Annotated in this window: 225 protein-coding genes, 3 tRNA genes, 1 other RNA gene, 1 pseudogene and 1 riboswitch (2 of these 231 running past the window's edge); of the genes and pseudogenes, 117 read left to right on the top strand and 113 right to left on the bottom strand. The window is 55.7% G+C overall.

What is annotated here, in order from left to right; translation table 11 throughout:
* Positions 1–1,103, top strand: the 3' portion of a protein-coding gene (locus L463_RS21090; RefSeq protein ID WP_032673066.1) for an NAD-dependent succinate-semialdehyde dehydrogenase. 352 nt of this gene lie to the left of the window's left edge; only the last 1,103 of its 1,455 coding nucleotides appear in the window; its start codon lies beyond the left edge, outside the window; it ends in the stop codon at positions 1,101–1,103.
* Positions 1,104–1,148: 45 nt separating this feature from the next.
* A complete protein-coding gene (locus L463_RS21095; protein ID WP_003860424.1) occupies positions 1,149–1,421 on the top strand; it encodes a barstar family protein in 273 nt (90 codons plus the stop codon).
* A gap of 59 nt (positions 1,422–1,480) precedes the next feature.
* Here L463_RS21095 and yhcN read toward each other — a convergent pair whose 3' ends face one another.
* A complete protein-coding gene (gene yhcN, locus L463_RS21100; protein WP_006812160.1) occupies positions 1,481–1,744 on the bottom strand; it encodes a peroxide/acid stress response protein YhcN in 264 nt (87 codons plus the stop codon).
* Between the two features lie 378 nt (positions 1,745–2,122).
* Positions 2,123–2,593: a transcriptional regulator ArgR gene (argR, locus tag L463_RS21105; RefSeq protein ID WP_003860428.1), complete on the bottom strand. Its 471-nt coding sequence runs from the start codon at positions 2,591–2,593 to the stop codon at positions 2,123–2,125.
* Positions 2,594–2,990: 397 nt separating this feature from the next.
* Between argR and mdh the strand changes: the two genes are divergently transcribed.
* Positions 2,991–3,929, top strand: coding sequence for a malate dehydrogenase (gene mdh / locus L463_RS21110; RefSeq protein WP_003860429.1), 939 nt, complete (start codon positions 2,991–2,993; stop codon positions 3,927–3,929).
* A 51-nt stretch (positions 3,930–3,980) separates the two neighbouring features.
* Here the strand turns inward: mdh and degS are convergent, their stop codons facing one another.
* The 3 genes from degS to zapG all read right to left on the bottom strand — a co-directional run bounded on the left by degS (position 3,981) and on the right by zapG (position 7,077).
* On the bottom strand, positions 3,981–5,048 hold the full coding sequence (gene degS / locus L463_RS21115) for an outer membrane-stress sensor serine endopeptidase DegS (RefSeq protein ID WP_003860430.1): 1,068 nt from the start codon (positions 5,046–5,048) through the stop codon (positions 3,981–3,983).
* A 92-nt stretch (positions 5,049–5,140) separates the two neighbouring features.
* The gene (gene degQ / locus L463_RS21120) at positions 5,141–6,508 is read right to left on the bottom strand and encodes a serine endoprotease DegQ (RefSeq protein ID WP_015572006.1); all 1,368 of its coding nucleotides are present in this window, start codon (positions 6,506–6,508) and stop codon (positions 5,141–5,143) included.
* A 170-nt stretch (positions 6,509–6,678) separates the two neighbouring features.
* Positions 6,679–7,077: a Z-ring associated protein ZapG gene (gene zapG / locus L463_RS21125; protein WP_003860432.1), complete on the bottom strand. Its 399-nt coding sequence runs from the start codon at positions 7,075–7,077 to the stop codon at positions 6,679–6,681.
* A gap of 189 nt (positions 7,078–7,266) precedes the next feature.
* Here zapG and zapE point away from each other — a divergent pair, with 189 nt between their 5' ends.
* The 10 genes from zapE to nanQ all read left to right on the top strand — a co-directional run bounded on the left by zapE (position 7,267) and on the right by nanQ (position 15,901).
* Positions 7,267–8,391 (top strand): cell division protein ZapE, encoded by a 1,125-nt coding sequence (gene zapE / locus L463_RS21130; RefSeq protein WP_017693899.1) that lies wholly within the window; start codon positions 7,267–7,269, stop codon positions 8,389–8,391.
* A gap of 292 nt (positions 8,392–8,683) precedes the next feature.
* Entirely contained in the window at positions 8,684–9,112 is a 429-nt protein-coding gene (gene rplM / locus L463_RS21135) for a 50S ribosomal protein L13 (protein ID WP_003860434.1), read from the top strand.
* 15 nt (positions 9,113–9,127) lie between these two features.
* Complete coding sequence (rpsI, locus tag L463_RS21140; RefSeq protein WP_003860436.1) at positions 9,128–9,520, top strand: 30S ribosomal protein S9; 393 nt, start codon at positions 9,128–9,130, stop codon at positions 9,518–9,520.
* Positions 9,521–9,827: 307 nt separating this feature from the next.
* A complete protein-coding gene (sspA, locus tag L463_RS21145; protein WP_003860438.1) occupies positions 9,828–10,466 on the top strand; it encodes a stringent starvation protein SspA in 639 nt (212 codons plus the stop codon).
* Positions 10,467–10,471: 5 nt separating this feature from the next.
* Positions 10,472–10,969: a ClpXP protease specificity-enhancing factor gene (gene sspB, locus L463_RS21150; RefSeq protein ID WP_026080566.1), complete on the top strand. Its 498-nt coding sequence runs from the start codon at positions 10,472–10,474 to the stop codon at positions 10,967–10,969.
* A gap of 102 nt (positions 10,970–11,071) precedes the next feature.
* Entirely contained in the window at positions 11,072–11,854 is a 783-nt protein-coding gene (gene nanR / locus L463_RS21155) for a transcriptional regulator NanR (protein ID WP_017382717.1), read from the top strand.
* 122 nt (positions 11,855–11,976) lie between these two features.
* Positions 11,977–12,870, top strand: coding sequence for an N-acetylneuraminate lyase (nanA, locus tag L463_RS21160; protein ID WP_032103291.1), 894 nt, complete (start codon positions 11,977–11,979; stop codon positions 12,868–12,870).
* Positions 12,871–12,982: 112 nt separating this feature from the next.
* A complete protein-coding gene (locus L463_RS21165) occupies positions 12,983–14,473 on the top strand; it encodes an MFS transporter (protein ID WP_032103290.1) in 1,491 nt (496 codons plus the stop codon).
* Positions 14,474–14,561: 88 nt separating this feature from the next.
* The gene (locus L463_RS21170; protein WP_032103295.1) at positions 14,562–15,434 is read left to right on the top strand and encodes an N-acetylmannosamine kinase; all 873 of its coding nucleotides are present in this window, start codon (positions 14,562–14,564) and stop codon (positions 15,432–15,434) included.
* The gene (nanQ, locus tag L463_RS21175) at positions 15,434–15,901 is read left to right on the top strand and encodes an N-acetylneuraminate anomerase (protein ID WP_032103294.1); all 468 of its coding nucleotides are present in this window, start codon (positions 15,434–15,436) and stop codon (positions 15,899–15,901) included. The genes L463_RS21170 and nanQ overlap by 1 nt, the downstream gene beginning before the upstream one ends.
* Positions 15,902–15,990: 89 nt before the next feature.
* Here the strand turns inward: nanQ and L463_RS21180 are convergent, their stop codons facing one another.
* The 4 genes from L463_RS21180 to gltB all read right to left on the bottom strand — a co-directional run bounded on the left by L463_RS21180 (position 15,991) and on the right by gltB (position 24,599).
* A complete protein-coding gene (locus tag L463_RS21180; protein ID WP_032103289.1) occupies positions 15,991–17,283 on the bottom strand; it encodes a cytosine deaminase in 1,293 nt (430 codons plus the stop codon).
* A complete protein-coding gene (codB, locus tag L463_RS21185) occupies positions 17,273–18,523 on the bottom strand; it encodes a cytosine permease (protein WP_017693905.1) in 1,251 nt (416 codons plus the stop codon). The genes L463_RS21180 and codB overlap by 11 nt, the downstream gene beginning before the upstream one ends.
* Before the next feature lie 187 nt (positions 18,524–18,710).
* Entirely contained in the window at positions 18,711–20,129 is a 1,419-nt protein-coding gene (gene gltD, locus L463_RS21190; RefSeq protein WP_017382721.1) for a glutamate synthase subunit GltD, read from the bottom strand.
* A 9-nt stretch (positions 20,130–20,138) separates the two neighbouring features.
* Complete coding sequence (gltB, locus tag L463_RS21195; RefSeq protein WP_032103288.1) at positions 20,139–24,599, bottom strand: glutamate synthase large subunit; 4,461 nt, start codon at positions 24,597–24,599, stop codon at positions 20,139–20,141.
* 687 nt (positions 24,600–25,286) lie between these two features.
* Here gltB and L463_RS21200 point away from each other — a divergent pair.
* Complete coding sequence (locus L463_RS21200) at positions 25,287–26,228, top strand: tRNA modification radical SAM protein MnmL/YtqA (protein WP_096152317.1); 942 nt, start codon at positions 25,287–25,289, stop codon at positions 26,226–26,228.
* Here the strand turns inward: L463_RS21200 and L463_RS21205 are convergent.
* Positions 26,208–27,710: a helicase HerA-like C-terminal domain-containing protein gene (locus tag L463_RS21205; protein ID WP_017693906.1), complete on the bottom strand. Its 1,503-nt coding sequence runs from the start codon at positions 27,708–27,710 to the stop codon at positions 26,208–26,210. The genes L463_RS21200 and L463_RS21205 overlap by 21 nt on opposite strands.
* 137 nt (positions 27,711–27,847) lie before the next feature.
* Here L463_RS21205 and L463_RS21210 point away from each other — a divergent pair, with 137 nt between their 5' ends.
* Positions 27,848–29,494, top strand: coding sequence for a dihydroxyacetone kinase subunit DhaK (locus L463_RS21210; RefSeq protein ID WP_032673064.1), 1,647 nt, complete (start codon positions 27,848–27,850; stop codon positions 29,492–29,494).
* Positions 29,495–29,586: 92 nt separating this feature from the next.
* On the opposite strand, the gene L463_RS21215 is transcribed toward L463_RS21210, so the two are convergent.
* From L463_RS21215 to pepA, 5 genes are all read right to left on the bottom strand, one after another.
* On the bottom strand, positions 29,587–30,606 hold the full coding sequence (locus L463_RS21215) for an NADPH-dependent aldehyde reductase Ahr (protein ID WP_015571992.1): 1,020 nt from the start codon (positions 30,604–30,606) through the stop codon (positions 29,587–29,589).
* 83 nt (positions 30,607–30,689) lie between these two features.
* On the bottom strand, positions 30,690–31,193 hold the full coding sequence (locus L463_RS21220; RefSeq protein WP_003861887.1) for a GNAT family N-acetyltransferase: 504 nt from the start codon (positions 31,191–31,193) through the stop codon (positions 30,690–30,692).
* A gap of 123 nt (positions 31,194–31,316) precedes the next feature.
* Complete coding sequence (locus L463_RS21225) at positions 31,317–34,172, bottom strand: valine--tRNA ligase (RefSeq protein ID WP_017382726.1); 2,856 nt, start codon at positions 34,170–34,172, stop codon at positions 31,317–31,319.
* Positions 34,172–34,615 carry a DNA polymerase III subunit chi gene (holC, locus tag L463_RS21230; protein ID WP_003861884.1) on the bottom strand — a complete coding sequence of 148 codons (444 nt, stop codon included), beginning with the start codon at positions 34,613–34,615 and terminating at the stop codon, positions 34,172–34,174. The genes L463_RS21225 and holC overlap by 1 nt, the downstream gene beginning before the upstream one ends.
* A 117-nt stretch (positions 34,616–34,732) precedes the next feature.
* Positions 34,733–36,244: a leucyl aminopeptidase gene (gene pepA / locus L463_RS21235; RefSeq protein ID WP_003861882.1), complete on the bottom strand. Its 1,512-nt coding sequence runs from the start codon at positions 36,242–36,244 to the stop codon at positions 34,733–34,735.
* A 265-nt stretch (positions 36,245–36,509) separates the two neighbouring features.
* Here pepA and lptF point away from each other — a divergent pair, with 265 nt between their 5' ends.
* The 5 genes from lptF (at position 36,510) to mtgA (ending at position 42,771) form a co-directional block, all read left to right on the top strand.
* Positions 36,510–37,610 carry an LPS export ABC transporter permease LptF gene (gene lptF, locus L463_RS21240; RefSeq protein ID WP_003861881.1) on the top strand — a complete coding sequence of 367 codons (1,101 nt, stop codon included), beginning with the start codon at positions 36,510–36,512 and terminating at the stop codon, positions 37,608–37,610.
* Positions 37,610–38,692, top strand: coding sequence for an LPS export ABC transporter permease LptG (gene lptG / locus L463_RS21245; RefSeq protein ID WP_001147540.1), 1,083 nt, complete (start codon positions 37,610–37,612; stop codon positions 38,690–38,692). Before lptF ends, lptG begins: the two co-directional genes overlap by 1 nt.
* A gap of 137 nt (positions 38,693–38,829) precedes the next feature.
* Complete coding sequence (gene arcB, locus L463_RS21250) at positions 38,830–41,163, top strand: aerobic respiration two-component sensor histidine kinase ArcB (RefSeq protein ID WP_017382727.1); 2,334 nt, start codon at positions 38,830–38,832, stop codon at positions 41,161–41,163.
* A gap of 232 nt (positions 41,164–41,395) precedes the next feature.
* Complete coding sequence (gene elbB / locus L463_RS21255) at positions 41,396–42,049, top strand: isoprenoid biosynthesis glyoxalase ElbB (protein WP_015571987.1); 654 nt, start codon at positions 41,396–41,398, stop codon at positions 42,047–42,049.
* Positions 42,046–42,771: a monofunctional biosynthetic peptidoglycan transglycosylase gene (gene mtgA / locus L463_RS21260; RefSeq protein WP_015571986.1), complete on the top strand. Its 726-nt coding sequence runs from the start codon at positions 42,046–42,048 to the stop codon at positions 42,769–42,771. The genes elbB and mtgA overlap by 4 nt, the downstream gene beginning before the upstream one ends.
* Before the next feature lie 39 nt (positions 42,772–42,810).
* On the opposite strand, the gene npr is transcribed toward mtgA, so the two are convergent.
* From npr to L463_RS21315, 11 genes are all read right to left on the bottom strand, one after another.
* Entirely contained in the window at positions 42,811–43,083 is a 273-nt protein-coding gene (gene npr / locus L463_RS21265) for a PTS phosphocarrier protein NPr (protein WP_003861872.1), read from the bottom strand.
* A complete protein-coding gene (gene rapZ, locus L463_RS21270; RefSeq protein WP_003861870.1) occupies positions 43,080–43,934 on the bottom strand; it encodes an RNase adapter RapZ in 855 nt (284 codons plus the stop codon). Before rapZ ends, npr begins: the two co-directional genes overlap by 4 nt.
* 45 nt (positions 43,935–43,979) lie before the next feature.
* On the bottom strand, positions 43,980–44,471 hold the full coding sequence (gene ptsN / locus L463_RS21275) for a PTS IIA-like nitrogen regulatory protein PtsN (protein WP_003861869.1): 492 nt from the start codon (positions 44,469–44,471) through the stop codon (positions 43,980–43,982).
* Positions 44,472–44,553: 82 nt separating this feature from the next.
* Entirely contained in the window at positions 44,554–44,841 is a 288-nt protein-coding gene (hpf, locus tag L463_RS21280; protein WP_003861866.1) for a ribosome hibernation promoting factor, read from the bottom strand.
* A 22-nt stretch (positions 44,842–44,863) separates the two neighbouring features.
* Positions 44,864–46,297 carry an RNA polymerase factor sigma-54 gene (gene rpoN, locus L463_RS21285; RefSeq protein ID WP_032673063.1) on the bottom strand — a complete coding sequence of 478 codons (1,434 nt, stop codon included), beginning with the start codon at positions 46,295–46,297 and terminating at the stop codon, positions 44,864–44,866.
* Positions 46,298–46,344: 47 nt separating this feature from the next.
* Positions 46,345–47,070, bottom strand: a complete 726-nt coding sequence (gene lptB / locus L463_RS21290; RefSeq protein WP_023304493.1) for an LPS export ABC transporter ATP-binding protein — start codon at positions 47,068–47,070, stop codon at positions 46,345–46,347.
* Positions 47,071–47,076: 6 nt separating this feature from the next.
* The gene (gene lptA / locus L463_RS21295) at positions 47,077–47,631 is read right to left on the bottom strand and encodes a lipopolysaccharide ABC transporter substrate-binding protein LptA (protein WP_006812136.1); all 555 of its coding nucleotides are present in this window, start codon (positions 47,629–47,631) and stop codon (positions 47,077–47,079) included.
* Positions 47,600–48,175, bottom strand: coding sequence for an LPS export ABC transporter periplasmic protein LptC (gene lptC, locus L463_RS21300; RefSeq protein WP_032103286.1), 576 nt, complete (start codon positions 48,173–48,175; stop codon positions 47,600–47,602). Before lptC ends, lptA begins: the two co-directional genes overlap by 32 nt.
* Positions 48,172–48,738 (bottom strand): 3-deoxy-manno-octulosonate-8-phosphatase KdsC, encoded by a 567-nt coding sequence (gene kdsC / locus L463_RS21305; protein ID WP_017693909.1) that lies wholly within the window; start codon positions 48,736–48,738, stop codon positions 48,172–48,174. Before kdsC ends, lptC begins: the two co-directional genes overlap by 4 nt.
* A 14-nt stretch (positions 48,739–48,752) precedes the next feature.
* The gene (gene kdsD, locus L463_RS21310) at positions 48,753–49,739 is read right to left on the bottom strand and encodes an arabinose-5-phosphate isomerase KdsD (protein ID WP_003861853.1); all 987 of its coding nucleotides are present in this window, start codon (positions 49,737–49,739) and stop codon (positions 48,753–48,755) included.
* Positions 49,740–49,752: 13 nt separating this feature from the next.
* Positions 49,753–50,730 (bottom strand): calcium/sodium antiporter, encoded by a 978-nt coding sequence (locus tag L463_RS21315; RefSeq protein ID WP_003861852.1) that lies wholly within the window; start codon positions 50,728–50,730, stop codon positions 49,753–49,755.
* A 227-nt stretch (positions 50,731–50,957) separates the two neighbouring features.
* On the opposite strand from L463_RS21315, the gene mlaF reads away from it, so the two are divergent.
* The 7 genes from mlaF to murA all read left to right on the top strand — a co-directional run bounded on the left by mlaF (position 50,958) and on the right by murA (position 55,751).
* Positions 50,958–51,770, top strand: a complete 813-nt coding sequence (gene mlaF, locus L463_RS21320; protein ID WP_017382730.1) for a phospholipid ABC transporter ATP-binding protein MlaF — start codon at positions 50,958–50,960, stop codon at positions 51,768–51,770.
* Between the two features lie 7 nt (positions 51,771–51,777).
* Complete coding sequence (mlaE, locus tag L463_RS21325; RefSeq protein ID WP_003861848.1) at positions 51,778–52,560, top strand: lipid asymmetry maintenance ABC transporter permease subunit MlaE; 783 nt, start codon at positions 51,778–51,780, stop codon at positions 52,558–52,560.
* A gap of 4 nt (positions 52,561–52,564) precedes the next feature.
* Complete coding sequence (gene mlaD / locus L463_RS21330) at positions 52,565–53,113, top strand: outer membrane lipid asymmetry maintenance protein MlaD (RefSeq protein ID WP_006812131.1); 549 nt, start codon at positions 52,565–52,567, stop codon at positions 53,111–53,113.
* Between the two features lie 18 nt (positions 53,114–53,131).
* A complete protein-coding gene (gene mlaC / locus L463_RS21335) occupies positions 53,132–53,767 on the top strand; it encodes a phospholipid-binding protein MlaC (RefSeq protein WP_006812130.1) in 636 nt (211 codons plus the stop codon).
* Entirely contained in the window at positions 53,767–54,060 is a 294-nt protein-coding gene (mlaB, locus tag L463_RS21340) for a lipid asymmetry maintenance protein MlaB (protein WP_023295497.1), read from the top strand. Before mlaC ends, mlaB begins: the two co-directional genes overlap by 1 nt.
* A gap of 126 nt (positions 54,061–54,186) precedes the next feature.
* Positions 54,187–54,441 (top strand): BolA family iron metabolism protein IbaG, encoded by a 255-nt coding sequence (gene ibaG, locus L463_RS21345; protein ID WP_003861840.1) that lies wholly within the window; start codon positions 54,187–54,189, stop codon positions 54,439–54,441.
* Positions 54,442–54,491: 50 nt separating this feature from the next.
* Positions 54,492–55,751, top strand: coding sequence for a UDP-N-acetylglucosamine 1-carboxyvinyltransferase (murA, locus tag L463_RS21350; protein ID WP_006812128.1), 1,260 nt, complete (start codon positions 54,492–54,494; stop codon positions 55,749–55,751).
* A 63-nt stretch (positions 55,752–55,814) separates the two neighbouring features.
* Here murA and sfsB read toward each other — a convergent pair whose 3' ends face one another.
* A complete protein-coding gene (gene sfsB, locus L463_RS21355; protein WP_020480545.1) occupies positions 55,815–56,102 on the bottom strand; it encodes a DNA-binding transcriptional regulator SfsB in 288 nt (95 codons plus the stop codon).
* 229 nt (positions 56,103–56,331) lie between these two features.
* Positions 56,332–57,303, bottom strand: a complete 972-nt coding sequence (gene ispB, locus L463_RS21360; RefSeq protein WP_006812126.1) for an octaprenyl diphosphate synthase — start codon at positions 57,301–57,303, stop codon at positions 56,332–56,334.
* Positions 57,304–57,560: 257 nt separating this feature from the next.
* On the opposite strand from ispB, the gene rplU reads away from it, so the two are divergent.
* The 4 genes from rplU (at position 57,561) to cgtA (ending at position 60,401) form a co-directional block, all read left to right on the top strand.
* The gene (gene rplU / locus L463_RS21365) at positions 57,561–57,872 is read left to right on the top strand and encodes a 50S ribosomal protein L21 (RefSeq protein ID WP_003025032.1); all 312 of its coding nucleotides are present in this window, start codon (positions 57,561–57,563) and stop codon (positions 57,870–57,872) included.
* Between the two features lie 19 nt (positions 57,873–57,891).
* Positions 57,892–58,149, top strand: a complete 258-nt coding sequence (gene rpmA / locus L463_RS21370; RefSeq protein WP_003861831.1) for a 50S ribosomal protein L27 — start codon at positions 57,892–57,894, stop codon at positions 58,147–58,149.
* Positions 58,150–58,244: 95 nt separating this feature from the next.
* A complete protein-coding gene (locus L463_RS21375) occupies positions 58,245–59,210 on the top strand; it encodes a DMT family transporter (RefSeq protein ID WP_015571979.1) in 966 nt (321 codons plus the stop codon).
* A 15-nt stretch (positions 59,211–59,225) separates the two neighbouring features.
* Positions 59,226–60,401, top strand: a complete 1,176-nt coding sequence (gene cgtA / locus L463_RS21380) for an Obg family GTPase CgtA (RefSeq protein WP_003861823.1) — start codon at positions 59,226–59,228, stop codon at positions 60,399–60,401.
* A gap of 33 nt (positions 60,402–60,434) precedes the next feature.
* Here the strand turns inward: cgtA and pmrB are convergent, their stop codons facing one another.
* The 3 genes from pmrB to dacB are packed head-to-tail and all read right to left on the bottom strand — an operon-like array spanning position 60,435 to position 63,573.
* Positions 60,435–61,478, bottom strand: coding sequence for a two-component system sensor histidine kinase PmrB (gene pmrB / locus L463_RS21385; RefSeq protein ID WP_017382733.1), 1,044 nt, complete (start codon positions 61,476–61,478; stop codon positions 60,435–60,437).
* Positions 61,475–62,137 carry a two-component system response regulator PmrA gene (gene pmrA, locus L463_RS21390; protein ID WP_015571977.1) on the bottom strand — a complete coding sequence of 221 codons (663 nt, stop codon included), beginning with the start codon at positions 62,135–62,137 and terminating at the stop codon, positions 61,475–61,477. Before pmrA ends, pmrB begins: the two co-directional genes overlap by 4 nt.
* 2 nt (positions 62,138–62,139) lie before the next feature.
* Positions 62,140–63,573, bottom strand: coding sequence for a serine-type D-Ala-D-Ala carboxypeptidase (gene dacB, locus L463_RS21395; protein WP_015571976.1), 1,434 nt, complete (start codon positions 63,571–63,573; stop codon positions 62,140–62,142).
* A gap of 228 nt (positions 63,574–63,801) precedes the next feature.
* Between dacB and greA the strand changes: the two genes are divergently transcribed.
* A complete protein-coding gene (gene greA / locus L463_RS21400) occupies positions 63,802–64,278 on the top strand; it encodes a transcription elongation factor GreA (RefSeq protein ID WP_006812122.1) in 477 nt (158 codons plus the stop codon).
* A 151-nt stretch (positions 64,279–64,429) separates the two neighbouring features.
* On the opposite strand, the gene yhbY is transcribed toward greA, so the two are convergent.
* Complete coding sequence (gene yhbY / locus L463_RS21405; RefSeq protein ID WP_003861814.1) at positions 64,430–64,723, bottom strand: ribosome assembly RNA-binding protein YhbY; 294 nt, start codon at positions 64,721–64,723, stop codon at positions 64,430–64,432.
* A 127-nt stretch (positions 64,724–64,850) separates the two neighbouring features.
* Here yhbY and rlmE point away from each other — a divergent pair, with 127 nt between their 5' ends.
* From rlmE to L463_RS21435, 6 genes are all read left to right on the top strand, one after another.
* Positions 64,851–65,477: a 23S rRNA (uridine(2552)-2'-O)-methyltransferase RlmE gene (gene rlmE, locus L463_RS21410; protein WP_003861812.1), complete on the top strand. Its 627-nt coding sequence runs from the start codon at positions 64,851–64,853 to the stop codon at positions 65,475–65,477.
* 102 nt (positions 65,478–65,579) lie between these two features.
* Positions 65,580–67,514, top strand: a complete 1,935-nt coding sequence (gene ftsH, locus L463_RS21415; protein ID WP_003861810.1) for an ATP-dependent zinc metalloprotease FtsH — start codon at positions 65,580–65,582, stop codon at positions 67,512–67,514.
* Between the two features lie 98 nt (positions 67,515–67,612).
* On the top strand, positions 67,613–68,461 hold the full coding sequence (gene folP, locus L463_RS21420; RefSeq protein ID WP_003861807.1) for a dihydropteroate synthase: 849 nt from the start codon (positions 67,613–67,615) through the stop codon (positions 68,459–68,461).
* Entirely contained in the window at positions 68,454–69,791 is a 1,338-nt protein-coding gene (gene glmM / locus L463_RS21425; protein ID WP_032673062.1) for a phosphoglucosamine mutase, read from the top strand. The genes folP and glmM overlap by 8 nt, the downstream gene beginning before the upstream one ends.
* 222 nt (positions 69,792–70,013) lie before the next feature.
* Complete coding sequence (gene secG, locus L463_RS21430) at positions 70,014–70,346, top strand: preprotein translocase subunit SecG (protein ID WP_003861803.1); 333 nt, start codon at positions 70,014–70,016, stop codon at positions 70,344–70,346.
* A 9-nt stretch (positions 70,347–70,355) separates the two neighbouring features.
* Positions 70,356–70,442: transfer RNA gene (locus L463_RS21435), tRNA-Leu, on the top strand.
* Positions 70,443–70,629: 187 nt separating this feature from the next.
* Here L463_RS21435 and argG read toward each other — a convergent pair.
* Positions 70,630–71,976, bottom strand: a complete 1,347-nt coding sequence (gene argG / locus L463_RS21440) for an argininosuccinate synthase (RefSeq protein WP_015571974.1) — start codon at positions 71,974–71,976, stop codon at positions 70,630–70,632.
* A 286-nt stretch (positions 71,977–72,262) separates the two neighbouring features.
* Here argG and L463_RS21445 point away from each other — a divergent pair.
* From L463_RS21445 to L463_RS24545, 14 genes are all read left to right on the top strand, one after another.
* A tRNA-Met gene (locus L463_RS21445) sits at positions 72,263–72,339 on the top strand.
* 207 nt (positions 72,340–72,546) lie between these two features.
* Entirely contained in the window at positions 72,547–72,999 is a 453-nt protein-coding gene (gene rimP, locus L463_RS21450; RefSeq protein WP_014833432.1) for a ribosome maturation factor RimP, read from the top strand.
* A 28-nt stretch (positions 73,000–73,027) separates the two neighbouring features.
* Entirely contained in the window at positions 73,028–74,530 is a 1,503-nt protein-coding gene (gene nusA, locus L463_RS21455; RefSeq protein WP_003861798.1) for a transcription termination factor NusA, read from the top strand.
* A 24-nt stretch (positions 74,531–74,554) separates the two neighbouring features.
* Positions 74,555–77,242 carry a translation initiation factor IF-2 gene (gene infB, locus L463_RS21460; RefSeq protein WP_006812117.1) on the top strand — a complete coding sequence of 896 codons (2,688 nt, stop codon included), beginning with the start codon at positions 74,555–74,557 and terminating at the stop codon, positions 77,240–77,242.
* Between the two features lie 106 nt (positions 77,243–77,348).
* Complete coding sequence (rbfA, locus tag L463_RS21465; protein WP_003861793.1) at positions 77,349–77,753, top strand: 30S ribosome-binding factor RbfA; 405 nt, start codon at positions 77,349–77,351, stop codon at positions 77,751–77,753.
* Positions 77,753–78,703 (top strand): tRNA pseudouridine(55) synthase TruB, encoded by a 951-nt coding sequence (truB, locus tag L463_RS21470; protein WP_017693918.1) that lies wholly within the window; start codon positions 77,753–77,755, stop codon positions 78,701–78,703. The genes rbfA and truB overlap by 1 nt, the downstream gene beginning before the upstream one ends.
* Positions 78,704–78,857: 154 nt before the next feature.
* Entirely contained in the window at positions 78,858–79,127 is a 270-nt protein-coding gene (gene rpsO, locus L463_RS21475; RefSeq protein WP_003861789.1) for a 30S ribosomal protein S15, read from the top strand.
* Between the two features lie 242 nt (positions 79,128–79,369).
* Positions 79,370–81,508 carry a polyribonucleotide nucleotidyltransferase gene (gene pnp / locus L463_RS21480; RefSeq protein ID WP_017693919.1) on the top strand — a complete coding sequence of 713 codons (2,139 nt, stop codon included), beginning with the start codon at positions 79,370–79,372 and terminating at the stop codon, positions 81,506–81,508.
* 110 nt (positions 81,509–81,618) lie between these two features.
* Entirely contained in the window at positions 81,619–82,503 is an 885-nt protein-coding gene (gene nlpI / locus L463_RS21485; protein ID WP_017693920.1) for a lipoprotein NlpI, read from the top strand.
* Positions 82,504–82,610: 107 nt separating this feature from the next.
* On the top strand, positions 82,611–82,691 hold the full coding sequence (gene yrbN, locus L463_RS24190) for a protein YrbN (RefSeq protein WP_097397692.1): 81 nt from the start codon (positions 82,611–82,613) through the stop codon (positions 82,689–82,691).
* A complete protein-coding gene (locus L463_RS21490; protein ID WP_003861780.1) occupies positions 82,684–84,579 on the top strand; it encodes a DEAD/DEAH family ATP-dependent RNA helicase in 1,896 nt (631 codons plus the stop codon). The genes yrbN and L463_RS21490 overlap by 8 nt, the downstream gene beginning before the upstream one ends.
* A gap of 142 nt (positions 84,580–84,721) precedes the next feature.
* A complete protein-coding gene (gene mtr / locus L463_RS21495; protein WP_015571971.1) occupies positions 84,722–85,966 on the top strand; it encodes a tryptophan permease in 1,245 nt (414 codons plus the stop codon).
* Positions 85,967–86,115: 149 nt separating this feature from the next.
* The gene (locus L463_RS21500; RefSeq protein WP_050596927.1) at positions 86,116–87,150 is read left to right on the top strand and encodes a DDE-type integrase/transposase/recombinase; all 1,035 of its coding nucleotides are present in this window, start codon (positions 86,116–86,118) and stop codon (positions 87,148–87,150) included.
* On the top strand, positions 87,119–87,274 hold the full coding sequence (locus tag L463_RS24545; protein ID WP_154815461.1) for a hypothetical protein: 156 nt from the start codon (positions 87,119–87,121) through the stop codon (positions 87,272–87,274). Before L463_RS21500 ends, L463_RS24545 begins: the two co-directional genes overlap by 32 nt.
* 80 nt (positions 87,275–87,354) lie before the next feature.
* On the opposite strand, the gene L463_RS21505 is transcribed toward L463_RS24545, so the two are convergent.
* From L463_RS21505 to L463_RS21515, 3 genes are all read right to left on the bottom strand, one after another.
* Complete coding sequence (locus tag L463_RS21505; RefSeq protein ID WP_006812112.1) at positions 87,355–88,362, bottom strand: luciferase-like monooxygenase; 1,008 nt, start codon at positions 88,360–88,362, stop codon at positions 87,355–87,357.
* A gap of 78 nt (positions 88,363–88,440) precedes the next feature.
* Complete coding sequence (locus L463_RS21510) at positions 88,441–89,319, bottom strand: U32 family peptidase (RefSeq protein ID WP_023295495.1); 879 nt, start codon at positions 89,317–89,319, stop codon at positions 88,441–88,443.
* A 7-nt stretch (positions 89,320–89,326) separates the two neighbouring features.
* Positions 89,327–90,322 carry a ubiquinone anaerobic biosynthesis protein UbiU gene (locus tag L463_RS21515; protein ID WP_003861773.1) on the bottom strand — a complete coding sequence of 332 codons (996 nt, stop codon included), beginning with the start codon at positions 90,320–90,322 and terminating at the stop codon, positions 89,327–89,329.
* Between the two features lie 221 nt (positions 90,323–90,543).
* On the opposite strand from L463_RS21515, the gene L463_RS21520 reads away from it, so the two are divergent.
* Both L463_RS21520 and L463_RS21525 read left to right on the top strand, forming a co-directional pair.
* Positions 90,544–91,068 (top strand): ubiquinone anaerobic biosynthesis accessory factor UbiT, encoded by a 525-nt coding sequence (locus tag L463_RS21520; RefSeq protein ID WP_003861771.1) that lies wholly within the window; start codon positions 90,544–90,546, stop codon positions 91,066–91,068.
* Positions 91,062–91,565: a GNAT family N-acetyltransferase gene (locus L463_RS21525; protein WP_015571968.1), complete on the top strand. Its 504-nt coding sequence runs from the start codon at positions 91,062–91,064 to the stop codon at positions 91,563–91,565. The genes L463_RS21520 and L463_RS21525 overlap by 7 nt, the downstream gene beginning before the upstream one ends.
* Here L463_RS21525 and L463_RS21530 read toward each other — a convergent pair.
* On the bottom strand, positions 91,552–91,881 hold the full coding sequence (locus tag L463_RS21530; RefSeq protein ID WP_074130432.1) for a GIY-YIG nuclease family protein: 330 nt from the start codon (positions 91,879–91,881) through the stop codon (positions 91,552–91,554). The two genes, L463_RS21525 and L463_RS21530, sit on opposite strands and share 14 nt — an antisense overlap.
* Positions 91,882–91,895: 14 nt before the next feature.
* Here L463_RS21530 and L463_RS21535 point away from each other — a divergent pair, with 14 nt between their 5' ends.
* Positions 91,896–92,330 (top strand): YhbP family protein, encoded by a 435-nt coding sequence (locus L463_RS21535; RefSeq protein WP_023295494.1) that lies wholly within the window; start codon positions 91,896–91,898, stop codon positions 92,328–92,330.
* Here the strand turns inward: L463_RS21535 and L463_RS21540 are convergent.
* Positions 92,310–92,828, bottom strand: coding sequence for a type 1 glutamine amidotransferase domain-containing protein (locus L463_RS21540; protein WP_015571965.1), 519 nt, complete (start codon positions 92,826–92,828; stop codon positions 92,310–92,312). The genes L463_RS21535 and L463_RS21540 overlap by 21 nt on opposite strands.
* Before the next feature lie 128 nt (positions 92,829–92,956).
* On the opposite strand from L463_RS21540, the gene L463_RS21545 reads away from it, so the two are divergent.
* Both L463_RS21545 and L463_RS21550 read left to right on the top strand, forming a co-directional pair.
* Positions 92,957–93,601 (top strand): NAD(P)H-binding protein, encoded by a 645-nt coding sequence (locus tag L463_RS21545; protein ID WP_023304489.1) that lies wholly within the window; start codon positions 92,957–92,959, stop codon positions 93,599–93,601.
* A 40-nt stretch (positions 93,602–93,641) separates the two neighbouring features.
* Complete coding sequence (locus tag L463_RS21550; protein WP_023295492.1) at positions 93,642–94,679, top strand: permease; 1,038 nt, start codon at positions 93,642–93,644, stop codon at positions 94,677–94,679.
* Positions 94,680–94,729: 50 nt separating this feature from the next.
* On the opposite strand, the gene dolP is transcribed toward L463_RS21550, so the two are convergent.
* The 4 genes from dolP to L463_RS21570 are packed head-to-tail and all read right to left on the bottom strand — an operon-like array spanning position 94,730 to position 98,418.
* Positions 94,730–95,305, bottom strand: a complete 576-nt coding sequence (gene dolP, locus L463_RS21555) for a division/outer membrane stress-associated lipid-binding lipoprotein (protein WP_006812102.1) — start codon at positions 95,303–95,305, stop codon at positions 94,730–94,732.
* Between the two features lie 9 nt (positions 95,306–95,314).
* A complete protein-coding gene (diaA, locus tag L463_RS21560) occupies positions 95,315–95,905 on the bottom strand; it encodes a DnaA initiator-associating protein DiaA (RefSeq protein ID WP_003861754.1) in 591 nt (196 codons plus the stop codon).
* 21 nt (positions 95,906–95,926) lie between these two features.
* The gene (locus L463_RS21565; protein ID WP_003861751.1) at positions 95,927–96,322 is read right to left on the bottom strand and encodes a YraN family protein; all 396 of its coding nucleotides are present in this window, start codon (positions 96,320–96,322) and stop codon (positions 95,927–95,929) included.
* The gene (locus L463_RS21570) at positions 96,280–98,418 is read right to left on the bottom strand and encodes a penicillin-binding protein activator (protein WP_023295491.1); all 2,139 of its coding nucleotides are present in this window, start codon (positions 98,416–98,418) and stop codon (positions 96,280–96,282) included. The genes L463_RS21565 and L463_RS21570 overlap by 43 nt, the downstream gene beginning before the upstream one ends.
* A 61-nt stretch (positions 98,419–98,479) precedes the next feature.
* On the opposite strand from L463_RS21570, the gene rsmI reads away from it, so the two are divergent.
* Positions 98,480–99,343 carry a 16S rRNA (cytidine(1402)-2'-O)-methyltransferase gene (rsmI, locus tag L463_RS21575; RefSeq protein ID WP_000809144.1) on the top strand — a complete coding sequence of 288 codons (864 nt, stop codon included), beginning with the start codon at positions 98,480–98,482 and terminating at the stop codon, positions 99,341–99,343.
* Positions 99,344–99,410: 67 nt separating this feature from the next.
* Here the strand turns inward: rsmI and L463_RS21580 are convergent, their stop codons facing one another.
* The 11 genes and pseudogenes from L463_RS21580 to kbaZ all read right to left on the bottom strand — a co-directional run bounded on the left by L463_RS21580 (position 99,411) and on the right by kbaZ (position 111,508).
* On the bottom strand, positions 99,411–101,300 hold the full coding sequence (locus tag L463_RS21580; protein ID WP_015571963.1) for an alpha-galactosidase: 1,890 nt from the start codon (positions 101,298–101,300) through the stop codon (positions 99,411–99,413).
* Between the two features lie 16 nt (positions 101,301–101,316).
* Positions 101,317–102,489, bottom strand: a complete 1,173-nt coding sequence (locus L463_RS21585) for a MalY/PatB family protein (RefSeq protein ID WP_032104417.1) — start codon at positions 102,487–102,489, stop codon at positions 101,317–101,319.
* Positions 102,490–102,501: 12 nt separating this feature from the next.
* Positions 102,502–104,073, bottom strand: a complete 1,572-nt coding sequence (gene malX / locus L463_RS21590) for a maltose/glucose-specific PTS transporter subunit IIBC (protein WP_032104418.1) — start codon at positions 104,071–104,073, stop codon at positions 102,502–102,504.
* 117 nt (positions 104,074–104,190) lie between these two features.
* A complete protein-coding gene (kbaY, locus tag L463_RS21595; RefSeq protein WP_032104419.1) occupies positions 104,191–105,063 on the bottom strand; it encodes a tagatose-bisphosphate aldolase subunit KbaY in 873 nt (290 codons plus the stop codon).
* A 12-nt stretch (positions 105,064–105,075) separates the two neighbouring features.
* Positions 105,076–106,221: an SIS domain-containing protein gene (locus L463_RS21600; protein WP_032104421.1), complete on the bottom strand. Its 1,146-nt coding sequence runs from the start codon at positions 106,219–106,221 to the stop codon at positions 105,076–105,078.
* A gap of 246 nt (positions 106,222–106,467) precedes the next feature.
* Positions 106,468–107,601, bottom strand: coding sequence for an N-acetylglucosamine-6-phosphate deacetylase (gene nagA, locus L463_RS21605; protein WP_032104423.1), 1,134 nt, complete (start codon positions 107,599–107,601; stop codon positions 106,468–106,470).
* Positions 107,598–108,032 (bottom strand): PTS galactosamine/N-acetylgalactosamine transporter subunit IIA, encoded by a 435-nt coding sequence (gene agaF, locus L463_RS21610; protein ID WP_032104425.1) that lies wholly within the window; start codon positions 108,030–108,032, stop codon positions 107,598–107,600. The genes nagA and agaF overlap by 4 nt, the downstream gene beginning before the upstream one ends.
* Positions 108,033–108,049: 17 nt before the next feature.
* Positions 108,050–108,928, bottom strand: a complete 879-nt coding sequence (agaE, locus tag L463_RS21615) for a PTS N-acetylgalactosamine transporter subunit IID (protein WP_017693933.1) — start codon at positions 108,926–108,928, stop codon at positions 108,050–108,052.
* Complete coding sequence (gene agaW, locus L463_RS21620; protein ID WP_003861730.1) at positions 108,918–109,697, bottom strand: PTS N-acetylgalactosamine transporter subunit IIC; 780 nt, start codon at positions 109,695–109,697, stop codon at positions 108,918–108,920. Before agaW ends, agaE begins: the two co-directional genes overlap by 11 nt.
* Positions 109,698–109,707: 10 nt before the next feature.
* Positions 109,708–110,181, bottom strand: coding sequence for a PTS N-acetylgalactosamine transporter subunit IIB (gene agaV, locus L463_RS21625; RefSeq protein ID WP_003861728.1), 474 nt, complete (start codon positions 110,179–110,181; stop codon positions 109,708–109,710).
* A 19-nt stretch (positions 110,182–110,200) separates the two neighbouring features.
* Positions 110,201–111,508 (bottom strand): annotated as a pseudogene (kbaZ, locus tag L463_RS21630) (tagatose-bisphosphate aldolase subunit KbaZ).
* Positions 111,509–111,747: 239 nt separating this feature from the next.
* On the opposite strand from kbaZ, the gene L463_RS21635 reads away from it, so the two are divergent.
* Complete coding sequence (locus L463_RS21635; RefSeq protein WP_017693937.1) at positions 111,748–112,551, top strand: DeoR family transcriptional regulator; 804 nt, start codon at positions 111,748–111,750, stop codon at positions 112,549–112,551.
* 552 nt (positions 112,552–113,103) lie between these two features.
* Here the strand turns inward: L463_RS21635 and garD are convergent.
* Positions 113,104–114,675 carry a galactarate dehydratase gene (gene garD / locus L463_RS21640; protein WP_015571957.1) on the bottom strand — a complete coding sequence of 524 codons (1,572 nt, stop codon included), beginning with the start codon at positions 114,673–114,675 and terminating at the stop codon, positions 113,104–113,106.
* A 367-nt stretch (positions 114,676–115,042) separates the two neighbouring features.
* Between garD and garL the strand changes: the two genes are divergently transcribed.
* From garL to L463_RS21690, 11 genes are all read left to right on the top strand, one after another.
* Positions 115,043–115,813, top strand: coding sequence for a 2-dehydro-3-deoxyglucarate aldolase (gene garL / locus L463_RS21645; RefSeq protein WP_003862676.1), 771 nt, complete (start codon positions 115,043–115,045; stop codon positions 115,811–115,813).
* 21 nt (positions 115,814–115,834) lie between these two features.
* Positions 115,835–116,725: a 2-hydroxy-3-oxopropionate reductase gene (garR, locus tag L463_RS21650; RefSeq protein ID WP_015571956.1), complete on the top strand. Its 891-nt coding sequence runs from the start codon at positions 115,835–115,837 to the stop codon at positions 116,723–116,725.
* A 56-nt stretch (positions 116,726–116,781) separates the two neighbouring features.
* A complete protein-coding gene (gene garK, locus L463_RS21655; protein ID WP_032672038.1) occupies positions 116,782–117,927 on the top strand; it encodes a glycerate 2-kinase in 1,146 nt (381 codons plus the stop codon).
* Between the two features lie 32 nt (positions 117,928–117,959).
* Positions 117,960–118,336, top strand: an RNA gene (gene rnpB, locus L463_RS23135) — RNase P RNA component class A.
* Between the two features lie 672 nt (positions 118,337–119,008).
* Positions 119,009–119,929, top strand: coding sequence for a transcriptional regulator TdcA (gene tdcA, locus L463_RS21660; RefSeq protein ID WP_003862670.1), 921 nt, complete (start codon positions 119,009–119,011; stop codon positions 119,927–119,929).
* Between the two features lie 96 nt (positions 119,930–120,025).
* Positions 120,026–121,015: a bifunctional threonine ammonia-lyase/L-serine ammonia-lyase TdcB gene (tdcB, locus tag L463_RS21665; protein ID WP_032104142.1), complete on the top strand. Its 990-nt coding sequence runs from the start codon at positions 120,026–120,028 to the stop codon at positions 121,013–121,015.
* A gap of 10 nt (positions 121,016–121,025) precedes the next feature.
* Complete coding sequence (tdcC, locus tag L463_RS21670; RefSeq protein ID WP_006812083.1) at positions 121,026–122,357, top strand: threonine/serine transporter TdcC; 1,332 nt, start codon at positions 121,026–121,028, stop codon at positions 122,355–122,357.
* Positions 122,358–122,387: 30 nt separating this feature from the next.
* Positions 122,388–123,596: a propionate kinase gene (tdcD, locus tag L463_RS21675; RefSeq protein WP_032673060.1), complete on the top strand. Its 1,209-nt coding sequence runs from the start codon at positions 122,388–122,390 to the stop codon at positions 123,594–123,596.
* A 15-nt stretch (positions 123,597–123,611) separates the two neighbouring features.
* Positions 123,612–125,906 carry a formate C-acetyltransferase gene (pflB, locus tag L463_RS21680; RefSeq protein ID WP_017693941.1) on the top strand — a complete coding sequence of 765 codons (2,295 nt, stop codon included), beginning with the start codon at positions 123,612–123,614 and terminating at the stop codon, positions 125,904–125,906.
* Positions 125,907–126,180: 274 nt separating this feature from the next.
* Positions 126,181–127,512, top strand: a complete 1,332-nt coding sequence (locus L463_RS21685; RefSeq protein WP_017693942.1) for an SLC5/6 family protein — start codon at positions 126,181–126,183, stop codon at positions 127,510–127,512.
* Between the two features lie 20 nt (positions 127,513–127,532).
* On the top strand, positions 127,533–128,837 hold the full coding sequence (locus L463_RS21690) for an L-cysteine desulfidase family protein (RefSeq protein WP_032104135.1): 1,305 nt from the start codon (positions 127,533–127,535) through the stop codon (positions 128,835–128,837).
* Between the two features lie 80 nt (positions 128,838–128,917).
* On the opposite strand, the gene L463_RS21695 is transcribed toward L463_RS21690, so the two are convergent.
* The gene (locus L463_RS21695) at positions 128,918–129,619 is read right to left on the bottom strand and encodes a pirin family protein (RefSeq protein ID WP_032104136.1); all 702 of its coding nucleotides are present in this window, start codon (positions 129,617–129,619) and stop codon (positions 128,918–128,920) included.
* A gap of 104 nt (positions 129,620–129,723) precedes the next feature.
* Between L463_RS21695 and yhaJ the strand changes: the two genes are divergently transcribed.
* Positions 129,724–130,626, top strand: coding sequence for a DNA-binding transcriptional regulator YhaJ (gene yhaJ, locus L463_RS21700; protein ID WP_003862655.1), 903 nt, complete (start codon positions 129,724–129,726; stop codon positions 130,624–130,626).
* Positions 130,627–130,664: 38 nt separating this feature from the next.
* Here the strand turns inward: yhaJ and L463_RS21705 are convergent, their stop codons facing one another.
* The 11 genes from L463_RS21705 to L463_RS21755 all read right to left on the bottom strand — a co-directional run bounded on the left by L463_RS21705 (position 130,665) and on the right by L463_RS21755 (position 138,030).
* The gene (locus L463_RS21705; protein ID WP_015571946.1) at positions 130,665–131,030 is read right to left on the bottom strand and encodes a DUF805 domain-containing protein; all 366 of its coding nucleotides are present in this window, start codon (positions 131,028–131,030) and stop codon (positions 130,665–130,667) included.
* Positions 131,031–131,136: 106 nt separating this feature from the next.
* Positions 131,137–132,123, bottom strand: coding sequence for a glutathione S-transferase family protein (locus tag L463_RS21710; protein ID WP_003862653.1), 987 nt, complete (start codon positions 132,121–132,123; stop codon positions 131,137–131,139).
* A gap of 72 nt (positions 132,124–132,195) precedes the next feature.
* Positions 132,196–132,588: a DoxX family protein gene (locus L463_RS21715; RefSeq protein WP_006812075.1), complete on the bottom strand. Its 393-nt coding sequence runs from the start codon at positions 132,586–132,588 to the stop codon at positions 132,196–132,198.
* A gap of 247 nt (positions 132,589–132,835) precedes the next feature.
* Positions 132,836–133,132, bottom strand: a complete 297-nt coding sequence (locus tag L463_RS21720) for a YqjK-like family protein (protein WP_003862649.1) — start codon at positions 133,130–133,132, stop codon at positions 132,836–132,838.
* Positions 133,129–133,527 carry a phage holin family protein gene (locus L463_RS21725; protein ID WP_003862647.1) on the bottom strand — a complete coding sequence of 133 codons (399 nt, stop codon included), beginning with the start codon at positions 133,525–133,527 and terminating at the stop codon, positions 133,129–133,131. Before L463_RS21725 ends, L463_RS21720 begins: the two co-directional genes overlap by 4 nt.
* 2 nt (positions 133,528–133,529) lie before the next feature.
* Positions 133,530–133,835, bottom strand: a complete 306-nt coding sequence (locus L463_RS21730; protein ID WP_003862645.1) for an ElaB/YgaM/YqjD family protein — start codon at positions 133,833–133,835, stop codon at positions 133,530–133,532.
* Positions 133,836–133,864: 29 nt separating this feature from the next.
* Positions 133,865–134,233, bottom strand: coding sequence for a DUF1090 domain-containing protein (locus L463_RS21735; protein ID WP_017382428.1), 369 nt, complete (start codon positions 134,231–134,233; stop codon positions 133,865–133,867).
* 143 nt (positions 134,234–134,376) lie between these two features.
* Positions 134,377–134,760, bottom strand: a complete 384-nt coding sequence (gene mzrA / locus L463_RS21740; RefSeq protein WP_003862640.1) for an EnvZ/OmpR regulon moderator MzrA — start codon at positions 134,758–134,760, stop codon at positions 134,377–134,379.
* A 2-nt stretch (positions 134,761–134,762) separates the two neighbouring features.
* Entirely contained in the window at positions 134,763–135,425 is a 663-nt protein-coding gene (gene yqjA, locus L463_RS21745; protein WP_003862638.1) for a DedA family general envelope maintenance protein YqjA, read from the bottom strand.
* A 341-nt stretch (positions 135,426–135,766) separates the two neighbouring features.
* On the bottom strand, positions 135,767–136,543 hold the full coding sequence (gene exuR / locus L463_RS21750; protein WP_003862635.1) for a transcriptional regulator ExuR: 777 nt from the start codon (positions 136,541–136,543) through the stop codon (positions 135,767–135,769).
* A gap of 188 nt (positions 136,544–136,731) precedes the next feature.
* Positions 136,732–138,030 carry an MFS transporter gene (locus L463_RS21755; RefSeq protein ID WP_015571942.1) on the bottom strand — a complete coding sequence of 433 codons (1,299 nt, stop codon included), beginning with the start codon at positions 138,028–138,030 and terminating at the stop codon, positions 136,732–136,734.
* Positions 138,031–138,505: 475 nt separating this feature from the next.
* On the opposite strand from L463_RS21755, the gene uxaC reads away from it, so the two are divergent.
* Both uxaC and L463_RS21765 read left to right on the top strand, forming a co-directional pair.
* The gene (gene uxaC, locus L463_RS21760; protein ID WP_017382427.1) at positions 138,506–139,918 is read left to right on the top strand and encodes a glucuronate isomerase; all 1,413 of its coding nucleotides are present in this window, start codon (positions 138,506–138,508) and stop codon (positions 139,916–139,918) included.
* 17 nt (positions 139,919–139,935) lie between these two features.
* A complete protein-coding gene (locus L463_RS21765; RefSeq protein ID WP_032104138.1) occupies positions 139,936–141,423 on the top strand; it encodes a UxaA family hydrolase in 1,488 nt (495 codons plus the stop codon).
* An 86-nt stretch (positions 141,424–141,509) separates the two neighbouring features.
* On the opposite strand, the gene sstT is transcribed toward L463_RS21765, so the two are convergent.
* From sstT to L463_RS21785, 4 genes are all read right to left on the bottom strand, one after another.
* Positions 141,510–142,751 (bottom strand): serine/threonine transporter SstT, encoded by a 1,242-nt coding sequence (sstT, locus tag L463_RS21770; RefSeq protein ID WP_003862628.1) that lies wholly within the window; start codon positions 142,749–142,751, stop codon positions 141,510–141,512.
* A gap of 274 nt (positions 142,752–143,025) precedes the next feature.
* Positions 143,026–143,991: a TerC family protein gene (locus L463_RS21775; protein WP_017382424.1), complete on the bottom strand. Its 966-nt coding sequence runs from the start codon at positions 143,989–143,991 to the stop codon at positions 143,026–143,028.
* A gap of 251 nt (positions 143,992–144,242) precedes the next feature.
* The gene (locus L463_RS21780) at positions 144,243–145,241 is read right to left on the bottom strand and encodes a Gfo/Idh/MocA family protein (protein ID WP_003862623.1); all 999 of its coding nucleotides are present in this window, start codon (positions 145,239–145,241) and stop codon (positions 144,243–144,245) included.
* A 70-nt stretch (positions 145,242–145,311) separates the two neighbouring features.
* Positions 145,312–145,815: a YgjP-like metallopeptidase domain-containing protein gene (locus L463_RS21785; protein ID WP_003862622.1), complete on the bottom strand. Its 504-nt coding sequence runs from the start codon at positions 145,813–145,815 to the stop codon at positions 145,312–145,314.
* Positions 145,816–145,898: 83 nt separating this feature from the next.
* Here L463_RS21785 and rlmG point away from each other — a divergent pair, with 83 nt between their 5' ends.
* Together rlmG and L463_RS21795 are read left to right on the top strand one after the other, a co-directional pair.
* Positions 145,899–147,035, top strand: coding sequence for a 23S rRNA (guanine(1835)-N(2))-methyltransferase RlmG (gene rlmG / locus L463_RS21790; RefSeq protein WP_032104140.1), 1,137 nt, complete (start codon positions 145,899–145,901; stop codon positions 147,033–147,035).
* Positions 147,036–147,203: 168 nt separating this feature from the next.
* Positions 147,204–148,361 (top strand): DDE-type integrase/transposase/recombinase, encoded by a 1,158-nt coding sequence (locus L463_RS21795; protein ID WP_032673059.1) that lies wholly within the window; start codon positions 147,204–147,206, stop codon positions 148,359–148,361.
* 75 nt (positions 148,362–148,436) lie between these two features.
* On the opposite strand, the gene L463_RS21800 is transcribed toward L463_RS21795, so the two are convergent.
* The 3 genes from L463_RS21800 to lsrR form a co-directional block, all read right to left on the bottom strand.
* Positions 148,437–150,458 (bottom strand): NADPH-dependent 2,4-dienoyl-CoA reductase, encoded by a 2,022-nt coding sequence (locus tag L463_RS21800; RefSeq protein ID WP_032104941.1) that lies wholly within the window; start codon positions 150,456–150,458, stop codon positions 148,437–148,439.
* Positions 150,459–150,636: 178 nt separating this feature from the next.
* Positions 150,637–152,232 carry an autoinducer-2 kinase gene (lsrK, locus tag L463_RS21805; RefSeq protein WP_032104938.1) on the bottom strand — a complete coding sequence of 532 codons (1,596 nt, stop codon included), beginning with the start codon at positions 152,230–152,232 and terminating at the stop codon, positions 150,637–150,639.
* A 32-nt stretch (positions 152,233–152,264) separates the two neighbouring features.
* Positions 152,265–153,236, bottom strand: coding sequence for a transcriptional regulator LsrR (gene lsrR, locus L463_RS21810; RefSeq protein WP_015571933.1), 972 nt, complete (start codon positions 153,234–153,236; stop codon positions 152,265–152,267).
* Positions 153,237–153,451: 215 nt separating this feature from the next.
* Here lsrR and lsrA point away from each other — a divergent pair, with 215 nt between their 5' ends.
* From lsrA to lsrG, 6 genes are read left to right on the top strand one after another with little or no spacing between them, the layout of a single operon-like run.
* Positions 153,452–154,939 carry an autoinducer 2 ABC transporter ATP-binding protein LsrA gene (lsrA, locus tag L463_RS21815; protein ID WP_032655185.1) on the top strand — a complete coding sequence of 496 codons (1,488 nt, stop codon included), beginning with the start codon at positions 153,452–153,454 and terminating at the stop codon, positions 154,937–154,939.
* The gene (lsrC, locus tag L463_RS21820; protein WP_032103365.1) at positions 154,936–155,967 is read left to right on the top strand and encodes an autoinducer 2 ABC transporter permease LsrC; all 1,032 of its coding nucleotides are present in this window, start codon (positions 154,936–154,938) and stop codon (positions 155,965–155,967) included. The genes lsrA and lsrC overlap by 4 nt, the downstream gene beginning before the upstream one ends.
* Entirely contained in the window at positions 155,968–156,945 is a 978-nt protein-coding gene (lsrD, locus tag L463_RS21825) for an autoinducer 2 ABC transporter permease LsrD (RefSeq protein WP_032103364.1), read from the top strand.
* A 1-nt stretch (position 156,946) separates the two neighbouring features.
* On the top strand, positions 156,947–157,948 hold the full coding sequence (gene lsrB / locus L463_RS21830; protein ID WP_017382416.1) for an autoinducer 2 ABC transporter substrate-binding protein LsrB: 1,002 nt from the start codon (positions 156,947–156,949) through the stop codon (positions 157,946–157,948).
* Positions 157,949–157,959: 11 nt separating this feature from the next.
* A complete protein-coding gene (gene lsrF, locus L463_RS21835; protein ID WP_032103360.1) occupies positions 157,960–158,847 on the top strand; it encodes a 3-hydroxy-5-phosphonooxypentane-2,4-dione thiolase in 888 nt (295 codons plus the stop codon).
* A complete protein-coding gene (gene lsrG / locus L463_RS21840) occupies positions 158,844–159,137 on the top strand; it encodes a (4S)-4-hydroxy-5-phosphonooxypentane-2,3-dione isomerase (protein WP_023295476.1) in 294 nt (97 codons plus the stop codon). Before lsrF ends, lsrG begins: the two co-directional genes overlap by 4 nt.
* Before the next feature lie 85 nt (positions 159,138–159,222).
* Here lsrG and L463_RS21845 read toward each other — a convergent pair whose 3' ends face one another.
* A complete protein-coding gene (locus tag L463_RS21845) occupies positions 159,223–159,912 on the bottom strand; it encodes a B3/B4 domain-containing protein (RefSeq protein ID WP_032103359.1) in 690 nt (229 codons plus the stop codon).
* Positions 159,913–159,954: 42 nt separating this feature from the next.
* Between L463_RS21845 and L463_RS21850 the strand changes: the two genes are divergently transcribed.
* Positions 159,955–160,557 carry a helix-turn-helix domain-containing protein gene (locus tag L463_RS21850; RefSeq protein WP_017692633.1) on the top strand — a complete coding sequence of 201 codons (603 nt, stop codon included), beginning with the start codon at positions 159,955–159,957 and terminating at the stop codon, positions 160,555–160,557.
* A gap of 34 nt (positions 160,558–160,591) precedes the next feature.
* Here the strand turns inward: L463_RS21850 and L463_RS21855 are convergent, their stop codons facing one another.
* The 9 genes from L463_RS21855 to ygjG all read right to left on the bottom strand — a co-directional run bounded on the left by L463_RS21855 (position 160,592) and on the right by ygjG (position 169,965).
* The gene (locus tag L463_RS21855; protein WP_017692634.1) at positions 160,592–161,308 is read right to left on the bottom strand and encodes a fimbria/pilus periplasmic chaperone; all 717 of its coding nucleotides are present in this window, start codon (positions 161,306–161,308) and stop codon (positions 160,592–160,594) included.
* On the bottom strand, positions 161,301–161,822 hold the full coding sequence (locus L463_RS21860; RefSeq protein ID WP_017692635.1) for a fimbrial protein: 522 nt from the start codon (positions 161,820–161,822) through the stop codon (positions 161,301–161,303). The genes L463_RS21855 and L463_RS21860 overlap by 8 nt, the downstream gene beginning before the upstream one ends.
* Positions 161,823–161,831: 9 nt before the next feature.
* Positions 161,832–162,377, bottom strand: a complete 546-nt coding sequence (locus L463_RS21865) for a fimbrial protein (protein ID WP_015571924.1) — start codon at positions 162,375–162,377, stop codon at positions 161,832–161,834.
* Between the two features lie 9 nt (positions 162,378–162,386).
* Positions 162,387–163,394, bottom strand: a complete 1,008-nt coding sequence (locus tag L463_RS21870) for a fimbrial protein (RefSeq protein WP_023295472.1) — start codon at positions 163,392–163,394, stop codon at positions 162,387–162,389.
* Positions 163,395–166,019, bottom strand: coding sequence for a fimbrial biogenesis usher protein (locus tag L463_RS21875; RefSeq protein ID WP_023295471.1), 2,625 nt, complete (start codon positions 166,017–166,019; stop codon positions 163,395–163,397). It lies immediately after the preceding gene.
* A gap of 60 nt (positions 166,020–166,079) precedes the next feature.
* Positions 166,080–166,790: a fimbria/pilus periplasmic chaperone gene (locus L463_RS21880; protein ID WP_023295470.1), complete on the bottom strand. Its 711-nt coding sequence runs from the start codon at positions 166,788–166,790 to the stop codon at positions 166,080–166,082.
* A gap of 46 nt (positions 166,791–166,836) precedes the next feature.
* Positions 166,837–167,370, bottom strand: a complete 534-nt coding sequence (locus L463_RS21885; RefSeq protein ID WP_017382406.1) for a fimbrial protein — start codon at positions 167,368–167,370, stop codon at positions 166,837–166,839.
* A 71-nt stretch (positions 167,371–167,441) separates the two neighbouring features.
* Positions 167,442–167,984, bottom strand: a complete 543-nt coding sequence (locus L463_RS21890; protein ID WP_017382405.1) for a fimbrial protein BcfA — start codon at positions 167,982–167,984, stop codon at positions 167,442–167,444.
* Between the two features lie 601 nt (positions 167,985–168,585).
* Positions 168,586–169,965: a putrescine aminotransferase gene (ygjG, locus tag L463_RS21895; protein WP_020480128.1), complete on the bottom strand. Its 1,380-nt coding sequence runs from the start codon at positions 169,963–169,965 to the stop codon at positions 168,586–168,588.
* A gap of 422 nt (positions 169,966–170,387) precedes the next feature.
* Here ygjG and L463_RS21900 point away from each other — a divergent pair, with 422 nt between their 5' ends.
* Positions 170,388–171,908: a methyl-accepting chemotaxis protein gene (locus L463_RS21900; protein ID WP_023295469.1), complete on the top strand. Its 1,521-nt coding sequence runs from the start codon at positions 170,388–170,390 to the stop codon at positions 171,906–171,908.
* A 239-nt stretch (positions 171,909–172,147) separates the two neighbouring features.
* Positions 172,148–173,707 carry a methyl-accepting chemotaxis protein gene (locus tag L463_RS21905; RefSeq protein WP_023295468.1) on the top strand — a complete coding sequence of 520 codons (1,560 nt, stop codon included), beginning with the start codon at positions 172,148–172,150 and terminating at the stop codon, positions 173,705–173,707.
* Here L463_RS21905 and L463_RS21910 read toward each other — a convergent pair.
* A complete protein-coding gene (locus L463_RS21910; protein WP_017692641.1) occupies positions 173,704–174,198 on the bottom strand; it encodes a PadR family transcriptional regulator in 495 nt (164 codons plus the stop codon). The genes L463_RS21905 and L463_RS21910 overlap by 4 nt on opposite strands.
* 145 nt (positions 174,199–174,343) lie before the next feature.
* On the opposite strand from L463_RS21910, the gene L463_RS21915 reads away from it, so the two are divergent.
* A complete protein-coding gene (locus tag L463_RS21915) occupies positions 174,344–175,108 on the top strand; it encodes a siderophore-interacting protein (RefSeq protein WP_032103356.1) in 765 nt (254 codons plus the stop codon).
* On the opposite strand, the gene L463_RS21920 is transcribed toward L463_RS21915, so the two are convergent.
* Positions 175,109–176,278 carry a coiled-coil domain-containing protein gene (locus L463_RS21920; protein ID WP_023295466.1) on the bottom strand — a complete coding sequence of 390 codons (1,170 nt, stop codon included), beginning with the start codon at positions 176,276–176,278 and terminating at the stop codon, positions 175,109–175,111.
* Positions 176,279–176,720: 442 nt separating this feature from the next.
* Between L463_RS21920 and L463_RS21925 the strand changes: the two genes are divergently transcribed.
* From L463_RS21925 to L463_RS21930, 4 genes are all read left to right on the top strand, one after another.
* Positions 176,721–178,142 carry a tyrosine-type recombinase/integrase gene (locus L463_RS21925; protein WP_032673327.1) on the top strand — a complete coding sequence of 474 codons (1,422 nt, stop codon included), beginning with the start codon at positions 176,721–176,723 and terminating at the stop codon, positions 178,140–178,142.
* Positions 178,139–178,873, top strand: coding sequence for a hypothetical protein (locus L463_RS24540; RefSeq protein WP_223866215.1), 735 nt, complete (start codon positions 178,139–178,141; stop codon positions 178,871–178,873). The genes L463_RS21925 and L463_RS24540 overlap by 4 nt, the downstream gene beginning before the upstream one ends.
* Before the next feature lie 134 nt (positions 178,874–179,007).
* Positions 179,008–179,217 (top strand): helix-turn-helix domain-containing protein, encoded by a 210-nt coding sequence (locus L463_RS23195; protein ID WP_071993127.1) that lies wholly within the window; start codon positions 179,008–179,010, stop codon positions 179,215–179,217.
* 8 nt (positions 179,218–179,225) lie between these two features.
* Positions 179,226–179,996, top strand: coding sequence for a phage antirepressor KilAC domain-containing protein (locus tag L463_RS21930; RefSeq protein WP_032673057.1), 771 nt, complete (start codon positions 179,226–179,228; stop codon positions 179,994–179,996).
* Between the two features lie 44 nt (positions 179,997–180,040).
* On the opposite strand, the gene L463_RS24180 is transcribed toward L463_RS21930, so the two are convergent.
* Positions 180,041–180,277: a hypothetical protein gene (locus L463_RS24180; RefSeq protein ID WP_123906388.1), complete on the bottom strand. Its 237-nt coding sequence runs from the start codon at positions 180,275–180,277 to the stop codon at positions 180,041–180,043.
* On the bottom strand, positions 180,261–180,440 hold the full coding sequence (locus L463_RS0122455) for a hypothetical protein (protein WP_032629539.1): 180 nt from the start codon (positions 180,438–180,440) through the stop codon (positions 180,261–180,263). Before L463_RS0122455 ends, L463_RS24180 begins: the two co-directional genes overlap by 17 nt.
* Before the next feature lie 127 nt (positions 180,441–180,567).
* Between L463_RS0122455 and L463_RS23190 the strand changes: the two genes are divergently transcribed.
* The 6 genes from L463_RS23190 to L463_RS0122445 all read left to right on the top strand — a co-directional run bounded on the left by L463_RS23190 (position 180,568) and on the right by L463_RS0122445 (position 183,436).
* A complete protein-coding gene (locus tag L463_RS23190; protein ID WP_071993126.1) occupies positions 180,568–180,837 on the top strand; it encodes a host cell division inhibitor Icd-like protein in 270 nt (89 codons plus the stop codon).
* On the top strand, positions 180,830–181,015 hold the full coding sequence (locus L463_RS21935) for a hypothetical protein (RefSeq protein WP_032673055.1): 186 nt from the start codon (positions 180,830–180,832) through the stop codon (positions 181,013–181,015). The genes L463_RS23190 and L463_RS21935 overlap by 8 nt, the downstream gene beginning before the upstream one ends.
* The gene (locus L463_RS21940; RefSeq protein WP_001547834.1) at positions 181,008–181,235 is read left to right on the top strand and encodes a hypothetical protein; all 228 of its coding nucleotides are present in this window, start codon (positions 181,008–181,010) and stop codon (positions 181,233–181,235) included. The genes L463_RS21935 and L463_RS21940 overlap by 8 nt, the downstream gene beginning before the upstream one ends.
* Positions 181,232–181,600 (top strand): hypothetical protein, encoded by a 369-nt coding sequence (locus tag L463_RS21945; protein WP_023332885.1) that lies wholly within the window; start codon positions 181,232–181,234, stop codon positions 181,598–181,600. The genes L463_RS21940 and L463_RS21945 overlap by 4 nt, the downstream gene beginning before the upstream one ends.
* Positions 181,597–182,961, top strand: coding sequence for a helicase RepA family protein (locus L463_RS21950; RefSeq protein WP_023304525.1), 1,365 nt, complete (start codon positions 181,597–181,599; stop codon positions 182,959–182,961). The genes L463_RS21945 and L463_RS21950 overlap by 4 nt, the downstream gene beginning before the upstream one ends.
* A 214-nt stretch (positions 182,962–183,175) precedes the next feature.
* Complete coding sequence (locus L463_RS0122445) at positions 183,176–183,436, top strand: hypothetical protein (RefSeq protein ID WP_032673054.1); 261 nt, start codon at positions 183,176–183,178, stop codon at positions 183,434–183,436.
* A gap of 32 nt (positions 183,437–183,468) precedes the next feature.
* Here the strand turns inward: L463_RS0122445 and L463_RS21955 are convergent, their stop codons facing one another.
* On the bottom strand, positions 183,469–183,975 hold the full coding sequence (locus tag L463_RS21955) for a hypothetical protein (RefSeq protein WP_032673052.1): 507 nt from the start codon (positions 183,973–183,975) through the stop codon (positions 183,469–183,471).
* A 285-nt stretch (positions 183,976–184,260) separates the two neighbouring features.
* On the opposite strand from L463_RS21955, the gene L463_RS21960 reads away from it, so the two are divergent.
* The 12 genes from L463_RS21960 (at position 184,261) to L463_RS22010 (ending at position 193,092) form a co-directional block, all read left to right on the top strand.
* Complete coding sequence (locus L463_RS21960; protein WP_032673050.1) at positions 184,261–185,427, top strand: phage major capsid protein; 1,167 nt, start codon at positions 184,261–184,263, stop codon at positions 185,425–185,427.
* Positions 185,428–185,478: 51 nt separating this feature from the next.
* Positions 185,479–186,039, top strand: coding sequence for an HK97 family phage prohead protease (locus L463_RS21965; protein WP_032673049.1), 561 nt, complete (start codon positions 185,479–185,481; stop codon positions 186,037–186,039).
* 1 nt (position 186,040) lies between these two features.
* Entirely contained in the window at positions 186,041–187,276 is a 1,236-nt protein-coding gene (locus L463_RS21970) for a phage portal protein (RefSeq protein ID WP_032673048.1), read from the top strand.
* Entirely contained in the window at positions 187,273–187,611 is a 339-nt protein-coding gene (locus L463_RS21975; protein WP_032673047.1) for a phage head closure protein, read from the top strand. The genes L463_RS21970 and L463_RS21975 overlap by 4 nt, the downstream gene beginning before the upstream one ends.
* Entirely contained in the window at positions 187,608–187,901 is a 294-nt protein-coding gene (locus L463_RS21980; RefSeq protein ID WP_032673046.1) for a head-tail connector protein, read from the top strand. Before L463_RS21975 ends, L463_RS21980 begins: the two co-directional genes overlap by 4 nt.
* Complete coding sequence (locus tag L463_RS21985; RefSeq protein WP_032673045.1) at positions 187,901–188,344, top strand: HNH endonuclease signature motif containing protein; 444 nt, start codon at positions 187,901–187,903, stop codon at positions 188,342–188,344. Before L463_RS21980 ends, L463_RS21985 begins: the two co-directional genes overlap by 1 nt.
* Complete coding sequence (locus tag L463_RS24405) at positions 188,337–188,489, top strand: hypothetical protein (RefSeq protein WP_162184623.1); 153 nt, start codon at positions 188,337–188,339, stop codon at positions 188,487–188,489. The genes L463_RS21985 and L463_RS24405 overlap by 8 nt, the downstream gene beginning before the upstream one ends.
* Before the next feature lie 128 nt (positions 188,490–188,617).
* Positions 188,618–188,974 carry a phage terminase small subunit P27 family gene (locus tag L463_RS21990; protein WP_032673043.1) on the top strand — a complete coding sequence of 119 codons (357 nt, stop codon included), beginning with the start codon at positions 188,618–188,620 and terminating at the stop codon, positions 188,972–188,974.
* The gene (locus L463_RS21995; RefSeq protein WP_032673040.1) at positions 188,958–190,619 is read left to right on the top strand and encodes a terminase large subunit; all 1,662 of its coding nucleotides are present in this window, start codon (positions 188,958–188,960) and stop codon (positions 190,617–190,619) included. Before L463_RS21990 ends, L463_RS21995 begins: the two co-directional genes overlap by 17 nt.
* Before the next feature lie 11 nt (positions 190,620–190,630).
* On the top strand, positions 190,631–191,245 hold the full coding sequence (locus L463_RS22000; protein WP_023309411.1) for a tail assembly protein: 615 nt from the start codon (positions 190,631–190,633) through the stop codon (positions 191,243–191,245).
* 8 nt (positions 191,246–191,253) lie between these two features.
* Positions 191,254–191,442, top strand: a complete 189-nt coding sequence (locus L463_RS22005) for a hypothetical protein (protein ID WP_032673037.1) — start codon at positions 191,254–191,256, stop codon at positions 191,440–191,442.
* A 198-nt stretch (positions 191,443–191,640) separates the two neighbouring features.
* Positions 191,641–193,092, top strand: a complete 1,452-nt coding sequence (locus tag L463_RS22010; RefSeq protein ID WP_032673034.1) for an ATP-dependent nuclease — start codon at positions 191,641–191,643, stop codon at positions 193,090–193,092.
* Between the two features lie 113 nt (positions 193,093–193,205).
* Here L463_RS22010 and L463_RS22015 read toward each other — a convergent pair.
* Positions 193,206–193,281 (bottom strand) — tRNA-Ile (locus L463_RS22015).
* A 124-nt stretch (positions 193,282–193,405) separates the two neighbouring features.
* Here L463_RS22015 and mug point away from each other — a divergent pair.
* Positions 193,406–193,912: a G/U mismatch-specific DNA glycosylase gene (mug, locus tag L463_RS22020; protein ID WP_017384024.1), complete on the top strand. Its 507-nt coding sequence runs from the start codon at positions 193,406–193,408 to the stop codon at positions 193,910–193,912.
* A gap of 102 nt (positions 193,913–194,014) precedes the next feature.
* Here the strand turns inward: mug and rpoD are convergent, their stop codons facing one another.
* From rpoD to rpsU, 3 genes are all read right to left on the bottom strand, one after another.
* On the bottom strand, positions 194,015–195,859 hold the full coding sequence (gene rpoD, locus L463_RS22025) for an RNA polymerase sigma factor RpoD (RefSeq protein WP_015571912.1): 1,845 nt from the start codon (positions 195,857–195,859) through the stop codon (positions 194,015–194,017).
* Between the two features lie 152 nt (positions 195,860–196,011).
* Positions 196,012–197,757 carry a DNA primase gene (gene dnaG, locus L463_RS22030; RefSeq protein WP_003862574.1) on the bottom strand — a complete coding sequence of 582 codons (1,746 nt, stop codon included), beginning with the start codon at positions 197,755–197,757 and terminating at the stop codon, positions 196,012–196,014.
* Between the two features lie 115 nt (positions 197,758–197,872).
* Complete coding sequence (gene rpsU / locus L463_RS22035) at positions 197,873–198,088, bottom strand: 30S ribosomal protein S21 (RefSeq protein ID WP_001144069.1); 216 nt, start codon at positions 198,086–198,088, stop codon at positions 197,873–197,875.
* A 236-nt stretch (positions 198,089–198,324) separates the two neighbouring features.
* On the opposite strand from rpsU, the gene tsaD reads away from it, so the two are divergent.
* Positions 198,325–199,338: a tRNA (adenosine(37)-N6)-threonylcarbamoyltransferase complex transferase subunit TsaD gene (gene tsaD, locus L463_RS22040; protein ID WP_015571911.1), complete on the top strand. Its 1,014-nt coding sequence runs from the start codon at positions 198,325–198,327 to the stop codon at positions 199,336–199,338.
* 72 nt (positions 199,339–199,410) lie between these two features.
* On the opposite strand, the gene ureG is transcribed toward tsaD, so the two are convergent.
* The 10 genes from ureG to plsY all read right to left on the bottom strand — a co-directional run bounded on the left by ureG (position 199,411) and on the right by plsY (position 207,226).
* Entirely contained in the window at positions 199,411–200,028 is a 618-nt protein-coding gene (ureG, locus tag L463_RS22045; RefSeq protein WP_014071813.1) for an urease accessory protein UreG, read from the bottom strand.
* 9 nt (positions 200,029–200,037) lie between these two features.
* Positions 200,038–200,712 carry an urease accessory protein UreF gene (locus tag L463_RS22050; RefSeq protein WP_017692647.1) on the bottom strand — a complete coding sequence of 225 codons (675 nt, stop codon included), beginning with the start codon at positions 200,710–200,712 and terminating at the stop codon, positions 200,038–200,040.
* Complete coding sequence (locus L463_RS22055; protein ID WP_023295464.1) at positions 200,712–201,251, bottom strand: HupE/UreJ family protein; 540 nt, start codon at positions 201,249–201,251, stop codon at positions 200,712–200,714. Before L463_RS22055 ends, L463_RS22050 begins: the two co-directional genes overlap by 1 nt.
* 9 nt (positions 201,252–201,260) lie before the next feature.
* Complete coding sequence (ureE, locus tag L463_RS22060; protein ID WP_017384028.1) at positions 201,261–201,725, bottom strand: urease accessory protein UreE; 465 nt, start codon at positions 201,723–201,725, stop codon at positions 201,261–201,263.
* A gap of 9 nt (positions 201,726–201,734) precedes the next feature.
* Positions 201,735–203,438: an urease subunit alpha gene (gene ureC / locus L463_RS22065; RefSeq protein WP_032103352.1), complete on the bottom strand. Its 1,704-nt coding sequence runs from the start codon at positions 203,436–203,438 to the stop codon at positions 201,735–201,737.
* Positions 203,431–203,745, bottom strand: coding sequence for an urease subunit beta (locus L463_RS22070; RefSeq protein ID WP_015571906.1), 315 nt, complete (start codon positions 203,743–203,745; stop codon positions 203,431–203,433). The genes ureC and L463_RS22070 overlap by 8 nt, the downstream gene beginning before the upstream one ends.
* A gap of 10 nt (positions 203,746–203,755) precedes the next feature.
* Entirely contained in the window at positions 203,756–204,058 is a 303-nt protein-coding gene (locus L463_RS22075; protein WP_003862556.1) for an urease subunit gamma, read from the bottom strand.
* Positions 204,059–204,068: 10 nt separating this feature from the next.
* Positions 204,069–204,896, bottom strand: coding sequence for an urease accessory protein UreD (locus L463_RS22080; RefSeq protein ID WP_023295462.1), 828 nt, complete (start codon positions 204,894–204,896; stop codon positions 204,069–204,071).
* A gap of 156 nt (positions 204,897–205,052) precedes the next feature.
* Complete coding sequence (locus L463_RS22085) at positions 205,053–206,519, bottom strand: MFS transporter (RefSeq protein ID WP_023295461.1); 1,467 nt, start codon at positions 206,517–206,519, stop codon at positions 205,053–205,055.
* A 92-nt stretch (positions 206,520–206,611) separates the two neighbouring features.
* A complete protein-coding gene (plsY, locus tag L463_RS22090) occupies positions 206,612–207,226 on the bottom strand; it encodes a glycerol-3-phosphate 1-O-acyltransferase PlsY (protein ID WP_017384031.1) in 615 nt (204 codons plus the stop codon).
* 107 nt (positions 207,227–207,333) lie between these two features.
* Here plsY and folB point away from each other — a divergent pair, with 107 nt between their 5' ends.
* Positions 207,334–207,702, top strand: a complete 369-nt coding sequence (gene folB, locus L463_RS22095) for a bifunctional dihydroneopterin aldolase/7,8-dihydroneopterin epimerase (protein ID WP_015571902.1) — start codon at positions 207,334–207,336, stop codon at positions 207,700–207,702.
* A gap of 106 nt (positions 207,703–207,808) precedes the next feature.
* Entirely contained in the window at positions 207,809–208,630 is an 822-nt protein-coding gene (bacA, locus tag L463_RS22100) for an undecaprenyl-diphosphate phosphatase (protein WP_003862545.1), read from the top strand.
* Positions 208,631–208,643: 13 nt separating this feature from the next.
* Here bacA and L463_RS22105 read toward each other — a convergent pair whose 3' ends face one another.
* Together L463_RS22105 and L463_RS22110 are read right to left on the bottom strand one after the other, a co-directional pair.
* Positions 208,644–209,885 carry a multifunctional CCA addition/repair protein gene (locus tag L463_RS22105; RefSeq protein ID WP_017384033.1) on the bottom strand — a complete coding sequence of 414 codons (1,242 nt, stop codon included), beginning with the start codon at positions 209,883–209,885 and terminating at the stop codon, positions 208,644–208,646.
* Between the two features lie 60 nt (positions 209,886–209,945).
* Positions 209,946–210,566, bottom strand: coding sequence for a TIGR04211 family SH3 domain-containing protein (locus L463_RS22110; protein ID WP_001303390.1), 621 nt, complete (start codon positions 210,564–210,566; stop codon positions 209,946–209,948).
* Positions 210,567–210,803: 237 nt separating this feature from the next.
* Here L463_RS22110 and L463_RS22115 point away from each other — a divergent pair, with 237 nt between their 5' ends.
* The 3 genes from L463_RS22115 to hldE are packed head-to-tail and all read left to right on the top strand — an operon-like array spanning position 210,804 to position 216,453.
* Complete coding sequence (locus L463_RS22115) at positions 210,804–212,105, top strand: CYTH domain-containing protein (RefSeq protein ID WP_023295460.1); 1,302 nt, start codon at positions 210,804–210,806, stop codon at positions 212,103–212,105.
* Positions 212,106–212,126: 21 nt separating this feature from the next.
* Entirely contained in the window at positions 212,127–214,982 is a 2,856-nt protein-coding gene (gene glnE, locus L463_RS22120) for a bifunctional [glutamate--ammonia ligase]-adenylyl-L-tyrosine phosphorylase/[glutamate--ammonia-ligase] adenylyltransferase (RefSeq protein WP_023295459.1), read from the top strand.
* 40 nt (positions 214,983–215,022) lie between these two features.
* A complete protein-coding gene (hldE, locus tag L463_RS22125; RefSeq protein WP_015571898.1) occupies positions 215,023–216,453 on the top strand; it encodes a bifunctional D-glycero-beta-D-manno-heptose-7-phosphate kinase/D-glycero-beta-D-manno-heptose 1-phosphate adenylyltransferase HldE in 1,431 nt (476 codons plus the stop codon).
* Between the two features lie 99 nt (positions 216,454–216,552).
* Here hldE and ubiK read toward each other — a convergent pair whose 3' ends face one another.
* Positions 216,553–216,849 (bottom strand): ubiquinone biosynthesis accessory factor UbiK, encoded by a 297-nt coding sequence (ubiK, locus tag L463_RS22130; RefSeq protein ID WP_000566823.1) that lies wholly within the window; start codon positions 216,847–216,849, stop codon positions 216,553–216,555.
* Between the two features lie 120 nt (positions 216,850–216,969).
* Positions 216,970–217,120, top strand: a riboswitch (FMN riboswitch).
* Between the two features lie 105 nt (positions 217,121–217,225).
* Between ubiK and ribB the strand changes: the two genes are divergently transcribed.
* Positions 217,226–217,879: a 3,4-dihydroxy-2-butanone-4-phosphate synthase gene (gene ribB, locus L463_RS22135; protein ID WP_015571897.1), complete on the top strand. Its 654-nt coding sequence runs from the start codon at positions 217,226–217,228 to the stop codon at positions 217,877–217,879.
* Between the two features lie 44 nt (positions 217,880–217,923).
* On the opposite strand, the gene L463_RS22140 is transcribed toward ribB, so the two are convergent.
* From L463_RS22140 to zupT, 5 genes are all read right to left on the bottom strand, one after another.
* Complete coding sequence (locus L463_RS22140) at positions 217,924–218,985, bottom strand: fimbrial protein (protein WP_017384036.1); 1,062 nt, start codon at positions 218,983–218,985, stop codon at positions 217,924–217,926.
* The gene (locus L463_RS22145) at positions 218,969–219,730 is read right to left on the bottom strand and encodes a fimbrial biogenesis chaperone (RefSeq protein WP_023295458.1); all 762 of its coding nucleotides are present in this window, start codon (positions 219,728–219,730) and stop codon (positions 218,969–218,971) included. Before L463_RS22145 ends, L463_RS22140 begins: the two co-directional genes overlap by 17 nt.
* Positions 219,731–219,739: 9 nt before the next feature.
* Complete coding sequence (locus tag L463_RS22150) at positions 219,740–222,184, bottom strand: fimbria/pilus outer membrane usher protein (protein ID WP_032103349.1); 2,445 nt, start codon at positions 222,182–222,184, stop codon at positions 219,740–219,742.
* A 76-nt stretch (positions 222,185–222,260) separates the two neighbouring features.
* The gene (locus L463_RS22155) at positions 222,261–222,821 is read right to left on the bottom strand and encodes a fimbrial protein (protein ID WP_015571893.1); all 561 of its coding nucleotides are present in this window, start codon (positions 222,819–222,821) and stop codon (positions 222,261–222,263) included.
* 266 nt (positions 222,822–223,087) lie between these two features.
* Entirely contained in the window at positions 223,088–223,861 is a 774-nt protein-coding gene (zupT, locus tag L463_RS22160) for a zinc transporter ZupT (RefSeq protein WP_015571892.1), read from the bottom strand.
* A gap of 130 nt (positions 223,862–223,991) precedes the next feature.
* Between zupT and ygiD the strand changes: the two genes are divergently transcribed.
* Positions 223,992–224,780, top strand: coding sequence for a 4,5-DOPA-extradiol-dioxygenase (ygiD, locus tag L463_RS22165; RefSeq protein ID WP_017692656.1), 789 nt, complete (start codon positions 223,992–223,994; stop codon positions 224,778–224,780).
* Between the two features lie 82 nt (positions 224,781–224,862).
* On the opposite strand, the gene L463_RS22170 is transcribed toward ygiD, so the two are convergent.
* From L463_RS22170 to tolC, 3 genes are all read right to left on the bottom strand, one after another.
* Positions 224,863–226,023 (bottom strand): glutathionylspermidine synthase family protein, encoded by a 1,161-nt coding sequence (locus tag L463_RS22170; RefSeq protein ID WP_017384039.1) that lies wholly within the window; start codon positions 226,021–226,023, stop codon positions 224,863–224,865.
* A 2-nt stretch (positions 226,024–226,025) separates the two neighbouring features.
* Positions 226,026–226,691, bottom strand: a complete 666-nt coding sequence (locus L463_RS22175; protein WP_003862522.1) for a DUF1190 family protein — start codon at positions 226,689–226,691, stop codon at positions 226,026–226,028.
* Between the two features lie 194 nt (positions 226,692–226,885).
* Positions 226,886–228,364: an outer membrane channel protein TolC gene (gene tolC / locus L463_RS22180; protein WP_023295455.1), complete on the bottom strand. Its 1,479-nt coding sequence runs from the start codon at positions 228,362–228,364 to the stop codon at positions 226,886–226,888.
* Positions 228,365–228,567: 203 nt separating this feature from the next.
* On the opposite strand from tolC, the gene nudF reads away from it, so the two are divergent.
* On the top strand, positions 228,568–228,702 hold the 5' end (the start) of the coding sequence (gene nudF / locus L463_RS22185) for an ADP-ribose diphosphatase (protein WP_017384042.1). The gene runs 498 nt beyond the window's last position; the window shows 135 of its 633 coding nt (coding positions 1–135); it begins with the start codon at positions 228,568–228,570; its stop codon lies beyond the right edge, outside the window.

Raw genomic sequence — 228,702 nt, 5'->3', positions numbered from 1 at the left:
AGTGGTTTGCGGAGCAGGCTAAGCGCGCCAACGGTGAAATCATTCCTCCGGTTAAACCCGGCTCCCGTATTCTGGCCACTCGTGAACCTGTCGGGGTGGTTGCTGCTATCACGCCATGGAATTTCCCGATGGCCATGCTCACCCGTAAGCTCGGCCCGGCGCTGGCAGCAGGATGTACCGGCGTCATCAAGCCTGCAAACAACACGCCGCTGAGCGCCTTTGCGCTGCTGACGCTGGCGAAGCAGGCCGGTGTGCCGGATGGTGTGCTGAATGCGGTCGCGGGGAGCACCTCAGAAATTAGTGACGCCATTATGGCCAGCCATGACGTGCGCAAAATCTCGTTTACCGGATCAACCGCCGTCGGGAAAACACTGGTTCGCAATTCCGCAGAGACCATGAAAAAGGTATCGATGGAGCTGGGCGGTAATGCGCCATATATCGTTTTCGAGGACGCGGATATTGAGGCCGCCGTCAAAGGCGCCATTGCCAATAAGTTCCGTAACGCCGGGCAGGTCTGCGTCAGCGTAAACCGTTTCTATATTCAGGAGACGGTCTATGACAAGTTTGTCAATCAACTTGCCGATGCGGTGAAGGCGCTGAAGGTGGGTAACGGTCTGGACGAGGGCGTCGTTGTCGGCCCGCTGATTGAGCCTTCGGCTGTCGAAAAAGTCCGTGAGGACGTCGAAGATGCGGTAGCGAAGGGCGCCACGGTGCTGGCTGGGGGTAAACCGCACGAACTTGGCGGCAACTTCTGGATGCCAACCGTACTCGGTGACTGCCATGAAGGCATGAAGCTGGCAGAAGAGGAGACCTTTGGTCCCGTTGCCGCTTGCTTCCGCTTCACGTCGGAAGACGAAGTGGTTATGCGCGCTAACAATACGCCTTACGGGCTGGCAGCCTACTTTTATACCCAGAATCTCTCGCGCGTGTTCCGCGTCTCGCAGGCCATTGAGAGCGGCATGATCGGAATTAATGAATGTGCGGTCTCGACCGAGCTGGGTCCGTTTGGGGGCGTAAAAGAGTCCGGGCTGGGCCGCGAAGGGTCCGTGCTGGGGCTGGAGGAGTTTCTGGAAGTCAAAACCCTGCATATCGGGGGATTATAATAGACAGGGCGGCATTTGCCGCCCGCCTGTACCGGGTGGCTGGCAATGAAAATTTATACCTTTGATTTTGACGAAATTGAGAGTCAGGAAGACTTCTATCGCGAGTTTATTCGGGCGTTCGACCTGGAGCGGGGCAGCGTAAGCAATCTTGATATGCTGTGGGATGTGGTTACCGGCGATCGTCTGCCGTTACCGCTGGAAATCGAATTTACCCATCTGCCTGAAAAACTACGCAGACGCTTTGGTGCATTGATTTTATTGTTTGATGAAGCGGAGGAGGAGCTGGAAGGGCAACTGCGTTTCAACGTGCGCCAGTGATAAAAAAGCCCCTGACCGGGAGGTCAGGGGCAAGTCGTATGATGAGATACGACGAGGGTTTATTTGTACAGTTCTGCGGTAGCGTGCCAGTGGTCGCCACTGCGCGCTTCGATGATGCGATAGGATGACGCACCCTGTTCTTCCGCTTTTTTGTTCAGCATTTCGTGCATGTCCATCGGAGACGTACCGATGGCGCCAACAGAAACAGTCCCGATAGCCTGACGGGATTGTGCCTGTTCAGCATTGATGGTGTCGGCTGCAAACGCACCGAATGACAGGACTGACAGTACGCTCAGGGCAGCTACAGTGGTTTTAATTTTCATGATTATTTACCTCGTCAATTATTTTACTGGGGTCTTTGTTCTGTGACCCTCATCACAAAATCAAGTATACACTAATCACGCAAAAAATTAATACCAGACTAATGGTTACGTTTGTTATTACGCGTTAAAAAATTCATTTTTTATAACGAGAATGCATAAAAAAGGGCGTCACAATGCGAGGTTTGTGGTTTTTTCTTATGTAAATCAAAGGGATGGGACAATTTGATTTTTAGTGCGATTTTGCGGCATATCATTCACTGAATGAATGTTAACAGGCGGTAAAAAGCACTATTTGCAAAAGTAGCAGGCAGAGAAAAGCAGGGTAAAACGAGGCAAGAGCAGAATGATCCCCGCAGCCAGGCGCTACGGGGCAGACAATTACAGCTCCTGTTCGAACAGGACCAGAATCGCTTCGTAGAGGTCTTTCACCGAGAAACCATTTGCCGGGGTGGTAAAAATGGTGTCATCGCCAGCGATAGTTCCGAGGATCCCCTCTGCTTTACCCAGCGAGTCCAGCAGGCGGGCAATCAGCTGGGCTGCGCCCGGGCTGGTGTGGATCACGACCACGGCATCGTTGTAGTCGATGTCCAGAACCAGGTTTTTCAGCGGGCTGGAGGTCGTTGGCACGCCAAGTTCAGCAGGCAGGCAATAAACCATTTCCATTTTGGCGTTGCGCGTACGCACCGCTCCAAACTTGGTTAACATGCGAGAGACCTTCGACTGGTTGATGTTGTCGAAGCCTTGTTCCTGCAACGCCTGAACAATTTCTCCCTGAGAACTGAATTTCTCTTCTTTGAGTAGCGCTTTAAACGCCTTCACTAATTCTTCTTGCTTAGACGAGCTTCGCATAAGTCACCCGGAATATGACGATAGAAACAACATTATTATGCATGTGGATGAATTTTTATGCAAATTATCTACCTGGCACCAGGCTGAAATAATGTTATGAAAGGGAGAGATTTTATCAGATTTCGTTATCGGAAAACATGCCTGGGTCACGCCGCGCAAATAAGCTTAAAAGTAAATTAAATGTTATCAAAATGATGTTGTTTTGGTGGCGTGGCAGGGTGTATTGTAACCCCCTCTTAATTCGTTGTTGCCTACATCCCGATAGTATTCAGGTGAAGGCGAAAGACGTGCGACCTCAAATTCTTTAGCGATGAAAATTGTAATTAATGACGTGCTGAATTATGGTCGCCGCAACGGAGTTACAGATACTTAAGTTAACCATAATAAGGAGTTTAGGATGAAAGTCGCAGTCCTCGGCGCTGCTGGTGGTATCGGCCAGGCGCTTGCCCTACTACTGAAAACCCAACTGCCTTCAGGCTCAGAACTCTCCCTGTACGATATTGCTCCGGTAACCCCAGGTGTGGCGGTTGACCTGAGCCACATCCCGACAGCTGTGAAAATCAAAGGCTTCTCCGGTGAAGATGCGCGTCCTGCGTTGCAGGGTGCCGACGTGGTGCTGATCTCCGCGGGTGTTGCGCGTAAACCGGGTATGGATCGTTCAGACCTGTTCAACGTCAACGCGGGCATCGTGAAAAACCTGGTTCAGCAGATTGCTGAAACCTGCCCGAAAGCGTGCATCGGGATCATCACCAACCCGGTGAACACCACCGTTGCTATCGCAGCAGAAGTGCTGAAGAAAGCGGGCGTTTACGACAAGAACAAACTGTTCGGCGTAACTACGCTGGATATCATCCGCTCCAATACCTTCGTGGCTGAGCTGAAAGGCAAGCAGCCAACGGAAGTGGAAGTGCCGGTTATCGGCGGTCACTCTGGCGTGACCATCCTGCCTCTGCTGTCGCAGATCCCGGGCGTGAGCTTCACCGAGCAGGAAGTGGCTGACCTGACCAAACGTATTCAGAACGCAGGCACCGAAGTGGTGGAAGCGAAGGCGGGTGGCGGTTCTGCAACCCTGTCTATGGGCCAGGCGGCGGCACGTTTCGGCCTGTCTCTGGTTCGCGCGTTGCAGGGCGAAAAAGGCGTTGTTGAATGCGCCTATGTTGAAGGCGACGGTGAACACGCGCGCTTCTTCTCTCAGCCGCTGCTGCTGGGTAAAAACGGTGTTGAAGAGCGTAAGTCTATCGGCACGCTGAGCGCGTTTGAGCAAAACGCGATGGAAGGCATGCTGGATACGCTGAAGAAAGACATTACGCTGGGCGAAGAATTCGTTAACAAGTGATCTTATCCCGGTAAAAAAAACGGAGCGTTAAGCTCCGTTTTTTTATGCCCGTCAGTTAGTGGCCGGGTATTCCTGGATGGTGACCTGAATCGTCAGCTTCTTGTCATTACGCATGACTTCAACAGGGATGATGGAGCCCGGGCGAATCTCAGCCACCTGGTCCATGGTTTCCAGCGCAGAGACCGCTGGCGTACCGTTGACGGAAAGGATAACGTCGTTCACCTGGATACCTGCGTTGGCCGCCGGGCCGCCAGGCGCCACTTCGTTGACCACAATCCCCTGGATCTGATCGATACCACCGCCCTGCGTATGCATCGGCGCGATTTCACGCCCGCCAATACCGATGTAGCCACGGATCACGCGGCCATCACGGATCAGCTTGTCCATGATCTTGGTCGCCAGCTGGAACGGAATGGCAAAGCCAATCCCTTCCGGCGTTTCGCCGTCGTTGCTCTTGTCGAACGAGAGGGTGTTAATGCCCATCAGTTCGCCCAGAGAGTTCACCAGCGCACCGCCGGAGTTACCGTGGTTGATTGAGGCATCGGTTTGCAGGAAGTTCTGCCGCCCTGACGGGTTCAGGCCGATTCGACCGGTCGCGCTGATGATCCCCTGAGTGATGGTCTGGCCCAGGTTGTACGGGTTACCGATCGCCAGCACCACATCGCCGATGTGCGGCGTGCGTTTGCGATTAATCGGGATAGTCGGCAGACCGCCCGTGGCGTTGATCTTCAGCACCGCCAGATCGGTCAGGCTGTCCGACCCCACCAGCAGGGCTTCAAACACGCGGCCATCCTGCAAGGCGACGATAATCTGGTCGGCATCGTTAATGACGTGTTTATTGGTGATGATGTAGCCCCGGTCATCCATGATCACACCGGAACCGAGCGTGCGGATCTCCAGCTGGTTATGAGCGGAACTGTTAAGCCCGCGGTTATAGACGTTAACCACGGCGGGGGCGGCACGGCGTACCGCCTGATTGTACGTCGCAGGCGTTTCATCCGTGCTGTCGAACTGAGGAGCCGACAGTTTGTTGAACTGGCGTAAAGATGGCATAGCCACCAGCAGCAGACCGGCAACGATCAAACCAATGACAATTGAACGAAAGAGCTTTAAAAGCATGATGCGTGTGTCGTTAAAATAGGAACGGTTTGCAGCATAACATGAGTTATCCGGACATCACACGCAGCGGCGATGTCCGGAGTCGCAAATGGTTAACGCAGTAAAATGTAGAGGGTGTCGTTGCCACGGATAATTTGCAGGGCAATGACCGCCGGTTTACTCTCCAGCACCTTACGCATTTCGGCAATAGACTGCACGCGAGTGCGGTTCACGCCCACGATCACGTCGTCCTGATGTAAACCTGCCTGCGCGGCCGGGCTGCTCTTCTCAACGGTAGTGACGGTAATGCCTTTCGTGCCGTTTTTAAGCTGACCGTCGCTCAGCGTAGCGCCCTGTAGAGCAGGGGAGATCTGTTCTGCGCTGGCGGAAGAGGAGGTGCTCTTGTCCAGCGTCACTTCCACGGTCAGCGGTTTGCCCTCACGGATCAGGCCCAGCTTCACTTTAGCGCCCGGCTCCGTGGTGGCAATACGTGACCGTAATTCAGCGAAGCTGCTCAGCGGTTTATCGTTCAGGCTGACAATAATGTCGCCGGATTTCACGCCCGCTTTTGCAGAGCCTGAGTTGGGCAGCACTTCGCTGACAAACGCCCCGCGCTGGACGTTGAGCTTAAAGGCTTTGGCGATATCGGCGCTCATCTCCATGCCTTTGATGCCCAGCAGACCGCGCTTAACCTCGCCAAATTGAATCAGCTGTTGAGACAGGGTTTTCGCCATGTTACTCGGAATGGCAAAACCAATCCCGATGCTGCCGCCGCCTGGCGCGAGGATAGCGGTGTTGATGCCGATCAGCTCGCCGTTCAGATTAAGCAGCGCACCGCCGGAGTTGCCCCGGTTGATGGAGGCATCGGTCTGGATGAAGTTTTCCAGCCCTTCGAGATTCAGGCCGCTGCGCCCCAGGGCGGAGACAATCCCGGAGGTGGCGGTCTGGCCTAAACCGAACGGGTTACCGACCGCGACGGCAAAATCACCGACGCGCAGCTTATCGGAATCTGCAATGGCGATCTGGGTCAGGTTGCTGGGGTTTTGCACCTGTAGCAGGGCGATATCACTCTGATCGTCACCGCCGATCAGTTTGGCGTCAAACTCCCGACCATCGTTCAGCTGAACGCTGATTTTATCGGCCTGGCTGATCACGTGGTTATTGGTCAGGATATAGCCCTTAGCCGCGTCGATAATCACCCCTGAGCCCAGGCCTTCAAACGGCTGAGCCTGCTGATCCGGCGCGTCTTCGCCAAAATATTTCTTCAGCTCTTCAGGAATACGCTGGCTTTGGCGTGCCGTCCCTTCCACCTGAACGCTGACTACCGCAGGCAGGACTTTTTCAAGCATCGGCGCAAGGCTGGGAATGGCTTCTTGTCCAGGCACCTGCGAAGGCAGTGCCGCACTGGCGGGGAAGGACGCCGAGAGAGATAACCCGACACTTAACGCTAAGGCGCTCAACAGCTGGTTTTTTTTCTTCATTGATGCTGACTCTCGTATCCTGGAATGAAAAAGAACGGCCCCAAAAACATCTTGATGTTATTGAATTTTCAACCGCTGAACAATGAGGTGTTTGACTAAATAATAGCTGGGGACGGGAAGAAAGGACGGGCGCATAAGGTGCGCCCGTAAAATTTATTCAGGTTGTGCGATTAATCGCGTTTTACGCCACCGCGCAGCAGGCCGGACGCGCCGTCTGAATAGTCGCGTGGCATCTGAACCGGAGCCTGATCGTTACCGGCTTCAGAATCAGCCAGACGATTGCGGAAGGGGTTGGTCTCCGCGGTCATTTCCGGCAGCAGGCTGCTGGAGCTTTTCGCCATGTGCTGGTAGAGCTGGCGATAATCTGTCGCCATGTTGTCCAGCAGCTCAGCGCTACGGGCAAAGTGGCTGACCAGCTCTTCGCGATATTCTTCCAGTTCGGCTTTGTTCTTTTCCAGTTCGTATTGCAGTGACTGCTGCTGACGCAATTTGCGGTTACCGAAACGCATGGCCACAGCACCAATGATGATGCCGACGACTAAACCGATTAGCGCATATTCCCAGGTCATGAACTTCTCCCGTTGTCTTGTTGTTCCGTAGGGTGTTGGCTCGGCTCCTGCCTGTGCCTGATTATGCCACTATAACCGCTATTTCCGCAGAAGTGGAATCCTGACGTATCATCGCGTAGTGTAGAACGGCCTTTTTTTCATCAGCCACGCGCGCTGGTGAGGTTTAACTAAAGGAATAACAACAACATCATGCAAAACCTGTCCCCTTCATCGCGTTACCAACTGGCCCTGAGCGAGGGCACACACCAGCCGGATGATGTCCAGCGTGAAGCGGTTAACCGCCTGGACACGATTTATCAGGAACTTCTGGCGAAACCCGCCGATGCGGTGCAGAGCAGTGGGCTGAAGGCGGCATTCGGCCGTTTACTGGGCAAAAAAGAGCCCACGGTAAACGCACCGGTTCGTGGCTTATATATGTGGGGCGGCGTTGGGCGGGGTAAGACCTGGCTAATGGACATGTTCTACCAGAGCCTGCCCGGCACGCGTAAGCAGCGCCTGCACTTTCACCGTTTTATGCTGCGGGTCCATGAAGAGCTGACGGCGCTCCAGGGCGAAACCGACCCGCTGGACATTGTGGCCGATCGCTTTAAGGCGGAAACGGACGTGCTCTGCTTCGACGAGTTCTTTGTTTCCGATATTACGGATGCCATGCTGTTGGGGGGCCTCATGAAAGCGCTGTTTGCGCGTGGGATCACTCTGGTGGCGACCTCCAATATCCCGCCGGATGAGCTTTATCGCAATGGTCTCCAGCGGGCGCGTTTCCTGCCGGCCATTGATGCTATCAAACAGCACTGCGACATCATGAACGTCGATGCCGGCGTCGATTATCGACTGCGCACATTAACGCAGGCACACCTGTGGCTTTCGCCGTTGAACGCCGACACAGCCCGCGAGATGGATAAACTGTGGCTGGCGCTGGCGGGAGCGCCGCGGGATAACGCGCCAGCGCTGGAGATTAATCATCGTCCGTTGCCGACGCTTGGCGTAGAAAACCAGACGCTGGCCGTCTCGTTTGCAACGCTCTGCGTGGACGCCCGCAGCCAGCATGACTACATTGCACTTTCGCGTCTGTTCCATACCGTTATGTTGTGGGATGTGCCCGTTATGACCCCACTCATGGAGAGCGAAGCGCGCCGCTTCATCGCGCTGGTAGATGAGTTTTACGAGCGCCACGTTAAGCTGGTGGTCAGCGCCGAGGTGCCTTTATATGAGGTTTATCAGGGCGAGCGCCTGAAGTTTGAGTTCCAGCGCTGCCTGTCGCGCCTGCAAGAGATGCAGAGCGAAGAGTACCTCAAGCGTGAGCATATGCCGTAATAAATGCTCCCCTCTCCCCGTGGGAGAGGGGCTGGGGGTGAGGGCACCAGACCGCACAATACCTGACCCCGAAAAACCCATTCCAAATCACATTTAAGGGTCGATCTTTGACCTCAACTTCTCTATAATCTTGCGACCCCACGTTACGAGAAGGTTTTTTTCCCGAAACTTTCTATGTGTCGGCATGTGCTATTCGAAGGGGTAGGTTTGCCGGACTTTGTCGTGTGAACCTCAACTGACTAAACGTTTGGGTGTTCACCAACGTGTAACTTATTATTTGGGTAAGCTTTTAATGAAAACTTTTACAGCTAAACCAGAAACCGTACAGCGCGACTGGTATGTTGTTGACGCGACCGGTAAAACTCTGGGCCGTCTGGCTACTGAACTGGCTCGTCGCCTGCGCGGTAAGCATAAAGCGGAATACACTCCGCACGTTGATACCGGTGATTACATCATCGTTCTGAACGCTGACAAAGTTGCTGTTACCGGCAACAAGCGTACTGACAAAATGTACTACCACCACACCGGCCACATCGGTGGTATCAAAGAAGCGACCTTTGAAGAGATGATTGCCCGCCGTCCTGAGCGTGTGATTGAAATCGCGGTTAAAGGCATGCTGCCAAAAGGCCCGCTGGGTCGTGCTATGTTCCGTAAACTGAAAGTTTACGCAGGCAACGAGCACAACCACGCGGCACAGCAACCGCAAGTTCTTGACATCTAATCGGGATTATAGGCAATGGCTGAAAATCAATACTACGGCACTGGTCGCCGCAAAAGTTCCGCAGCTCGCGTTTTCATCAAACCGGGCAGTGGTAAAATCGTAATCAACCAGCGTTCTCTGGAACAATACTTCGGTCGCGAAACTGCCCGCATGGTAGTTCGCCAGCCGCTGGAACTGGTTGATATGGTAGAAAAACTGGATCTGTACATCACCGTTAAAGGTGGTGGTATCTCCGGTCAGGCAGGTGCGATCCGTCACGGTATCACCCGCGCGCTGATGGAGTACGACGAATCCCTGCGTTCTGAACTGCGTAAAGCTGGCTTCGTTACTCGTGACGCTCGTCAGGTTGAACGTAAGAAAGTGGGTCTGCGTAAAGCACGTCGTCGTCCACAGTTCTCCAAACGTTAATCCATTCTGCTTACGCAGAACGATTGGCGAAAAACCCGCTTCGGCGGGTTTTTTTATGGATAATGCGCAGGTTATCCACAGTAACATTTCATATATCTTCTCTTTTTCCACATTTCCGGAATCCCCTCACCACAAAGCCATCAAAATCTGGTAAACTATCATCCAATTTTCTGCCCAAATATCGGTGAATACTCGATTTTTGTTCGATTCTTGAACAATGTGTCTTCTCTGGGATGGGCGATACATCATCTGGCTGGCCCCGTTGGGCTGGTAGCAGTAAAAATTCTGAATATACCTGGAGGTTTTCATGGCTGTCGCTGCCAACAAACGTTCGGTAATGACGCTGTTTTCTGGTCCTACTGACATTTATAGCCATCAGGTTCGTATCGTGCTGGCCGAGAAGGGTGTCAGTTTTGAGATCGAGCATGTGGAAAAGGATAACCCGCCTCAGGATCTGATCGATCTCAACCCGAGCCAAAGCGTACCGACGCTGGTGGATCGCGAGCTGACCCTGTGGGAATCCCGTATCATTATGGAATACCTGGATGAGCGTTTCCCGCATCCGCCGCTGATGCCTGTTTATCCTGTTGCGCGTGGTGAAAGCCGCCTGTACATGCAGCGTATCGAGAAAGACTGGTACTCGCTGATGAACGTTATCGTCAACGGTTCCTCTTCTGAAGCGGATGCTGCACGTAAACAGCTGCGTGAAGAGCTGCTGGCAATCGCGCCAGTCTTTGGTCAAAAGCCTTTCTTCCTGAGCGACGAGTTCAGCCTGGTGGATTGCTACCTGGCTCCGTTGCTGTGGCGTCTGCCAACCCTGGGCGTAGAGTTCAGCGGCCCTGGCGCGAAAGAGCTGAAAGGCTATATGACTCGCGTCTTTGAACGCGACTCTTTCCTGGCATCTTTAACTGAACCGGAACGTGAAATGCGTCTCGGCCGAGGCTAATGACTGTGGAAATGTCACAACTTTCACCACGCCGTCCGTATCTGCTGCGCGCCTTCTATGAATGGCTGCTGGATAACCAGCTCACGCCGCACCTGGTTGTGGATGTGACGTTGCCGGGCGTGCTGGTTCCAATGGAATACGCGCGCGACGGACAGATTGTACTGAATATTGCGCCACGCGCAGTGGGTAACCTGGAGCTGGCGAACGACGAAGTGCGCTTTAATGCGCGCTTCGGCGGCGTGCCGCGTCAGGTTTCCGTGCCGCTGGCAGCTGTGCTGGCTATCTACGCCCGTGAAAACGGTGCGGGCACCATGTTTGAGCCGGAAGCAGCTTATGATGAAGAGGTTGCCAGCCTGAATGATGATGAGGCATCCGATGAACGCGAAAGCGACACGGTAATGTCTGTCATCGATGGCGATAAACCCGATCATAATGATGACACCGATCCGGATGACGAGCCACCACCACGCGGTGGTCGTCCCGCACTGCGCGTTGTGAAATAAACAAACAGGCCCGACGGGCCTGTTTTGCTTTCCGTCCCTTTTCGCCCCCTCTAATTTCCTGTGTTATGATGAACTGTTTTCCTTCAATGGCACCGGACTGCAATGAAACCGACTGATCTTAAAGCTGAAAACTCTGATGAAACCATTGGTCGCAGCCTGCGCCGTCGGCCGCTGGCGCGCAAAAAACTGTCTGATATGGTGGAAGAAGAGCTGGAGCAGATGATCCGTCGGAAGGAATTTGCCCAGGGAGAGCAGTTACCCTCCGAGCGCGAACTGATGGAGTTCTTCAACGTGGGTCGCCCCTCGGTGCGCGAAGCGCTGGCGGCGCTAAAGCGTAAAGGGCTAGTGCAGATTAACAACGGTGAACGTGCCCGCGTAACCATGCCGTCTGCCGATACCATCATCAGTGAATTGTCGGGAATGGCGAAAGACTTTCTGACCCAGCCCGGCGGTATTGCCCATTTCGAGCAGCTTCGCCTGTTCTTTGAATCCAGCCTCGTTCGTTATGCCGCAGAATATGCCACTGACGATCAGATTGCGCAGCTCACGAAAGCCCTGGAGATCAACAGCCAGTCCCTGGATGACAACACGCTATTTATTCGTTCCGATGTCGATTTTCACCGCGTGCTGGCGGAGATCCCCGGCAATCCGATCTTCAATGCGATCCACGTTGCGCTGCTTGACTGGTTAATTGCGGCGCGTCCTAAAGTGCCGGACGCAGAGCTTTATCAGCATAATGAAGTCAGCTATCGCCAGCATATCGCAATTGTGGATGCGATCCGCCGCCGCGATCCCGATGAAGCGGATCGGGCGTTGCAAACTCACCTTAACAGCGTCTCCGCCACCTGGCACGCTTTCGGCCAGCATTCAAAAGCCAAAAAATAACGATCCTTTAGTGAAGCAGATCGCAATATAAGCGTTCTGTATTCTACTGCTGCTTAATTGATCTGGTATAACAGGTATAAAGGTATGTCGTTATAACAAACACACGATCGATTGAGGTAACTATGGCAACGCAATTACGCGGCGTAATGGCCGCACTCCTGACCCCGTTTAACTCTGAGCAGATGCTGGATAAAGAAAGCCTGCGCCGTCTGGTGCGGTTCAATATTGAACAGGGTATCGATGGGCTGTACGTCGGCGGTTCAACGGGAGAGGCCTTTGTACAGAGCCTTTCGGAACGAGAGCAGGTGATGGAGATTGTGGCGGAAGAGGCGAAGGGGAAAATCACGCTCATCGCCCATGTTGGCTGCGTCAGCACGGCGGAAAGCCAGCAGTTAGCCATGGCCGCCGCCCGCGTCGGTTTTGACGCTGTATCCGCCGTCACACCGTTTTACTATCCCTTTAGCTTTGAAGAACATTGCGATCATTACCGTGCAATTATTGATTCGGCGGATGGTCTGCCGATGGTGGTCTATAACATTCCGGCGTTAAGCGGCGTTAAGTTAACGCTGGATCAGATCAACACGCTGGTGACGCTGCCGGGCGTCGGCGCGCTGAAGCAAACCTCCGGCGATCTCTTCCAGATGGAGCAGATCCGTCGTGAACATCCGGATCTGGTGCTCTACAACGGCTATGACGAGATCTTCGCCTCCGGCCTGCTGGCCGGCGCGGACGGGGGGATCGGCAGCACCTACAACATTATGGGCTGGCGCTACCAGGCGATCGCTAAAGCGGTTCGTGAAGGGGATAACGCCACCGCACAGCGCCTGCAAAGCGAATGCAACACGGTGATCGATCTGCTGATTAAAGCCGGGGTGTTCCGTGGTCTGAAAACGGTTCTGCACTATATGGACGTGGTATCCGTGCCGCTGTGCCGTAAGCCGTTTGCCCCTGTGGATGAAAAATTCGTGCCAGCGCTGAAAGCGCTGGCGGAGCAGCTAATGGCGGAAAAACGCTAACGCATAGCCGGGGGCGCTTCGCCTTATCCGGCCTACAAAAACATGCTACGTAGGCCGGATAAGGCGCAGCCGCCATCCGGCAAAACGACAGAGAAATCGTCGGGAGAGTGAAATGAGTAAGTCTACCCAAAGCATCCCGTGGTACCGCCATCTTACCCGTCCTCAGTGGCGCGCCTTCTCCGCCGCCTGGCTGGGATATCTGCTTGATGGCTTCGATTTTGTATTGATAGCCTTAGTCCTGACAGAAATAAAAAGCGAGTTTGCCCTGACGACAGTGGAAGCGGCGAGCCTGATTTCGGCGGCCTTTATATCGCGCTGGTTCGGCGGCCTGCTGCTGGGCGCCATGGGCGACCGCTATGGCCGCAAGCTGGCGATGATCACCAGCATCGTGCTCTTTTCCTGCGGTACGCTGGCCTGCGGTTTTGCGCCGGGTTACGTCACCCTGTTTATCGCCCGCATGGTGATAGGCATGGGGATGGCGGGGGAATATGGCTCCAGCGCAACCTATGTGATTGAAAGCTGGCCAAAGCACCTGCGCAACAAGGCGAGTGGTTTTCTGATTTCCGGTTTCTCCGTCGGCGCCGTGGTTGCGGCCCAGGTCTACAGCCTTGTCGTGCCCGTCTGGGGCTGGCGGGCGCTGTTCTTTATCGGCATTCTGCCCATCGTCTTTGCCCTGTGGCTGCGGAAAAATATTCCGGAAGCTGAGGACTGGAAAGCGAAGCACGAAGGCAAAGCCCCGGTGCGCACCATGGTTGATATTCTGTATCGCGGCAAATACCGCGTCATCAATATGGCGATGACGCTGTTTGCCGGTACGGCGCTGTGGTTCTGTTTTGCAGGCGAACTCAACAACGCGGGGCTGGTCGTTATTCTCGGCCTGCTGTGCGCCATCGTCTTTATCAGCTTTATGGTGCAAAGCAGCGGTAAACGCTGGCCGACGGGCGTCACGTTGATGGTTGTCGTGCTCTTCGCCTTTCTCTACTCCTGGCCGATTCAGGCGCTATTACCCACTTATCTGAAAACCGACCTGACCTATGATCCCTCAACGGTGGCGAAGGTGCTGTTCTTTAGCGGCTTCGGCGCGGCAGTAGGCTGCTGCGTGGGTGGTTTTCTCGGTGACTGGCTTGGCACCCGCAAGGCCTATGTCTGTAGCCTATTGGCCTCACAGCTCCTGATTGTTCCCGTCTTTGCGATCGGCGGCGCCAATGTCTGGGTGTTGGGCTTGTTACTCTTTTTCCAGCAGATGCTGGGGCAGGGGATCTCCGGGATCTTACCCAAACTCATCGGCGGCTATTTCGATACCGACCAGCGTGCGGCGGGTCTGGGCTTTACCTACAACGTTGGCGCGTTGGGTGGCGCGATTGCCCCGGTGATTGGCGCGCTGCTGTCGCAGGATATGGCGCTGGGCACGGCCCTGGGATCGCTCTCCTTTGGCCTGACGTTTGTGGTGATCTTGCTTATTGGTCTGGATATGCCCTCCCGCGTTCAGCGCTGGATCAGGCCAGAAGCCCTGCGTACGCATGACGCTATTGACGGTAAACCTTTCAGCGGAGCCGTCCCGTTTGGCGGCGATAAAAGCGCTTTAGCGAAAAGCAAAAGTTAATCCGCTTGCCCGGACCTGTACCGGGCACATTCGTAAGGGATGAAGTATGTCACAACGGGATAAAAACATTTCCGAGCGGGGCGGTGCTATGACGACACTGGCGATAGACATAGGTGGAACTAAACTTGCCGCCGCCCTGGTGGATGACGGTTTACAGATCCACGCGCGACGCGAATGCCCTACGCCCGCCAGTAAGACGCCTGACGCGCTGCGTGAGGCGCTGGCTGAGCTGGTCAAGCCGTTACAGACCCAGGCAACGCGTGCGGCCATTGCCTCAACCGGAATCATTCAGGACGGCAATCTGCTGGCGATTAACCCGCAAAATCTCGGAGGATTGCACCATTTTCCGCTGGTGCAGACGCTCGAAGACATTGCTGGTTTGCCGACCCTGGCGATCAATGATGCTCAGGCTGCGGCATGGGCGGAATATCACGTTAGTGCGAAGGAAATTAAAGACATGGTATTCCTGACTGTTTCAACGGGCGTGGGGGGCGGCGTAGTCAGTAACGGGAAACTCGTGACCGGAAGCGTCGGACTGGCAGGGCATCTTGGGCATACGCTCGCCGATCCAAACGGCCCGCAATGCGGCTGTGGTCGCGTGGGGTGCGTGGAAGCCATCGCGTCTGGTCGCGGTATTGCCGCCGCAGCCAGGGGAGAGCTTGCAGGATGCGATGCAAAAACGATTTTTGCGCGCGCGGCAGAGGGAAATAAACAGGCGGCGGAACTGGTCCAACGTTCTGCACAGGTACTGGCGCGGCTTATTGCCGACACGAAAGCGGTGATGGACTGCCAGCGCGTGGTGATTGGCGGCAGCATCGGGCTGGCAGGAGGGTATCTGGCGCGGGTCCGCGCGTATCTTGAGGAGCATCCTTCTGTTTATCACGTTGAATTAACCGCCGCGCACTATCGACACGATGCGGGCTTACTGGGCGCGGCGCTGTTAGCTCAGGGAGAAAGATGATGTTTTTTGGTGAGATTCGGACGCTTCCCTCCACGGGGTTGCATCCCGTTCTTCTGGAGGCGCTAACCCTCGCGCTGGCTGCCCGTCCGCTGGAAAAAGCGGCAGGACGTTATGAGCTTCGCGGTGAGGATATCTTCATGAACGTGATGACGTTTGCCACGCAGTTTCCAGACCGGAAGAAAGCGGAACTGCATGAGCAATATATTGATATCCAGGTGTTATTGACGGGAGAAGAGCGCATCCTCTTTGGCGTGACGGGCTCGGCACGCCAGCGTGAAGATTTTCATCCTGAAGAAGATTATCAGTTGTGCAGTGAGATTGCAGGTGAACAGTGTGTCACCCTCCGGCCGGGGATGTGCGCCGTATTTATGCCGGGAGAGCCACATAAGCCAGGATGCGCAATCCTTGAGCCAGGCGAGATAAAGAAAGTCGTGGTGAAGGTACGCGCCCGCTTGCTGGATACGTAGTTTATAGGCCTGATGGCGCTTCGCTTATCAGGCCTGCGGGCATAACGTAATTTGCAGGCCGGATAAGGCGCAGCCGCCATCCGGCAATGTTATTCGATATTCCGGCGCTTAAACGTCACCGCTTCCGGCTGCGTCAGGTGCAAGGTTGTCTGGCTGGGCACCGTCTCGGCAATCACCTTGCCGTGGCGAACAGAGTATCGTGCCGGCGTCTGGCGACGAACTGCATCAAACCCATTCTCTGCCGGGAGAATCACCAGGTTTGCTGTATTCCCAACGCGCACGCCATAGTCCTGCAAATCGAGCGTTTTCGCGCTGTGGGTAGTGATCAGGTTAAGCCCATCATTTATTTGCCCGTAACCCATCAGTTGGCAAACGTGCAGCCCCATATGCAGAACCTGAAGCATATTCGCGGTTCCCAGCGGATACCACGGATCGAAAACGTCGTCATGACCAAAGCAGACGTTGATCTCCGCTTCCAGCATTTCTTTGACGCGTGTGATGCCTCGGCGTTTGGGATAGGTATCGAAACGGCCCTGCAAATGCGTGTTAACCAGCGGGTTTGCCACGAAGTTAATGCCTGACATTTTTAACAGGCGGAACAGTCGGGACGTATACGCGCCATTATAGGAGTGCATCGCCGTGGTATGGCTGGCGGTCACGCGTGAACCCATTCCGTCACGATGTGCCAGTGCGGCAACGGTTTCAACGAAGCGCGATTGTTCATCATCAATTTCATCACAGTGGACATCGATCAGTCGGTCGTACTTTCTGGCCAGGGAAAACGTTTTATGCAGCGACTCAACGCCATATTCACGCGTAAATTCAAAGTGGGGGATTGCGCCGATGACATCCGCCCCTAAACGCACGGCTTCCTCAAGCAGTTCTTCACCGTTCGGATAAGAAAGAATGCCTTCCTGCGGGAATGCCACAATTTGCATATCGACCCACGGGGCGACTTCCTGCTTCACCTCCAGCATGGCTTTCAGTGCCGTAAGGGTGGGGTCCGAGACGTCAACGTGTGTACGTACGTACTGAATGCCGTTGGCGATTTGCCACTTCAGGGTCTGCATCGCGCGAGTTTTAACGTCTTCGTGGGTAAGCATCGCCTTGCGTTCGGCCCAGCGCTCGATTCCCTCGAAAAGCGTGCCGGACTGGTTCCAGTTCGGTTCACCCGCCGTTTGCGTTGTATCCAGATGGATATGCGGCTCGATGAAAGGAGGGATAACCAGCCCGCATTCGGCGTCCAGCACCTGACCGACTGGCGCAGAGGCGGTTTCCTGAGGATCGATACGGCTGAAGCGTCCGTCCTCAATCGTGATTTGCCATAAACCCTCTTGCCCCTGCAAACGGGCCTGACGGATAGTGAGGGAATTATTCTGCATGGGAAACCTCCGAAGGATTAGCAAGGGTACGTTTGGCGAATGGGTTTAACACCAAATAGCTGAAGACGCCACCCAATACTGCGTTAACGGGGACAATTCCCGGAATGTAGTGCCCGGCAGCAACACCCAGGGCGACCGAGAAAATGGCAATCCAGTTAACGGACACAAATTTTGCGTGGTCGAAGCTGGCATAGCGGCGGCGATTAATCAGGTAGTCGGCGATAATCACCCCGCCAACCGGCGGAATCGCTGCCGACAAAAAGGTCAGCCAGCCAACGAAGTTGTTGTATAGCCACAGCGCGCACAGCGTACCGATAATGCCATTAACCACCGACAGCGTACGGCTGGAAAGGCCAGTAATATTGGCGAAACCCAAACCAGAGGCGTACAGCGCGTTGTCATTGGTGGTCCAGATATTCAGGCCAAGAACGACAATGGCCGGCAGCAGCAGTCCCTGGGCGATCATCACGTCAGAAATATCGGCCTGTCCTACGGCGGCAGCGCCTGCCGCACCGAAGATAAACATCAGCGAGTTGCCAAGGAAAAATGCCACCATCGCCACCAGAACGGCACCTTTGGCATTGCGGCCAAAGCGGACGAAGTCGGCGGTCAGCGTGCCTGCGCTGATAAACGAGCCTACAACCAGCGCCAGCGCGCTGGAAAAGTTGAGCGGCGTCTGCGGCACAATGGATTTGAGGTGGTCCAATCCTCCCACGCCGTCCACCGCCAGCCAGACGGAGTAGCTACCCAGGATGACGATAGCGGGTACGGCGATGATGGATAAAATCGTCAGTGCCGAGATGCCAAAAAAAATGGTTAACGTCATCAACAGGCCGGAAACTGCAATCAGGATGTTCACGTCGATGCCCGTGGCTTTACTCACCGGGATGGCAAACATCGCTACGCCGACGCCAAACCACCCTACCTGCGTACCGCCTAAAAGCATGGAGGGAAGCCAGGAACCTTTTATACCGAACGAGTAACGCGCAAGAAGATGGGTTGAGAGGCCGGTTTTTGCGCCAATGTAGCCAAGAAAAGCAGTGTAAATACCGAGGAGGAGATTGCCGAAGAGAACTGCGAGGAAGAAATCATTATAGGAAAGACCGGTACCGAGCGTGCCTCCGGTCCACATACTGGCGGAAAAAAACGTTAACCCTAACATCACAAAAGTGAGTGGAACCACGCCTTTCCGCGCCGCCAGAGGGACGGGGCCCTGGCTATAATTGTTATCTTGCGACACAACGCCTCCTTGAATTTTGGCCAAAAAATCCGCCGCATAATATACATTTTTTTCACGAAAGCAAACGTTTACGTCGGGATTTACGCTGCTTTTTTGCTTAAAAAGGCACCATTAACTTAAGGGTAGGCTACTGAAAACAGGCTCCCCAGCGTTCCGCTTTATGCTTCTGCCGGGGAGTCAGAGGGGCTTACACTTCCAGGAAGTTCATGATCCCGTCAGCCGCTTTACGGCCTTCGGCAATCGCTGTGACCACCAGGTCAGAGCCGCGAACGATGTCGCCACCGGCGAAGATTTTCGGGTTGCTGGTCTGGAACGCGTTATCGCTGCCTTCTGGCGCAATGATGCGGCCTTGAGAGTCCAGCTCTACGCTGTGCTTCGCCAGCCACTCCATGCTGTGAGGACGGAAACCAAACGCCATCACCACGGCGTCAGCCGGGATCACGTGTTCAGAACCGGCCACGATCTCCGCGCGACGACGGCCTTTCGCATCTGGCGCACCCATCTCCGTGCGCGCCATCTTCACGCCGCTCACTTTACCGTTGGCATTCACTTCAATACCCAGAGGCTGGATGTTGAACTGGAACTCGACGCCCTCTTCACGTGCGTTTTTCACTTCGCGCTTAGAGCCCGGCATGTTCTCTTCGTCACGACGGTAGGCACAGATGACATGCGCCGCATTCTGGCGAATGGAGGTACGCACGCAGTCCATCGCGGTATCACCGCCGCCCAGCACCACCACGCGTTTGCCTTCCATGCTGACGAACGGCTCATCGGCGGTCTCGCCGTAGCCCATTAGCTGTTTGGTATTCGCAATCAGGAACGGCAGCGCGTCGTACACGCCTGGCGCATCTTCGTTCTCCAGACCACCGCGCATGGACTGATAAGTGCCTACGCCCAGGAACACGGCGTCGTAATCTTTCAGCAGGTCGTCGAGCTGCACGTCGCGGCCCACTTCGGTGTTGAGTTTGAACTCAATGCCCATGCCGGTGAAGATTTCGCGGCGGCGGGTCATCACCTCTTTCTCCAGCTTGAAGGCCGGGATACCGAAGGTCAGCAGGCCGCCAATCTCCGGGTGGCGATCAAAGACCACCGCCTTCACGCCGTTACGGGTCAGCACGTCCGCACAGGCCAGGCCTGCCGGGCCCGCGCCGATAATCGCTACGCGCTTGTCGGTTTGACGCACACCGGTCATATCCGGGCGCCAGCCCATCTCGAACGCTTTATCGTTGATATAGCGTTCGATGTTGCCGATGGTTACCGCGCCAAACTCGTCGTTCAGCGTACAGGAGCCTTCACACAGACGATCCTGAGGGCACACGCGGCCGCACACTTCCGGCAGGGTGTTGGTCTGATGAGACAGCTCGGCGGCTTCAAAAATACGCCCTTCGTTGGCCAGCTTCAGCCAGTTCGGGATGTAGTTATGGACCGGACACTTCCATTCGCAGTAAGGGTTACCGCAGGACAGGCAGCGGTCTGCCTGTGCTTTGGCCTGGCCTTCTGAAAACGGCTCATAGATTTCAACAAATTCAATTTTACGGATCTTCAGCGGTTTCTTTGGCGGATCAACACGCTGAAGGTCGATAAACTGGTAAACGTTCTGGCTCATCTGAATTCCTTACTGCGCCTGCACGCGCAGCTCTGCTGCGCTACGACTACGGTGACCCAACAGGGCTTTAACATCGCTGGACTTCGGCTTCACCAGCGCGAATTTCGCAGAGAACGCCGGCCAGTTGGCCAGGATCTCTTCGCCGCGCGAAGAACCGGTATGCTGCACGTGTTCGGTAATTAAACCGCGCAGGTGTTCTTCGTGGATGGCCAGCGTATCAACGTCCAGCACTTCCACCAGCTCCGGGTTCACGCGTTTGCGGAACTCACCGTCTTCATCCAGGACGTAGGCAAAACCGCCCGTCATGCCCGCGCCAAAGTTCACGCCGGTTTTACCCAGGACGCACACAATTCCGCCCGTCATGTATTCACAGCCGTTATCGCCGATGCCTTCCACCACGGTGATGGCGCCGGAGTTACGCACCGCAAAACGTTCGCCCGCACGGCCCGCGGCAAACAGACGACCGCCGGTTGCGCCGTACAGACAGGTATTGCCGATGATGCTCGCTTCATGGCTGCGGAAGGCTGAACCAACCGGAGGACGCACCGCCAGCAGACCGCCCGCCATGCCTTTTCCGACGTAGTCGTTGGCATCGCCGGTCAGGTATAACTCAACTCCGCCTGCGTTCCACACGCCGAAGCTCTGACCCGCGGTACCGCTGAAGTGCGCGGTAATCGGATCCGACGCCAGACCCTGGTCACCGTGCGTTTGCGCGATGTAACCGGAGAGGGACGCACCCACGGAACGGTCGGTGTTGCGGATATCAAACCAGAACGTTTTGCTCTGCTTCTCATCCACATACGGCTTCGCCTGTTGCAGCAGCTGTGCGTTCAGCACGCCGTTGTCGAACGGCGGGTTGTTCTCGGTACAGTAAACCGCTTTGCCAGGATGCGGCTGAGCGGTTTCCAGCAGCTTAGACAGCTCCAGCTTCTGCTGCTTGGCCGTGAAGCCCTCAAGCTCTTTCAGCAGGTCGGTACGGCCAATCAGGTCTACCAGACGCTTCACGCCCAGCTGCGCCATCAGCTCGCGGGTTTCACGGGCGATGAAGTCAAAGTAGTTGGTCACTTTGAACGGCAGGCCGTGGTAGTGATTTTTACGCAGCTTTTCGTCCTGGGTAGCAACGCCCGTTGCACAGTTGTTCAGGTGGCAAATACGCAGGTATTTACAGCCGAGCGCAACCATCGGGCCGGTACCAAAGCCGAAGCTTTCCGCTCCCAGAATCGCCGCTTTGATGATGTCGAGGCCGGTTTTCAGTCCGCCGTCCACCTGCAAACGGATCTTGTGACGCAGGCCGTTAGCGACCAGCGCCTGCTGGGTTTCCACCAGGCCAAGCTCCCACGGACAACCCGCGTATTTCACGGAGGAGAGCGGGCTTGCGCCGGTGCCGCCGTCGTAACCGGCGATGGTGATCAGATCCGCATAGGCTTTCGCCACGCCGGTGGCAATGGTGCCAACGCCCGGTTCGGAAACCAGCTTCACGGAGATCATCGCTTTCGGGTTGACCTGTTTCAGGTCGAAAATCAGCTGCGCCAGATCCTCGATAGAGTAGATATCGTGGTGCGGCGGCGGGGAGATCAGCGTCACGCCCGGCACTGAATAGCGAAGCTTAGCGATGTATGGGGTGACTTTATCACCCGGCAGCTGACCGCCTTCACCCGGTTTCGCACCCTGCGCGACTTTAATCTGAATCACGTCGGCGTTAACCAGGTACGCAGGCGTTACGCCAAAGCGACCAGACGCCACCTGCTTAATACGGGACACTTTATTGGTGCCATAGCGGGCCGGATCTTCACCGCCTTCGCCGGAGTTGGAGTTGCCGCCGATGCTGTTCATGGCTTCCGCCAGCGCTTCGTGGGCTTCCGGGCTCAGCGCGCCGATAGACATCGCCGCGGTGTCGAAACGTTTGAACAGCTCAGACGCGGGTTCAACCTCGTCAATGCTGACCGCTTCATCACCTGGATTGAGGGCAATGAGATCGCGCAGCGTCGCTGCCGGACGGTTATTCACCAGCTCTGCATACTGCTGATAATCGCTGTACTCGCCGCTCTGCACTGCCTGTTGCAGCGTGCGCACCACGTCCGGGTTATAAGCGTGATACTCACCCCCGTGGACATATTTCAGCAGGCCGCCCTGTTCCAGCGGCTTACGTGCCAGCCAGGCGCGTTTCGACAGGTTCACCAGATCCTGCTGGAAGTCAGCAAAACCGGCGCCGCCGATACGGCTGACCACGCCCTGGAAGCAGAGGTTGGCAACGTCGTCATGCAGGCCGACCGCTTCAAACAGCTTCGAGCAGCGGTAAGAGGCGATGGTCGAGATGCCCATTTTGGACATGATCTTGTACAGACCTTTGTTGATGCCGTTACGGTAGTTCAGCATCACGGCGCGATAGTCTTTGTCGATCGCGCGGGTATCTACCAGGCGGGCCAGCGTTTCGTAGGCCAGATACGGGTAGATTGCCGTGGCGCCAAAGCCTAACAGCACCGCAAAGTGGTGCGGGTCGCGCGCGCTCGCGGTTTCAACGATGATGTTGGCATCGCAGCGCAGGCTCTTGTCCACCAGACGCGTCTGGATAGCCCCCACCGCCATGGGTGCAGGCACCGGCAGACGGTTTTTCGCGATGTTGCGGTCAGACAGCACCAGCAGAACGGTGCCGTTACGCACCATCTGCTCGGCTTTATCGCACAGCGCGTTCACCGTCTCTTCGAGGCTCGTTTCGGTCACGTCGAAGGTGATATCGAGCGTGTCGGCGCGATAGTGCTCCTCGGTCATGGTGGTGAGCTGTTTGAAATCGGAGTACAGCAGGATCGGTGATTTAAAGGTCAGACGGTGCGCCTGGCCTTCAGCTTCACAGAAGACGTTCATCTCACGGCCGATGCTGGTGGCCAGCGACATGACGTGGGCTTCGCGCAGCGGATCGATTGGCGGGTTAGTGACCTGCGCAAACTGCTGACGGAAGTAGTCATAAATAATGCGTGGCTGGCTGGAGAGCACGGCAAACGGGGTATCGTCACCCATTGAGCCGACCGCTTCCTGGCCGTTTTCACCGAGCACGCGGATAACCGAGTCCAGCTCTTCCGCGCTGTAGTTAAACTGCTTCTGGAAGCTCGCGAGGGTGTCATCGTCCAGCTCGCGGCTGCCCACTTCTTCGTCCGACAGATCTTCAAACGGCACCAGACGACGCACGTTTTTCTCCATCCACTCTTTGTACGGATGGCGGCTCTTCAGATCGTTGTCTGTTTCGGCGGAATGCAGAATACGCCCACCGCGGGTGTCGATCACCATCAGCTCGCCCGGTCCGACGCGGCCTTTCTCGACCACTTCGTCTGGCTGGTAATCCCAGATCCCGACTTCAGAGGCACAGGTGATGAGCTTGTCTTTGGTAATAACGTAGCGCGCCGGACGCAGACCATTACGGTCCAGGTTACAGGCGGCAAAACGACCGTCGGACATAACGATGCCCGCCGGGCCGTCCCACGGCTCCATGTGCATGGAGTTAAAGTCGAAGAACGCGCGCAGCTCAGGGTCCATATCCGGGTTGTTCTGCCAGGCCGGTGGCACGAGCAGACGCATGGCGCGCACGATGTCCATCCCGCCCGCCAGCAGCAGTTCCAGCATGTTATCCATGGAGCTGGAGTCCGAGCCGGTTTCGTTCACGAACGGCGCGGCATCGTGCAGGTCCGGGATCAGCGGCGTCTGGAATTTATAGGTACGGGCGCGGGCCCACTGGCGGTTGCCGGTGATGGTGTTGATCTCGCCGTTATGCGCCAGGTAGCGGAACGGCTGCGCCAGCGGCCAGCGTGGAACGGTGTTGGTGGAGAAGCGCTGGTGGAACAGGCAAATGGCCGATTCCAGACGCAGGTCCGCCAGGTCCAGGTAGAAGCGCGGCAGGTCAGCCGGCATACACAGACCTTTATAGATGTTCACAAGGTTAGAGAGGCTACAGACGTAGAACTCTTTATCATCCAGAAGACGTTTTTCAATGCGGCGGCGGGCGATAAACAGACGGCGTTCCATATCACGCGGACGCCAGCCCGCAGGCGCATTGACAAAAATCTGTTCAATACGAGGCAGCGAGGAGAGGGCGATTTCACCGAGCACCCCTTCGTTGGTTGGCACATCGCGCCAGCCGACGATCGACAGGGTTTCACGCTGAAGTTCTTCTTCAACGATGCGGCGTGAGGCGGCAGCTTTTTCAGGATCCTGATTCAGGAACAGCATACCGACAGCGTAGTTTTTGGCTAAACGCCAGCCGCGCTCTTCCGCTACGATACGGAAGAAACGATCCGGTTTTTGCAGCAGCAGGCCGCAACCGTCGCCGGTTTTACCATCGGCAAGGATGGCGCCACGGTGCTGCATACGGGCCAGTGCGTGAATAGCAGTACGCACTACCTTGTGGCTAGGTTCGCCTTCTATGTGGGCGATCAGGCCGAAACCACAGTTATCCTTCTCAAGGGATTTATCGTACAACATATCAGTGAACCTCCCCAGGCTCGTCGGGCTTCCCACTGAACTTTACCGTGGCGCACAGGCGCAGAAAGAGCATGGCGACGGGGTTAGCGTTTCATACGCGGACCTCGCATTCGCCCTCTTTTTCATCCTTTCGCGCAGGTAAACAAGTTTGAGGACTTGCTTCAGAGGGAATCTCAATTACTGCATAAATATGATGAGCAGGCCGCTCATCCAGAAAGCTTCCAGCGGATTTCCAACTTATCGGGAATTGGTACACAGGTCAAATGGCAATCTTATTTATACAAAAATGTGCTAAAGCGTAGTTATCTTTTTGTTTTTAATATGTATTTAACTATTTTTACAACCACTTAAAGCACCGGGGAGGTGCAGGGGAGTGTGATCTGACTCACTATATGAAAGCGGTATTATCGATGCAGCGTGCTGAAATGCAGATTTATAGCAGAATATTAATCTGGTGTTGCATTCAAACCCGCATAAAATCACTGTTTTTCAGTCCTGGCGCTATAAATGAAAAAAACCATCAGAACATAAGGAAAAGTAATTACGTACAGGGTGAATGAAATCTCGGTAATCGTGATTATTTATTCAAACAGATAAAGGCCGTCCAGGGCGATTGATCCAGGTCATCGCCGACAGAGGCTAAAAATGGCAGGCTTGTCCCCTTTCTTCGGGACGGTCTATCAGATTATGCAGTTACAGAAATTAGTCAATATGTTTGGTGGGGATCTTTTGCAGCGCTATGGGCAAAAGGTTCACAAACTGACGCTGCACGGCGGCTTTAGCTGCCCGAATCGCGATGGCACCATCGGGCGTGGTGGCTGCACTTTCTGTAACGTGGCCTCGTTTGCTGACGAGGCCCAGCAGCATAAATCTATCGCTGAACAGCTCGCCCATCAGGCGAGTCTGGTGAATCGCGCGAAGCAGTATCTGGCCTATTTCCAGGCCTACACCAGCACGTGGGCTGAGGTGCAGGTGCTGCGCTCGATGTATCAGCAGGCGGTTGCTCAAGCGAACATTGTCGGGCTGTGCGTGGGGACGCGTCCGGACTGCGTGCCGGAGGCCGTGCTGGATTTACTTAGTGAGTACAAAGAGAAGGGCTACGAGATCTGGCTGGAGCTGGGCTTGCAGACCGCGCATGACAAAACCCTGCACCGTATCAATCGCGGGCATGATTTCGCCTGCTACCAGCGCACCACGCGTCTCGCCCGTGAGCGTGGATTAAAAGTCTGCTCGCATCTGATTGTCGGCTTGCCAGGAGAAGGGCAGCAGCACGGGCTGGAAACGCTGGAAAAAGTCGTCGAGACCGGCGTGGATGGCATTAAGCTGCATCCGCTGCATATCGTGAAGGGCAGCATAATGGCGAAAGCCTGGGAAGCGGGGCGGTTAAGTGGTATCGAACTCGACGACTATACGGTGACGGCGGGGGAGATGATTCGCCACACGCCTCCGGAGATTGTTTACCACCGCATCTCGGCCAGCGCCCGCCGCCCAACGCTTCTGGCACCGCTCTGGTGTGAGAACCGCTGGACGGGGATGCTGGAAATCGACCGCTATCTACAGGAGAACGGCGTACAGGGGTCGGCGCTTGGCCGCCCGTGGGTTCCCCCGCTACCGGCGACGGCCGCCTAGCAGACTTCCCAGCATGCCGCGTATTATCTGGTTGGTAATCTGACGCGTCGCGCTTTTTGCCATGGTCTGAACCACGCCATCGCGTTTGCCGCCGCGTGGCCCGGTGCTGCCGAACAGAATATCTTTCAGCCCGCCGAGAATGCCGTCGTCCACGGCAACAGATTGCCCTTTTGCGGCAGGGGCATCCTGCGATTCGGCAGTCGCCTGCACCCCTTTTTGCAGCATCTCGAACGCGGATTCGCGATCCACCTCGTCTTCATACTTCCCGTACACCGGGGAGTGATTAATCAGGCCGTTGCGTTCATCGTCCGTTACCGGCCCCATGCGCGAGCAGGGCGCAATCACCATCGCACGCTCGACAACTGTCGGGCTGCCTTTTGCATCGAGGAACGAAATCAGCGCTTCACCGGTACCCAGCGCCTGAATGGCGGTTTCGGTATCAAAGGCCGGATTGGCACGCATGGTTTGCGCCGCGGCTTTCACCGCTTTCTGATCTCTCGGCGTAAAGGCGCGCAGGGCGTGCTGCACGCGGTTACCCAGCTGCCCCAGTACGTTGTCCGGAATATCCGACGGGTTTTGCGACACAAACCAGACCCCGACACCCTTGGAGCGGATCAGGCGGATAACCTGTTCAATTTTATCCAGCAGCACCTGCGGCGCGTCGTTAAACAACAGGTGCGCTTCGTCAAAGAAGAACACCAGTTTGGGTTTTTCCAGATCGCCTGCTTCCGGCAGTTGTTCGTACAGTTCAGAGAGCATCCACAGCAGGCTGGCGGCGTAAAGCTTCGGCATCTGGTAGAGCTTCTCTGCGCTCAGAATGTTGATGATGCCTTTGCCGCTGCTGTCGGTACGCATCCAGTCTTTGATATCCAGCATTGGCTCGCCGAAGAAGTGTTCGGCACCCTGTTGCTCCAGCGTCAGGAGCCCGCGCTGAATGGCGCCCACCGAGGCGCTGCTGATATTGCCGTACTGGTTCTGGAAGGATTTGGCGTTATCGCCAATGTACTGGGTGATGGCGCGCAGATCTTTGAAGTCGAGCAGCAGTAGCCCCTGATCGTCGGCGATACGGAAGATAATGTTCAGTACCCCGGACTGCACGTCGTTGAGGTTAAGCAGACGGGCCAGCAGCAGCGGGCCGAGGTCGGAGACGGTGGCGCGCACCGGATGGCCTTTTTCGCCGAAGATATCCCAGGCCACCACCGGATTACCGTGCGGCGTCCAGTCGGTGATGCCGATATTTTTCAGGCGCTCGAGGAGTTTTTCTGACGCTGCACCTTCCTGAGCCACCCCGGTTAAATCGCCCTTCACGTCAGCCATAAATACCGGCACGCCAGTCTCTGACAACGACTCAGCCAGCTTTTGCAGGGTGACGGTTTTTCCCGTCCCGGTCGCGCCGGTGATCAGGCCATGACGGTTCGCCATCGCGGGCAGTAAAAACAGCTCTTTTTCCAGCGTCCTGGCGATTAACAATGGTGTACTCATGATGCACGTCCTCTCGTAGTCCTGGGTGGAGTATAGGCAACCTGACGGCAAAATGTCTGCGTAAATTCCTCACTTTGCGGCGCATTATCCAGTGCGGACTATGCTTTTGCATACGGTAAACAAAATTTTGGGAAACTATGTCCAGATTCTTTTTTAACGACCGCAAACAGCTTGTCAACGATGCCATTGAAGGCATACTTCTCTCCGCGCCGCACGGTAATCTCGTCAAACTGGATATCGATCCGGCCATCCGCGTGGTGGCTCGCGGCGACTGGGATAAAAGCCGCGTGGCGGTGATCTCCGGTGGCGGCTCCGGCCATGAACCGGCACATGCCGGGTTCGTCGGTAAAGGCATGCTTACCGCAGCGGTGTGTGGCGATCTGTTCGCTTCCCCAAGCGTGGATGCGGTCCTCAATGCCATTGTGGCGGTGACGGGCGATCGTGGCTGCCTGCTGATTGTGAAAAACTACACCGGTGACCGGCTTAACTTTGGCCTGGCGGCGGAAAAAGCCAAACGCTACGGCCTGAAGGTCGAGATGGTTATCGTGGCGGATGATATCGCCCTACCGGATAACAAGCAGCCGCGTGGTATCGCGGGAACGGCGCTGGTGCATAAGATTGCGGGATATGCGGCAGAACAGGGGAAATCGCTAAACGACGTGCGGGATATTGCGCAACAGGCCTGCGATAACCTCTGGAGCCTGGGGGTTGCGATACAAACCTGTAACCTGCCGGGTAGCGATGATGAAGAAGGACGCATCAGGCAAGGCCACGTGGAGCTGGGGCTGGGGATTCACGGCGAGCCGGGGGCATCGGTGGTGGATACGCAGAACAGCAGGGCGATTATCGATACGCTGGTGACGCCGCTAAAAGCCCAGGCGGGTGACGGGCGCTTTGCGGTGCTGATCAACAACCTCGGCGGCGTGTCAGCGCTGGAGATGGCTCTGCTCACCAAAGAGCTGGCGCATTCGGCGTTGAAAGAGAACATTGCGTATCTGATTGGCCCGGCGCCGCTGGTGAGTGCGCTGGATATGAAAGGCTTTTCGCTAACGCTGTTAAAGCTCAACGATTTCTTCGAGAAGGCGATTCACGCCGAGGTCGAGACGCTGGGCTGGCAGAAGCCCGTCGCGTTCGCGCCCCTGCGTACCGTCCCCCATAGCGCCCTTCATGATCGCGTGGAATATACCCCGTCGGACAATCCGCAGGTGAGCGAGGCCGTCGCCTCGGTAACGAAAACATTGATCCAGCTGGAAAATCGCCTTAACGCGCTGGATGCCAAAGTAGGCGATGGCGATACGGGCTCCACCTTTGCGCAAGGGGCGCGGGATATTGCGCAGCGACTTGAGGAGAACAACCTGCCCCTTAACGACGTGCCGACATTACTCCTGCTGGTGGGGGAGCGGCTGGCAACGGTAATGGGCGGATCGAGCGGCGTATTGATGTCGATCTTCTTCACGGCGGCAGGACAAAAGCTTCACGATGGACAGTCGCTACCTGAAGCATTGCTGAGAGGACTGGCGCAGATGAAGCAGTATGGCGGTGCAGATCTCGGCGATCGTACGCTGATCGATGCCCTGCAACCGGCGCTGGAGGCGTTACAGAAAGGCAATATTCAGGCGGCAGCGCAGGCCGCGCAGCAAGGGGCTGAAGCAACGGCGAAAATGGCGAAAGCCGGCGCGGGACGCTCGTCGTACGTGAATAAAGAGAATCTGGACGGGGTGATGGATCCGGGGGCGGTCGCGGTGGCGGAAGTGTTTAAGACCATGGTAGATGCAAAACGGTAACAACCGTTACCGTTTTTAGTGTTTGCGCCCTCTCCCTGTGGGAGAGGGTTGGGGTGAGGGCATCAGGCCGCACATTCCCCGGCAATCTCACATCAGAAATCCGCTTTCAACACCACGCGGTAGCGGGCTTTGCCGTCGCGCACGTGCTGGATCGCTTCGTTGATTTTTGACATCGGATACAGCTCGGTGGTTGGCGCCACTTTTGTGCGTCCGGCAAACTTCATCAGCTTGCGTAACTCATATGGTGTGCCGGTAGCAGAGCCGGATATGCTGCGATCGCCGCCGATCAGGGTAAACGCCGGAACCGGCAGCGGCTTCATCACCGCACCCACGGTGTGGAAGTTACCGCCGTAGGCCAGGGCTTCAAAGTACGGCTGCCAGTCGAGATCGACGTTGACGGTGTTGATGATCAGGTCAAACTGGCCTGCCAGAGCGGTGAGCGCCTGGGGATCGCGACTGTTCACCACTTTATCCGCACCCATCGCCAGCACTTCCTGCTCTTTCGCCGGGTTAGAGCTGAACGCCGTCACTTCACAGCCCATCGCGTGCAGCAGCTTGATGGCGATATGGCCCAGACCGCCAATCCCGATCACGCCCACGCGGCTGGTGGCGGTGACGTGATGCATCAGCAGCGGTTTAAAGACGGTGATACCGCCACACAGCAGCGGACCGGCGGATTCGATATCAATGCTGTCCGGCAGCGGGATAACCCATTGCCAGTCGGCGCGCAGCTTATCGGCGAAACCGCCCTTGTTCAGGATGGTCGGCGTAGCGCCCTCAAGGCAGTTGATCTGATTGCCGCTGATACAGGCGTCGCAGTGGCCGCAGCTGCGTGCCGTCCAGCCGATACCCACGCGCTGGCCCACTTTCAGCCCTTTGTCCTGCGCGGCGCTGCCGAGCGCCACGACGCGGCCAATGACTTCGTGCCCGGCCACCAGCGGATAGCTGGAGAAGCCCCATTCATTGTCGATCATCGAGAGATCTGAGTGGCAGATCCCGCAGTAATCAACCTGTACTTCGACGTCTTCCGCTTTTAGTTCGCCCGCATCGTACTCGTACAGCTCAAGTTCTGCACCCGCCTGCGGTGCGGCGTAGCTTTTTATCTTCGACATCGCATTTCCCCTGTTTTGGTGTGAACTGTGAGTGTAGAGCATTCAGTTTACAGACGCTTAACAGAAGACGGCAGGAACAAAACTTACAGACTTTTCAGCATCCTGACTTCGCAGTCCACGTGGCCCGTGCAGCCCAGTGGCGCATCGATATGCTCAAAGCCGAGATGTTCATACAGGCCAATGGCCTCTTTAAGGAAAGCGGTGGTTTCAAGGTAGCAACGTTTAAAGCCCTGTGAGCGTGCATGTTCCAGGGCGACCAGCGCCAGCTTTTTCGCCAGGCCTTGTCCGCGTATCGTTGGCAGGAAATACATTTTCTGGAGTTCACAGATATCCGGCTCGCTGCAAAGCAGTGGGGCAATGCCGCCGCCGCCCACGACCTGGCCGTCCTGCTCGATGACCCAGTAGGCATGACCCGGCTGGCTGTACAGCTGAAAAAGTTCGTCCAGATTTGGGTCGGCCACGGTGTAGCCTTTGTCGGCGGTCAGGCCATATTCGGCAGAAACCGTGCGGATAACGGCGGCGATAGCCGGGTTGTCCTGCTCAGTGATCCGACGCATTGTCGTCGCGACGGGGGTAATCACGCTCATAGCATTACTCATGACAAAAATTGACACACAACTGCTGTTAATAGCACCGCAGAAAGGGGAGTGCAAGCGAGGAGTTTTCAGGAAGGATACCCCTTACGCCCTGAAGCGTAAGGGGTAAAAGCATTACAGCGCCGCGATAACCGCCTGCTGCTCGATCAGTTTGGTCTTCGCATCGGCGAAGGCAACCAGACGCTCACGCTCTTTGGCGATGACCGCTTCCGGCGCGCGGGCCACAAAGCCCTCGTTCGCCAGTTTGCTTTCGATTTTGCCAATTTCCACGTCGACTTTCGCCACTTCTTTCGCCAGACGCGCCAGCTCCGCATCTTTGTCGATCAGGCCCGCCATCGGGATCAGCAGCTCCGCGCCGTCGATGATTTTGGTCACGGAAACCGGACCTTTGTCATCGGCAGGCAGCACGGTGATGCTTTCCAGACGCGCCATGGTTTTCAGGAAGGTGTTGTTCTCGGTGACGCGACGAACGGCAGCTTCGCTGCAACCGCGCAGCAGCAGCTCCAGTGGTTTACCCGGAGCGATGTTCATTTCCGCGCGGATGTTACGTACCGCAACGATCGCCTGTTTCAGCCACTCGGTATCCGCAGATGCGGCTTCATCCACTTTCGCGGCGTCGAATGCCGGGAACGGCTGGAGCATGATGGTATCGGCATTAATACCGGCAATCACCTTCACGCGCTGCCAGATGGTTTCGGTGATGAATGGAATGATCGGGTGCGCAAGGCGCAGCAGACCTTCCAGAACGGTAATCAGCGTATTACGCGTGCCGCGCAGTTCCGCTTCAGAACCGCCGTTCATGACCGGCTTCGCCAGCTCCAGGTACCAGTCGCAGAACTGGTTCCAGGTGAATTCGTACAGGATGCCTGCCGCGATGTCGAAGCGGTAGCTGTCCAGCGCGTCGCGGAATGCTTTCACCGTCTGGTTAAATTCCGCCAGGATCCAGCGGTCTGCCAGAGACAGGGTCATTTCGCCGCCGTTAAAGCCGCAATCCTGATCTTCGGTGTTCATCAGCACGAAGCGGCTGGCGTTCCACAGCTTGTTACAGAAGTTACGGTAACCTTCCAGACGCTTCATATCCCAGTTGATGTCACGACCGGTGGAGGCCAGCGCCGCCAGGGTGAAGCGCAGGGCGTCGGTACCGTGAGATTCGATCCCGTTCGGGAACTGCTTCTCGGTACGCTTGCGGATTTTCTCTGCCAGCTGCGGCTGCATCATGTTGCCGGTACGTTTTTCCAGCAGCTCTTCCAGAGAGATACCGTCCACCATATCCAGCGGGTCGATAACGTTACCCTTGGATTTGGACATCTTCTGGCCTTCGTCGTCGCGGATCAGGCCGGTCATGTAGACGGTATGGAACGGAACCTGCGGCTTGCCGTCTTCGTCTTTGATGAAGTGCATGGTCATCATGATCATGCGGGCGATCCAGAAGAAGATGATGTCGAAGCCGGATACCATCACGCTGGTTGGATGGAACTGACGCAGCGCGTCGGTGTTTTCCGGCCAGCCGAGGGTAGAGAAGGTCCACAGTGCGGAGGAGAACCAGGTATCCAGCACGTCTTCGTCCTGGCGCAGGGCAACGTCAGCGCCCAGGTTGTTTTCCTGACGCACTTCCTCTTCGGTGCGGCCAACGTAGACATTGCCTTCGTTGTCGTACCACGCCGGGATACGGTGACCCCACCACAGCTGACGGGAAATACACCAGTCCTGAATATCGCGCATCCAGGAGAAGTACATGTTTTCGTACTGCTTCGGCACGAACTGGATGCTGCCGTTCTCAACCGCTTCAACAGCCGGTTTCGCCAGCACGTCGGCACGCACGTACCACTGGTCGGTCAGCATTGGCTCGATAACCACGCCGCCACGGTCGCCGTACGGCACGGTCAGATCGTGAGGTTTAATCTCTTCCAGCAGGCCGAGTGCGTCAACGGCGGCTACGATGGCTTTACGCGCGGCAAAGCGCTCCAGCTTCTGGAACTCAGCCGGGATGTCGCTGGAATAAACGTCGGATTCGTTGCCTTTGGTGTCATACACTTCTGCGCTTTCGCGGATATCGCCGTCGAAGGTCAGAATGTTGATCATCGGAAGTTGATGACGACGACCGACTTCATAGTCGTTGAAGTCATGCGCCGGGGTGATTTTCACGCAGCCGGTGCCTTTTTCCATGTCGGCGTGTTCGTCGCCCACAATCGGAATACGGCGGTTCACCAGCGGCAGCACCACGAATTTGCCGATCAGATCTTTATAACGCGGATCTTCCGGGTTAACGGCCACGCCGGTATCGCCCAGCAGGGTTTCCGGACGGGTGGTCGCCACCACCAGGTAATCTTTACCGTCGGCGGTTTTTGCGCCGTCGGCCAGCGGATAGCGGATGTGCCACATGGAGCCTTTAGACTCGCGGTTTTCCACTTCCAGGTCAGAGATGGCGGTGCGCAGTTTCGGGTCCCAGTTGACCAGGCGCTTGCCACGATAAATCAGGTCTTCTTTGTACAGGCGCACAAAGACTTCTTTCACGGCGTTGGACAGGCCTTCATCCATGGTGAAGCGCTCGCGCTCCCAGTCTACGGAGTTGCCGAGACGGCGCATCTGACGGGTAATGGTGCCGCCGGATTCTGCCTTCCACTGCCAGATTTTGTCGATGAACGCGTCGCGACCGTAGTCGTGGCGGGTTTTACCCTCTTCAGCGGCAATTTTACGCTCAACCACCATCTGGGTCGCGATACCCGCGTGGTCAGTCCCCGCCTGCCACAGGGTATTTTTGCCCTGCATGCGCTGGTAGCGGATCATGGTATCCATGATGGTCTGCTGGAAAGCATGCCCCATATGCAAACTGCCGGTGACGTTCGGCGGCGGGATCATGATGCAGAAGGACTCTTTGCTTTCGTCGCCGTTAGGCTTGAAATAGCCCTGCTGTTCCCAGTGCTCGTAAAGCGGCTGTTCGATATCGCGTGGGTTATATGTCTTTTCCATTATTTCCAGGTTGCCGTATTCAGGTTAAAACCGGCCAGGCGGTACGCTTTGTAGCGTTCGCGCGCCAGTTGTTTCAAGGATTCTTCGTAAGGGACAAAGTCTACCACTTCTGTGAAAGCGGTGGCAAAATCTGCAAAGTCTGTCCGCAGGCTAATGAGAATGTCGCGCGCGCTGCTGTTGCGTTTTTGCGGCCAGGCAATCTCCACCGGTGCCCCGCCGCGTGGACCTTCGCCCGACAGGTTATGCGGAACAAAACTCTCCGGCGGGCGCGCCCATAGCGCTTCATCCAGGCGAATCGCCTGCTGCTCATCTTCACAGGCAATCAGGACGCGTTTACCTGCGCGCCAACGTTCTGCGGCAATTTCACACACCAGCTGTTCAACGGCGCTGAGGCCATCCTGATGGGTGTCATTGTCCAGAAGGTAGAACGTTGCATTCTTCATATATGGGGCTTCTTGTCGTGGATTTAAATGCAAAGCCGAGTGGCGCTTCGCTTACCCGGCCTACGGTTGAGTGGCGTGTAGGCCGGGTAAGGCGTAGCCGCCACCCGGCGTTTTACATCACTCGTCGCCGTTAAAACCCGCACGATTGAGCAGGAACTGCGACAGCAGCGCCACCGGACGTCCGGTCGCGCCTTTGGCTTTACCGGAGCGCCATGCGGTCCCCGCGATGTCCAGGTGCGCCCAGTTGTACTTGCGGGTAAAGCGCGCCAGGAAGCAGCCCGCGGTAATAGCTCCGCCAGGACGACCGCCGATGTTCGCCATGTCTGCGAAGTTAGACTCCAGCTGTTCCTGGAACTCGTCCCCCAGCGGCAGACGCCACGCGCGGTCGCCGGCCTGCTCGGACGCGCCGATCAGCTCATGCGCCAGCGGGTTGTGGTTCGACATCAGGCCGGTGATGTGATGGCCCAGCGCGATCACGCAGGCGCCGGTCAGGGTAGCCACGTCGATAACCGCTTCAGGTTCGAAACGCTCAACGTAGGTCAGCACGTCACACAACACCAGACGGCCTTCGGCGTCGGTGTTCAGCACCTCAACGGTCTGGCCGGACATGGTGGTCAGCACATCACCCGGACGATAAGCGCGGCCGCCAGGCATGTTTTCGCAGCCCGCCAGCACGCCGATCACGTTGATGGGCAACTGAAGTTCCGCGACCATGCGCATGACGCCGTAAACCGCCGCCGCGCCGCACATGTCGTATTTCATCTCATCCATGCCTTCTGAAGGCTTGATGGAGATACCGCCGGAGTCGAAGGTCAGCCCTTTACCGACGAGCACGATGGGACGCGCATCTTCAGACGGATTACCCTTGTACTCAATGACCGACATCAGGGATTCGTTCTGGGAACCGTTACCGACCGCCAGATAAGAGTGCATCCCCAGCTCTTTCATCTGCTGTTCGCCGATAACGCGGGTGATGACGTTCTTGCTGTAGGCGTCAGCCAGCTGGCGCGCCTGAGACGCCAGGTACGCGGCGTTACAGATGTTTGGCGGCATATTGCCAAGATCTTTTGCCGCTTTAATACCGGCGGCAATGGCCAGACCGTGCTGAATGGCGCGCTCGCCGCTGGTCAGCTCGCGACGGGTCGGCACGTTAAAGACCATTTTACGCAGCGGGCGACGCGGCTCGCTTTTGGTGGTTTTCAGCTGATCAAAGCTGTAGAGGCTCTCTTTTGCGGTTTCGACGGCCTGGCGCACTTTCCAGTACGTGTTGCGGCCCTTAACGTGCAGCTCCGTCAGGAAGCAGACGGCTTCCATCGAACCAGTATCATTCAGTGTATTAATGGTTTTCTGAATAACCTGCTTGTACTGGCGCTCATCAAGCTCACGTTCTTTACCACAGCCAATCAGCAGAATACGCTCGGACAGGACGTTCGGAACATGGTGCAGCAACAAGGTCTGCCCTGGTTTGCCTTCCAGTTCGCCACGGCGCAGCAGGGCGCTGATATAACCGTCGCTGATTTTATCGAGTTGCTCGGCGATCGGGGAGAGTCGGCGTGGTTCAAAGACGCCCACAACGATGCAGGCACTCCGCTGTTTCTCCGGGCTACCGCTTTTTACACTGAACTCCATGCACTACGCTCCTGAATCTTAAAGACAACGGCGGCGGCTACGGATAGAATTGAAACCTTTCGTAACTCATGTCCGCCGTTGTGGTGACTTCGTGTTAATCTTACGTTACTACGGTTTCGACACGTCAATAAATGTCATGAAGCGCGAATCCGCCGGGTTTTTTAATCTTAGCGATGATTTCGACGACTCAAGAGAATAAATGACGTTTAAGCCATGAAACAAGCTAAATTCCTGCATAAGACGAGTTTTAACGGGCGTATTTAAAGTGATAATCATAAGATATCTGGTTCGGGAGACGCTGAAGAGCCAACTGGCGATCCTCTTTATCCTCCTTCTGATCTTTTTCTGTCAGAAGCTGGTCAGGATCCTCGGCGCGGCGGTTGATGGCGAAATCCCAACGAATCTGGTGCTTTCCCTGCTCGGGCTTGGCGTGCCGGAAATGGCGCAGCTTATCCTGCCGTTAAGCCTGTTCCTTGGTCTGCTGATGACCCTGGGTAAGCTCTATACCGAAAGTGAAATCACCGTGATGCATGCCTGCGGCCTCAGTAAAGCCGTACTGGTAAAAGCAGCCATGGTGCTGGCGCTGTTTACGGGCATTGTTGCCGCGGTTAACGTCATGTGGGCGGGGCCGACCTCCTCTCGTCATCAGGATGAGGTGCTGGCGGAAGCAAAAGCTAACCCAGGGCTGGCGGCGCTGGCGCAGGGGCAGTTCCAGCAGGCTACCGACGGTAACTCCGTACTGTTTATCGAAAGCGTCGATGGCAACCGCTTCAATGACGTGTTTCTTGCTCAACTGCGCCCGAAAGGTAACGCTCGGCCTTCTGTGGTGGTGGCGGACTCCGGTCAGCTGTCTCAGCGTAAAGACGGCTCTCAGGTTGTCACGCTGAACAAAGGAACGCGTTTCGAAGGCACGGCTATGCTGCGCGACTTCCGTATTACCGATTTTCAGAACTACCAGGCCATCATTGGCCATCAGGCCGTCGCGCTCGATCCCACGGATACTGAGCAGATGGATATGCGCACCTTAATGAATACCGATACCGATCGTGCGCGTGCTGAACTGCACTGGCGTATCACGCTGGTATTCACCGTATTTATGATGGCGCTGATGGTGGTTCCGCTGAGCGTGGTAAACCCGCGCCAGGGCCGCGTGCTGTCGATGCTGCCAGCGATGCTGCTGTATCTGGTGTTCTTCCTGCTGCAAACCTCAATCAAGTCTAACGGCGGGAAAGGAAAAATTGACCCGATGATCTGGACCTGGGTCGTGAATGGTTTGTATCTGCTGCTGGCAGTCGGACTCAACTTGTGGGACACGGTGCCTGTGCGTCGTCTTCGTGCCCGGTTTACGCGTAAAGGAGCCATCTAATGCAGGCGTTTGGCGTACTTGACCGCTATATCGGTAAAACGATTTTCACCACCATCATGATGACCCTGTTCATGCTGGTGTCGCTCTCGGGCATTATCAAATTTGTCGACCAGCTGAAAAAAGCCGGGCAGGGGAGTTACGACGCGTTGGGCGCCGGGATGTATACCCTGCTCAGCGTACCAAAAGATGTGCAGATCTTCTTCCCGATGGCGGCCCTGTTGGGGGCGCTGCTGGGCCTGGGGATGCTGGCTCAGCGTAGCGAGCTGGTGGTGATGCAGGCATCGGGTTTTACCCGTATGCAGGTTGCGCTGTCGGTGATGAAAACCGCGATCCCGCTGGTGCTGTTGACCATGGCGATTGGCGAATGGGTCGCGCCGCAGGGCGAACAGATGGCGCGTAACTACCGTGCTCAGGCTATGTACGGCGGTTCACTGCTCTCCACGCAGCAGGGATTATGGGCGAAAGATGGTCAGAACTTTGTCTATATCGAACGCGTGAAAGGGGACGATGAACTGGGCGGCGTGAGTATCTATGCCTTCAATAACGATCGTCGTTTACAGTCGGTGCGTTATGCCGCCTCCGCTAAATTTGATGCGAACAACAAGCTGTGGCGGTTATCCCAGGTTGATGAATCTGACCTGACGAACCCGAAACAGATCACCGGTTCGCAGACCGTTAGCGGTACCTGGAAAACCAACCTGACGCCGGACAAGCTTGGGGTGGTAGCGCTCGATCCCGATGCGCTCTCCATCAGCGGTCTGCATAATTACGTGAAGTATCTGAAATCGAGCGGACAGGATGCGGGGCGTTACCAGCTCAACATGTGGAGCAAAATCTTCCAGCCGCTGTCCGTGGCCGTGATGATGCTGATGGCGCTATCGTTCATCTTTGGACCGCTGCGTAGCGTGCCGATGGGGGTTCGCGTGGTAACCGGTATCAGCTTTGGTTTCGTGTTCTACGTCCTCGATCAGATTTTCGGTCCGCTGACGCTGGTGTATGGCATTCCTCCAATTATCGGCGCGCTGTTGCCGAGCGCCAGTTTCTTCCTGATCAGCCTCTGGATGCTGCTAAAACGCTCCTGATAAACCTTCTTCCTCGCTCCCGGTTGCCCGGGGGCGAGGCTAATCTCCTGTTTCACCCCGCACTTTTTCTCACAACCTTCAACGCCTCGCCGTGAATTTGAGTATTATTGAGCGATAAAGTCGTGAAGGGATCCTCTATGAAGCAAATTCGAATGCTGGCCCAGTACTACGTCGACCTGATGATGAAGCTCGGGCTGGTGCGTTTTTCCATGCTGCTGGCGCTGGCGCTGGTCGTTCTGGCCATCGTCGTGCAAATGGCCGTGACCATGGTTCTGCATGGTCAGGTCGAGAGCATCGACGTGATCCGCTCTATTTTCTTTGGCCTGCTGATTACCCCATGGGCGGTCTATTTTCTCTCCGTGGTGGTTGAGCAACTGGAAGAGTCCCGACAGCGTTTATCGAAACTGGTGGATAAGCTGGAAGAGATGCGCGAGCGCGATCTCAAACTCAACGTCCAGCTCAAGGACAACATTGCCCAGCTGAATCAGGAAATTTCAGACCGTGAGAAGGCGGAAGCCGAGCGTCAGACCACGCTTGAGCAGCTAAAAGTTGAGATGAAAGAGCGTGAAGTGACGCAGATCCAGCTTGAACAGCAATCCTCTTTCCTGCGCTCGTTCCTCGATGCGTCGCCGGATCTGGTGTTCTACCGTAATGAAGATAAAGAGTTCTCCGGCTGTAACCGGGCCATGGAACTGTTGACCGGGAAAAGCGAAAAGCAGCTGATCCACCTGAAACCTCAGGATGTCTATTCCGAAGAGGCGGCAGCAAAAGTGATGGAGACGGATGAAAAGGTCTTCCGCCATAACGTTTCGCTGACCTATGAGCAGTGGCTGGACTATCCTGACGGGCGCAAAGCCTGCTTTGAGATCCGCAAAGTGCCTTATTACGACCGGGTGGGGAAACGTCATGGTCTGATGGGCTTTGGCCGCGATATCACCGAGCGTAAGCGCTATCAGGATGCGCTGGAGCGCGCCAGCCGGGATAAAACAACCTTCATCTCCACCATCAGCCATGAACTGCGCACCCCGCTGAATGGCATTGTGGGGCTGAGCCGCATTCTGCTGGATACCGAGCTGACCAGCGAGCAGGAAAAATACCTGAAAACGATCCACGTCTCGGCGGTCACGCTGGGTAATATCTTCAATGATATTATCGACATGGATAAGATGGAGCGCCGTAAAGTTCAGCTCGACAACCAGCCGGTTGATTTTACCGGTTTCCTCGCGGACCTGGAAAACCTGTCAGGTTTACAGGCTCAGCAAAAAGGGTTGAGCTTTGTGATGGAGCCAACGCTGCCGTTGCCGCATAAAGTGGTGACGGACGGCACACGTCTGCGGCAGATCCTGTGGAACCTCATCAGCAACGCCGTGAAGTTTACCCAGAAGGGGCAGGTTGCGGTGCGCATTCGCTATGACGAAGGCGACATGCTGCACTTTGAAGTTGAGGACTCGGGTATCGGCATTCCTCAGGAGGAGCAGGATAAGATCTTCGCCATGTATTATCAGGTTAAAGACAGCCACGGCGGTAAACCGGCGACCGGTACGGGCATTGGACTGGCGGTGTCGAAACGTCTGGCGAAAAGTATGGGCGGGGATATCACCGTTGCCAGCCAGCCGGGTAAAGGCTCCACCTTTACGCTTACCGTCCACGCGCCTGCCGTGGCGGAAGAGGTGGAAGATACGTTTGAGAACGACGATATGCCGCTGCCAGCCCTGCACGTTCTGCTGGTGGAAGATATTGAGCTGAACGTCATTGTCGCTCGGTCGGTACTGGAAAAACTCGGTAACAGCGTGGATGTGGCGATGACCGGGAAAGCCGCGCTGGAGATGTTCACGCCGGGCGAGTATGACCTGGTGCTGCTCGATATTCAGCTACCGGACATGACCGGGCTGGATATCTCCCGCGAGCTGACGCGCAAATATGCTCCTGACGAGCTGCCGCCGCTGGTGGCGTTGACCGCAAACGTGTTGAAAGATAAAAAAGAGTATCTCGAGGCCGGTATGGACGATGTGCTCAGCAAGCCGCTGGCGGTACCCGCCCTGACGGCGATGATCAAGAAGTTCTGGGATACCTGTGATGAAGAGGAGAGCACCATGACGTCTGTTGATAGCGCTAAAGCCCAAACGATACTGGATACCGCCATGCTGGAGCAGTATATCGATCTGGTGGGACCAAAACTGATCACCGATGGCCTCGCCGTGTTCGAAAAAATGATGCCGGGCTATCTGAACGTGCTCGAATCCAACCTGACGGCGCGTGACCAGAAGGGCATCGTCGAAGAGGGACATAAAATCAAAGGCGCGGCAGGATCTGTCGGGTTACGCCATCTCCAGCAGCTGGGCCAACAGATTCAGTCTCCTGATTTACCTGCCTGGGAAGATAACGTAGGTGATTGGGTCGAAGAGATGAAACAAGAGTGGCAAAACGATGTGGCAGTGCTGAAAGCCTGGGTGGACGCCAGAAAAAAATGACCCCGGCTATACCGGGGTGCGCGAATACTGCGCCAACACCAGGGAAATCGTGGCTGCGCCTGATTTTTATGGGTTGTTTTCGCATGGACGCCGCCTGAAAATTGAGGCCGCACGCAGATAAGATAGCAAATCTTAAACAGTTTGTTACATGAATCAGTGAAATGTGTGAAGCATAGCGTTTTAATCAGAATTTTTAATGTGCTTCAGCGAGTTGCATAGAAGGATCGTCAGAATGAAAAAGATTGGTGTCGTGCTGAGCGGATGTGGTGTTTACGATGGTTCAGAGATACATGAAACCGTATTAACGCTGCTGGCATTATCGCGCCAGGGGGCAGACGTTATCTGCTTCGCCCCGGATAAAACCCAGGCAGACGTGATTAATCATCTCACCGGCGAGCCAATGGCGGAAAGCCGTAACGTGCTGATTGAAGCGGCGCGTATTGTGCGCGGCGATATTCACCCGCTGGCACAGGCCGATGCCGCTGAACTTGATGCGCTCATCGTGCCGGGCGGTTTTGGCGCGGCGAAAAACCTGAGCACGTTTGCAACGGAAGGCACGGCGTGTCATGTCGATCCCGATTTGAAAGCGCTATCGCTGGCGATGCATGCGGCAGGTAAGCCGCAGGGCTTTATCTGCATTGCGCCGGCCATGCTGCCGAAGATTTTTGATTTCCCGCTGCGGCTCACGATCGGAACCGACATTGATACCGCTGAGATTGTCGAGGATATGGGCGGCGAACACGTGCCATGTCCGGTAGACGACATTGTGGTGGACGAGGACAACAAGATCATCACCACGCCAGCGTATATGCTGGCGCAGAACATCGCCGAGGCTGCCGCAGGCATTGAAAAGCTGGTGGACAGAGTGCTGGTCCTGACCGAATGAGTCGTAAATTCTCCCCCGGCGGGTGGTTAAAACGGATCCTGCTGCGTATTGTGCTGGTCCTGGCTGTGTTCTGGGGCGGCGGTATTGCGCTGTTCAGCATCCTGCCCGTCCCGTTCTCGGCCGTGATGGCAGAGCGGCAGATTAGCGCCTGGCTCTCTGGGGATTTTGGCTATGTTGCCCATTCTGACTGGGTCAGCATGGATGCAATCTCGCCGTGGATGGGGCTGGCGGTCATTGCGGCAGAAGATCAGAAATTCCCGGAGCACTGGGGTTTTGACGTGGCGGCTATCGAGAAGGCGCTGGATCATAATGAACGTCATGAAAACCGCGTCCGCGGCGCATCGACGCTTTCTCAGCAGACGGTAAAAAACCTGTTCTTATGGGACGGTCGCAGCTGGGTGAGAAAAGGGCTGGAGGCCGGGCTGACGCTGGGCGTCGAGACGGTGTGGAGCAAAAAACGCATTTTAACCGTCTACCTGAATATCGCGGAATTTGGTGACGGCGTATTTGGTGTCGAAGCGGCATCGCAGCGCTATTTTGGCAAGCCCGCCAGCAGGCTGACTATGTCCGAAGCGGCACTGCTTGCCGCCGTGCTGCCGAACCCGCTGCGTTTTAAGGCCAGCGCCCCGTCAGGCTACGTGCGAAGCCGCCAGGCGTGGATTATGCGCCAGATGCGTCAGCTGGGTGGGGAAGGGTTTATGGAGCGAAATAATCTTAGGTAGGGCGGGTAAGCGCAGCGCTACCCGCCGACATGGCGAACGTTAGTCTTCGTCAAACCCGGCGTTGAACAGGGCAATCACTGCCGCCAGCGCTTCTTCTTCCTGCGGGCCGGTGGCTTCAACTTCAATCTGACGGCCTTTGGCAGAATCCAGCATCAGTAGCGCAATCACGCTGTTGGCTTCTGCCTCGGTTCCCTCGTCGTTGCGCAGCAGCACCTCAGCATCAAAACCCTGCATCAGTTCAAACAGCTTCATCGCCGGGCGCGCATGCATGCCCAGCTTGTTGGTGATTTCGACGGTCTGTTTTACGGTCATGTTTTGCGTTTTTCCAGCGTGCGATGACGGGACTGAACGTTCTTCCCGCGTGAGCGGAAGTAATCGGCCAGCTGTTCGGCAATGTAGACCGAACGATGTTTACCGCCGGTACAGCCAATCGCCACCGTCAGGTAGCTGCGATTGTTTGTTTCCAGCATAGGTAACCATAGCTCAAGGTAGCTTCGCGTCTGGTAGATAAAATTGTGTACTTCTGTGTGTCTGTCGAGGAACGCTGCCACCGGCTTATCCAGACCGGTCATCGGACGCAGTTTCGGATCCCAGTGTGGGTTCGGCAGGAAACGCACATCAAAAACGTAATCCGCATCAATAGGTATGCCGTGCTTAAAGCCGAAGGATTCAAACACCATCGTCAGTTCGCGCTCGCGCTTGCCGAGTAAGCGCGTACGCAGCATTTCCGCCAGCTCGTGGACGGACATTTCGGAAGTGTCGACAATCAGGTCGGCCCGGGAACGCAGCGGCTCAAGCAGATCGCTCTCTTTATCGATGGCGCTTTCCAGCGAAAGATTTTTACTGGAGAGCGGATGCAAACGACGTGTATCGCTGTAGCGACGGATCAGCGTGTTGCGGTCAGCATCCAGGAACAAGAGCTGAGGCGAGAAGCATTCCGGCAGGCTGTTCATTGCCTGCTCGAAGATTTCCGGCGATTCCGGCATGTTACGCACGTCGATACTGACGGCGGCAGAGATTTGCCTGTCCGCCAGCGTCCGCGCCAGATCGGGTAACAACACTACCGGCAGGTTATCTACACAGTAAAATCCCATGTCTTCCAGCGCGCGCAGGGCCACGGACTTCCCGGACCCCGAACGACCGCTGACGATCATCAGCACCATGTTCCGTTTCTCCTCAGGGCAGCCGTACTGAAGGCCCTTTCCCGATTATGCCTCATCCTGATTGCCTTCTGCTTCAGTGATAATTTGATAAAGCTCTTCATCACTTTGGGCTGAGCGCAGTCGACGACAAATGGTTTTATCCGCCAGACGTTTGGCAACCAGCGACAGCGTGTGCAGGTGGGTTTTGGTCTGATCGGCAGGAACCAGCAGCGCGAAAAGCAGATCCACAGGCTGGTTATCGATGGCGTCAAAAGCGATAGGCGTTTCCAGTTGCACAAACACCCCCACGGCACGCAGCGTATCTTCTTCCAGCTTGCCATGCGGGATCGCAATGCCATTGCCGATGCCGGTACTGCCCATTTTTTCACGGGTCAGAATGGCTTCAAACACGATCTGCGGCGGCAGACCCAGCTGTTTTGCGGCCAGCTCACTGATGATTTCCAGCGCACGTTTTTTGCTCTGGCAGTGAACGCCACTGCGGGTACAATCCTGGTTAAGGACATTGCTCAGTTGAAGAGCGGAATCGTTGTTTATCATAATTTCACCTAAGCGCTAACTGTACAAATGGCCTGTTGTGTTTCACAACAGGCCGTCCTGCACCCGTTAACTGCCCGGACAATTAGTGTTGTTTCAGTTTATCTTTATGTTTATTGAGCTGTCTCGCAAGCTTATCAATCAAGCCGTCGATAGCCGCGTACATGTCTTGCCCTTCCGCACTGGCATGGAGTTCCCCTCCGTTGACGTGCAGGGTCGCATCCGAGATATGCGTCACTTTCTCCACTTTCAACACAACATAGACCTGGTTGATCCTCTCGAAATACTGCTCGAGTTTCGCAAACTTAGTGTTTACAAAATCGCGTAAAGCCTCAGTAATCTCGACGTTATGTCCGGTGATATTGAGCTGCATAGTGTCTTCCTTATCGGTTGTGTCAAACCAGTTGTTTACGCTGGTTAGACGGCGGAATGGATAAAGAATCTCGATACTTCGCGACAGTACGACGTGCCACCATAATACCCTGATCGGACAGCATGGTGGTTAACTTACTGTCACTGAGTGGCTTCGCGGGGTTCTCCGCGGCGATCAACTTCTTCACCAGTGCGCGAATAGCCGTTGACGAGGCTTCGCCGCCGCCTTCGGTGTTCACGTGGCTGGAGAAGAAATACTTAAGCTCAAAAATACCGCGTGGGCTGTGCAGATATTTCTGCGTGGTCACGCGGGAAATGGTTGATTCATGCATCTCGACGGCCTGGGCGATGTCCGCCAGCACCATCGGTTTCATAAACTCTTCGCCCTGCTCAAAGAACGCCTGCTGCTGTTCGACAATACAGCGGCTGACGCGCAGCAGCGTGTCATTACGGCTCTCCAGGCTCTTGATCAACCAGCGTGCTTCCTGAAGGTTGCTGCGAATGTATTGATTATCAGCGTCGTTACGGGCGCTGGTGCACATGGAGGCGTATTGCTGGTTGATTTGCAGGCGAGGAATGCTGTCGGCGTTCAGTTCAACGACCCAGCGGCCATTGTGTTTTCTCACCAGCACATCGGGGATGACATATTCCGGTTCGCTGGTCTGGATCGACTGCCCCGGACGCGGATCGAGCGACTGGATCAGATTCACCGCTTCCTTCAGCACCTCTTCTTTCAGGCGTGTGACGCGCATCAGGGTGCGGAAGTCGTGATTCGCCAGCAGATCCAGATGATCGCTGATGATGAGCCGGGCTTCGTCAATCCACGGTGTCTCTTTGGCAAACTGCGAAAGCTGGATCAGAAGGCAGTCGCGCAGATCTTTCGCGGCGACACCTATCGGGTCGAAACGCTGAACGCGTTTCAGAACGGCTTCGATCTCTTCCAGTTCAATCTCGTCATCGCCGATGCTTTCAAGAATCTCGTCCAGCGTCACGGTCAAATAGCCCGTGTCGTCAACGGCATCGACAATCGAGGTGGCAATGGCGCGATCGGTATCGGAGAAAGGAGTCAGCTCTACCTGCCACATCAGGTAGTCCTGAAGCGACTGGGTGGTTTCGCCCTGGTAGACCGGGAGTTCATCGTCCTGGTAGTCTGCACGCGTCCCGGAAGGGGTACCCGCGGTGTAGATTTCATCCCAGCTGGCATCCAGCGGCAGTTCGTCCGGCATCTCTTTCTGTTCGAGCGCATCTACGGAGTCGAGCGTTTCTGTGTCCTGCGTCTGCTGGGCGTCTACCTCGTCATGAAGATCGGTTTGCTCCAGCAGCGGATTGCTGTCCAGCGCCTGCTGGAGCTCCTGCTGGAGTTCTAACGTGGACAGCTGCAACAGACGGATTGCCTGCTGTAGCTGCGGCGTCATGGCCAGTTGCTGGCTGAGCCGTAATTGCAAACCTTGCTTCATGTTCAGAGCGTTTTTCTCCGGTTCGGCGTGACTTAACCTCTACCCTATCAGAGTCTGAAGTCTTCCCCAAGGTACACGCGCTTAACATGCTCATCTTCGAGGATTTGCTGCGGCGTACCGTGGGCAATCAGATGGCCCTGGCTCACTATGTAGGCGCGCTCACACACGGCCAGCGTTTCACGAACGTTGTGGTCCGTGATCAGTACGCCAAGCCCGCTGTCGCGCAGGTGCTCAATGATACGTTTGATATCGATAACGGAGATGGGGTCAACGCCCGCAAACGGTTCATCCAGCAGGATGAATTTTGGGTTTGCTGCCAGCGCGCGCGCAATCTCAACGCGGCGGCGTTCACCACCGGACAGCGCCTGGCCGAGGCTGTCACGCAGATGTTCGATATGAAACTCTTCCATCAGCTCGTTCGCACGGTCAGAGCGCTGCTCGCTGGTCAGATCGTCACGGATCTGGAGCACGGCCATCAGGTTGTCGAACACGCTTAAGCGGCGGAAAATAGACGCTTCCTGCGGCAAATAGCCGATGCCACGACGCGCGCGGGCATGCAGCGGCAGCAGGCTGATATCTTCATCATCGATGATGATGTTGCCGGCGTCACGCGGGACGATGCCCACCACCATGTAGAAGGTCGTGGTTTTACCCGCCCCGTTAGGGCCAAGCAAACCCACGATTTCGCCGGAGTTGACGGTCAGACTGACATCTTCGACGACGCGGCGGCCCTTATACGCTTTCGCGAGGTTTTTTGCAGTTAAAGTTGCCATAACGAATTAGTTACTCTTTTTCTGTGCCGGAGCCTGACCGTTGTTCTTGTCCTGCAACTGCGAAGGCACAAGCACGGTCGTGACGCGTTTGCCTTTTTCGCTGGAGGCCTGCATTTTCTGCTCTTTCACCAGATAGGTGATCTTGTCGCCTTTGATATTGCTGTCCAGCTGTTCCAGGTAAGCATTACCGGTCAGGATGACCAGATCCTTCGCCAGTTCATAGTGCATATGCGAGGCATGGCCTTTCACCGGCTTGCCGTTGTCCTGCATCTGGTAGAAGGTGGCCGGGTTGCCATAACCATCGATAATCTCTTTGCCCTGCTCGCCGCCCGGACGGGTAACGACCACTTTGTCGGCGTTGATTTTAATGGTGCCCTGGGTCATGACGACGTTGCCGGTAAAGGTGACGACGTTACCCTGCATATCCAGAGACTGGGTATCGGATTCAATATGAATCGGCTGTTCGGTGTCGCCAGTCACAGCAAGCGCGGGAAGACTGGCCGCCAGCAGCGCGCTGGCGATAACAACTTTAAGGCTGAGTTTGTTTGTTTTGAATTTCATAGGAGGTTCTAACCTTTTCAATCAGCTCGGCGTTTTTGCTGCGTAAGTTCCCGCGCATTCTTAAACCGCTGGAATTAAATGTTGTGCCATACAGGGTGACTAGATCCTGCGACGTGACATCCTGGGTGACCAGGTTGATCTGGGCGTTATCCGTCGTAATTTTTCGCAGTTGCGCGTCAGCGGTCAGGGCGTTGACTTCAACGTGACCATACAGGTAAAGCATACGGTCATTTGTCAGTTTTGCCCGGTCAGACTTGATAGACCACGTCGGCACTTTGTCCGTATCAAAGGTGGTCATGACCGGTTGGGTAAACCACGAGGTACCGTCATCTGAAAAATATTCTACATGCTGAGCAACGAGGCGATAGTTCAGCGCGCCTTCCGGGCTATAGACCACGGTGTCGCTGTGATCGCTTTTGTAGGTCGGGTCGCTCGTGTTAACCACTTCCGCTTGCGTATCATCGCGGTCAGCGAGGTTGACGCCAATCAGTACCAGGGCGGCAAGCGCAAGCAGAATGATAACCCAACGTCTGGTTTTACTCATATCGATTGCCCTTTCGCCTCATCAAGCTTGCCCTGCGACAGCAGAAGCAGATCGCAGACTTCACGGACGGCGCCGCGGCCACCGTGAATATGGGTAACGTAATCAGCACGCGGGATCAGCAGCGGGTGCGCGTCAGCCACGGCGATGCTCAGACCCACCTCCGCCATCACTGGCCAGTCGATCAAATCATCCCCGACGTATGCCACATTCTCTGGTGCAATGGCCAGTTTTCCCAGCAGATCCCGGAAAGCTACCATCTTATCAGACTGCCCCTGATAGAGATGGGTAATGCCCAGCGTTTCACACCGATCTTCTACCAGTTTAGCTTTCCGCCCGGTGATGATAGCAACTTCAATACCGGACGTGAGCGCACAGCGGATACCGTAACCGTCGCGAACGTTAAAGGCTTTCAGCTCTTCGCCGTTATTGCCCATATAAATCAGACCGTCGGAGAGCACACCATCCACATCGAGGATCAGCAGGCGGATATTTTCCGCCTTTGCCATCATGTGGGCGCTCACCGGGCCATAACAGGTTGCAAGGGATGCACCCGCATTACTCATTGTCTTATCCTTCATTACACTACGCCAGCGCGCAGCAGATCATGCATATGTACCACACCCAGCAGTTGGTCGCCATCGGCAACCATCACTGAGGTAATATGACGGGACTGCATCAGGTTCAGCACATCTACCGCCAGCGTGCCCGGACGGACGCGGATCCCGCCTGGCGTCATAACATCAGCAATGCCCAGCGTTCGGACATCCACACCCATATCGAATACCCGGCGCAGGTCGCCGTCGGTGAAAATGCCCTGAATCTTCATCAGATCGTCGCAGATAACCGTCATGCCCAGGTTTTTACGGGTGATCTCCAGTAACGCGTCGCGCAAAGAGGCCTCTTTGCTCACGTGCGGGATCTCATCTCCAGTGTGCATAATATCGTTAACCCGCAGCAGCAGTTTACGCCCGAGCGCGCCGCCGGGGTGAGACAGGGCGAAATCTTCAGGCGTAAAACCGCGGGCTTCCAGCAGCGCAACGGCAAGGGCATCGCCCATCACCAGCGCGGCGGTTGTGCTGGAGGTCGGCGCCAGCCCCAGCGGGCAGGCTTCTTTAGGCACCTTCACGCACAGGTGAATATCCGCCGCACGCGCCATACTGCTTTCCGGGCGGCTGGTCATGCAAATCAGCGGTACGTGCAGACGCTTCAGCACCGGGATCAACGCCAGGATTTCATTCGATTCCCCGGAGTTGGACAGCGCAATAACCACGTCCTGCGGCGTAACCATGCCGAGGTCACCGTGCGCGGCTTCACCGGGATGGACGAAGAATGACGACGTGCCGGTACTGGCAAAGGTCGCCGCCATTTTGCGTCCGATATGGCCGGATTTGCCCATCCCCATCACCACGACTTTGCCGGCACAGTAAAACATCTTCTCACAGGCCAGACTAAAATCCTGATTAATGTACTGATCTAACTGCGCCAGACCTTCACGTTCAATCTCCAGAACGTCTTTGCCTGCTTTCTGAAAGTCAAAACCCGGCTGCAATTCTATTTGCGACATAATGCGTTTCCGTTTACCCAGAGAGAAGAGGCGAAAGCCAGTACAGCATCGCCAGCCATACGATAAATCCACCCGTCAGCAGCGCGCCTGCGCCTTTGCCGATCTGCTCTTTTCGCCGCCAGCAGAGCAGGGCGAAAATCACGCTGACCAGCAGCATCACACCGTAATCGCGCGTGAAAACCATAGGGTTAAACGGCCCCGGCGAGATTAGCGCCGGCAGCCCTGTCACGATTGCGATATTGAAAATATTCGAGCCAATGATATTGCCGATGGCGATATCATCTTCCCCTTTACGCGCCCCGGCGATGGCGGTGGCCAGCTCTGGCAGGCTGGTGCCGATGGCGATTACCGTCAGACCGATTGTCAGTTCGCTCATCGCAAACGCGTTCGCCAGCACCGTCGCGTTATCGACCACCATCCGCGTGGCCATTGGCATGATGATCAGCGCGACGCCCAGCCACAGCAGGGCGACGGGTAAGGTCCCTTCCCGGGGCAGCTCGGCGAGATGCTCACGCGTAAGGCTATCGTTACCCTGTTTTTCCGCCAGACGTGCGATCTTCACGCTGTAAAGCAACCAGATCACGGCCAGGGCGAGCAGGAATATACCGTCACCGACGCTCAGCACCCCGTCATAAAGTACGTAGCCTGCCAGCAGACTGACGACTAACATTAACGGCAATTCCCGGCGCAAAACATCAGAATGCACGCGAAATGGATGCAGTAATGCGGCTAAGCCTAAAATCAGTAAGATATTGACGATGTTAGAGCCAATCGCGGTGCCGATAGCGAGGTCGACTTGCCCATGCAGCGAGGCTGAAACAGAAACGATGATTTCAGGAAGCGATGTGCCTACACTGACCACCGTCATGCCGATAATGATGGGCGGCATGCCAATGAGTCGACAGAGAATGGATGCGGCAAAGACCAAACGGTCAGCACTGTAGACCACCAACAGTAAACCAATTATTAACAGTGCTGTTGCTAAAAGCATCAAAAGTCCTTTCTTCAGGTATACTCGCTGGTCCACTGCGCACGAATGTTGGCGCCAGATGAAGTCTGAGACGTAACGAATTCCTAATTTTGACTTTATGCGCCGGAAAAGTAAAACAAATGCCAGCTTTCGCTAACCCCAATAGTGAATATTCTGTAAAAATGCGGGGTTTAGGGCTGATTTACGCTTCATGCCAGCCGTGAAGCAAGGTAAGTAAGGAACCATAAATGAGCCAAACGATGGCGAATATAGTCGATGTCCGGGGCGTCAGTTTTTCTCGCGGCAACCGGTTAATATTTGATGATATTTCGCTGACCGTGCCGCGCGGTAAAATCACCGCCATCATGGGGCCGTCAGGGATCGGTAAAACCACGTTGCTGCGTCTTATCGGCGGGCAAATCCCCCCTGACAGCGGCGAAATTCTCTTCGACGGCGAAAATGTCCCGGCGATGTCTCGCTCGCGCCTCTACACGGTTCGCAAACGGATGAGCATGCTCTTTCAGTCGGGCGCGCTGTTCACGGATATGAACGTTTTTGACAACGTGGCCTATCCGTTGCGTGAGCACACCCATCTTCCTCCTGAGCTGTTGCACAGTACGGTGATGATGAAGCTTGAAGCCGTGGGGCTGCGGGGGGCTGCGAAACTCATGCCGTCCGAACTCTCGGGTGGGATGGCGCGCCGCGCCGCGCTGGCGCGTGCTATTGCCCTGGAACCCGATTTAATCATGTTCGATGAACCGTTCGTCGGGCAGGACCCCATCACCATGGGCGTGCTGGTGAAGTTAATTTCGGAGCTGAACAGCGCCCTTGGCGTCACCTGCGTGGTGGTTTCCCACGACGTGCCGGAAGTGCTGAGTATCGCTGATTACGCCTATATTGTGGCTGACAAAAAGATCGTCGCCCACGGCAGCGCGCAGGCGTTGCAGGAGAATGGCGATCCGCGCGTGCGGCAGTTCCTGGACGGTATCGCAGATGGGCCGGTGCCTTTCCGCTATCCGGCGGGCGACTATCATGACGATTTACTCGGAATAGGGAGTTAAGCCACTCATGCTGTTAAATGCGTTGGCGGGTCTTGGACACCGTGGCCTAAAAACCATCAGTACGTTCGGGCGTGCCGGATTAATGTTGTTCAACGCGCTGGTCGGCAAACCGGAGTTCCGCAAGCATGCGCCGTTATTGGTACGGCAGCTTTATAACGTCGGCGTGCTGTCGATGCTTATCATCATCGTGTCGGGTCTGTTTATTGGCATGGTGCTGGGGTTGCAGGGGTATCTGGTGCTGACAACCTACAGCGCGGAAACCAGCCTTGGCATGCTGGTGGCGCTCTCGCTGCTGCGTGAACTCGGGCCGGTGGTTGCCGCGCTGCTGTTCGCCGGGCGTGCCGGGTCAGCGTTGACGGCGGAAATTGGCCTGATGCGCGCCACCGAGCAGCTCTCCAGTATGGAGATGATGGCAGTCGATCCGCTGCGCCGGGTAATCTCGCCGCGCTTCTGGGCCGGGGTTATCTCCTTGCCGTTACTGACTATCCTCTTTGTGGCGGTAGGTATCTGGGGAGGCGCGCTGGTTGGCGTTAACTGGAAAGGCATTGATGCCGGATTCTTCTGGTCTGCCATGCAGGACGCCATCGATCTGCGGATGGATCTGGTGAACTGTCTGATCAAGAGCGTGGTTTTCGCTGTGACGGTTACCTGGATTGCGTTGTTTAATGGTTACGATGCCATTCCGACGTCGGCGGGCATTAGCCGTGCAACGACGCGTACTGTCGTACATTCGTCGCTGGCCGTTTTAGGTCTGGATTTTGTGCTCACCGCACTGATGTTTGGGAATTGAGTTCATGCAAACGAGAAAAAATGAAATTTGGGTTGGCGTGTTTCTGCTTCTGGCGCTGCTGGCCGCGCTGTTCATCTGCCTGCGAGCGGCGGACATCACCTCTGTTCGCGCCGAGCCGACGTATCGTGTCTACGCGACTTTCGATAACATCGGCGGCCTGAAAGCGCGCTCACCGGTGCGTATTGGTGGCGTCGTTATCGGACGTGTCGCTGACATTACGCTTGATGAGAAAACCTATCTGCCGCGCGTCGCGATGGATATCGAAGAGCGCTATAACCACATTCCGGACACCAGCTCGCTTTCTATCCGCACCTCTGGCCTGCTGGGGGAGCAATATCTGGCCCTTAACGTTGGTTTTGAAGATCCTGAGCTGGGAACGACTATCCTTAAAGACGGTAGCGTAATCCAAGATACCAAGTCAGCGATGGTGCTGGAAGATATGATTGGTCAGTTCCTTTACAACAGTAAAGGGGATGATAAAAAGTCTGACGATGCCCCTGCGCAGAGTGAAGACCACACCAACGTCGAACCGACGCCAGGCGCGACGAATTAATTTCAGGAGAAGTCATTCATGTTTAAACGACTGTTAATGGTTGCCATGCTGGTCATTGCCCCTCTTACCGCGGCGCACGCTGCGGATCAGAGTAACCCGTACAAACTGATGGATGAGGCCGCGAAGAAAACCTTCGACCGTCTTAAAAACGAACAGCCAAAAATCCGTTCTAACCCTGATTATCTGCGTGATGTGGTGGATCAGGAACTGCTGCCGTATGTGCAGATCAAGTATGCGGGCGCACTGGTGCTGGGCCGTTACTACAAAGACGCGACCCCTGCACAGCGCGAGGCTTACTTTGCAGCGTTCCGTGAATACCTGAAACAGGCTTACGGCCAGGCGCTGGCGATGTACCACGGGCAGACCTATCAGATTGCCCCTGAACAGCCGCTGGGCGATGCCACTATCATTCCTATTCGCGTGACGATTATCGATCCAAACGGTCGTCCACCGGTTCGTCTGGACTTCCAGTGGCGTAAAAACAGCCAGACCGGAAACTGGCAGGCGTACGACATGATCGCTGAAGGCGTCAGCATGATCACCACTAAACAGAACGAGTGGAGCGATCTGCTGCGCACTAAAGGCATCGATGGCCTGACGGCTCAGCTTCAGTCCATCTCTCGTCAGAAAATTACCCTGGACGAGAAGAAGTAATGTCACAGCAGCTTAGCTGGGCGCGTGACGGCGAGACGTTGACGCTGACGGGAGAGCTGGATCAGGATCTGCTTAACCCGCTGTGGGACGCTCGCCATAACGCGATGCAGGGCGTGACGCTGATTGATCTCCATGGCGTTACGCGGGTAGATACCGCCGGTATCGCCCTGCTGGCGTACCTGGTGGCCACGGGCAAAAAGCAGGGGAGCAGCGTTACCCTGACGGGGGTAAGCGATAACGTGATTACCCTTGCACAGCTTTACAATTTGCCCGAAGACGTATTACCTCGCTAATTTTTTCAGTACGTTACTTCTGAAAGCCCCGACAGTTTACGCGTCGGGGCTTTTTGCTTGTTTAAGACCGCGCCACTTTGCTCTAAGATGTTGAGCTTGTTTTCACTATCAGATGATGTAGACCCCATGGAAAATAATGAAATCCAGACTGTGCTGATGAATGCACTCTCCCTTCAGGAAGCCCACGTCTCTGGCGATGGCAGTCACTTCCAGGTTATTGCTGTGGGTGAGATGTTCGACGGAATGAGTCGCGTGAAGAAACAGCAGGCTGTGTACGCGCCGCTGATGGAATACATTGCGGATAACCGCATCCACGCCCTGTCGATTAAAGCGTTCACCCCACAGGAGTGGGCACGCGATCGCAAACTAAACGGTTTTTGAGCTGAGGGCGGAACGCCCGCAGCACGGTTGAATTTATAAGAGAGCAAACGATGGATAAATTTCGTGTACAGGGACCCACGCGTCTCCAGGGCGAAGTCACAATTTCTGGCGCTAAAAACGCCGCGCTGCCCATTCTTTTCGCTGCGCTGCTCGCAGAAGAGCCGGTAGAGATCCAGAACGTACCGAAGCTGAAAGATATCGACACGACCATGAAGTTGCTCGGCCAGTTGGGCACCAAAGTGGAGCGTAACGGTTCCGTCTGGATCGATGCCAGCAACGTGAACAACTTCTCAGCGCCGTATGAGCTGGTGAAAACCATGCGTGCTTCCATCTGGGCGCTTGGTCCGCTGGTGGCGCGTTTCGGTCAGGGACAGGTTTCACTGCCGGGCGGATGCGCTATCGGCGCGCGTCCCGTTGACCTGCATATCTTCGGCCTGGAAAAACTCGGCGCGGAGATCAAGCTGGAAGAGGGTTACGTTAAAGCGTCCGTCAATGGTCGTCTGAAAGGCGCGCACATTGTCATGGACAAAGTGAGCGTGGGCGCAACAGTCACCATCATGTCGGCTGCTACGCTGGCAGAAGGCACTACCATCATCGAAAACGCCGCCCGTGAGCCGGAGATCGTGGATACCGCGAACTTCCTGGTCGCGCTGGGGGCGAAGATCAGCGGGCAGGGCACAGACCGTATCACCATCGAAGGCGTTGAACGTCTGGGTGGCGGTGTGTATCGCGTACTGCCAGACCGTATCGAAACCGGTACTTTCCTGGTGGCCGCGGCCATTTCTGGCGGTAAGATTGTCTGCCGTAACGCCCAGCCAGATACCCTGGATGCGGTGCTGGCGAAACTGCGCGATGCGGGTGCGGATATCGAAATCGGTGAAGACTGGATCAGCCTCGATATGCACGGGCAGCGTCCTAAAGCCGTTAACGTGCGTACTGCGCCACATCCGGCATTCCCGACGGATATGCAGGCACAGTTCACGCTGTTGAACCTGGTGGCCGAAGGCACGGGCTTCATCACGGAAACTATCTTCGAAAACCGTTTCATGCACGTACCGGAACTGATCCGTATGGGTGCGCATGCTGAGATTGAAAGCAACACGGTAATTTGCCACGGCGTTGAAAAACTGTCCGGTGCGCAGGTGATGGCGACCGATCTGCGCGCGTCTGCGAGCCTCGTATTGGCAGGTTGTATTGCGGAAGGGACTACCGTTGTCGATCGTATCTACCACATCGATCGTGGTTACGAGCGTATTGAGGACAAACTGCGCGCGCTGGGTGCAAATATCGAGCGTGTGAAGGGCGAGTAATCGTTCCGGCACCCCCCTGCCATAACAGGCCGGGGGATTGCTGTTCCTGTCAATCCTGGTGCATCAGTCCTGATGTGCTTTCTTCGTTTTGCCCTGGCGCATCATGCGCGTTCTGTCGATAAATTCATGGGTAATAGGATCGTGGTAGCGTGACGGCCATATCACCCACGGATGCGTATCCAGCGCCGTCGCGATAATCAGTTCCCCCTTCGGCCATGGGCGGGTCAGGGCGTTTGCCAGCGTCGACGAGCTTAGCCCATGACGACGTGATTCGGCAGCCAGCGATGTTCCTTTTTTACGCAGTGCCGCAATAATGTCAGCAGAATGCCAGTCGATGAATTTTGTATCCATAATGCTGTCCTTGTGTTCGTTATCGTCCACGTCGTTTCGTGTGAAAAGACAGCATTACTATACTCACTTCGAACATGTGTTCTAAAAAGTTCATGTTACGAGAAGCAATATTCAGAATAAGGCACGGCTTTATACATGCGGCCTGTAACCCGATGGGCTTACGCGGAAATGTAATTTATTGGTGTGTACTGGAATCTCCCTGCGTGGGCGCAGGGAGATGAGGAGGGGATTATCGATCGCGCTGGACGGCGATGTGCGCGAGGCCGATTAGCGCATCACGCCATGGGCTGTCGGGAATGACCTGAATGGCGGCGATGGCTTTGTCCGCTTCTTCTTCAGCGCGCTGACGCGTCCATTCCAGGGAGCCGCAGATAGCCATTGTTTCCAGTACCGGTTCCAGAAGATGGCGTCCATTTCCCTGCTCGATAGCCTCCCGGATCATTTTCGCCTGCTCTGGTGTGCCATTGCGCATCGCGTGGAGCAGCGGCAGCGTTGGCTTGCCTTCGTTCAGGTCATCGCCGACGTTTTTACCGAGCGTTTCGCCATCCGCGCTGTAGTCCAGCAAATCATCAATCAGCTGGAACGCGGTGCCGAGATAACGGCCATAGTCCTGAAGGCCCTTTTCCTGAGCTTCGCTACAGCCTGCCAGAATGCCGGAGCATTGCGCGGCGGCTTCGAACAGACGTGCGGTCTTGCTGTAAATCACCCGCATATAGTTTTCTTCGGTGATGTCCGGGTCGTTGACGTTCATCAGCTGTAGGACTTCACCTTCAGCGATAACGTTCACGGCTTCTGACATCACTTCCAGCACCTTCAGCGAGCCAAGGCTGGTCATCATCTGGAAGGCGCGGGTATAGATAAAATCGCCTACCAGAACGCTTGCCGCATTACCAAACGCGGCGTTGGCGGTGGCTTTTCCACGACGCATGTCTGATTCATCCACAACATCGTCGTGAAGCAGGGTGGCGGTGTGGATAAATTCGATCAGCGCCGCGATCGTGACGTGGGCATTTCCCTGATAGCCAACCGCGCGTGCGGCCAGAATGGCAATCATCGGACGAATACGTTTACCGCCGCCGCTGACGATGTAATAGCCCAACTGATTGATCAGCTGAACGTCAGAGTTGAGTTGCTCCAGGATTGCTGCATTCACACCCGCCATATCTTGCGCGGTTAACTCATTGATTTTTTCTAAATTCATCGCAAAAGCCGGGCTTTTTATCCTGTTTATCCCACACGAGATGGGTACACAAAGGGTTTCGGTTTATAAATAGTATTGCTGATTGTACTGAAAAAACGGCTCAGATAAACGTTACCGTACGTGTTGTGTTTTTTTTCTTCATGTATTGATGGTAGCACTTGTCAAAGGCTCGCGTTTTGCGTAATATTCGCGCCCTATTGTGAATATTTATAGCGCACTCTGAATCATACGAGGATGTGCGCGGAAGCGGAGTTTATATGTACGCGGTTTTCCAAAGTGGTGGTAAACAACACCGAGTAAGCGAAGGTCAGACCGTTCGCCTGGAAAAGCTGGACATCGCAACTGGCGAATCTGTTGAGTTCGCTGAAGTTCTGATGATCGCAAACGGTGAAGAAGTCAAAATCGGCGTTCCTTTCGTTGATGGCGGCGTTATCAAAGCTGAAGTTGTTGCTCACGGTCGTGGCGAGAAAGTTAAAATCGTTAAGTTTCGTCGTCGTAAACACTATCGTAAGCAGCAGGGCCACCGTCAGTGGTTCACTGATGTGAAAATTACTGGCATCAGCGCCTAAGACCTGAGGAGAGATTTAAATGGCACATAAAAAGGCTGGCGGCTCCACACGTAACGGTCGCGATTCAGAAGCTAAACGCCTGGGCGTTAAGCGTTTCGGTGGCGAATCCGTTCTGGCGGGTAGCATCATCGTTCGTCAGCGTGGCACCAAGTTCCACGCGGGTACCAACGTAGGTTGCGGTCGTGACCACACTCTGTTTGCTAAAGCAGACGGTAAAGTGAAATTTGAAGTTAAAGGCCCGAACAACCGTAAATACATCAGCATCGTTGCTGAGTAAGGTTTTCTCGGTCCGGTAACGGATTAAAGCCCCGCAACGTGTTGCGGGGCTTTTTACATTGGAAACCCGGAAAATTTTCTGTAGGGAAAACGGGCATGAAGCAGCAGGCCGGCATGGGTATTCTTTTGGCGCTCACTACCGCAATGTGCTGGGGTGCGCTGCCAATTGCAATGAAGCAGGTACTGGAAGTCATGGAGCCACCGACGGTGGTGTTTTATCGCTTCCTGATGGCAAGCATAGGCCTGGGCGCCATTCTGGCCGTCAAAGGTAAGCTGCCACCGCTGCGCATCTTCCGAAAACCGCGTTGGCTGGTGTTACTGGCTATCGCGACGGGCGGTCTGTTCGGTAACTTCATTCTGTTCAGCTCTTCCCTGCAATATCTTAGCCCTACAGCGTCGCAGGTGATTGGTCAGCTTTCACCGGTCGGCATGATGGTCGCCAGCGTATTCATCCTCAAGGAGAAGATGCGCGGCACGCAGATCATCGGGGCAAGCATGCTGCTTTGCGGGCTGGTGATGTTCTTTAACACCAGCCTGATTGAGATTTTTACCCGCCTGACGGATTACACCTGGGGTGTCATTTTTGGGGTGGGTGCAGCAACGGTCTGGGTGAGTTATGGCGTCGCGCAAAAGGTGTTATTGCGCCGTCTTGCCTCACAGCAGATCCTCTTTTTGCTGTACACTTTGTGTACACTGGCATTATTGCCTTTAGCGAAGCCGGGTGTAATTACCCAGCTCAGCGACTGGCAACTGGCGTGCCTCATTTTTTGTGGGCTGAATACGCTGGTCGGTTATGGCGCTCTGGCTGAAGCCATGGCGCGCTGGCAGGCAGCACAGGTGAGCGCCTTAATCACGCTTACCCCGCTGTTTACGCTGTTATTTTCAGATTTGTTATCAATGGCCTGGCCCGATGTCTTCGTCAAGCCGATGCTCAACCTGTTGGGTTATCTCGGTGCGTTTGTCGTGGTTGCGGGCGCGATGTATTCCGCCATTGGTCATCGTCTTTGGGGGCGTTGGCGCAAAAATGAAGCGGTTGTAATAGTCCCCCGCTCAGGCGAATGAGTTACGGAGAGTAAAATGAAGTTTGTTGATGAAGCGACGATTCTGGTCGTGGCAGGTGATGGCGGTAACGGTTGTGTAAGCTTCCGCCGTGAAAAATATATTCCTCGTGGCGGTCCTGACGGCGGTGACGGTGGGGACGGTGGCGACGTGTGGCTGGAGGCGGATGAAAACCTCAACACGCTGATCGACTACCGTTTCGAAAAATCTTTCCGCGCCGAGCGTGGCCAGAACGGCCAGAGCCGCGACTGTACCGGTAAACGCGGTAAAGACGTGACGATCAAAGTGCCGGTGGGTACGCGTGTCATCGATCAGGGCACGGGCGAAACCATGGGTGATATGACCAAACACGGTCAGCGCCTGATGGTGGCGAAAGGCGGCTGGCATGGTCTGGGTAACAGCCGTTTCAAATCTTCCGTTAACCGTACCCCGCGTCAGAAAACCATGGGTACCCCGGGTGATAAGCGCGACCTGCAACTGGAACTGATGCTGCTGGCGGATGTGGGGATGCTGGGTATGCCAAACGCCGGTAAATCGACGTTTATCCGTGCGGTCTCTGCGGCGAAACCCAAAGTAGCGGATTATCCGTTTACGACGCTGGTGCCGAGCCTGGGCGTTGTCCGTATGGATAACGAGAAGAGCTTTGTGGTCGCTGACATCCCGGGTCTGATTGAAGGGGCAGCAGAAGGCGCCGGTCTGGGTATTCGCTTCCTGAAGCACCTTGAGCGTTGTCGCGTACTGTTGCACCTCATCGACATCGATCCAATCGACGGTTCCGATCCGGTTGAAAACGCCCGTATCATTATTGGCGAGCTGGAGAAATACAGTGAAAAACTGGCGCAAAAACCGCGCTGGCTGGTATTTAACAAGATCGACCTGATGGATAAAGCGGAAGCTGAAGCGAAAGCTAAAGCGATTGCCGAAGCGATGGGTTGGGAAGATAAGTACTATCTGATCTCTGCCGCCAGCCAGGTTGGCGTGAAAGATCTCTGCTGGGATGTGATGACCTTTATCATCGAGAATCCGGTTGTTCAGGCAGAAGAGGCGAAACAGCCTGAAAAAGTCGAATTCATGTGGGATGACTACCACCGCCAGCAGCTCGAAGAGCTGGAAGCGGAAGAAGATGATGAAGACTGGGACGATGACTGGGATGAAGACGACGAAGAAGGCGTCGAGTTCATCTACAAGCACTAACCCCTGTATAAAGCCCCTTAACGGGGCTTTTTTTTATCCTATTTTCGCCGGTAACCAACAGCTGGCGATGAGGCCGCCCTCAGCGCCGTTCTCCAGCGTTAAATGGCCATGATGGAGCTGTACGATACGCTGTACGATGCTCAGCCCAAGGCCGCTGCCGCCGTAGCGCTGGTCGAGACGTCGGAAAGGTTCGGTGATCGACTGGCGGTGCGCCTCATCAATACCCGGCCCCTGATCGGTAACGCTCACCCGGGTACCGCCCTCCGTCGCTGTTAATGCCACTTCAATGGTTGTGCCTGCCGGGCTGTAGCGGGCGGCATTCTCCAGAAGGTTCCTTAGCATCAGACGTAACAGGACGGCGTCCCCCTGTACCGTCAGCGCGCTGTGGGCCGGCCATATTACCGTATGCTCTTTGGCTTCATGCTCCAGGCTGAGCGGAGCAATGATCGTCTCCGTCCAGTTCACGGTATCGTAATGGCCGCTGGCCATCGCCTGCCCGGCACGCGCCAGCATCAGCAGCTGTTCCACCGTGTGCATCAGCTGATCGATACGGCTTATCAGTGGCGTGGCCTGCGGGGAACCGGACTGAGCCATCAGTTCCAGATGGAGCCTGATCCCCGCAAGCGGCGTACGTAACTCGTGTGCCGCATCGGCGGTAAACAGGCGTTCCTGTTGAATAGTGTGGTCCAGCCGGGCGAGGAGTTGATTGAGCGAGGTGGTCACAGCGCCTATCTCTTCCATATCGGAATACATCGGCAGGGGAGTCAGATTATCCGCCGAACGGTTCGCAAGGCTGGCGCGAAGTTTGTTGAGTGGTCGGGTGATCCAGGTGACGGCCCAAAATGAGAAGAGCAGGGTAAAACCGACCATCACCAGAGAAGGGACCAGCAGGGAGGCAATGGCTTCGCGGATCTCTTTTTCGACATGGTTGTTGCGCGCTTTGGCGGACAACGTTTCGTTCACCAGAAAACCGATCTGCTCGCGGCTCTCATGCCACAGCCAGACTACGCTAATGAGTTGAAAAAATAGCAGAATAACCGCCAGCAACACCATTAATCGCCGGCGCATACTGTTCATTTCTGGCTCTCCAGACGGTAACCCACGCCGCGTACGGTTTTGATGCGATCTTTACCGAGCTTGCGCCGCAGATTATGAATGTGAACTTCAAGCGTGTTTGATCCTGGATCGTCCTGCCAGGAGTAGATGTCCTGTTGCAGCGTTTCACGGTGCACGGTCTGCCCGCTGCGCATGATCAGGCGCGTCAGCAGAGCGAACTCTTTTGGCGTCACTTCCACAGGCTGAGACTGGCGCAACACCTGCTGAGTTTGCAGATTGAGGGTGATATCTCCGTCCGTCAGCAGGTTGTCGCTGTGGCCCTGATAGCGGCGGATCAACGCCCGTACGCGAGCCTGTAGCTCGGCAAGGGCGAAGGGTTTTACCAGATAATCGTCAGCGCCAGAATCCAGCCCGTTAATTCTGTCTTCAATGGCATCGCGGGCGGTGAGAATCAAGACGGGATTCTCAACCCCGCGACGACGCCACTGGCAGAGCAGCGTCGCGCCGTCTTTATCCGGCAGCCCTAAATCCAGGATCACGAGGCTGTATTCACCGCTCTGGATCAGGGCATCTGCTTCAGCGGCCGTGGTGGCACAATCCAGGGCGTAGCCTTCATTCCCCAGCGCCAGCGCTAACCCTTCCTGCAATAACAGATCGTCTTCAACTATCAGTAGTTTCATCGCTAGTTATTCTGGTAGATGTCCTTATAGAGCCTGCTTTCGAAACGCACCAGTGGAATACGGCGATTGCGCTGGTCAGCCGGTTCGACGGCATAGCCGGAAAGATACTGCACAAATGCCATGCGTTGTCCGCTGGCGGTAGTGATAAAACCGGCAAGGTTGTAAACGCCTTGCAGGGAACCCGTTTTGGCTGACACTTTGCCATCCACGCCCGCAGCGTGAAGGCCCGCGCGGTACTGAAGAGAGCCGTCGTGTCCGGCAAGCGGCAGCATCGTAATAAAGTTTAGCTCAGCGTCATGCTGAGCAATGTACTGCAACACCTGCATCATGGTGGCCGGCGAGATCAGGTTATGACGCGATAAACCGGAACCATCAACGGCGATCGTATTGCCCAGATCGATACCCGCCTGCTGGCGCAGGATCTGACGTACGGCATCAGAACCGGCCCGCCAGGTGCCCGGCACACCAAATCGCGCGTGCCCAATCATGCGGAACACCGTGTCGGCAATCATGTTATCCGACTTTTTCAGCATAATCTTAAGCAAATCATGCAGTGGCGCGGACTGTTTGCTGGCGATCACCGTGCCTGGCTCATTCACCTGCGTCTGGCGCAGCAGCGTTCCGGTGTAGGTTATGCCCGCCTGCTTCAGTTCATCTTTAAAAATGGCACCGGCATAGCCCGCGCCATCCTGAATGGCGAAGGCCAGCGGGAGGGGATCGGACCGCTGGGTCAGGCAGCCGGTGAGCGTATAGCGATTGAGATCGCCCGGTACCACGTCCAGCTCGCAATACTGCGCCTCCGGGGAGCCTTTCGCCAGCGTCCGCACCTGGCTGAACATCGTGACCGGGTAGTATGAGGCCACGCGGATAAAAGCTAAGTCATTTGGTTTTGGCGCGCTGTAAAGCGATACGGAGAAGCAGTTACGGTCAACGATGGCGGCGGCTGGCGGGGCGCTAAAGCACTGCGTCATGTCGTTCCACGGCCAGCCAGGCGCTTTATCGTGGCTGGCGAAAATGGAGGTGTCGATCAGCACGTTGCCATCAATTTTTGTTACGCCGGATTTTTTCAGTACCGCCACCATATTGCGGACATCCTGGCGCTTAAAGGTGGGATCGCCACCAAAACGGGCGATAAGATCGCCTTTCAGTTCGCCACCCTCAACGTTACCTCTGGTTTCAAGGGTGGTAGTAAAACGGAAGTCAGGCCCGAGCTGGAGCAGGGCGGCGAGGGCAGTGATCACCTTCTGGGTACTGGCAGGCAGCGCCATCTGTTGACTGTGATAGTCAATCTCGGGAGCCTGCGCGCCAACCTTCTGCACCATCAGGGCAAGGTTCGCGCCGGCGGGCAGTTGATTAATGTACTCATCAACATTCGCGGCCTGAACGGTGAACGTTATACTGGTAGTCAATCCGATGATAAAACTGGAAAATCGCATAATCTCGCGCTAACAACCCGAAAACAAACCGTCATACTACGGTGCATGGCACTGTAAAGTAAACGATGACCCATAGTGAACTTCGCGGTAAAATACGTATCAAATTGAAAAATTGCTGCTGACCTGGGGCGTTGCTCCCGGGTCGGTTTTCTTTTTGCTTCTGGCCTGTTCAGGTGGGCTGGAGCAGGGAACACTGCTCCCAACAGGAATGTTTAAGAGGTATAACAAATGCAAGCTATTCCGATGACCTTACGTGGTGCCGAAAAACTGCGCGAAGAGCTGGATTTTCTCAAATCCGTGCGTCGCCCTGAAATCATCGCCGCTATCGCGGAAGCGCGTGAGCATGGCGACCTGAAAGAGAATGCTGAATACCACGCGGCGCGTGAGCAGCAGGGTTTCTGTGAGGGGCGCATTAAAGATATCGAGGCGAAACTGTCTAACGCGCAGGTTATCGATATCACCAAAATGCCAAATAATGGCCGTGTGATCTTCGGCTCTACCGTCAGCGTCCTGAATCTGGACAACGACGAAGAGCAGACCTATCGCATCGTGGGTGATGATGAAGCGGACTTCAAACAGAACCTGATTTCGGTGAACTCGCCGATTGCTCGTGGCCTGATTGGCAAAGAGCAGGACGATGTGGTCACCATCCGCACCCCTGGTGGTGAAGTGGAATACGAAATTATTAAGGTTGAATACCTGTAATTCGCTTCGCTACTAAGATGTTGATACATTGTAAAGAAAAGAAAAAGGCCGCATAGCGGCCTTTTATCAACTCAAGGAGCATGGCATTTTGCTCGCCTGCTGAAAGAAATCCCTCGTTTCACACAGAAAATGTGTTCGATTCAGGATATCCTTAACGTGGCAGCGAGATTTTGCGCTCTTTAGATGGGCGATAGAGCACCAGCGTTTTACCGATGACCTGTACATTACAGGCGCCGGTTTCGCGCACGATGGCTTCCACGATCAGGTTTTTAGTGTCTCTGTCTTCAGAGGCGATTTTCACCTTGATCAGCTCGTGGTGTTCCAGCGCTTGTTCAATCTCGGCAAGCACCCCTTCGGTCAAACCATTGTTGCCAAGCATCACTACAGGCTTGAGCGGATGTGCCAGACCTTTAAGGTGCTGTTTTTGTTTAGTACTCAGATTCATCGTATATTTTTGCTTACGTTGGGATTGAAAACGGTTCATTCTACCGCCATCTCCCTAATATCGCCAAATAGCTGCGTAGAAATTTACGTCACAGGCAAGCAACGATGAACCAGGACGGAAATGTTAAATGACAGGTAAAAAGCGTTCTGCCAGCTCCAGCCGCTGGCTTCAGGAACACTTTAGCGATAAATATGTTCAACAGGCGCAGAAAAAGGGGTTGCGTTCCCGCGCCTGGTTTAAACTTGATGAAATACAGCAAAGTGACAAACTTTTTAAACCGGGAATGACGGTGGTCGACCTCGGTGCGGCACCTGGCGGATGGTCCCAGTATGCGGTTACGCAGATCGGCGGAACGGGCCGAATCATCGCATGCGATCTTTTACCAATGGATCCCATCGTCGGTGTCGACTTCCTTCAGGGCGACTTTCGTGATGAATTAGTGCTTAAAGCACTACTTGATCGTGTAGGTGACAGTAAGGTCCAGGTTGTCATGTCGGATATGGCGCCAAATATGTGTGGAACACCGGCGGTGGATATCCCCCGCGCCATGTATCTGGTGGAACTAGCGTTAGAAATGTGTCGTGATGTACTAGCGCCTGGTGGTAGTTTTGTTGTGAAGGTGTTTCAGGGCGAAGGTTTCGAGGAGTATCTTAAGGAAATTCGCTCCCTGTTTGCGAAGGTCAAAGTTCGTAAGCCGGACTCTTCCCGGGCCCGTTCCCGTGAAGTGTATATTGTAGCGACCGGGCGAAAATGATAACCGGTAGATTTCAGGCGAAAGTTTGAATGAAACTGGATATAGAGTATCCTGACGCTGTTTTTAACACAGTTGTAATATGAGGTTAATCCCTTGAGTGACATGGCGAAAAACCTAATACTCTGGCTGGTCATTGCCGTTGTGCTGATGTCAGTATTCCAGAGCTTTGGGCCCAGCGAGTCGAATGGCCGCAAGGTGGATTATTCTACCTTCCTGCAAGAGGTCAATCAGGACCAGGTTCGCGAAGCGCGTATCAACGGACGTGAGATCAACGTTACCAAGAAAGATAGTAACCGTTACACGACTTACATCCCGGTGAACGATCCTAAGCTGCTTGATAACCTTCTGACCAAAAACGTCAAAGTGGTAGGCGAGCCGCCGGAAGAACCAAGCCTGCTGGCTTCTATCTTCATTTCCTGGTTCCCGATGCTGCTTCTTATCGGCGTCTGGATCTTCTTTATGCGCCAGATGCAGGGCGGTGGTGGCAAAGGTGCCATGTCGTTCGGTAAGAGCAAGGCGCGTATGCTGACGGAAGACCAGATCAAGACCACGTTTGCTGACGTAGCAGGTTGTGACGAAGCAAAAGAAGAGGTGGGTGAACTGGTTGAATACCTGCGCGAGCCGAGCCGTTTCCAAAAACTGGGCGGTAAGATCCCGAAAGGCGTCCTGATGGTCGGCCCTCCGGGTACCGGTAAAACCCTGCTGGCAAAAGCCATCGCGGGTGAAGCGAAGGTGCCGTTCTTTACTATTTCAGGTTCTGACTTCGTTGAAATGTTCGTGGGTGTCGGTGCATCTCGTGTGCGTGACATGTTCGAGCAGGCTAAGAAGGCAGCACCGTGCATCATCTTCATCGATGAAATCGACGCCGTAGGCCGCCAGCGTGGCGCAGGCCTGGGTGGTGGTCACGATGAACGTGAGCAGACGCTGAACCAGATGCTGGTTGAGATGGACGGCTTCGAAGGTAACGAAGGTATCATCGTTATCGCGGCAACTAACCGTCCAGACGTACTCGACCCTGCGCTGCTGCGTCCAGGCCGTTTTGACCGTCAGGTTGTGGTCGGTCTGCCGGATGTTCGCGGTCGTGAACAGATTCTGAAAGTGCATATGCGACGCGTACCGCTGGCGCCAGATATCGACGCGGCAATCATCGCGCGTGGTACTCCAGGCTTCTCCGGTGCGGATCTGGCTAACCTGGTCAACGAAGCAGCACTGTTTGCCGCTCGCGGTAACAAGCGCGTGGTGTCCATGGTGGAATTCGAGAAAGCGAAAGACAAAATCATGATGGGTGCGGAACGTCGCTCCATGGTGATGACGGAAGCGCAGAAAGAGTCCACGGCATATCACGAAGCGGGCCACGCGATTATCGGTCGTCTGGTGCCGGAACACGATCCCGTACACAAGGTGACGATTATTCCGCGCGGTCGTGCGCTGGGTGTGACCTTCTTCCTGCCTGAAGGCGACGCGATCAGCGCCAGCCGTCAGAAGCTGGAAAGCCAGATTTCAACCCTGTACGGCGGTCGTCTGGCTGAAGAGATTATCTACGGTGCGGAACATGTTTCCACCGGTGCGTCGAACGATATTAAAGTGGCGACAAACCTGGCGCGTAACATGGTGACTCAGTGGGGCTTCTCCGACAAACTCGGTCCGCTGCTGTATGCAGAGGAAGAGGGCGAAGTATTCCTAGGCCGCTCTGTGGCAAAAGCGAAACATATGTCCGATGAAACGGCACGTATCATCGACCAGGAAGTGAAAGCGCTGATTGAACGTAACTACGCTCGCGCCCGTCAGATCCTGAACGACAATATGGACATCCTGCATTCGATGAAAGATGCGCTCATGAAATATGAGACCATCGATGCACCGCAGATTGACGACCTGATGGCGCGCCGCGAAGTGCGTCCGCCGGCAGGCTGGGAAGACCCAGGCGCGTCTAACAATTCTGACAACAATGGCACCCCGCGTGCGCCGCGTCCGGTCGATGAACCGCGTACGCCAAACCCGGGCAACACCATGTCAGAGCAGTTGGGCGACAAGTAAGTCACTGCTGTTGAAGCGTTTGTCTGTATCTCAAACCCTGGAGCTTGCTCCGGGGTTTTTCTTATCTGTTTAACCACATTAACCCCAGGGACTTCACCATGAAACTATTCGCCCAGGACTCGCATCTCGACCTTTCACATCCCCATGTGATGGGGATCCTGAATGTCACGCCTGATTCCTTCTCTGACGGCGGCACGCATAATTCGCTTATCGACGCGGTTAAACACGCGAATTTAATGATTAACGCGGGTGCCACCATCATTGACGTTGGAGGGGAGTCAACGCGGCCTGGCGCGGCGGAGGTTTCGGTGGAAGAAGAGCTGGCGCGCGTGGTGCCGGTGGTGGAGGCTATCGCCCGGCGCTTTGAAGTGTGGATCTCCGTTGATACCTCCAAACCCGAAGTGATCCGTGAAGTGGCGAGAGTGGGCGCTCACATTATCAATGATATCCGCTCGCTGACCGAGCCGGGCGCGATTGAAGCCGCCGCAGAAACCGGGCTACCGGTGTGTCTGATGCATATGCAGGGTCAGCCTAAGACAATGCAGGAGGCGCCAAAATATGAAGATGTGTTTGCCGACGTCACCCGCTTCTTTATTGAGCATATCGAACGCTGTGAACGTGCGGGTATCGCAAAAGAGAAATTGCTGCTCGACCCGGGCTTCGGTTTCGGTAAAAATCTCTCACACAATTACGCGTTGCTTGCGCGCTTATCAGAGTTTCATCAGTTCGGCCTGCCACTGCTGGTGGGAATGTCGAGAAAATCGATGATTGGTCAGTTGTTGAATGTCGGGCCGAGCGAACGTCTGAGCGGCAGTCTGGCCTGCGCGGTGATTGCCGCGATGCAAGGTGCACACATCATTCGCGTCCATGACGTAAAAGAAACAGTAGAAGCCATGCGTGTGGTGGAAGCCACACTGGCAGCGAAGGAAAACAAACGCTATGAGTAATCGTAAATATTTTGGTACCGATGGCATCCGTGGGCGCGTAGGCGATGCGCCAATTACCCCTGACTTTGTCCTGAAGCTGGGCTGGGCAGCGGGGAAAGTGCTGGCGCGTCATGGCTCCCGTAAGATCATTATTGGGAAAGATACCCGTATTTCGGGTTATATGCTGGAGTCCGCGCTGGAAGCCGGGCTGGCGGCGGCGGGGCTTTCAGCTTCCTTTACGGGGCCAATGCCGACCCCTGCTGTTGCCTATCTGACCCGCACCTTCCGTGCGGAAGCGGGCATCGTCATTTCAGCTTCCCATAATCCGTTCTATGACAACGGTATCAAATTCTTCTCCATCGACGGCACCAAACTGCCGGATGACGTGGAAGAGGCGATTGAAGCGGAAATGGAAAAAGAGATCACCTGTGTTGACTCCGCTGAGCTGGGTAAAGCAAACCGTATTGTCGATGCCGCAGGCCGCTACATTGAATTCTGCAAAGGCACTTTCCCGAATGAGCTGAGCCTGGCACACCTCAAAATTGTGGTGGACTGTGCCAACGGTGCGACTTACCACATTGCGCCGAATGTGTTCCGCGAGCTGGGTGCCAAAGTGATCACTATCGGCTGCGAGCCGGATGGTCTGAACATCAACGAAGAAGTCGGCGCGACAGACGTGCGTGCCTTGCAGGCGCGTGTGCTGGCTGAAAAGGCCGATCTGGGTATTGCCCTGGATGGCGATGGTGACCGTGTGATCATGGTTGACCACGAAGGTAACAAGGTCGATGGCGATCAGATCCTCTACATCATTGCGCGTGAAGGCCTGCGTCAGGGGCAGCTGCGCGGTGGCGCGGTCGGTACGCTTATGAGCAATATGGGCCTGGAACTGGCGTTGAAACAGCTGGGCATCCCGTTTGTCCGTGCGAAAGTGGGTGACCGCTACGTGTTGGAAAAACTTCAGGAGAAAGGCTGGCGTATTGGCGCGGAAAACTCCGGCCACGTGATCCTGCTTGATAAAACCACCACCGGTGACGGTATTGTGGCGGCGCTTCAGGTTGTTGCCGCGATGGCGCGTAACCATATGAGCCTGCACGATCTGTGCAGCGGCATGAAAATGTTCCCGCAGATTCTGGTTAATGTGCGTTTCACTGCGGGTAAAGGCGAACCGCTGGAAAATGACAACGTGAAAGCGGTAATGGCTGACGTTGAAGCGGCGCTGGGCAGCCGTGGACGCGTGCTGCTGCGTAAGTCCGGTACCGAACCACTGATCCGCGTGATGGTGGAAGGCGAAGACGAAGCGCAGGTCACCGAATTTGCGCACCGTATTGCGGATGCCGTAAAAGCTGCATAATCTTGCATGCTAAATGTTTAAAAAGGCGGCGTTTGCCGCCTTTGTTTTAAGCAATTAATGGCTTTTTGCTGTTTTTTTCCGCAGTTGATACAATGCGTCGAAAATGCCCTTGCGAAGGCCATTCGCTTTGGTTAGTATTCACACCCGCTTCAGTGGGAAACAAAATCCTGCTAATTGGTCGAAGCATTGGTATGCGGCAAATCCGCAAGGAACAGGTTGATTATGTACGAAGCTCTTTTAGTTATTTTCCTTATTGTAGCCATCGCTCTCGTAGCGCTGATTATGCTACAGCAAGGTAAAGGCGCTGATATGGGAGCCTCCTTCGGAGCAGGCGCTTCCGGTACGCTGTTCGGTTCAAGTGGTTCTGCGAACTTCATGACCCGTACGACGGCGATTCTGGCTACGCTGTTCTTCATCATCAGTCTGGTGCTGGGCAATATCAACAGCAACAAGACCAGTAAAGGAAGCGAGTGGGAAAATCTGAGCGCGCCAGCAAAAACTGAGCAAACTCAGCCAGCTGCACCGGCTAAGCCAACCAGCGATATCCCGCAGTAAGTATTCCGTACCGAGGTGGTGGAATTGGTAGACACGCTACCTTGAGGTGGTAGTGCCCTAACGGGCTTGTGGGTTCGAGTCCCATCCTCGGTACCAATATTCCAGAAGAAAGACGTCGCAAGACGTCTTTTTTTTCGTCTGTACATTCTGTGTATCCGATCTTTTGTAGGGCGGGTAAGCGCAGCGCCACCCGCCGTTTTGCCCGGTGGCGCTGCGCTTACCGGGCCTACGAAGACCACAAAAAAGGCGCCCAATGGGCGCCTTTTGCATGACTTGCTGTCGATTATTTCTTATCGCTGTGTTCCAGGTTCTCAACCTGAGGGAGGCCATTACCGGAACTGGCGGAGAGCAGGCCATTCTCAACATAGTTGAACAGCTTCTCACGGGTATCGGTGATGTCCAGGTTACGCATGGTCAGCTGACCAATACGATCGTCCGGAGAGAACACTGACTCACCTTTCTCCATGGTCAGACGCTCTGCTTTATAGGTCAGGTTGTCAGACACGGTATTGAGGATGGAGTAATCATTGCCGCGACGCAGTTCCAGCGTCACTTCGCCGGTGATTGCGCTTGCCACCCAACGTTGCAGGGCGTCACGCAGCATCAGCGCCTGTGGATCAAACCAGCGACCCTGATACAGCAGTTTGCCCAGCTGACGGCCATGAGAGTGATACTGCTCGATGGTGTCTTCGTTGTGAATACCGGTCAGCAGACGTTCGTAAGCGATGTGCAGCAGCGCCATCCCCGGCGCTTCGTAAATGCCACGGCTTTTCGCTTCAATGATACGGTTTTCGATCTGATCGCTCATACCCAGACCGTGACGACCGCCGATGCGGTTTGCTTCCAGCATCAGTTCAACATCGTCGGAGAAGGTTTTACCGTTCAGGGCAACCGGATGACCACGTTCGAAACGCACGGTCACTTCTTCCGCCGGGATCTTCACGTTCTCATCCCAGAACTTCACGCCCATGATCGGGTTAACAATTTTTACGCTGGAGTTCAGGAATTCCAGGTCTTTCGCTTCGTGCGTCGCACCCAGCATGTTGGAGTCGGTTGAGTAGGCTTTCTCAACGGACATCTTGTAGTCAAAGCCGCAGGCAATCATAAACTCAGACATTTCATGACGGCCACCCAGCTCGTCGATGAAGTCGGTATCCAGCCACGGTTTGTAGATCTGCAACTCGGCGTTGGTCAGCAGGCCATAACGATAGAAACGTTCAATATCGTTGCCTTTATAGGTGCTACCGTCCCCCCAGATGTTCACGCCATCTTCTTTCATGGCGGCAACCAGCATAGTGCCGGTGACGGCACGACCCAGCGGGGTGGTATTGAAATAGGTCAGGCCGCCGGTCGTATTATGGAAAGCACCGCATTGGATCGCGGCAATCCCTTCGGCAACCAGCTGCTTACGGCAGTCGATCAGACGTGCGTTCTCTGCGCCATATTCCATGGCACGACGAGGGATCGCGTCATAATCTTCCTCGTCCGGCTGACCCAGGTTCGCAGTATATGCATAAGGAACCGCTCCCTTCTGGCGCATCCACAGCAGTGCAGCGCTGGTATCCAGGCCGCCAGAAAAAGCGATGCCAATACGTTGTCCTACCGGGAGATGCTTGAGAATCGTCGTCATATAATAAAACCCTGCTTGATTGACTGATTAGAGACCGCTTTCGCTCTCGATGCATGTTTATGCAAAATAAGTGAGTATTCATTTAATCATCTTTTATCGACGACCGAAAGAGACGTGTGCGTTTTTTGTAAAAATTTCCCTTTTATTGCCCTGCCTGAAGTTGGGTTGACAGGTGGGGTCAACTATCAATATACTGAACGCCGATTTTACGTCCCGTCTTCGGTACCAAATCCCAGCATTATTTGCAAATTCTGTCCAAAACGCGTAGAATTTGCCACGTTTCAGGCGCGGGGTGGAGCAGCCTGGTAGCTCGTCGGGCTCATAACCCGAAGGTCGTCGGTTCAAATCCGGCCCCCGCAACCACTTTCCTATAAAGTTCTTTTTCAAATATACTGTGAAGACTTAGAGCCTTCGTAGCTGGATTTGAAAAAATGCTTTCGGAGAGTGCTCCAGGCCACAGTTGTGGCTATAGGGTTCAGTTATCTAAAGCCCCGATTTATCGGGGTTTTTTGTTATCTGACTACAGAATAACTGGGCTTTACGCCCTTTTTTTATGTCTTGGGGGTGGGCTTGTCCACATTAGAGCAAAAATTAACAGAGATGATTACTGCGCCGGTCGAAGCACTGGGCTACGAACTGGTCGGCATCGAATTCGTTCGCGGCCGTACATCCACACTGCGCATCTATATTGATAGTGAAGATGGCATCAATGTTGATGATTGTGCTGATGTCAGCCACCAGGTGAGTGCGGTTCTTGATGTTGAAGATCCGATTACCGTTGCGTACAACCTGGAAGTTTCCTCACCTGGCCTCGATCGTCCGATGTTCACGGCCGAGCACTACGTGCGCTTTACCGGTGAAGAAGTGGCTCTCGTTCTGCGTATGGCCGTACAGAACCGCCGTAAATGGCAGGGAATTATCAAAGCCGTTGATGGTGAAATGATCACGGTGACAGTCGAAGGCAAAGATGAAGTGTTCGCGCTGAGTAATATCCAGAAGGCGAACCTGGTTCCCCACTTTTAACAGTCTGGATTGAGGTGAAAAGCCCGCGATGAACAAAGAAATTTTGGCTGTTGTTGAAGCCGTCTCCAACGAGAAATCACTGCCGCGTGAGAAGATTTTCGAAGCGCTGGAAAGTGCACTGGCTACAGCAACCAAGAAAAAATACGAACAAGAGATCGATGTTCGCGTAGAAATCGATCGTAAAAGCGGTGACTTCGATACATTCCGTCGTTGGGTAATCGTTGAAGAAGTGACCCAACCGACCAAAGAGATCACCCTGGAAGCGGCACGTTTTGAAGACGAAAGTCTGAACGTGGGTGACTACGTTGAAGATCAGATTGAATCTGTTACCTTCGACCGTATCACCACCCAGACCGCGAAGCAGGTTATTGTGCAGAAAGTGCGCGAAGCCGAGCGCGCGCTGGTTGTCGATCAGTTCCGCGATCAGGAAGGCGAAATCATCACTGGTGTGGTGAAGAAAGTGAACCGCGACAACATCTCTCTGGAGATCAAATCCGAAGGGCTGCCGGGTAACGCTGAAGCCGTGATCCTGCGCGAAGACATGCTGCCGCGTGAAAACTTCCGCCCAGGCGACCGTATTCGTGGTGTGCTGTATGCCGTACGTCCTGAAGCGCGTGGTGCACAGCTGTTCGTGACGCGTTCTAAACCAGAAATGCTGGTTGAACTGTTCCGTATCGAAGTGCCGGAAATCGGCGAAGAAGTTATCGAAATCAAAGCGGCGGCCCGCGATCCGGGTTCCCGTGCGAAAATTGCGGTGAAAACCAACGACAAGCGTATCGACCCGGTCGGTGCTTGCGTCGGTATGCGTGGCGCACGTGTTCAGGCGGTTTCTACCGAACTGGGCGGCGAGCGCATTGATATCGTTCTGTGGGACGATAACCCGGCGCAGTTCGTGATCAACGCAATGGCACCGGCTGATGTGGCGTCTATCGTTGTTGACGAAGACAAACACACCATGGATATCGCTGTAGAAGCGGGCAACCTGGCGCAGGCGATTGGCCGTAACGGTCAGAACGTACGTCTGGCGTCACAGCTGAGCGGCTGGGAACTCAACGTGATGACCGTTGATGACCTTCAGGCCAAGCATCAGGCTGAAGCCCACGCGGCGATCGATACCTTCACCAAATACCTGGACATTGACGAAGACTTCGCCACTGTGCTGGTTGAAGAAGGTTTCTCTACGCTGGAAGAACTGGCCTACGTGCCAATGAAAGAGCTGCTGGAAATTGACGGTCTGGATGAACCAACCGTTGAAGCCCTGCGTGAACGCGCTAAAAACGCACTGACCACCCTGGCGCTGGCTCAGGAAGAAAGCCTTGGCGATAAGAAGCCGGCTGATGACCTGCTGAATCTGGAAGGTCTTGATCGTGCGATTGCGTTCAAGCTGGCTGCCCGTGGTGTTTGTACGCTGGAAGATCTCGCTGAGCAAGGCGTTGATGACCTGGCCGATATCGAAGGTTTAACCGACGAGAAAGCCGGCGAACTCATCATGGCCGCACGTAATATTTGCTGGTTCGGCGACGAAGCGTAATAAACTGTAGCAGGAAGGAACAGCATGACTGATGTAACTGTAAAATCGCTGGCTGCTGAGATTCAGACCTCCGTGGACCGCCTGGTACAGCAATTTGCTGATGCAGGGATCCCGAAGTCCGCTGATGACTCGGTGACCGCGCAAGAAAAACAAACCTTGTTAGCGCACCTGAACCGTGAACACGGCTCTACGCCTGACAAGTTAACGCTACAGCGTAAAACGCGTAGCACGTTGAACATCCCTGGTACCGGTGGCAAAAGCAAGTCGGTACAAATTGAAGTCCGCAAGACGCGCACCTTTGTAAAACGTGATCCGCAAGAGGCAGAACGCCTTGCCGCGGAAGAGCAGGCACAGCGTGAAGCGGAAGAACAAGCTCAGCGTGAGGCAGAAGCCACTGCCAAACGTGAAGCAGAATTAAAAGCTGAACGTGAGGCCGCAGAAAAAGCGAAACGCGACGCCGGTGAAAAAGCGAAGCGTGACGCTGCGGAAAAAGACAAAGTGAGCAATCAACAGACCGACGAAATGACCAAAACTGCCCAGGCTGAAAAAGCCCGCCGTGAAAATGAAGCTGCCGAGCTGAAGCGTAAAGCGGAAGAAGAAGCCCGCCGCAAGCTTGAAGAAGAAGCTCGCCGCGTCGCCGAAGAAGCGCGTCGCATGGCAGAAGAAAACGAGAAGAACGGTGTGAATACCGCTGAACCAACTGAAGATACCAGCGATTATCACGTCACCACGTCTCAGCATGCGCGTCAGGCAGAAGACGACAACGACCGCGAAGTTGAAGGTGGTCGTGGCCGTACTCGCAGTGCAAAAGCTGCGCGTCCTGCGAAAAAAGGTAACAAACACGCTGAATCAAAAGCTGACCGTGAAGAAGCGCGTGCAGCGGTTCGCGGCGGTAAAGGCGGCAAGCGTAAAGGTTCCGCTCTCCAGCAGGGCTTCCAGAAGCCTGCTCAGGCCGTTAACCGTGACGTTGTGATCGGCGAAACCATCACCGTTGGCGAACTGGCTAACAAGATGGCGGTGAAAGGCTCTCAGGTCATCAAAGCGATGATGAAACTGGGCGCAATGGCCACCATCAACCAGGTCATCGACCAGGAAACCGCACAGCTGGTTGCCGAAGAGATGGGTCACAAAGTTATCCTGCGTCGTGAAAACGAGCTGGAAGAAGCAGTCATGAGCGACCGTGATACGGGCGCAGCGGCTGAACCGCGCGCACCGGTTGTGACCATCATGGGTCACGTTGACCACGGTAAAACCTCTCTGCTTGACTACATTCGTTCTACTAAGGTTGCCTCCGGCGAAGCGGGTGGTATTACCCAGCACATCGGTGCTTACCACGTAGAAACCGAAAACGGCATGATCACCTTCCTGGATACCCCAGGCCACGCAGCGTTTACCTCAATGCGTGCTCGTGGTGCTCAGGCAACGGATATCGTTGTTCTGGTTGTTGCTGCCGACGATGGCGTGATGCCACAGACCATTGAAGCTATCCAGCACGCGAAAGCGGCGCAGGTGCCTCTGGTTGTCGCAGTTAACAAAATCGATAAGCCAGAAGCCGATATGGATCGCGTGAAGAACGAACTGTCCCAGTACGGCGTTATGCCGGAAGAGTGGGGCGGTGAAGCGCAGTTCATCCCTGTATCTGCAAAAGCAGGTACCGGTATCGACGACCTGCTGAACGCTATCCTGCTTCAGGCTGAAGTTCTGGAGCTGAAAGCGGTTCGTAAAGGTATGGCGAGCGGCGCGGTAATCGAATCCTTCCTGGATAAAGGTCGTGGTCCGGTTGCAACCGTTCTGGTTCGCGAAGGTACTCTGCACAAGGGCGATATCGTTCTGTGTGGTTTCGAATACGGTCGCGTTCGTGCGATGCGTAACGAACTGGGTCAGGAAGTGCTGGAAGCGGGTCCGTCCATTCCAGTGGAAATTCTCGGCCTGTCCGGTGTTCCGGCTGCCGGTGACGAAGTCACCGTGGTACGTGACGAGAAGAAAGCGCGTGAAGTCGCTCTGTATCGTCAGGGTAAATTCCGTGAAGTGAAGCTGGCTCGTCAGCAGAAATCTAAACTCGAGAACATGTTTGCCAACATGACCGAAGGCGAAGTTCACGAAGTGAACATCGTTCTGAAAGCGGACGTTCAGGGTTCTGTGGAAGCGATCTCCGACTCCTTGCTGAAACTGTCTACCGACGAAGTGAAAGTGAAGATCATCGGTTCTGGCGTAGGTGGTATCACCGAAACCGACGCAACCCTGGCAGCAGCGTCCAACGCGATCCTGGTTGGCTTCAACGTTCGTGCTGACGCATCTGCGCGTAAAGTGATTGATGCTGAAAGCCTGGATCTGCGTTACTACTCCGTCATCTATAACCTGATTGACGAAGTGAAAGCAGCGATGAGCGGCATGCTGTCTCCTGAGCTGAAACAGCAGATCATCGGTCTGGCTGAAGTACGTGACGTGTTCAAATCACCGAAATTCGGTGCGATCGCGGGCTGTATGGTTACCGAAGGGACCATCAAGCGTCACAACCCAATCCGCGTACTGCGTGACAACGTGGTTATCTACGAAGGTGAGCTGGAATCCCTGCGCCGCTTCAAAGATGACGTTAACGAAGTCCGTAACGGCATGGAATGTGGTATCGGCGTGAAGAACTACAACGACGTTCGCGTTGGCGATATGATCGAAGTGTTCGAGATCATCGAAATTCAGCGTACCATCGCGTAATCTTCGTCAACTGAAGATTAATTAGCGTAGGCCGGGTAAGCGAAGCGCCACCCGGCAGTAATTTTAAAAAGGGGCTTAAGCCCCTTTTTTGTCTGGAGAATTTATTATGGCGAAAGAATTTGGTCGCCCACAGCGCGTCGCGCAGGAGATGCAGAAAGAGATCGCTCTCATTCTGCAACGTGAAATCAAAGATCCACGCGTGGGTATGATGACCACCGTGTCTGGCGTGGAAATGTCCCGCGACCTGGCGTACGCCAAAGTGTTTGTTACTTTCCTGAATGACCAGGATGAAGACGCCGTGAAGAACGGCATTAAAGCGTTGCAGGAAGCCTCTGGTTTCATCCGCTCTCTGCTTGGCAAAGCAATGCGCCTGCGTATCGTGCCAGAGCTGACCTTCTTCTACGACAACTCGCTGGTTGAAGGTATGCGTATGTCCAACCTGGTGACCAGCGTGGTGAAACATGACGATGAGCGTCGTGTTAACCCGGCGGACGACAGCAAGGAGGACTGATGAGTCGTCCTCGTCGTCGCGGTCGTGACGTGCATGGCGTGCTGTTGCTGGATAAACCACAGGGCGCATCCAGCAACGACGTGCTGCAAAAAGTGAAGCGTATTTATAACGCCAACCGTGCAGGGCACACTGGCGCGCTGGATCCGCTGGCAACTGGCATGCTGCCGATCTGCCTGGGGGAAGCGACAAAGTTTTCCCAGTACCTGCTGGATTCGGATAAGCGCTACCGCGTGATTGCCAAACTGGGCCAGCGCACGGATACCTCCGATGCAGATGGCCTGGTGGTGGAAGAGCGCCCGGTGACCTTCAGCGCGGAGCAACTTGATGCGGCGCTGGACAGCTTCCGTGGTGATACGCTACAGGTGCCGTCGATGTATTCGGCGCTGAAATATCAGGGCAAAAAGCTCTACGAATATGCGCGTCAGGGCATTGAGGTTCCGCGTGAAGCTCGTCCGATTACCGTGTATGAGCTGCTGTTCATTCGCCACGAAGGTGATGAACTCGAGCTGGAAGTACACTGTTCGAAAGGGACCTATATCCGCACCATCATTGATGACCTCGGTGAAAAGCTGGGCTGCGGCGCGCATGTGATTTATCTGCGTCGTCTGGCGGTCAGCAAATATCCGGTCGAACGCATGGTGACGCTTGAGCATCTGCACGCCCTGGTTGAACAGGCGCAAGCGCAGGGCGTTGCGCCAGCCGATCTGCTGGACCCGCTGCTGATGCCAATGGACAGTCCGGCAGTGGACTTCCCGGTTGTTAATCTTCCTTTAACATCGTCCGTTTACTTTAAGAACGGAAACCCGGTTCGCACATCGGGGGCGCCGCTTGAGGGCCTGGTACGCGTGACGGAAGGTGACGAAGGGAAATTCATCGGTATGGGCGAAATGGACGGCGAAGGGCGTGTGGCGCCGCGTCGTCTGGTCGTCGAATATCCGGTCGAAGCGTGACGGTGATAACGCCTCACCTTGCGATAAGCAGGGGAGACGAGTAGAATATCGCCGCTTAACGCCTGGTAAATTGTTTAACAATCTGCGGGGCGTACATGGGATAGCTGAATTAGAGATCGGCATCCTTACATTCTTTATACTTTGGAGTTTGAAAATGTCTCTAAGCGTTGAAGCTAAAGCTAAAATCGTTTCTGAGTTTGGTCGTGGTACTAACGACAGCGGTTCTACCGAAGTTCAGGTTGCACTGCTGACTGCACAGATTAACCACCTGCAAGGTCACTTTGCAGAGCACAAAAAAGATCACCACAGCCGTCGTGGTCTGCTGCGTATGGTTTCTCAGCGTCGTAAACTGCTCGACTACCTGAAGCGTAAAGATGTTGCACGCTACACCGCGCTGATCGAGCGTCTGGGCCTGCGTCGCTAATTCTTGCGAGTTTCAGAAAAGGGGGCCTGATGGCCCCTTTTTTCAACCAGACGGCAGCAATTCAATGGAAACTATTGTATTGTTGCTATAAATGATCTTCATTGCAGAGGTTCGCGCGGCTAATGAGAGGCTTCACCCATGGGGGTGTCGGTTGTCATTAGTCGCGAGGATGCGAAGAAGGTCGGGTTAAATCGTCAGCACACCTGAGGTGTGCTTTCAAACATTTAAGAAAGGACAGAATTTTGCTGAATCCGATCGTTCGTAAATTCCAGTATGGTCAGCATACCGTCACGCTGGAAACCGGCATGATGGCGCGTCAGGCTACTGCTGCCGTTATGGTAAGCATGGATGACACCGCTGTATTCGTTACCGTAGTTGGCCAGAAAAAAGCTAAACCAGGTCAGGACTTCTTCCCACTGACCGTTAACTACCAGGAGCGTACCTACGCTGCCGGTAAAATCCCGGGTGGCTTCTTCCGTCGTGAAGGCCGTCCAAGCGAAGGCGAAACCCTGATCGCGCGTCTGATTGACCGCCCGGTTCGTCCGCTGTTCCCGGAAGGCTTCGTAAACGAAGTTCAGGTTATTGCGACCGTTGTTTCCGTTAACCCACAGGTTAACCCGGACATCGTTGCTATGATCGGCGCATCTGCGGCCCTGTCACTGTCTGGTATTCCATTCAATGGCCCAATCGGTTCCGCGCGCGTTGGCTACATCAACGACCAGTACGTACTGAACCCAACTCAGGAAGAGCTGAAAGAGAGTAAGCTGGACCTGGTTGTTGCCGGTACTGAAGCAGCGGTTCTGATGGTTGAATCCGAAGCTGAACTGCTGAGCGAAGATCAGATGCTGGGCGCTGTGGTATTTGGCCACGAGCAGCAGCAGATCGTTATCCAGAACATCAACGACCTGGTGAAAGAAGCCGGTAAACCACGTTGGGACTGGCAGCCAGAAGCGGTGAACGAGGCGCTGAACGCACGCGTTGCTGCACTGGCAGAATCTCGTCTGAGCGACGCATACCGCATCACCGACAAACAGGAGCGCTATGCTCAGGTTGATGTGATCAAATCTGAAGTGACCGCGACCCTGGTTGCCGAAGACGAAACGCTGGACGCTAACGAGATTGGCGAAATCCTGCACGCCATCGAGAAAAACGTTGTTCGTAGCCGCGTCCTGGCAGGCGAGCCGCGTATCGATGGTCGTGAAAAAGACATGATCCGTGGTCTGGACGTGCGTACTGGCGTACTGCCACGTACTCACGGTTCTGCGCTGTTCACCCGTGGTGAAACGCAGGCGCTGGTAACCGCGACCCTGGGTACCGCACGTGACGCACAGATCATCGACGAACTGATGGGCGAGCGTACTGACAGCTTCCTGTTCCACTACAACTTCCCTCCGTACTCTGTGGGCGAAACCGGTATGGTTGGCTCACCGAAGCGTCGTGAAATTGGTCACGGTCGTCTGGCGAAGCGCGGCGTGCTGGCAGTGATGCCAGAAGCAGACAAATTCCCGTACACCGTACGTGTGGTGTCTGAAATCACCGAATCCAACGGTTCCTCTTCTATGGCTTCCGTGTGTGGTGCCTCTCTGGCGCTGATGGATGCAGGCGTGCCAATTAAAGCCGCCGTTGCGGGTATCGCAATGGGTCTGGTGAAAGAGGGCGACAACTACGTTGTTCTGTCTGACATTCTGGGCGACGAAGACCACCTGGGCGATATGGACTTCAAAGTAGCGGGTTCCCGTGACGGTATCTCTGCCTTGCAGATGGATATCAAAATTGAAGGTATCACCAAAGAGATCATGCAGGTTGCTCTGAACCAGGCTAAAGGTGCGCGTCTGCACATCCTGGGCGTGATGGAACAGGCGATTAATGCGCCGCGTGGCGACATTTCTCAGTTCGCTCCACGTATCCACACCATCAAGATCAATCCAGACAAGATCAAAGATGTTATCGGTAAGGGCGGTTCTGTTATCCGTGCACTGACCGAAGAAACGGGCACCACCATCGAAATCGAAGATGACGGTACTGTGAAGATCGCAGCAACCGACGGCGAGAAAGCGAAATACGCTATCCGTCGTATCGAAGAGATCACGGCAGAAATCGAAGTGGGCCGTATCTACAATGGTAAAGTGACCCGTATCGTTGACTTTGGCGCATTCGTTGCCATCGGTGGCGGTAAAGAAGGTCTGGTACACATCTCTCAGATCGCTGACAAGCGCGTTGAGAAAGTGACCGATTACCTGCAAATGGGTCAGGAAGTACCGGTGAAAGTTCTGGAAGTTGACCGCCAGGGCCGTATCCGTCTGAGCATTAAAGAAGCAACCGAGCAGTCTCAGCCTGCTGCGGCGCCGGAAGCTCCGGCTGCTGAACAGCAAGGCGAGTAAGGTTGCCATTTGCCCTCCGCGCAGGCGGAGGGCTTATTATCAGGCAGGACGCCTTGTTAAGCCGCCGGGGGACAGGACGTTCATCCAATAGTTGTCTTCGGGAGTGGGAAATGAAGCCTTTTTTGCGCTGGTGTTTCGTTGCGACAGCTTTAACGCTGGCAGGATGCAGCAACTCTGCCTGGCGTAAGAGCGAAGTCCTCGCAGTGCCATTGCAACCGACTTTGCAGCAGGAAGTCATTCTGGCACGCATGGAACAAATACTTGCCAGTCGGGCTTTAACCGATGACGAACGCGCACAGCTTTTATATGAGCGCGGAGTGTTGTATGATAGTCTCGGTCTGAGGGCACTGGCGCGAAATGATTTTTCACAAGCGCTGGCGATTCGACCTGATATGCCTGAAGTATTCAATTACTTAGGCATTTATTTAACGCAGGCAGGCAATTTTGATGCTGCCTATGAAGCGTTTGATTCTGTACTTGAGCTTGATCCAACTTACAACTACGCGCACTTGAATCGCGGTATCGCATTGTATTACGGCGGTCGTGATAAGTTAGCGCAAGATGATCTGCTGGCGTTTTATCAAGACGATCCTAATGATCCTTTCCGCAGCCTGTGGCTTTACATCGTTGAGCAGAAGCTCGATGAGAAGCAGGCCAAAGAAGCACTGAAACAGCGCTTCGATAAATCGGACAAGGAACAGTGGGGATGGAACATTGTCGAGTTCTACCTGGGCAACATTAGCGAAGCAACGCTGATGGAACGCCTCAAGGCGGACGCAACGGATAACACCTCGCTCGCTGAGCATCTCAGTGAAACCAACTTCTATTTAGGTAAGTACTACCTAAGTCTGGGGGATATGGACAGCGCTACGGCACTGTTCAAATTAGCGGTTGCTAACAACGTACATAACTTCGTTGAGCACCGTTATGCATTGTTGGAATTATCGCTCTTGGGCCAGGAGCAAGACGACCTGGCAGAATCGGACCAGCAATAGCTGACGACATAAACATCAGCCCGTAATCTTTTGATTGCCATCACCTTCACTGGTGAGGGCGTTGTTGTTCGTCAATACACCTAATTTGAGCCGGTTCACACTTTTCAATGAAAATTGCTAATCATTTTCACGATGAGCTAAGTAGACTGGCCGCCATTAATATCGAGGCACTTGTACTACATGGCTGAATTCGAAACCACTTTTGCAGATCTGGGCCTGAAGGCTCCTATCCTTGAAGCCCTTAACGATCTGGGTTACGAAAAACCATCTCCGATCCAGGCTGAGTGTATCCCACACCTGCTTTCTGGTCGTGACGTGCTGGGCATGGCCCAGACTGGTAGCGGTAAAACCGCAGCATTCTCGCTGCCGCTGCTGAACAACATTGATCCGGACCTGCGCGCGCCGCAGATCCTCGTCCTGGCTCCAACCCGTGAACTGGCTGTTCAGGTTGCTGAAGCTATGACGGAATTCTCTAAACATATGCGCGGCGTAAACGTGGTAGCCCTGTACGGCGGCCAGCGTTATGACGTGCAGTTACGCGCCCTGCGCCAGGGTCCACAGATTGTTGTCGGTACGCCGGGCCGTCTGCTGGATCACCTGAAGCGCGGTACCCTGGACCTCTCTAAACTGAGCGGTCTGGTACTGGACGAAGCCGATGAAATGCTGCGTATGGGCTTCATCGAAGACGTAGAAACCATCATGGCGCAGATCCCGGAAGGTCATCAGACCGCTCTGTTCTCTGCAACTATGCCAGAAGCGATCCGTCGCATTACCCGCCGCTTCATGAAAGAGCCGCAGGAAGTGCGTATTCAGTCCAGCGTGACCACTCGCCCGGACATCAGCCAGAGCTACTGGTCTGTGTACGGCATGCGCAAAAACGAAGCGCTGGTGCGTTTCCTGGAAGCGGAAGATTTTGATGCGGCGATTATCTTCGTTCGTACCAAAAACGCGACCCTGGAAGTGGCTGAAGCCCTGGAGCGTAGCGGTTACAACAGCGCAGCGCTGAACGGCGACATGAACCAGGCCCTGCGTGAGCAGACTCTGGAGCGTCTGAAAGACGGTCGTCTGGATATCCTGATTGCAACCGACGTGGCAGCACGTGGCCTGGACGTTGAGCGTATCAGCCTGGTTGTAAACTACGATATCCCAATGGACTCCGAGTCTTACGTTCACCGTATCGGCCGTACCGGTCGTGCGGGTCGTGCAGGCCGTGCGCTGCTGTTCGTTGAGAACCGCGAGCGTCGTCTGCTGCGTAACATTGAACGCACCATGAAGCTGACCATTCCAGAAGCCGAGCTGCCAAACGCAGAACTGCTGGGCAAACGCCGTCTGGAAAAATTCGCCGCGAAAGTACAGCAGCAGCTGGAAAGCAGCGATCTGGATCAGTACCGTGCGCTGCTGTCCCAGATCCAGCCTGTCGCTGAAGGCGAAGAGCTGGACATGGAAACCCTGGCCGCAGCACTGCTGAAAATGGCGCAGGGCGAACGTAGCCTGATCGTGCCACCTGATGCGCCGATGCGTCCTAAGCGTGAGTTCCGTGACCGTGACGATCGTTTCGAACGTCGTGGCGACCGTAACGACCGTGGTCCACGCGGTGACCGTCCAGAGCGTGGTGGTGAAGACCGTCCACGTCGCGAGCGTCGTGACGCTGGCGAAATGGAACTGTATCGCATTGAAGTGGGCCGTGATGATGGTGTTGAAGTTCGTCACATCGTTGGCGCGATCGCTAACGAAGGCGACATCAGCAGCCGTTACATCGGTAACATTAAGCTGTTCGGTTCCCACTCCACCATCGAGCTGCCAAAAGGCATGCCGGGCGAAGTACTGCAACACTTTACTCGCACCCGCATCCTGAACAAGCCGATGAACATGCAGCTGCTGGGCGATGCACAGCCACGTCCTGACCGTGGCGGCGAACGTCGTGGCGGTGGTCGCGGTTTCGGTGGCGAGCGTCGTGAAGGCGGTCGCAGCGAAGGTCGCGGTGGTGAAGGCCGTCGTTTCTCCGGTGAGCGCCGCGAAAACCGTGGTCCACGCCGTGAAGAAGGCGCCAGCCGTCGTCGTTTCGGTGACGCGTAAGCCTTTCGCTTCTGACGTAAAGTAAAATATACAGCCCCGATAGTTGCTATCGGGGCTTTTTTTATTCCTTTTGTACTCTTGTACTGGTACAGTGCAACGCACTAAAATGCAGAACCACATTTTTCACTGGAGATAAGGCCGCATGGCAACACTAACCACCACCCAAACGTCACCTTCGCTGCTTGGCGGCGTGGTGATCATCGGCGGAACCATCATTGGTGCCGGGATGTTTTCCCTGCCTGTGGTCATGTCCGGTGCGTGGTTCTTCTGGTCGCTGGCGGCGCTGGTTTTCACCTGGTTCTGCATGCTCCATTCCGGGCTGATGATCCTTGAAGCAAACCTGAACTACCGCATTGGCTCCAGCTTCGACACCATCACCCGGGATCTGTTGGGCAAAGGCTGGAACCTGGTGAACGGGCTGTCCATCGCGTTTGTACTCTATATCCTGACCTACGCGTACATTTCAGCGAGCGGGTCGATTCTGCATCACACCTTCTCAGAGATGTCGCTGAACGTTCCGGCGCGTCTGGCGGGTCTCTGCTTCGCGCTGGTCGTGGCGTTTATCGTCTGGATGAGCACCAAAGCGGTCAGCCGCATGACGGCGATCGTGCTGGGCGCAAAGGTCATCACCTTCTTTCTGACCTTCGGCAGCCTGCTGGGGCACGTCACGCCGGCCACGCTGTTTAACGTTGCGGAAGTGAACACCTCCTACACGCCGTACCTGCTGATGACGCTGCCATTCTGTCTGGCGTCGTTCGGCTACCACGGCAACGTACCGAGCCTGATGAAATACTACGGCAAGGATCCGCGCACCATCGTGAAATGCCTGGTTTACGGAACGCTGCTGGCGCTGGGGCTGTATGTGATCTGGCTGCTGGGGACGATGGGTAACATCCCGCGTCCGGAATTTATCGGCATTGCGCAGAAGGGCGGTAACATTGATGTGCTGGTACAGGCGCTAAGCGGCGTGCTGAACAGCCGCAGTCTGGATCTGCTTCTGGTGGTCTTCTCGAACTTTGCGGTGGCGAGCTCATTCCTCGGCGTGACGCTGGGCCTGTTTGACTACCTGGCGGATCTGTTTGGTTTTGATGACTCTGCGATGGGGCGCTTCAAAACGGCGCTGTTGACCTTCCTGCCGCCGATTGTGGGCGGCCTGCTGTGGCCGAACGGTTTCCTGTACGCCATCGGCTATGCAGGACTGGCGGCCACCATCTGGGCGGCGATTGTACCGGCGCTGCTGGCGCGCAAATCACGTAAGCGCTTCGGCAGCCCGAAATTCCGCGTTTGGGGCGGAAAACCGATGATTGCGCTGATTCTGGTATTTGGTATCGGCAACGCGGTGGTCCACGTGCTGTCGAGTTTTAATCTGTTGCCGGTATATCAGTAAGTTTTTGTGCCGGATGGCGGCTACGCCTTATCCGGCCTACGCGATCCCGTAGGCCCGGTAAGCGAAGGGTATGAACCGGAAACATGGGTAACACTTTAGACCGGATACATGGGTAACAGTTATAACTGGCATAGAAGAGGAGACTCGCTATGCCCTGGACTGAGACCCGACCTATGCAACGCCTTGATTTTATCCGTGCCTGCCATGCAGGTACGGATTCTTTTTCAGCCCTCTGCCGTCTCTTCGGCATCAGCCGAAAAACCGGTTACAAATGGCTTCAGCGTTTTGACCCCTCTGACCTGTCATCTCTCTCTGACCGGTCGCGTGCTCCGCACTCCCACTCCCGTACAGTTCCTGATGATATCGCCGGGCAGCTTACGGCCCTGAGGCAGAAACACCCTGACTGGGGCCCCAAAAAACTGCGGATGTGGCTGCTCAATCATCACGTCGATTTTACCGTCCCCGCTGCCAGCACTATCGGCGATATCCTCAAGCGTGAAGGCCTGGTTCCGGATAAAAAGCGAAAACGCAGAACCCCGGGCAATCGCCAGCCCCTGACCATCATCAGTGAGAACAATCAGGTCTGGAGCGCTGATTTTAAAGGCAAGTTCAGGCTGCTGAGCCGGAAATACTGTCATCCCTTCACCCTGACCGACAATCACAGCCGGTATCTTCTGAGCTGCCGGGGAACGGACCGGGAGAGCGAGCCCTTCGTCAGGCAGTGCCTGACGGATGCGTTCCTGGAGTACGGTCTGCCGGAAGTCCTGAGAACGGATAATGGACAGCCTTTCGCAGGAACAGGTATCGCCGGGTTAAGTCGCCTTGCAGTCTGGCTGATAAAGCTGGGCATCAGACCGGAACGTATCAGAAAGGGGCATCCGGAAGAAAACGGCCGTCATGAGAGAATGCACCGTTCGCTGAAAAGTGCAGTAAAACAGGGCAACACCTTTATGACGATGGAAGAACAACAGCGGTGGTTCAGTGACTACCGGGAAGAGTTTAACTACGAAAGGCCGCATGAAGCCCTGGCGGGTGCAACGCCCGGAACGGTATGGCAGCCCTCAGGCCGACACTGGGATGGCAGGGTTCCTGAATATGCTTATCCGGAAGGAGGTACGGTCTACAGGGTGAAATCAAGGGGGGACACTCTATATGGGGAAAAAGGGGACGGTGTTCCTGAGTGAAGCGCTGACTGATGAGTACATCATGCTGGAAGAACAGGATGATGGCCTTGAGGCCATCATCTTTAACGGAATAACGCTTGCGTACTACGACCGAAAAACCCAGAGTGTGCTCCGGATAGACTGAAAAGTGTTACCTATGTTCCCGGTCTGATCTGTCACCTATGTATCCGGTCATACAGAAGCGCCACCGGGCAAAGCAAAAAACTACCCCACCAACTCCTCTTTCACCTGCATCGCCAAATCAAACGAATGCAGACGCGCCTGGTGATCGAAAATCTGGCCGTTAACCATAATCTCATCCGCCTGGGTTTCACGCAGCACCGCCTCCAGCCCGTGACGCACTTTCGCCTTATCACCCACCAGCGACATACTCAGAGCCTGCTGCACGCCATACTGCTCGGAGGCCGACCACAGCTGATGCATATTCTCTACCGGCGGCGGCAACTGGCCCGTCTCGCCGCGACGCAGCTTCACAAACGCCTGCTGCATAGAGGTAAACAGGAATTCCGCGTCGCGGTTGCTGTCGGCGGCAATGATATTGATACACACCATCGCATACGGCTTCTCCAGACGTTCAGACGGTTTGAAGTGCGTACGATAAAGATGCAGTGCCTGATGCAGCATATCCGGTGCGAAGTGGGAAGCGAACGCGAACGGCAGCCCCAGTTGAGCGGCGAGCTGCGCGCTGTACAGGCTTGAGCCTAACAGCCATACCGGGATCTTTTCCCCGTACCCCGGCACAGGACGCACGTGCGGGTTCGGATCCCGCGCGTCAAACCAGTCCACCAGCTCGGCCACATCGCGCGGGAAGTTATCGATATCGCCGCTCATATGGCGACGCAGGGCGCGCATGGTCGGCTGGTCGCTGCCCGGCGCGCGGCCAAGCCCTAGATCAATACGGCCCGGATAAAGGGTATTCAGCGTCCCGAACTGCTCGGCAATCACCAGCGGGGCGTGGTTCGGCAGCATCACACCGCCGGAGCCCAGGTGCAGAGTGGTGGTATTCGCCGCCAGATAGCCAATCAGCACCGAGGTGGCGGCGCTGGCGATGCCCACCATATTGTGGTGCTCCGCCAGCCAGTAGCGGTGATAGCCGCGCTTTTCGGCAAGCTGAGCAAGATCGAGAGAGTGCGTGAAGGCTTCTCTGGCCGAGGAGCCTTGTGGAATCGGCGCCAGATCCAGCACCGAAAACGGAATGGTTTTGTCAGTCATAACAGCTCACTTTGTCGACGGTCAATCTTTAATACTGCATTAAAAAATGATAACCGTTGTTAACAAAGTGAGCCTTTTTTACGCCTGCAATTCCAGCCCGGCGAGACGTCTCCAGTAACCGTTGCAGTCGCTGTTTGCCGTCAACGGCAGCGGTGAGGCGCCGTTTTCGTTGGCGCGGAAGGCGTCCAGCATCGCGAAAACGCCGGTATCAAGCGGCGAAAGACGCACCATATCCACCAGCCCGTGCATTGACGCCAGTTCGTTGCCGAGGTTATAGACGTAACCGCTCATGGTCTGAATGCCGTTGAGGACAAACACCTGCTGGTTCTCCTGCGACAGCATACTGCGGCCGTTCGGGTACTTAATGCAGCAGGTTTCGCACTCGTCTTTCGGGCGATCTTCGGAACGTGCGGTGAAGCAGCGGGCAGAGTAGGCCAGCGGCAGATGGCCGTAGCTCAGAACCTCCACTTCAAACTTGTTGCGAATGCCCAGCTCTTCGCACTGTGTGAGCAGGTTGGCCAGCCAGTCGCGGGAGAGCTCAACCGGCATGCACCAGCGGGTCATCCCCTGTTTGAGCAGCAGGCGCAGGGTTACGGCGTTATAGCAGTTCAGGGCATGTCCGGCGACAAAGGGTAGCTTACGCTCGGCGCACAGGTTTACCACGCCCAGGTCGCTCGCCTCCAGCAGGAACTCACCGTTTTCGACGTAGCGCTTCAGCTCGCCCAGTTCAGAGGACGCCTGTACCAGCGCCAGCGTCGAGAGCACCACCTGCTTGCCGCTGCCGGCCAGGTTTTTCGCCATATCCAGCCAGTCGCCCACTTTGGTGGCGCGGCGCTTGCTGCACACCGCTTCGCCGAGGTAAATCACATCGGCGCTGCTGTTAGCCGCCTGCTGGTAAAAATCTTCCAGCGTCTCTTTTGGCCAGTAGTAAAGCACCGGCCCTAATGAATATTTCATGATTATCTCACTGCCATTTACGGTGGTACGCGCCGAGCGTAGTTTGGGTGCCTTCAGACATCGCGCCGAGCGTCTCCATCCAGGCCGCTTGTGGAGCATAGTTTTGCGGGTCCGCCATGCAGCGGTCGATGGCCTGACGCCACACCTTCGCCACCTGGCTCACGTAGGCCGGGCTGCGCTGGCGGCCTTCGATTTTCACCGAGGCAATATTGGCGGCCAGCAGTTCCGGCAGCAATTCCAGCGTGTTGAGGCTGGTGGGCTCCTCCAGCGCGTGGTAGCGCTCGCCGTCCACCAGATAACGGCCTTTGCACAGCGTCGGGTAGCCCGCGTTTTCACCGTCCTGATAGCGGTCAATTAACACGTCATTCAGGCGTGACTCCAGTCCCTGCGGCGTTTGCTGCCAGCGAACGAAGCGGGCAGGCGAGCAGGCGCCGACGGTATTTGGCGATTCCCCGGTGAGATAGGAAGAAAGATAGCAGCGGCCTTCGGCCATGATGCACAGGCTGCCGAAGGCAAAAACCTCCAGCGGCACTGGCGTGACGCGCGCCAGTTGCTTAACCTGATGAATAGAGAGCACGCGCGGCAGCACCACGCGGGCTACGTCAAAGTGTCGATGATAAAAACGCACGGCCTCTTCATTGGTGGCCGATGCCTGAACAGAGACGTGGCGCTCAATATGCGGATAACGTTCTGCCGCATACTCAAGCATGGCGAGGTCGGCCAGGATCAGCGCATCGGCGCCCAGCTGGGCCGCCATATCCACGGCGCGCTGCCAGCGGGCATAGCCATCAGGATGGGCAAAGGTATTGATGGCGATGTGCAGTTTGCGCCGGTGCTGGTGAACGAAGTTAACGGCTTCCTGAAGCTTTTTCTCCGTAAAGTTAAGACCCGCAAAATGGCGGGCGTTGGTATCATCTTTCAGCCCGATATAGACCGCATCGGCCCCATTTTCGATGGCCGCCTTAAGCGCCGGAAGGTTTCCGGCAGGGCAGAGCAGCTCCATAATTTATCCCGATGTTGTCGATCGCAGGGATCGTAAAAAATGTTAACGAGCTGGGATTTTAATTAACCCATACGCGACAATTTTTGATTTAAGGCAGCTAATGGCGTATTGATGGCACCAATAATGAGGTATACCGGACAACGGTTTGTTGATTTACGCCGCTATCTTCTTGTCGGGATATGGCAAAATAGCAGGACTATAGCTATCAGGGAGTAAAGCTCGTGCTGGATAAACTGCGTTCACGTCTCGTACAATTTGGTCCATCAATGCTGAGCGTGCCGGTAAAACTGGCGCCGTTCGCGCTTAAACGCCAGGTGCTGGAACAGGTACTGAGCTGGCAGTTCCGCCAGGCGCTACAGGACGGTGAGCTGGAGTTTCTGGAAGGCCGCTGGTTAAAGATTGAAGTGCGCGATATCGGGTTGCGCTGGTTTACTTCCGTTGAGAACGATCGGCTGATCGTCCGTGAAACCGCCGAGGCGGATGTCAGCTTTAGCGCGGATGCCAGCGATCTGCTGATGATCGCCGCGCGCAAACAGGATCCGGACACCCTCTTCTTCCAGCGTCGTCTGGTGATTGAAGGCGACACGGAGCTCGGTCTGTACGTCAAAAATTTAATGGATGCCATTGAGCTGGAGCAGATGCCGAAAGCGCTGCGTATGATGTTGATGCAAATGGCAGATTTCGTTGAGGCCGGGCTAAAAACCCCGCCGGACAGTAAACACACTTCAGTAGGTGAGCCATGCTGATTCGAGTCGAAATTGGGATTGATGCGCCGGGTATCGATGCGTTGTTACGCCGCTCTTTTGCAGGCGACGCCGAAGCCCAACTGGTTCACGATCTTCGCGAAGATGGCCTGATTACGCTGGGCCTGGTTGCCACCGACGATGAAGGGCAGGTGGTCGGCTACGTGGCCTTCAGCCCGGTGATTGTGCAGGGTGAAGAGTTACAGTGGGTCGGCATGGCGCCGCTGGCTGTGGATGAAAACTACCGTGGCCAGGGCCTGGCGCGCCAGCTGGTCTATGAAGGGCTGGATTCACTGAATGAATTTGGCTATGCCGCTGTCGTCGTTCTGGGCGATCCGGCGTTCTACGAACGTTTAGGTTTTAAGCCAGCGTCCAGATACGATCTGCGCTGCCACTGGCCGGGCACGGAAACATCTTTCCTGGTGCATCCTCTGGCGGATGATGCGCTCGACGGCGTTACCGGTCTGGTGGAGTACCACGATCATTTCAATCGTTTTTAAGCAGGCTTTCGCGTAGCGCCTCGAAAGAGCCGTCCCCGTTGACGAGACGCTCTTTCTGGCGCTTCGTCAGCTGCTTGATGCGGTATTCCAGCCTGAGCGCCAGGGATCTGTCGCCCACGGCGGCTGAAAACGCTAACTGAAGTTCACCTTTCCCCCGCAGCGCCTTCGCCCCTTTCCCCGTTTGATGTTGTAAAAAACGCCGTGCCACATCGGTAGTGATCCCGGTGTAGAGTGCGTTATCAGTGGTTCGGACAAGATAGAGAAACCAGCACACGGTAAACAGATTCAGTATGTTAAGGTGAACGCACCATAGCATGAGAGAGAGCGAAAATGGAAACACTGGCCGCCATTAACCGCTGGCTGGCAAAGCAGCATGTCGTGACCTGGTGCGTCTGTAAAGACGAGGAGATGTGGTGCGCAAATGCCTTTTATTACTACGATCCCGAGCGAGTGGCCTTTTACGTGATGAGCGAAGATAAAACGCGGCATGCGCAGATGACGGGCCAGCGGGCAAAAGTGGCGGGCACGGTAAACGGTCAGCCTAAAACCGTTGCGCTGATCCGCGGGGTCCAGTTTAAAGGCGAAATTCGTCGCCTGGAAGATGAGGAGAGCGACGCGCAACGTAAACGCTATACGCGCCGCTTCCCGGTGGCCGCGGCGCTAAAAGCCCCGGTGTGGGAAATCCGCCTTGATGAGCTGAAATTTACCGACAACACCCTGGGCTTTGGCAAGAAGCTGCACTGGTTACGCGCCGAGCAGGCGTAGCGCTTCACGGTTAAACGCTGGCAGATCGTCCGGTGTACGGCTGGTGATCAGCTGATCGTTATCGTTCACCACTTCCTGATCGTAGAACTCGGCTCCCGCGTTTTTCAGATCGATAACGATCGGCTTCACCGCGGTGAGCTTACGCCCGCGTACCACCTCGGCGCTGATCAGCAGCTGCGGACCGTGGCAAATGGCAAATACCGGTTTACCGGTGCCGACGAAGTCACGGGTAAAGGTGACGAAACGCTCGTCTCCGCGCAGGGAATCCGGTGAATGACCGCCCGGTAACAGCAGGGCGTCGAAATCCGACGGGCTGACGTTATCAATGGATTCGTCAATGGTCACGCTGGCTTCGCCCTTATGGCCCTTCACGGTTTTACCCGCTTCTTTCTCGATGGTGACCACCTCGTGGCCCGCCTTGCGGAATGCCTCTGCTGGCGACGTAAATTCTGAATCTTCAAACTCGTCGGTAATCAAGACTGCGATTTTTTTACCCATGCTTCCTCCGTTGTTTTCGCTTCAGACTGTTTTTTTCCCGTTTGTGGTAAATACTTACCGGTAACAGACTTTTAAGTGTGGTAGAGCAGGCCCAGAACGCAAACGGACAATTCTGTAAAGGGGATAAGATGAGTCAGGTACTGATTACCGGCGCAACCGGGCTGGTGGGTGGACATCTGCTGCGGCTGCTGATCCAGGATCGGCATATCAATTATATCGCCGCCCCGACGCGTCGCCCGCTGTTGGATATCACCGGCGTCTATAACCCGCACGATCCACAGCTCACCGACGCGCTGGCGCAGGTGCAGGATCCCATTGATATCGCCTTTTGCTGCCTTGGCACCACCCGACGGGAAGCGGGCAGTAAAGAAGCTTTTGTCCATGCGGATTACACGCTGGTGGTGGATACCGCCCTGACGGCGAAAAAGCTGGGCGCAAAACATTTCCTGGTGGTCAGTGCGCACGGCGCGAACGCAGGCTCGCCGTTTTTTTACAACCAGGTGAAGGGCAAAATGGAAGAGGCGTTAATCGCGCAGAAATGGGAGCGCCTGACCATCGCGCGGCCTTCCATGCTGATGGGGCACCGTGACGAACGTCGTTTTAACGAGTCTTTTTTCGCTCCGCTGTTTCGCATCCTGCCGGGTAACTGGAAGTCCATCGAGGCGCGGGATGTCGCGCTGGCGATGCTAAAAGAGGCGCTGGCTCCGTCGCAGGAGGGGGTTAATATTATCCCTTCGGCAAAACTGCGTGAAATCGCGCAGGGCGAGGCGTAAACTTCCCCGGCTTATTAAATAACACCTTCCGGGGAATGGTATGACTGGTCAGTCTTCATCTCAGGCGGCAACACCTGTTCAGTGGTGGAAGCCCGCACTCTTCTTTCTCGTGGTCATCATTGGCCTCTGGTATGTGAAATGGCAGCCGTACTACGGTAAAGCCTTCACCGCCGCCGACACCCACAGCATCGGTAAATCGATTCTCGCGCAGGCCGATTCCAGCCCGCTACGCGCGGCGTGGGATTACGCCATGGTCTATTTTCTTGCCGTCTGGAAAGCGGCGGTATTGGGCGTATTGCTGGGCTCGCTGATTCAGGTACTTATCCCGCGTAACTGGCTGGTGAAAACCCTGGGACAGCCGCGCTTGCAGGGCACGCTGCTGGGGACGATTTTCTCCCTGCCGGGCATGATGTGCTCCTGCTGCGCCGCACCGGTGGCGGCGGGTATGCGCCGACAGCGCGTGTCGATGGGCGGCGCGCTTGCCTTCTGGATGGGTAACCCCCTGCTGAACCCGGCAACGCTGGTGTTTATGGGTTTCGTTCTCGGCTGGCATTTCGCGTTTATCCGTCTGGCGGCTGGCCTGCTGACGGTGGTGCTTGTCGCTACGCTGGTGCAGCACCTGGTGAAAGACAACGAGGCCGGGCCTGCCTCCGTTGAGCTGGACGTCAGCGAGCCGCAGGGCAGTTTCTTTGCTCGCTGGGGCAAAGCGCTGTGGCAGCTTTTCTGGAGCACCATTCCGGTCTATATCCTGGCCGTACTGGTGCTGGGGGCGGCGCGCGTCTGGCTGTTCCCGCATGCGGATGGCGCTATCGACAACACGCTGATGTGGGTGATTGCGATGGCGGTGGCCGGGTGCCTGTTTGTGATCCCAACCGCGGCGGAGATTCCGATTATTCAGACCATGATGATGGCCGGTATGGGGACCGCACCGGCGCTGGCGCTGCTCATCACGCTGCCGGCGGTGAGCCTGCCGTCGCTTATCATGCTGCGTAAGTCATTCCCGGCGAAAGCGCTGTGGCTGACTGCGGGGCTGGTGGCGTTAAGCGGAGTGATTGTGGGGAGTATGGCGCTTGTGTGAAAAAAAGCCCGGTGGCGCTAGCGCTTACCGGGCCTGTAGCCAGGTGGGAATTACTTAATGTAAGTAAAGGCGGTGGTGACGTGCTTCACGCCGCTCACCCGGCTGGCGATATCCGCTGCCGCTTTCCCTTCACGTTCCGTCACCAGACCCAGCAGGAACACTTCGCCGTTCTCCGTGGTCACTTTCACGTTTGAGGATTTCACCTGGTCGGTACCCAGCAGCTGGGAACGCACTTTGGTGGTGATCCAGGTATCAGATGACGCGGTGCCGAGACCAATCGGCTGGCCCTGGCGGATCTCGTTAAACACTTCCGCCGTGCCTTCCACACCCATCGCGATCTGTTTGGCGCGCGAGGCGAGTTCAGGATTTGGCGCCTGGCCTGCCAGCAGCACTTTGCCCTGATAAGCCGTCACGTTGATGCGTGCTTCCTTCTTGATCTGTTCATCTTTCGACAGCGCACTGTTTACGCGCAGCTCAAGCGTACCGTCATCCACCTGCGTCCCAACGGTACGCGGATCGGTCGCTGCTTTGGTGCCGACCGCTGCGGTGCCGACTACAGCGGCAGCGATGCATCCCTGAAGCAGTAATGCAGACATCACGACTGCAAGGGCCGATAAAACCTTCATGAGAACTCCTTAATCATCCTGGTGAGGGAAAAGCGTGTTATCGATCAGATCGCATAAGCAGTTCACCGTGAGCATATGCATCTCCTGGATGCGGGCGCTACGGTGCGAAGGAATGCGGATCTCCACATCCTGCGGCCCCAGCAGGCCGGCCAGCTCTCCGCCGTCGTAACCGGTCAGGGCGACAATCGTCATATCCCGGGTCACTGCCGCTTCAACCGCTTTAACGATATCCCGGCTGTTACCGCGCGTGGAGATCGCCAGCAGCACGTCTCCGGCATGGCCTAAGGCGCGCACCTGCTTGGCGTAGATTTCGTCATGCAGACGATCGTTGGCAATCGCAGTTAAGACCACGTTATCGGTGTTTAGTGCAATGGCAGGTAAACTCGGGCGCTCGGTTTCGAAGCGATTGATCATGCTGGCAGCAAAATGCTGTGCGTTGGCGGCGGACGTGCCATTGCCACAACAGAGGATTTTGTTGCCGTTGAGCAGCGACTGAACCAGCGTCATCGCTGCACGCGAGATCGCGTCCGGGAGGGCTTCCGCCGCGGCAATCTGCGTTTGAATGCTTTCTGTGAAGCACACTTTAATTCGTTCGAGCACGGTATCCCTTTAAAATCTTATTTATGCGTCTTCGCCAAACGCGTTTTTAAGCCAGTCGATCGCATTTCCGGTGAAGGCTACCACATCGAAACGGCAATCCACAGTATCAAAACTCCCATTATGGCGGGCAAGCCACAAGTGGGCAGTCTGTAATAATTTTTGTTGTTTGGCGAGCGTCACGCTGGCGGCAGCACCGCCAAAACGGGACGACTGTCGGTAGCGAACTTCAACAAACACGATGGTCTGACCGTCTTTCATGATCAGGTCAATCTCGCCGCCGCGCCCGCGAACGTTGGCGGCGACAAAGCGCAGTCCTTTGCCTTCAAGCCAGCGACGCGCCTTTAACTCCCACGCGTCGCCGGTCTGTTTACGGCTTAACTGGCCGGGACAATCTGCCCCTGCTGGTATTTGAGCCATGATAACTTCCTGTTAATCACACAATCCTGATCGGCGGTCAGATCGCCGGTATTCCCGTTAAGCTCGAAGCCCGGTACCTGACGCATCTGGGTGAAGTGGTTTGCCAGCGCCCAGGCATCGACGCCCATCGCGTACAGACGCGCCAGGGAATAGTCATTGCGCACCGCGCCCAGCGCCTGCTGCATCAACTGCGGGTTGCTGCCTGCCAGCATGGGGATCTCGCTGTATTGCAGTCCTTCCATTTCCAGACGGAAATCCGGGCCTGCGGTACCCTGTGCGCTGCGTGAGCTGGCGTAGAGCGTTGCGCCGCTCTGGCTGCCGTTACGCATGGCGATCATCGGTTTGATAAAGGCGATCTCTTCCGGGGTAGCGACGATGTATGCCGAATCCACTTTACCGCCGCCGCTGATTTGCGCGTCGGTAGGTGGCGCCGGGATCGTCAGACCGCCGATGGTGACGCTCTGCTGCTGCGGCAGGCTGGCGGATACCGGGCTACCGTTGAGGGCAATACCTGCCCCGCCGTTCACGCCCGCTCTCAGTTCGGAAGCTGAGCCAAATTTCTGCTGCAACACCACGCCACCGCCAAGGGTCTGCCACTCTTGCGCAAACGCGTTGGCAACGCGATCGCCCAGCGTGCTGCGTGGGATCAGCAGCAGCGGCGCCTGCTTGCCCTGCTCGTGAATATGGCGGGCCGCATCGCGGGCTTCATCCTCCGGAGAGAGGGCGAAGTAACAGATATTGGCGCGGTTCTGAACCTGCTCAGGCTGGTTAAGCGCCAGCACGTTCAGCGTGGTGTTGCTCTTCATCAGCGCTTCCACGTTGTTTTTCAACAGCGGGCCGACAACGATGCTGGCCCCGTCCTGCTGAACCTGCGCCAGCACCTGGTCAAGCGGCTGGGCGCTGGTGTCGTAGATTTTCAACTCTGCACCAGGATTAGCGCTGGTGGTGGCCACAGCCTGCGGCTGGGTTGCTGGCTGCTGTTCCGGCTGTGCGGTTTGCGGCTGAGGTTGTTCTGCCGTCGCGGGCGCCGGTGTTTCAGCCGGGGCCTGTGTTGCCGCAGGCGCTGGGGTAGCAGGCTGCGTCGTTGGGGCGGTAACCGGATTCTGCATGGTGCCCTGCGCAGGGGTTTGCGCGGTGGTCAGGTCGCTGGTTTCGGCGGCGGACGGGCTGACAACGTCATTCACATTCGCCGCCTGTGCAGCCTGCGCCGGAACCGCGCTGCCGCTGACGGCGGTGGTGCCGTTTTTCGCGGCTTCAAAACCTTGCTGAATGGCGCGACCAAACACCGCAGCCTGACCGTTTAACGGCAGCAGCAGGGCGATTTTGCTGGTGGAGGCGGGCTTAAAGTTTTGCACGTTCACCAGCTGCGTTGGCAGCATTTTCGCTCCCGGGTTTTGCGGGTAACGCTTTTGCCAGTCGGTAATGCCGGCTTTCAGCATGTTCGGATCGCTTCGGTTGTTGAACCACATCTGTTGCAGATCCAGCCAGCCTTGCAGGACATTTTCATCGGCGTTGATTACCAGCGCCTTGGCCTGATCCTGGGTCATGGAGGCGAGCGCCTGCCAGGTTGCGTCAATATTTTTTTGCTTGTCTGCACCCGCGAGCAGAGGCTCCTGGGCAATCAGCGCGCGGAGTAGCGTCAGGGAAGGGCGACCCTGCTCAGCGGTGATACCGGCCTGCCAGAAACGGGCCTGCTGGTTTTTATCCAGCGTGCTGAGATCGATGGTGCCGAGGATCTTCTTCGCGCCGTCGTAATCTTTTTGCGCGACCTTCAGTTCTGCCGACAGCAGCGTCTGCTCATGGCGCTGAGTGTCGTTAAGATCCTGCGGCAGCTGGCTGAACAGCTCGGCGGCCTGCTGGGTTTTCCCTTCTTTCAGCAGTGCACGAATGGCGAGTAATTGCCAGTTGATCCTGGTATCATTTGTACTCTGCGACATTTGTTGCAGATAAAAGCCAGAATCAGCCTGAGCGGATCCCTGCATATGAGCAGTGCTCTGGTCAGGTGCCTGGGTGCCGCAGCCGGTAAAGATCAGGGCTGCCAGCAGGAGGGGCACGCTGTGCGCGGCTTTTTTTCGAAGAAACGTTAACGGTACCATACTGTATCCAGTGATTTTTTTACGCAATGCTCAATATTAAATCGGCAATACGGACGAAACAATGAAACAACACGAAACGGCAGATAATTCTCAAGGCCAGCTTTATATTGTACCTACTCCTATCGGGAATTTGTCTGATATTACCCAACGTGCGCTCACCGTATTGCAAGCTGTTGATTTAATTGCGGCTGAAGACACCCGTCATACCGGTTTACTGCTACAACACTTTGCCATCAACGCCCGTTTGTTTGCCCTGCACGATCACAATGAGCAACAAAAAGCCGAAACGCTGGTGGCGAAGCTTAAAGAAGGGCAGAACATCGCGCTGGTCTCCGATGCGGGAACGCCGCTGATCAACGATCCGGGCTACCATCTGGTACGCACCTGCCGGGAAGCTGGCATCCGCGTTGTGCCGCTGCCGGGGCCGTGCGCGGCGATTGCGGCGTTAAGCGCTGCGGGTCTGCCGTCCGATCGTTTCTGCTACGAAGGTTTCCTGCCAGCTAAATCCAAAGGTCGCCGCGATGTATTAAAGGATCTGGAAGCCGAACCGCGTACGTTGATCTTCTACGAATCCACTCACCGTCTGCTGGAAAGCCTGGAGGATATGGTGACCGTCTGGGGCGAAGGGCGCTACGTGGTGCTGGCGCGCGAGCTGACCAAAACGTGGGAAACCATTCACGGTGCGCCGGTCGGCGAACTGCTGGCGTGGGTGAAAGAAGACGAAAACCGCCGCAAGGGCGAAATGGTGCTGATTGTCGAAGGGCACAAAGCACAGGAAGACGCTCTGCCTGCCGATGCGCTGCGTACGCTGGCCCTGCTACAGGCTGAACTTCCTCTGAAAAAAGCGGCGGCGCTGGCGGCGGAGATCCACGGCGTGAAGAAAAATGCGCTGTATAAATATGCGCTGGAGCAGCAGGGGGAGTAAGACCCTGCCGCCTGTTTTGCCGGGTGGCGGCTTCGCCTTACCCGGCCTACACCGTGTCAAAGCCTCACTATTTCTCCGGCATCGCCTCAAACACCAGCGTTTCCAGCGGTTGCAGCGTAATCACCACAGCGTTTTTATACTCCTCTGGTACGGTCGAATTACTGCCGTACACGGCTTTCAGGGTAAACTGCGAACGCTCTCCTGCCGGGATCTCAAAATCTTTGGTTAAATCCAGGAAGTAACGTTGCGGCTTATCCGATGGGTTGCGTAAGCCAAAAATCGCTTTGTCTTTACTCCATGAGGCCCAGCCGTAAACCTCAAGCGAAGTTGGGTCTCCGCCAATCCAGTGAGTATCCACCAGCACGCTGGCATTCTCACGCGACCATTTCGCCGCCTGCGCCAGGGTATCCCACTTCGCCTTATTCAGCATGGACGGCGTGATGTACAGCTCCTGAAGCTGAGTTCCGGTTGCGAAGTAGCTCCAGACCTGATCGGCAAAATCGCTGTCTGTTTGCACTTTCTCGAGTCCATAGTAAGCGTTCTCTGCGCTGACGATCCCGTGGTACATCAGTGAGTTAAGCGGGAACAGCGGACCTTTACGCACGATGGATCGCCAGGTTTCGGCATCGCGGTAGGTCATCCACTGCTGCACTGGCGTGCCGGGGCCGTACAGGTTGATATCATCGCCCTGACGCCAGATTGAATCAGCATAGAACAGCCAGGACGGGCTGGCGTCGGTGCCGGTGGTCAGGTTGATAAACAGGTTCGGATTTGCGCTGCGCATGTTGTGCAGCAGGGCAATGGACGCGTCAAAATCCGATGCAAATGGGCTGCCCTTGATATGCGAATTGGCGTTACCCATTCCGTCGAGCTTGAACGAGGTAATATGCTCGTTTTTGATCAGCTTGATGATCTGATCGTTAAAGTTTTTAAAATAGTTCGGCCCCGACAGCGCCAGCTTGCCGTCTACGGTTTCGAAACCATACTCTTTTGCATGCGAGACGCGAATATCGCGCGGCTTGTTGTATCCGCCCCACGGAGAAAGCCACAGCCCAACCGAGCTATGCAGGCTGTCGGCTTTTTCCCTGACTTTGCCAAAACCGTTGCTGAATGCCGGGCCAAACAGCCAGCGTCCGGTGCGATCGTCCCAGCCATCGTCCAGCAGGAACGCGTCCAGCGCCACCCCGCGTCCGGCAATAAATTCTTTATTCCATTCGTCCATCCGCCCAATGACATCCTGCTCGGAGTAAGGGGTAAAGAAGCCGATGTCCATCCAGCTGTTGTAGTGCAGGTAAGGCTTATAAGGCCGCGGACGCACGGCATCGATAAACTGGTTTACGCTGCGGCGCAGCTGATTAGTTTCCGGGAAAGTGCCGAACCAGGTGGTAAAACTAACCGGTGTCTCAGGCAGAATTGGCGTTTTCAGCTCCACGTTGAGGTTCGTGGTGGCTTCATAAGCGTAAGTATTCACAATCGGTTTGTCTGGCAGGATGAAGAACGAGTCGGCCACGATTGGCGAGCTGTTAATCGCCCCGTCAACGTAAGGTGCCTGAGACTGCTTCTTCGTCGGGAAGAAGGTAATTTTCGCTACGTCCCGCGGCTGCCCGACGGCGGCGATGGTGTAGCCAATGCTGGCGTATTTTCCCTTCACCAGGTTCAGTTTCACCGTTACGATAAAATCCGGATGCGTAAAGTCGATGACTATCGCATTGTCCTGCTTTTCGACGTGCTTGATTTTGAAATCAGCGGTGTGGATTTTTGTTTCATCCGGTAGCGTCAGAAAGAACAACTCCTGGGGCGTGAGCGGATGGTTAGCTTTGCTGTCCGTTACCACTACCGTTGCGTTTGCATCATCAAACGAAAGGGCAATATTGTCGTTACTGAGCGCGTAGTTTGCTGCCGCCGCACCATGAGAAACACAGAGAGTCAGCAGCGAGAGAGTGAGCATTTTTTTCATCGGGGTAAGATCCTTATCAGTAATGCTTCAGCATTCGGTTGATGGACTGTTCCAGCCAGTAGCGCTGGGTGCCGAAGTTAATACGCAGGTAGTTTTCGCCGTTTTGTACGTAGTGGCTGCCATCTTCAATGACCACGCCAGCCTGTTTTGCGAAATGTTGAGTTAGCGCCGTCGCACTGCGATCGTCCGCACTGACGTCTATCCAGGCGAGATACGACGACTCCGGGTTCATCATCTTCCATGCAGGGAAATGGGTCTGAATGGCATCCGCAAGGTAGCGGGCATTGCCGCGCAGATAACCATTCAGCGCGTCGAGCCATGGCAGACCTTGCTGATAAGCCAGAATAATTCCCCACACGCCGAAGATATTGGGCGAGGTAATGGAGTTCTTCTCCAGCTGCTGGCGGAAACGCTGGCGCAGCGAATCGTCTGGAATCATTGAGTAGGATGTTTTTAGCCCGCCAAGGTTGAAGGCTTTATTGGGGGAGGTCAGCACAATCAGGTTGTCCTGGGCGGCACAGCCCGAAGTCAGACAACTGACGAATGTACCGTCCAGAATGTGCTCGGCGTGAACCTCATCAACCACCAGAATCGTGCCGTAGCGCTTACAGAGATCGGACACCTGACGTATCTCATCCGCGCGCCAGATTCGGCCCGAGGGGTTATGCGGCGAGCAGAAGAACCACAGTTTTGGACGGTGAGTTTTGAGCTGAACTTCAATCAGATTAAAATCCAGCTGATAGCGGTTTTCCTTCACGCTCAGCGGATTTGCAAGCACCCGCACGCCCTGTCGCTGTGTCGCCATCGCAAACGGGTCATACACCGGGGTATTCATCATCACGCAGTCGCCGGGTTTGCAGAACGCCTGAACCGTATAGTGCAGCGTGGAAACGGTGCCGTAGGTCAGGGTGATCCATGACTTATGCACCTCAACCTGATGACGGCTACGCTGGAAGGCGATGACCGCATCGTAGAATTCGTCGAAGCACCAGGTGTAACCGAAGGTGCCATGCTCCACGATGCGCTGGAAGCCTTCAATCACGGCGGGTGGCGAGGTGAAATCCATATCTGCTATCCACAGCGGGATAAATCCCTCCGGGACATCACCGAAACGCGAGCACACAAACGTATGATCCCATTTACGGCATTTATCGCTTTTACGCTCAATGATTCTGTCGAAATCAAACACAACGACCCCCTGTTAAATTAAGGCTTCAATGCCGGATTTGACGCTCTGCACCTGCGGGCCGATGATCACCTGAACGCTGTGGGCATCAAGCACCACTACTGACAAGGCGCCCGCGGCCTTCAGCGCCTGCTGGTCGATAAGCCCCATATCTTTTACCACCAGACGTAAGCGGGTGATGCAGTTGTCGAGCGACTCAATATTCTCTTTACCGCCAAGCGCGCGAAGAATAAGCCCATGATCGTATTTCGATTTTCCACGTGCCCGGGTATTGGCTTCCACCGCCTGGAGCGCACCCTGCGCGTCAACCTCACGGCCCGGCGTTTTAATATCGTGCCTGAGGATGTACCAGCGGAAGACGAAGAAGTAGATAGCAAACCAGGCAATACCCACCGGGAACAGCAGATACCATTTGGTCGACATCCCCTGCATGACGCCGAAGATCAGCAGATCCAGAATGCCGCCGTCGGTGTTGCCAATGGTGACGCCGAGCAGCGCCATCACCATCAGCGCCAGGCCAGACATAACGATATGAAACGCGTAAAGCACAGGGGCAATAAACAGGAACAGGAACTCAATCGGCTCTGAAATACCCGTGACAACTGAAACCAGCACGCCTGAAAGCAGCAGCCCTTTAATCACCGGACGGTTTTCCGGGCGCGCGGTGCGGTAGATAGCGTAAGCCACGGCAGGCAGGCCGAAGATAAATGTCGGCATAAACCCTTGCGATAAAAATGCCGTAACGTGCGGGCTAAACGGCAGGCCAGCTTTCAGCTCGGCGTAGAAAATGTTCAGCGCACCGGCCACTTCCTGGCCGTTAACCATCTCAATGCCGCCCGCCGGGGTGAAGCGCACCATCGCCAGCAGGATGTGGTGCAGGCCAAAAGGTTTGAGCAGCAGTACGCCCACGCCATACAGGAATGGCCCAAAGACGCTGGTGCTCTGGATGATATGACCAATCCCGGCAATGCCCATTGCCACATATTCCCACAGCAGGGGGATGAACAAGCCGACCAGCGACAGGGTGAGGGCAGTAACAATCGGTACAAAACGAGTGCCGCTAAAGAAGGCAAACGCGTCGTGCAGCACCGTGTCCTGGAAACGCTCGTGCAGGAAGTAGGTTATCACCCCTACCACAATGCCGCCGAGCACGCCCATCTCCAGCGTTTGAATGCCAAGCACAATGGATTGTCCCACCTGTCTCATGGTGGCGGCATCCGCAAGCTGGTGGGTGGCGGTCAGGTAGTAGTTGATGCTCATGTTCATCAGCATGTAGCCAACGAATCCGGCAAAAGCGCCCACCGCTTTATTACGTCTGGCAAGGCCCATCGGGATCGCCATGGCAAACATCAGCGGCAGATAGGTAAAAGCAAAGCCGCCGACCATGGCGATAAAACCAAAGGTGAGCTGCGTTAACTCGCCGCCCAGAAAGGGAAAACTTTTGATGGTGGAAGGGCTGGTGACAGAACTACCGATACCTAACAACAACCCCATAAAGGCCAACAGTGAGACCGGGAACATAAACGTCTTTCCCAGGCTCTGGAAAAACTCCCACGCTTTCGATTTAAACGACTTTTCCTGTGTCATGTAGGGACTCCTCGGTTTTTTAGGATAATGGAAGGCGCTGTCCGGCTTAAGGACGCGCCTTCATATTTGCGAGGCTTATAGTTATTTTTTTAGGTACTAACGTTATGCGCGATGGGTTCAGGCTTCAGCCGCAAGCAGCAGCCGGTTCGCCGAGCCGCAAACGGTGATTTTGCTTCTGACCACCTCTTTCATGGCATCCATGCCGACGCGCATGTAGAAGCGCGGATCGTTGCCCTGTGGGTTCTCGGCAAACCAGGCTTTGACTGCGTCAGAGAAGGCGATTTTCAGCTCTGTTGCGACGTTAACTTTGCAGACGCCCAGCTCAATGGTGCGGCGCACATCCTCATCCGGCACATCACTCGCACCGTGCAGCACCAGCGGCACTGTCACTACCTCGCGGATCTCGGCCAGCCGCTGGAAGTCGATTTTTGGGCGTTTGGTATAAAGACCGTGCGCGGTACCGATGGCAACGGCGAGGCTGTCCACGCCTGTCATTTCGACAAAGCGTTTTGCTTCCTGCGGGTCGGTCAGGAACGCGCTTTCGGCGTCGACGCTCATGTCATCTTCCACTCCGCCCAGTCGGCCCAGTTCGGCCTCGACGCTACAGTCGTTGAGGTGGCAGAAATCGACGACCGATTTCACCAGCTTGACGTTTTGTTCGAAGGGGTAATGGCTACCGTCGATCATTGCGCTACGTACGCCGGCATGGACTTTGCGGCGAATGTCGTCCAGCGATTCGTGGTGATCGAGGTGTAGCGCCAGCGGCATGTCATAAGTAAGGGAATATGCGCTGCACAAGGCGTAGATCTCTTCCAGCGCAATATGTTTAAACGTCCCCGGCGTACCCGCGAGGATCACCGGCGATCGCATTTCGCTACAGACTTCGAGGATCGCCTGGATCGTCTCGGCGTTATGGATGTTAAAGGCCGGAACGGCATAGCCCTTCGCCTGTGCGTCCTGCAAAAGATATTTGGTAGAAATAATACTCATGAGCCTGTCCTCTTAAGCCTGCCACGGATGAATAACGACGCCCTGGACCACACGGTTAACCGTACCGCTGGCGGATGGCGTATCCGGCGTATTGCCAACGTGCAGAGACTGGGTCAGTGCGAAGACCTGGGCGTACATCAGGAAGCAGAACGCCTGCTCCATATCGTTAAATGAACGGGAAGGCGGCAGCAGGATATGCGGGCCAGCTTCAATGACCGGATCCGTTTCGGCTGCAATGGCTACCACGCGCATGGCCTGACGATCGCGTCGCAGTTCGGCGAGCAGATCCAGATCGTACTGACGCGTATACGGATGGCTGGAGACAAACACGACGACCAGCGTTTCGTTGTCTACCAGCGACTTAGGCCCGTGACGGAAACCCGTTGGCGAATCGTAGAATGCCGCCAGCTTGCCGGCGGTCAGCTCCAGCACCTTCAGCGCAGACTCCCGTGCGGCGCCCTGTAATCCACCGCTGCCCAGATAAACAATGCGTTTCCACGGTTCGTTACCAAAGACGCCGGGACTGAAATCGCCAAGCGATGTGAGGATCGCCTGACAGCGATCGGACACGTCGCGGAACGTTTTGCTGTTGATCGTTTCCGGTGCGAATACCGCCAGGCAGCTCGCCATCATGGTGGTGATGCTGCTTGTCATCGCGAACCCGCGATCGTGCGTTTCGGCTGGCATGAGCAGAGCGCAGGCGTTATCGCTGTCGACGGCATTCTGGTACAGGCTGCCTGCTTCATTACAGGTGATCGACAGGTGGTAGCACTCCGGTACAAACTGATTCGCCAGCTCAACGGCGGCGACGCTCTCCGGGCTATTGCCAGAACGGGCGAAAGAGACCAGCAGCAGCGGGTGCGAAGGGCTGAAATAATCCATCGGGTTGGTGACCAGATCGGTCGTAGGTATCGCGGTGATGTTTTTCCCCGTGTGGCTGGCAAGCCATGGCGCAATGATGTCGCCGATAAAAGCAGACGTACCCGCGCCAGTCAGAACGATCCGCAGATCGGGCTTGCGCAACAGTGGCGTCAGAAAACTGTCGATCGACGCGCGCAGATTATCAATATTGTTGAGCGAGCGAAGCCAGCTGGCTGGCTGCTGGCGGATCTCTTTTTCGGTCCAGGTGCCGGTGGTGGCGATAGTGGTTTGTGGCATAACTCAGTCCTTAGTCGTGTGAATTCCACATCAGACGCTGGCAAATGTGTCGCTATCTTTCGTTTCGTTTCACTTGTTCACTTTAGCAGTTAAATAAAATTTATAGAAAAGAAATCGAAAGTTCAATGGCGAAAAAGAAATAAAACGAAAAGTGTGATCGCGAAAGGAAAGGCGAAAATCAAGGAAAGGAAAAGAAAGGCCTTACGATCGTCTTCCGTAAGGCCAACAGGGCACACTGTGAAGGGGCTACAGGGAAAGAGCCTGACCCTGGATCCAGATCTGCCGGAGGTGTAAACCCGCATCCAGCGCAAGAACATTGGCGCGTTTGCCTGGCGCTAACGTTCCCAGCAGGTGATCCATCCCGAGCAGACGGGCAGGATGCAGCGAGGCCATATGGATTGCGTTTTCTGGGGCGATCCCCGTATGCTCCACCATATTTCGCACGGCGGCATCCAGCGCGAGCGTGCTGCCCGCCAGCCCGCCTGAGGCCGTGCGGACAACGCCGCCCTGCATCTCGACATTTTCACCACACAACGTATAGCGCCCATCAGGCATACCCGCCGCCTGCATGGCATCGGTAATCAGCACCGTACGATCCTTCGCGCAGCAACAACATAGCCGCATGGCTCCAGGATGAACGTGATGCCCGTCGGCAATAAGCTCCAGCCATGCGCGTGGGTCTGTAAGCCCGGCGCCAACCATGCCGGGCTCCCGGTGGTGTAACCCCGTCATGCCGTTGTAGCAGTGCACCAGCCCGGCTGCGCCTGCATCAAATGCGGCCAGGGTTTGCGCGTATGTAGCGGCGCTGTGGCCCAGCATGACGCGTATCCTTTTTTGCTTGAAGTGATGGATCGCCTTCAGGGCATCCACTTTTTCCGGAGCAAGCGCCACCACCCGCAGCGTGTTCTGCGAAACCGCAATCAGCTCATCAAGTTCCGCGAGATCCAGTTCGCGAAACAGTTCTGGCGGGTGCGCCCCTTTGTTCTGCGGTGTAAAGTACGGGCCTTCCAGATAGCTGCCCAGGATCTGCGCGCCGGGGCCACCGGCATGACAGCGCCGGGCAATGCGCCGTAACGCGCCATGGATCGCCTCCAGCGGAGCGGTGACGGTGGTAGGCAGAAACGCCCCCACGCCTTCACGCGCTTTGTGCATGGCTAACCGGTCCAGCACGTCGGGCGCATCATCCATCACATCCACACCCGCGCCGCCGTGGACGTGAATATCAATGTATGCCGGGCAAAGCAGGTCTGCCTCGCGGGTATTAACCCCTGCCGGAATCGGCTCGATGGCGGTGATGACGCCTCTATCCATACGCAGCTGATGGTCATCCAGCCAGCCCTGCCCGGTAAGCAGACGACGCGCGCGCAGCAGCTGGCTCATATCCCTTCCTCGGCGGGCGCTTCCTCGCGACAGCGTGCAAGTTCATCCACCAGGCTGGTCAGGCCGCGATGGCCGCACTCCAGCGCCTGCAAACGAAAGGCTTCACTGCTTAATCCGTCGCGCTCCAGAACCATCTCCAGCAAAAGCTGGAGATTGGTGCCGGTGATCACTTCGCTGCCGGGGCGCTGCATCGCGAGGGTAGAGGCCACACGAAACGGCGTACCGCCGAGAAGATCGGTGAGAAACACAATATCGTGCTCTGCATCCAGTTCATTCACTGCCTGCTCAAGCTGCCCGGTCAGCCGCGCAGTGGTGGAGCTTTCCGGAAAATCGATGGCGATAAACTGCGGCTGTTCGCCGAGGATTTGCTTCATCGCCTGTTCCAGCCCGCTGGCAAAACCGCCGTGACCCGTCAAAATAATGCCTAACATCGCAACCTCTTTGCTTTTTACAGGAAGTGACAGAATTTACCGACAACGCCCAGCACCACGGTGATACCAATCAGGCGCAGCGGGCTCCAGCCACGGCGTACCAGCCAGAACATGGTCAGGGTGTAGACCAGCGGCAGAAAGGCGGGCATCAGTTTGTCGATCACATCGGTTTGCAGTTTGACGACTGCATCCCCGGCTTTAATCTCGAGTGTGGTATTCAGGCGCACATAGGTTGCCACCAGCGCACCAATCACTGTCATCCCGACAATGGACGCAGCATGACCAACCTTTTTGGTGTTGGCCTTGATCAGCGGGATCGCGGCGACACCCATTCGGTAGGCATAGTGCGCCAGACCAAAACGCAGGCCGAGATGCACCACGTTAAACAGCACGATAAAGACCACCGCGCCAAGAATGGATCCCTGTAGCGCCAGGCTGGCGCCAATCCCCCCGCAGATGGGCAGCAGGGTCAGCCAGAACATGGCGTCACCAATGCCACCGAGCGGTGCGCCGACGGCAATTTTAGTGCTCTGGATGCTGTTCACATCCTGCTTGGAACGCTCCATTGCCAGAATAATGCCGATGACGAAGGTCACCAGGAACGGGTGGGTGTTGAAGAAGCCCATATGGCCTTTCATGGCGCGCGCCAGGTCCCGCTTATTGGTGTGGATCTTTTTCAGCGCGGGCAGTAGCCCATACAGCCAGCCGGAGGCCTGCATACGCTCGTAGTTAAACGAGGCCTGTAGCAGCATGGAACGCCAGGCGACACGGTTAATATCCTTTTTCGTTAGCTCAGCGCCAATACTCTGGTCTTCGTAGACGTTTTCATTCACGCCGGTCAGCAGTGTCTCTTCACTTTCAGACACGCCCGGCAGGGTGGTGTGATTAGATGCCATCTTCAAATTCCTCTTTCTGGGCCGCAGGCGCCGTGGGTTCAGGCGATTTGCGCAGCAGGTCGATCAGCGCCATCGCCAGCGCAGCCGCGGCAATCGCCAGCACCGGGAGTTTCAGCCAGGCCGCGGCGACAAAGCCGATAATGAAGTAAGGGATGTAAACGTTTTTCATCATGATCTTCAGCAGCACGGCGAAGCCGATCGCTGGCATGATGCCGCCCGCGACGCCGAGACCGTCGATCAGACGTTCCGGCAGCACGTCAATGGCGGTTTTCGCATGTTCAGCCCCGAAGTAGATGGGCAGAAACGCGCACAGGAAGTAGAAGACGCCGAGCGCCAGCAGTGCCAGATAGTTGACCCGTTCAATACCACGGGTGTCTGCGTTAGCCGCCATGCGATCGCAGCGGGACATCACGCCGGACATCACCGAGAAGAGGAAAGTGATCCCCATCTGAACCGCCACGGCAAACGGCACGGCGACCCCAACGGCGACATCCGGCTTCACGCCTGTAGTAATGGCAAATGTGGTGCCAACGATGGTGCCGATAATCACGTTTGGCGGCTGCGCGCCCGCCAGCGGCGCGAGTCCCATCCAGACCAGTTCTAACGTACCGCCGGTCAGAATTCCGGTGTGCAAATCGCCCAGAATCAGGCCAACCAGTGGCCCGAGCACCACCGGACGGTGCATGTGTGTTAAGCCGTTAAACATATCCAGGCCCGCTATAAAGGCGAGAAGCCCCAGCGCGAAAGCCTGCAACAGACTGATTTCCATTGTGAATCCCTCAGAGCAGTTTAAAGAGATCCAAAGCAGTCTCTGTTGGAACGCCCTGAACGAAGCATTCCACTCCGGCCGCCTTCAGGCCGTTAAACGCGGCGATATCGTTCGCGTCTACAGATACCGTTTTGGCAATTTGCTGTTTGCCACTGGCGTAATGCATATTTCCGACGTTAATACGGGTGATGGGCACGCCGCCCTCGACCAGCGTTAAAAAATCAGCCGGTGTTTTACAGACCAGCAGAATTTTCTGCCGGTCGGCGGCGCGATGAATGTTGTCGATCACTTTTTGCAGGGACCAGAAACGCACGGCGATGCCTTCCGCCAGCACCATCTCCATCAGGTTTTGCTGAACCGGATCGTCTGCAACCTCGTCATTTGCCACCAGCACCAGGTTCGCCCCCGCAAACCCCACCCACTGTACGCCCACCTGACCGTGGATCAGGCGTTCATCAATGCGGCATAAGACAATGTTTGGCATAGCGTTTTCCTCTTTTTAATTATGCGTGTTGAGTCGTTACGCCTTCGCAGGCGGCATGGTACTGCTGGAGTATGTCCTGAATGTGGTCGAGGATGAGTTCCCGTGGTGTGGACCTGAGAGCGCCATCGCGAACTTTGCTGTACTGCAACGGCAGATACTGGCTGATCAGCGGCAGCGGGATCGGTTCATCCGCCAGGTTGCGTACCAGCCGCTCAAAGGCGTCGTCAATCTGGCTGTCTGGCCAGTAATAGCGCACGCGGTCGGAATAGCTGTAACCGCGCGCCAGGCGACGGGCATTGCCGTCGCCGTGATAGTGGCTTTGCCAGTATTCCGGGCGATCGAGCATCACGTTTTCCAGGACGTGACGCAGCCCTGAGCAGGCTTTTGCCGGCAGCAGCTCTTCTTCAATTGCTGCCAGTGAGAACAGCGCTTCGCGCAGCGCGAAGGTTAGCGCAGGGCCGACTTTCAGAATGGCGAAGTGATCTTTCACCAACTGGCGCAGCGCCTGCGGCGTCTGGTAATCGGTAGAGTGTGCTTCAAATACAAGCGTGTCGTAGGCTTCAACCATCTCGCTCAGCGCGACGGCTTTATGCGGTTGATAGTCACAAACCTGCGCATGGTCGAACTCAACGCCAGGCTGAACCACCAGGCCAATAATGCGCGGCCAGATGTCGCTTAACCCTTCCTTCTCGAATGCGTGGCGGTGTGCCTCAAGCGTGGCGCGTGCCGCCTCTGGCGTGGTGACCTCAAGCTCGGTCAGCGTCTCGTGTGCCCCACCGGGGACCGGAACTTCCGTGCCGATAACGTAGACCAGATCGGCTACGCCAAATTGCTCGAGACAGGTGGTTTCGGCAATTTTAGCCAGCCGAGCGGCACGCCCGGCAACGATTGCATCGGTTAACGGAACCGGGTCGTCTTCGCAGGACATGCTGCAATCGAGGTGAATTTTTTTAAATCCGGCCGCCACGTAGCTTCTGAGCAGATCGTCGGCGTTCGCCATCGCCTGCGAAGCCGGCAGGTTTTGCCAGCGGTTTGGACCTAAATGATCGCCGCCAAGGATCAGCTGCGAGGTGGGGAAACCAAGAGATCCCGCCAGCTTGCAGACAAACCCATAAAAATCGGCGGGCGTCATACCGGTATAACCGCCAAACTAATCCACCTGGTTTGAGGTGGCTTCTATCAGCAGGGGCGTCTGTTGTGAATGGGCGTAACGTAGTGCAGCTTCAAGTACCAGTGGATGTGCGGAACAGACGGCATAAATCCCGTTTGTATTCCCCCGTTTATGTTGTTCCACCATTTCTGTCAGATGTTTCACTTTCCTCTCCATTTCGGATGGTGTTGGTATTCATCTTTCGTTTTGTTTCATTTGATACTGCATTATGGTGAGGTAAAAATAAAACGAAAGATAATAGTTTTCCGATCTGTTTCACAAAAGAAACATAATGAAAGGTTTCAGCGGCGGTTAAGCTTGCGTCCGCACACCATACAGGGCTTGCATTCCCTCAAAAGAAAGGCGTTAATAAGCAAAACGAAATGAAACGAAAGTGTATTTACTAAGGAGCTCGTATGAGCAGCACCGATTCATCCGCAGAGAAGCGCATCACCGGCACCAGTGAAAGGCGAGAGCAGATCATTCAGCGGTTGCGGGCGCAAGGAAGCGTGCAGGTTAACGATCTTTCTCTTTTATTCGGCGTGTCGACGGTGACGATCCGTAACGATCTGGCCTTTCTGGAAAAGCAGGGGATTGCCGTTCGCGCTTACGGCGGCGCGCTGATTTGCGAAGGCAATGCCCCCGGCGTGGAGCCGTCCGTTGAGGACAAAAGTTCCCTTAATACGGCAGTGAAGCGCAGCATCGCGCAGGCGGCGGCTGAACTGGTGAAGCCGGGTCACCGCATTATTCTGGACTCCGGCACCACAACCTTTGAAATTGCCCGCATGCTGCGCCAGCACACCGATGTCATTGCCATGACCAACGGGATGAACGTGGCAAACGCGCTGCTGGAAGCGGAGGGCGTAGAGCTGCTGATGACCGGCGGGCACTTGCGCCGTCAGTCGCAGTCCTTCTATGGCGATCAGGCGGAGCAGTCCTTACAGAATTACCATTTTGACCTGCTGTTCCTGGGCGTCGATGCCATCGATCTCGACCGGGGGGTGAGTACGCACAACGAGGATGAAGCCCGTCTGAACCGCAAAATGTGCGAAGTGGCGGAGCGTATTATCGTGGTCACTGACTCCAGCAAGTTTAACCGTTCAAGCCTGCATAAAATCATTGATACCCAGCGGATCGACATGATTATCGTTGATGAAGGCATTCCGGCGGAAAGCCTGGAAGGGTTACGCAAAAGCGGGATCGATGTGGTGCTGGTCTAAAGGGGCTTTTCCCCTCACCCTAACCCTCTCCCTCACCCTCTCCCCATAGGGAGAGGGTTCCCCAGTAATTTGAAAGCAAAAGCGATAACGTTGCCTCAGAATAACTGAGGGCTTTCAGCGATGCCTCGGTCCGGCTGTAAATCGCTGAGGCGTTTCCTGTAGGCCGGGGCGAGGCGCAGGGATGCGCCGAGAGGGCGGGCTTTACAGGGATGTTACCTCCGCCCGTCCCCGATAAGCCGGAAGGAATAAGCCGAAGGCACCGCGAAGCGGCGATTTTCCGCCGGAAGCCCGGGTCGCCAGGGTGGTGGCGACTGAGCCACCCTGGCACGTTCACCGGTCATGTCGTGACAGAGTAGCAAGGAACATAACGTGAACGGAATGACCACCAGAGCCGTATGTTCCCCCTCACCCCAGCCCTCTCCCTCAAGGGAGAGGGGGCCGTCTGTGCAGGCATTATTTTGTGGGGAACCCTCAGCCCCATAGGGGGGAGGGGACTGCCCGGTGCGGTTTTTTACCCTCTCCCCGGTGGGGAGAGGGCAGGGTGAGGGGCCATCAGGTCACCGGCGCCGGGTTAAACACCGCCAGCGAGTTATGCAATCCCCATTGATCGGAGAAGGTTTTCTTCCGCCCGCTTGCCACATCCAGAATGAAGTGGAACAGCTTCCAGCCCACCTCTTCAATACTCTCTTCCCCGGTGGCGATGGTGCCCGCGTTGATATCCATTAAGTCATACCAGCGGTTTGCCAGCTCGGTGCGGGTCGCCATTTTGATCACCGGTACCGCCATCAGGCCGTACGGCGTGCCGCGCCCGGTGGTAAAGACCTGTACCGTAATGCCGGACGCTACCTGCTGGGTGCCGCAAACGAAATCACTGGCAGGCGTTGCCGCGTAGATCAGACCGCGTTTGGTTGGTCGCTGGCCAGGGGAGAGCACTTCCACAATCGCGCTCTGGCCGGATTTGGCAATCGACCCGAGGGCCTTTTCCACCACGTTCGCCAGGCCGCCTTTCTTGTTACCCGGAGACGGGTTGGCGCTGCGGTCGGTTTTGCCCATGTCGAGATAGTTATCGTACCAGGCCATCTCCTCCAGCAGGCGTTTGCCCACCTCTTCGTTGACGGCGCGCGGCGTGAGCAGGTGGATAGCATCACGTACTTCGGTGACTTCGGAGAACATCACCGTGGCGCCGCAGCGCACGAACAGATCGGAGGCATAACCGACTGCCGGGTTGGCGGTGACGCCGGAAAACGCATCGCTGCCGCCACACTGTGTCCCAACGACCAGTTCAGAGGCCGGGCAGGTTTCACGCTGGCGTTTGTTCAGCTTCTCCAGATGGTGCTCTGCCACCTGTAAAATGTCGTCGACCATCGATCTGAAGCCGACATGGTGTTCATCCTGAAGTCGCACAACACTGGCATCGTCAACCGGAATGGCTTTCACATCCTCAGTACCCTGCAACAGGCGTTCTGGCTGCAATTTTTCACAGCCGAGACCAATCACCATGACCTCACCGCCAAAGTTTGGGTTAAGGGCGATATTGTGAATCGTGCGGATCGGCACGACCGCTGCGGGCGCGTTGATCGCCACGCCGCAGCCGTACAGGTGGTTAAGACCCACCACGCCGTCAACGTTGGGGTATTTCGGCAACAGATCGCGCTCAATAATTTTCACCACATAATCCACTACGCCCGCCACGCAATGCACGCTGGTGGTGATGCCAAGCAGGTTTTTGGTTCCCACGCTGCCATCCGCGTTGCGGTAACCCTCGAAGGTATAACCCTCCAGCGGAGGCAACGGCTCAGGGACGCGGGTAGCCAGCGGCAACGACTCCAGCGGCGGGGCGGTGGGCAGCTCAACCAGCGACTCCTCAATCCAGCTACCCTGCGGGATAGCGCGCACCGCATAGCCGATGACTTCGCCGTAGCGCACGATTTCGCCCTGCGCCGGGATATCGACCAGTGCGACTTTATGCCCCTGCGGAATGTGCTCAATCAGCTCCAGGCCATCCGGAAAGCGGGTGCCAGCTTTTAAGCCATTGTCGTTGACAATAATCGCCACGTTATCGGTATCGTGCACTTTTATATAGAACGCCGTCGGCGACGCCTGTCGAATTTCAATATCGGCCATTGTTCACTCTTCTCCAGCAAAATATCTGATACTAAATATAGCCAGATGGTTAATTGTTTCTTATTGAGGAAATAAAGAATGCCAGGAGAGGAAAGGTGAGAATGTGATCGCGATCGCTCCCGAACCACTAATCGTTGATTCTGTGCATCAGCGCCCACTGTGTTGGGCATATGCTCAAAATAGCGTGCTACTCCCGTTGGATAATTGAGCATTGAGACAATGTGCTGCCGGGTGGTGACGATTATACTGAATGACGATTTTATAACGCCAAAATTCAGTCAGGAAAATAAATATAACGCTGACGCTGAGTCGGAATAAATAAGAAAAGCTACTGGCTAAAACTGCGGAATTAAAAAAGGTATAAGTAATGAGTAACGACATCTTCCCGAATAAATTTAAAGCGGCCCTCGCGGCGCACCAGATTCAGATTGGCTGCTGGTCTGCGCTGGCTAACCCCATTAGCACCGAAGTGCTGGGCCTGGCCGGGTTCGACTGGCTGGTGCTGGACGGCGAACATGCGCCAAACGATATCAACACGTTTATTCCGCAGCTGATGGCGCTGAAAGGCAGCCACAGCGCGCCGGTGGTGCGTGTGCCCACCAACGAGCCGGTGATCATCAAGCGTCTGCTGGATATCGGCTTCTACAACTTCCTGATCCCGTTTGTTGAAACGGAAGAAGAAGCGGTGCTGGCCGTGGCGGCGACCCGCTATCCACCGGAAGGGATCCGCGGCGTGTCCGTCTCGCACCGCGCCAACATGTTTGGCACCGTGCCGGACTATTTCGCTCAGTCCAACAAGAACATCACCATTCTGGTTCAGATCGAGAGCCAGCAGGGGGTCGATAACGTCGACGCTATTGCCGCGACGGAGGGGGTAGACGGCATTTTCGTCGGCCCGAGCGATCTGGCGGCCGCCTTTGGTCATCTGGGCAACGCCAGCCATCCGGACGTGCAGCGCGCAATTCAGCACATTTTTGCCCGTGCCAAAGCGCACGGTAAACCGTGCGGCATTCTGGCGCCAGTGGAAGCCGATGCCCGCCGCTACCTGGAGTGGGGCGCAACGTTTGTCGCCGTGGGCAGCGATCTCGGCGTATTCCGCGCCGCCACGCAGAAATTAGCGGACGCTTTTAAAAAATAACCATCATTGAGGAAACAGATTATGACGCTGAAAGTGGGTTTTATTGGCCTGGGTATCATGGGCAAACCAATGAGCAAAAACCTCATCAAAGCAGGTTACTCACTGGTGGTTTTAGATCGTAATTCAGACGCGGTGGCAGAGGTGATTGCGGCTGGGGCAGAAACGGCGACAACCGCAAAAGCGATTGCTGAGCAGTGCGACGTGATTATCACCATGCTGCCAAACTCCCCGCACGTGAAAGAGGTGGCGCTGGGTGAGAACGGCATTATCGACGGCGCGAAGCCGGGTCTGGTGGTGATCGACATGAGTTCTATCGCACCGCTGGCAAGCCGCGAAATCAGCGAGGCGCTGAAAGTGAAAGGCGTGGAAATGCTGGATGCGCCGGTCAGCGGCGGCGAACCGAAAGCCATCGACGGCACCCTGTCGGTGATGGTGGGGGGGGATAAAGCCGTGTTTGACAAATACTACGACCTGATGAAAGCCATGGCTGGCTCCGTGGTGCACACCGGTGAAATTGGCGCAGGCAACGTCACCAAGCTGGCAAACCAGGTGATTGTGGCGTTGAACATCGCGGCCATGTCCGAAGCGCTGACGCTGGCCACCAAAGCGGGCGTTAATCCGGATCTGGTTTATCAGGCCATTCGCGGTGGTCTGGCGGGCAGCACCGTGCTGGATGCCAAGGCGCCGATGGTGATGGATCGTAACTTCAGGCCGGGCTTCCGCATCGATCTGCACATTAAGGATCTGGCGAATGCGCTGGATACCTCCCACGGCGTGGGCGCGCAGCTGCCGCTGACTGCCGCCGTCATGGAGATGATGCAGGCGCTGCGTGCGGACGGTCTGGGTACCGCCGATCACAGCGCGTTAGCGTGCTATTACGAAAAACTGGCGAAGGTTGAAATTGCTCGCTAATGACGTCCTGCCCGGTGGCGTTACGCTTACCGGGCCTACGGCTCAGGCATACAACTATGAAAATCGTAATCGCGCCAGACTCTTATAAAGAAAGCCTGTCTGCCACCGAGGTGGCGCAGGCGATAGAAAAAGGATTTCGGGAAATTTTCCCCGACGCTCATTACGTGTCTGTTCCCGTTGCTGACGGCGGAGAAGGTACAGTTGAAGCGATGATCGCTGCGACGCAGGGCACCTGGCAGCAGGCTGTCGTCACCGGCCCGTTAGGGGAAAAGGTGAAGGCCAGTTGGGGGATCTCGGGCGACGGTACCACCGCGTTTATCGAGATGGCCGCCGCCAGCGGCCTGGTGCTTGTTCCTCCCGCGCAGCGTAACCCGCTGGTCACGACGTCGCGCGGGACGGGGGAGCTGATCCTCAGCGCGCTGGATAAAGGCGCGCGCAACATCATTATCGGTATCGGCGGGAGCGCAACCAACGATGGGGGCGCAGGCATGATGCAGGCGCTGGGCGCGAAGTTTACGGATGCGAACGGGACGGAGATCGGCTACGGCGGCGGCAGCCTGATGGCGCTTAACCGGATTGATATTTCCGATCTCGATCCGCGTCTTCAGGGATGCGCAATCCGCGTCGCCTGTGACGTGACGAATCCGCTGGTCGGTGAAAGCGGCGCGTCGCGTATCTTTGGCCCGCAAAAAGGCGCCACGGAGGAGATGATCCTCGAACTCGACGCCAATCTTAGCCACTACGCCGGGGTGATCAAAAAATCGCTGCGCATTGACGTCAACCGGGTTCCGGGGGCTGGCGCCGCGGGCGGCATGGGCGCGGCGCTGATGGCCTTCCTGGGCGCTGAGCTTAAAAGCGGCATCGAGATTGTCACTCAGGCGCTCAATCTTGAAGAACATATTCACGATTGCACGTGGGTGCTGACCGGGGAAGGGCGCATCGACAGCCAGAGCATTAATGGCAAAGTGCCCGTCGGCGTGGCGAGCGTCGCCAAAAAATACCATAAGCCGGTGATCGGGATTGCCGGAAGTCTGACGCAGGATGTGGGTGTGGTGCATCAGTACGGCATCGACGCGGTGTTCAGCGTACTGACCAGTATCGGTTCACTGGAAGAGGCGTTCCAGGGAGCATATGACAACATTTACCGCGCCTCGCGGAATATCGCGGCCACATTGCAGGTAGGCATGCGTAGCCAGGGGTGACAGCGGCGCGCAAACCCTCTATACTGCGTGCCGAAGCTGACCAGACAGTCGCCGCTTCGTCGTCGTCCCTTTCGGGGGAGACGGGCGGAGGGGAGGAAAGTCCGGGCTCCACAGGGCAGGGTGCCAGGTAACGCCTGGGGGGGAAACCCACGACCAGTGCAACAGAGAGCAAACCGCCGATGGCCCGCGCAAGCGGGATCAGGTAAGGGTGAAAGGGTGCGGTAAGAGCGCACCGCGCGGCTGGTAACAGTCCGTGGCACGGTAAACTCCACCCGGAGCAAGGCCAAATAGGGGTTCACATGGTACGGCCCGTACTGAACCCGGGTAGGCTGCTTGAGCCAGTGAGCGATTGCTGGCCTAGATGAATGACTGTCCACGACAGAACCCGGCTTATCGGTCAGCTTCAACTTCTTACAAAACCCCGCTTCGGCGGGGTTTTTGCTTTCTGACGGTTGCAGGCCGGGTAAGCGAAGCGCCAAACGACATCAATTCTCAATTTTGCGACGCTAAGCACATTTCACTATTTGCTTGACTGTGTGTTCCTCTCATCTGCTGCGCATGATCGTAATCACAAAATTTAACGCTGTAAAATTAGAAAATTTTAGTGTTGAGAAGATGTTGTAAATGTTTAGTCAGTGATGCCGAATGTTATTCATTTGATAATTTAATATTGAATCTAAAAACATTCTTCTGGTGAATGTGTGATATATCCCACTCTTTAACCGGAAAGTGAATAAATATTCCTGGTAAAGTTGATAAACCACAAAAATGTTTTAAAGGAATAATGGTGTTTTATTAACCTTTAATTGCCTGAAAGATAGCCTTTATTAATATTTTTAAAGCAAAAAAATTCACGCTAGTTATTGCCATAAAATAAATTTATTACCGCGTTTTTTATTGATCAATATCAGCGTAAATGCGTATTTTTATTGTGATAAGCATTTGATTTATAAAGACATAAATAGATTTCTGGTGCGATTGAAAACAGAGCGTCCTGGCAAATTGTGAGTAACAGCACATACCCCCTGAAACAATATTGGGTAGAATCCGCTGCGTCATAGGGAAATAAGCGCAGAATATTATGAATACTATTATTCTACCGAAAACACAGCACCTCGTGGTATTTCAGGAAGTCATCAAAAGTGGCTCCATAGGTTCTGCTGCAAGACAACTGGGGCTGACGCAACCTGCCGTCAGCAAAATCATCAGCGACATCGAATCCTACTTTGGGGTGGAAGTGATGGTGCGTAAGAACACCGGCGTAAAACTCACTGCCGCCGGTCAGGTGCTGCTGTCCTACGCTGAGTCGATCACCCGCGAAATGAAAAACATGGTGAGCGAGATCAACAGCCTCAGTTTCAGTACCGTCATGGACGTCTCTTTTGGCTATCCGTCGCTGATTGGCTTCACCTTCCTGTCCGGGATGATCAAAAAATTCAAGGAAGTGTTCCCGAAAGCGCGCGTCTCAATGTATGAAGCGCAGCTCTCTTCATTCCTGCCCGCCATTCGCGATGGCCGGCTGGATTTCGCCATCGGCACGCTGAGCGACGGGATGCAGCTTCAGGATCTTCACGTTGAGCCACTGTTTGAATCCGAGTTTGTGCTGGTGGCGAGTAAATCACGAACGTGCACCGGCCCGACCAGACTGGCATCGCTCACGCACGAGCAGTGGGTGATGCCGCAAACCGATATGGGCTACTACAACGAACTCCTGACCACCCTGCAAGACAACCACATCAGCATTGAAAACATCGTCCAGACCGATTCCGTCGTCACCATCTATAACCTTGTCCTCAATGCCGATTACCTGACGGTGATCCCCCGTGACATGATTGCGCCATTCGGCTCGGACCAGTTTATTGTCCTGCCGGTGGAAGATGAATTACCCGTGGCGCGTTATGCCGCCGTGTGGTCAAAAAATTACAGTATTAAAAAATCGGCGTCAGTATTAGTTGAACTGGCAAAACAATATTCGTCGATGAATACCGAAAAACGACGATAGAAATAATGATGATTTAAAACACCCGGAGCGACGCTTTTTAACGCTCTGATACCCTGACTTTGCCTGAAAACAATGAATTATTATAACGAGGATATTATGCACATTACTTACGATCTCCCGGTGACCATTGAAGATATTCAGGACGCCAGAAAAAGACTGGCGGGAAAGATCTATAAAACCGGTATGCCGCGCTCGAATTATCTGAGCGAACGGTGTAAGGGTGAGATATTCCTGAAATTTGAAAATATGCAGCGTACCGGTTCGTTTAAAATACGTGGGGCGTTTAATAAATTAAGCTCGCTGACCGATGCGGAAAAACGCAAGGGCGTGGTGGCCTGTTCCGCAGGGAACCACGCGCAGGGGGTCTCTCTCTCCTGCGCCATGCTCGGCATCGACGGCAAAGTGGTCATGCCGATGGGCGCGCCGAAATCCAAGGTTGCCGCCACGCGTGACTACTCTGCCGAAGTGGTGCTGCACGGCGAGAACTTTAACGACACCATCGCCAAAGTGAGCGAAATCGTCGAGATGGAAGGGCGCATTTTTATCCCGCCTTACGACGATCCGAAAGTCATTGCCGGCCAGGGCACCATCGGCCTGGAAATCCTCGAAGATTTATATGACGTGGATAACGTGATTGTCCCCATCGGCGGCGGCGGTTTAATTGCCGGTATTGCGACAGCAATTAAATCCATCAACCCAACTATCAATATTATCGGCGTGCAGTCTGAAAATGTGCACGGAATGGCGGCATCGTATCAGGCCGGAGAAATAATCAGTCATCGTGTTACCGGCACATTAGCTGACGGCTGCGACGTGTCTCGCCCAGGTAATTTAACCTTCGAAATTGTTCGTGAATTAGTCGATGACATTGTGCTGGTCAGCGAAGACGAGATTCGCAACAGCATGATCGCGCTTATTCAGCGAAATAAGGTGGTCACGGAAGGTGCCGGTGCGCTGGCGTGCGCGGCGTTATTAAGCGGCAAGCTGGACCACTATATTCAGGGCCGAAAAACCGTCTGCATTATTTCCGGCGGCAATATCGATCTCTCCCGTGTTTCCCAAATTACCGGCTTCGTTGACGCATAAAGGATGACTTATGAGCAACACAGAAAGCATTATCGTTGGCCAGACAAAAACGTCCACCTGGCGTAAATCGGATACCACCTGGACGCTCGGCCTGTTTGGTACCGCCATTGGCGCAGGCGTGCTGTTCTTCCCTATCCGTGCAGGCTTTGGCGGCCTGATCCCTATCCTGCTGATGCTGGTACTCGCGTTTCCGATTGCGTTTTACTGCCACCGCGCACTGGCGCGTCTGTGTTTGTCCGGCAGTAACGTCTCCGGCAACATCACCGAAACGGTGGAGGAGCATTTTGGTAAGACCGGAGGGGTGGTGATCACCTTCCTCTACTTCTTTGCCATTTGCCCGCTACTGTGGATTTACGGCGTCACCATTACCAACACCTTTATGACCTTCTGGGAAAACCAGCTCCAGATGCCCGCCCTGAACCGCGGCGTGGTGGCGCTATTCCTGCTGCTGCTGATGGCTTTTGTTATCTGGTTCGGTAAAGACCTGATGGTGAAAGTGATGAGCTACCTTGTGTTCCCGTTCATCGCCAGCCTGGTGTTGATTTCTCTCTCGCTGATCCCGTACTGGAACTCGGCGGTGATCGACCAGGTTAACCTGAGCGATATCGCCTTCACCGGTCATGACGGCATTCTGGTCACGGTGTGGCTGGGGATCTCCATCATGGTCTTCTCCTTCAACTTCTCGCCTATCGTCTCCTCGTTTGTGGTCTCCAAACGCGAAGAGTACGAACCAGAGTTCGGGAAAGAGTTTACCGAGCAGAAATGTTCCAAAATCATTGGTCGCGCCAGCCTGCTGATGGTGGCGGTGGTGATGTTCTTCGCCTTTAGCTGCCTGTTTACGCTCTCTCCGCAGAACATGGCGGACGCCAAAGCGCAGAACATTCCGGTGCTCTCTTACCTGGCGAACCACTTCGCGTCGATGTCAGGCAGTAAATCCACGTTCGCCACGGTGCTGGAATACGGCGCCTCCATCATCGCGCTGGTCGCTATCTTTAAATCCTTCTTCGGCCACTATCTGGGCACGCTGGAGGGGCTGAACGGTCTGATCCTCAAGTTCGGTTACAAGGGCGACAAGAAGAAAGTCTCCGTGGGCAAGCTGAACACCATCAGCATGGTCTTCATCATGGGCTCCACCTGGATTGTGGCCTACGCCAACCCAAACATCCTGGACCTTATTGAAGCCATGGGTGCGCCAATTATCGCCTCTCTGCTGTGCCTGCTGCCGATGTACGCCATCCGCAAGGCGCCTGCGCTGGCGAAATACAAAGGCCGGACCGAGAACATCTTCGTAACCGTGGTCGGCCTGCTGACCATTCTGAACATCGTGTACAAACTGTTTTAAACCAAAGCTCAGGAAGAGCGGAGCCATACCATGATTGAGTTTCCGGTAGTACTGGTCATTAACTGCGGATCGTCCTCTGTTAAGTTCTCGGTGCTGGACGCCGCAGGCTGCGATGCCCTGATGACGGGCATTGCGGACGGCATCAACACAGAAAAAGCCTTTATTTCCGTGAATGGGGGTGAGCCGGTCAGACTGGCTCACCAGGACTACGAAGGGGCGCTGGCCGCCATCGCCCTGGAGCTGGAGAAACGCAACCTGATGGGCAGCGTGGCCTTGATTGGCCATCGCATTGCCCACGGCGGCGACCTCTTCAGCGAGTCGACCCTGATCACGGAAGAGGTGATGGCGCAGATCCGCCAGGTCTCCCCGCTGGCGCCGCTGCATAACTACGCCAACCTGAGCGGCGTGGAAGCCGCCGGGCGCCTGTTCCCCGGCGTGCAGCAGGTGGCGGTATTTGATACCAGCTTCCACCAGACCATGGCGCCGCAGGCGTATTTGTACGGCTTGCCGTACCGCTATTTTGAAGAGCTGGGCGTGCGCCGCTACGGTTTCCACGGCACCTCTCACCGCTACGTGTCGGCGCAGGCGCACGCGCTGCTCAGGCTCTCTCCCGATGACAGCGGCCTGGTGATTGCCCATCTCGGCAACGGGGCGTCCATCTGCGCGGTGCGTAACGGCGTAAGCGTGGACACGTCCATGGGGATGACGCCGCTTGAAGGACTGGTGATGGGCACGCGCTGCGGCGACGTGGATTTTGGCGCGATGGCGTGGATTGCCCGGCAGACCGGCCAGTCGTTCGAGGATCTGGAGCGCGTGGTCAACAAAGAGTCCGGGCTGCTGGGGATCTCTGGCATCTCCTCCGATTTGCGCGCGCTGGAGAAAGCCTGGCATGACGGCAACGAGCGGGCGCGGCTGGCAATGAAGACCTTTGTCCACCGGATTGCGCGACATATCGCCGGTCATGCCGCGTCCCTGCACCGTCTGGATGGCGTGGTGTTTACCGGCGGGATCGGTGAGAACTCCGTGCTTATCCGCGCGCTGGTGGTGGAGCATCTTAAGGTGTTTGGCATCATCCTCGACGAGTCCAAAAATGCCCTGCCGGGCAGCGCGGGCGAGCGCGTGATCTCCACCGAGTCGTCCCGCGCGGCCTGCGCGGTGATCCCTACCAATGAAGAAAAAATGATCGCACTGGACGCCCTCCGTCTTGGGAAGGTTACTCCGGCTGCGGCTTACGCCTGATAAAGCGAGAATCTGATGAAAGTAACAATCGATACGGGCGTCGCACCTTACAGCGACGCATGGGCCGGGTTTCGCGGTGAAGAATGGAAAAACGCCATTAACGTGCGCGATTTTATTCAGCATAACTACACCCCTTATGAAGGCGATGAAGCTTTCCTCGCGCAGGCGACGCCAGCAACGACGGCGCTGTGGCAGAAGGTGATGGTCGGCATTCGTCAGGAGAATGCTACTCACGCCCCGGTGGATTTTGACACCAACATCGCCACTACTATTACCGCGCACGGGCCGGGCTATATTGATCAGGAGCTGGAGACGATCGTCGGCCTGCAAACCGACAAGCCGCTCAAGCGCGCCCTGCATCCGTACGGCGGGATCAACATGATCCGCAGCTCGTTCGAAGCCTACGGTCGCGAGATGGATCCGCAGTTTGAATATCTCTTCACAGACCTGCGCAAAACCCACAACCAGGGCGTGTTTGACGTTTACTCCCCGGAGATGATGCGCTGCCGCAAATCGGGGGTGCTGACCGGTCTACCGGACGGCTACGGGCGCGGACGCATCATCGGCGACTACCGTCGCGTGGCGCTGTACGGCATCAGCTATCTGGTGCGCGAGCGTGAACTTCAGTTCGCCGATCTCCAGGGGAAACTGGAGCGCGGAGAAGATCTGGAGGCCACGATCCGCCTGCGCGAGGAGCTGGCGGAGCATAAACGTGCGTTGCTCCAGATCCAGCAGATGGCGGCGAACTATGGCTTTGATATTTCACGTCCGGCGATGAATGCGCAGGAAGCGGTGCAGTGGGTCTACTTTGCCTACCTTGCCGCAGTGAAATCCCAGAATGGCGGGGCGATGTCGCTGGGGCGCACGGCCTCGTTCCTCGATATCTACATTGAACGCGACATGCAGGCAGGAAGGCTGAATGAGGTGCAGGCCCAGGAGCTGATCGACCACTTCATCATGAAGATCCGCATGGTACGTTTCCTGCGCACGCCGGAGTTCGACACGCTCTTCTCCGGCGATCCGATCTGGGCCACGGAAGTGATTGGCGGCATGGGGCTGGATGGCCGTACGCTGGTGACCAAAAACAGCTTCCGCTACCTGCATACCCTGCACACCATGGGGCCTGCGCCGGAGCCAAACCTGACGATCCTCTGGTCCGAACAACTGCCGATCGCGTTCAAGAAATACGCCGCGCAGGTGTCGATCGTCACCTCCTCGCTGCAATACGAGAACGACGATCTGATGCGCGCCGACTTCAACAGCGACGACTACGCCATTGCCTGCTGCGTCAGCCCGATGGTGATCGGCAAGCAGATGCAGTTCTTCGGCGCACGCGCCAACCTGGCGAAAACGCTGCTGTACGCAATCAACGGCGGGGTGGATGAGAAGCTGAAGATCCAGGTGGGGCCGAAAACCGAGCCGCTGCTGGATGAGGTACTGGATTACGACACCGTAATGGCGAGCCTCGATCACTTCATGGACTGGCTGGCGGTACAGTACATCAGCGCGCTGAATCTCATTCACTACATGCATGATAAATACAGCTACGAAGCCTCGCTGATGGCGCTGCACGACCGGGACGTCTACCGCACCATGGCCTGCGGCATTGCCGGGCTGTCGGTGGCGGCGGATTCCCTGTCGGCCATCAAATACGCCACGGTAAAACCGGTGCGCGACCACACCGGTCTGGCGGTCGATTTCGTCATCGAAGGCGACTATCCGCAGTACGGCAACAACGACGATCGCGTGGACAGTATCGCCTGCGATCTGGTCGAGCGCTTTATGAAGAAAATCCAGGCGCTGCCGACGTACCGCAACGCGGTACCGACGCAGTCGATCCTGACCATCACCTCCAACGTGGTTTACGGGCAGAAGACCGGCAACACGCCGGACGGACGTCGCGGCGGCACGCCGTTTGCGCCTGGCGCCAACCCGATGCACGGGCGCGACAGAAAAGGGGCGGTGGCGTCGTTAACCTCGGTCGCCAAGCTGCCGTTCACCTATGCCAAAGACGGGATCTCCTACACCTTCTCCATCGTGCCGCAGGCACTGGGCAAGGACGAGCCGGTGCGCAAAACCAACCTTGTTGGGCTGCTGGACGGATACTTCCACCACGAAGCGACCATTGAGGGCGGGCAACACCTGAACGTCAACGTGATGAACCGGGAGATGCTGCTGGATGCCGTCGCCCATCCGGAGAACTATCCGAACCTGACGATCCGCGTTTCAGGTTATGCGGTGCGGTTTAACGCCCTGACGCGCGAGCAGCAGCAGGACGTGATTTCGAGGACGTTTACGCAGGCGATGTAATACAGGCTTCATCTTCAGCCTCCTCAAATGGGGAGGCTTTTAATTTTGTGAACGCCGTCAATTTTAGAAAACTTACTCTCCTTTCTGCTATCCCGAAGTAATATTATTCTCTCGCTTTAGAAAATCCATATAAAATTTGTGACTTTTTTCTCCCGCGCTCCGGATATGATCTTCCCATATCAATAACTCACACCTGCACCCTCTGACTCGCAATCGCTGGCGATCGGAACCTTATAAAAACAACCAGTTACCCTACAAAATAAGCGAGTGCCCAATGAATATGGCAACAAACAGCAGTGTGATTGTGAGTGATTCCCCTGCGGCAAGGCGGGCGGGAATGAGCGAAAGCGAATGGCGAGAGGCGATCAAATTCGACAGCACCGATACGGGCTGGGTCATCATGAGTATCGGGATGGCTATCGGCGCGGGCATCGTTTTTCTTCCTGTGCAGGTCGGGTTAATGGGGCTGTGGGTGTTTTTACTCTCGTCGATAATTGGTTATCCGGCTATGTACCTGTTCCAGCGCCTGTTTATTAATACGCTGGCGGAATCACCGGAATGCAAAGATTACCCGAGCGTCATTAGCGGTTATTTAGGTAAAAACTGGGGCATCTTATTGGGTGCGCTTTATTTCGTGATGCTGGTGATCTGGATGTTTGTCTATTCCACGGCTATCACCAACGACAGCGCATCCTACCTACACACCTTCGGCGTAACCGACGGTTTGCTGTCGGAAAATCCGTTCTACGGCTTATTCCTGATCTGCATTCTGGTCGCCATTTCGTCGCGCGGTGAAAAATTGCTGTTTAAAGTCTCCAGCCTGATGGTGCTGACCAAATTATTTGTGGTGGCGGCGCTGGGGCTTTCGATGATTGGCCTCTGGCATTTAGCCAACGTCGGTATGCTGCCGCCGATGGGCCTGCTGATTAAAAACGCCATTATTACGCTGCCTTTCACCTTAACCTCCATTCTGTTTATTCAGACATTAAGCCCGATGGTGATTTCCTATCGTTCACGGGAAAAATCCGTAGAGGTGGCGCGTCATAAGGCGCTGCGGGCAATGAATATCGCTTTTGGCGTGCTGTTTGTGACGGTCTTTTTCTACGCGGTCTCCTTTACGCTGGCGATGGGGCACGACGAGGCGGTAAAAGCCTACGAGCAGAATATTTCCGCCCTGGCAATCGCAGCACAGTTCATCAGCGGTGACGGTGCGGGCTGGGTCAAAATCGTCAGCGTGATCCTCAACATTTTTGCCGTGATGACCGCGTTCTTTGGCGTCTATCTCGGCTTTCGTGAGGCGACGCAGGGCATCGTGATGAACATCCTGCGCCGCAAAATGCCGGCGGAGAAAATCAATGAAAGCACCGTCCAGCGCGGGATTATGCTGTTCGCTATCCTGCTGGCCTGGAGCGCGATTGTGTTAAACGCGCCGGTGCTGAGCTTCACCTCCATCTGTAGCCCTATTTTCGGGATGGTGGGCTGCTTAATTCCGGCGTGGCTGGTCTACAAAGTGCCCGCACTTCATAAATATAAAGGCGTATCGCTGGTGATTATTGTGATTACCGGGCTGCTGCTTTGTGTTTCTCCTTTCCTCGCCTTCTCATGAGGCTAAATAAGGTCGTAACGATGTCTGAGCAAATTAATCCTTTATGGAACCATTTTATTCGCGCTGTGCAGGAAGAGGTAAAGCCTGCGCTGGGCTGTACCGAACCCGTCTCGCTGGCGCTGGCGTGCGCGATGGCTGCCGGACAGCTTGACGGTGAGGTGACGCGTATCGAGGCGTGGGTATCGCCGAACCTGATGAAAAACGGGCTTGGCGTAACGGTGCCCGGCACCGGTATGGTCGGTTTACCCATCGCGGCCGCGCTGGGGGCGACAGGCGGTAATGCACACGCCGGGCTGGAGGTGTTGAAAGACGCATCGGCCGAGGCGCTAACGCGCGCCAAAGCACTGCTGAACGCGGGTCTGGTGCAGGTGAAATTGCAGGAGCCGTGCGAGGAGATCCTCTATTCACGCGCCTGCGTTTACGTCGGTGAATCCTCGGCGACGGTGACCATCGCTGGCGGGCACACTCGCGTGGTGGAGGTAGTTTGTCAGGGCGAAACGCGCTTCAGGCTTGACGATCGTCAGAGCCAGAACAACGACGATCCGCTGGCGGTACTCTCGACCACCACGCTGTCGCAGATCCTTGAGTTTGTAGAGCAGGTGCCGATCGACGCGATCCGCTTTATCCTCGATGCGGGGCGGCTGAACGATGCGCTCTCCCGCGAAGGTTTGCGTGGCAACTGGGGGCTGCATATTGGCGCGACGCTCAATAAACAGCGCGCACGCGGCTGGATGGCGCAGGATCTGGGTTCAGACATTATTATCCGCACCAGCGCAGCCTCGGATGCCCGCATGGGAGGCGCGACGCTGCCGGCGATGAGCAACTCGGGTTCCGGGAATCAGGGCATCACCGCCACCATGCCGGTAGTGGTGGTGGCTGAGCACGTTCAGGCCGATGACGAACGGCTGGCGCGGGCGCTGATGCTCTCGCATCTGTCGGCTATCTATATCCACTACCAGCTTCCGCGCTTGTCCGCGTTGTGCGCGGCGACAACGGCCGGAATGGGGGCAGCGGCGGGGATGGCGTGGCTGATGGGCGGATCTTACCAGACCATTGCCATGGCGATCGGCAGTATGATCGGCGACGTGAGCGGGATGATCTGCGATGGGGCCTCTAACAGCTGCGCAATGAAGGTCTCGACCAGCGTCACCAGCGCCTGGAAAGCCGTGATGATGGCGCTGGATGATACTGCGGTGACGGGTAACGAGGGGATTGTGGCGCACGACGTGGAACAGTCTATCGCTAACCTGTGCGCTCTGGCGTGCCGCTCAATGCAGGCGACGGACCGGCAGATCATTGAGATTATGGCGAGTAAGGTGTTGTGATTTAATCCAACCCGTTACCCCTGACCCTAACCCTCTCCCATAGGGAGAGGGAACCGATCGAGCGAGGGGGCGTGTTGATCTTAAACCGGCAAATCAATCAGCAGCGCGCGCAGCGGCGTATCGGCAACCAGGGTGATATTCGCTTCGTCACGAATAAACGCCCCGTCACCGCAGGTGAGCGCTTCTTTCTCTTCCGTATGCGTGACCGCATGCACCGTTCCGTGAATGGACTGCAAATAGGCACGCGGGCCATGAAGCTGGAAGCTCGCCTGTTCACCTTTTTTCAGTTCGATATGGTGCAGCCACACCTGCTGGCGCAACTGCAAGCTGCCTTTGCTGCCGTCTGGCGAGGCAATCAGCTGCTGTTTACCGCCCTTCAGATCGATTTTTTGCACCAGCGGATTTTCCCGCTCCGGACAGGCATCCAGCCACAGCTGCATGCGGGTCAGCGTTTTATCTTTGCTGAGGTTATGCTCGCTGTAGCTAATACCTGGCTGCGTGGAAATTAACAGCGCCTCGCCAGCCTTTGCCTGGACATGATTGCCCTCGCTATCGCGGTATTCTGCCTCGCCTTCCAGGATCAGGTTCAGGATATCGACTTTAGGGTACGTGCGCGGCTGGAAGGACGCGCCCGGGGCGAGCATTTCCTGATTCAATACGCGCAGTGAAGCGTAACCGAGGAGTTTAGGGTCAAAGTAGTGTCCAAAGGAAAAGGTGTAGCGGGCCTGCAACCAACCGAAATCGGCTTGTCCGCACTGTTTCGCTGTTCTTGTCGTAATCATAAACTTGACCTCTCTTTACACTAAATCAATGGTAAAGGTATGGACGCTGCATTGTTAGCCAGATATTCTGCCTGGTATGTTCAAATTTCCTGAATGAGAACGAGATGGCTAAAGAGAGAGCATTGACGCTTGAGGCGCTTCGCGTCATGGACGCGATTGACAGGCGCGGCAGTTTTGCCGCGGCGGCAGATGAACTGGGGCGCGTTCCGTCTGCCCTGAGCTATACCATGCAAAAGCTGGAAGAGGAGCTGGATGTGGTGCTCTTTGACCGTTCCGGTCATCGAACAAAATTCACCAACGTTGGGCGGATGCTGCTGGAGCGCGGCCGCGTATTGCTGGAAGCGGCGGATAAGCTGACGACCGATGCCGAAGCGCTGGCCCGCGGCTGGGAAACCCATCTGACGCTGGTGACCGAAGCGCTGGTGCCCACCGAGGCGCTGTTCCCGCTGGTGGACAGACTGGCCGCGAAAGCCAATACCCAGCTGTCGATCATCACCGAGGTGCTGGCCGGGGCGTGGGAGCGTCTTGAGACGGGCAGGGCGGATATCGTGATTGCGCCGGACATGCATTTCCGCTCATCGTCAGAAATCAATTCGCGCAAACTGTACAGCGTGATGAACGTCTACGTCGCAGCCCCGGATCACCCTATCCATCAGGAGCCGGAGCCGCTCTCTGAGGTCACGCGCGTGAAATACCGCGGCGTGGCGGTCGCGGATACCGCCCGAGAGCGCCCGGTGTTAACGGTACAGTTGCTGGATAAACAGCCGCGACTGACGGTAACGTCGCTGGAAGATAAGCGACAGGCGCTCCTGGCGGGGCTGGGCGTGGCGACTATGCCGTACCCGTTTGTCGAAAAGGACATTGCAGAAGGGCGGCTGCGCGTCGTCAGCCCGGAATACACCAGCGAAGTGGATATCATTATGGCGTGGCGTCGCGACAGCATGGGCGAAGCCAAATCGTGGTGTTTGCGTGAAATTCCAAAGCTCTTTGCCCACCACAACAAATAAGCGTAGGCCCGGTAAGCGTAAGCGCCACCGGGCAGAATTTACGCGCTTGCCTTAGGATCCGGACCAAAGCGGTTTTCGCCCGGCGTCCCGCTCTGACAGTTGAAAATCAAAATCACGATCCAGCCGATAAGCGGGATCAACAGCAACAGCAGCCACCACGCCGAACGATCGGTGTCGTGGAGACGACGAAACAGTACGGCCCATGAAGGCAGCAGAACTAACACACCATAAATGGTGGTGAGAATGCCTTCACCCCCCTCGCGTTCCCAGCCGAGGATCTTGTCCACAATGCCCAGCACCATAATCAGGACGAAGTTCACCAGAACGAACATCCAGTACTCTTTACGGCGGGCACGGCCACCAAATCCAACGTAGTTGCGCAGTACTTTTAAATACCAGTCCATTTTTCCTTGCCTCTTAATCAGTCAATCACTTGTTTTCTAAGCGATCGAGGTAAGGATAGATGTATGCTGTGAATTAAAAAAGGGAATCAATTGATTCCCTAAATAATTATCCGAAACGCACGTCGCGCCCGTGCGGTTCATCCAGGTCCTGCCACGGGCCAATGGAGATAATGCCCGTTGGGTTGATGGTCTTATGACTGCGGAAATAGTGGGTGCGAATATGGTCAAAATTGACCGTCTCCGCAATCCCCGGCATCTGATAGATGTCGCGCAGGAAACCGTGCAGGTTCAGGTAATCACTGATGCGATGCTTGTCGCACTTGAAGTGGGTGACATACACCGGATCAAAGCGGATCAGCGTCGTCCACAGGCGGATGTCTGCTTCGGTGAGGCGATCGCCCGTTAAATAACGATGCTGGCCGAGGATCTGCTCCAGGCGCTCCAGGGATCCAAACACGTTGCCGACCGCTTCGTCGTACGCTTCCTGACTGGTGGCAAAGCCCGCTTTGTAGACGCCGTTGTTGACGTTGTCGTAGATCCAGCCGTTCAGCTCGTCAATTTTCTCGCGCAGCTCAACCGGGTAGTAATCCCCGGCGCGGGCACCGTGCGCGTCAAACGCGGTATTGAACATGCGAATGATTTCAGCGGATTCATTGCTGACGATCGTCTGGTTTTTCTTGTCCCACAGCACAGGCACCGTTACGCGTCCGGTGTAGTGCGGATCGGCGCGCAGATAGAGCTGATACAGGAAATCGTGATGATAAAGCTCATCACCCGTCGCGGCCGGGAAGTCACTGTCGAACGTCCAGCCGTTTTCCAGCATCAGCGGGTTAACCACCGAAACCGGAATTAACGATTCGAGACCTTTAAGTTTGCGCACAATCAGCGTGCGGTGCGCCCACGGACAGGCGAGAGAAACATACAGATGATAACGATCTTTTTCCGCCGCAAAGCCCCCTTCGCCACTCGGGCCGGGTGCGCCGTCGGCGGTCAGCCAGTTACGGAAGGCCGAAACAGAGCGCTTAAAGCGTCCACCGGTGGATTTGGTGTCATACCAGACATCCTGCCAGACGCCGTCTACGAGTTGTCCCATTTTTTACTCCTCCGTCAGATAGCAAAAGCGAGGAGATTTCTCCTCGCTTTGAATGTAATCAGTATAGCCTGCTTACCACTTCTTATTCAGAAGACGGTCGATGCTGTAGGCGCCCGGGCCCGTGATAGCCAGCAGCAGGAAGCCACCCGCGATGGTCAGGTTTTTCATGAACATCAGGGAGTTCACGCCTTCCGCAAAGTTGCTGTGGAAGATGAACGCGGTCAGCAGGGTAAAGCCTGCGGTGAACAGCGCCGTGGTGCGGGTCAGGAAACCGAACAGCACTGCCAGGCCGCCGCCGAACTCAAGCAGAATGGTCAGTGGCAGCAGGAACCCCGGCACGCCCATCGCTTCCATATACTGCTGAGTGCCCGCATAGCCGGTAATTTTGCCCCAGCCTGCGGTGATGAACAGAACAGGCATCAGAATACGCGCTACCAGTACACCAACATCTTCTAATTTTTTCATTTTACTCTCCAGGAAACCACATCAGCGGCTAAACGTTATTTGCGTGCAAATTCGGGTAGATACCGCGTCTTTGCTGTCGATGGAGAGGAGTGTAAACGGGGCGGATGGCAAATGTTAGCAAGGAAAACTGTTAATCTTCTTCAAAGATATTGAGTAAGGGAGGGGGTTTTGCCGGGTGGCGGCTACGCCTTACCCGGCCTACACGCAATCGTAGGCCGGGTAAGCGCAGCGTCACCCGGCAAGAAGGCTAGCGCAACTGCTGTTGTCGCAGCGTGGTTTTCACCAGACGCCAGGCGCTCCAGGCGCCAAAGCCGCGGCGTGCCCAGCGGATCAGCATGTTAGGATGCCGAACCGACCAGATCGCCATCACGCTGCTGCCGACCAGCGCCCATGAGCGCAGGCTCAGGACCGTGTTCCAGCCGCGGTCAAACCGATGCGTGGCTTCAACCCAATCTCGACGGCTGGCAGACAAATCCAGCCGCTGCTGCTGGATTTGGCTCAACAGATACGCTTTCCGCTTTTGACGTTCGGCTTTGTCGCTCACGACTTATCATCCTCCAGCAGGGCGCGGTCGTTGGCCAGCTCCTGGCGCGTATGGCGCAGGAAGGTCGACGTGCGCGCTTTATGCAGGGTCCAGATACCGCCTATCAGCGCCGCCACCAGCAGAACCACGGTAGTCGCAATCATCGCGTTCAGACGATACTGTGGATCGATAGCCCAGATGATTAACACCATCAGGCTCATCAGACCAAACGCGGCAAAGAGCATCGTAAGCCCAAGCATGAGCAGCATCTGGAAGAGGTTGGCTTTCTCCTCTTCCAGCTCCACTACCGCAAGCCGGACGCGCGTTTCGGCAATCCCGACCAGCGTCGTAAGAATACGCTGGCCGATGCCGAGGACGTTTTTAGCAGGCCCTTGTGCGTGACGTGGATCTTCCATAATCAACGACGCGTCAGCAGGACACCCAGCACCACACCCACTGCGGCGCCAATACCTACACCCGTCCATGGATTATCACGTACATATTCGTCTGCGCGCGCTGCCGCTTCGCGGGTCTGTTTCGCCAGCGCATCACCGGTTTCGCCCAGACGGTAACGGCTCTCTTTCAGTGCCTGCTCCGCTTTGCTGCGCAGTTTACTTACTTCTTCTTTCGATTTATCCGCAGAAGAGTTCAGCACCTCTTCCAGGGTGTCCGCCAGGGATTTCAGTTCAGCGCGCAGATTTTCTGAAGTTGTATCTTTTGACATGATTCTCTCCTGTTGAGATTTCCGTTAACTCAATAATCGCGAGCTTCCAGCGCTTTCAGTTCGTCCTGCGCCTCTTGCAACTTCCTCTCGCGCTTGGCAATTTTTTCCGCGTCACCTTTCTCTTTCGCTTCCTGTAGGTCTTGACGGCGCTCGGCTATCTCGTCCTTCTGTTCAGCGATTTTTTCCTGATGATCGGCACGCAGCTTGCTGTCCGTACAGTTGTCTTTCACTTCGCTCAACGCTTTTTTCAGCCCGTCGATCCGGTGCTGATTGTTATGCTTTTCGGCATAACTGATTTCGCGTTGGATATCCTGTTCTTTCTCCTGACAAAGAGACATAGCGAAGGAAGCTGTGCTTAAAGAAAAAAGGGCCAGAGCCAGAGTGATGCGGTATTTCATTATAGAAACCTTCCATTGTGTTACGGCGTAAGCCGTGTTCCAGAACTATGCGGAGAACATCTGAGGGGTGCTCCGCGTACTTAAGCATAGTAAGTAAACGGGAGTTTCACCAAAGTAGGTGAAAATATTCGGAATCTTAGTCGTTAACCAAATCGATGCGACGTGTCGCGTAACCGTGACATCCAGGAGGCTACGTGGCTGTCATCATCCTGTTGCGCAATGATGTAACCCTGCGGCAGCGTGCGGTCCAGCACGGCTTTCGCCGCGGCGCTTTGCGCACTTGAGTCAAATTTTATCAGCAGCACATCGTCTTGCGGCGTGATGCTCTTAAAGCGGATCCCGTTTGCGTCCAGATGATGCCAGATGGAAAAACCATCCGGCACGCTGGTTCCCTGGCTCACAGGACGGATAGCCAGCGTCGACTCCTGATGCTGTAGCGCAGACCACAGCAGGATAAGAGCGCTGAACATCATCAGCGCGACGATAGCGTAAGAGAAGCGGCGCAGCGCGAGCGGGGAGATAACCATCGTTAACCCCTGGCTCCGTATTTCTTCTTCCACAGTACGACCAGGGACCCGACCAGGCCAAACACCAGCAGAACGACGGGCAGTAGCATCAGGCAAGACATCAGCTGATCTTCATATTTCATAAAGACCGGCGTTTTACCCAGCGCGTAGCCGAGCGTGGTCAGGATCAGCACCCACAGCAAGCCGCTCATCCAGTTAAAGAACTGGAAGCGCGTACTGCTCAGGCCGGACAAGCCCGCAATGGTGGGCAGCAGGGTGCGTACGAATGCGATAAAGCGGCCGATCAGTAAGGCGGAAAGCCCATGCTTATGGAAAAGGTGGTGCGCTCGCTGGTGGTAATGGGCCGGAAGGTGCGAAAGCCAGTTCTGAACGATTCGCGTGTTACCCAGCCATCGCCCCTGAATGTAACTCACCCAGCAGCCCAGGCTGGCGGCAATGGTCAAAAGCAGGACCGTTTGCGGGAAAGCCATCGCCCCTTTTGCACAGAGCACCCCGACCAGCACCAGCAGGCTGTCGCCGGGTAAAAAGGCAGCAGGCAGCAGACCGTTCTCAAGGAACAGGATCATAAATAACACAAAGTAGAGCATGCCAATCATGGACGGGTTGGCCAGCGTTTCGAAATCCTGAGCCCAGAGGGCGTTCAGTAGTTGGGTCAAAAGTTCCATTCAGTGTTCCTGGAAATCGGTTAACGTCACGCCTGTCATTCGGGAAAACAGCACGGCGACATTGTTATGATTTCATTATGGTCGCTCGCGGACACATTGATGTGTGGCCAACACTGTTCCCTGTTAATTGGCTGGTTAGCAAGCACTAACTTACAAAATAACGAAGTGAATCCAATTGTAACAAAGCCCGACGTTCTGCGTCACAGAATTTGAGGGGAAACACGATTTTGGCGTAAGCCACGGAGGGGAGCGAGATATTTTACAAAGGCTGACACTATAGAGGTTTTCTTACCCTGTCTGGCCGGAAGGCGCGGCGGTGCGCCTGCCAGCCGTTCGGGGGATTATTTTGCGAGATTGGTCGCGGTATCGAGGTGAACGACCGGATTATCGGCAAAAAGATAGCGGTCTGCGTTAAATTCAAAGTCATCACTTGTTTCATTAAACAGCATCTGTTTGGTGTTCTCCAGGTGCTGCCACATTGCCAGTTTCGCCGCATGCGGATCTTTACGAATCAGAGCCTTAAGAATCTGGTCGTGGTCATCACACCAGTTATCTACCGTACGGGAATCAATGTGATCGTGCAATTTCTTCCAGTACGGGTTGTGAACGCGCTGAGTCCACATTTTTTCAACGATTGCCGCCAGCGCCGTGTTCTGAGTCGCAAGGGCGACCTGGACGTGGAATTGCAGGTCCCATTCGGAATCGCGGAAACATTTTTCTTTACGCGCATGATCCTGGATTTCCATCAGCTTCATGATGTCCTGCTTGGTCACCTGCGTCGCAGCAAATTCCGCAATGTTGCTTTCAATCAGCTGGCGAGCCTGGAGAAGCTCAAACGGACCGTAGCTGGCAAACTCCAGACTTTCGTCCGGGGTGGGGGAGTGTTTCGCCTGGCTGGAAATCACATGAATGCCGGAACCTTTGCGTACCTCAACATACCCTTCCACTTCCAGCATGATGATGGCTTCGCGGACCACCGTGCGGCTGACGCTTTTTTCATCCGCAATGAAACGCTCAGCGGGAAGTTTATCACCGACAAGATAGACCCCTTGCTCGATGCGATCTTTCAGCTCGGCGGCAAGTTGTTGATATAAACGACGTGATTCGGTGATTTCCATATGCGCTCCAGGCAGGGTACGGCGAATGATTTGTTATACCACTTTTGCGTGCCACTCTCCAGATTTCACCATGAAAAAAGCCGCCCGGAGGCGGCTTTTGAGAAGATTTTGCCGGGTGCGCTTCGCTTGCGCGGGCCTATGGGTTTTGTAGGCCGGGTAAGGCGTAGCCGCCACCCGGCACAACAACGCTAACTCTGCGTCGCCGGTCCCCCAAGGGACTCTTTCGCCAGTTCATCGGCGGATTTGCTCTTCAGCACCGTCCAGATAACCACCGCACCCATCAGGTCGAAGATAGCCAGTACCGCGAACAGCGGGCTGAAACCAATCGTATCTGCCAGCGCGCCGACCACCAGCGCAAACAGGGTACTTGCGGTCCAGGCGGCCATCCCGGTCAGGCCGTTGGCGGTAGCGACTTCGTTACGACCAAACACGTCGGACGAGAGCGTAATCAGCGCACCGGACAGAGACTGGTGAGCAAAGCCCCCGATACACAGCAGGGCGATAGCCACGTAAGGGCTGGTGAACAGGCCGATCATGCCCGGGCCGATCATCAGCAGGGCGCCCATGGTGACCACCATCTTACGGGACACAATCAGGTTCACGCCAAACCAGCGCTGGAACAGCGGTGGCAGGTAGCCGCCGACGATACAGCCCAGGTCTGCAAACAGCATTGGCATCCAGGCGAACATCGCGATCTCTTTCAGGTTAAAGCCGTAAACTTTAAACATGAACAGCGGGATCCAGGCGTTAAACGTACCCCAGGCCGGTTCTGCCAGGAAGCGTGGCAGGGCGATACCCCAGAACTGACGGGTGCCCAGGATCTGCCAGACGGACATCTTTTTGCCGTTGTCGGTCTGATGCTGAGATTCCTGACCATTGATAATGTAGTCACGTTCTTCGTCAGACAGCTTTTTCTGATCGCGTGGGTGTTTATAGAAGATCAGCCACGCCATGGCCCAGGCAAAGCTCAGCACACCGGAGATGATGAACGCCATCTGCCAGCTGTGCATCACAATCGCCCACACCACCAGTGGCGGAGCAATCATCGCCCCGATGGAGGAGCCCACGTTGAAGTAACCGACAGCGATTGAACGCTCTTTTGCCGGGAACCATTCAGAGCTGGCTTTCAGACCCGCGGGGATCATCGCTGCTTCGGCAGCACCTACCGCACCACGCGCCAGCGCCAGTCCGCCCCAACTGCCGGCCAGCGCGGTCGCCCCACAGAAGACGGCCCAGGCTACAGCGAAGAAGGCATAACCAATTTTTGTACCCAGAATATCAAGAACATAACCTGCAACAGGCTGCATTACGGTGTAAGCGGCAGAGTAAGCCGCAATGATGTAAGAGTATTGCTGCGTGGAGATATGTAACTCTTCCATCAACGTTGGCGCCGCTGCTGCCACGGTGTTACGTGTCAGGTAGCCCAGCACGGTGCCGAGCGTCACCAGTGCGATCATGTACCAACGTAACCCTTTAATTTTACGCATGTAAAACCTCATCGTTATGTTATTTCCGTGTCGGGACACGGCAACAACTCAACCGTTGCCGGGAGCTGTTCTGTAACGGGAGGGGCGTAACCGGGAACCTGTCCCGGAACGGCCCGAACCTTGCCATAAGTAATCGTGCTAAGTCGGCTTCCGTACCGTTAAATCCGATGTATCAAACACCGGTAATGCATTCCGTCGGCTTATAGTTTGCGACGGCGAAAAGATAACTTGTCATACAACTTTAAAAGGTGAGTGACATCACAAAAGTGTGAATCTTTGTAGGGACATTATGCGGCGTGCGCAAAGCCAGAACTGGCGCGGTCTGCGAGAGGGTTTACCCCTTTGAGGGTAATTTATTTGTCGACGTTTATTGATCTAACTCACGAAAAAAACGTCGGACTCTGGAAATTGGTGTGATAACTTTGCAGCATCTGAACATAAGCTTTCTGACGCTCCCGTAATGAGGAAGACGATAATGACACCGTTTATGACCGACGATTTTCTGCTAGATACCGAATTTGCTCGCCGCCTGTACCACGACTACGCAAAAGACCAGCCGATTTTCGACTACCACTGCCATTTACCGCCGCAGCAGGTTGCCGAAAATTACCGTTTCAAAAACCTGTATGATATCTGGCTGAAGGGTGACCACTATAAGTGGCGCGCAATGCGCACCAACGGCGTGGCCGAGCGCCTGTGTACCGGCGACGCGACCGATCGCGAGAAGTTTGACGCCTGGGCCGCTACCGTTCCTCACACCATCGGTAACCCGTTATACCACTGGACGCACCTCGAACTGCGTCGTCCGTTTGGTATCACCGGCAAGCTGCTTTCTCCCGCCACGGCGGATGAAATCTGGGATCAGTGCAACGAACTGCTGGCGCAGGATAGCTTCTCGGCGCGCGGCATCATGCAGCAGATGAACGTGAAGATGGTGGGCACCACCGACGATCCGGTCGACTCTCTGGAACATCACGCGGTTGTCGCGAAGGACAGCACGTTTGACATCAAAGTGCTGCCAAGCTGGCGCCCGGATAAAGCCTTCAACATCGAGCTGCCGACCTTTAACGACTACATGGCGAAGCTGGCGGAAGTTTCGGATACCGACATTCGTCGCTTTGGCGATCTGCAAACCGCGCTGACCAAACGTCTGGATCACTTTGCCGCACACGGCTGTAAAGTGTCTGACCACGCGCTGGACGTAGTGCTGTTCGCGGAATCCAGTGAAGCTGAGCTGGACAGTATTCTGGCGCGTCGTCTCTCCGGCGAAGCCCTGAGCGAGCACGAAGTGGCGCAGTTTAAAACCGCGGTGCTGGTGTTCCTCGGTGCGGAATATGCCCGTCGCGGCTGGGTTCAGCAGTATCACATCGGCGCGCTGCGTAATAACAACCAGCGTCAGTTCAAACTGCTGGGCGCGGACGTAGGCTTTGACTCCATCAACGACCGTCCGATGGCGGAAGAGCTGTCAAAACTGCTGAGCAAACAGAACGAGCAAAACCTGCTGCCAAAAACCATTCTGTACTGCCTGAACCCGCGCGATAACGAAGTGCTGGGCACTATGATCGGCAACTTCCAGGGCGAAGGGATGCCGGGCAAGATGCAGTTCGGTTCCGGCTGGTGGTTTAACGATCAGAAAGACGGCATGGAGCGTCAGATGACGCAGCTGGCGCAGCTCGGCCTGCTGAGCCGCTTCGTTGGCATGCTGACCGACAGCCGCAGTTTCCTCTCCTATACCCGCCATGAATATTTCCGCCGCATTCTGTGCCAGATGATTGGCCGCTGGGTGCACGCGGGCGAAGCGCCAGCGGATATCCAGCTGCTGGGCGAAATGGTGAGAAACATCTGCTTTAACAATGCGCGTGACTACTTCGCCATTGAACTGAACTAAGGCCGTTTGAGGTTGATATGCAATACATCAAAATCCATTCGCTGGATAACGTTGCCGTCGCGCTGGCCGATTTAGCCGAAGGGACGGAAGTGACCTTCGACAACCAGTCGGTGACGTTACGCCAGGCCATTGGACGTGGACATAAGTTTGCCCTGATCCCCATCGCGAAAGGGGAGAACGTGGTGAAGTACGGTTTGCCCATCGGTCATGCGCTGGCGGATATTGCGCCGGGTGAATACATTCATTCCCACAATACCCGCACCAATCTCAGCGATCTGGACGAGTACAGCTATCAACCTGACTTCCAGGCAGAAGAAGGACAGGCGGCCGATCGTGAGGTGCAGATCTACCGCCGCGTCAGCGGGGAGGTGGGGATCCGCAATGAACTGTGGATCCTCCCGACCGTCGGCTGCGTGAACGGGATCGCGCGTCAAATTCAGACGCGTTTCCTGAAAGAGACCAACAATGCTGAAGGCACCGACGGCGTGCATCTGTTCAGCCATACCTACGGTTGTTCCCAACTGGGCGACGACCACATCAATACCCGCACTATGCTGCAAAATATGGTGCGTCACCCGAACGCGGGGGCGGTGCTGGTGATTGGCCTCGGCTGTGAAAACAATCAGGTCGACGCCTTCCGCGACACGCTGGGCGAGTTCGATCCTGAGCGCGTGCACTTTATGGTGTGTCAGCACCAGGACGACGAAGTGGAAGCGGGCGTTGAACAGCTGCACCAGCTGTATGAGGTGATGCGTCACGACAAGCGCGAGCCGGGCAAGCTGAGTGAACTGAAGTTTGGCCTGGAGTGCGGCGGATCTGACGGGCTTTCCGGCATTACCGCTAACCCGATGCTGGGCCGCTTCTCAGATTACGTGATTGCCAACGGTGGCACGACAGTGCTGACCGAAGTGCCGGAGATGTTCGGCGCAGAGCGCATTCTGATGAGCCACTGCCGCGACGAAGAGACCTTTGAGAAGACCGTCACCATGGTCAACGATTTCAAACAGTACTTCATCGCCCATAACCAGCCGATTTATGAGAACCCGTCGCCGGGTAACAAGGCGGGCGGGATCACCACGCTGGAAGAGAAATCCCTGGGCTGCACCCAGAAAGCGGGCGCCAGCCAGGTAGTGGACGTGCTGCGCTACGGTGAACGGCTGAAAACGCACGGTCTGAACCTGCTGAGCGCACCGGGCAACGATGCGGTCGCCACCAGTGCGCTGGCGGGAGCGGGCTGTCACATGGTGCTGTTCAGTACCGGGCGCGGCACGCCGTACGGCGGATTTGTGCCAACGGTGAAAATCGCCACTAACAGCGAGCTGGCGGCGAAGAAAAAACACTGGATCGACTTTGATGCCGGCCAGCTGATCCACGGCAAAGCGATGCCGCAGCTGCTGAGCGAATTCGTGGACACGATTGTGGAATTTGCCAGCGGCAGGCAGACCTGCAACGAGAAGAACGACTTCCGCGAGCTGGCGATCTTTAAGAGTGGTGTGACGCTATAAGTGCTTTGTCGGGTGGCGCTAGCGCTTACCCGACCTACTAAATCCTGTAGGCCCGGTAAGGCGTAGCCGCCACCGGGCTTGTCTTTTTAACTGCGCAGGGCGTTCTTCGCTAAACGTGCATCTTCCGCCTGACAGGCCGCTGCGGTAAACAGCACGTCGGTAGAGGAGTTCAGCGCGGTTTCGCAGGAATCCTGCAATACGCCGATAATGAAGCCGACCGCGACAACCTGCATGGCAATCTCGTTCGGAATACCGAACATGTTACAGGCCAGCGGGATCAGCAGCAGCGAGCCGCCCGCCACACCGGAGGCGCCACAGGCACACAGTGATGCAACGACGCTCAGCAGCAGCGCGGTCGGCAGATCCACCGGAATGCCCAGCGTATGCACCGCCGCCAGCGTCAGCACGGTGATGGTGATCGCCGCACCTGCCATGTTCACGGTTGCACCCAGAGGAATCGACACCGAATAGGTATCGCGATCCAGATTCAGCTTCTCCGCCAGCGCCATGTTGACCGGAATGTTTGCCGCCGAGCTGCGGGTGAAGAAGGCATACACGCCGCTTTCACGCAGGCAGGTCAGCACCAGCGGATACGGGTTGCGGCGGATCTGCCAGAACACCAGCAGCGGGTTGATCACCAGCGCCACCAGCAGCATACAGCCGACCAGGACGACCAGCAGCTGCGCGTAGCCCCACAGTGCATCGAAACCGGTGGTGGCCAGCGTCGAAGAAACCAGACCAAAGATCCCGACTGGCGCAAAGCGAATCACCAGCTTCACCATAAAGGTCACGGCGTTGGACAAATCGTTGACCAGGTTTTTCGTGGTCTCGTTGCCGTGACGCAGCGCGAAGCCCAGACCAATCGCCCAGACCAGGATGCCAATGTAGTTTCCGCTCATCAGTGCGGTGATGGGGTTAGAGACCATGCTCATCAGCAGGCCGCGAAGGACTTCCACAATCCCGGACGGCGGGGTGATATCACCGGCCGCGCTGGTCAGGTGCAGCGTGGACGGGAACAGGAAGCTAAACACCACGGCCGTTAAGGCAGCAGAGAAGGTTCCCAGCAGATACAGGAACAGAATAGGGCGAATGTTGGTTTTTTGTCCGTGCTGGTGGTTGGCAATCGACGCCATCACCAGCATCAGCACCAGTACCGGGGCGACGGCCTTCAGGGCGCCCACAAACAGCGTCCCGAGCAGCCCCGTGGCCTCCGCGGCAGGTTTTGACACCATCGCCAGCAGAATACCCAGTACCAACCCGACCAGAATTTGTTTTACAAGACTGCCCTGCGCCAGGCGCGCGAACAGACCGCGTGATTGTGTGCTCATACGTTATTCCTGAGTGAAATTGCGTTCCATCCTGATGTGCTCTAGGTCACATTTGTGTCCGGATGTAAGTATTTGTTTGCCTGGTTGAGTATCAGGGAAAGCAGCGAAAGGCGGAAGCGTAAAATGCTGGATTTTACGTGCTGCGTCATGTTTTTTAACTATTGGTTAACGAAAGTGCCGGGTGGCGCTACGCTTACCCGGCCTACATTGCATTTCCCCCTCTCCCTGTGGGAGAGGGTTGGGGTGAGGGCATCAGCCCGCACCGAACGTTGCACTAAGCCTGCTGCTTCTTATCGTGCTGGCGGTTAACCCAGGTATTGATAATCAGCGTCACCAGCAGAATGCCAAACACCACGCCGAGCGAAATGGCGATCGGAATATGGTAGAAATCGACGATCAGCATCTTGATACCGATAAACACCAGAATCACCGACAGACCGTACTTCAGCATTGAGAAGCGCTCTGCCGCACCCGCCAGCAGGAAGTACATCGCACGCAGGCCGAGGATGGCGAACAGGTTTGAGGTCAGCACGATGAACGGGTCGGTAGTGACCGCGAAGATAGCCGGGATACTGTCCACCGCGAAAATCACGTCGCTCAGTTCGACCAGAATCAGCACCAGCAACAGCGGGGTGGCGAACAGCAGGCCGTTCTTACGCACGAAGAAATGCTCGCTCTCGATCTTGTCCGTCATGCGCAGATGACCCCGGATCCACTTCACCAGCGGCTTATCACCGATACCGGTATCGTCTTCTTTCGCCAGCGCCATTTTTACCCCGGTAAACAGCAGGAACGCGCCAAATACATACAGCAGCCATTCGAACTGGGTAATCAGCCAGCTACCGGCGAAGATCATGATGGTACGCAGGACAATAGCGCCCAGCACACCGTACACCAGCACGCGACGTTGCAGAGCCGCAGGTACGGCGAAGTAGCTGAACAGCATCAGCCAGACGAAGACGTTATCAACCGCCAGCGCTTTTTCAATCAGATAGCCGGTGAGGAAGGCGAGTGCCTGAGGATCGGCCACCGCGCGGCCTTCGGTTGAGGCCAGATACCACCAGAAGGCGGCGCAGAAGAGGAGTGAGAGGGTAACCCATACCAGCGACCAGACGGCGGCTTGCTTGACGCTCATGCCGTGCTCGCCGCGACGACCCTGCAAAAAGAGGTCGATTGCCAGCATGATGAGCACGACAACCGCGAATCCGCCCCACAGCATTGGAGTGCCGACAGAATGCATACTATTTTCCTTACACATAAAAAACAAAAACGGCCATGGTCAGAAGACGATAGCCGTTAGCTTTTTATGCATAGACCTCGCCTTCCGGCAAGGTCTCACTTACAACCACGAAGGTTGCCCGGCGACCGGATGCGGTTTTGCACGCATCGTAATGACGATCCACCGGCGAAGAAGTTACTCCCCTTTGCAGGTAACAAATTATGTCAGACCATCGGTTTCGTCAATGGTCTGCACGATTTCATTACACAGTTTTACGCGACGGCTTCCACATTCACGCCGTCTGCGGGGAAGATCACGCCAGTCTGTCGGCGGATCTCCGTTTGCAGCTTCGCCGTGGTGCGGCTGATCGCCAGCCCCGGGTGGTTCACTTCGTTGTCTTCTACCAGACGGGCGAAGACCTCTGCCTCATAGAGCATAGTGTTAATATGCTGAGGCTGCGTCAGCTCCTGCGCTTTGCCGCCGCGGGGAACGATGCTTAGCTTCTGGCATTCGGAGATTTTTTCGATCACCAGCGAGCCGTCTTCGCCCTGAATTTCGCTTGGCAGTACGGAGTCACTGACCTTCGAGTGCTGCAACGTCACGCTAAAATCACCGTAGTCCAGCACCACAACGCCGTGTGCATCCACGCCGCTTTCCAGCAGGCTGGCGGTGGCGGTTACGCCGTGCGGTTCACCCCACAGGGCGACCGCAGAGGCCAGGCAGTAAAAACCGATATCCATAATCGAGCCATTCGAGAAGGCCGGGTTAAAGGTGTTCGGGTTTTCGCCGTCCAGGTAGCGCTGGTAGCGCGAGGAATACTGGCAGTAGTTGATAAAGGCTTTACGCACTTTGCCAATTTTCGGCAGCGATTGCTGCAACAGCAGGAAGTTCGGCAGGCTGGCGGTTTTGAACGCTTCAAACAGTACCACCTGGTTTTCGCGGGCAAGCGCAATGGCGGCTTCCACTTCCTCAATATTCGAGGCGAGCGGCTTCTCGCAGATCACATGCTTTTTGTGGCTGAGGAACAGCTTCGTTTGCGGGAAGTGCAGAGAATTCGGGCTGGCGATATAGACCGCGTCAATGGCGTCGCTTTGCGCCATCTCATCGAGCGAGGTGAACAGATGTTCAACCAGGTAGTCATTCGCAAAACTCTGCGCCTGCTCAAGGCTGCGGGAATAGACTGCGGTGAGCTTATATTTGCCGGTTTCGTGGGCGGCGTCGACGAACTGGCGCGTGATCCAGTTCGTACCGATGACTGCGAAACGTATCATAAACGTTTACGTACTCCGTAGCAGGGAACCTAAAGCCACTGTAGCACGTCATCATGACATTTCGCGTGCGCTACTGCGCATTACTCTTTAACGATAAATGCGTCAGCCACAAACGGGTATCAAACTCCAGCTGGTGGTACTGCGGCTCCATATGGCAGCACAGGGAGTAGAACGCTTTGTCGTGCTCTTTCTCTTTCAGGTGCGCCAGCTCGTGCACCACGATCATCCGCAGAAAGGCTTCCGGCGCATTGCGAAAGACGGTCGCGACGCGGATCTCCGCTTTGGCCTTCAGCTTGCCGCCCTGTACGCGGGAGATGGCGGTATGCAGGCCGAGCGCGTTTTTCAGCACGTGGATCTTATTGTCGTACATCACCTTGTTGATCGGCGGAGCGCTCTTAAGATACTGGTTTTTCAGATCCTGCGTATACTGCCAGAGGGCTTTGTCAGTCGCGAAATCATGCGTGCCCGGGTAGCGTTTCTCCAGCACCGCACCGAGCTTTCCCGCGGCAATCAGGTCACGAACCTGGGAAAGTAAATGCTCCGGATAGCCCTGGAGATAAGTCAGCTGGTTCATCAAAACCCCAAAATAGTGTGAAAACGGGTATACTCACGCACCCTTTTCAGGGATACGCCAAATTTTACCATTCAGGAGGGCCGATGAGCCACTTAGACAACGGTTTCCGTTCACTCAACCTTAAACGTTTCCCGGAAACGGACGACGTTAACCCGCTTCAGGCGTGGGAAGCGGCGGATGAATATCTGCTGCAACAGTTGGATGGGACTGAAATCAGCGGCCCGGTTCTGATCCTGAATGACGCGTTTGGCGCGCTGGCCTGCGCGCTGGCGGAACATGCGCCTTACAGTATCGGCGATTCTTACTTAAGCGAGCTGGCGACGCGTGAAAACCTGCGTCACAACGATATCGAAGAATCCAGCGTGAAGTTCCTCGACAGCACCGCGGACTACCCGCAGGCGCCGGGCGTGGTGCTGATTAAAGTGCCCAAAACCATGGCGCTGCTGGAGCAGCAGCTTCGCGCGCTGCGTAAGGTCGTGACGCCGGATACGCGTATTATCGCGGGTGCCAAAGCGCGCGATATTCACACCTCGACGCTGGAATTGTTCGAGAAAGTGCTCGGCCCGACCACCACGACGCTTGCCTGGAAAAAAGCGCGCCTGATCAACTGTACCTTCAGCGCACCGGCGCTGGCCGACGCGCCGGAGACGCTGAGCTGGAAACTGGAAGGTACCGACTGGACCATCCACAACCACGCGAACGTTTTCTCCCGCACCGGTCTGGATATCGGCGCACGCTTCTTTATGGAACACCTGCCGGAAAACCTGGAAGGGGAAATCGTTGATCTCGGCTGCGGTAACGGCGTGATTGGCCTGACGCTGCTGGCGAAGAACCCGGAGGCCAGCGTGGTGTTCAGCGACGAATCGCCAATGGCGGTGGCGTCCAGCCGTCTGAACGTGGAAACCAACCTGCCGGAGGCACTGGATCGCTGCGAGTTTATGATCAATAACGCGCTGTCGGGCGTAGAGCCTTTCCGCTTCAACGCGGTATTCTGTAACCCGCCGTTCCACCAGAAGCACGCCCTGACGGATAACGTCGCGTGGGAGATGTTCCACCACGCGCGCCGCTGCCTGAAAATCAACGGCCAGCTGTATATCGTGGCCAACCGCCACCTGGACTACTTCCACAAGCTGAAGAAGATTTTCGGCAACTGCGTCACCATTGCCACCAATAACAAATTCGTGGTGCTGAAATCGGTGAAGCTGGGGCGTCGTCGGTAAGATTGGGTATGTGCGGCCTGATGCCCGGTGGCGCTTCGCTTACCGGGCCTACAATGGCCTCGAGCCCGTAGGCCGGGCAAGCGAAGGGTATGAACCGGAAACATGGGTAACACTTTAGACCGGATACATGGGTAACAGTTATAACTGGCATAGAAGAGGAGACTCGCTATGCCCTGGACTGAGACCCGACCTATGCAACGCCTTGATTTTATCCGTGCCTGCCATGCAGGTACGGATTCTTTTTCAGCCCTCTGCCGTCTCTTCGGCATCAGCCGAAAAACCGGTTACAAATGGCTTCAGCGTTTTGACCCCTCTGACCTGTCATCTCTCTCTGACCGGTCGCGTGCTCCGCACTCCCACTCCCGTACAGTTCCTGATGATATCGCCGGGCAGCTTACGGCCCTGAGGCAGAAACACCCTGACTGGGGCCCCAAAAAACTGCGGATGTGGCTGCTCAATCATCACGTCGATTTTACCGTCCCCGCTGCCAGCACTATCGGCGATACCCTCAAGCGTGAAGGCCTGGTTCCGGATAAAAAGCGAAAACGCAGAACCCCGGGCAATCGCCAGCCCCTGACCATCATCAGTGAGAACAATCAGGTCTGGAGCGCTGATTTTAAAGGCAAGTTCAGGCTGCTGAGCCGGAAATACTGTCATCCCTTCACCCTGACCGACAATCACAGCCGGTATCTTCTGAGCTGCCGGGGAACGGACCGGGAGAGCGAGCCCTTCGTCAGGCAGTGCCTGACGGATGCGTTCCTGGAGTACGGTCTGCCGGAAGTCCTGAGAACGGATAATGGACAGCCTTTCGCAGGAACAGGTATCGCCGGGTTAAGTCGCCTTGCAGTCTGGCTGATAAAGCTGGGCATCAGACCGGAACGTATCAGAAAGGGGCATCCGGAAGAAAACGGCCGTCATGAGAGAATGCACCGTTCGCTGAAAAGTGCAGTAAAACAGGGCAACACCTTTATGACGATGGAAGAACAACAGCGGTGGTTCAGTGACTACCGGGAAGAGTTTAACTACGAAAGGCCGCATGAAGCCCTGGCGGGTGCAACGCCCGGAACGGTATGGCAGCCCTCAGGCCGACACTGGGATGGCAGGGTTCCTGAATATGCTTATCCGGAAGGAGGTACGGTCTACAGGGTGAAATCAAGGGGGACACTCTATATGGGGAAAAAGGGGACGGTGTTCCTGAGTGAAGCGCTGACTGATGAGTACATCATGCTGGAAGAACAGGATGATGGCCTTGAGGCCATCATCTTTAACGGAATAACGCTTGCGTACTACGACCGAAAAACCCAGAGTGTGCTCCGGATAGACTGAAAAGTGTTACCTATGTTCCCGGTCTGATCTGTCACCTATGTATCCGGTCATACAGAAGCGCCGCCCGGCAATGCCCTAGATCGCCAGAGCTAACTTCGTCCCCTGCGCAATTGCCCGCCGCGCATCCAGCTCCATCGCTACATCGCACCCGCCGATCAAATGCACCGTTTTCCCCGCCTCACGCAGCGGATCCGCCAGATCCCGCTTCGGCTCCTGCCCGGCGCACAAAATCACATGATCCACGCGCAGCAGTTGCGGTTCGCCGCCGATCAGCACGTGCAGCCCGTCGTCGTCGATCTTCTGGTAGCTCACCCCCGGGATCATCTTCACCCCGCGCGAGAGCAGGGTGGCGCGGTGGATCCAGCCCGTGGTTTTCCCCAGCCCTTCACCCGGCTTGCTGGCTTTACGCTGGAGCATCACGATCTGACGCGGGCTTTTCGGCAGCTGCGGACCTTCCGGGCGTAAACCACCGGACTGACTGAGGCTGGTATCAATGCCCCATTCCACGCAGAACTCAGCGATGTTCTGGCTGGTGGCTTCGCCCGGCTGGCTTAAATACATCGCGGTATCAAAACCGATCCCGCCGCAGCCGATGATCGCCACCTTCTCGCCAACCGGCGCTTTGTCCCTTAATACATCCAGATAGCTCAATACCTTCGGATGATCGATGCCTTCGATCGCTGGCGTGCGCGGGGCGATCCCACTCGCGAGGATCACCTCGTCGAAACCGATCAGATCCGCCGCGCTGACAAACTGTTTAAGCCGCAGATCGACGCCCGTCACCTCGATCATCCGGCGGTAATAGCGCAGCGTTTCGTAGAACTCCTCTTTGCCGGGGATCTGTCTGGCGATAGTAAACTGCCCGCCGATTTCCGCCAGCGCATCAAACAGCGTCACGCTGTGCCCGCGCGAGGCGGCATTGACTGCAAACGCCAGGCCCGCCGGCCCTGCACCCACCACGGCCAGACGCTTCTTGTTGACCGCAGGAACGATCGGCATTTTGGTTTCATGGCAGGCGCGGGGGTTAACGAGGCAGGAGGTGACCTTGCCGACGAAGATCTGATCCAGACACGCCTGGTTGCAGCCGATGCAGGTATTAATCTCGTCCGCACGGCCGCTTTGCGCTTTGGAGAGCAGTTCGGCATCCGCGAGGAACGGGCGCGCCATCGATACCATATCGGCATCGCCGCGTGAGATCACATCCTCCGCCACCTGCGGATCGTTAATGCGGTTGGTGGTGACCAGTGGAACGGAGACTTTGCCTTTCAGCTTGCGCGTTACCCAGCTGAACGCCGCGCGCGGCACTGGCGTAGCGATGGTCGGGATGCGCGCTTCGTGCCAGCCAATCCCGGTGTTGATGATGGTGGCGCCAGCGGCTTCAATCGCCTGCGCCAGCTGCACGGTTTCGTCGAACGTGCCGCCGCCCTCCACCAGGTCAAGCATCGACAGGCGGAAGATGATAATAAAATCCGCACCCGCACGTTCACGCACCGCACGCACCACTTCCACGGCAAAGCGCATCCGGCGGGCATAATCACCGCCCCATTCGTCGTCGCGCTGGTTGGTGCGGGCGGCGAGGAATTCGTTAATCAGGTAGCCTTCGGAGCCCATCACCTCCACCCCGTCGTAGCCCGCTTCCCGCGCCAGCGCCGCGCAGCGGGCGAAGTCGTCAATCAGGGCCAGGATCTCGTCGTGGCTGAGGGCATGGGGAGTAAAGCGGTTAATCGGCGCCTGAATAGCCGAGGGGGCAACCAGGTTCGGCTGATAGCTGTAGCGTCCGGTATGCAGAATTTGCAGGGCGATTTTGCCGCCCTCGCGGTGGACCGCGTCGGTCACAATGCGGTGATGCGGCAGCTGTGACGCATCGTTCAACACTGCGCCGCCCTCCATCGTCACGCCGGAAGGGGCAGGGGCTATGCCGCCGGTGACAATCAGCGCCACCCCGTGGCGCGCGCGCTCGACATAGAAGGCTGCCAGACGTTCAGCCCCGTCCGGACGCTCCTCCAGCCCGGTGTGCATCGAGCCCATCAGCACGCGGTTTTTGAGGGTGGTGAACCCCAGATCGAGAGGGGCGAATAACGACGGGTAGCGGCTCATAGTCTCTTCCAGTGTAAAATTATTGTTATGTGGTCGGATGAGTTACTAATTTAGCCAGCGGGGAGTAAAAGGGAAAAGGGGAATGCAGTGAATGTGATGGGATTCAAATATTGGTGTGGCCTGATGCCCTCACCCTAACCCTCTCCCACAGGGAGAGGGGACTTAATCTCCCTCTCCCTTAGGGAGAGGGCCGGGGTGAGGGGGATGCCCGCACCAGCCCCGGCGCCTGCCACATCGACGTGGTCAGCCCGCTGTCCACCAGCCCAAGCTGGTCGGCGTAGACCGCCTGCCATTTCTGCATCATGCCGTCGTACAGCTCGCGGTGCTGCGAGTTCGGCGTGAACTCGCGGCTCCACTTCACCAGCCGCTCGCCCGTCGAGGCCATATCCGCAAACAACCCCGCGCCAGCACCTGCCGCAATCGCGCAACCCAGCGCCGTCGCTTCCTTCACTTCCGGCACGCGCACCGGCAGCCCGGTAACGTCGCTTAAAATCTGGCTCCACAGGGCGCCTTTGGCCCCGCCGCCCGCAAACACCAGGCTCTCAAACGTCACGCCGGAGAAGCGCGAAATCTGCGCCAGGTTGCAGGCCGAGACGATGGCCGCGTTCTCTTCCAGCGCGCGGAACAGCGTCGCTTTGTTGCACTTTTCCGGGTCGATGGAGAGGTTAATAAACGACGGCGCTGCGTGATACCACTGCTTAAAATGCATCGCGTCGGAGAAGATCGGCATCACGCCGTGGGAGCCCGCCGGGACGCGGCTCGCCATCTCTTCGAGCAGGGAGTAGGTGTCCATTCCCATTCGTTCGGCAATCAGCTTCTCTTCGGCGCAGAAGGCGTCGCGGAACCAGCGCATGGTTAGCCCGGTAAAGAAGCTGATCGACTCCGCCTGCGCCATGCCGGGGATGACGTGCGGGTTTACGCGGATGTTCATCTCAGGGTCGGTGCGCACCTGCGGCAGATTCACCACCTGCTGCCAGAAGGTGCCGCCGAGAACCGCCGTTTGTCCGGCGCGCACCACGCCCAGCCCCAGACAGCCCAGCTGCACGTCGCCGCCGCCCATCACCACCGGTGTGCCTTCGCGCAGGCCGCTCTGCTGCGCGGCCTCTTTGGTGACAGCGCCCAGCACGGTGCCGGTCTCTTTCACCGGGGAGAGGATATCGGCGCGCAGCCCGGCCATGTCGAGCAGCGCCGGACGCCAGTCGCGGGAGAAGAGATCCAGCATGCCGGTGGTGCCCGCATTGGACGGATCGACCGCCAGCTCACCGGAGAGCTTCGCCGCCAGCCAGTCGCTGATCATGGTGATGGTGGCGGCTTTACGATAAATATCCGGACGATGGTGCGCCAGCCACAGCAGGCGCGGCATGGCGCTGAGGGCAAGCGTCTGGCCGGAAACATCATACACTTCGGATTCAAACCGGTAGTCGTGGATCTCTTTGAGTTCAGCCACCTCGCGGCTGGCGCGGGCGTCGACGTTGGCGCAGGCCCAGATAGCCTCGCCGTTGCGGTCGTACAGCACAATCCCTTCGCGCATCGAGCAGCAGGCGACGGACTGAATATCCGCCGCGCTCAGGCGTGCGCGCTCCAGCGCCTGATGAATACACCGGCAGGCCAGCCGCCAGTTGGTGTCGAGGTCGAACTCCATCGAGCCCGGCACGTTCTCCACGCTCAGGTGCTTCCACTCGGCCTGGCCAACGGCAATCTGGTTGCCCTGTAAATCAAAAATCACGGCGCGAACGCTGCCTGTCCCTGCATCTAACGCTAAAAGGTAACTCATGAGCTTGCCTCGTGTCAGGCGCAGGGCTGCTCTTATCCGGCCAGAGCCAGCACCGCGCGGGCTGTCGTCTCTTCCGTCACCAGGCCATTAATACGGCGACCTTTCAGTGCGGCATAAATCGCATCGGCTTTCTCTTCCCCTCCGGCCACGCCTACGATGGTGGGCAGCTGCGCCAGTTCATCGAGCGTGACGCCCAGTAATTCTTTGTGGATCTCCAGCTCCTCAACGCATTCCCCTTCGGCATTAAGGAAATAGCCAAGGATATCGCCCACCGCGCCTTTACGGGCGTACATCAGCTGTTCACCTTCGCTGATATAGCCGGAGCGCAGTATCGTCGCGTCACGGCGCTGGTTTACCGAGCCAATCCCGACCACCGCCACGTCAGCCGCGGTGGCGGCGAGGATCACGTCCCGCACGCTGGTTTCGCGCTTTAAGATCCCGGCGACTTCAGCGGATGACACGCGAAGCGGGGCGGGGATCATGCTGACGCTACAGGCTGCATCCAGCTGGCCGATACCGGTCATATACGGCCCGACGCCGCCGGAGAGCGTCACCAGGCGGATCTGCTGCGAGCTGATAAAGCCGCTTAAGTGTTGCAGACTGCTCATGGTGGTTTCACCGAAGCCCACCGCTAACAGCTGGCCGGGTTGCAGTACGCCCATCAGCGACTGTGCCGCGCCAATGCCCAGCCGCACGTTCATCGGCGGCGTATTCAGGGCGGGCATCACGCGCACCAGCTTCAGGCCAAATCGTTGTTGCAGCTCGGTTTCCAGCGCCAGGCAGCCCTCGTAGCGGGAGTTGATCTGCACGCGGATCACCCCGGACTGACGGCCTTTCTCCAGCAGGCGGGAGATCTTCAGGCGCGGCAGCCCGAGCCGTTCGCCGATGTCGTTCTGGGTCAGCCCGTCGTGGTAGTAGCACCAGGCCACGCGCGCCACCAGCTCCTCTTCCGCCAGTGCCAGCCCGGCAAACCGTCCTTCTTCCGCAGTGCGTTTATCGCTCATAATTGAACTCTTATAAAAATTTAGATCATATGTTCGTGATGGTGCGACGTGAAAATGTGAGCCACGCGACAAAACGGATCTTTTCGATCGTTTCCGCTTTATCTGAATCTCAATCGATAAAACTGTGATCCCTGCACGGTTGTAAATATAGTTCACCGTCTACGCTTTTGAACATTATTAAATCTAAAAATCATTTGTTCAATAGCGGAGCGATGATGACACCACTTCTCGACGCGCGTGATATCAGCAAGCAGTTTTCAGGCGTACCGGTCTTAAAAGGCATTGATTTCACGCTGCTTGCGGGGCAGGTGCATGCGCTGATGGGCGGTAACGGCGCGGGAAAATCGACGCTGATGAAGATCATCGCCGGGGTAGAAACCCCGGATAGCGGTGAACTTTCGGTGGCGGGTGAGTCTTTTGCACGGCTTACCCCGGCGCAGGCGCACAGGTTAGGCATTTATCTGGTGCCGCAGGAGCCGCTGCTATTTCCCAACCTGACGGTGCGGGAAAACATCCTGTTTCGTCTGCCGCGAGAGCGCGATCGGGAAAAACGCCTGGCGGAAAAACTCCGGCAGCTGCAATGCCAGCTTAACCTCGACGCTACCGCCAGCACCCTCGAGGTGGCGGACCAGCAGATGGTGGAGATCCTGCGCGGGCTGATGCGCAACGCCAGAATTCTGATCCTTGATGAACCCACGGCCTCGCTGACGCCCGGTGAAACCGAACGGCTGTTTCGCCAGATCCGCGCCTTGCAGGATCTTGGCGTCGGGATTGTTTTTATCTCGCATAAGCTGCCGGAGATTCGACAGCTGGCGAGTCACGTCTCAGTGATGCGCGACGGCGCGGTGGTGCTCAGCGGCGAAACTGCGCATTTTGACGATAACGCCCTGATCGCCGCCATGACGCCTGTAAGCCGGGAAGCATCCCTGAGCGATACGCAAAAGCTGTGGCTGGCGCTGCCGGGCAACCGCCGCACCCAGGCGCAGGATTTTCCCGTGCTGCGCGTGGAAGCGCTCACCGGGGAGGGCTTTATCGATCTCAGCCTTGAGATTTACGCCGGGGAGATTGTCGGTCTGGCCGGGCTGGTGGGGTCCGGGCGCACCGAGTTTGCCGAAACGCTCTACGGCCTGCGTCCGGTTCGCGGCGGGCGGGTGTGGCTGGAGAGCCAGGAGATCACCGCCGATCCGGTCAGTTCACGCCTGCAAAAAGGGCTGGTCTATCTGCCGGAAGACAGGCAGGTGTCCGGCCTGTTTCTCGACGCGCCGATCCGCTGGAACACCGTGGCGCTGAACGAGCCGTCGCTCTGGCAGCAGCGAAAGCGGGAGTCTGCGGTAGTGGAACGCTATCACCGGGCGCTGGGGATCAAGCTCAACCATGCGGATCAAACCGTGCGCACGCTCTCCGGTGGTAATCAGCAGAAGGTGCTGCTGGCGCGCTGTCTTGAGGCCAATCCGCTGCTGCTGATCGTCGATGAACCGACGCGCGGCGTGGACGTATCGGCGCGCGCTGATATTTATCAGCTGCTGAAAAGCGTGGCGGCGCAGAACGTGGCGGTGCTGATGATCTCAAGCGATCTCGATGAGTTTCCCGGCCTCGCGGATCGGGTGCTGGTAATGCACCAGGGCGTACTCAGCGGCGAGCTGCCGCGCCAGGCCGTCAGCCTCGACCGGATGATGGCGCTGGCGTTTGGAGGGCAATCATGAAGATCTTACTGAAAAACCGCGAGCTGAGCGCGTTTCTCGCCATTCTGGCGCTGTTCGCCGTGCTGGTGGCGCTGAACCCGTCCTACCTGAGCTTACAGACGCTGGGGATGATATTCGCCAGCTCGCAGATCCTGATCCTGCTGGCCATCGGCGCGGCGCTGGTGATGCTGACCCGCAATATTGACGTCTCCGTCGGCTCCACCGTCGGGCTTTCCGCTATTGCCGTCGGCGTGGCGCTGAACAGCGGCTACAGCCTGCCCGTTTCCTTTCTCTTCGCGCTGTCGATTGGCGCGCTGGCGGGGGCGTTCAACGGTTTTCTGGTGGTGGGCCTGCGCATTCCGGCGATTGTCGCCACCCTCGGCACGCTGGGGCTGTATCGTGGGGCGATGCTGCTGTGGACCGGCGGGAAGTGGATAGAAGGGCTGCCGCCGGGGCTGAAATCTCTCTCTGAGCCCGCCGCCGTCGGCATTTCGCCGCTCGGCATGCTGGTGTTGATTATCGCGGCCATCGGCGCGTGGACGCTGTCGCGCACCGCCTTTGGACGTGATTTTTACGCCGTGGGGGATAACCTCGCCGCCGCGCGCCAGCTGGGCGTGGCGGTGAACCGCACCCGCATGATCGCCTTTACCCTCAACGGCATGCTGGCGGCCTGCGCCGGGATTGTGTTTGCCTCACAGATTGGCTTCGTGCCGAACCAGACCGGCAGCGGGCTGGAGATGAAGGCCATCGCCGCCTGCGTGCTCGGTGGCATCTCGCTGCTGGGCGGCACCGGCACGCTGGTCGGCGCCTTCCTCGGCGCGTTCTTCCTCACCCAAATCGATACCGTGCTGGTGCTGTTCAGGCTCCCGGCCTGGTGGAACGACTTTATCGCCGGGCTGGTGCTGCTGGGTGTGCTGGTGCTCGACGGGCGGCTGCGTCAGGCGCTCTCACGGCATCAGCGGGCGCTGAAATACAGCCGTTTCCAGCCGGGTAACAAAGGGGGAAAGCACGTCACCCCGTTTCCAGAACGCAAAAAAGAGGTGGCGTAAATGAGGCTTAACTGGGAAAGCGCGCTGCTGATTTTACTGGTGCTGGAGATCCTGCTCTTTGGCGCCATCAACCCGCGCATGCTCGACATCAACATGCTGCTGTTCAGCACCAGCGACTTCATCTGCATTGGCATTGTGGCGCTGCCGCTTACGCTTGTGATTATCAGCGGCGGGATCGATATTTCCCTCGGCTCAACCATCGGCCTGTGCGCCATCGCGCTGGGGGTGATGATGCAGGCAGGGTGGCCGATGGCGGTTGCCATCCCTCTGACGCTGCTGCTCGGCCTGCTGTGCGGGCTGGTGAATGCGGCGCTGATCCACTACACCGGCATCAGCCCGTTGGTCATTACCCTCGGCACGCTCTACCTCTACGGCGGCGGGGCGCTGCTGCTCTCCGGCATGGCGGGGGCGACGGGCTACGAGGGGATCGGCGGCTTCCCGGACAGCTTTACCACCTTCGCTAACCTCACGGTGGTGGGCCTGCCGATCCCGCTGGTGCTGTTCGCGGTGATTACCGCTTTCTTCTGGCTGATTACCCACCGCGGGCGCTTTGGTCGGCATCTGTTTTTAATCGGCCAGAATCCGCGCGCGGCGCGCTATGCGGCGCTGTCGGTGAACGGCATGCCGTACGCGCTGTACGGCCTGGTGGGGGTAGCCTCGGCGGTTGCCGCGCTGGTGATGGTTTCCTATTTCGGTTCCGCGCGCTCGGATCTGGGGCGCGATTTACTGATGCCTGCACTCACCGCCGCCGTACTCGGCGGGGCAAATATCTACGGCGGGTCAGGTTCGGTTGTCGGTACGGCGCTGGCGGCGCTGCTGGTGGGGTACCTGCAACAGGGTTTACAGATGGTCGGCATCCCCAACCAGGTGTCGAGCGCGCTGTCAGGGGCGCTGCTGGTTGTGGTGGTGATGGGACGTTCGCTGAGTCTGCACCGCGAATGGGTGCGTTCTCTCTTCAGAAAACTATCCGGAGCGTAAGATGAAAACAAAACTATTCGTCCTGGCAATGGCCCTCAGCTTCGCTTCGGCGCAGGCGGCGGACCGCATTGCCTTTATCCCGAAACTGGTAGGCGTGGGATTCTTCACCAGCGGCGGCAACGGCGCGAAAGAGGCGGGGAAAGATCTTGGCGTGGACGTGACCTACGACGGCCCGACCGAGCCGAGCGTCTCCGGCCAGGTGCAGCTCATCAATAACTTCGTCAACCAGGGTTATAACGCCATCATCGTCTCTGCCGTGTCGCCGGACGGTCTCTGCCCGGCGCTGAAGCGCGCGATGCAGCGTGGCGTGAAGGTCCTGACCTGGGACTCCGACACCAAACCGGAATGCCGCAGCATCTATATCAACCAGGGCACGCCGGAACAGCTCGGCGGCCTGCTGGTGGAGATGGCAGGCAAGCAGGTCACCAAACCGAACGCGAAAGTGGCGTTCTTCTACTCCAGCCCGACAGTCACCGACCAGAACCAGTGGGTGAAAGAGGCGAAGGCAAAAATCGAGAAAGATCATCCTCAGTGGCAGGTCGTCACCACCCAGTTTGGCTATAACGACGCCACCAAATCTCTGCAAACCGCCGAAGGGATCTTAAAAGCCTATCCGGATCTGGATGCGATCATCGCCCCGGACGCCAACGCCCTGCCAGCCGCGGCACAGGCGGCGGAAAACCTGAAACGGGAAGGGGTGGCGATTGTCGGCTTCAGCACGCCGAACGTGATGCGCCCGTACGTTGAGCGCGGCACGGTGAAAGCCTTCGGCCTGTGGGATGTGGTGCAACAAGGCAAAATTGCGGTCAATGTCGCCGATCGTTTACTGAAAAAAGGCGATCTTAACCCTGGCGACAGCGTCGACGTGAAAGATATCGGGACGCTGAAGGTCGAGCCGAACAGCGTGCAGGGCTACCAGTATGAGGCGAAGGGCAACGGCATCGTGCTGCTGCCGGAGCGGGTGGTGTTCACCAAAGAGAACATCAACAAATACGATTTCTGACGGGGGAGCAAATGGCTGATTTAGATGACATCAAAGACGGCAAGGATTTTGGCATCGGCACGCCGCAGCAGAATGTGCCGTACACCCTGAAGGGCTGCGGCTCGCTGGACTGGGGCATGCAGTCGAGGCTTTCGCGCATCTTCAACCCACAGAGCAACCGCACGGTGATGCTGGCCTTTGACCACGGCTACTTTCAGGGGCCGACCACCGGCCTTGAGCGTATCGATCTCTCCATCGCGCCGCTGTTTGGTGAAACCGACGTGCTGATGTGCACCCGCGGCATCCTCAGGAGCCAGGTGCCAGCCGCCACGAACAAACCGGTGGTGCTGCGCGCCTCCGGCGGTAACTCGATTCTGGGCGAGCTGTCCAACGAGTGCGTGGCGGTGGCGATGGAAGACGCGCTGCGCCTGAACGTCTGCGCGGTGGCGGCGCAGGTGTATATCGGAAGCCCGTTTGAGCATCAGTCGATCAACAACATCATCAAGCTGGTGGATGCGGGGGCGCGCTACGGCATGCCGACGCTGGCGGTGACGGGCGTGGGGAAAGAGATGGCGCGTGACGCGCGCTATTTCTCGCTTGCCAGCCGCATCGCCGCCGAAATGGGAGCGCAGTTCGTCAAAACCTACTACGTGGACGAGGGCTTTGAAAAAGTGACCGCCAGCTGCCCGGTGCCGATCGTCATCGCCGGGGGCAAAAAACTGCCAGAGCACGAGGCGCTGGAGATGTGCTGGCGGGCGATTGACCAGGGCGCATCCGGCGTGGACATGGGGCGCAACATCTTCCAGTCCAGCGCGCCACTCGCCATGCTGAAGGCGGTGAAGAAAGTCGTTCACGAGAACATGAGCGCCCGGGAGGCGTTCCAGCTCTGGCAGGAAGAGAAACAGGGAGAAGCAAAATGAACGTGACGCTGGTGGAGATTAATATTAAACCCGAGCGGGTGGACGAGTTTCTGGAGGTATTTCGCGCCAACCACGAGGGGGCCATCAAGGAGCCGGGAAACCTGCGCTTTGATGTCTTGCAGGACCCGCGGGTGAAAACCCGCTTCTTTATCTACGAAGCCTATAAAGACGAAGCGGCGGTGCTGGCGCATAAGCAAACGCCACACTATCTGGCGTGCGTGGATAAGCTTGAAGAGCTGATGTCAGAGCCGCGCAAAAAACGCTGTTTTGTGGGGTTGTTGCCGGAGTAGCGGCTTTGCCCGGTGGCGCTGCGCTTACCGGGCCTACATATGCAGTATTTGTAGGCCGGGTAAGCGAAGCGCCACCCGGCGTTGTTCACGCCAGCTCCAGCAACTGAATACGCGCCGTCGCGCCCGGCATCAGCTTTTGCAGATTGCTCACCAGCTCATCGCCAGCTTCCTGTAATGCCGCCAGCGGCATCGACGGCAGGCTTTCGAGAATAAACCACATGGATTGCGCCTGGCTGTCCAGACGCGTGCGTACCCCCTGTCGCCAGTTCCAGCGGCGGCAGGTGACGCCGAGATCGTCACGCCAGATAACTTCGCCTGGCTCCGGATTTTCTACAACCGGCTCACCTTCTTTAAAGGTATCAAACGGCTCGCTGCCGTCGGCCAGCGTCAGGCGCGGCGCTCCCGAGTAAGCCGCCAGATTTTCTCCCCCTACCGGAATAGCGTAACGGATACTGATGGCATTATAGATATCCACCACCGGGTCGAGCGGCGGCAGCGAACCGTCTCTCATCACGCGCTTGCGCAGGGCCGAGGCCGAGCAGGGCGTACGTTTGGGTTTTGCACCAAAGGCTTTAAACACCTCATCCCAGGCGGCGAGATGATTTTCTGCCCAGGGCACATCATCATTGAGCATCTGCTGGCAGGCCTGCGCCAGCACGGCGGGCGCAACCTCCGGTTGGGTAATCGGGGCAGCTTCAACCAGAATGCTCAGCGCCCGAAAGCCGGGCGCGATCCCGACAAGTCGCGAATCTATTGACGGTGTTAGAAGAGACATAAATAATCCTGTATTGACTGTTTTATACCATGGTAGTGACCAATGACTGATAAAGTCAATATAATGACCGATGCGGGCGCCGATGTTGCCCAGGTAAGCCTGGCCGTGGCGAACCGTATCCGCAGCTGGCGGAAAGAGAAAAAGCTGTCGCTGGACGAGCTTTCCCGCCGCGCCAGCGTCAGCAAAGGCATGCTGGTGGAGATCGAAAAAGGGGCTGCCAACCCCAGCATTGCCATTCTGTGCAAACTGGCCGCCGCGCTTGGCGTCTCGGTGGCAGACATCGTTAACGTCTCCAGCGAGCCGCAGGTACACATTATTCAGGAAGAGGCGATCCCGGTTCTGTGGCAGGGCGCACAGGGCGGTTATGCCAGATTGCTGGCAGGCACCGCAGGACCGGACATGATTGAGCTGTGGCAGTGGGAGATGCATCCTGGAGAGACTTTCACCTCTCCGGGACATCCGGCGGGAACGTTTGAGCTGCTGCACGTGAACGAAGGCATATTAACCCTGACGGTGGACGAGACGGTGGTACAGGTTAATGCTGGCGCGTCGGCGGTAGCGAAAACGGAAGCGGCGCACGGCTATGCCAATGAGGGAGAAAAAGTGCTGCGCTTTACCATGACGGTAGCGGAGTTTCACCGCTAGTGTCGGTCCGCTGCCAGGATACCCCCGCGAGCAATTATTTCACCGTGCGGGCGATCGAGGGCAATATCCGCCCCTCGTCGCTCAGCGACTGCCAGGTGAGCTGGCACCTGACAGTCCCTTTACACCAGTCCGTTCGTCGCTGGCTCAGAGGGGCGACAACGCCGGCGTTATCCACCCGCGTTCCGTTAACGGAAAGCTGATACAGCGTAACGTAATAAGGCGACGGGTTTTCAACCGTCAGCCCGTCGGCGGTCAGCTGCCAGCGTAGCTGACGATAGGCCAGCGCCGGTTCGCCCTGAATCCCCTCCGGGCGATAGATAAACTTCATGCTGGAACGTACCGCCATCTGAACGTTATCGCTGTGACGCTGGCTGGCCGGAATGGAGGCAATGCTTAGCGTGAAAAGCGTTTCGCGATCGGCAGGAAGCGGCGCATCGGCGCGAAACAGACGGATCTTATTCTCACGTCCGGGCTGGAGTGCAAAAAGTGGCGGCGTCGCGGTAAACCACGCGGTGGCCGCTTCGGGGGGCTGCTGCGCCCCCGGCCATCGGCCGCCGCGATAAATTTTTGTGCCAATCAGATACGGCAGCGAGGACTTATTGCGCACGGTGACGCTGATAGCGCGCTGATCCTGAGGATAAACAAACCGCGTGCCGCCAATCACCACCCCGGCCTGAGCAGGCAAGAGCCAGAAAGACGCGGCGGTCAGCAGGGCTATCCCCGCTTTTTTCAGCAGGCTGGCCTCACGCATAGGTCAGCACAAAGGTGGCGGCAGCGTTAGCCACCCCCGGCGTAACGGCGTTCGTCACGGCGAGGTAGCGGGCGTAAAAATGCAGCGCCAGGGTGGTCTGGTCATTGCTTAGCGCGAACGGCAGGCTTTCATCCCCCATGGCGATCAGCGATTTATCAGGATTATAGAGGCCGATAGCCACGCCGGTTGCATAGTCCGGCCCGCCGGTCAGGGCCAGCAGATCGCTATTGTTACCGTCCGGCGTGCCTTCAAAATGGGTGCTGACGGCGGATAACCCGGCGCCGCAGGCTTCAAGGTTAATAGTGAACGGCTCATAGGGCGTTTCGTTTTTTTGCCCGGCCAGCTGGCGGGCCGCCACATCATGCATCTCCACTACCAGCTGTTCCGAGCCGGGGGAGACAATACAGGTTTTGCCTTTCACCACGCCGGTAATATAGACCGTGCCGTCATGGGCGAGCGTCTTGCCTGACAACAGCAGCGCGCAACAGATAAATAACCTGTTCAGGATCGTCATTCTGTCTCCTTACTGGTAAAGCAGATCGAAATACATCACGGCGGTGGCGTTGCCGGTGGTGACCGTCGGCAGCGTAGATTTATAGCGCAGGAAGAAGGTCAGCGTGTTATCGCCCGGCAGCAGGGGATATAGCGGCGACTCGGTATTATTGATCGGGACAGACGCCCGCGCGCTGTCGAGCAGCTCGACTGCCAGTCCGGTCGCCATCATGTGCTGCGTCCCTTTTCCCGTATCTGAGAGGGCAAGCAGCGTGGGATCGTTGGCGTCCGCGTCGCCGGTAAACCAGACGGTCGTGCCGCCGATTGCGCGGGTGCAGTTTTTGAGCGTGATGGCAAACTGCTTTTCCGGTGTCGTGGCGCCCACGCGCGGAAATTCCTCTGTCGTAAATTCACCCAGGTCGATCGTTTGCTCTGCGCTGTTAGTATCGACGTTACAGGATTCCCCAACGATGGTGCCGATAAACTGCACGTTAAAGCTTGTGTCGTCAGCCTTCACCAGCGGCGGGTTTAACAGGGCCACGCTCAGCCATACGGTGTTTTTCCATGAAATGGTCATTACGCTTCCTCAGGCGAAATCAATGCGTAACAGCGCCAGCGCCCTGAAGACGCCCAGCTCTGGCGACTGCCCGGTGGTGCTGATGGGGTAGGCTTGCAGCGTCACGTCCGCGCGTCCTGACATATCCGTGGTAAAGGGGACGCTGCTTGAGAACACGTTTGGCCGCAGGATCTCGCCCTGCGGGCTGGTCACGACGACGGCCACGTCCGGGTTATCCGTCGCCAGCGCGTTGGCGAAACGAGCGTCTGCCGTCCCCTGTACCCGCAGGGTGAGCTGCGCCGGTGAGTTGACATCAGCGTTGCATTCGATCGGCACGGTAAAGGTTTTTGGCGCTACGCTGTCGGGTCGCTGTCCGGCCTGGGTGAAATCGCCGTGGTAGAGTGCCCCAAAATCGACGGTGACGGTTTGCCCGGCGTTAATCACGCAGTTTTGCGGGACGGTTATTACGCCGCTGTAGGTGATCTGATAAACGATTACGGTGGGCCGGTCATTTTCCGTCGTGGTGACATAGACGTTAAACATCAGTTTCGGCGGGATCACGACCGAGCCGATGAACGGCCTGACAATCTGTATTTTGAAGGTCAGATTGCTGTCGTTCACCGGGAAGACGCCGCCCGTATCCACCTCTTCGTGCCCCCCCATGTGGACATACTCCACCGGCGGATAAAAATCGCCGATGGTGGCATCATGGATTTTCATCGCACCGATAATATAATCCGGATCAAGCTGTAAATATTTCCACTCGCCTTCCGTTTTGACCACGGGGAAAGGTGAGATATAGGTACGATAGGTGCGCTTCTCCCAGTTGCCTGGGGGACAGGTGGCGTTGACGTGGATATCCTGGGTTCGGTTCAGCTCTGTACCGTTGCCCTTGATGTTTTGATCCGTGGTGAGCGTGGTGGTCAGATCGTAATTCACCATGGAAATTCCGCCGTTAGCGTTTTTGCACGTTGCGGCCAGGCTGCTCAGCGAAAAAAGTAGCCCAGCGGCAGAGAGAAGCATCATCCTTAATTTCATTTATGAACACTCCATGGTGATCCGCAGCAGCGGCTGTTTGCTTTCAGGTAAGTGGTAGTTGGCCGTACAGCGCTTATCCGCCCCTTCTCCCCATTGCGCCTTCAACACTCCCTTTTGGCTCAGGCCGGAGAGGTAGGTTTCGCCTTCTTCGCCTACGATGGTGTCGCTGCCGTTATCGTCGCGGGAAACCATGGCGCCAAACGGCACCGGCTTGCCGTGGTAGCGCAGCGTTACCAGCGCGCGTGCGCCCAGACGGGCGTTAAACGTGGCGCGCACGATGGCGCCGTGGGTCGGCACCACGCTGGTGACGGCATCATCGATATCCATGGCGTCTGAGAGGGAGTTAATGTCCAGCGCCATCCTGTTCAGATGGTAGGCCGAGGCGTAAGGCACCACCGCATAGCCGCGTCCGTCGGTATGGATACCGGGTTCATTCTCGACGCTGACGTCCGCTGCGCCCGGTACGGCAATCAGCACGTTGGTATCACCCAGTGGCTGGCTTAAGGTGATGCCGTTGCGGTGGGCTACCACGCCTCCGCTCAGGCCGTAGGTTACTTCCCGATAATCGCCGTTATCGCTGTAGTTGTAGCCCAGGCTGGCGTTGCCGTAGGCGGCATCGTATTCCAGACTGGCGGAACCTTGCGAGCCAGCCCCCTGGCGGGCATAACCTTCCTGCACGCTGTAGTTAAGGTTGTTCTCCGCCAGCAGCGTGCCGTTAATCCCCGCGTTCTGAGATGTTTCTCCATGTTTATTGGCGCTCATGCCGTAGGTGGCATAGGCGTAGTTCCGCTTCTGGCTGACGTCATTGGCAGGTGAAAGCCACTGGCTAAGCGGGAAGGAAAGGTTAATCGCATAAATCTCATCGCTATCCGACATGCCCGGCGATTTGTTGTAGTTGTAGGTCAGGCTGTATGAGATCCCGGCCCAGGTACCGCTGTATCCCACCTGGACGAGCGTGTTTTTGTCGTCCGTGTGCCAGTAGCTCTGCTGGCTTCCGGTCACGAACAGCGAGCCGAGCCTGCCTAGCTGCTGCGAAATATTGAATTGAAGCTTGCCGCGTTTAGTCCAGTTGAGGTTGTAGTAGTCCAGCCAGTTCGTGGCCTCATTCGCGTCATCCTGCTCCGCATCGCCCGTATAGCCCTGCATATGTGTGTAGGTTGTCTCATCCAGGTTATAGAACCCGGACGTGGAGTAGCGGTAGCCCAGCAGCTGGAAGTTCGTACCCATCTTGTTGAGGGATTTGGCATACAGGAAACGAAGAGACTGCCCCGTATGGCTGGTGTCGTCGGCCAGCGTACTGCGCGCGTGGGTAACGTCGAGAGAGACGGCGCCAAAGTTGCCCATATTGAGGCCAGCGCCAAGAGCCAGCGCGTGATAATCGCCGGAAAGCTGTGAGCCGCCATAGACGGTTACGCCCTGCGGTAGCCCCCAAATCAGCGTGCCCTGGGCAAAATTCACCTCGTCCTGCTGACCGTTATTGCTGCGGTACTGTGCCGCCGTCAGGGCATACTTCACCCGCCCTTCGCGCTGGAGGAGCGGTACGGCGGAGTAAGGAACGGAATAGCGGGAGATACTGCCGTCCGTCTCCTTCACTTCCACCGTGAGGTCGCCGCTGGAGGAGGTTGGGAAGAGATCGTTAATGGCGAAGGCGCCGGGCGGAACGTAGCTCTGGTAAAGACTATAGCCGTTCTGCTTGATGGTGACCTGCGCGTTGCTTTTGGCAATCCCGCGAATGGTGGGCGCAAAGCCTTTCATGCTGTCTGGCAGCATGTTGTCGTCCGAGGCGATCTGCGCGCCGCGAAAGGGAAGGCTGTCGAAAATTTCCGACGAGGTATAGCTATCGCCCACCGTCAGTCTGCCCTTTAGCGGAATCACCGTCCGCTCAAGATAGGTGTTGATATGTTCCCATTCGCTATGGCGGTTCTCGTCGCTGTTATAGTAGTTCCACGTCGAGTAGTCCCGCAGACGCCACGCACCAAGATTCACCCCGCTGTTCAGGCCGAGGAAATAGCTTTTGTGGGTTGTGCCGTTTTCGCTGCGATCGCGGCTGTATGAGCCGCTAAAGTTATAGTTCAGCAGCAGAGCGTTAATACCTTCATCCCACTGCTCTGGCGGGATATAGCCGCGCGCGTTGTTGCGTAATGCGGCCTGCGGAATGCTGATTTCCAGACGCTGCTGTTCGAAATTAAAGAGAGTGGCAGCGGCCGGAATAATGGCGGCAATGTCCACGCAGCTGTCGGCTTTCGCGGCGGCCAGCGCCGGGAATGCCTGAACGTTGACGCCCAGGTTTTCATACGCTTTGGGCGTCAGGCAGGCCATTAGCCCCGTGTCGTCGCCCTGTACGGCTCCGTCCGTTACGGTTCTGGCGATAAAGTTGATATCGCGGGTGGTGACAAATGTTCCATTCAGCCAGAGATCCACGCGATAGACGCCCGGCGCCTGGCCATTTGTTGAAAAACGGGAGAGATCCGCCACGGCGGAAGGATCGCTCGACAAAAATGCCGGGTTAAAAAAATACTCCGCGCGCACGGTGATGGACGAAAGGAGTCCCGCAATCGTCAACGCCAGCGGCGTTAGCGACGCTCTGACGAGCGCGTAAAATCTTCGTGGCTGAACACGCTTCATGTCTTCCCTTACCTGCGAGGCTTTTAATGACAAAACGTCATACGTAACGCCGTATACGACTTATTTCGCGCATGACTGAACGGGCGTGTTGGCACCAAAGTCATTAACGGTCTGAAACCTCACGCTGCCAGTGCCGCCACCGGGGATCTCCACCACCAGGTTATTTTTGGGCGCTACCATGTTATTTGCCAGTTGCGTGCTGCCGACGAAAAACTGAACCAACGAAACGTAATAAGGCGATGGATTGGTAATAGTGACTTTTCCATTGGTGACTGAGCAGGTTAATGTTTTGGGCGCATCAATAGAGAGCGACGGCAATTTTTTCGGCCGGATAAAAAGTTTAATAACGCTCTGGGTGGCAATTTGTAGCGTATTACCGGAAAGCTTATTTTTCTCGACGGAAGGAATGGCTTTGCTGTTCAGATAAAAAACGCTTTCACGATCGACAGGCAGATCGGGGCCCACGTACATAATACGCAGGGTATTCTCTTTTTTAGGATGGATAACGAACAGCGGCGGCGTAATGACAAAATCCGCTGATTTTGCCCCTTCGGCGTTGGACACCCAGCTCTGAATTAAAAAAGTGGTATTCGTTGAAGAGTTAATAATGGCTAATGAAGCCTGCTTATCACCCTGGGGATAAATCACCCGGGTTCCCCCGAGCGCGATACCGCCTGCGCTGGCAGAACCGGCCATCCCCATCGCGAACAGAGCCGTTAGCGCGCCAGCTATCAGACGAGTCAGTTTACAGCGTGATGTAATGATACGCATTGTTCCCTCAGTTTCTCATGTGTCAGGCTTCTTGCCTGTGAGTCAGTTATTGGTAAAAAACGATGAACCAGACCTGCGCGTTCGCGGTACCAGCGTTGACGCTATCTTCGGTGGCGCGATACCTGGCGATATAGCTCAGCCGGTTTTCACCGTCCTGCAAAGGTCTGTACCAGGGGGGCGCGGTGTCTGGCTTTACCAGGTTCCCCATCGCATCGAATAGACCGATACCAATCCCGGTGGCGGCGCCAGGCCCATAGCCCGCGCGAAAAACCTGGGGATCGTTGCCGTCAGACTCGCCGCTAAACAGCACCCCGGCGCGCTGGCTTACGCTGGTGTCGCATGCTTCCAGCGTGATGAAGAAGGGTACCGGTTTGGCCCAGTCACCGGCGGCGATGAACTGGCTATTGCGTACCTGTCCCATATGCACGATTTGATCCTGGGAATCCATGCTGACGGAACAGGCCGCATTGACGACCTGACCCTGAAAGGTCACGCTTCCATCGTCCTTTGCCGCGGCTGGCAATACGGCAAAAAGCGCAGTGCCGGCTATCAGCAGCGCCCGATTTATGGATTGCTGCATTGCGAACTCTCTAACGCTTGCCGGACAACGCTTCTCCGCCCGCAGGCGAAGAAGCGAGATCGGCTAACGAATCAGGAATAAACCATCTGGAACGTTGCGACGGAGGAGACGTTGCCCGGCTCGGCCGCGCCTGTGGCCACGTAATCCACGCTCAGCGGGATGATGTTTTCGCCGTTGATCAGCTTAACGTTGGAGGAGGTATCGCCAATGTTCAGCGCCTGGCCGTCCGGCCCGAACAGTTGCAGCGCAACGTTTTTGGCCGAGCCTGCGCCAGCGGTGTTCGCCAGGCTGCCTTCTACAGCAGGGTCCTGCTGGCCGTTAAAGATCACGGCGGCATTCTGGCTAACGGTGGCGTCGCAATCTTCCAGAACGATTTTAAAATCTTCTTTCTGGTTGGCCTGCATGCCGACCGTTGTCAGCTTGACGGTACGCACCTGGCTCAGGGTAACGGTCTGGTCTACGGAGTCAGCCGCGACGGAACAGGCGGCGTTTACCACCTGGCCGACAAAGTTGACGGTCCCGCCGGAAACGGTAACGGTATCGGCCTGCGCATTAATTGCCATGCCACCAGCCAGCGCGCCGGCAACAGCCATTGCTATAACTTGCTTTTTCATACAAATCCTTTTTAGATAAACATCATGCTGTCAATTGAAATAATATATTCACAATGACATGTGAATCTTTTTTCGAGGCAGTGGTATAGGATATGTTTTTAGATTAATATATTATTTTTACCCAGGGCGTTGTTACTGGTTTTATATCATCCGCCACTGCGCTGATGAATGAGGGGATTCTACGGATTAAATAATATTATATCAATGTGATAATGGGTTGATGTTTTATTAGTTTTACTAAATATAAAATTAACTCATAATTTATTTGTTTGAATGATATTGCACGCCGTCAGAACCGCATTTCTATTCGCTGGTCGGTTTTATTAATGTCTGCGATGAATGTCATCGTGGTTTTGTTAATAATGCAAGACGTTACGGTTGTCATTATTCGGACATGCGTTGGGAATGCGGTGGTGTTATTATCCGGCTGCTTTTACAATCTGATATTACATAAAGAAATATTTTAAATTTATATGATGAACCGTGTTTGCACTTATGCACATTATTCCTCAGTCTGACTGCATAAAGAAATCCCTGGCTATCCCAGGGATTTCTTTGCATATCGCCCTGATACTGCTAAAAGGGCAGGAAAAATAAATGTTCAGGCGGATGTTACGGCAATACGTAATGCCGCCAGCGCCTTACGCGCCGCCTTCAGCACCTGCTCACACTGCTCAATGGTAAGCGTCAACGGTGGCTCAATGCGGATGGTTTTCGAGTTGTTAAGCGTTCCCGCCACCAGTACCCGCTGGCGGAACATCTCGCTTGCGAAGCTATAACCGGTTTCGTTATCAACGAACTCAATCGCCATCAGCATCCCTTTCCCGCGCGCATCCTGTACCAGATCCGGATATTCCCGGCCCAACTGACGGAAGCCGTCCAGCAGCATGTCGCCTTTCTGCTCCGCTTGCGCGGGCAGGTTTTGCTCCAGCAGCACGTTGATGGTGGCCAGCGCCGCCGCACAGGCCAGCGGGTTACCGCCAAAGGTGGTGGTATGTAAGAACGGGTTATCGAACAGCACCGAGAAGACCTCCTCAGTGGCGACCGTTGCGCCAATCGGCATCACGCCGCCACCGAGCGCTTTCGCCAGGCACAGAATGTCCGGCTGAACGTTCTCGTGCTCGCAGGCGAACATCTTGCCGGTGCGCCCCATCCCGGTCTGCACTTCGTCGAAGATCAGCAGCGCGCCAAACTCATCGCACAGCTGACGCACGGCGGGCAGATAGCCCTGCGGCGGGAGGATCACGCCGCCTTCACCCTGAATCGGCTCCAGGATCACCGCCGCCACGTCGTCGCCGGTTTTACGGCATTCACTCAGCACGATGCGCATGGCGTTGATGTCGCCAAACGGCACGTGGCGGAAGCCCGGCAGCAGCGGCATAAACGGCTTGCGGAAGGTAGATTTAGCGGTCGCCGACAGAGCGCCCAGGGATTTCCCGTGGAACGCGCCGCTGGTGGCGATAAAGGTAAATTTCCCGCGCGGCGACTGGTACGCTTTGGCGAGTTTAATCGCCGCTTCGACCGATTCGGTGCCGCTGTTGCTGAAGAAGCTGTATTTCAGCTTACCGGGCGTTAAGGCTGCCAGCGTTTTCGCGAGCATGGCGCGAAGCGGATCGAGCAGTTCCTGGCTATGGAGAGGTTGTTTCGCAAGTTGATTCTGTACGGCGGAAACCACAACTGGATTACGGTGCCCCACGTTGAAAATACCAAAACCACCCAGGCAATCGATAAACTCCTGTCCCTGGGTGTCGACAAGCGTATTCAGACTGCCCGCTTGCCACTCTACGGCTCCGTAATCCCCGCCGGCGGTAACAGATTTGCGATACTCCAGAAAACCTGGATTCACATGCTCCTTAAAGTAATCAATGACCTCACGGTTAAGTTGTTTCATCTCCTCATGATCAAGCGTTCGCTTCTCAATGAGATTCAGTGCGTGCGCGGTACAGGCAAGAGCCGAGGCGCTGGAAGGTAACCTGTTCAAAATATGCTCCCGGGGATCGCGTATCACATGATACTGAGTTAAGTATTGCAGGGATTACGCCACCTCAGATGCCTTAACAAAAATCGGGATAAACGCCAGGTGAAATCAAAGTTGCACAATATTTAATCATGCCATCGCGCGCCGCACGGGATAAGGGATAACGAGCCGGGGATGGGGTGTCGTCAATTGCACTGCTCCAGGGCAGGGAATGCGCCTTAAGTGTGCACCGGGGTATCATGCTTTGTAGGTAGTTTCATGCCGAAAGTATTTCAAATCAATTAATTAGAAAAACGTACGAAAAGTGCGGTTTAACCGAGATTTGCGATCTCAATCATATTTAACAACTAAAGATAAATTTTTTATCGCCGAAAAAACATAAGCCACAAAATTAACATTCAAATAACCTGCAAGGGATGCTCACTATGTCCTCTCCTGACTATGTCACCCAGAATGAATATCCGCTGGACGATGACACCACGCTTATGTCGACCACCGACCTCCACAGCTACATGACCCACACTAACGACACCTTTGTGCAAGTGAGCGGCTTTACGCTCCAGGAGCTGCTCGGGCAACCGCACAACATTGTGCGTCATCCGGATATGCCGAAAGCGGCTTTTGCCGACATGTGGTACACGCTGCAAAAGGGCGAACCCTGGAGCGGGATTGTCAAAAACCGACGTAAAAATGGCGATCACTATTGGGTACGTGCCAATGCGGTACCAATGGTGCGTAACGGCCAGATGACGGGCTATATGTCCATTCGTACCCGCGCCACGCAGGACGAGGTCGCCGCGGTGGAGCCGCTTTATAAGGCGCTCAACGAAGGACGCTGCAAAAAACGCATTCATAAAGGGCTGGTGGTGCGCAAAGGCTGGCTCGGCAAATTACCGGCGATGCCGCTGCGCTGGCGCGTGCGTAGCGTAATGGCGGTACTTTTCGCGGTGATGGCCGCAACGCTGGTTGCCAGTGCCGCGGGCTGGGCTTCGCTGGCGGCGGCAGCCGTGGTGATGCTGCTTGGCACCCTGGTGTTTGAGCAACAGATTGTCCGCCCGGTGGAAAACGTCGCACGGCAGGCGCTCAGGGTCGCTACCGGAGAGCGTAACAGCGTGCAGCATCTTAACCGCAGCGATGAACTGGGGCTGACGCTGCGGGCCGTCGGACAGCTGGGGCTGATGTGCCGCTGGCTGATCAACGACGTCTCCAGCCAGGTGGTGAGCGTGCGCGACGGCAGCGACAGGCTGGCGCAGGGCAATGAAGATCTCAACGACCGCACGCGCCAGACCGTGGCTAACGTGCAGCAGACCGTGGCAACAATGAACCAGATGGCGGCGTCGGTGCAGAGTAACTCTGAGACCGCAGCCGCAGTCGACAAGCTATCGATGGCCGCCAGCAGCGCGGCCACGCAGGGGGGCACCGTGATGCAGACCGTGGTGAAAACCATGGATGACATTGCCGACAGTACCCAGCGCATTGGCTCTATTACCTCGCTTATCAATGACATCGCCTTCCAGACCAATATTCTGGCGCTGAACGCCGCGGTTGAGGCGGCACGCGCGGGCGAGCAGGGGAAAGGTTTTGCGGTGGTGGCGGGCGAAGTGCGCCATCTTGCCAGCCGCAGCGCGAACGCGGCTAACGATATTCGCAAGCTGATCGACGCCAGCGCCAGCAAAGTGCAGTCGGGCGCCGATCAGGTTCACGCCGCGGGACGTACCATGGATGATATTGTCGAGCAGGTGAAAAACGTCACGCAGCTTATCGCGCAGATCAGCCACGCCACCTCAGAGCAGGCGACAGGCCTGACAGAGCTGACCCGTGCCGTGGCAGAGCTGGACAGCATTACGCAGAAAAATGCTGACCTGGTCGAAGAGAGCGCGCAGATTTCCGCGATGGTTAAGCACCGGGCCGGACGCCTTGAAGATGCGGTTACCGTGCTGCATTAAGAAATACATGCTTCGATAAAGCCGTTTATTCCTCCTGGGTAAACGGCTTTTTTGTTTTTCAGAATAAGTTATGTTGTTAATGAAATATTAAGTAACTAAAAAAAGTGCCCGGTTTTTAATTGTTACAATCCAGATTCATTGAGAGTGAAAAATAAAAAAACGATCAAAGTCATAAAGTTAGCGTGTTTCCTGTCGATAACAGCGATCGTCTGAGAAATAATCACATCGATGGGGTAAATATGTTCATACATGACGTAAAGATCGGCACGAAATTATTTCTGGCGTTTGGATTATTTATTGTCCTGATGGTCGTCAGCGCAAGCTTGTCTCTGATGAGCCTGAATCGGGCAAACAATGGAATGCAAACCATCCTTACCAGCGACTATCCAACGACGGTAAAAGCGAACCAGTTAATCGACAACTTCCAGGAATTTATAAGCACGCAGCAGCTCATGCTGCTGGACGAACAGGGGACGTACACGGCGCAATCAGAGCAGCGTCTGAAGGCGATCAGCGAGCGCATCTCCGCAATCCTGAGCGAGCTGGACAACGCTCTCAAGGATAAAAAATCCCAACAGGTGCTGGCCGATATCCACGGCGTACGCCAGCAATATCTTGACTCGCGCTACCGCATTTTGCAGGCCGTGCAGAATAACGACCGTGCGGGCGCGATAAACGAAATGATGACCAACACCCTGAATCTGCAACAGTCCTATAAAGCGAAAGTGCAGGCGCTGATTGCGATCCAGGACCATGAAATGCAGAGTGCGGGCGAGCAGGTGGAAGGCGATTTCCGCACCAATCGTCTCCTGCTGGTCCTGATTACGCTTTTCAGCGTCGCGGCAGCCAGCCTGACTGGCTGGTTCATTGTGCGATCCATTACCCGACCGCTGAACGACGCGGTGAATTTTGCGGAGGCCATTGCCGATGGCGATCTCACCGGCAGCATTATCTCGCACGGTAAAGATGAAACCGGACTGCTACTCACCGCACTGATGGAGATGAAAACGCGCCTGCTGGAGATTGTGCAGCAGGTGCAAACCGGATCGGAAAACATCTCCAGCGCCGCCGCGCAAATTGTCGCGGGCAACCAGGATCTGGCTGCCCGCACGGAGGAGCAGGCCAGTTCCGTTGAACAAACGGCCGCGTCGATGGAGCAGATCACCGCTACGGTGAAGAACACCGCGTCCCACACCGGAGAAGCGACGAACCTGTCTGCCGATGCGGCTGCTGTGGTCAAAAACAACGGCGAGATGATGAAGCAGGTCACCAGCAAGATGCGCCTGATTAACGAAACATCGAACAGGATGTCCGACATTATCGACCTGATCGACGCCATTGCCTTCCAGACTAATATTCTGGCGCTGAATGCGGCGGTCGAAGCGGCGCGCGCGGGTGAGCATGGTCGTGGCTTTGCGGTGGTGGCGGGCGAGGTACGCCAGCTCGCGCAGAAAAGTGCAACATCTGCGAGTGAGATCCGCCAGCTGATTGAAAGCTCCACAAGCCAGACGCAGGACGGCATGAACCTTGTGGAGAAGGCCAGCGGGCTTATCAACGGCATGGTCGGCAACGTAGAGGAGATGGACGTAATCCTGCGTGAGATTCGCCAGGCCAGCCACGAACAGACGGAAGGCATCTCGCAGATCAACAGCGCGATTGGCCTGATAGACGCCACCACCCAGCAGAACTCCGCGCTGGTGGAGGAGTCCGTTGCGGCGGCGGCATCCCTTAACGAACAGGCCATGCACCTGAAAGAGCTGGTTCGCGTGTTCCGCGTGAGCGACGGCGTGCTGGCTTAATCCAGCTGGGAGATCTCCAGCGCCGCGCGGTCAATCACGCCGATAATCTGTTTCAACTGCGCGTCGCTGAGCTCTCCCTGATTAACCTTCAGATCCAGTACCGCTTTGAAGTTATCCAGCGCCCGCTTCATCTGCGGGTTTTTGCGCAGCTGGAAACCGACGGAGCGCGCCTTGATACGCGTCTGGATCTGCTCCAGCTGTTCCCGGTTATTTTCCAGCCACTGTTCTCCGGCGGCGTTAATCGCAATCCGCTTACGGCCGTTCTCTTCTTCGGTAATGGTGATAAGCGCCTGATCCTGCAAGTAATCCAGCGTCGGGTAGATCACGCCAGGGCTAGGCGTGTAATGTCCCTGAGTCAGGTTTTCGATCTCTTTGATCAGTTCGTAACCATGGCTCGCGTTGCGGGTCAGGATATCCAGGATCACCAGCCGCAAATCGCCATGACCAAAAAATCGTGGCCGGCGTCCGCCGCCGTCGTGTTCGTGTCGCATGTTTTTCCCTCAATTTGATATATCTAAACTATATCTAAGATATATTCAGATGTAATCTAAAAAATCTTGATTTCTTAGTTAATAGCAATCATTATCATTAAAAATTCATTCCGATATATCGTATTCACCTGAGAAGGGCATCAACATGGCATCTACCCGTTACCCTCAACGTGTCCGCAATGACCTGCGTTTTCGTGAGCTGAACGTGCTGCGCACTGAGCGAGTCAGCGCAGGATTTCAGCGCATTGTGCTAGGCGGCGAGGCGCTGGAGGGCTTTAGCTCTCGCGGCTTTGACGACCATACCAAAGTCTTTTTCCCGGCACCGGGCACCACTTTCGTGCCGCCTGTGGTGACCGATGAAGGCATCGACTGGGGCGACGGCACGCGTCCGCAGGCACGTGACTATACCCCGCTGTACGATGACGAAAAACATGAGCTGGCGCTCGATTTCTTCGTTCATGATGGCGGCATTGCCAGCAACTGGGCGGTAGAGGCTAAGGTGGGCGACAAGCTGACCATCGGCGGGCCGCGCGGTTCGCTGGTGGTGCCGGAAGATTACGCCTGGCAGCTGTACGTGTGCGACGAGTCGGGGATGCCCGCGCTGCGCCGCCGTTTAGAAGGCATCGCAAAACTGCCTGTTCGCCCGGCGATCCACGCCATCGTCACCGTGGGCGATTCGGCGTATCAGGACTATCTGGCGCACCTGAGCGGGTTCAACATCACCTGGGTTATCGGCCACAACGAGCAGGCGGTGGCCGACCATCTTGCCGCGCTGGCCGTGCCGGAAGAGGATTACTTTATCTGGCTGACCGGAGAGGGGAAGGTGGTGAAACGCCTGAGCCGTCAGTTTGAAAGCGACGCAATTGACCCGCAGCTGGTGCGTGCCAGCGCGTACTGGCACGCCAAATAATCAGGCAGCGGGATCCAGCTGCGCTTCGCTCACCTGATGTTCGAGCGAGGCGCATACCTCTTTCAGCGCTTTCTCCTGCTGGGCAAAGTAGGCTTCCATATTGCTGAGCGACGAGACGAGCAGCCAGGACTCTTCCTTCTCCAGCTCTGCCAGCTCGTTCACCAGAGTGTCGATTTGCTCACGCACCTGCGCCATCTTTTTACGAATACGTTCCAGGTCGTTCAGTCTGTCGCTTGCCATCATCGGTTCGAATCCTTGTTGCAGACGGGCGACCAGCGAGCGAATGGCCTTCACGTCGCCGCGCTGTTTGGCCTGGTTGAGTTGCACCATCATCCTGTTGGCCTCCTCTTTTAAATCATCGGCAACCAGATCCGGGTGGCATAGCTTGCTTGCCTGACGCCAGAGCCGCTTCAGCTCGTTCCGATCCTCTTCAGAGAGATCCTTGCCTTTACGCAGGCGAACTTCGGCATCATGATGCTGTTCGCGATACTTCTTGTACTCTTCGTTGGCCTCATCGCGCGCCTGACGTGCCGGCTCTTCTTCACGCGTTAAACCGGTCTCCAGCTCCATTGCTTCGGCCAGCAGGTTGGCAATCAGATTGCTTTGCTGCTGAAGATGTTTGCGCGCCTCTGCCGCCTGAACGGAATCCGCAGGCAGATCTCGCCAGCGCCGGGTGAGCGTTGTCAGAACCTCTACGGCCTGCGCCATATAGTCCTGGCAGCGGCGGTAATCCTCTTCCCGACGACGCGTCTCCGCCTGCTGACGACGCAGGTTAAGCTCCGCCAGCGTTTTACGCAGGGCGAGGATCTGCTGCATCAACGGCCCGAGGCGGGAGAAATAGAGATCGTTGAACTCATCTAGCTGCTGTACCCGGGCGTTACGGCGATCAATCAGATCGCGCAGACGCTCTTCCAGGGCTTTCAGCTCCAGCTTGCTGGCCGCCAGCTGTGGGTCACGCCACGGGGTAACGGCGCGCTGGCTTTGCAGCCAGGCGGTGATAGCGCGAAGGGCTGCGGTGTAGTTTTTCTGCTCAAGCGCCGCGACGATGGACAGGAGATCATCGTCAAAGGCTTCCTCTTTGAGACGTTTCAGCTGGCTCCGGATGATGTCGTCATCTTCCAGCTCAATGGCATTTTTAATGATTTCTAGCCGTTTGATCGGTGTGCTCATGATGCCTTTCGCTCTGGCGCTTAAGTATTTGAGTTAAGGTTAGTTGTTGTAAAAGCTACAGGAAATAATACACACGGATGATGATCGGCGCGATGGGGGATTTCTTTAGTTTTTAGGGTTTGTGAGGGGAAGCGACAGGCCGGGCTACGTGTGGTGGATTACTTACAAAAAAGCCACTCAATCGAGTGGCTTAACTGGATGATTATAAAGCTAAAATTTGGTGGCCCCTGCTGGACTTGAACCAGCGACCAAGCGATTATGAGTTAGGATGCAAATTATTACTTAAAAATACTTATCTATAATTTTCAGTTAGTTATGCGATATCAATTTGCTGTATAAATAACCATAAATACTCTAAAATACTCCTTTGCGGTATCCTATAGGTATCCTGGAGCCTGCAAGCGATTTGCAGGATACCCTAATCGTTTGGTATGGGGTGTTTGTGGAAACATTCAAATTCACTAAAGCTAAACTTGAAAGTCTGCCAGCTGCGGAACGTGGTCAGGTTGAGTATGGTGATACCGTCGTTAACGGCCTGCGTGTTCGCGTGGGCATCAGTGGCGTTAAGAGCTTCTGCATCTCCCGTAAACGTAATGGCAAGTTCATCCGTGCCACGCTGGGGCGCTTCCCTGATCTCACGATTGATAATGCCAGGGCAAAGGCTCTTGAGCTGTTGGGGGATGTAGCCACCACTGGCAGAAACCCGAATGTTGAAAGGCGTATTAGCGAAAAGGCTTCCGTGACGCTTGCTGAGGCACTGGATACTTACATCGAGAGCCGTGATGCAAGGTTAAGCGCAGATACAGCAACGCAATATCGCTCCATCCTGCAAAATTACTCAGGTGACTGGATGAAGCAGCCAATCGCTTCGATCAGCAGGGAGCGGGTGGAGGCAAGACATAAGGCTGTAACTGATGGTTCCGTGTGGTTTGGCGCTGACAAATCAACGCTACGCGCTGGTGTAGGAACCGGTAGTAAAGCGCAAGCTGATCTATGGGCGCGAGTGTTGCGGGCTATATACCGTTTCTCTCACGACCATTACCGAGACGATCAGGGTAAAACCCTTCTTCCTGACCCTCCTACGATGGTGCTCAGCACTAAGCGAAAATGGCATGGAACAGTCAGGAAAACTGAGCGTATCCGTACCAATGAGCTTGCCAGGTGGTTTAGCGCTTTAGCCAGCGTTCGCAGCTTGGCCGAGCAGGGCCGTGATGATATTGCTGCTGCAGTTTGTGATGCAGTGGAAATGTCGATTTTTACCGGATTACGCAAATCAGAAATTTTAGAGCTTAGTTGGGACAGGGTTAATTTAGGTGGCCGCTATTTCTGGATAGATGCCACAAAGAACGGTGATCCGCTTGAGCTACCTGTCACGGAGACTCTTTTAAAACTGTTTCGTCGTCGAGCAAAAATGAAAGCTGCCGATGGTGTATTAGTTTTCCCTGGTGATAAGGGAGTTATCAAGGAATACAGGCATATTATCGAACGCATAAGCGCTGCCACCGTACCAGAACTTAACCCTGATTTGCTCCAGCCCATCTCGTTTAAATGGCATGACGGTCGTCGCACTTTCGGCACTGTTGCTGAGCTGGTGGGCGTTGGAAACTACATCCTGAAACGCCTACTTAATCACCGCACGATGAGAAGTGCCGATGTTACGCAGGGTTATTTGCATTTCAGCGCCGATGAACTTTTGGAGCCAGCCTCAAGAATAGAGCGGGCAATCCTTGAACATGCTGGAATGTCTGAAAATATAAAAGATATTAATACTCAGTTAATGGCTGTTTTGGAAAGTTTAAACGAAGATCAGAAAAGAAAACTAATCTTCGAGATTTCAAATGATAATAAAGGTTATAAATCATGACAAAATCAGAAATTGATTTTAGAAAAATGATAGTTGGTACGTACATAAACGAATTGTTTGTTGATGGTACTGATTCCACATCTGTTTCTATTTTGCGTGATGCGTTCAAAGCCGGTGGTTCAGAAAATTCTGCCCGCAAAATGGTTAATACAATAATTGGCTATTTTGAAGACTCGGAAAAGCCCCTGGAGGAATTTCTTTACTTTATTGGTGTGGATGCTAATGAATCTGGTAGCGATGAACAGGTAATCAAAACCTTACTATATATGGATGAAAAACAAACCCCATTCTTGGCTGATGTTCCATTGTCGGGTGATGGCATCACTGTTTTAAATGCCGCTCTTGCGTTGCATTTTATTGGCATGAATAACAATGCAGATAACCTTGCCAGGATTGGCGTTAAATTGCTAATGGAAGGGGTTTTTAGTGATGAGATATCTCTTAAGGAATTTAATGAAATAGCTCAGAAGGCAATTTCAGAATCTCAAAGAGAAAAGGCAAAAAGGCCACGTAGTCCATATTATTCAGAGGTAATTGAAGTCATTAGACTCACCTGGGGAAAATATCCTTGTGGTGCGAAAACTGCGCTTCTTGATGCTTTAGCTGCCCATTATCATGGGAGGGTAAGTCGGAATGCATTGGATAATTGGATAACACTCTCTGGCTTGAGGCCACCAAAACCAGAAAAATATACAAGACTTGAATTAGTATTCCCCCCATTAGCCAGTTAATGGGGGGATATTGCTGGTTGTTGTGTCTCTGCATCCGGTAGATGAGAACCTGTAGCCAGTTACAGGACTGATAAGGCATTACGTCATCATAGATATTTATCACTGTTGTTAACCATTAATACACGGTGATAAATATGAAGTTAGTCAATTCTCCTTTCACATTAGAACGCCTGACCCGCGCAGAAGCAGCTGCTTATCTTGGCGTTAACTCCCAAACGTTGGCTAATTGGGCTCATACCGGAAAAGTGGGTATTCCACATCATAAGGTAGGGCGCAAGGTCATTTATATGAAGGCCGATCTCGATTGCTATCTGGCCTCCACTCGTCGCACACAAACAGCCTGAGGAATGGTATGGGAAATTTACCTGAGCTTGTACCCGTCTCGCCTGGCAGTATTGGCGGTCAGTCGGTTTCATCTGTTAGCGCCAGGAGTCTCCATTCCTTTCTTGGTGTGGGGCGCGATTTCACGACATGGATCAAAGGGCGCATTAATCAGTATGGGTTTCTGGCGGGCGTTGATTACATCACTGTTGAAAATCTGAGCTCCCCCGTTCCGGGGAGCGCAAAAAATCGCCAACAGATTGAGCATGACTACATGATAACTATCGACATGGGTAAAGAGCTGGCGATGGTCGAGCGCAACGATAAAGGGCGAGAGGTACGGCGCTACTTTATCAACTGCGAACGCCAGGCTAAGTCTGTCTCTACTCTCCCTCAGTCTCTCCCGGATGCTTTGCGCCTTGCTGCTGATCTGGCTGAAAAGTCCCTTCATCTCGAAACCCAGCTCGCTATCACTGCCACCAAGGCAAGTTTTGTCGATCGCTTCGTCGAGGCGTCCGGCAGCATGGGATTTCGGGAGGTATCGAAATTGCTTGGGGTGAAAGAGACCCAGCTGCGCCGGTTCCTCATTGATCAGGGGGTCATGTATCCACTGGCCGGAAAGCTGACGCCTTATGCCCACCATATGGATGCTGGCAGATTCACTCTTAAGACAGGCGAGAGCACGAACAACGGGCACGCTTTTACGCAGGCGAAGTTTACTCCGAAGGGAGTTCAGTGGCTGGCTAAAAAGCTGATAGATGCTGGTGTACTGGATGGGGGTAAAAATGCGGGTGATAAATAAAACAAAGGCGACCTTGCAGGGTCGCCCAAGTAGTCACATCAAATCTAAACAGGATCAGCATACCAGGCCTTGCGCTGGTGGTCAAAGCCTGAGCGCTCCTGTGATTGCAGGAACTGCGCCATTGGCGCGGTTAAGGTGTACGGCATTGGCGCATACCCCATTTCCCCAAATCTGGGGAGAACTGGATCGGCGTGCGGGGTGTACTGCAATGCAGCATACCCCGGAGGAACTCCGTAGTTTCGACCGTTACCCAGATTTTGGGTATCAGCTTTTCGGCTCAATGCCTCGCTGCTGTAACTCTTTGCGGATTATTCGCTTTATCCATGCTGATACAGAAGCGTCACCATCTTGCGCCAGAGCCTGTTTAATTCCTTCTTCTAGGTTTGGTTCTACGCGTAATGCGATCTGCTTGTTACCTTTGGCTTTAATTTCTATGGTTGACATTTGGTTGACACCTGATTACTTTGAAATGGTAATCAAGTGTATGACAGGTGCATACCAAAAAGCAACGCCCCGGACTGTTAGAGCAGTACCAGGGCGTCTAACCAAACCGTTAATCGGAGTAACAGTTATGGCTGATCAACAGCATACCCAAACTCGCCCGGAATTTACATGGTTATTCCTGGCAACCCCAGACCACACCCCAAAATGCACACCTGTAGTACTCCGCTTTGATGCTGATACGGAAGATAAAGCCCGCGCTGCATTCCCCGGCTGGGATTTGGTTTTCGCTGCCAAAATCCGCGCCCAGTCTCCTTGTCGCGTTGCGTTTTTCGATTACACCACCCGCCGTGGCTGGGAGTTCGATAGCGCAGCTATTCAGGAGGTGCGCCATGCGTGAATTAACCAATAAAAGTGCGTCAATAGCCTGTGAACTGGCTGCGTTGTTGATGGTTGTCGAAGAGTACGACGTTGATCAGGTTGAGCGTGAAAACCTTATCAGTCTGGCCAGACGAGTATCGGATCAACTTGCGGCAAGCATGGTGGAGCAGAATGAAACGGGAGCGCTCAATGGATAACTTTTACACCTACCGCAGCAAAAAAGATTTGCTGTTACTGGCGCAAGAGGTTGCTGCGCTCATGTCATGTGCTGCTTACCTTTCAACTATCAAGGGGGAGGCGGAGCGTATCCATGTAATGAGTTTAACGCACCTGGCTCAGCGCCTTTCTGACGAACTGGCAAACTCACTGGATATTTCTACTTTTTCAGACCCTGAAACGCAGGAGGCAAGACCATGATCAGCAATGTGAAGTTTAACGAACTTGCTAACCGCGTTGATCTGCTGGTTGAGAAGGTTTTGCGCCTTGAGGCTCAGGTTAAATCACTTACCGATAGTCAGGGCGGAGAAATCCCTCCGGGTATGACGCCAGTAGCAACACTGGCTGCTGAATACGGTATCTCAACCAAAAAGGCTGAGGAGCTGGCGAAAAACACAGGGGTGATGCTGGTTAAGCTGAAATCTGGCGGGTTCGTTGCGCCTGATGAAAAGTTCAGGGAAGCGGCGCGGCTGGTGTTGCGCAGTGCTAAGCGCAAATATGGCTCTGCGTACTGGTTCCATCCTCTGATCGGCAAATTCCAGATGAGCGGAGGCATACCAAAATGACGGTACAACTGACAGCTGTAGAAACTGTATCTGATGCTCTGTTCACCTGTTCTTACCTGTGGGCGCATGGCAAGCAGTACAGTCGCAGCGATTTGGATAAAGCCCTCCACCAGCATAAGGACCCCACTACCCGTTACGGAAAGCTGGTGGCTCGCCTCAACCAGATAGCAGCAATGCCGTATGAGGAGCTTTGTGATGCCGGGTATCTCGACACGGACCGCAAACAAATGATTACCGCGCGGCGTTCTGTGCTGGTGGAAGAGATAGGCGAAGGGGAAATGAATGCCATGCTGTCTGACGTGCAGCGCATTCACCGGGTCTTCCCTGATGCTGGTGCAAAGTTCAGGACAAAGCTGCCTCTCTCTCGCGGTTCTGAGGGCTTTGATATCCGTCAGGACTATATCCTTAAACATTTTCTGCCAGCGCAATCACTGTGCAGCATTTACGGTCCCAGCGGTTCGTATAAGAGTTTTCTCGCTGTATCGTGGGCCTGTCACATTGCTGCGGGTCTGCCATGGGCTGGGAAGAAGGTCACTTCCGGCGCGGTGCTGTATGTGGTTGGTGAGGGGGGCGTAGGCGTTCCCCGGCGTATAAAGGCTTGGGAGCAGGTGCACGGCATACAGGCAGACAACCTTTGGCTGGTCAATCGTCCGGTGTTTCCTGTGCGCGAGTCAGAGGTAACGGAAGTGCTTCTGGCTGCCAGACAGATTGAAGCTGAATGTGGTGTGCCGGTTCGCATGGTGGTGATCGATACGCTGGCCCGTTGTTTTGGCGGTAACGACGAGAATGATGCTCGTGATATGGGGGCATTTATTGAAGGGTGTGACGTTATCAAACAGAAAACGGGTGCAACGGTGCTGGTAGTTCACCACTCCGGCAAAGATGAAGGGAAAGGCGCTCGCGGTTCCAGTGCTTTCCGCGCTGCGCTTGATACTGAATTTAACGTTAAGCGTGAAGGGGATGGAAAGGCGCTTATTCTGACCTGTACCAAGATGAAAGACGCGGAGGAGCCAGAGCGTAAAGCGTATGACCTGAGAACGGCAGAGCTTTACACCGATGAAGATGGTGAGCTTGTTTGCTCTCTGGTTGTGCACGATCAGCCGAGAGAGGCTAAAGAAGTTGAGCCTGAATTGGCCAATGTCTCCCGTCTTAGCGATAACCACCATGCACTATGGCAGGCAGTACGCAGCCGAACAGCTAAGGGGGAGCCATGCACTATCTCCGTTATTAAAGACGATCTGCGTGCAACACTGGGGGCAGATAAAGTGAGAAAGTCATTCCCGCGCTGGCTGGACAAGCTGGAGAGTGAGCAAATTATTCGCATCGAGGGTGAGAACCTTTACCCAGTAACAGTCGAGTAAATGCGGCGGTAAGTGCGGCACGTGCGGCATTTAGTATGTTTTATGACCAAATGCCGCACTTAGTCCCTGTATACACGCGCTAAGTGCGGCATTTCACTGAAACCCCCGTCATTACTGGGTTTGCGTAATTTTTTGAGAAAACTGGTGCGGCGCTAAGTGCGGCATTGCTAAACGCGGCACTAAATGCGGCAGGTTAGACAAACAAGGAGAATTTATGCCTATTACGATTCATGAAATAAAGGAACATTACGATCATTATGGGCTTCATGATATGAGTGCAATGCCTACCGCTGAATATCGGAAGGCGCTTTCAGATGGGGCACTATTCTGGATCGATCATCATGACTTTGTTCGAAGCACTCTTTCAGAAGAAATACTGGCTACTAATCGAGAACAATTGGATGCGATGATTGAGCATTTGCAAGAATATAGAGATAAGATGCCAACGCCACCAGATTGGATGAGCGAGAAATGATACATTAGGCCTGGTAGATACCAGGCCATTTTTTACAGTAAATTCAACAACGCTGAGGCACCTGCACCAACAATGCTGGCAACAGTGCTATTTTCCAGCAATTGTTTCAACACGGATTTAGCCTGTGGATCTCCAGATTTAGCAACCTTCTCAACCAGTTCAGTAATACTGATATTAACAAGCATATGGTTGCTTTCACCTACTTGAACCTGCTCACCGTTAATCGAGCCAATGTGGAATGTGCTGCTTTTAGTAGGTGACTTGTGTTCATTTTCTGTTATGTTTTCAATGCTGAGAGTGAGCATATGTGGATGTTTTGTACCTCTTTTGAGCGTTCCACCTTGAACCATCTTCATATCTAATACTTTCAACTTGATCTCATTTTTTCCGACACTTTGAATAATATGCTGACCAATAATTACTTCGGGTTCATTAGTGTATGGAATTAACACCTGTTTCTTTTGGGAGTTTCTTTTACCTTTGAAAATCTCTCCCTCAATAATAAAAGTATCAGGATAAATCATTGCGCTCAGGTTCATGGTGCTTTCTCCTCTGTCGTAAAGTCAGTCAATGATAAATCCATACATGCTTTTTTTGTAAATTATTCGTACTCATACTTACTCATTCTTCCCCCCTGCTCTGAGGTGGGTTTCCTTAAATTTTTTCATGTATATCTTGAAGAGTGGCACTCAGACGTGAGCCGCCACTGGCCGTTAAATCAAGCTGTAGCGAGTACAGTCTGTGGGATGCAGAAAAAGATTTAACGGCCTTCCCTCCAAGCGCTGGTTTCACGTCTCAACGTTAATTGTTACGGAAACCACTCCATGAAGAAATTACTCGAATTACGCCAGCAGAAAGCAGCACTCAAAACCCAGATGCGCTCCATGCTTGACAAAGCCGACACCGAAAAGCGCAGCCTGAACGAAGAAGAGGGCAAAAAGTTCGATGAACTCCGCGCCCAGGCTGATTCCCTCGAAGTTGAAATCACCCGTCTTGAAGCCGTCGCCGACGATCAGCGCAATCTGCCTGGTACTTCCGTTGAAGGCGAGCCAGTAAGCAACGACGAGCTGCGCCACTACATCATGACCGGTGATACCCGCTCTCTCTCCACTCTGGTGCAGGCTGACGGCGGCTATACCGTTATCCCTGAGCTGGACAAAGAGATTATGCGCCAGTTGCAGGATGATAGCGTGATGCGCTCCATCGCAACGGTGAAGACCACCAAAACCAACGAATACCAGAAGCTGGTATCTGTGGGCGGCACTACCGTTAATCGCGGCACCGAAGGTGAACCACGTACCGAAACCAGCACGCCGAGGGTGGAGCGTGTTGATATCAAACTCAACCCGATCTACGCCTACCCGAAAACCACCCAGGAGATTCTCGACTTCTCCGAGGTGGATATCTTGGGCTGGCTGTCTTCTGAAATCGCTGACACCTTCACCGCTACCGAAGAAAGCGACTTTGTGAACGGCGACGGTGATAAAAAATCCAAAGGGTTCCTGTCTTACCCTCGCGCGGCCACTGCTGATAAAACCCGTCCGTTCGGCACGCTGGAGAAGATGGAAGCCGCTGACGTTTCCTCTGATGGCCTGATCGACCTGCTGTACAAGCTGAAAGCCAAATACCGCAAGAACGCCGTATGGGTGATGAACTCCAACACCGCCGCAAAACTGCAAAAGCTGAAAAACGGCAACGGGGATTACATCTGGCGCGATCGTCTGGTTGCCGGTTCTCCCGATACGCTGCTGGGCCGTCCTGTTCAGTATCTGGAAACCATGCCGGATGCGGAGGCGGGTAAAGCGTTCCTCGCGGTTGGCGACTTCAAGCGCGGCTATTTCATTGTGGATCACACCACTGGCGTGCGTACCCGTCCTGACAACATCACCGAACCGGGTTTCTACAAGGTGCATACCGATAAATACCTGGGCGGCGGCGTGGTGGACTCCAACGCCATAAAGGTGCTTGAGCTTTCCGGCTCCGGTTCCTGATTTGACGTTTAAGGGGCTGCGGCCCCTTTTTGCCCTCTGTGGAGTCCAGTAATGAAAACAACCGATTTTGAAATCCGTACCTCCGAAGTGAGCGCCAGCAACAAAAAGCTGGTGGGCTATGCCGTGCGCTGGAACAGCCTGTCAGAAGTTATCTGGGATGAGTTCCGCGAGCAGTTTGCGCCGGGAGCGTTTAAAGACAGCCTGGCATCCGGTAGCGATGTGCGTGCGCTGTACGAGCATAACTATACCCAGCTGCTGGGCCGCACCAAATCCGGCACGCTGGTGCTGTCCGAAGACGATACCGGGCTGCGCTTCGAGCTGACCCCGCCGAATACCCAGCTTGGCAACGATGTGCTGGAGCTGGTGGAGCGCGGGGATATCTCAGGCATGAGCTTCGGTTTCCTTGCGCTGAAAGAGGCGTGGGATATTGCTCAGTCTCCATATCTGCGCACCGTGACCGCCGCTGAACTACGGGAAATTACCGTAACATCAATGCCCGCCTACCCGGAATCTGGCGTGGAAATCGCTCACCGTTCGCTTTTCTCCCAACATCCTGAACTGCGCCGCGCTGGCGATAACCGTCGCCGCTGGGCTGAATTAGCGGGGCTTTGATATGTGGAATATCTGGCCGTTTGGCCGTAAGTCTGAATCCTCCGAACAGCGCAGCATGACCATTGATGAGTGGCTGGCGATGGCAGGGATTCCAAATACCGGATCAGGCGAGTATGTGTCTGCGGGTACTGCGGAATCTCTGCCTGCGGTGATGAACGCCGTGTCAGTTATTAGTGAGGCGGTGGCGACAATGCCCTGCTACCTCTACCGCGTCCGTAATGATAATGGTCGTGAGGCGCGGGAGTGGCTGAGCAATCACCCGGTGGATTTTCTCCTGAACGAGCAGCCGAACGACTGCCAGACGCCTTACCAGTTTAAACGCACAATGATGCGTCATTGTTTGCTGAACGGTAACGCCTATGCGGTGATCCAGTGGGGGCGCGACGGTCAGCCGCAATCCCTGCATCCGTATGCGCCGGGGGCGGTTGTTCCTGAGCGTATCGGCCAGCATAAGTACAAATACACCATTACTGAGCCGTTTACCGGGGCTGTGCGCACTTACCTCCAGGAAGAGATTTTGCATCTTCGCTATGCCACCGATGATGGTTTTCTGGGGCGCTCTCCAATTTCCATCTGCCGCGAGGCGCTGGGGTTAGGTCTGGCTCAGCAGCGCCACGGTGCCAGCGTTATGAAAGATGGCATGATGGCGGCGGGAGTCATAACCACAAATGAGTATCTCGACAGCGTGAAGGGCAAGCAGGCTATGGATGCGCTGGATCGGTACAAAGGCGCTAAAAATGCTGGGAAAGTGCCGATCCTTGAAGGTGGGATGGACTACAAGCAGCTTGGTATGAGCAACCAGGATGCCGAATGGCTGGCCTCTCGCCGCTTCACCATCGAAGACATTGCCCGCATGTTCAACGTGTCGCCTATTTTCCTCCAGGAATACAGCAACAGCACCTACAGCAACTTTAGCGAAGCGAGCCGCGCCTTTCTCACCATGACCATGCGCCCGTGGCTGGCGAACTTCGAACAACAAATCAAATCTGCGCTGCTGGTGGCCTCCCCGGTTCCGGGAAGCCGCTATCAGGTGGAGTTTGACTCTGCTGACCTTCTCCGCGCCACGCCAACCGAGCGTTACGCCACTTATGAGCGAGGCATCAAGAACGGGATCATGAACCCGAACGAAGCCCGTGAGCGTGAGGGGATGCCGCCGCGTGACGGTGGTGATGAGTTTAGCCAGGCATGGAAGCAGGAAGTGAAGATCAGTAAGGACGGCAAGGAAGGTGACGCATGAGAGCCGGGGGACTGAGAAACCGGGTAACTATCCGGGTATTCACTACTCACAGAGATCCATCTGGTCAGGTTATTCAGATCTGGGAAGACGGGGAAACCATCTGGGCTGAGGTTAAGGGGATCAGCGGTCGTGAACTGGTAGCGGCTGGTGCCGAGGTTGCTGAAGCAACGATCCGTGTCTGGGTGCGTTTCCGTCGAGATATTACTGCTGCCAACCGTCTGAAGGTGCTGACTGGCCCGTTTGCCGGGGCGACGCTCAACATTATCGGGCCGCCCATACCGGACTCAGGTATGACGCGCCTTGAGATTCTCTGCAAACAGGGGACCGAGAAATGACTACTGAAATCACCCTAGATGAAGCAAAGCTGCATTGCCGTATTGATGATGATTACGAAGATACGTTGATACAGGCGTACATCGATGCGGCGCTGGAGGTTTGCCAGAAGCATATCGGCAAGCGGTTTGATAACGGGCTGGAGTTTACGCCAGCTATCAAGATTGGCTGTCTGATGTACGTATCTCAGCTGTACGAGTACCGCACGATGATTGGTGATACCGACGCCAAAGAGATACCGATGGCTGTCTCTGCGTTGTGGTCTGTCTATCGTGATGTGGGGGTGTACTGATGCCGTGGCAACCACTACGCCGGTGCAATGAGCCGGGATGTAATAAGCGGGTAAGGTCCGGCAAGTGTGACGAGCACAGGCGGGAAGCGTGGCGGGAGCAGGATGCCAGACGCGGCCATCGGCGCGCCCGTGGTTACTCTGCCTCATGGGAGAAGTACCGCGCTCAGTATCTGAAACGTCACCCCCTTTGTGTTGAGTGCCAGAAGCTGGGCCTCTACGTTCCTGCAAAGATTGTCGATCACATCATCCCTATCAATGGCGGTGATGATGTTCTGTTCTGGCCGGAGTGGAACCACCAGCCGTTATGCCAGACACATCATAACCAGAAGACCACGCAGCAGGACCCCATCACCAAAGCGAATCGTAAAGCAGGGCTCTACATCGAGCAGGAAGAGCGGGCAGCACAGCGTAATAACTGGATGTATGAGGCCAGCGATGAATGAGAAAGACGTGGTGAATCTGTATCAGTCACTGGCCCGATGCCGTGATGGCTTTGTGCGGGCCCGCACCAGACGCAATGAGCGCCAGCCAGTGAAGCGCATGAGCGAACGTGAGCGGGAGGTGATGGAATGCTTCCGCAACCGCTGACAGGCCGCATGGACGGGGTGGGGGAGGTTTTCAGGACAAAACCCCAGCCGCAAGGCACCACCCGCCCCCTCAAATTTTTACGCACAGTGTTTTTTTTGAAAATAAAACAGACAGGTAAACAGTAAGTTATGGCAAGACCACCCAAACCGCCCGCCTATCTTGATGAGATCGCGGCGCAGCAGTGGAAAGCAAAGGCGAAGCAGCTGGCGGAGCGCGGTGATCTGACGCCTGCCGACTGGAACAACCTTGAGCTGTATTGCGTCAATTACTCGATGTACCGCAAAGCCGTGGAAGACCTTGCCACGCGGGGATTCAGCATAGTGAACAGCCAGGGCGGTGAGAGCCGTAACCCGGCACTGAGCGCAAAAGCGGATGCCGAAAAAATTCTCATAAAAATGTCGTCGCTCCTGGGCTTTGATCCGGTAAGCCGCCGCCGCAATCCGGTAGAAACGGAAGAGGAGGACGATCTTGACCGTCTGGGATGATTACGCAAACGCCATTAAATCGGGTGAAATTCCGGCCTGTAAGCGCGTGAAACAGGCCGTTGAGAGGTACTTTTCAGACCTGAATGACCCCCGCTATGTGTTCGACGCGGCGACCGTGGAGCGGTTTATCGCCTTCTCCCGGCTCTGTCCGCACGTCAAAGGCCCGCTGCGGGGCCAGCCAATCGAGCTGGAGCCGTGGCAACAGTTCGCTTTTGCTAACCTGCTGGGCTTTAAAGTCAGGGAGTCAGGCCGCCGTAAGTACAGCAGCGCCTTTATTGAGGTGCCGCGCAAGAACGCCAAATCAACCGTAGCCGCCATGCTGGCTAACTGGTTTCTGGTAATGGAGAAGGGCCAGCAGGATATCTACACGGCGGCGGTAAGCCGGGATCAGGCCCGAATCGTGTTCGACGATGCCCGCCAGATGTGCCTGCTGTCGAAACCGCTGAAAAAGCGCGTCAATATCCAGGCGCATAAGGTCATTTTTCCGAAGAGCAACAGCCTGTTAAAGCCGCTGGCGGCGAAAGCGGCCACCATTGAAGGGACTAACCCCAGTCTGGCGATTGTCGATGAATACCACCTTCACCCGGATAACGGCGTTTATTCCGCCCTCGAGCTGGGTATGGGCGCACGTCCGGAGGCGATTTTGTTCGCCATCACTACCGCCGGGAGTAACGTTGTCTCTGCCTGTAAACAGCATTATGACTACTGCTGCCAGATTCTGGCCGGGGAAGAGAGCAACGATTCGCTGTTTGTCCTGATCTACGAACTGGACGACGAAAGCGAGGTTGAGCAGCCTGAAATGTGGATCAAGGCTAACCCTAACCTGCATGTGTCCGTTGACTCAGCGAAACTGGAATCCACCATCCAGAAAGCGCGGGGCATACCGTCGCAGTGGGTGGAAATGCTGACCAAACGTTTCAATATCTGGTGTCAGGGCTCCACGCCGTGGATGGGTGCCGGTGCATGGGATGCCTGTGCGCTCGACTATAACGAAGACGATCTGGCCGGAATGGAGTGCTACGCCGGGTTTGACCTGTCCTCTACCAGCGACATCACCAGCGTGAGTTACGCTTTCCCGTTCGACAGGGAGATCCGCCTGCTGACCCGTCATTATCTGCCGGAAGCCCAGCTACTTAACGTCGCCAACAAAAACCGCGCCATCTACCGCCAGTGGGTAAAAGCGGGATGGATACGCACTACCCCCGGCGACTGCATCGACTATGACCGCATCCGTGACGATATTCTGCACGACGCTGAAACATTCAATATCCGGCTGGTGGGTTTCGATACGTGGAACGCCACGCACCTGCGCACCCAGCTACAGGGAGCAGGGCTTGATGTGGAGCCTTTCCCGCAAACCTATCTCAAGTTCAGTCCGGTGGCGAAATCATTTGAGGTGTTCGTTAACCGTAAGGTAGTGCGCCATCGCGGCGATCCTGTTTTGTCCTGGGCGATTGGTAACGTGGTGATGGAGACGGATGCCAACGCCAACATTAAGCCCAACAAGAAGAAATCCTCCAACAAGATAGACCCGGCTGTATCCGCGCTGATGGCGTTCGGTACCTTCCAGGCTGAGCACGAGGATTTTGCTTTCGATATGAGCGACAACCACAAACAACGGTTGGCGACATTTAACGGTATCTGACAGGGGGTAATATGCAACAGGTATTAACTACTATGAAAACCACGATAAAACTCAGCGGCTCAATGGCTCAGCGATTTGGCAGGACACATCGCCGCGCGTTAACGTCTGCCAATGAAGTATTCAGGGCGCTATCTAACACCATTGATGGCTTTGATGCTTACCTGCGTGAGGCTCGGGCAAAGGGGCTGGATTTTGTTATTTTCCGGGATCGCCGCAATATCGGACACGAAGAGTTTGAACTCCTGGGGCCGGGTGATGAGCTGAGAATTATTCCGGTAATACGAGGAAGTAAGCGGGCAGGTCTGTTCCAGGCTGTTCTCGGTGTAGCATTGATTGCTGGTGGTATAGCTCTTGGTCCAGCAGGTGCCGCACTGATTGGGAAGGGCGCTGCATTAAACATTGGCCTTGTTGGAGCATCAATGGCCTTGGGTGGAGTAGTCCAGTTACTTTCCCCGCAGGTATCAGGCCTGCGAATGCGTCAGGAACCTGATAACAAACCCTCCTATGCGTTTGGTGGTCCCGTTAACACGACAGCATCTGGCAATCCCGTTCCCCTGCTTTATGGGCAACGGGAAATTGGCGGCGCAATTATCTCCGCCGGGATTTATGCAGAAGATCAGCAATAGAGGCTCATATGAATAAAATTTTACTTATCGCTGCCCTGGAAGAGATTGCTAGTCGCGAGGGCCATGAACTTAACGGGCAGGATAAGCTGGTAATCCGCACTAAAACAGCTATGGTGTTGGCCGCTAAACAGCGGCACCGCCAACGCATGAAGTCTCCACCTTATCAGTGGCGTAAACCGGAAAACCCCAGACGATAAACAACCATTGATGCTTCAAGTTGCAGGAGCCTGTACTTAGGGCCGCAGCCGGGGTAACTTGTTTGAGTACTATCATGCTGCATCTTGAGGTTACTTGGGTTTACATACTACAAAATCAAGCATAGAAAGCTTAAAAAGGATCTGATAGTCTAAAAATGTTTTTAATTTAGGCTATTACACAGCAGAATAGGGATTTGTATGGCTGATATAAGAAGTAAATTGAAAAGTAAGTACTCTCCAAGAAATAAATATGCTAATTTTGGCTCGGCTCTGAGAAGTATAGATATTAAAGGTTTTCGAGGTATAGAGGATATTACTCTGAGCTTGGATTTTCCTGTGACGGCAATTTCTGGTTTAAATGGCGCAGGTAAAAGTACTCTTGGGCAATTAGCTATTTGTGCATATAAAAAACCGGTAACAGCACAAGATTATAAACGGCTTTATATAAAAGACTTTTTCCCCGTATCAAAAGCTGATCCGAGTCCATTTAAAATGGATTCAAGTGTCATTTATAAATATGAAACCAATGACCCTAATAGAACTCAAGATGTAACCGTTTCACGTATAAAATCTTCTTGGTCTGGATATAAACGTCAGCCGGAGAGACATTGTTATTATATAGGTTTTACTGTATACATTCCAAAAGTTGAGCGTCGTGATCTCAGTGTCTATGGGGGAAGGGATTTCGATTTGACAGTGAGAAGGAATGTTGACCAAGAGATAATATCAAGGATGGCTAAAATTATCGGTCATCCATATGACGATGTTGCATTTCAGGGAATATCGCATAGAAAACGAGAGACAGAAATAGGGATGGTTGAAAGACTTGGATATTCATATTCAGAAAATAACATGGGCTTTGGCGAAGGTCGGGTGCTTTATACCGTTGATATGTTAGAAACATCCCCGGAACAGAGCTTATTTGTTTTAGAAGAGCCAGAAACGTCTCTTCATGAAAGTGCGCAATATGAATTTACGAAATATCTTATGGAGGTTTGTGAGCGGAGAAAACATCAAATTATTCTTTCTACTCATTCTAGTGTTATTTTAAATGCATTGCCTCCAGAGGCTCGTAAATTATTGATTCGTGATGAAACTGGCGTGGATATAAAAGACGGCATTTCAACAACGCACATAAGATCAATACTCTCAGACGGTCATTTTAAAGGGCTGCATGTTTGTGTTGAGGATCATTTTGCTAAGGTACTACTTAGCCAAGTAATAAGGCTGAAAAGGCGAGACATCCTCAAATCCATTCAGATTACTGATGTTGGTGATAAAACTGCCGTAAGAAAGGCAGTAGAGATTTTGAGTAAATCTGGACTAAATGCTATTGCAGTTAGGGATGCTGATGTAGGTGAGGATCCTAGAGGGAACTTATTTTCTTTTCCTGGCAATCGTCCTCCGGAAGTTGAGGTTTACCAACATGCTGCTGTTAAAGAATTTTTACAGCAAGAATATGGAATTGATTTTGATTGGCTAATACAAAGAAAAGGCGTTGAAGATCATCACTTCTATACAAAAACAATTTCAGAAGAAGTGGAATGCGAGGAGGAAGTGGTGAGAATACTAGCTATTAAAAAATACATAGATGTTCTTGGGGATCAGTTTGATAGCTTGGTTGATAAAATTGTCGAGAAAATAGTTTAGCAACTAAATTATCTGAAGATATGCAGGATTACCTATAAATACTCAGTGGCGGTATCCTATAGGTATCCTGGAAAGTAATAAGGGCTTGCGAATCATCGCAAGCCCTTGATTTATGGTGGCCCCTGTTGGGTTTGAACCAACGACCAAGCGATTATGAGTCGCCTGCTCTAACCACTGAGCTAAGGGGCCGTGGCGGTGAATTATAAAGTAACTCCCCTCAGCAATCCAGCCATTCACACCTGCCTGCTGTTTTTATAAACAACGCATAATCAATCCTTTATACTTACCTTAAGATGCATAGACAGGAGTAGAGATGATCAACGATATTCTGGCCCCTGGCCTGCGGGTGGTGTTCTGCGGTATCAATCCGGGTAAGTCATCGGCGCACACCGGTTTTCACTTTGCTCATCCGGGAAATCGCTTCTGGAAGGTGATCCACCAGGCCGGTTTTACCGACAAACAGCTTAAGCCGGAAGAAGAGCAGCAGCTGCTGGATACGCGCTGTGGCATCACCATGCTGGTCGAGCGACCCACGGTACAGGCAAGCGAAGTGAATCTGCATGAGCTGCGCGCTGGCGGACGTGAGCTGATCGCGAAAATTGAAGACTATCAGCCCGCGGCGCTGGCGATCCTCGGCAAGCAGGCCTACGAGCAGGCGTTCAGCCAGCGCGGCGCCAGCTGGGGTAAGCAGAACATTACCATTGGCGTAACGCAGGTGTGGGTGCTGCCAAACCCGAGCGGGCTGAACAGGGCGACGCTGGACAAGCTGGTGGAGGCGTATCGGGAACTGGATGAGGCGCTGGTGGTGAGGGGGCTTTAGCTCCTCTGCGGCTTGATGCCCTCATCCTGACCCTCTCCCACAGGGAGAGGGAATAAACAAAAAAAAAGCTCCCGATTGGGAGCTTTTTCATTTCAGGACCGATTAATCGTCCAGGAAGCTACGCAGCACTTCAGAGCGGCTCGGATGGCGCAGCTTACGCAGCGCCTTCGCTTCGATCTGACGGATACGTTCGCGGGTAACGTCAAACTGTTTACCCACTTCTTCCAGCGTGTGGTCGGTGTTCATGTCGATACCGAAACGCATACGCAGCACTTTGGCTTCACGGGCGGTCAGGCCAGCCAGCACGTCGTGCGTAGCGGCACGCAGGCTCTCGGTGGTGGCAGAGTCCAGCGGCAGCTCGAGGGTGGTATCCTCGATGAAATCACCCAGATGCGAATCTTCATCATCACCGATTGGCGTTTCCATGGAGATTGGCTCTTTAGCGATTTTCAGCACTTTACGGATCTTGTCTTCCGGCATCAGCATGCGTTCAGCCAGCTCTTCCGGCGTCGGCTCGCGGCCCATCTCCTGCAACATCTGGCGAGAGATACGGTTGAGTTTGTTGATGGTCTCAATCATATGCACCGGAATACGGATGGTGCGCGCCTGGTCTGCGATAGAGCGGGTGATCGCCTGACGGATCCACCAGGTAGCATAGGTGGAGAACTTGTAACCACGACGGTATTCAAACTTATCTACCGCTTTCATCAGACCGATGTTGCCTTCCTGAATCAGATCCAGGAATTGCAGGCCACGGTTGGTGTATTTCTTGGCGATAGAGATAACCAGACGTAAGTTCGCTTCAACCATCTCTTTCTTCGCACGGCGGGCTTTCGCTTCACCGATGGACATACGACGGTTGATGTCTTTCACCTGCTCGATGGTCAGGCCGGTCTCTTCTTCAATCTGATGCAGTTTTTGCAGGCCGCGCTGTACGTCTTCTTTCACGTCGTGCAGCTTTTCAGACCACGGCTTGTTCATCGCGATAGCGGCGTTGAACCAGGTTTCGCTGGTTTCATTGCCGGTGAAGAGGGTAATGAAGTTCTTCTTCGGCATTTTGCACTGTTCAACGCACAGCTTCATGATGATACGTTCCTGGGTACGTACGCGATCCATCATCACGCGCATGCTGTTCACCAGGTAGTCGAACTGTTTTGGCACCAGGCGGAACTGTTTGAACACTTCAGACAGCTTCAGGATCTCTTCCTGAGCGGCGGCATGGCTGCGGCCTTTCGCTTTGATGGTGTCACGCGTCACTTCGTACTGGGTACGCAGCTCGGCAAACTTCTCACGCGCCAGTTCAGGGTCGATGCTGTTGTCATCGTCGCTGCTGTCGTCCTCTTCTTCTTCATCTTCGTCTTCGTCGTCATCCATCTCTTCCTGAGACAGCTCAGACCCGACGTGAGTGGCGGTTGGCGCCATATCTTCTTCAGCGTTCGGGTCGACAAAGCCAGTGATCAGATCGGACAGACGCGCTTCTTCCGCTTCAACGCGATCGTACTGCTCCAGCAGATAGGTAATCGCTTCCGGGTATTCGGCAACAGAGCACTGAACCTGGTTGATCCCGTCTTCGATGCGTTTTGCGATGTCAATTTCGCCTTCGCGGGTCAACAGTTCAACGGTACCCATTTCGCGCATGTACATGCGGACCGGGTCAGTGGTACGCCCGATTTCAGATTCCACGCTGGACAGGACCTGTGCAGCAGCTTCTTCCGCATCTTCGTCAGTGTTGTTGGAGGTTTCAGCCAGCAACAGATCATCGGCATCCGGTGCTTCTTCCATCACCTGAATGCCCATGTCATTGATCATTTGGATGATATCTTCGATCTGATCTGAATCGACGATATCTTCCGGCAGATGGTCATTGACCTCGGCATAGGTCAGATAGCCTTGCTCCTTACCGCGTTGGACAAGAAGTTTCAGCTGTGACTGCGGGTTTTGCTCCATAAGACGGTATCCACACTTAATTCGTTTGATTGGTGTCGGCGATGGGCTGCCAACCTTTAAAGCGAGGGCGTACTTATATTTTTGCCGCTGCCTCTCAGTGCGGCTGCCGGGGGCTTCCCGATCGATATTCGGCACTTAAGCCGTTAAATTTTTTATTTCTTCGCCAGTTCCTGGTTAATCATCCAGAGCTCCCGGCGTTCTTCGCTGCTCAGGCCATGGGTGCGCTCGCGAGCTATCAACTCTTCCTGGCGCAACTCAAGCATCGAATCAAACATATGGTTGAGCGAGTCGGTGAACGTTTTTTCTGCGATATCCTTATCTGCTATATCGTCCCACATCGACAGTTTTTCAAGGGTAGCGGCCTCTTTTGTGCCGCGATAATGCTCTAAAAGTTGTCCGGTGGTCAGACCTGGCTGAGACAAACAAGTGTTGACCAATTCTGAAAATAAGCCAAGCCCGGGCAATTTTTCGTGGTTCAAACCCGCCAGCGACGGCACTTGCGGAGCAAGTTCGGGGTTTTGCACCAGCAACCCTATCAGTATACGCATGGTTGTGCGTTTTAGCTGAGGCGCGGGGCGTACCGTGCCGTTTTCAGCCTGTTTCGGCATTAAACGTTCAAGCTGGCTGTCATCCAGAATGCCGAGCTTGTTGCCTAACTCCTGACGCAGATAGATGCGCAGCGTTTCGCCGGGCACCTGGCTGATTAACGGCAGCGCCAGCGTGCTGAGCTGCGCGCGCCCGTCAGGGGTACTCAAATCAACCTGCGGCATCAGGCTGTTAAACAGAAACGTGGAGAGCGGCTGAGCCTGCTCCATCCGCGCTTCAAACGCCGCTTTGCCCTCTTTACGCACCAGCGTATCCGGGTCTTCACCGTCGGGCAGGAACATAAAGCGTAGCTGACGCCCGTCGGTCATATACGGCAACGCGGTTTCCAGCGCTCGCCAGGCGGCGTCGCGTCCTGCGCGGTCACCGTCGTAACAGCAAATCACGTTGTTGGTGACGCGGAACAGCAGCTGGATATGGTCCGCCGTGGTGGACGTTCCCAGCGACGCAACGGCATAGTTAATGTCGTACTGCGCCAGCGCAACAACATCCATATAGCCTTCGACGACCAGAAGACGCGGAGGTTCCGCATTATCCTGCTGTGCCTCATAAAGACCGTAAAGCTGGCGGCCCTTATGGAAAATATCGGTTTCCGGGGAGTTAAGGTATTTCGGCAGGGCATCACCCAGCACGCGACCACCAAAACCTATCACCCGGCCACGCTTGTCGCGGATCGGGAACATCACCCGTTCACGGAAGCGGTCGTAGCTTCGTCCCTGGTCGTTGGTGACCAGCATGCCTGCGTCGATGAGGGATTTACGATCTTCGCTATTGCCGCCAAAACGCTTTAACACGTTGTCCCAGCCGGGCGGGGCGTAACCAATAGCGAAACGCGCAATCACATCGTCACTCAGTCCGCGCTTGTTCAGATACTGACGCGCAGGCTCAGCCGCAGAGTGCTTAAGAGACTGTTGGTAAAACGAATTCAGGCCATCCATCAGTTGGTACAGCGTTTGCCGCTGATGGCGCTCGATCTGACTTGGCCCACTGCCTGCTTCATACGGCACTTCAAGGTTATGCATCGCCGCCAGCTCTTCGACGGTTTCAACGAACTCGAGCTTGTCGTAGTTCATCAAAAAATCGACGGCATTACCGTGTGCGCCACAGCCGAAGCAATGGTAGAACTGTTTTTCACCGTTTACGGTGAAAGAGGGGGTTTTTTCGTTATGGAACGGACAGCACGCATGGTAGTTCTTGCCCTGCTTTTTTAGCTTCACCCGCGCGTCGATGAGATCGACGATGTCGGTTCTGGCAAGCAGGTCATTGATGAAAACGCGTGGGATTCTTCCGGCCATATGCCCCAAAAATTTAAGCGACTTATAAACGAAAACAAGCCGCGCATTCCTTCCGGAAGCACGGCCTTACGACTACAACTCTGTCTGTCAATTGAGGGCTGTGGCCCTCAACAGATTAGTACAGACGAGTACGGCGTGCGTTTTCGCGAGCCAGTTTCTTCGCGTGACGTTTCACAGCGGAAGCTTTAGCGCGCTTACGTTCGGTCGTTGGTTTTTCATAAAACTCACGACGACGAACTTCAGCCAGAACACCTGCTTTCTCGCATGAACGTTTGAAGCGACGCAGTGCTACGTCGAACGGCTCGTTTTCACGTACTTTAATTACCGGCATGTAACTCTCACCTTTAATAAATTCGGTTTGCCGCTGGCATCAACGCCAGCTTATTTCAAAATGGTGCGGAATTTTACTGCAAATGCTGCTGCTTTGTAAAGCACCGATGCGATTTTGAAAGGGACTTTAATAAGGGTGAGGAGTATACACGAGGCTTCTTCCTGGGGCGAACAAAGTTTTACAACAATCCGCCCAGGCTCTACACTGCGCGGTATTGAAAAGAGGTAAAACAAGTCATGCGTGTACTGGGTATTGAAACATCCTGCGATGAAACCGGCATCGCGATTTACGACGACGAAAAAGGGCTTCTGGCCAATCAGCTGTATAGTCAGGTGAAATTGCACGCTGACTACGGCGGCGTCGTGCCTGAACTGGCCTCTCGTGACCACGTGCGTAAAACGGTTCCCCTGATTCAGGCGGCGCTTAAAGAGGCCGGGTTGAGTGCAAAAGATATTGATGCCGTGGCCTATACCGCAGGGCCGGGCCTGGTCGGCGCGCTGCTGGTCGGCGCAACGGTAGGGCGTTCGCTGGCCTTCGCGTGGGATGTTCCGGCCATTCCGGTTCACCATATGGAAGGGCACCTTCTGGCGCCGATGCTGGAAGACAATCCGCCAGAGTTCCCGTTTGTGGCGCTGCTGGTTTCCGGTGGGCATACCCAGCTGATTAGCGTAACGGGCATTGGCAAGTACGCGCTGCTGGGCGAGTCGATCGACGATGCTGCCGGTGAGGCCTTCGATAAAACCGCCAAGCTGCTGGGGCTGGATTACCCGGGTGGCCCGATGCTGTCGAAAATGGCGTCGCAGGGAACGGAAGGGCGCTTTGTCTTCCCGCGGCCGATGACCGACCGTCCGGGGCTGGATTTCAGCTTCTCTGGCCTGAAAACTTTCGCGGCCAATACTATCCGCAATAATGACGACAGTGAGCAGACCCGTGCCGATATCGCCCGTGCGTTCGAAGACGCGGTGGTGGATACGCTGATGATCAAGTGCAAGCGCGCGCTGGATCAGACCGGCTTTAAGCGCCTGGTGATGGCCGGTGGCGTCAGCGCTAACCGCACGCTGCGCGCGAAGCTTGCTGAGATGATGCAAAAGCGTCGCGGGGAAGTGTTCTATGCGCGTCCTGAATTTTGCACCGATAACGGGGCGATGATCGCCTACGCCGGGATGGTGCGTCTGAACGCCGGCGCAACGGCTGACCTGAGCGTGTCTGTGCGTCCGCGCTGGCCGCTGGCGGAACTGCCTGAGGCGTGAGTTTCTTTGCCCGGTGGCGCTGCGCTTACCGGGCCTACAAGATCCACGTGTGCTAACGTGCAATAAACCACCCTACACCCGCAACATTCCTTTCTCTTCCAGAAACGCAATAATCGTCGCTAAACCGTCACCCGCTTTCAGGTTGGTAAACGTCCACGGACGCTCGCCGCGCATGCGATTAGTGTCGCGCTCCATTACCTCCAGCGACGCACCGACGTACGGCGCGAGGTCGGTTTTGTTGATCACCAGAAAATCGGATTTGGTGATCCCCGGCCCGCCCTTGCGCGGGATTTTTTCCCCTTCGGCCACGTCGATGACGTAGATGGTGAGGTCCGCCAGCTCCGGGCTGAAGGTCGCGCTCAGGTTATCCCCGCCGCTTTCCACGAAGATCAGATCCAGATTGCCGAACTTCTCGCTCAACGCTTCCACCGCCGCCAGGTTCATTGAGGCGTCTTCGCGGATGGCGGTATGCGGGCAGCCGCCCGTTTCCACGCCCACGATGCGCTCTGGCTCCAGCGCACCCGCCTCGGTCAGGATGCGCTGATCCTCTTTGGTATAGATATCGTTGGTCACCACCGCAAGATGATAGGTGTCGCGCATCGCCTTGCAGAGCGCTTCCAGCAGGGCGGTTTTGCCCGACCCTACCGGGCCGCCCACGCCCACGCGCAGGGGATGTTTGTAATCAGCCATGTTGACTCCTCAGGAACGGAATAGTCGTGAATATTGGGTTTCATGGCGCGCGGAGGCGATGGCCGACAGCGGCGTAGCGGCCCCCAGCGCGTCGTCGCCACGTAAAAATGCCTGTTCAAACCCGGCGGCAAAATGGTCGCTCAGGTCGATAATCAGCTGTTGTGCTGCCTGCTGCCCAAACGGCACCAGCTTGACGCCCGCCATCACCGCGCTCTCAATCCAGCTGTAGCCGAGGCTCAGCGCCAGCTCGCGCGCGCTAATGCCCCAGCGCACGCCGAGCCACGCCATGCCGCCGAGCTGGCTTCGCATCAACAGCGGCAGCCATTCTGGCGGGCAGGCGGGTTCCCAGCTTTTAATCAGGCGCGTAAAGGCCGCCCCACGGTTGCGTTCTTCATCGCGCAGCTCGCGCGTTTCCCGACAGGCGAGCAGGTATGCCGTCCAGCGTTTTGCTGTCGCGACGTCCTGCTTCTCGCAGGCACGATACAGGCGGATAAACAGCGGCAGGTCGACACAGAAAAAGCTCTGCTCCATCTGCTGGATCTGCCAGCGCCTGAAGGCCTCAGCGTCCGTGACCCACCCGGCCTCAACGGCCCACTCCAGCCCCTGCGACCAGGTAAACGATCCGACCGGCAGGCTACTGCTGGAGAGCTGCATCAGGCGCAGCCGCTGGCGGGCGTGCTCCATCAGCTCATCAGCGCCAGCAGGGCGGAGACGATCAGCCCGCCGCCGAAGGTTTTACGCAGGCCGTCGTGACGGCGCAGCAGCAGCCCTGCCGCGAAGCTGGCACACAGCACCGTGGCGCTGGCTAACATAAACCCGCTGGTGAAGAGCCAGAAGCTGTGGCCGGACATCTCCACGCCGTGCGCCCAGCCGTGGAACATCGCCAGGGCTGGTACCGCCAGCAGCAGGCGATTTTCGGTCTTAAACATCATCACGCCGCAGAGCGCCAGCGAGGCGATAATCAGCATCTCCATGCCGCTAAAGCCGCCGAGCAGGCTGCCCGCAACGGCACCAGCAAGCATCATGCCGAGCGTCGCTAACGGCAACAGCAGCTTGCGGCCGCTCAGGGCGGAGAGCACGCCAGCCCCCGTCAGCATCAGCAGGTGATCCAGCCCGGTCAGCGGATGGAGAAATCCTGCCTGGAAGCTGTCGGTCCCGTGGCCGGGATGGGCAAGCGCCGGAACGGAAAAAGCCAGCAGTAACAGCGGTAAGTACTTGCGCATGATGAGTCCTTAATGTGAATGAGCGTGAGAGTGGCTATGGCTGTGGGCATCGCTGGTGTAAGCGCCCGCTTCCGGTTCAAACGGCAGGCTGGCGAAGGTCACCTCCAGCCCGAACTGACGCAGCATATCGTCGAGGACGTGGTCGTGGTGGTAGCGCAGTTCGCCAGGCATTATTTGCAGCGGTACGTGACGATTGCCCAGGTGATAACAGGCGCGGGCGAGCAGGAACGGGTCGGCGCAGCGCACCACGGAAACCGACTCCGGGGCGGCGATCACTTCGATCACCTCGCTGCCATCGTCGGTAGTCAGCAGGTCGCCCCCGCGCAGCAGCAGGCCGCGCGGCAGCATTAGCCCGGCTTCGCGGCCGTCGTTCAGCGCCACGCGGGCGCGGCTTTTTACCCGCACATCAATCGGTAGCGTGACGCTGGCGGTAATCGGATGCGCATGGTCCAGGCGTTGGGTTAAATAGATCATCATGACTCCTCAAAACAGAAAATAGCGTTGCGCCATCGGCAAAACCTCTGCCGGTTCGCTGGTGATCAATTCGCCGTCGACGCGTACCTCATAGGTTTGCGCGTCAACGGTGATATTCGGCTGTAAATCGTTGTGGATCATGTCGGCCTTTTTCACCGACCGGCAGCCTCTCACCACCGCGGTGGCGCTTTGCAGTCCGAGCCGTTGCGGAATGCCGCTGGCATCAGCAGCCTGAGAGACAAACGTCAGCCGCGTGGCGTGGCGTGCGGCACCAAGGGCACCAAACATCGGGCGGTAATGTACCGGCTGCGGCGTGGGGATCGAGGCGTTGATGTCGCCCATCGGCGCGCAGGCGATCATCCCGCCTTTGACGATGGTGGCGGGTTTGACGCCAAAGAAGGCGGGGGACCAGACCACCAGATCCGCCAGCTTGCCCGCCTCAATCGATCCCACTTCATGGGCGATGCCGTGGGTCAGCGCCGGGTTGATGGTGTATTTGGCGACATAGCGCTTCACGCGGAAGTTATCGTTATCGCCGGTCTCTTCCGGCAGTGCGCCGCGTTGCACCTTCATGCGGTGCGCCACCTGCCAGGTGCGGATAATCACTTCCCCCACGCGGCCCATTGCCTGTGAATCTGACGAGGTGAGCGAGAACGCGCCGATATCGTGCAGCACGTCTTCGGCGGCGATGGTCTCCCGGCGAATGCGGGATTCGGCAAACGCCACGTCCTCGGCGATATCCGGGTCGAGGTGATGGCAAACCATCAGCATGTCCAGGTGCTCGTCGATGGTGTTGACCGTGTAGGGCAGCGTCGGGTTGGTGGAGGAGGGCAGAATATTCGGGTGCGCGCAGGCGGTGATGATATCCGGCGCATGGCCGCCGCCCGCCCCTTCGGTGTGGAAGGTGTGGATGGTGCGCCCGGCGATGGCGGCCAGCGTGTCTTCGACAAAACCGGACTCGTTCAGCGTGTCGCTGTGCAGCGCCACCTGAATATCCATCTCTTCAGCGACCTCCAGCGAACAGTTGATGGCCGCAGGCGTCGCGCCCCAGTCTTCGTGGATCTTAAGCCCGATGGCACCTGCCGCGATCTGCTCGCGCAGCGCGTCCGGGTTGGAGCCGTTCCCTTTACCCAGCAGGCCAATATTCACCGGTAGCGTATCGGCTGCCTGCAACATGCGGGCGATATACCACGGCCCCGGCGTGCAGGTGGTGGCGTTTGTGCCTGCCGCAGGCCCGGTGCCGCCGCCGATCATGGTGGTGACGCCAGACACCAGCGCCTCTTCCGCCTGCTGCGGACAGATCCAGTGGATGTGGGTGTCGATCCCGCCTGCGGTGACAATCTTCCCTTCGGCGGCGATCACCTCCGTTGCCGCGCCAATTGGGATCGTCACGCCGGGCTGAATGTCCGGGTTTCCGGCTTTGCCGATGGCGAAGATCCGCCCATCTTTTACGCCGATATCCGCTTTCACGATCCCCCAGTGATCGACGATCAGCGCGTTGGTGAGCACCAGATCCACGCAGTCGTCGGCGGTCATCTGCCCCTGTCCCATGCCGTCGCGGATCACTTTTCCGCCGCCGAATTTAACCTCTTCGCCGTAGATCGTGAGATCGCCTTCCACTTCGATCCACAGCTCGCTGTCGGCCAGCCGCACTTTATCCCCGGTAGTGGGGCCGAACATATCGGCATACGCCTGGCGTGAAATCTCAGCCATGTTTCACCTCGCCCATGACCTCGCCGCGAAAGCCGAAAATGCGCTGTGCGCCCGTCACCTGCACCAGCGTCACTTCCCGCTTCTGGCCGGGCTCGAAGCGCACGGCAGTGCCGGCCGGGATGTTCAGCCGGTAACCTCGGGTGGCCTCGCGATCGAACTTCAGCGCCGGGTTGACCTCGTAAAAGTGGTAGTGCGATCCGACCTGGATCGGCCTGTCGCCGTGGTTTTCCACGATCACACTTCGGGTTTCGCGCCCGACGTTGAGAGCAATGTTGCCGGACTGGATCCGGTATTCGCCTGGGATCATCACGCGCTCCTTACACGATCGGGTTGTGGACGGTGACGAGCTTGGATCCGTCCGGAAAGGTGGCTTCCACCTGGATATCCGGGATCATCTCCGGCACGCCTTCCATCACCTGGTCGCGCGTCAGGACGTGGCGGCCGGCTTCCATCAGCGAGGCGACGGTTTCGCCATCGCGCGCGCCTTCCATAATAAAGGCGCTGATCAGCGCGACCGATTCCGGGTAGTTGAGCTTTACCCCGCGCGCGAGGCGGCGTTCGGCAACCAGCGCGGCGGTGAACAGCAACAGCTTGTCTTTTTCTCTGGGAGTCAGTTCCATAGCGTTTCTCTTATGTTTGCCAGATGCGCGGCGAACAGGCGGTTTTGGAAGTTAAAAGCGGGCGAAGCGACTGCCAGATATCGCGCATCACCCGCTGACAAATCAGGTTGTCGTGGGAGAGAAAACGCACCGACAGCAGATCGTCGGTGAGCGTCGCCCCGCCAACGTTTTCCAGCGGGGCGAGAAGCGCACGCACCGCGTCGAGAAGTGCTTCCCGGGCCGGATAGAACAGCAGCGTGCCGACCCACGGATGGTCCGCGACGGGCGTCAGATCGCCACCGCTGAGATGCAGTCGCTCAATCAGACGCGGCTCGCCATCCACCCACACCTCAAGGCGGTTCTCCAGCGTGCCGTGGCTGAAGGTTTCGTTTATCACCGGACGGCCCAGACAGTACAGCTCCCACGCCAGCAGCGTGCTGGTGGCGTGCAGGTGAAAGACGGAACGCAGCGCGGCGTTAGCACCGGGGAAAATAATGGTGTCCTGCGGCAGCCACTCCAGCGTGGCCTCTTCGTCGAGGTAAAAATGCTGACTGAGGCAGGCCAGCGGGCCGCTGCTGCGATAGAACTTACTGGCGCCGGGCATGGTGATGAGGGCATGGCTTTTAGCGTCGAGCCGCACGGAAATATCCAGCGTATCTCCGCCCACAATTCCGCCTGGCGGGTGCAGCAGGTAAAGGTGGCAGGTTTCCCCTTCGGGATAAAACGGACGCTGAACGGTGAGCGGCCCGCTGTGACGCGCGGAATGGAGAAGGGTTTTCTCAGGGGTATGACAAAACTGGAGGGCAAGCGAGGCCTGCCAGCCTTTGTATGAATTATCAGTGACCTGAGTTGCTAACATGGTGCTTCCATTTCCACACTATCGGGGTACGTTTCAGTATGCCCTGGCGGAAATGAAGGCTGTCATATGAGTCGCTTATGGATAAAAAAACCGGCTCATGTGAGCCGGTTTCAGTAATGTAGGCCGGGTAAGCGCAGCGCCACCCGGCAAGAAAGGCTAGCGATAATCCTCTGCATCCACATCATACCCCGACGGCTCCCAGCGGATCGCCAGCAGCGACGCCAGACCGATAAACGGCGCCAGCGCAATCACCCAGAACACGGCGGTATCCAGCGAGGCGACCAGCAGCGGGAACAGAAACAGTGACAGCGTTGAACTGCTGCGCATCAGCGTCTGGTTAAGCCCCACGCCCACGCCGCGCAGCGAGGTCGGGTAGCTCAGGGAGGCAAACGTCATGGTATGCGCACCTGGACCAAAACCCTGACCAAACAGGAACAGCGCCAGCATCGCGACGGCGAACACGCCTTCCGTGGCCCCGTCAGGCCGGCCAATCAACGCCAGGCCGAGCAGTGCCGCAAGCTGGCACACATAACCCGCCAGAGACATCCGCCATGCGCCGAAGCGCGGAACATAGCGCACCGCCAGCAGCCCGCCGACAAACGCGAACAGCAGGTTAAGCGCCAGCGAGATCAGAATGGTGGTCAGCATCGACTGCACAAAGAAGCTGGAGATGATCACCGGCAGGCCAAAGGCTACGGCGTTATAGGCGAACGAGGAGACCACTGACAGCAGCGTGGCGAGCGTGGTACGCCGCAGATAGATACCGCGGAACAGGTTCAGGTAGTTCGACCATTTTGCCTTGTTCACGACAGGCGCGGGCTGGTCGAGCGCATCCTGCGGTACGTGGGCATTAATATTGTAAGACTGCCGCAGGATGGACGCCGCCTCCTTCAGATTGCCCTGATTCGCCGCCCAGACCGGGGATTCGCTCATATAGCGGCTGCGGATGGCGATAATCACCAGCGCGGGCACCGCGCCAAAGCCAAGGATCAGACGCCAGAGCCAGTCGCTGTGGCTTTCCGGCAGCACGGCGTAAAAGAAGAGCACCAGAAGATAAGAGATGCTGATGGCCGCGTACCAGGTGGGGCACCACATTGCGACGCTGGAGGCTTTATTCCCCGGGCCTTTCAGCCTGGCGAACTCGCTGAGAAACGCCATCGCGACGGGAAGGTCGATCCCAACGCCAAGACCCATCACAAAGCGCGCGCCCGCAAGCACATATTCGTTCGGGGCCAGCGCACAGGCGATAGCGGCAACGACAAAGAACACCATGTCGGCCATAAAGACGCGGTAGCGCCCGATTTTATCCGTAAGATAGCCGCCGAGCAGCGCCCCGACAATCGCGCCAAAGGTAATCGCCGAGGCCACCATGCCGGTACCGGCGGGCGTCAGGTTAAATTCGCGGGTGATGTCTTTGATGCCGAATGCCAGCGCGCCGAGATCGTAGGCATCGAGGAAAATTCCCCCGAGCGCGATACCGACCACGATGCGGGCATTGGCCCGGCCCTGAGAGCCGTCGTTAACCAGACGTGAAACGTCCGATGCGCTGCGTACCCACTTGATGTCGCCATCCGGGGTGTTTCCTGCCGTTGGAAGGGGAGTTGAATCTGTGATTTCTGCCATTTTCTTTTTGTGTGGTTGTGTTGTGTCTCTAACAGTTACCACAGGCAGAAGGTGACAAAAATCACATTTGGTTATAAGGCATAACGAACGGTTTACTGAGCGTCTTTCTTTTTACGCCTGAGCTTCGTCCAGATCTTCGTTTCCTTACGCCGCCACAGGCGCTGAATGTTGTCGTGGTGGCGCAACAGGATCAGACACGAGAGCATCGACACCGGGAAGGTAAACTGCGGTTTAAACCACCAGACATAAAACGGGGCGATCAGTGCGCTGACGATGGCGCCCAGCGACGAATAACCGCTCAGCAGAATGGTCAGCAGCCAGGTGCCCGCCATCACGCCGGTGAGATCCCAGCCGATCGGCGCAATCGCGCCAAACGCGGTGGCAACGCCTTTACCGCCTTTAAAACCAAAGAAAACGGGCCAGATGTGGCCGACGCAGGCGGCGATGGCAATCAGCCCCAGCCAGAAGGGTGTGACGCCGAGCGCATACGCGCCCCAGACGGGAAGCATTCCTTTCAGAACATCAAAAATCAAAACCGCTACGGCTGCTCCCTTGCCGCCAATTCGTAGTACATTGGTCGCCCCCGGATTCCCGGAACCACTTTCACGCGGGTCAGGCAACCCGGCGATGCGGCAGACCAGAATGGCGCTGGAGATTGAGCCGCAAAGGTAGGCGAGGATAATCATTCCAGGCGCGATTGCACTCATAACGCTGTTCCGTTTTGAAAATGTATCTGTATTCTCAGCATCTGTGGATAATACGCATAATTCGCCGGAAGTGGTATCCGGTTTAGCCAAAAAGCAGGCAGGTCGTGATGGATATTGTATTTATAGAGCAACTTTCGGTAATCACCACAATTGGTGTTTACGACTGGGAACAGACCATCGAGCAGAAACTGGTGTTCGATATCGAAATGGGCTGGGACAACCGCAAGTCAGCAAAAAGCGATGATGTGAATGACTGTCTGAGCTACGCCGACATCAGTGAAACGGTCATCGCCCATGTGGAAGGGCAACGTTTTGCGCTGGTAGAACGCGTGGCGGAAGAGGTAGCAGACCTGCTGCTGAGCAAATTTAACTCCCCATGGGTGCGCATTAAGCTAAGCAAGCCGGGAGCGGTGGCGCGCGCCGCCAATGTGGGCGTGATTATCGAGCGTGGCACAAATCTGAAAGGAAAGATTTAACGTCATAATAGCTAAACCATTTTAGGTTATATCGGTCTTAAAGCTGTATCTTTCACGGTTGTCCGCGTGGGACACCGTTTTTTTATATCTTTTTAGGGGTTTATAGATGAGCGATATGCACTCGCTGCTGGTGGCGGCAATACTGGGTGTGGTCGAAGGATTGACGGAGTTTTTGCCGGTGTCCAGTACGGGCCATATGATTATCGTTGGCCATCTCCTGGGCTTTGAAGGCGATACCGCAAAGACGTTTGAGGTGGTTATTCAACTGGGCTCTATCCTGGCGGTGGTCGTGATGTTCTGGCGTCGTCTGTTTGGTCTGATCGGTATCCACTTCGGGCGTTTGCCGCAGCGTGAAGGAGAGGGCAAAGGGCGCCTGACGCTGATTCATATTCTGCTCGGGATGATCCCGGCGGTGGTGCTGGGGCTGGTGTTCCACGACACCATTAAATCGCTCTTCAACCCGATTAACGTGATGTACGCGCTGGTTGTCGGCGGCTTCCTGCTGATTGCCGCCGAAGTGCTGAAGCCAAAAACCCCGCGTGCGGAAGGTCTGGACGATATGACGTATCGCCAGGCGTTTATGATTGGCTGCTTCCAGTGTCTGGCGCTGTGGCCGGGCTTCTCCCGTTCAGGGGCAACCATTTCCGGCGGGATGCTGATGGGCGTGAGCCGTTACGCGGCGTCTGAGTTCTCGTTCCTGCTGGCGGTGCCGATGATGATGGGTGCCACCGCGCTGGATCTCTACAAAAGCATCGGCTTCCTGACCGTGGGCGACATTCCGATGTTCGCCGTGGGCTTTATCACCGCCTTTATTGTGGCGTTGATCGCCATCAAAACCTTCCTGCAACTGATTAAGCGTATTTCGTTTATTCCGTTCGCGATCTACCGCTTTATCGTCGCGGCTGCCGTGTACGTGGTCTTCTTCTGATGACCGACCGCCCTCAGTCTTTCGGCTGAGGGCAACGTTTTTCCTTCCACGCTGCAACCGCATCAATCCGCCGTTTCGTCAGCTCTTCGCGGATCGCCGGGCCTTTAAACCCTGCCTCCACCACCTCTTTCGTTGGCACCGCTTTCGCTACGTCCCACGCCTCACGCAGCAAACGACCCTGCGGATAATCGGACGCTTCAAACCCGGTGCGGCCGCGCACGTCGGCTTCGCTGGTCAGCGCAATTTGCTCCACGCGCTGCGGTTTGCGCCAGGCGTCGATGTTATCAAACAGCCTGACGATGGTAGCGGGTTTCAGGATCGGGAAGGTGTGGATCAGGTCGTGAAACTCGGCCACCAGTTTTGCCAGATCGCGAATGTCATTCGGCACGCGCAGGCGCTGACAAAGCCCTTCAACCAGCTTCACGCCAGCCGGACCGTGCCCGTGGTGGCGTGGCCACAACTCCTTTGGCGTTAACCCTTTGCCGAGGTCATGGCAGAGGGTAGAAAAGCGCACGTCCACCTCCGGGCTGAGCATGGCGGCCATGCTCAGCGTCATCAGGGTGTGAATGCCGGTATCAATTTCCGGGTGCCATTTCGCCGGGGCGGGCACGCCAAACAGCGCATCTATTTCCGGGAACAGCACTTTCAGCGCCCCGCAGTCGCGCAGAACCTGGAAAAAGACCTGTGGATTGCGGGTAGTCAGGGCGTTTTCGGTCTCTTTCCAGACGCGTTCTGGCGTCAGATGTTCCAGCTCGCCCGCGTCGGTCATGGCCGTCATCAGCGCCATCGTCTCGTCGGCGATGCGGAAGCTGAGATGGGCATAACGGGCGGCAAAACGCGCCACGCGCAGTACGCGAAGCGGATCTTCAGAAAAGGCGGGGGAGATATGGCGTAAAAGACGGTCACGCAGATCGTTCTGGCCGCCGTAGACATCGATAATATGGCCTTTTTCGTCCTGCGCCAGGGCATTAATGGTGAGATCGCGGCGCAGTAAGTCCTGCTCCAGCGTCACATCCGGCGCGGCATAGCAGGTGAAGCCGGTATAACCGGAACCGGATTTCCGTTCGGTACGCGCCAGGGCGTACTCTTCCCGGCTTTTCGGATGGAGGAACACAGGAAAATCGCGGCCTACCTGCTGGTAGCCCGCGTCAATCATCGCTTCGGGCGTGGCACCGACCACGACCCAGTCTTTATCTTTGACCGGCAGACCTAATAACGCATCACGTACCGCACCACCGACCAGATAACTCTTCACGCCAACACTCCCGTTTTCTCTTTTCGCAAGATGATACGTAAGTGTGGCAGAGAAGACGAGTTAGTTCATCCAGCGGTCTTTACGTTTACGGCTTGGGATAAGGTGAGGAAGCACCAGACCCAGCACCAGACCGACGCCCAGCACTCCGCCGCCATACATAAACCACTGCATGATGATGGTGCGTTGTTTGTCATCCAGCTGTAGATTCGCGGCGTTCACTTTCTTCTGCGCGACGATCAGCTCATTTTTCAGCTTCTGATTTTCGTCTTTCAGACCGGCGATCACGCTGTCGCTTTGCGCCACTTTCTGCTGCATCTCTGCGGTGCGCTGGTTCCAGGTGCCGTCAATGTTGTTCAGCTTATCGGTCAGGGTTTTCACCTGATTTTCCAGATCCGGCACGCGGGTGCGCAGGCTTGGCACCGTGCTCAGCTCTTTCAGCGGGATCCATGAGGTGCGGCCAGAGCTGTCACGAACCTGACCGTAATTGGTGTCTGCATTGGTTTGCAGCAGAGTCACTTCCTCGCCGGCATTTACCGTACCCACGAGGCGATAATTGTCTCCAGGGCCGCTGCGTACCCAGGTATTCAGTTCATCAGAAACGTAACGTTTCTCTTCAGCGTGGACCGCGGTTGCGGCGCTAAAAGCGAGTAAAGTAAGTCCAATCAGGCGTAATTTAAGCATATCAGTCGTTATTTTCATAAAAAGTGGAACGATAGTAGTGGTATCAGTGTCGCTACGCAAAGGATTCATCATCAATCGGAATCATCTGTGTCATGATTTCCACCGCTTTAAACTTTTACGCCCGTCAAATTGCTCATTGCGTGGCAATTTGGCGCAAAATACTATGTACTGACAAACAAATGGCGAGGAAGTTCGCCTTCATCGACGCGTCTGTGACGCACGCAAAAGTACAAGGCTATGGCACAAGAGATCGAATTAAAGTTTATCGTCGAAAAAGACAGCGCTGACGCGCTCCGCCAGCATCTGAATACGCTGTCCGGCGAGCACCATGAACCCGTACAGCTGCTCAACATCTATTACGAAACGCCGGACAACTGGCTGCGCAACCACGATATGGGCCTGCGCATCCGGGGTGCGAACGGGCGCTACGAGATGACGATGAAAATCGCCGGTCGCGTGGTGGGCGGTTTGCACCAGCGTCCGGAATACAATATCGACATCAGTAAGCCAGAACTTGAGCTGGATCGTTTTCCGGCGGAAGTGTGGCCGGAAGGGACGCTGCCCGCAACGCTGTCGGCAGAGGCGCAACCGCTGTTCAGCACCGATTTCTGGCGCGAAAAATGGCTGGTGTCGGAAGGCAAGAGCCGCATTGAGATCGCGTTCGATCGGGGTGAAATTAAGGCGGGTGAAGAGCAGGAGCCGATCTGCGAATTGGAACTCGAACTGCTGGAAGGCGAGGCGAGTGATGTGCTGAAGCTGGCGCACAAGCTGGTGAACCAGCCTGGCCTGCGTCAGGGCAGCCTGAGTAAAGCGGCACGCGGCTATCACCTGGCCGCCGGGAATGCGCCGCGCGTGCTGCGAGAAACCCCGATTCTGCGCGTTGTGCCGAAAGCCTCCGTTGAGCAGGGCATGGAAGCGGCGCTGGAGCTGGCGCTCTCTCAGTGGCAGTACCACGAGGAGCTGTGGGCGCGTAACGTGAAAAATGCCAAAAAACAGGTGCTGGCCGCTATGGGGCTGGTGCGTCATACCCTGACGCTCTTTGGCGGCATTGTACCGCGTAAAGCCAGCACTCACTTACGTGATTTGCTCACTCAAACCGAAACGCTGATGCTTTCCGACGTGTCGGCACAAACGGCGATCTACAGCCCGCAAAACGCCGGCGCGAAACTGGCGCTGACCGAGTTTCTGGTGACGCGCGGCTGGCGCACGTTCCTCGATGCGAAAGGGCAGACCAAAATTGCGGAAAACTTCAAACGTTTTGCGGATATCCACCTCTCCCGTCACGCGGCCGAGCTGAGAACCACCTTTGCGCATCCGCTGGGCGACCAGTATGGCGATCAGCTTCCCCGCCTGGCGCGTAACATTGACAGCATGTTGCTGCTGTCAGGTGCGTATGAGGGCGTGAAGGCGCAGGCCTGGCTGGAGAACTGGCAGGGGCTGAAGCATGCCATCGAGACCCGTCAGCAGATCGAAATCGAGCATTTCCGCAACGAGGCCATTTCGCAGGATCCGTACTGGCTGCACAGCGGAAAACGTTAATTCTGGCAAGGAACCCCTGATATGCCGCTTTCTTCGCAGTTACAGCAGCACTGGCAGACCGTTTGCGAACGCCTGCCTGAGTCGTTACCCGCGTCATCGTTAAGCGAGCAGGCGAAAAGCGTGCTCACGTTCAGTGATTTTGTGCAGGAGAGCGTCAGCGCCAACCCGGACTGGCTGGCAGAGCTGGAAAGCGCGCCGCCGCAGGCTGACGAGTGGCGGCATTATGCTGGCTGGCTGCAAACCGCGCTGGCAGAGGTGGCAGACGAAGCCACGCTGATGCGCGTACTGCGTCAGTTCCGCCGCCGGGTGATGGTACGCATTGCCTGGGCGCAGGCGCTGGAGCTGGTGAGCGAAGAGAGTACCTTGCAGCAGTTGAGCGAGCTGGCGCAGACGTTGATTGTCGCCGCGCGGGACTGGCTCTACGCCGCCTGCTGTAAAGAGTGGGGCACGCCGTGCAGCGAAGCCGGGGTTCCGCAACCGCTGTTGATTCTGGGGATGGGCAAGCTGGGCGGCTGCGAGCTTAATTTCTCCTCAGACATCGATCTGATTTTTGCCTGGCCGGAGAACGGCTCCACGCGCGGCGGTCGTCGCGAGCTGGACAACGCCCAGTTCTTTACTCGCCTGGGGCAGCGGCTGATTAAGGCACTGGATCAGCCCACCCAGGATGGTTTTGTCTACCGCGTGGATATGCGTTTGCGTCCGTTTGGCGACAGCGGTCCGCTGGTGCTGAGCTTTGCCGCGCTGGAAGATTATTACCAGGAGCAGGGTCGCGACTGGGAGCGTTACGCGATGGTCAAAGCGCGGATCATGGGTGACAGCGACGATGCCTGGGCCAACGAGCTGCGCGCCATGCTGCGCCCGTTTGTGTTCCGCCGCTACATCGACTTCAGCGTGATCCAGTCCCTGCGAAATATGAAAGGGATGATTGCCCGCGAGGTGCGTCGCCGTGGCCTGAAGGACAACATCAAGCTCGGCGCGGGCGGTATTCGTGAGATCGAATTTATCGTCCAGGTCTTCCAGCTGATACGCGGCGGGCGTGAACCTTCTCTGCAATCCCGCTCGCTGCTGCCGACGCTGAGCGCTATCGAGCAGCTGCATCTGCTGCCGGAAGGCGATGCGCAAACGCTGCGTGACTCTTATCTCTTCCTGCGTCGTCTGGAAAATTTGCTGCAAAGTATCAACGACGAACAGACCCAGACGTTACCGGGCGACGAGCTGAACCGGGCGCGTCTGGCCTGGGGGATGCGGGTGGATGACTGGGCGGCGCTGACGGAACGGCTGGAAGCGCAAATGGCGGGCGTGCGCCGCATCTTTAACGATCTGATCGGCGACGACGAAAGTGAATCGCAGGACGATGCGCTCTCCGAGCACTGGCGCGAGCTGTGGCAGGACGCGCTCCAGGAAGATGACACCACGCCGGTGCTGGCGCACTTAAGCGACGATGCCCGCCATCGCGTGGTGGCGCTGATTGCCGATTTCCGCTTCGAACTGAACAAACGCGCCATTGGCCCACGTGGTCGTCAGGTGCTGGATCATCTGATGCCGCATCTGCTGAGCGATGTCTGCTCCCGCGAGGATGCGCCGGTGCCGCTGTCGCGCATGATGCCGCTGCTGAGCGGGATCGTCACGCGTACCACTTACCTTGAACTGTTAAGCGAGTTTCCCGGCGCGCTGAAGCACCTGATTTCTCTCTGCGCCGCCTCGCCGATGGTGGCGAACAAGCTGGCGCGTTATCCGCTGCTGCTGGACGAACTGCTCGACCCGAATACGCTGTATCAGCCGACGGCGACGGATGCCTACCGCGACGAGCTGCGTCAGTATCTGCTGCGCGTACCGGAAGAGGACGAAGAGCAACAGCTTGAGGCGCTTCGTCAGTTTAAGCAGGCGCAGATGCTGCGCGTGGCGGCGGCAGATATCGCCGGTACCCTGCCGGTAATGAAAGTGAGCGATCACTTAACCTGGCTGGCGGAAGCGATCATCGACGCGGTTGTCCATCAGGCGTGGGTGCAGATGGTGGCCCGCTACGGGCAGCCGAAACACCTTGCAGAGCGCGAAGGCCGCGGTTTTGCGGTGGTGGGTTACGGCAAGCTGGGCGGCTGGGAGCTGGGCTACAGCTCCGATCTGGATCTGATTTTCCTCCACGACTGTCCGGCAGACGTCATGACCGACGGCGAACGTGAGATTGACGGGCGGCAGTTCTACCTGCGTCTGGCCCAGCGCATTATGCACCTGTTCAGCACCCGCACCTCATCCGGCATTCTGTATGAAGTGGATGCGCGTCTGCGCCCGTCCGGCGCGGCAGGCATGCTGGTCACCTCGACGGAGGCTTTCGCCGACTATCAGAAGAACGAAGCCTGGACGTGGGAGCATCAGGCGCTGGTGCGCGCCCGCGTGGTATACGGCGATCCGCAGCTCAAAACGCAGTTCGATGCGATCCGCAAGGCGGTCATGACGACCCCGCGCGAGGGCAGTACGCTGCAAACCGAAGTGCGGGAAATGCGGGAGAAGATGCGCGCGCACCTTGGCAACAAACATCGCGATCGCTTTGATATTAAAGCCGATGAAGGCGGCATTACCGATATCGAGTTTATCACTCAGTACCTGGTGCTGCTGCACGCGCACGATAAGCCGAAGCTGACCCGCTGGTCGGATAACGTGCGCATACTGGAACTGCTGGCACAGAACGACATTATGGATGAGCAGGAGGCGCAGGCATTAACCCGCGCCTACACCACGCTGCGTGATGAGTTGCACCATCTGGCCTTACAGGAACAGCCGGGCCATGTGGCGCTGGACTGTTTCGCCGATGAACGCGCGCAGGTGACCACAAGCTGGCAGAAGTGGCTGGTGGAACCGTGCGTAACAAAACAAGTGTGATATTATCGCGCGCAAATTGTGAATCTTTCTGGAGTCAGGAATGAAAGTAACACTGCCAGAGTTTGAACGTGCTGGAGTTATGGTTGTCGGTGATGTGATGCTGGATCGCTACTGGTATGGGCCGACCAGCCGTATCTCTCCGGAAGCGCCGGTGCCGGTAGTTAAGGTCGACACCATTGAAGAGCGTCCAGGCGGCGCGGCAAACGTGGCGATGAACATAGCCTCGCTGGGCGCGCATTCGCGTCTGGTGGGCCTGACCGGCATTGACGATGCGGCGCGTGCCCTGAGTCAGTCGCTGGCGGACGTGAACGTGAAGTGCGACTTCGTTTCTGTTCCGACCCACCCAACCATCACCAAGCTTCGCGTCCTGTCGCGTAATCAGCAGCTGATCCGCCTCGATTTCGAAGAAGGATTCGAAGGCGTTGATCCTGAGCCGCTACACGAGCGTATTAGCCAGGCGCTGGGTAATATCGGCGCGCTGGTGCTGTCTGATTATGCCAAAGGCGCGCTGGCGAGCGTGCAGACCATGATCCAGCTGGCGCGTAAAGCCAGCGTACCGGTGCTGATCGATCCGAAAGGCACCGATTTCGAGCGCTATCGCGGCGCAACCCTGCTGACGCCAAACCTCTCTGAATTCGAAGCGGTGGCGGGCAAGTGCAAAACTGAAGAAGAGCTGGTTGAGCGCGGCATGAAAATCATCGCTGATTTCGAGCTGTCTGCGCTGCTGGTGACCCGTTCCGAGCAGGGCATGACGCTGCTGCAACCGGGCAAGGCGCCGCTGCATATGCCAACCCAGGCGCAGGAAGTGTACGACGTGACCGGTGCCGGTGATACGGTGATTGGCGTGCTGGCGGCGACGCTGGCGGCGGGTAACTCCCTGGAAGAAGCGTGCTACTTCGCGAACGCCGCGGCGGGCGTGGTCGTTGGTAAACTCGGGACCTCCACCGTTTCGCCAATCGAGCTGGAAAACGCGGTGCGTGGGCGTGCGGATACCGGCTTTGGCGTCATGACCGAAGACGAGCTGAAAGTGGCCGTTGCTGCCGCGCGCAAACGCGGTGAAAAAGTGGTGATGACTAACGGCGTGTTCGACATCCTGCATGCGGGTCATGTCTCGTATCTGGCGAATGCGCGTAAGCTGGGCGATCGCCTGATTGTGGCGGTCAACAGTGATGCCTCAACCAAACGTCTGAAGGGTGAAACGCGTCCGGTGAACCCGCTGGAGCAGCGCATGATCGTGCTCGGCGCGCTGGAAGCGGTGGACTGGGTGGTCTCATTTGAAGAAGACACCCCGCAGCGCCTGATTGCCGGAATTCTGCCTGACCTGCTGGTGAAGGGCGGTGATTACAAACCAGAGCAAATCGCAGGTAGCGAAGAGGTCTGGGCAAATGGTGGTGAAGTGATGGTGCTCAACTTTGAGGACGGGTGTTCAACCACCAACATCATTAAGAAGATCCAGAAAGACAGTCAGTAAAAAACGGGCCAACAGGCCCGTTTTTTTATGTCGGGTGGCGGCTGCGCCTTACCCGACCTACGCGTTCATGTAGCCGCCACCGGGCACAGCAGGCCGCACTTATGCCTGGTCATCCACCGGTGGAATAGCTGGCGCTGGCTTCACTTCTTCCGGCGCATTGCGGCTCTCCAGCTCGCTCAGACGCTGTTCCAGCAGCGCCAGTTTCTCGCGGGTGCGCAGCAGCACCTGAGTCTGCACATCAAACTCTTCGCGGCTGACTAAATCAAGGCGAACCAACTGTGCCTGCAACGTCTGGCGGATTTTCTTCTCAACGTCATCACCAAACTCACGAATACCTTTCGGCATGGACTCATGAACCTGACGCGCGATCTGCTCAATTTTCTTTGGGTCAATCATTGTCGTTTCCCTTGATGAAAAGGTGTTAGTGCCTATTGTAGCGCGTCATGCCGTGGGTTAAACAAAATTGTTTGAAGCTTATGCATTGCCCAGGGTAATCAATAGCGTTATAGTTATCTCGCTTATTCTCAGGGCGGGGCGAAATTCCCCACCGGCGGTAAATCAGCTTAACGCTGAAAGCCCGCGAGCGCTTTGGGTGAATTCTCAAAGGTCAGCAGATCCGGTGTAATTCCGGGGCCGACGGTTAGAGTCCGGATGGGAGAGAGTAACGATCCAGTCGGGCATGGCCCGCTCACGTTATTTTTTTGCCGCTAGTACGGCGCTCCTAAGACTGCCCTGATTCTGGTAACCATAAAGTTAATGAGGTTTTTTTACCATGAATCAGACGCTACTTTCCTCTTTTGGCACTTCAACTCAACGTGTTGAACATGCACTGGATGCACTGCGCGAAGGCCGCGGTGTGATGGTGCTTGATGATGAAAACCGTGAAAACGAAGGCGACATGATTTTTGCCGCCGAGAACATGACCGTTGAGCAGATGGCGCTGACCATCCGTCACGGTAGCGGCATCGTATGCCTGTGCATCACCGAAGACCGTCGCAAGCAGCTTGATCTGCCGATGATGGTTGAAAACAACACCAGCGCCTTTGGTACCGGCTTCACCGTGACCATTGAAGCAGCGCATGGCGTAACCACCGGTGTGTCGGCGGCTGACCGCCTGACTACCGTGCGTGCAGCGATTGCTGATGGTGCGAAACCATCCGATCTGCACCGCCCTGGTCACGTCTTCCCGCTGCGCGCGCAGCCGGGCGGCGTGCTGACCCGTGGTGGTCATACCGAAGCGACCATCGATCTGGTGACGCTGGCTGGCTTCAAACCCGCAGGCGTGCTGTGCGAACTGACCAACGATGATGGCACCATGGCGCGCGCGCCGGAGTGCATCACCTTTGCGCGTCTGCACAATATGCCAGTGGTGACGATTGAAGATCTGGTTGAGTACCGCCGCGCGCACGAGCGCAAAGCCAGCTGAACATGCTGATGTGAAAAAGCCGGGGAAACCCGGCTTTGTTGTTTCTAGTGGTAGTTAATTTTGAACAGTACCACGGTTTCAAACGGCCCGGACTGAATCGCTTTCCCTTCCTCCCGTGAAAGTTCAGCCGTGTAGTTTTGCTCAACATTCATCTTATCGCCCGTAAAATCGGCGTACTCCTTGTACTGGTTAAAGGTGTAAGGCTCCGTTCCGTTAAGAATACGCAGCTTTAACCCATTCCCTATCAGTACTGCGGTGTCGTCTGCGCTAAGCGTTTCGGTTGTGTAAAACGACGAGTCCATCTTAAATCCGTCCGAGCACTGGGCATCCTGCACTTTGGTGGTTCGTATTGAAAACGTGCGCATACGCGTCTGCTGATTCACAATGTCGCGCGCGCTGAAGGCGCCGAAGTCGATCTCCTGATTTTCAGGGAAAATGCTAAACGTCGCTCCACAATCAAGCACCGTAATGTTTTGCAGTCCGTTGATGTGATACTTGAGGTTCTTCGCGTCGGCCATCTGATTAACGCCACCCTTACCGTCAAACTGCACAACGATGTAATCGCTGAGCGAACTGATATAACCATGTGGCGGCATAGCCTTAATTCGCACGAAAAGTCGTAATCGGGCGACGAACGTGCGTGAAATATGGATATCATCCGGATTGCCGGAGCAGATGCGATTCTCCCAACCCATCTGGCGGATTTGATCCGCGGTGTAAATGGTGATGTTATCGTTGTCCAGGCACTGGCGGGTATCCACGCCGTTGGGCTGGCCCGTGGCATCGTAATCTATGCCTTCATAGGTGACGCCCAGTTCATAATAGGGATCGGTTGCGGCAGGATAAGGGTTCACCCATGCAAAGACATCTTCCGGCTCAAAATTGCTCGTGACGTTGTTATCACACGTCACCGGAATTTTAATGTCATCAGACTCCCATATTTTTTGACCAACCTGAGCGTTGCTGGGTATCGCAAAAGGGGTGATCGTTTTTGTCTCCTCGACGGGGCCGCCAGATCCACCCAGATAGCAGTTAAGCGCCAGCGCATCTTTCAAAGGCAGCGCTGAAAGCAGCAGTGTAAACAGGAAACTAGCGAGCTTTTGCATCTTTATCGATTTTCCGTTCGGTAAGTTTACATAGCGCCGTTCCGGTGCACTGCACGTCGACTTTTTTTAGGGCGCCGTAATCGTCGATATAGCCGATGCTGTAATAACTACCGTGGTAATCACCGGTAGAGGCGGTTGCCGTGGCGAAAGGCGCAATCATCAGACTGTCAAAACCCGGCAGCATGGTTTTGGCATTTTTGCTCAGCCACGCCAGCGTGATGTAGTACGGCGTAGGGTTGTGGACCGTGAGTCCTTTCGCGCTGGCGGTAATTTCCATGCGCATTTCAGCCAGTTCGCCGGATTTTTTGCTAATCGCTTCCGGACGCCAGAACAGCTTGATTCGGCTCTGCATGGCAACCTGCATCACGCTGCGCTCCTCGCTGGCGCTGATGCTTTTTGGCGGTACTTCACGCAGGTTGAAATAAAACAGCGATTCCCTGTCTTTTGGCAACTGGCGGGTGGCGGCTTGTTTAACAATTCTTACCTGCGACGAGGCGCCCGCTTCGATACGTTGAATGGGGGGAAGCGCCATAAAGTGCGCATCTTCTTTATGCCCCTTTTCATCTTCAATCCAGGAGAGCGCCAGATAAGGCAGCGCCTTGCTCTGGTTGTCCACTTTCAGGCTGCTGGCCTTGTCGCTTTCTGGAAAAACAATGCGCGTGCGGTCCAGATTAATGGCCGCATGGGTGGTAAATGCTGTGCTGATTAGCATCAGGCACAGGCTTTTAATCGGCGTTAATTTCATGATGATTTCTTACTGACACGGCAGTATCAACTGCATACTGTTTTCTAAGTGAGAAGGTAACGAGAAGCGACACTGTTGGTTGTCGCCCCATGTCACGCGAAACTGCTGTTCTGGCTCAACGGCGCCGAGCCAGACGTGGCCTTCATCGGCCACCATCCCAACCTGCAAATCGTTTGCTTCCAGGCGAACAATCGCCCCGAGCGGTGGCGTTCCTGATGACATCCGCAGAACACCTGCCACGTCCCGACCTGCACGCGTGGCAATCTGACGAAAACCAATGGCCCCCTCAGTCCAGGTTGAGGTCACGACGCGGTTGTCCACGTCCACGCCATCCGGAAGGTTGTTCATATTGATCTGCACGCTGGAGGGGGAATAGCTGGAGAATGACGGTAAAACGCCGATGCCAAAACGGTTGGTCTCATCTCGCGACATGTTCAGCGGGATATTGCCTACCCCGTCGGTGCTGACCATTACGCGGGGTTCATTACCGTAGCTGCGCCGGTGCAGCGCGGCGCCTTTCACCGTTGAGGTGAAGGAACCGCTCCAGCTTGCGCTGAGGGAGTTATATTCGTCAGCTTTATAGCTGCCGGAGAGATTAAGATCGCCGTACGCAGAATAATGCTGATAATTCCCGCTGAACTGCGCCCCGGAGTCTGGCTTCCCGCTCTCCGCGCCCGCGGAAACGCCCCAGGTGTTATTGCGATCCGACGTGTCGTACCACGACACGTTATGGCTCAGCGTGTCGCGGTTACGCAGGTCATAGTTAAGTCGATGATCGGGATCGAGCGGTACGCTGAGCGAGAGATAGAACTGAGTATCGTCACTTTCGTCTTTCTCATCGTAATGCGTTTTACTCCAGGACAGGGTTACGCCAAGGTTCTTCCAGCGGCCCATATCAAAGTTGTAGCCCGCCGTGATACTGCCGGTCGTGGAGGGTGAATCATTCCACCATGTCTGACGCAGCATATTGACGTACAGGTTCAGGGATAACGCCGAAATGTACTGGCTTGCCGTCACGCTCAGGGTTTGTTTTTCCGACTGGCGGTCACCGTCGTCATAATCAAGGTAGCGGGCGTAGCTCAAAAACTGTGGATCTGAGTAGCGGTAGCTGGCGAGCGTAAGCTGACTGCCGGTGGTATCGAAACGCTTGCTGTAGTTAATGCGATAGCTGTAACCCGTCTGGCTGCGCTGGTGTGGCAGCTGGCTGGTGGCCTGCGTGACGTCAAAAGAGAGCGCCCCCAGCCAGGCCATATTCTGGCCGATTCCGGCAGCGACGGAACGATAGCGGTCGCCATCGGCCAGCGTACCGCCATACAGGGAGGTGTGCGACAGCATGCCCCAGGAAAATTCGCCGCTCATGAAGGCGTTATCTTCAACGTCATGGGAGGCGCCCTGGCGCGCTTTACCCGCCGCGAGCTTGTAGCGCACCTGACCCTTGCGCGTTAAAAATGGTACGGATTCGGCCGAGACCTGGAAGGTGCTGACGCGTCCATCCTCTTCCGTGACTTTGACGTCCAGCGTGCCCTGAACCGACTGGTTAAGATCCTGAATAACAAAAGGACCTGGCGGCACTTTACTCTGGTAAATCACGCGATTGGCAAGGCTTACGGTTACCGTGGCGTTGGTTTGCGCTATCCCGGTAATCTGCGGGGCATAGCCGCGCAGCGACCATGGCAGCATACGTTCATCGCTGATTAGCGATGCGCCGGTGTAGGTAAAGGCGTCAAAAATTGCGGACTGGAAATCCGTTTCACCCAACGTCAGTTTCGCACCGATCGAGGGCAGAGGGCGGAACATATACACGCGTGAAAAACGTCCATTATGCTCCGAGCCTGCGTCAGTATGGCTTTGCGTGTACTGGTAATCGCTGCGTAGCCGCCACGCGCCCATGTTCGCGCCGGCGGTGCCATAGGTATTGGCGTTGTCATTGTTGCTGCCGCTATTGGGCTGATAATGGCTGGCAAAAAGATTGTAATCCAGCAGTACGCCCGGCACGCCGATGTCCCAGGTGGATGGCGGCATCCAGTCAACCGCACGGTATTGCAGCCACGCCTGGGGGATGGTCACTTTCAGGGTCTGGCTGCCTTGCTCAAAAGTAAATCGGATGTCGGGTCTGGCGGAGAAATCAACGCATCCCTCTTTCTCAGGCAAAGCGTGGCGAACGTCATCCTGCAACGCAAAGGTATCGACCAGCTCGGGGGGAATACAGACCTGAACGGCGTTATTTATTTCTCGCCAGCGAAGCTGCCAGCCATTTGCCAGCGGAATATCATTGACGGCAACCGTAACGAAATAGCTTCCCGGCGTAACCGATATTTGATCTTTAAACAGTGATAAATCGACGCTGCCGCGCTGATCTTTATCGATGGCGTTTATATTAAACTCGGTGGCAGAGGCAACTTTCGTCATTAACAGGGACGCAATGATGATTATCCATTGTAATTTGTATGTCATCATCCTGTTACTCGAGTAAATAGAGAGTGCCGACCGGTATGAATTACCAGTCGGCTGGTGCCGTGACGTAACAGAATTATTTGTACATCAGGACGTAGTTAGCCGTGGCTTCAACCTGGCCTGCCGTCGCAGTTTTACCTGTAGGGACTTCCATAACCGCTTTGAAATGCAGCGTCTGGGTGGTTGAACCCGCCAGCAACTCAACCTCGTTGGCCTCTCCCAGCGTGATAGCAGACTCCGCGTTATCCAGCAGACGCACCCCCACGTTTTGCGCACCGCTTGCATAGGTGTTGCTCATCAGGCTGGTATCCGCCGCGTCTGTCGCTGCGCTGGTAAAGGTCACATCCACTTTGGTAATTGGCGTGTCGGTCTCGTCTGCCGGATCGTCAAGCTGGCAGTTTTCCAGATTGATATCGACCGGTACCGGGGTAGATTTTTTGTTGGCGTTGATAACAGCCGTGGTCACTTCACCCAGATCGACTTCTTTATCAACGCTGTCTGGTGCGATACTGCACGGTGCGTCAATAACAATACCTTTGAATGTGATTTTTCCTGAGCCTTGATCATCTGCAAAAGCAGCACCCGATACAATGACTGCCATAGCCGTCGCTAACAGTAGTTTTTTACCCATATACATGAAAATATCCTTTTTCAGAGTGATTCATAATGTGAATATTAATTTCAGAATACTCGCGAAGTATACGAATTGGGGTGGGGAGACGCGATTAACATGACTTAAATATATTTTTAGATGGTTTTAATTAATATTTGCAGGCTATCTTAAGAGGCGTGGTTTTTCGGGATTTTAACAGGACTATATTTTTCAGGTTATTATAGGTGAAATATATAGGATTGTTTTTTTGAATAATATATAGCCTCCGTATAAAACGGAGGCATAAATTCTTAGCCAATACCGGCCGTTTGCAGCAGTACCAGACTCATCCCCATCACTGACATTCCACACAGTACGCCGTAGCTGGGGTTATTGTTGGGATCGATCTCTTTCGCCAGCGGCATCAGCTCATCGACAGAGAGCGCGACCATAATCCCGGCCACGGCAGCCATAATCGCAGCCATCACAATCGGGGAGACGAGGCTACCGAGGATCAGCCACGCCAGCACGCCGCCGAGAATTTCAGCCATCCCGGAGATACCCGCCCAAAAGACAGCCGTACGTTTTGAACCCGTGGCGGCATAAACGGGCCCGGCAACGGCAAGTCCTTCAGGAATATTGTGCAAAGCCACGGCCAGCGCCACACCAAAACCCATTTCCAGGTTGCTGCTGGCCGTGACATAGGTGGCGATACCTTCCGGAAAGTTATGCAGGCTGATACCCAGCGTCAGCAGAATGGCCGTGCGTTTGATATTGCCCGGGATGGGGGTAACGCTTTTTTGCATTAAATCCTGCGGGTGCGCGTGAGGAAGAATACGGTCAAGCGCAAAATAACCCAGCAGTCCAATGATAAACATGCCATAGCCCAGAACAGGCGACATACCTTCGGTGTGAAGCGCGGCGGGCAGCATCTCCATCAGCGAGATAAGCAGCATGATCCCGGCGGCGAAACCCAGCGAGAAGGCCAGAAGGCGATTAGAGGGTTTTTGCCCGAGTACCCCGAGGAACGCACCGATAAAGGTTGCGGCGCCCGCGAGTAAGGTCAAAATCAACGGTACTGACATGCATTCTCCTTAAGCGATATCTGACATTCAAATTTCCTGATGATGATCTTCACGGTTATCTGCGTTCATCTTCACCTGAATGCGCGTAATGTAGGCCCATCACATTGCCACCTCCTCTAAGGATATCACCATGTCTTCTTCTCGTATGCCAGCACTGTTTTTAGGCCATGGCAGCCCAATGAACGTCCTGGAAGATAACGTCTATACCCGCGCCTGGCGTCAACTGGGTGAGACGTTACCGCGTCCGAAGGCAATTGTGGTGGTCTCTGCGCACTGGTTTACCCGGGGTACCGGTGTGACGGCCATGGAAGCGCCAAAAACGATTCATGATTTTGGCGGCTTTCCGCAGGCGCTGTATGACACGCATTATCCTGCTCCGGGCTCCCCCGAGCTGGCGCAGCGGCTCGTTGATCTGCTCGCCCCTGTTCCGGTTGCGCTGGACAAAGAAGCCTGGGGCTTTGACCACGGCTCATGGGGGGTGTTGATCAAAATGTATCCGGATGCCGATATCCCGATGGTGCAACTGAGTATCGACAGCACCAAACCGGCTGCCTGGCACATGGAGATGGGGCGTAAGCTGGCTTCGCTTCGTGATGAGGGCATCATGCTGATTGCCAGTGGCAACGTGGTACACAATCTGCGTACGGTACGCTGGCACGGTGAAAATACGCCGTACCCCTGGGCAACAGCCTTTAATGACTATGTAAAAGACAACCTGACCTGGCAAGGGCCGGCCGAACGACACCCTTTGGTGAACTATCTGGATCACGACGGCGGTTCGCTCTCTAACCCGACGCCGGAACACTTCTTGCCATTGCTGTATGTACTAGGCGCGTGGGATGGTCAGGAGGTTATTACAATCCCGGTCGACGGTATTGAGATGGGGAGCTTGAGTATGCTGTCGGTGCAGGTGGGGTAAAAACATGTCGGGTGGCGGCTTCGCCTTACCCGACCTACATATTGAGCGTAGGCCCGGTAAGCGTAGCGCCACCGGGCAAGTCTTACTCGACGAAAATATGCGGGTAGAAACGCGACAGATCCTGCGTAATCAGCGCGCGATCTTCGCGAATGCCAATCCCGGCAGGCTGATCGTTAATAAGCCAGCTGCCGATCAACGTATAGCTGTCGCCAAACTTCGGCAGTTGATAAAACGCCTGGACGATCATCCCTTCTTCACCGTACGGCCCTTCAACCGCTTCCAGCGTTTTACCGTTTTCGATAATCGAGACGTTTGCCCCTTCACGGGAGAAGATTGGCTTAACGACGTATTTCTCCATCGGTGGGAAATCATCTTCAGCAAAGTAAGCAGGCAGCAGGTTCGGGTGATTCGGGAACATCTCCCACAGCATCGGCAGCAGGGCTTTATTGGAGATAATGCTCTTCCAGGCCGGTTCCAGCCAGCGCACGCCGGCGTCTTCCAGTTTGGTAGAGAACATTTCCCGCAGCATGTATTCCCACGGATAGAGCTTGAACAGGTTGCTGATGACCTGATCCTGCATGTCCGTAAACTGACCTTTTTCACCTAAACCGATATCTTCGATATAGAGGAATTCCGTCGCCACTTCCGCTTCGGCTGCGCAGTCCTGCAAATACTGAACCGTACCGCGATCTTCTTCGGTATCGCGGCAGCAGGCGAGGTGCAACAGGTTGAAACCGTGCTGTTCACGCAGTTCGACGAAACGCTCAATCAGCTTTTCCTGAAGGCTGTTGAACTGGTCGCTGCCTTCGGGCAAGTTTCCGGCATTCGCCTGATCTTCCAGCCAGATCCACTGGAAGAACGCGGCTTCGTACAGAGAGGTTGGTGTATCCGCGTTGTTTTCTAAAAGCTTCGGTTCACCCACGCCATCCCATGCCAGATCGAGGCGAGAGTAGAGCGAAGGCTGGTTCGTTTTCCAGGACTGACGAACAAAACTCCAGGTGTGCTTCGGAATGCGGAATTTGGTCATCAGCTCATCGCTGTCGATGACTTTTTCTACTACCTTCAGGCACATCTGGTGCAGCTCTGCGGTTACCTCTTCAAGCTTTTCGACCTGAGCGAGCGTGAGCTTATAGTAAGCATCTTCACACCAGTACGGCTCGCCGTACATGGTGTGAAAGTTGAAACCGTATTCGGTGGCTTTTTCGCGCCAGTCCGGGCGCTCAACAATACTGACTCGTTCCATGATCAGCCGCCCATTGAGCGAGTTGAGGAGCCGGTCGCACTACGCTGCATGGTGGTTTGTTTGGCAACAGACTCACCAAAGCCGCCACGGGTAATGGTGCTGGTGGTGGCTGGTTTCGGCGCCATTGCGGTTTTCGGTACGGTCATCGTACGGCCTGGCGTTGCAGCACCGTAACCCTTGCCGGTGGCATCGGTGTATTTACCGTAGGCCGGGCTGTTCGGGTTTTTGGAGCTAAACAGCGGCTGCTGCTGGTAGCCCGCACCGCCGCTCATCAAACGGCCCATCATATAACCCGCCATCAGCGGCATCCAGAAGCTGCCGCTGGACTGTGCCTGCGCCTGGTTTTCCGGTGCCATACCCGCCTGAGCAGGTGCCTGCTGGCACTGGCCTTCACCGAATTCGGCTACACAGTCTTCGCGAGAGGCATATTTCGGCGCGGTACGTTCCGCTTCTTTGAGGGCGTTGTTATAGGCCGTCGTACACTCAGCGGCTTTACCGGTTGCGCTCGCGCAGTCGTCGGCGTTTTGATACAGCGAAACCGTTTCGTCGTTTTGCTCACAGCCTGCCAGCATAAAGACGGCGGTGACCGCCAGCGCGACAGGTGTCAGGTGGCGTGCGTTCCAGCTTTTGCGGAACGACGCGTGATTCATCGTTTTTGTCCGTTTCATATTTGTCTTCCAGGACCCAGTGGTAATAACGCTCAGGATAGAGGATGAGTGGTTGAAAATGAAGCGAAGAGGGGCGAAATGCGGGGGATCTTTACGTTGGCTTACGTTCAGGTGTGATTTTGCGCCGGGTGGCGCTGTGCTTACCCGGCCTACGGTTAAGTAGGCCCGATAAGCTCAGCGCCATCGGGCAAGGCTTAATGACGGAACGGATTCGTACCGCTGCTGGCAGGTGCGGTGCTACGCGCTGCCGCTGGCTGCGCAAGCGGGGCGCTGCTGTTAGGGGTTAAATTATCAACGGCGGCATCCTGCTGTGGATTTTCCGGCGCGACGCTGTCAGGCGACGTAGGGACCGGTTTGCCCAGCGTGCTGTTCAGCATTTGCAGATCCTGCTCGTTCAGCGTACCCAGCGCCTGCTTGATGTTCAGCTGGTTAATCAGATACTGATAACGTGCGCTGGAGAGCTGCTGTTTCGCGTTATACAGCGTGGTCGTTGCGTCTAACACGTCCACGATGGTACGCGTACCTACGGAGTAACCCGCTTCGTTCGCATCCAGTGAGCTCTGGGCAGAGACGACGGCCTGTTTATAGGCGTTGATGCTGCTGATAGAGGCATTTACGTTGTTGTAGGAAGAACGCACGGTCTGCACCACGTTGCGGTGTGCGCTTTCCAGCTGCTCGCTGGCACCCACAAAGTTGTACTGCGCCTGTTTAACCTGAGAGTTAACCATCCCGCCCTGGTACAGCGGCAGAGAGAAGCTCAGACCCACTTTGTTCTGGCCAACGTTGCTGTCGTCATAGGCCTGAGAGGTCGTTTTAGACCCGCTGTAGCTGGTGTCCGATACGCCGGTAGAGGCGCTCAGGCTCAGAGTTGGCAGGTGACCATCCTGTGCAAGACGGATCTGCTCGCGCGCCAGATCCTGGCTCAGGCGTGCCTGCAACAAGGTCAGGTTGCGGTTTTCCGCTTCTTTCAGCAGGGCGTTAACCGCCTGCGGTTTGTCCGTTTTGAAACTGTCCACGTTCAGAGAGGCCAGCTCAGGATAGTAGTTACCGGTGACCTGACGCAGTGCTTCCAGGGCGTTGTCGAGGTTGTTACGTGCGGTCACTTCGTTAGCCAGTACGGTATCGTACTGTGAACGGGCGTTCTGCACGTCAGTAATGGCGACCAGGCCCACGTTAAAACGCTGGGTGGTTTGATCTAACTGACGGTAAACCGCCTGTTTCTGCGCTTCGGTGTAGGAGAGGGCGTCAATCGCGCTCAGAACCTGGAAATAGGCGGTCGCGGTATTCAGGATCAGCGTCTGCTGATCGGTTTGATAGGTGACATCCTGAATGCCGGCGCTCTTTTCCTGCAAGCTCAGTTCCCGCCATTTGGACATGTCGAACAGGGTTTGTGTAAGCTGTAAAGAGGCGCTGGTGGCATTCGAATCGATGCCATTGTTATCGCGAAAACCGTTAGTGTAGGTATAATCTGCACCTAAGCCTAACTGCGGCAGCAGTGGACTACGTGCTTCGTTAATCTTTTCAAACGCAGCATCACGATCGGCCGCTGATTTACGTAAATCAGGGTTGCCCAGACGTGCCTGCTGGTAGACCTGTAACAGGTTTTCTGCCTGGCTCATTGCACTGAAGCCCGTCAGGCTCAGGCCGATAAGGATGGGGAGCAATTTCTTCATTTGCATTCCTTGTTGTGAAGCAGTATTAGCGCTGATCTAATTAAAAATAATTGCCGATTCTAACAGAATCATCCACACCAAAAGGTTGGCGTAACGTGCCATCTGGCGGTAATTTGCTCCAATCTACCATATAGCCATACAAACGGCAGCCAAACAGCCTTGAAATTCACAATTTCATCACCATTGCTACCAGGACTCGACCGATGCAAAAACCAGAAAACGTGCCTGTCACCTTCGCCAAAAACGATGTAGAAATTATTGCACGAGAAACGCTTTATAGCGGTTTTTTTTCAATGGAACTTTACCGTTTCAGGCATCGTCTGTTTAACGGTGAGATG

The organism is Enterobacter sp. BIDMC 27 (assembly GCF_000534415.1).
GTDB classification, from domain to species: domain Bacteria; phylum Pseudomonadota; class Gammaproteobacteria; order Enterobacterales; family Enterobacteriaceae; genus Enterobacter; species Enterobacter hormaechei_C.
This window is presented reverse-complemented; position numbering and strand designations above follow the sequence as displayed.

Coding starts and splice junctions, on each gene's coding strand:
- L463_RS21535 (WP_023295494.1), top strand. CDS start 91,896: ATGGAAACACTGGCCGCCATTAACCGCTGGCTGGCAAAGCAGCATGTC.
- L463_RS21855 (WP_017692634.1), bottom strand. CDS start 161,308: ATGCGTGAGGCCAGCCTGCTGAAAAAAGCGGGGATAGCCCTGCTGACC.
- garR (WP_015571956.1), top strand. CDS start 115,835: ATGACGCTGAAAGTGGGTTTTATTGGCCTGGGTATCATGGGCAAACCA.
- L463_RS21755 (WP_015571942.1), bottom strand. CDS start 138,030: ATGCGTAAAATTAAAGGGTTACGTTGGTACATGATCGCACTGGTGACG.
- L463_RS23190 (WP_071993126.1), top strand. CDS start 180,568: ATGGCTGATCAACAGCATACCCAAACTCGCCCGGAATTTACATGGTTA.
- lsrA (WP_032655185.1), top strand. CDS start 153,452: ATGACACCACTTCTCGACGCGCGTGATATCAGCAAGCAGTTTTCAGGC.
- garD (WP_015571957.1), bottom strand. CDS start 114,675: ATGGCCGATATTGAAATTCGACAGGCGTCGCCGACGGCGTTCTATATA.
- uxaC (WP_017382427.1), top strand. CDS start 138,506: ATGACACCGTTTATGACCGACGATTTTCTGCTAGATACCGAATTTGCT.
- L463_RS21795 (WP_032673059.1), top strand. CDS start 147,204: ATGCCCTGGACTGAGACCCGACCTATGCAACGCCTTGATTTTATCCGT.
- L463_RS21530 (WP_074130432.1), bottom strand. CDS start 91,881: ATGCTATGGTGCGTTCACCTTAACATACTGAATCTGTTTACCGTGTGC.
- L463_RS21685 (WP_017693942.1), top strand. CDS start 126,181: ATGAATATGGCAACAAACAGCAGTGTGATTGTGAGTGATTCCCCTGCG.
- rpoD (WP_015571912.1), bottom strand. CDS start 195,859: ATGGAGCAAAACCCGCAGTCACAGCTGAAACTTCTTGTCCAACGCGGT.
- L463_RS21935 (WP_032673055.1), top strand. CDS start 180,830: ATGCGTGAATTAACCAATAAAAGTGCGTCAATAGCCTGTGAACTGGCT.
- L463_RS0122455 (WP_032629539.1), bottom strand. CDS start 180,440: ATGTCAACCATAGAAATTAAAGCCAAAGGTAACAAGCAGATCGCATTA.
- L463_RS21930 (WP_032673057.1), top strand. CDS start 179,226: ATGGGAAATTTACCTGAGCTTGTACCCGTCTCGCCTGGCAGTATTGGC.
- tolC (WP_023295455.1), bottom strand. CDS start 228,364: ATGAAGAAATTGCTCCCCATCCTTATCGGCCTGAGCCTGACGGGCTTC.
- bacA (WP_003862545.1), top strand. CDS start 207,809: ATGAGCGATATGCACTCGCTGCTGGTGGCGGCAATACTGGGTGTGGTC.
- sfsB (WP_020480545.1), bottom strand. CDS start 56,102: ATGGATACAAAATTCATCGACTGGCATTCTGCTGACATTATTGCGGCA.
- yhaJ (WP_003862655.1), top strand. CDS start 129,724: ATGGCTAAAGAGAGAGCATTGACGCTTGAGGCGCTTCGCGTCATGGAC.
- L463_RS21375 (WP_015571979.1), top strand. CDS start 58,245: ATGAAGCAGCAGGCCGGCATGGGTATTCTTTTGGCGCTCACTACCGCA.
- L463_RS21965 (WP_032673049.1), top strand. CDS start 185,479: ATGAAAACAACCGATTTTGAAATCCGTACCTCCGAAGTGAGCGCCAGC.
- pmrA (WP_015571977.1), bottom strand. CDS start 62,137: ATGAAACTACTGATAGTTGAAGACGATCTGTTATTGCAGGAAGGGTTA.
- ibaG (WP_003861840.1), top strand. CDS start 54,187: ATGGAAAATAATGAAATCCAGACTGTGCTGATGAATGCACTCTCCCTT.
- L463_RS21850 (WP_017692633.1), top strand. CDS start 159,955: ATGACTGATAAAGTCAATATAATGACCGATGCGGGCGCCGATGTTGCC.
- sspA (WP_003860438.1), top strand. CDS start 9,828: ATGGCTGTCGCTGCCAACAAACGTTCGGTAATGACGCTGTTTTCTGGT.
- mdh (WP_003860429.1), top strand. CDS start 2,991: ATGAAAGTCGCAGTCCTCGGCGCTGCTGGTGGTATCGGCCAGGCGCTT.
- folB (WP_015571902.1), top strand. CDS start 207,334: ATGGATATTGTATTTATAGAGCAACTTTCGGTAATCACCACAATTGGT.
- zapG (WP_003860432.1), bottom strand. CDS start 7,077: ATGACCTGGGAATATGCGCTAATCGGTTTAGTCGTCGGCATCATCATT.
- L463_RS21985 (WP_032673045.1), top strand. CDS start 187,901: ATGCCGTGGCAACCACTACGCCGGTGCAATGAGCCGGGATGTAATAAG.
- L463_RS24545 (WP_154815461.1), top strand. CDS start 87,119: ATGGGGAAAAAGGGGACGGTGTTCCTGAGTGAAGCGCTGACTGATGAG.
- rpsO (WP_003861789.1), top strand. CDS start 78,858: ATGTCTCTAAGCGTTGAAGCTAAAGCTAAAATCGTTTCTGAGTTTGGT.
- garL (WP_003862676.1), top strand. CDS start 115,043: ATGAGTAACGACATCTTCCCGAATAAATTTAAAGCGGCCCTCGCGGCG.
- tsaD (WP_015571911.1), top strand. CDS start 198,325: ATGCGTGTACTGGGTATTGAAACATCCTGCGATGAAACCGGCATCGCG.
- ygiD (WP_017692656.1), top strand. CDS start 223,992: ATGTCTTCTTCTCGTATGCCAGCACTGTTTTTAGGCCATGGCAGCCCA.
- ribB (WP_015571897.1), top strand. CDS start 217,226: ATGAATCAGACGCTACTTTCCTCTTTTGGCACTTCAACTCAACGTGTT.
- L463_RS21880 (WP_023295470.1), bottom strand. CDS start 166,790: ATGCGTATCATTACATCACGCTGTAAACTGACTCGTCTGATAGCTGGC.
- lptB (WP_023304493.1), bottom strand. CDS start 47,070: ATGGCAACTTTAACTGCAAAAAACCTCGCGAAAGCGTATAAGGGCCGC.
- rlmG (WP_032104140.1), top strand. CDS start 145,899: ATGAGCCACTTAGACAACGGTTTCCGTTCACTCAACCTTAAACGTTTC.
- malX (WP_032104418.1), bottom strand. CDS start 104,073: ATGACACAGGAAAAGTCGTTTAAATCGAAAGCGTGGGAGTTTTTCCAG.
- L463_RS21210 (WP_032673064.1), top strand. CDS start 27,848: ATGTCCAGATTCTTTTTTAACGACCGCAAACAGCTTGTCAACGATGCC.
- L463_RS21550 (WP_023295492.1), top strand. CDS start 93,642: ATGACTGGTCAGTCTTCATCTCAGGCGGCAACACCTGTTCAGTGGTGG.
- L463_RS21800 (WP_032104941.1), bottom strand. CDS start 150,458: ATGAGCCGCTACCCGTCGTTATTCGCCCCTCTCGATCTGGGGTTCACC.
- L463_RS22175 (WP_003862522.1), bottom strand. CDS start 226,691: ATGAAACGGACAAAAACGATGAATCACGCGTCGTTCCGCAAAAGCTGG.
- L463_RS21525 (WP_015571968.1), top strand. CDS start 91,062: ATGCTGATTCGAGTCGAAATTGGGATTGATGCGCCGGGTATCGATGCG.
- L463_RS22085 (WP_023295461.1), bottom strand. CDS start 206,519: ATGGCAGAAATCACAGATTCAACTCCCCTTCCAACGGCAGGAAACACC.
- lsrR (WP_015571933.1), bottom strand. CDS start 153,236: ATGAGCGATAAACGCACTGCGGAAGAAGGACGGTTTGCCGGGCTGGCA.
- L463_RS24540 (WP_223866215.1), top strand. CDS start 178,139: ATGACAAAATCAGAAATTGATTTTAGAAAAATGATAGTTGGTACGTAC.
- zapE (WP_017693899.1), top strand. CDS start 7,267: ATGCAAAACCTGTCCCCTTCATCGCGTTACCAACTGGCCCTGAGCGAG.
- L463_RS21510 (WP_023295495.1), bottom strand. CDS start 89,319: ATGAAATATTCATTAGGGCCGGTGCTTTACTACTGGCCAAAAGAGACG.
- nanQ (WP_032103294.1), top strand. CDS start 15,434: ATGTTTTTTGGTGAGATTCGGACGCTTCCCTCCACGGGGTTGCATCCC.
- rplU (WP_003025032.1), top strand. CDS start 57,561: ATGTACGCGGTTTTCCAAAGTGGTGGTAAACAACACCGAGTAAGCGAA.
- L463_RS21910 (WP_017692641.1), bottom strand. CDS start 174,198: ATGCGACACGAACACGACGGCGGCGGACGCCGGCCACGATTTTTTGGT.
- L463_RS21225 (WP_017382726.1), bottom strand. CDS start 34,172: ATGGAAAAGACATATAACCCACGCGATATCGAACAGCCGCTTTACGAG.
- L463_RS21635 (WP_017693937.1), top strand. CDS start 111,748: ATGAGCAGCACCGATTCATCCGCAGAGAAGCGCATCACCGGCACCAGT.
- argR (WP_003860428.1), bottom strand. CDS start 2,593: ATGCGAAGCTCGTCTAAGCAAGAAGAATTAGTGAAGGCGTTTAAAGCG.
- mlaB (WP_023295497.1), top strand. CDS start 53,767: ATGTCACAGCAGCTTAGCTGGGCGCGTGACGGCGAGACGTTGACGCTG.
- zupT (WP_015571892.1), bottom strand. CDS start 223,861: ATGTCAGTACCGTTGATTTTGACCTTACTCGCGGGCGCCGCAACCTTT.
- lsrD (WP_032103364.1), top strand. CDS start 155,968: ATGAGGCTTAACTGGGAAAGCGCGCTGCTGATTTTACTGGTGCTGGAG.
- L463_RS22140 (WP_017384036.1), bottom strand. CDS start 218,985: ATGCAAAAGCTCGCTAGTTTCCTGTTTACACTGCTGCTTTCAGCGCTG.
- folP (WP_003861807.1), top strand. CDS start 67,613: ATGAAACTATTCGCCCAGGACTCGCATCTCGACCTTTCACATCCCCAT.
- dnaG (WP_003862574.1), bottom strand. CDS start 197,757: ATGGCCGGAAGAATCCCACGCGTTTTCATCAATGACCTGCTTGCCAGA.
- L463_RS21765 (WP_032104138.1), top strand. CDS start 139,936: ATGCAATACATCAAAATCCATTCGCTGGATAACGTTGCCGTCGCGCTG.
- agaE (WP_017693933.1), bottom strand. CDS start 108,928: ATGGCATCTAATCACACCACCCTGCCGGGCGTGTCTGAAAGTGAAGAG.
- nlpI (WP_017693920.1), top strand. CDS start 81,619: ATGAAGCCTTTTTTGCGCTGGTGTTTCGTTGCGACAGCTTTAACGCTG.
- yrbN (WP_097397692.1), top strand. CDS start 82,611: ATGAAAATTGCTAATCATTTTCACGATGAGCTAAGTAGACTGGCCGCC.
- holC (WP_003861884.1), bottom strand. CDS start 34,615: ATGAAGAATGCAACGTTCTACCTTCTGGACAATGACACCCATCAGGAT.
- lsrG (WP_023295476.1), top strand. CDS start 158,844: ATGAACGTGACGCTGGTGGAGATTAATATTAAACCCGAGCGGGTGGAC.
- arcB (WP_017382727.1), top strand. CDS start 38,830: ATGAAGCAAATTCGAATGCTGGCCCAGTACTACGTCGACCTGATGATG.
- tdcD (WP_032673060.1), top strand. CDS start 122,388: ATGATTGAGTTTCCGGTAGTACTGGTCATTAACTGCGGATCGTCCTCT.
- tdcA (WP_003862670.1), top strand. CDS start 119,009: ATGAATACTATTATTCTACCGAAAACACAGCACCTCGTGGTATTTCAG.
- L463_RS21970 (WP_032673048.1), top strand. CDS start 186,041: ATGTGGAATATCTGGCCGTTTGGCCGTAAGTCTGAATCCTCCGAACAG.
- L463_RS21095 (WP_003860424.1), top strand. CDS start 1,149: ATGAAAATTTATACCTTTGATTTTGACGAAATTGAGAGTCAGGAAGAC.
- L463_RS21960 (WP_032673050.1), top strand. CDS start 184,261: ATGAAGAAATTACTCGAATTACGCCAGCAGAAAGCAGCACTCAAAACC.
- murA (WP_006812128.1), top strand. CDS start 54,492: ATGGATAAATTTCGTGTACAGGGACCCACGCGTCTCCAGGGCGAAGTC.
- ispB (WP_006812126.1), bottom strand. CDS start 57,303: ATGAATTTAGAAAAAATCAATGAGTTAACCGCGCAAGATATGGCGGGT.
- L463_RS21490 (WP_003861780.1), top strand. CDS start 82,684: ATGGCTGAATTCGAAACCACTTTTGCAGATCTGGGCCTGAAGGCTCCT.
- degS (WP_003860430.1), bottom strand. CDS start 5,048: ATGCTTTTAAAGCTCTTTCGTTCAATTGTCATTGGTTTGATCGTTGCC.
- L463_RS21860 (WP_017692635.1), bottom strand. CDS start 161,822: ATGACGATCCTGAACAGGTTATTTATCTGTTGCGCGCTGCTGTTGTCA.
- L463_RS21875 (WP_023295471.1), bottom strand. CDS start 166,019: ATGAAGCGTGTTCAGCCACGAAGATTTTACGCGCTCGTCAGAGCGTCG.
- agaW (WP_003861730.1), bottom strand. CDS start 109,697: ATGGAAATCAGTCTGTTGCAGGCTTTCGCGCTGGGGCTTCTCGCCTTT.
- lsrK (WP_032104938.1), bottom strand. CDS start 152,232: ATGAGTTACCTTTTAGCGTTAGATGCAGGGACAGGCAGCGTTCGCGCC.
- L463_RS21705 (WP_015571946.1), bottom strand. CDS start 131,030: ATGGACTGGTATTTAAAAGTACTGCGCAACTACGTTGGATTTGGTGGC.
- mtr (WP_015571971.1), top strand. CDS start 84,722: ATGGCAACACTAACCACCACCCAAACGTCACCTTCGCTGCTTGGCGGC.
- lptA (WP_006812136.1), bottom strand. CDS start 47,631: ATGAAATTCAAAACAAACAAACTCAGCCTTAAAGTTGTTATCGCCAGC.
- garK (WP_032672038.1), top strand. CDS start 116,782: ATGAAAATCGTAATCGCGCCAGACTCTTATAAAGAAAGCCTGTCTGCC.
- lsrC (WP_032103365.1), top strand. CDS start 154,936: ATGAAGATCTTACTGAAAAACCGCGAGCTGAGCGCGTTTCTCGCCATT.
- kdsC (WP_017693909.1), bottom strand. CDS start 48,738: ATGAGTAATGCGGGTGCATCCCTTGCAACCTGTTATGGCCCGGTGAGC.
- lsrB (WP_017382416.1), top strand. CDS start 156,947: ATGAAAACAAAACTATTCGTCCTGGCAATGGCCCTCAGCTTCGCTTCG.
- L463_RS22010 (WP_032673034.1), top strand. CDS start 191,641: ATGGCTGATATAAGAAGTAAATTGAAAAGTAAGTACTCTCCAAGAAAT.
- rlmE (WP_003861812.1), top strand. CDS start 64,851: ATGACAGGTAAAAAGCGTTCTGCCAGCTCCAGCCGCTGGCTTCAGGAA.
- nanR (WP_017382717.1), top strand. CDS start 11,072: ATGAAACCGACTGATCTTAAAGCTGAAAACTCTGATGAAACCATTGGT.
- L463_RS22075 (WP_003862556.1), bottom strand. CDS start 204,058: ATGGAACTGACTCCCAGAGAAAAAGACAAGCTGTTGCTGTTCACCGCC.
- ureC (WP_032103352.1), bottom strand. CDS start 203,438: ATGGCTGAGATTTCACGCCAGGCGTATGCCGATATGTTCGGCCCCACT.
- L463_RS21220 (WP_003861887.1), bottom strand. CDS start 31,193: ATGAGCGTGATTACCCCCGTCGCGACGACAATGCGTCGGATCACTGAG.
- L463_RS21900 (WP_023295469.1), top strand. CDS start 170,388: ATGTCCTCTCCTGACTATGTCACCCAGAATGAATATCCGCTGGACGAT.
- ureE (WP_017384028.1), bottom strand. CDS start 201,725: ATGATCTATTTAACCCAACGCCTGGACCATGCGCATCCGATTACCGCC.
- L463_RS21695 (WP_032104136.1), bottom strand. CDS start 129,619: ATGATTACGACAAGAACAGCGAAACAGTGCGGACAAGCCGATTTCGGT.
- mlaF (WP_017382730.1), top strand. CDS start 50,958: ATGAGCCAAACGATGGCGAATATAGTCGATGTCCGGGGCGTCAGTTTT.
- L463_RS21780 (WP_003862623.1), bottom strand. CDS start 145,241: ATGATACGTTTCGCAGTCATCGGTACGAACTGGATCACGCGCCAGTTC.
- ftsH (WP_003861810.1), top strand. CDS start 65,580: ATGGCGAAAAACCTAATACTCTGGCTGGTCATTGCCGTTGTGCTGATG.
- L463_RS21730 (WP_003862645.1), bottom strand. CDS start 133,835: ATGTCAAAAGATACAACTTCAGAAAATCTGCGCGCTGAACTGAAATCC.
- L463_RS22115 (WP_023295460.1), top strand. CDS start 210,804: ATGGCACAAGAGATCGAATTAAAGTTTATCGTCGAAAAAGACAGCGCT.
- ureG (WP_014071813.1), bottom strand. CDS start 200,028: ATGGCTGATTACAAACATCCCCTGCGCGTGGGCGTGGGCGGCCCGGTA.
- L463_RS21170 (WP_032103295.1), top strand. CDS start 14,562: ATGACGACACTGGCGATAGACATAGGTGGAACTAAACTTGCCGCCGCC.
- nanA (WP_032103291.1), top strand. CDS start 11,977: ATGGCAACGCAATTACGCGGCGTAATGGCCGCACTCCTGACCCCGTTT.
- dacB (WP_015571976.1), bottom strand. CDS start 63,573: ATGCGATTTTCCAGTTTTATCATCGGATTGACTACCAGTATAACGTTC.
- glnE (WP_023295459.1), top strand. CDS start 212,127: ATGCCGCTTTCTTCGCAGTTACAGCAGCACTGGCAGACCGTTTGCGAA.
- L463_RS21735 (WP_017382428.1), bottom strand. CDS start 134,233: ATGAAATACCGCATCACTCTGGCTCTGGCCCTTTTTTCTTTAAGCACA.
- L463_RS21500 (WP_050596927.1), top strand. CDS start 86,116: ATGCCCTGGACTGAGACCCGACCTATGCAACGCCTTGATTTTATCCGT.
- ubiK (WP_000566823.1), bottom strand. CDS start 216,849: ATGATTGACCCAAAGAAAATTGAGCAGATCGCGCGTCAGGTTCATGAG.
- L463_RS21725 (WP_003862647.1), bottom strand. CDS start 133,527: ATGGAAGATCCACGTCACGCACAAGGGCCTGCTAAAAACGTCCTCGGC.
- rpsI (WP_003860436.1), top strand. CDS start 9,128: ATGGCTGAAAATCAATACTACGGCACTGGTCGCCGCAAAAGTTCCGCA.
- kbaY (WP_032104419.1), bottom strand. CDS start 105,063: ATGAGTATTATTTCTACCAAATATCTTTTGCAGGACGCACAGGCGAAG.
- tdcB (WP_032104142.1), top strand. CDS start 120,026: ATGCACATTACTTACGATCTCCCGGTGACCATTGAAGATATTCAGGAC.
- L463_RS21545 (WP_023304489.1), top strand. CDS start 92,957: ATGAGTCAGGTACTGATTACCGGCGCAACCGGGCTGGTGGGTGGACAT.
- npr (WP_003861872.1), bottom strand. CDS start 43,083: ATGACCGTAAAACAGACCGTCGAAATCACCAACAAGCTGGGCATGCAT.
- L463_RS22155 (WP_015571893.1), bottom strand. CDS start 222,821: ATGTATATGGGTAAAAAACTACTGTTAGCGACGGCTATGGCAGTCATT.
- pmrB (WP_017382733.1), bottom strand. CDS start 61,478: ATGAACAGTATGCGCCGGCGATTAATGGTGTTGCTGGCGGTTATTCTG.
- L463_RS22110 (WP_001303390.1), bottom strand. CDS start 210,566: ATGCTTAAATTACGCCTGATTGGACTTACTTTACTCGCTTTTAGCGCC.
- L463_RS21180 (WP_032103289.1), bottom strand. CDS start 17,283: ATGCAGAATAATTCCCTCACTATCCGTCAGGCCCGTTTGCAGGGGCAA.
- L463_RS22170 (WP_017384039.1), bottom strand. CDS start 226,023: ATGGAACGAGTCAGTATTGTTGAGCGCCCGGACTGGCGCGAAAAAGCC.
- hldE (WP_015571898.1), top strand. CDS start 215,023: ATGAAAGTAACACTGCCAGAGTTTGAACGTGCTGGAGTTATGGTTGTC.
- L463_RS23195 (WP_071993127.1), top strand. CDS start 179,008: ATGAAGTTAGTCAATTCTCCTTTCACATTAGAACGCCTGACCCGCGCA.
- L463_RS22145 (WP_023295458.1), bottom strand. CDS start 219,730: ATGAAATTAACGCCGATTAAAAGCCTGTGCCTGATGCTAATCAGCACA.
- yqjA (WP_003862638.1), bottom strand. CDS start 135,425: ATGGAACTTTTGACCCAACTACTGAACGCCCTCTGGGCTCAGGATTTC.
- L463_RS21785 (WP_003862622.1), bottom strand. CDS start 145,815: ATGAACCAGCTGACTTATCTCCAGGGCTATCCGGAGCATTTACTTTCC.
- L463_RS21315 (WP_003861852.1), bottom strand. CDS start 50,730: ATGCTTTTAGCAACAGCACTGTTAATAATTGGTTTACTGTTGGTGGTC.
- sstT (WP_003862628.1), bottom strand. CDS start 142,751: ATGAGCACACAATCACGCGGTCTGTTCGCGCGCCTGGCGCAGGGCAGT.
- L463_RS21690 (WP_032104135.1), top strand. CDS start 127,533: ATGTCTGAGCAAATTAATCCTTTATGGAACCATTTTATTCGCGCTGTG.
- rpmA (WP_003861831.1), top strand. CDS start 57,892: ATGGCACATAAAAAGGCTGGCGGCTCCACACGTAACGGTCGCGATTCA.
- plsY (WP_017384031.1), bottom strand. CDS start 207,226: ATGAGTGCAATCGCGCCTGGAATGATTATCCTCGCCTACCTTTGCGGC.
- lptG (WP_001147540.1), top strand. CDS start 37,610: ATGCAGGCGTTTGGCGTACTTGACCGCTATATCGGTAAAACGATTTTC.
- L463_RS21945 (WP_023332885.1), top strand. CDS start 181,232: ATGATCAGCAATGTGAAGTTTAACGAACTTGCTAACCGCGTTGATCTG.
- L463_RS22050 (WP_017692647.1), bottom strand. CDS start 200,712: ATGGAGCACGCCCGCCAGCGGCTGCGCCTGATGCAGCTCTCCAGCAGT.
- mlaD (WP_006812131.1), top strand. CDS start 52,565: ATGCAAACGAGAAAAAATGAAATTTGGGTTGGCGTGTTTCTGCTTCTG.
- tdcC (WP_006812083.1), top strand. CDS start 121,026: ATGAGCAACACAGAAAGCATTATCGTTGGCCAGACAAAAACGTCCACC.
- L463_RS21505 (WP_006812112.1), bottom strand. CDS start 88,362: ATGACTGACAAAACCATTCCGTTTTCGGTGCTGGATCTGGCGCCGATT.
- rapZ (WP_003861870.1), bottom strand. CDS start 43,934: ATGGTGCTGATGATCGTCAGCGGTCGTTCGGGGTCCGGGAAGTCCGTG.
- greA (WP_006812122.1), top strand. CDS start 63,802: ATGCAAGCTATTCCGATGACCTTACGTGGTGCCGAAAAACTGCGCGAA.
- pepA (WP_003861882.1), bottom strand. CDS start 36,244: ATGGAGTTCAGTGTAAAAAGCGGTAGCCCGGAGAAACAGCGGAGTGCC.
- L463_RS22150 (WP_032103349.1), bottom strand. CDS start 222,184: ATGACATACAAATTACAATGGATAATCATCATTGCGTCCCTGTTAATG.
- mlaE (WP_003861848.1), top strand. CDS start 51,778: ATGCTGTTAAATGCGTTGGCGGGTCTTGGACACCGTGGCCTAAAAACC.
- hpf (WP_003861866.1), bottom strand. CDS start 44,841: ATGCAGCTCAATATCACCGGACATAACGTCGAGATTACTGAGGCTTTA.
- L463_RS21165 (WP_032103290.1), top strand. CDS start 12,983: ATGAGTAAGTCTACCCAAAGCATCCCGTGGTACCGCCATCTTACCCGT.
- L463_RS21775 (WP_017382424.1), bottom strand. CDS start 143,991: ATGCATTCTGTCGGCACTCCAATGCTGTGGGGCGGATTCGCGGTTGTC.
- L463_RS21215 (WP_015571992.1), bottom strand. CDS start 30,606: ATGTCGAAGATAAAAAGCTACGCCGCACCGCAGGCGGGTGCAGAACTT.
- exuR (WP_003862635.1), bottom strand. CDS start 136,543: ATGGAAATCACCGAATCACGTCGTTTATATCAACAACTTGCCGCCGAG.
- L463_RS21565 (WP_003861751.1), bottom strand. CDS start 96,322: ATGGCTCAAATACCAGCAGGGGCAGATTGTCCCGGCCAGTTAAGCCGT.
- gltD (WP_017382721.1), bottom strand. CDS start 20,129: ATGAGCCAGAACGTTTACCAGTTTATCGACCTTCAGCGTGTTGATCCG.
- L463_RS22055 (WP_023295464.1), bottom strand. CDS start 201,251: ATGCGCAAGTACTTACCGCTGTTACTGCTGGCTTTTTCCGTTCCGGCG.
- lptC (WP_032103286.1), bottom strand. CDS start 48,175: ATGAGTAAAACCAGACGTTGGGTTATCATTCTGCTTGCGCTTGCCGCC.
- yhbY (WP_003861814.1), bottom strand. CDS start 64,723: ATGAATCTGAGTACTAAACAAAAACAGCACCTTAAAGGTCTGGCACAT.
- pflB (WP_017693941.1), top strand. CDS start 123,612: ATGAAAGTAACAATCGATACGGGCGTCGCACCTTACAGCGACGCATGG.
- degQ (WP_015572006.1), bottom strand. CDS start 6,508: ATGAAGAAAAAAAACCAGCTGTTGAGCGCCTTAGCGTTAAGTGTCGGG.
- mlaC (WP_006812130.1), top strand. CDS start 53,132: ATGTTTAAACGACTGTTAATGGTTGCCATGCTGGTCATTGCCCCTCTT.
- truB (WP_017693918.1), top strand. CDS start 77,753: ATGAGTCGTCCTCGTCGTCGCGGTCGTGACGTGCATGGCGTGCTGTTG.
- L463_RS21710 (WP_003862653.1), bottom strand. CDS start 132,123: ATGGGACAACTCGTAGACGGCGTCTGGCAGGATGTCTGGTATGACACC.
- L463_RS21715 (WP_006812075.1), bottom strand. CDS start 132,588: ATGAAAAAATTAGAAGATGTTGGTGTACTGGTAGCGCGTATTCTGATG.
- L463_RS21600 (WP_032104421.1), bottom strand. CDS start 106,221: ATGCCACAAACCACTATCGCCACCACCGGCACCTGGACCGAAAAAGAG.
- L463_RS21540 (WP_015571965.1), bottom strand. CDS start 92,828: ATGGGTAAAAAAATCGCAGTCTTGATTACCGACGAGTTTGAAGATTCA.
- glmM (WP_032673062.1), top strand. CDS start 68,454: ATGAGTAATCGTAAATATTTTGGTACCGATGGCATCCGTGGGCGCGTA.
- lsrF (WP_032103360.1), top strand. CDS start 157,960: ATGGCTGATTTAGATGACATCAAAGACGGCAAGGATTTTGGCATCGGC.
- agaV (WP_003861728.1), bottom strand. CDS start 110,181: ATGCCAAACATTGTCTTATGCCGCATTGATGAACGCCTGATCCACGGT.
- cgtA (WP_003861823.1), top strand. CDS start 59,226: ATGAAGTTTGTTGATGAAGCGACGATTCTGGTCGTGGCAGGTGATGGC.
- yhcN (WP_006812160.1), bottom strand. CDS start 1,744: ATGAAAATTAAAACCACTGTAGCTGCCCTGAGCGTACTGTCAGTCCTG.
- ptsN (WP_003861869.1), bottom strand. CDS start 44,471: ATGATAAACAACGATTCCGCTCTTCAACTGAGCAATGTCCTTAACCAG.
- mug (WP_017384024.1), top strand. CDS start 193,406: ATGATCAACGATATTCTGGCCCCTGGCCTGCGGGTGGTGTTCTGCGGT.
- L463_RS21580 (WP_015571963.1), bottom strand. CDS start 101,300: ATGAAAAAAATGCTCACTCTCTCGCTGCTGACTCTCTGTGTTTCTCAT.
- L463_RS21515 (WP_003861773.1), bottom strand. CDS start 90,322: ATGGAGCTGCTCTGCCCTGCCGGAAACCTTCCGGCGCTTAAGGCGGCC.
- argG (WP_015571974.1), bottom strand. CDS start 71,976: ATGACGACGATTCTCAAGCATCTCCCGGTAGGACAACGTATTGGCATC.
- L463_RS22000 (WP_023309411.1), top strand. CDS start 190,631: ATGCAACAGGTATTAACTACTATGAAAACCACGATAAAACTCAGCGGC.
- kdsD (WP_003861853.1), bottom strand. CDS start 49,739: ATGTCGCAAATAGAATTGCAGCCGGGTTTTGACTTTCAGAAAGCAGGC.
- L463_RS22005 (WP_032673037.1), top strand. CDS start 191,254: ATGAATAAAATTTTACTTATCGCTGCCCTGGAAGAGATTGCTAGTCGC.
- rpoN (WP_032673063.1), bottom strand. CDS start 46,297: ATGAAGCAAGGTTTGCAATTACGGCTCAGCCAGCAACTGGCCATGACG.
- L463_RS22070 (WP_015571906.1), bottom strand. CDS start 203,745: ATGATCCCAGGCGAATACCGGATCCAGTCCGGCAACATTGCTCTCAAC.
- L463_RS21865 (WP_015571924.1), bottom strand. CDS start 162,377: ATGACCATTTCATGGAAAAACACCGTATGGCTGAGCGTGGCCCTGTTA.
- agaF (WP_032104425.1), bottom strand. CDS start 108,032: ATGTTAGGCATTATTTTGACGGGTCACGGCGGTTTTGCCAGCGGGCTG.
- mzrA (WP_003862640.1), bottom strand. CDS start 134,760: ATGGTTATCTCCCCGCTCGCGCTGCGCCGCTTCTCTTACGCTATCGTC.
- L463_RS21990 (WP_032673043.1), top strand. CDS start 188,618: ATGGCAAGACCACCCAAACCGCCCGCCTATCTTGATGAGATCGCGGCG.
- L463_RS21920 (WP_023295466.1), bottom strand. CDS start 176,278: ATGAGCACACCGATCAAACGGCTAGAAATCATTAAAAATGCCATTGAG.
- L463_RS21915 (WP_032103356.1), top strand. CDS start 174,344: ATGGCATCTACCCGTTACCCTCAACGTGTCCGCAATGACCTGCGTTTT.
- L463_RS22080 (WP_023295462.1), bottom strand. CDS start 204,896: ATGTTAGCAACTCAGGTCACTGATAATTCATACAAAGGCTGGCAGGCC.
- mtgA (WP_015571986.1), top strand. CDS start 42,046: ATGAGTCGTAAATTCTCCCCCGGCGGGTGGTTAAAACGGATCCTGCTG.
- L463_RS21570 (WP_023295491.1), bottom strand. CDS start 98,418: ATGGTACCGTTAACGTTTCTTCGAAAAAAAGCCGCGCACAGCGTGCCC.
- nagA (WP_032104423.1), bottom strand. CDS start 107,601: ATGAGCCAGCTGCTGCGCGCGCGTCGTCTGCTTACCGGGCAGGGCTGG.
- dolP (WP_006812102.1), bottom strand. CDS start 95,305: ATGAAGGTTTTATCGGCCCTTGCAGTCGTGATGTCTGCATTACTGCTT.
- L463_RS21950 (WP_023304525.1), top strand. CDS start 181,597: ATGACGGTACAACTGACAGCTGTAGAAACTGTATCTGATGCTCTGTTC.
- L463_RS21975 (WP_032673047.1), top strand. CDS start 187,273: ATGAGAGCCGGGGGACTGAGAAACCGGGTAACTATCCGGGTATTCACT.
- gltB (WP_032103288.1), bottom strand. CDS start 24,599: ATGTTGTACGATAAATCCCTTGAGAAGGATAACTGTGGTTTCGGCCTG.
- infB (WP_006812117.1), top strand. CDS start 74,555: ATGACTGATGTAACTGTAAAATCGCTGGCTGCTGAGATTCAGACCTCC.
- rpsU (WP_001144069.1), bottom strand. CDS start 198,088: ATGCCGGTAATTAAAGTACGTGAAAACGAGCCGTTCGACGTAGCACTG.
- rsmI (WP_000809144.1), top strand. CDS start 98,480: ATGAAACAACACGAAACGGCAGATAATTCTCAAGGCCAGCTTTATATT.
- L463_RS21885 (WP_017382406.1), bottom strand. CDS start 167,370: ATGCAGCAATCCATAAATCGGGCGCTGCTGATAGCCGGCACTGCGCTT.
- L463_RS21205 (WP_017693906.1), bottom strand. CDS start 27,710: ATGAGTACACCATTGTTAATCGCCAGGACGCTGGAAAAAGAGCTGTTT.
- L463_RS0122445 (WP_032673054.1), top strand. CDS start 183,176: ATGCCTATTACGATTCATGAAATAAAGGAACATTACGATCATTATGGG.
- L463_RS21890 (WP_017382405.1), bottom strand. CDS start 167,984: ATGAAAAAGCAAGTTATAGCAATGGCTGTTGCCGGCGCGCTGGCTGGT.
- L463_RS21980 (WP_032673046.1), top strand. CDS start 187,608: ATGACTACTGAAATCACCCTAGATGAAGCAAAGCTGCATTGCCGTATT.
- L463_RS24405 (WP_162184623.1), top strand. CDS start 188,337: ATGAATGAGAAAGACGTGGTGAATCTGTATCAGTCACTGGCCCGATGC.
- L463_RS21940 (WP_001547834.1), top strand. CDS start 181,008: ATGGATAACTTTTACACCTACCGCAGCAAAAAAGATTTGCTGTTACTG.
- L463_RS21870 (WP_023295472.1), bottom strand. CDS start 163,394: ATGAAATTAAGGATGATGCTTCTCTCTGCCGCTGGGCTACTTTTTTCG.
- elbB (WP_015571987.1), top strand. CDS start 41,396: ATGAAAAAGATTGGTGTCGTGCTGAGCGGATGTGGTGTTTACGATGGT.
- L463_RS21200 (WP_096152317.1), top strand. CDS start 25,287: ATGCAGTTACAGAAATTAGTCAATATGTTTGGTGGGGATCTTTTGCAG.
- secG (WP_003861803.1), top strand. CDS start 70,014: ATGTACGAAGCTCTTTTAGTTATTTTCCTTATTGTAGCCATCGCTCTC.
- L463_RS21905 (WP_023295468.1), top strand. CDS start 172,148: ATGTTCATACATGACGTAAAGATCGGCACGAAATTATTTCTGGCGTTT.
- L463_RS21845 (WP_032103359.1), bottom strand. CDS start 159,912: ATGTCTCTTCTAACACCGTCAATAGATTCGCGACTTGTCGGGATCGCG.
- rplM (WP_003860434.1), top strand. CDS start 8,684: ATGAAAACTTTTACAGCTAAACCAGAAACCGTACAGCGCGACTGGTAT.
- rbfA (WP_003861793.1), top strand. CDS start 77,349: ATGGCGAAAGAATTTGGTCGCCCACAGCGCGTCGCGCAGGAGATGCAG.
- L463_RS21955 (WP_032673052.1), bottom strand. CDS start 183,975: ATGAACCTGAGCGCAATGATTTATCCTGATACTTTTATTATTGAGGGA.
- nusA (WP_003861798.1), top strand. CDS start 73,028: ATGAACAAAGAAATTTTGGCTGTTGTTGAAGCCGTCTCCAACGAGAAA.